The sequence below is a fragment of the Streptomyces sp. NPDC024555 genome, assembly GCF_055559335.1.
In genome coordinates this window covers 56,674-283,155 of sequence record NZ_JBVHKV010000001.1, presented here as the reverse complement: position 1 = coordinate 283,155, position 226,482 = coordinate 56,674, and the positions used below count along the sequence as shown (strand labels likewise).

The following is a 226,482-nucleotide window of genomic DNA, read 5'->3' as shown; positions in this document are numbered from 1 at the left end:
CGCGGCCAGCACGTGGCGAACCTGCTGGCCTTCCAGCCCGACGAGCAGATCGCGCAGATCCTGGCGATCCGCGACTACGAGGCGGCGCCGTACCTGATCCTGGCCACCAAGGGCGGCCTGGTGAAGAAGACCGCGCTGAAGGACTACGACTCGCCCCGCTCCGGCGGTGTCATCGCCATCAACCTGCGCGAGACCGGGGACGGCTCGGACGACGAGCTGATCGGCGCCGAGCTGGTCTCGGCCGAGGACGATCTGCTCCTCATCAGCAAGAAGGCCCAGTCGATCAGGTTCACCGCGACGGACGACGCGCTGCGCCCGATGGGCCGTGCCACCTCGGGCGTCAAGGGCATGAGTTTCCGCGAGGGAGACGAACTGCTCTCGATGAATGTCGTCAGGCCCGGTACTTTCGTGTTCACTGCCACTGACGGCGGGTACGCGAAGCGGACCCCCGTCGACGAGTACCGCGTCCAGGGCCGCGGCGGCCTGGGCATCAAGGCCGCCAAGATCGTGGAGGACCGGGGCTCGCTGGTCGGTGCGCTGGTGGTCGAGGAGACGGACGAGATTCTCGCCATCACGCTCGGCGGTGGTGTGATTCGTACGCGAGTCAATGAAGTCAGGGAGACGGGCCGTGACACCATGGGCGTCCAACTGATCAATCTGGGCAAGCGCGACGCCGTGGTCGGCATCGCGCGCAACGCCGAGGCGGGCAGCGAGGCCGACGAGGTCGACGGTCCCGACGACGCCGAAGGCGAGACGACCGGGGCCGAGGCGATCGCCGAGAGCACGGTCGACGGCAGCGTCGAGGACACCACGTCCTCGACCGGGGAGCACGAGGAGTAGAGCGTGAGTGGAGCCACGGGCGCCGGTTCGGCCGCTTCAGGATCTGGCGGGACCGGTGCCCGTGGCCCCGCCACGGACTCCCAAGGGGGCACTGTGACGGACACCCGGGGCCCTCAGCCCCAGTACGAGGGCTACGCGACCGGGCCGCTGCCCGGTGAGCGGGAGCCCGCACCGGCCCCGGCGGGCCCGTACCACCCGCCGCAGGCCTATCCCTCGCCGCCGCAGGGCGGGACGCACGGCGGCCGCCCCCGCGGCGGCCAGCCGGGCACCCCGCCGTCCGCGGCCCAGGGCGCCCGCAGGCCCCGTACGGGGGCGCGGACCACGCCGCGGACGCGCAAGGCGCGTCTGAGGGTCGCCAAGGCGGATCCGTGGTCCGTGATGAAGGTGAGCTTCCTGCTCTCCATCGCGCTGGGCATCTGCACGGTGGTCGCCTCGGCGGTGCTGTGGATGGTCATGGACGCCATGGGCGTCTTCTCGACCGTCGGCGGCACGATCAGCGAGGCCACCGGCTCCAACGAGGGCAACGGCTTCGACCTCCAGGCCTTCCTGTCGCTGCCCCGCGTGCTCATCTTCACCTCGGTCATCGCCGTGATCGACGTGGTCCTGGCCACCGCGCTGGCGACCCTGGGCGCGTTCATCTACAACCTGTCCGCCGGCTTCGTGGGCGGCGTCGAGCTCACGCTGGCCGAGGACGAGTAGCCCCGCGGGTATCGATTTTGGGACTGGCCCCGACGTGCGCTAATCTTCAGAAGTCAGCGCGACGCAAAAGCGCGGCGGGGCTATAGCTCAGTTGGTTAGAGCGCATCCCTGATAAGGATGAGGCCACAGGTTCAAATCCTGTTAGCCCCACTTGCACATGCTTGAGACGAGAAGGCCTTCCCCTGGTGGGAAGGCCTTCTCGTCGTTTGGTCCCTGTCGGCTGTCCTGGTCGGGAAGCCGAGGTGTCGAACCAGGACGGGCCGGGCATGCCATGGGCGAAGAGCGTGACCAGCGGGGGGATGCGTGATGACGAAGCTCGGCGCAGGCGCGCTGCTCCTGTTCTGCTACCTCGACGTTGTCGCAGCTCTCGCTATAGGGGACTGGCTCTCCGATCCAGGTCCTCTTCTGCTCTATGGCAGCCCGATCGCTTTCGGCGCAGGGTTCGCCGCTCAGGCAGCGCACAACCTCTATCGGCGACACGTGGAGCGCACGGCGCGTCCGTAGAGGCCCCAGGCCGGCGGCTCCCCAGCGGTCACGTTCCCGGCGCCTCCTCCATTGCGGCTCCCGGGCCCGCCTCGGAGACGGGGGCGGGGTGCCACTGGAGCCTGATCTCGTGTTCCTCGCAGTAAGGCCTCGCCTTCGTGGTCGAAGGAGAGGGGGTGGTCGTGGCCGAGGGGGCAGAGGGTCACCGGGCCGCCTTCCAGGCCCGGCCGAGGCGCGCGGCGGTGGGGCATGCGGTTCCGGTACGGCAGGCGGGGCACGTGGCGGTGTGGCCGATCAGCGCGCGGTAGGCCTTGTCGGAGCCGGTCTTCGGGGACTTCGTCGATTTCATGTCCGTTCCCTTCGGCAGGTGGAGCAGCAGCGGGGAAACCAGTGCACGGAGGAGCCGAAGACCGTGATCGGCCGTGGGCCGAGGTCGTGGGCCGCCGTGTTGGCCAGTGGGGTCGCGCACCAGACGCAGGAGGCACCGCGCTGCTGGGCGGCGGACAGCGTTGCGGGGTCCGGCAGGGGCACTGCGGTGGTCATGGCGTCTCCCCGCTGGCGGTCGGTGGATGTGATCGACCGTAGGAGTGTTCGCCGTCGCGCCGGACGGAGTTTCTACGCGTTTCTACGTGAGCACGGAGAGCGCCTGTGCAATCAGCCGTGCGGCCCCCGCCCCCTGCTCTGCGGCTGCCTCCAGTTCCTTGTGGGCTGCCAGGTACTGCGCCACCTCGGACGGGGCCGTGATGGTGATCGCGGCCGTGAGCAGTTCTACCGCCACCTGCTCGGTATCGAAGATCGTGAACGTTTCCAGCGGCCACATGGCAGCAGCCCGTGCGGGGACGATGCCCAGGGTCACGGAAGGCAGGGACGCTGCCTGGAGCAGATGGCTGAGCTGCTCGGCCATGACGTCCGGCCCGCCGATCCGGCGCCGCAGGACGCTCTCCTCGATGAGGATCGGGAAGCGTCGGCCGGGACGGCGGATGATCCGCGAACGTTCGAGACGGGCGTCGGCGGCTGCGGCGGAGTCGTCAGGGGTGCCGCTGAACCGGGCGATCTCCGAAAGGAGCGCGGTTGCGTAGGCCCGGGTCTGGAGCATGCCGGGGATGACGTTGCTGCAATACACCCGCATGGTTCTGGTGCGCTCGTACAGCGGACGCCGTGCCTGCTGGACCGCCCGTAGGCCGGTGCGCTGGACGCGGCGCCACTCGGTGTACATCTGCTGCGCCTGGCGACTCGCGGCGATGAGGTCCACCGCCTCGTCGTCCGCCCCGCAGGCGTGGCACCAGGCACGGATGTCGTCGTCGCTCGGGTGCGACCGTCCGCTCTGGAGGCGGCTCACCTTGGACCCGTGCCATCCCGTGCGTTCGGCGAGTTGCCGCCCTGTCAGGCCCGCGTCCTGGCGGAGGACGCGCAGGTGTACCGCGATGCGGTCGCGTACCTCTTGGACGCGGGCTGACGGAGAAGCGGAAGCCATCAGGTGATCGTGAACTCCTGGTGAGGTACGGCCCGTTCCCACACCGTGCGGAACGCCGCAGCCGTCTGCTCCGCGACCTCGGCTCGGTCGTCGAGCACATCGCGCAGGTGCGTGCCGTCACCGGCGAAGTGGTGCCACCGGATCAGGCGCCCGTCGAACAGCCAGAAGTCTTGTGCCGGAAGGAGCAGCCCCACCGCATGCTCCCGGGGGAGCCAGCGAATGTCCTCGCCGGCCGCGACGTTACGGCCGGTACACGCGTGCTCGAACCGGATGTACTCGGTCGCCGGGGTGCTGATGACCCGAGCCCGCCGGACGGAGACGCCACGATCCACAGCCGCCCCGACCGCGTCGTGGAAGTGGCCCCACCATGAGGTCGGGTCGTCGACGTCGGCCAACTCACCCGCGCGCCAGTCCTTGAGGTCCTGGTCCTCCTCGTCGACCGCGTAGACGTCCCGGGTTTCCAGGTGGACTGCTGAGGTGGTGCACTGAGCCAGGAGGTCAGCGAACGGAGGCAGGACGAGCTGCGACATCAAGCACCGCCTTCAGTGCCTCGGCCATGCGGGCAGGCAGCCGCACCAAACGCCTCGGTGTCCGGGATCGGGCCTGAATCCAGGCACTGCGCGGTCAGCTTCTCGTCCGCGGTCCACCCTTGGATGACGAACTCCTGATTCTCGTCGTCGAACCAGACCGTGGGGCAGTGATCGCCGTTGGTCTCGGGGTCCTTCGCGATGAAATGTAAGGCCATGGCTGTCTCCGCTGGTCAGGGTTTGCCTGAGTTTCTACGGCCGTGCTCCGCCCATGGTGCCGCGACTTCGCGTGCCGTGGGCCGGAACGCACGAGGCATCGCGGTGATGCCCGCTCCGTCCTGAGAGTGGAAGGATGGTGCACGGTCGGTCTCCTGGTGATGCCAGGGCTCTGACTGGCCCCGGCCATGCGGAGGTGCGAACTCCGGTCCGGGGCTTTTCTGTTGCTGGTGGTGGCGTCACTTGACGGTGAATTTATGGGGGTCCCATAATCGCTGTCAAGCGGCACGCCCTGTTCGGAGGAACGGGATGGCCGATACGGAGCGCGAAGCGCCGGTCGAGAGGGAGGAGGTGCGGCGTGTCTTCGATGCCCTCGACGCGGTCGAGTCGATGGAGGACTCGTTGGAGAAGGCGCAGGTCATCAGTCGCCTGCTCAGGGACCAGACCGAGCGCACGAAGCGGCTGAAGGAGCAGCGCCGGAGCGTTGTCCTGCGGTTGCGGGCCGACAAGGTGACGTACCGGGAGATCGCCGAGAGCCTGGGTGTCTCCATCGGAACCGTGCAGGACATCGAGCGGGGCTACTCCGGGTCGGGGAAGAACCGGCCCAGGAAGAGCACCGCGACACCGGGCGCGTAGGACAACGGCCGGCCGGCTGTCGCGTCGCCGTGTCGGAGACTGTCGTCGATCGTAGGGCCGGGGCCCGTGTGGTGAGTACGCCCACGTCCTGAGTCGTCCGGAAACGGGCCCCGCCCCCCAGGAACCACGGAATTGTGATGCGCCATGCCACCGGCGCGGCTTCGTGCTGCGCTTCTTCGTCGTGCCCGGATACGGATACGGATACGGATGCGGAACCGGAATGGGTTCCCGTGCCCCGTCGCAGCCAGGAGATCGACTCGACCGCTTCCCGGCGGGCCCGGCCCCGGGCGTGGTTGCGGGCGGTGGAGTGGCTGGTCGGGTCCGGGGTGCATCCCCGGGGCGGGGCGACGACGTTGGTGGTGGCGCGGGAGCTGGCCGGGCGGATGGACCACCGGGGCGGATCCGTGCTGTACGACCTGGAGGGCACCGCCGTCCGGTGCGGGATATCGGTGGCGACCGTGAAGCGGCATGTGCGGGTACTGCGCGAACTGGGCGCCCTCGTATGGCGGCGGCACGGATCGAAGCCGAATCTGCGGTTGCCGGGGCGGCGGTATGCGGGTACGGCGACCATCTACGCGGCCACGATCCCGCAGGCGTACGACGCCGCCCTGGGTCATCGTCTGGACGGCAGCGGGTACGGGGCGCGGGTGTGCGGGGTGACGGAGGCCGGGCGGGAACGGGCCGTGCGGGCGGCCCGCGCCCCGGAGCGGGACGGGGTGGATGCGCGCCGCCGGCGTGAGCCCCATTCTTCTGGCGCCCACCACGACCTGCGCCCCCTTGATACGAGAGGGAGGAAGAACAACACCCCGCGCGGGCGTCCGTCCTCGCGGTCGCCGTTCCAGGTCGCCCGGGACATCGCCGTGGCCCGGCAGGTGCACCCGCTCGTCGCCTGGACGCAGCGGGAAGGGCTGCGCCGCCTCGCGTACGCGCTGCGGCCGTTCATCGACCGGGGGCTCGACGCGCGTGACATCGCCGCCGAACTCCACGGGATGGCCCCCGGGTGGCGTCCGGCCCGTCCGGCCGCGTACATCACCGCCGTGCTGACGGCCGAGCGGGAGAGGGCGGAGGCCCATGGCGCCGCGCCCCGGCCCGAGGCGTTCCGGCGGGCGGTGGCGGAGGTGAGAGGGCCGGGCGTCGTGGTGGGGGCCGAGGGTGCGGCGTCCGGGATCGACGGGCTGGGGCGGGCGGACGTCGTCCGCCTGCGGTCGGCCGCGCGGACCGATCACGCGCTGGTGCTCGTGGCCCTGGAGAACCTGGGCGAGAGGGACGCGCGGCGGCTGTACACGAACCGGCTCGTGGACGACGTGCTGTTCCACACCTTCCGCGCCTTCCGCCGGACGCGGACCGGGGCATGAAGAAGGCCCCTGCCGGGGGTTCCGGTGCAGGGGCCTCGCGGTGTCAGGTGCCGCGCGCTCAGGGAGGTAGCGGGACTCCGTCCTGGGAGGAGGGATGGCCCGGACCGGCGTGGGTGCCGTGGGGAGCGTGCGTGGTGTTCAGGGTGTCGGGGGCGAGGAGGCGGGTGGCGGGGGAGGAGCCGTGGGCCTCGGCGCGGATGCGCTGCTTCATCGTGGGGGGAAGGGCCCGGTCGCGCGGAAGGGTCCATCGGACCGACGGGGTGGTCACGGTTGCGGGGACCGGGGCCGTGTGCTTCTGGGTCGTGGTCGCCGGCTCCGTGACCGTGGCTTCCGTGGCCGAGGCGGTGGAGCTCGCGAAGCCGAGAGCGGCGAGGAGGGCGAAGAAGGCGGTGACGAGGGCGGTCCAGATGTTCCTGGGCTTGAAGGTGCTCATGGCCCCTCACTTTCGGGTGGTCCGGTTTGCTTACCTTTCTGATGATGTGGATCCGGCCCGCGATTGTGTGGAGCGACGCCGCCGATATGCCGTTCTTCAGATGAACACCACTCGTATGGTTCAACCGGCCCGGAGGACGGGCCGGGGAGGCCCTGTGAAGAGGGGGCCGACGCCTGTGGCGGCGGACGCATACTTCGGCGGTGATCGCTCGTCGGCAGGCGCCAGTTGGGTTGCGGGGAGGTCACCGGTCGATATCGGCCGATGTGTATAGTCGGGCAGCAGAAGTCCCTTAAGCCAAGGAAAGACGAGGTCGCGCGGTGAAGAAGCTTCTCCTGGTCGCACTGGCCGCCATCGGCGGGCTCCTCGTGTACCGCCAGATCCAGGCGGATCGCGCCGAGCAGGATCTGTGGACGGAGGCGACCGACTCCGTGCCCGCAGGTTCGGGTGTGTGAGACGGAACAGTCCGTAACGGGCCCCGGTCGCTGACGCGGCCGGGGCTTCGTGCTGTTGCGGGACCGTGACGGCTGTGCTCTTGAGTTCGCTCCTGCACATCAATACGTTGCGGGAGCGAATGTGTGGACGGTTTCGGCCGGGGCGACGGACAAGTCGGTCGTATCGATCGCGTCCGCAGACAGCGGCGGTGCGGGCGGGGCAGGATGGACCGGCGTCACGGCTGCCGCCGGTGCGGCCGTCCCGGGCGGGGCGCGCATACGGCCCGCACCAACGGCCGGGGTGCCGGTCGTGGCCGTACGAGCGGCCGGGGTGCCCGCCGTGGCCGCACGGGTGGCCGGGCGTCCGCCGTGGCCGCACAGGGACGCAGCCGCCGCCGGGCAGCGGCACGGACGACGAGGGGAAGCGCGTGATGAGGCAGCGCAGCAGGGGCCGGGTGGCGCTGGCGGCGGCCGCGGCGATGTGCGCGGTGGCGGCGCTGCCGGGGCAGGCGTACGCGGCGGACGCCGGGTACGGGTTCGACCCGGGCGCGAAGACGGTGTCCGGTGCCGAGGTGAACACCGACGCGTCGGAGCTGACGGCCGGTTCGGTCTACCGGTCCACGATCAGGACCGGCCAGAAGCTCTACTACCGCCTCAACCTCGACGAGAAGACCAACGCGTACGTCTCGGCCGTCGTCGTGCCCAAGGCCGGCGGCAAGGTCGCCTACGGGGACGGCGTTTCGATCAGCATCAGGGACGGCTCCGACCTGCGGTGCAGCTCCGGGGACGCCCAGTTCCGCTCGACGGACTTCCCGCACCCGGTCACCGCGTACGCCTACCGGACCGTGGGCAAGGACTCCAGCGGCTGCCAGGCCGCCGGTACGTACAACGTCCTGGTCGAGCGGGAGAGCGCGGCCACCTCCTCGACCGAGGAATGGGAGCTGGAACTGCGCTACGACGCCGAACCGGCGCTCGCCGACGGCCAGTCGCTGCCCACCCAGGCGCCCACGGACTGGCCGTCCGCCTCCCCGGTCCCGCCCACCCCCGCCGGCGACAACCGGCGCCACGGCGGCGCGGGTTACTACGACGCGGTGAGCCTGGAGACGGGCGAGTGGAAGGACGAGATCGCCCCCGGGCAGACGCTGTTCTACCGGGTTCCGGTGGACTGGGGGCAGCAGCTCTTCACCACGGTGGGCCTCGGCAACAGCACCGCGTCCGGCAAGAACGCCTTCATCGGCAGCGCCCTCGGGCTCTCCCTCGCCAACCCGGCCCGCGGTCATGTCGACGCGGCCTCGCCGCTCTCGTACAGCGGCAAGCCCGGCTCCGTCTCGCTGGACCCGCTGCCGCCCGTCGCGTACGTGAACCGGCTGGCCTCGGCCGACGACGTGAGCGGGATGCGCTTCGCGGGCTGGTACTACCTGGCCGTGTCGCTGAGCCCGAAGGTCGCGACGGCGTACGGGGACCAGCCGTTCCCGCTGACCCTGTCCGTGAAGGTGACCGGTGAGGCGGGCGGATCGCCGTACGCGGGCGACGCGGGCATCTTCGCCGTCACCAAGAAGGACAAGGACCTCGCCCGCACCGGCCGCAGCGGCCCGCAGGCGGCGGCCGACGAGAGCGGCACGATGAAGCTGATCGGCGCCGCGGGCGTCGGGACGGGCACCGTGCTGGTCCTGGGCCTCGGCGTCTGGACCCTGCTCGCCAGGCGCCGCACGGCCGCCGCCCCCGCTTCCGCCCGGCCGCCGTACGGGCAGCCGCCGCAGGCCTGGTAGCGGGCCGGGCCCGAGCCGGGCCTCAGGCCTGGGTGAACGCCCAGATGCCCACCGCGAAGCAGACCAGCGCCAGCAGCAGCACCGAGGCCGCCACCTTCGGGGACGGTCCCGGCCGCGTCGCCGGGGCCGCGTGGGCGGCCGGGCCCTGCGGTGCGGCCGGGGTGTGCGGGGCCAGCGGGTGCTGCGCGGTGTAGGCGCGGGTCAGCGGCTGTTCCTGCGGTACGGCGGCGGTCGGAGCCTGCGAGAGGTCCTGCGGGGGCACGGCGTACGTCGAGGCCGTGGGCGTCGGGTACGGGCCGGGGGCGGACTGCTGGGGCGGCGGCGGGAGATGGAAGCTCCCGGTCTCCGACATCGAGGACGGCGGCCCGTACGGCTGCTGTCCCCCGGTCTGCGGCCCACCGGCCGGGTGTCCCCCGGCGTGCTGTGCACCGGTGTGCTGTGCCCCGGTCTGCTGTCCGTCGGGCTGCTGTCCCGTGAACGCGGCCCCCGTGAGCGCGGCCCCCGTGAACGGCGTGCCCGCGCCCGGCCGGACCGTGGCCTGTCCGTCCGCCGCGCCTCCGGCCGGCGCCGGGCCGTCCGGGCCGAACCCGGCGGGCAGCGGGCCGATCTGGTCGAAGACCTCCACCGGCTCGTCGTCCACCGACGGCTCGGGCAGCATCTCCGCCGCGGCCGCCAGCGCCTTGCGCGCCCCCGTCGCCGTACGGAACCGGGCCTGCGGGTCCGGCTGGAGCAGCCCCGCGAGGACCTGCCACAGCGGCTCGGGGATGCCCTGAGGGGCGCCGGGCGTACCGAAGTTGGCGAAGTGCTCGACGAGGGCCTGGGAATCGGGCTTCTGCCCCTGGAGCAGGTACAGGGCGACCAGGCCGACCGCGAACAGGTCCGCGGGGAAGTCCGGTTCCGCGCCCATCATCTGTTCGGGCGCGAAGTAACCCGGCGTCCCGACCACGTAGTTGGTCTCGGTCAGCCGGGGCTCGCCCTTGCGCATGGAGATGCCGAAGTCGGACAGCCGCAGATGCGGCCGGCCCGTACCCGTCGCCTCCATCAGGATGTTGGCCGGTTTGATGTCCCGGTGCACGACCCCCTCGGCATGCACCGTCGACAGACCGGACAGCAGCTGGTCGAGCAGCGTGCAGACGAACGCCGGGGGCAACGGGCCGTAGTCGCCGATGACATGGGCCAGCGAACCGCCCGTCACCAGGTCCATGGTGAACAGGACCTTGTCGTCGTCCGCCGCCCAGCTCGCCGGGGCGAGCACGTGCGGGTGCTCGATCCGCAGCGCCTGCTCGCGCACGAAGCGCAGCAGCGTGTGCGCGTCGCTCTGCTGGAGCACCTTGGCCGCCACATAGCGGCGGCGCCGGTGGTCCCAGGCGCGCCAGACGGCGCCGACCCCACCGCGTCCGATCGGATCGACCAGTTCGTACCGACCAGCGAAGACCTCACCCATCGCGCTGCGCCCGCTCTCCGTCCCTGTCCCGGTCCGTCCGTGTACGCCCGTGCACGCCGTGCGTCCGGCTAGCTCTGGTGGGCCTCGTAGTGCGCCACCGCTTCGGCGGTGCGGCCCGCTCCGTACACCCTGAGGAACTCTGCCAGCTCCGGCTGGGTCGCGGCGAGGGAGTCGGCGGCATCGATGATGTCGCCGGCCGCCGCCACGGAACGCAGCAGCGACTGGATCTCGCGGACCACCCGGCGCACGGTGGGGGCGCCGCCGGTCGTGGAGGTCTGGCCGGTGCCGGTGAGCACCGAGCCGCCCTGCGACTTCTTGATCTCCTCCATGCGGTCGGTGGCCTCCCCCGCGCTCACACTGCCGTCCGCGACCTGCCCGGCCAGCTCCTGGAGCGCCTGGACGCGCTGGACGACCGCCGGATTGCCGATCTTCGCCCGCTGGCCGCTCATCAGCTGGGAGAGCATGGGGGCGGAGAGCCCGAGCACCGCGGCGAGCCGGGCCTGGTTGAGTCCGAGGTCGTCGATCAGCCGGCGGAAGAGCGCGCCCAGCGGCTCCCCGTACCAACTGCGCTGAAGATCCCTCGCTCTGGCCGTTGCCTCTTGCTGCGCTGCATCCATGGCGTCTCCCCTTCGCTGCGGCTTCGCTGCTGCGAACCTCGTCGAGCATCTTACGGAGCGTGGTCGAAGACCGGGAGGCCTTATCTTTTTGGAAGTTTCCCGGGAGTACCCGGTACTCTGGTCTGCGGCGGTGGCCCATGACGCATGCGGTCGTGCGCTGCCCGTTTTCCGGGGCCTTAGCTCAGTTGGTAGAGCGCTGCCTTTGCAAGGCAGATGTCAGGAGTTCGAATCTCCTAGGCTCCACAAACACAAGCGCCCTCCGGCCCGCTCTTCGCGGACCGGAGGGCGCTTTCTTCGTACGGGGTCAGGAGAGCTTGAACGTGGTCATCTGGTGGATGGCGTTGTCCAGGGAGAGCACTCCGCCGCCGAGCTGTTCGGCCATGCGGTTGATGCCGAAGTCGTCGAAGTTCAGCGAGATCATCTCGTCGGTCCCGTCACCGTCGAGGTCGGCCGCGAGATAGTTGCGGCCGCCCATGACATTGGCGCTGCCGTTGGCCGACTGGAACTGCCAGCCCGTGGTCAGGATCGAGGGGTCGTACGCGGCCAGGCCGCCTTCCACCCCACCGGCGAGCAGCCTGCGTCCGCCGGGGCCGTTGATGAACTGGACCGAGCGCAGCGGCGCGATCACGGAGGCGGAGGTGTCCTCCAGACCCGCCCCCGGCATGCCCTGCATGACGCCGAAGCTCAGCTGGTAGAGCGGGTCGTTCTTTCCGTCGATGAAGTAGTTGCCGTGCGACCAGGGGCTGCCGCCGTAGCGCTGGTGCAGCACCTCACCCGTACGGCCGTCACGGATCTCGATGACGACCTTCGGGATCGGGATGTCCGTACCGCTGTCCGCGCCGGGCTCGGCCATCGTGATCCAGGTGTAGACGACAGCGTGGCCGTCCGCGTACGGGATGTTCGGCGAGGCGAAGATGCCGTGGCCCAGTTCCGTACCGAGCAGCTTCCCGTCCAGCGCGCTGCCCGGGGCCTGGGGGTCGGCGGTCCACTCGACGGCGCCCTTGCCGTCGAGGGCGACACCGTTCACGGTCGCGGAGTGGGTGTCGAGCCCGTTCAGGGTCGAGTAGGACGTGTAGATCCGGCCGTCGGAGACCACGGTGTCGGAGAAGGCGACCTCGCCCGTGCCGGCCGGTGCGCTGTACTGCCACAGCCGGCTGCCGCGCGCGTTGTAGACGCGCAGGGCGTCGGTCGGGACGAGGATCTCGTCCTTGCCGTCGGCGTCGACGTCGGCGACCGTGACGGAGCGGACGTACTTGCCGCCGCCGTCGATGGTGGTGAGGACGTTGCCGTTGGCGCCGTCGAGGACGACGGTCGCGGTGTCGGCGGCGACGACGATCTCGGGCTTGCCGTCACCGTTGACGTCACCCGTGGCGATGGTGTGCACGGAGCCGGGGACGGTGGCCTGCCACAGCTTCTTCGGCTTGCCGTTGACCAGCGACGTGCCGGAGTAGGCCCAGACGCCGCTGGAGTTGCCGCCCGCGACGACGTCCGGCTTCTTGTCGCCGTCGAGGTCGACGGCCTGGGCGTAGCTGAGCTCGCCCTGCAGCGGGGTGACGCTCTGCTGCTTGCCGTTGCCGAACTTGAAGGAGCGGATGTTCTGGTTCTGGTCGACCGTCCGCACGAACTGGTTGCCGCCGGACTTGTACACCTGGTGGTACATCGGAGAGGCCGCGAGGCCCTTCTCCTGCCAGTCGACCTTGCCCTTGGCGGTGAACACGGTCAGCGCGCCGTACTGCAGACCGCCGACGTTCGCGGCCCTGCCCATGTCCCGGTCGTCCTGCGCCGAGACGACGAGCTGCCCTCCGACGGTTTCCATACTCCAGACGTTGGCGCCGTTACCGGTGTTCTCCGCGTCGCGCTTGGTCGTGTAGGTCCAGTCGACGGTGGAGCCGTCCTTGCCGCTCAGCACGCGGATGGTGCTGGCGTTCACGTTGTACATGGAGTCGAAGGTCGACTCGCTGACCACGTACTCCTTGCCGCCGCCCGTGGCGGCGTCGCCGACGGTCATGGCGGTCGGCATGGCGTTGACGCGGGTGTCCAGGGTGGTGCGCTCGCCGGTCTTCAAGTCGTAGGAGGCGACCTCGTACCGGATGGAGTCGTTGACGTCCGACTGTTCCAGCGCCACCACACGGCCGCGGGCCGCGTCCAGGTGCAGCTGGCGGTTGTACAGGGGGTTGTCGTTCTTCCAGACCACGGACCCGTCGCTCGTGTCGAGGACGAGCGTGTTGCCGTGGGCCGCCGTGGTGCCCTCCTTGGCCTGGTTCCAGGAGACCGCGGCCTTGCCGTCGCCCAGGTCCTCCAGCGCGCCCCAGCCGACCGTGCGGGTTTCCCCGGTGTCGTACGTCCAGGTCGACGACGGGGTCAGGGCGCCGTCGGCGTACGAGAAGCGGATTCCGCTGAGGGTCGCCGTCTCGGTGGCCGGGGCGTTCTGGTTGTAGCGCGGCGAGTTCGCGACGAGCAGGGTGCCGTCGACGATCCTGACCGAGGAGGCGTACGAGTACAGCTTCGACCACACGGTCTTGCCGGTCTTGCCGTCCAGGACGGTCACGAAGGTGCCGTTGGGCAGCGAGGAGCCGGGCGAGGTGAACGGCCGGTACGGGGAGATGCCCACGGACGCCGAGAACACGATGTCCGGGGTGCCGTCACCGGTCAGGTCGCCGGTGCTGTAGCCCTGGTCGGAGTACGGCGAGAACGGGCTGACCGCGTTGTAGCCCATCTGGATGCGGGTCGCGTACGGCTCCTTCTCCCATACGCGCAGGGGCTTGACCTGCCAGTCCTCGTACAGCGAGGCGTTGGTGCGGTCCCAGACGGTGGAGCCGTCGGCCTTGTGCAGCTGGACGTTGCCGAGGCTGTGCACCGTGAAGTACTGGCTGCCCTTGGCCGGTGCGGTGTCGGCGACGCCGCGCACCCCCTCCAGGGTGGACTTGTTGGTGAAGGTGACCGGCGTCGAGGGGTCGGTGGACGCGGCTTCGTCCTGCGCGGTCGCGGCCTTGGCCCCGGCCTGCGGCGCCGATTCCCCGGTCTCGTCCTGCGACGGCGACTGGTCGCCGTACACGTCCACGTTCAGGTGGCCGGCGAGCTTCTCGGCCTGGGCGTCGGTCAGCTTCATGACCGAGCTGCCGCTGTCGGCGGCCAGCGCGTGCGGTGCCGAGGACAGGGTGAGGCCGGCCGCCACCAGGGCGGAGGCGAGCGTCAGTGCCCGCTTGGAGTGAGGGGATCTCATGGTCAGGCTCCCTGAGCGAAACGGATCGCCGAACCGTCGGTGAGGACGGCCTGGTTGAACGAGTACTGGAGGGCGTCGGTGCCCGCCTGGTTCTCGACGCCGACGGTGGCGGAGGAGCCGCTGCCGGGCACGGACTTGTACTGGAAGGTGATGCCGCCGGTGGCCTCGTCGAAGACGGCCTCGAAGGTCACACGCGTCGTGCCGTCGGAGACGAGCACGGCCTGGTTCCAGACGATGGCGAACTGGCGCTTGCCGTTCTTGCCCTTGAGCGCGGTCTGCACGCTCGACTTCCTGTCCAGCGTCAGGTCGTCCCAGAACGGGGCGACGATGCCGCGCGGCCCGTAGAGGGTGGGGATCTCGGTGTTGGCGTAGTCGCCCAGGCGCGGGGCCAGGAAGTTGACCAGGCCGTTCGTGGTGACCGAGGCGCTGGAGTAGTCGACGCCGTACAGGTTCACCCAGAAGGGCAGCGAGATCGTCTTGGCGTCCTCGTCACCCGACAGGGGAACGGTGGTGGCGCCCTTGATCCAGGAGTACGTGGCCGGGAGGCAGCTGGTGCCGGAGTTGTCGGTGCGGGCCGGGACCTGGATCGTCCGGGTCTCGACGCCGTCCACCGTCAGGCTCGCGGTGTAGACGCCGTTGCACAGCACCGGAGCGCTCGGCTTCACGGTCAGGACGTAGGTGCCCTCGGCGACGGCCGGGACGGTGAAGGAGCCGTCGGTGCCCGAGACGACCGAGTCGACCGGGGTGCCGGTGAGCTCGACGGTCGCCTTGGCGAGGGGCTTGCCGGTGACGTCCAGGACGGTGCCGGTGACGGGGTGCATGGGCACGGCGTCGAGCGTGACGTCCTGCGTGAGCGGCTGACCGGTGGTCATCTCGATGCCGGAGAGCGTCTTCACCGCGTGCCCGTAGGCGGTCAGCGTGAAGTCGTACGTGCCCGGGGCGAGCGAGAAGCGGTAGTGGCCGTCGGAGTCGGTGGAGACCTCACGGGCGCCGGAGTCGGCGTTGGCGGCCTTGACCGTGACGCCAGACAGGGCCTTGCCCGTGGTGGCGTCGGTGACCGTGCCGGAGACCGTCACGGCGGTGTGCGGGGCCTTGTCGATGGAGGAGAGGATGTCGAGCTTGCCCTCGCCCCAGACGTTGTTCATGCCGGCGGTGCCACCGCAGTGGGTGTCGTCGACGTCGCGGGCACCCTGGTTGAGCAGTGCGCGCGTCTCGTCGATCTTGCCGATCAGCGAGGGGGCCGCCGACCACAGGAGCGCGACCGCGCCCGCCACGTGCGGGGTGGCCATCGAGGTGCCCTGCTCGGTGTTGTACGAGGAGCCGGGCCAGGTCGACTGGATGTTGACGCCCGGCGCCGAGATGTTCGGCTTCATCGAACCGTCGACCAGCGAGGGGCCGAAGCCGGAGAAGCCGGCGATCTTGCCGTTCGCGTCGTACGCGCCCACGCCGTACGAGGACACCTGCGCCCCCGGCGGGTGCGTCGTGGAGCAGGTCACGCCGTCGCCGTCGTTGCCCGCGGCGAACGCCTCGAAGATGCCCGCGGCGTTCCAGGCCTCGACGATGTCCTTGTAGAAGGTGTTGTTGTCACCGCCCCAGGAGTTGTTGACGATGTTCGGGGCGAGGTCCGGGCGGGGGTTCTGCCCGTTGTGGTCGGTCGGCGCCAGGATCCACTGGCCGGCCTTCAGCAGGTCGCCGTCGATGCACTCGCCGCGCGAGCCGCCGCAGGCCTTGGCCGCCATCCACGTCGCGTTCGGCGCGACACCGATGCCGTTCTTGGCGACCATCGTGCCCATCGTGTGGGTGCCGTGGCCGTTGTCGTCGCACGGCGTGCTGCTGGTGGCGCAGTAGCCGGTCGCGTCGTAGAAGTTGTAGTCGTTGGTGAAGGTGCCGTCGCCGTTGTTGCCCCGGTACTGCTTCACCAGGTCGGGGTGGTCGTACTGGACGCCCGAGTCGACGCTGGCGATGACGATGCCCTCGCCGCGGTCGTCGTACTGCTTCCAGACGTCGTCCGCGTTGATGTCCGCGATGCCCCACTCGGGGGTCTCGTCGCCGCTGTTCGCGGTGTCCGTCGACGCGGAGGTGCGCGCCTTGGTGACCTTGGCGTCGGAGGTCTCGGTGTCGTCGAGCTTGTAGTGCTGCTCCTTGACGATCGAGGCGACGTCCGAGCGCTTGGCGATCGCGTCCACGAGCGACTGGTCGCCCGTGACCTTGACCGCGTTGGTGATCCAGTAGTCCTCGTGGCCGACCTTCTTCTTGTCGAGGAAGGTGTTCAGCGAGGTCTGGGCGGACTTGGCGTGTGCGCGCAGTTCCTTGTAGGCGGCCTGTGCCCGCTTCGCGTGCGTCTTCTGCTTCTTCGCCCCGGTGAGGTCGGCCTGGTCCTTCAGGACGACGTAGAACGTGGCGTCGCCGCCACCGCGCACCGCGCCGGTGAGCGCCGCGTCGACCTTGGCCGAGGCGGCCGGCGAGGGGGAGTCCGCGGCCAGGGCCGGCAGCGGAGTGGTCAGCAGGGTGGCCGCGGCGAGCGAGGCCACCGCCCACACGGCGCGTCTGCGCCTGGGCGGTCGGGGCAGGGGCATCGGGCACTCCTCCGGGGGAAGGTACGAGGTGCCCGCACCCTAGGAAGGTGCCGTTACTGGGTCATTACTGTGGGCGGAGGCCCGTCCGGTCCGTGGAACGCCGCCGTTCCACCAGTGGTCTAGACCTCAAAAGCCGTGCGGCGGACGGGTGTCCGGCGGTGCGGCGGCGTACGACGGACCGGGCGCCGGGGACCCTGTCGGTCCTCGGCGCCCGGTCGTGGTGCGGCGCGGTGACGGCTGCTCAGGGGCGGCCGTTCTCGTCCTCGTCCTCGGATCCGTCCGGGCCGTCCGCCTCCGCGTCGGCCTGCTTGGCCCGGACCTCCGGGTCCAGGATCGGCTCGCCGCTGTCGTCGACCGAGGTCAGCGGGGCGCGGTCGTCGACCTCGGTGGGGGCGGGGGGCTCGACCAGCCAGTCGGGGTTGGCCTGCTTGTCCCACCACCGCCAGGCGGCGTAGGCGACACCGGCGAGGACGCCGGCCACGGCGAGCCCCTTGAAGGCCCGGCCGCACCGGGCCCGCCGCTCGCGCTTGCGGCTCAGCTTCCTGATCTCCTCGGCCGAGACCTGCCCGCGCAGGGCGGCCAGCGCCGCGACGCTGCGGGCCTGGGCCTCCTCGGCGACCGGCCGGCTCGCCGCGACGGCGTGCTCGACGCGCGGGACGGTGTAGTCGGCGGCGCTCCGGGCGGCCCGGCGGGTGCGCAGCGCCGCCCGCTGCGCGGCCTCGTCGACCTTGGGCGGTACGTGGGCGAGGGCCAGCTCGATCCGGGGGGCGAGGTGTGCGTCGTACTGGACGCGGGCCTGCTGCGCTGCCTTGGACACCCTGGGTGCCAGCACCGCGCGGGCCTCGTTCGCATAGTGGGCGGCCTGCTCCTTGGCCGAGTCGGCGTAGGGCGCCACCACTACCGCGGCGTGCTGCACGCTGTCCCTCGCCGAGTCGGTTGCGGCGCGCACGCTGTCGATGCGGGTCACGGGATCCTCCTCCTTGGTGGCGGGTGGTATTCCGCCTTTCCACCCATTCCGAGATCATGCCTGCGGAGAGCCGGGGCGGCACGCAGAACGGGCATCCGGGTCATTCCAGCGGCCGTGCCGTCCGACCCGTCCGGCGGCGGGCCGGGCGGCGAAAGCCGAGGGCGGGCGGAGGTGAACAGGGGGCGCAGCGGAGCGCGGGGGCGCACCCGCACCGCGCGGCCCACCGTCCGAAGGGCCTGGCCGTGCGAGGATCGACGGACGTCAGAGCAGACTTACGGAAGGCAGACCGTGGCCGAGCAGCTTTACGCCACCTTGAAGACCAACCAGGGCGACATCGAGATCCGGCTCCTGCCGAACCACGCGCCCAAGACGGTCAAGAACTTCGTGGAACTCGCCCGGGGCGAGCGCGAATGGACCCACCCGGCGACCGGGCAGAAGAGCACGGACCGGCTCTACGACGGCACCGTCTTCCACCGCGTGATCAGCGGCTTCATGATCCAGGGCGGTGACCCGCTGGGCAACGGCACCGGCGGCCCGGGGTACGAATTCGCCGACGAGTTCCACCCGGACCTCGCCTTCACCAAGCCGTACCTGCTGGCCATGGCCAACGCCGGTCCGGGCACCAACGGCTCGCAGTTCTTCGTCACCGTCTCGCCGACCGCCTGGCTGACCGGCAAGCACACCATCTTCGGCGAGGTGACCAACGACGCGAGCAAGAAGGTCGTCGACGCGATCGCGGGCACCCAGACCAACCCGCGCACCGACCGTCCGGTGAACGACGTGGTCGTCGAGTCGGTCGTCGTGGAGACCCGCGAGGGCTGACCCGGCCGGCGGAGGGCGTCCGCGCCCGAAGCTCGCGTCCCGTCACCGTCCGGTCACGCTCCGGTCGCCCCGTACGGGAACCAACCGCCCCGCCCGTCCGTACTTGATGACAAGGGGACGCGCGGGGCGGTGCCGTGCGCGTCGCCGAGTCGAGGCCGAGGAGACCGGGACGTGAGGGAACCGATGGACCAGCAGCCGCCGGCCGGCCAGGAGCCGCAGCCCGTGGGCGGCCCGGTCGGCTGTTACCGCCACTCGGACCGCGAGGCGGGGGTGCGCTGCACCCGCTGCGACCGTCCGATCTGCCCCGACTGCATGGTCAGCGCCTCGGTCGGCTTCCAGTGCCCGGACTGCGTCCGCCAGGGCTCCGGTACGGGACACCACCCGGCCGCCACCACCCCGCGCACCCTCGCGGGCGGCACGGTCGCGGCCGATCCCCGGCTGGTCACCAAGATCCTGCTCGGGATCAACGTCGCCGTGTTCGTCCTGGTCCTGGCCAAGGGCACCGCCCTGGTCGACGACCTGGTGCTGCTGGGCCGGGCCAACTTCTACTACGGCGGTCCGCCCGAGGGCATCGCCGAGGGCCAGTGGTACCGGCTGGTGACGTCGATGTTCCTGCACCAGGAGGTGTGGCACATCGCCTTCAACATGCTGGGGCTCTGGTGGCTGGGCGGCCCGCTGGAGGCAGTGCTCGGCCGGGTCCGCTATCTCGCCCTCTATCTGCTCTCCGGGCTGGCGGGCGGGGCCCTGACCTACTGGCTCGCCGCGGAGAACCAGCCGTCGCTGGGCGCCTCGGGCGCGATCTTCGGGCTGCTGGGCGCCACGATCGTGCTGATGCGCCGCCTCAGGTACGACATGCGCCCGGTCTTCACGCTCCTCGCGATCAACCTGGTCATCACCTTCAACCCCTGGGGCGGCATCGCCTGGCAGGCGCATGTGGGCGGACTGGTCGCCGGGGTGCTCATCGGTTTCGGCATGGTGCACGCCCCCAGAGAGCGGCGGAACCTGGTGCAGTTCGCCACCTGCGCCGCGGTAATGGTGGCGGTCGTCGCCATCGTGATCGCCCGCTCGGCCGCCCTGACCTGACACCCGACCCGATCCCCGGCCGCCGCTGTGGATCGTTTCTGATCGAAGTTGTCCACAGCTTGCGCGGGATCTTGTGCATTCTGTGGGCACAACTGCGCCCCTTGCCTCTGAGCTGGGATTTTCCCGCAGGGGCAAGGGGCGTACCGTCCCCGTCGAGGGGCGGTTGCAGTCACACCGGCGTCAACGGCCGAGGAGTTATCCACAGATCGTCTGACCTTTTCCCCCGCCTGTGGATAACGCTGTGGGTAACTCAGGGCAAGGGTTGCGGGACGTGGGCCCGCCGTGGTCCTACGAGGCGGCCGGAGCTACTTCCACTGGGTGGAGACGCCGAAGCCGCCGGCGATGAAGCCGAAGCCGACGACGATGTTCCAGTTCCCCAGGGACGGGACCGGGAGGTCGCCGTCGGTCACGTAGAACACGACGATCCAGGCCAGACCGATGAGGAAGAGCCCCAGCATCACGGGCGCCACCCAGCTGCTGTTGGTCAGCTTTATGTTGGTCGCCTGCTTCGCCGGCGGGGGCGTGAAGTCGGCCTTCTTGCGGATACGTGACTTCGGCACGAGGAACTCTCCTGTCGATGCGCTGCGTGACCGCGCAGGGATCTGTGGCTGGCGCCGGTGCGGGGCGCGAGGGGGAATGCTGCCTCCCCCGGGCGTCCGTTAGCGTAGTGCTTCCGTGGCTCCGAAGGAGATAAGGGTACGTTGAGCAATTCTGCCGACTCTCCCCCAGGGCCGGTCCGGCGCTCCTTCCGGCATCCGGCCAAAGTGCTCACGGCTGCCGTTTTCGCCCTGGCCGGCCTCATCTTTGTGACCAGCGCCAATACCGCCAAGGGCACCAATATCCGTACGGACTCCTCGCTGCTGAAGCTCTCCGACCTGATTCAGCAGCGCAGCGACAAGAACGCCGGTCTGGACGAGTCCGTGACCGCCGTGCGCGACGACATCGACGCCCTCGTCCGGCGCGACGACGGCAGCACGGAGGCGGAGGACGCCCGGCTCAAGGCCCTGGAGCGGGCCGCCGGCACCACGAAGCTGTCCGGCCGGGCCGTCTCCGTCACCCTGAACGACGCCCCGCCGAACGCCACCGCCAGCCCCGGCTACCCCGATCCGCAGCCCAACGACCTGGTCATCCACCAGCAGGACCTCCAGGCCGTCGTCAACGCCCTGTGGAAGGGCGGCGCCCGCGGCATCGAGGTCATGGACCAGCGGCTGATCTCCACCAGCGCCGTGCGCTGCGTCGGCAACACCCTGATCCTCCAGGGCCGCGTCTACTCGCCGCCGTACAAGATCACCGCCGTCGGCGACCCCGGGAAGCTGGAGAGCGCCCTCGACGCCTCCCCGGCGATCCAGAACTACCTCCTCTACGTGAAGGCGTACGGCCTCGGCTGGAAAGTGGACCGGCGCGAGGCGGTGACTCTTCCCGGCTACTCGGGCACAGTGGATCTCCACTATGCGGAGCCGGTGAAGTAGCGAGCGCTGCGGGGAGGCCGCCCGGTGTCGGTGCGACTGGTCGTCAGGACGTTCAGCGAACTGTGCATCACGATCGGTGCCCTGATCATCCTCTTCGTGGTGTACGTCCTGTTCTGGACCGGAGTGAAGGCCGCGGGCGCGACCGAGCACCAGATCGACGACCTCCAGGACCAGTGGGCGCGGGGTGCGGTGAGCGCCCCCGCCCCTGAGCCGTCGCGGTCCGCCCCGCCGCCCCGTACCTACCGCGACGGAAAGCCGTTCGCGATGCTCTACATCCCCCGCCTCGGCAAGGACTGGGAATGGCCGGTCCTGGAGAACACCGAGGTGAAGACCCTGCAGAAGGGGCTCGGCCACTACCGGGGGACCGCCGGACCCGGCGAGACGGGCAACTTCGCGGTCGCGGGGCACCGGCGCACCTACGGCGACCCCTTCAAGGACTTCCCCCGGCTCCGCCCCGGCGACGCCGTGCTGGTGACCGACGGGACGACCTGGTTCACGTACCGGATCGACCGCAGGCCCTACCGCACCGTGCCGAGCGACATCGGCGTCATCGACCCGGTGCCCCGCAAGTCCGGCTTCGACGGCCCCGGCCGCTACCTCACCCTGACCACCTGCGACCCCGAGTGGGGCAGCAGCCACCGGCTGATCGCCTGGGCCCACCTGGACGCGACCCAGCCCGTGACCGACGGCAGACCGGCGGCTTTCCACAGCTGACCCCCGGCCGCGCCCCGGCCCCTTACTCTGGTTCCCGTACCGAATGAAGGGGTCAGCATGTACGGCTGGATCTGGCGGCATCTGCCGGGCAACGCGTGGGTGCGCGGGCTGATTTCGCTCGTGCTCGTCCTCGCGGCCGTCTATGTGCTGTTCCAGTACGTCTTCCCGTGGGCGGAGCCGCTGCTCCCGTTCGGCGATGTGACGGTGGACGGCACCGACGCGATGGGAGCCGTGCGATGAGCGCCCGCATCCTGGTCGTCGACAACTACGACAGCTTCGTCTTCAACCTCGTCCAGTACCTCTACCAACTGGGTGCGGAGTGCGAGGTCCTGCGCAACGACGAGGTCACCACGGCCCACGCCCAGGACGGTTTCGACGGCGTCCTGCTCTCGCCCGGCCCCGGCACCCCCGAGGAGGCCGGCGTCTGCGTCGACATGGTCCGCCACTGCGCGGCGACCGGCGTCCCGGTCTTCGGCGTCTGCCTGGGCATGCAGTCGATGGCGGTGGCGTACGGCGGGGTCGTGGACCGCGCCCCCGAGCTGCTGCACGGCAAGACCTCACCGGTGCTCCACGACGGCGGCGGTGTGTTCACCGGCCTGCCCTCGCCGTTCACCGCGACGCGCTACCACTCGCTGGCCGCCGAACCGGACACGGTCCCGGACGAGCTGGAGGTCACCGCGCGGACGGCCGACGGCATCATCATGGGGCTGCGCCACCGGGAGCTGGAGGTCGAAGGGGTGCAGTTCCATCCGGAGTCGGTGCTCACCGAGCACGGCCACCGGATGCTGGCCAACTGGCTCGTCCGGTGCGGTGACACCGGCGCCGTCGAGAGGTCGGCGGGGCTCGCGCCGGTGGTGGGCAAGGCCGTCGCGTGACCCCACCCCGCCACGGACGAGACCCCGGACCGGACGGCCCGCACGAGGCGGGTGCGTACGAGGCCGCCGGCGCGTTCGAGGCGGCGGTCGACCAGCTGGTGGACCCGCTGAACGATCCGCTGCCGGGCGAGCACGCCTCGCCGTGGTTCCGGACGGGCAACATCCCCGGCAGCCGCACGGCCCCGGAGGCCGGTGCCGACACCACGGCCGGGCCTCCTGCCGCGACATCCTCGCCCCAGCCCTCCCATGGGCCGCAGACGGCCCAGGAGACCCCGCGCGAGTGGTACGACCCCGAAGGGTTCGAACGGGACTGGTACGGCGCTCAGGAGCCCGCCCAGGGGCCTTACCGGGGCGCTCCCCCGGAGCCCGCGCCCGCCGCCTCCGTCCCGGCCGCCCCTGCCGCGCCGGCCACCCCCTTCCAGGCCCCCGTGCCGCACGAGCCCGCCCCTGCCCCGCACGGGCCCGGCCCTGCCGAGTACGAGCCCGGCCCTGCCCCGCACGAGCCCGGCCCGGTGCCGCACGAGCCGGCCCCGGTGTCGCGGACGCCTCGCCGGCACGACGAGACCGTGGCCCTGCGGAGGGCCGAGCCCCGGCGCGCGCCCGTCGTCGACCAGGGGGCCACGGAGGTCCTCCCGGTGGTGGTGCCCGGCCCGCGCTCCGAGCCCGGGGCGGCCGAGGGGGAGGACGCGGCGGAGGAGCCCGCCGATCCGCCGGAGGCGCCCACCGGCGGCCGGGCCGAGCGGCGCCGCGCGGCGAAGGCCCGGGGCCGGAGGAAGGACGACGGCCGCCCGGCGGCGGGCCCCGGCGGCGGCCCGGACACGCCCGACAGGCCGCTGACCCGCGTCGAGGCGCGCAGAGCGGCCAAGGCGGCCAAGGACAGCCCCGCGGTCGTGGTCAGCCGGGTGGTCGGGGAGCTGTTCATCACCCTGGGCGTCCTGATGCTGCTCTTCGTCACGTACCAGCTGTGGTGGACCAACGTCCGCGCCGACCAGATGGCCGGCAAGGAGACCCACAAGATCCAGGACGACTGGGCCAAGGGCAAGCGGAACCCCGGGGTGTTCGCGCCCGGCCAGGGCTTCGCCATCATCCACATCCCGAAGCTCGACGTCGTCACACCGATCGCCGAGGGCATCAGCAAGGAGAAGGTCCTCGACCGGGGCATGGTCGGCCACTACAGCGAGAAACCGCTGAACACCGCGATGCCGTCGGACAAGCAGGGCAACTTCGCCCTGGCCGGCCACCGCAACACGCACGGCGAGCCCTTCCGCTACATCAACCGGCTCCACGCCGGTGACCAGGTCGTCGTCGAGACGCAGGACGCCTACTACACGTACGAGATGACGAGCGCCCTTTCCCAGACCTCGCCGTCCAACGTCTCGGTCATCGAACCGGTGCCGCCGCAGTCGGGGTTCAAGAAGCCGGGCCGGTACATCACCCTGACGACCTGTACGCCCGAATTCACGAGTACGTACCGTTTGATCGTCTGGGGCAAGATGGTCGACGAACGGCCGCGCAGCAAGGGAAAGCCCGACGCGCTCGTGGACTGAGCGGGCCGAACGACATCACGACAGGGACGGTGCGGTGGCAGCGAGGACCGAGGACCAAGAGCGGACCGAGGAGTCCGCGCCGCCGGTGCGCCCCCGGGGCCGCCATCCCGTCGCGACCGCCGTCAGCGTCTTCGGTGAACTCCTGATCACCGCAGGTCTCGTGCTCGGTCTGTTCGTCGTCTACTCCCTGTGGTGGACGAACGTGCTCGCCGACCGCGAGGCCACCAAACAGGGCGACACCGTCCGCGACCGCTGGGCCGGCGGACCGGGCGCCCTGGACACCAAGGACGGCATCGGCTTCCTCCACGTCCCCTCGATGAAGAACGGCGAGGTGCTCGTCAAGAAGGGCACCGACACCGACAACCTCAACGACGGCATCGCCGGCTACTACACCGAACCGGTGAAATCGGCCCTCCCCTCCGACAAGGAGGGCAACTTCACCCTCGCCGCCCACCGCGACGGCCACGGAGCGAAGTTCCACAACATCGACAAGGTGCGCACCGGAGACGCGATCGTCTTCGAGACCAAGGACACCTGGTACATCTACAAGGTCTTCAACGAGCTGCCCGAGACGTCCAAGTACAACGTCGACGTCCTCCAGCCCGTCCCCAAGGGCTCCGGCGCCAAGAAGGCCGGCCGCTACATCACCCTGACGACCTGCACCCCCGTCTTCACCTCCAAGTACCGCTACATCGTCTGGGGCGAGCTGGTCCGCACGGAGAAGGTCGACCGCGACCGCACGAAGCCGGCGGAGCTGCGCTGAGCGGACGAGGACAAGGACGAACGAAGGGCCCCGGTCACCTCAGCTGAGGTGACCGGGGCCCTTCGCTGTGGCGGGTGGGCCTAGCCGTCCCCGCCGCCGAACGGGTTTCCGTTCCCGCCCATGGTCGTCAGCGTGATGACCGTGGTGGCCGGGTCGGCCTGGGTGCCGGGCTGCGGGTCGAGGTTGACGACGCGCGCGTTGTCGTCCTGCGGGCTGTTCGGAGCGAACTGGACCTGAAGGAAGCCGGCGTCCGCGAGCTTCTGCTTCGCCTCGGAGACCTTGCTGCCCCTGACCTCGGGAACCGGCTGCGTGGCGGGCTGAGCCGGGCCCTTGGACACCTTGAGGATGATCGCGGTGTCCTTGCCGACCTTCTCACCGGCCGCCGGGTTCTGCTCGACCACGGTGCCCGCGGCCTTCTCGGAGTCGACCTCGCTCTTGCCGATGTTGGTGAAGCCGTTCCCGTTGAGCTGGGCGACCGCCTCGTCCCACGAACGGTCCGTGACCGGAGGCATGCTGATCAGCTTCTCGGTGGCCACCGAGAGCTTCACCTCGGAGTTCTTCTCGGCCTTGGAGTTGCCCTTCGGGGACTGGTCCAGGACCGTGCCGGGCTCGGCGTCGGAGGACTCGACCGAGGTGAAGGTGACGGTGAAGCCCTTGTCCTCCAGGATCTGGCGGGCGTTGTCCTTGGACTTCTCCGTGACGTCGGGCACCTCGATCTTCGGCGCCCCGCTGGAGACGAACACCGTGATGGTGTCGCCCTCCGAGACCTTCTCCTCCTTGGTCGGAGTCTGGCGGCAGATCTTGCCCGCGGGCTGATCCTTGCACTCCTCCTTCGGCCCTTCCTTGAGGACCGTGTTGGTGTTGTCGGCGAGCTGCTTGGCTTCCTTGACGGTCGAACCGATCATGTTCGGCGCGTTGAAGGTGCCGTCCCCGCTGTCGCCGTCGCCGCCGAAGACCGCCTTGCCGATCAGGATCGCGCCGACCAGCACCAGGATGCCCGCGACGACCAGCAGGACCGTCGAGGTGTTGCCCTTCTTCTGGCGGCGGCGGTCGGGGCGGTCGTCGTAGCCGTAGCCGCCGTCGTCCGGGTTGACCGGCGGCAGCATCGACGTCTGGGCGCCGTTCTGGTCCGCGGCCCGCAGGGCGGTGGTGGGCTGGTCGTTGTCGTAGCCGCCGTACCCGCCGTAGCCGGCCGCGCCCATCGCCGCGGCCGCGGCGACCGGCTGGCCGTCGAGGCAGGCCTCGATGTCGGCGCGCATCTCGTCGGCCGACTGGTAGCGGTAGTCCGGGTCCTTGGTGAGCGCCTTCAGCACGATCGCGTCCATCTCGGGCGTGATCTCGGGGTCGAAGGTGCTCGGCGGCTGCGGTTCCTCCCGTACGTGCTGGTAGGCCACCGCGACCGGGGAGTCCCCGACGAACGGCGGCCGGACCGTCAGCAGCTCGTAGAGCAGGCAGCCGGTCGAGTACAGGTCGGACCGCGCGTCGACCTGCTCGCCCTTGGCCTGCTCCGGGGAGAGGTACTGGGCGGTGCCGATGACGGCCGCGGTCTGGGTCATCGTCATGCCGGAGTCGCCCATCGCACGGGCGATGCCGAAGTCCATGACCTTGACCTGGCCGGTGCGCGTCAGCATGACGTTGGCCGGCTTGATGTCGCGGTGGACGATGCCCGCGCGGTGCGAGTACTCCAGCGCCTGGAGGATGCCGACGGTCATCTCCAGCGTGCGCTCGGGCAGCAGCTTGCGGCCCGAGTGAAGCAGCTCACGGAGCGTCGAGCCGTCGACGTACTCCATGACGATGTACGGGATGGAGACCCCGTCGACGTAGTCCTCACCCGTGTCGTAGACCGCGACGATCGCCGGATGGTTGAGCGAGGCGGCGGACTGGGCCTCACGGCGGAACCGGGCCTGGAAGGACGGGTCGCGGGCGAGGTCCGCCCGCAGCGTCTTCACAGCCACGGTGCGGCCGAGCCGGGTGTCGTGGGCGAGGTAGACCTCGGCCATGCCACCACGGCCGAGCACCGAGCCCAGCTCGTACCGGCCGCCGAGGCGACGCGGCTCTTCCATAACTGTTCCAGCCCTCTCCGTCAGTCCTGACCGCACCGGTGTGCGGTCCGGCGGTGTGCTGTCCGCGCATACGCTACCGGCCGCGCACTACGTGATCAGCCCGCAGGCAATACCTGATATCCGACCGGTATCCAAGGTGCGGGAATGGAGCCCGGTGTGAGCGGCCTCACTTCTTCCCGTCGAGGACCGCCTGCATGACCGACTTCGCGATCGGGGCGGCGAGACCGCCACCGGAGACGTCGTCACGGGTCGCGTCGCTGTCCTCGACGACCACGGCGACCGCCACCGGGGAGCCGTTGTCCGTCTTCGCGTACGAGATGAACCAGGCGTACGGCTTCTCGCTGTTGTTCAGACCGTGCTGGGCCGTACCGGTCTTGCCGCCGACCGTGACGCCCCTGATCCGGGCGTTCTGGCCGGTGCCCTTCTCGACGACCGTCTCCATCATCTGCTGGAGCTTCTGGGCGTTCTCCCCCGAGAGCGGCTGGCTCAGCTGCTCCTTCTCGTGGGTGTAGATCGCGTCCAGGCCGGGCGTCTGCCGCTCGGCGACCATGTACGGCTGCATCAGCTTGCCGTCGTTGGCGACCGCCGCGGCGACCATGGCCATCTGGAGCGGGGTGGCGCGGTTGGACGCCTGGCCGATGCCGGCCATGGCGTTCTGCGGCCGGTTGTCCTTGGGGTAGATGCTCGCGGTGGCACGGACCGGCGTGAAGACGTCCTTGTTGAAGCCGAACTCGTTGGCCTCGTCGATCATCTTCTGGTTGCCGAGGTCGTCGCTGATCTTGCCGAAGACCGTGTTGCAGGACATCCGCAGCGCTTCCCGCAGGGAGGCGTTCTCGCAGGGGATGCTGCCCTCGTTCTCCAGGTTGCCGGTGGTCAGCGGCAGCCGCCACGGCAGCGGCGACTTGGTGTCCGCGTCGATGTCCGTGTACAGCCCGTTCTCCAGGGCCGCCGCGGCGGTGACGACCTTGAACGTCGAACCGGGCGGGTACGTCTCGCGCAGCGCCCGGTTGAGCATCGGCTTGTCCGGGTCCTTGCCGAGCTTCTGCCAGGCCTTGGTGTCGGCGTCGGTGTTGCCCGCGAAGGTCGAGGGGTCGTACGAGGGGGTGCTGGCCAGCGCCAGGATGGCGCCGGTCTGCGGGTCGAGCGCGGCGACGGCGCCCTTCTTGTTGCCGAGGCCCTCGAAGGCGGCCTTCTGCGCGGCGCTCACCAGCGTGGTGACGACGTTGCCGCCCTGCTTCTCCTTGCCGGTGAACATGCCCTTCGTACGGTCGAAGAAGAGCTGGTCGTCGTTGCCGGTGAGGATGCCGTCCTCAAGGTTCTCCAGCTGCGTGGCGCCGAAGGCCTGCGAGGAGTAGCCGGTGACGGGTGCCCACATGGGGCCGTTCTCCCAGACGCGCTTGTACCTGAAGTCGCCGCTCTTGGTCTCGACCGAGCCGGTGACCGCCTTCCCGCCGTCCACGATGATGTTGCCGCGCTCGTGGGCGTACCGCTCGATGCGGACGCGGCGGTTCTCGTCGCGGGTGTTGAGCTCGTCCGCCTTCACGTACTGGAGGTAGTTGGTGCGGATGAGCAGGGCCAGGACGAGGATGCCGCAGAAGATCGCGATCCGGCGCAGGGGCTTGTTCACGGGCGGACCACCTGGGTCATCTCGGCGTCGGACGTGGGTGCGGGCGCGGGCGCGGGGCGGCGGGCCGTGTCGCTGATGCGGATCAGGATGGCGATCAGCGCCCAGTTGGCGAGAACGGACGAACCACCGTACGCGAGGAACGGCATGGTCATACCGCTCAGCGGGATGAGGCCCATGACACCGCCCGCGACCACGAAGACCTGGATGGCGAACGCGCCGGAGAGGCCGACCGCCATCAGCTTGCCGAAGGGGTCGCGGGCCGCGAGGGCCGTACGGATGCCGCGCTCGACGATCAGGCCGTAGATCAGCAGCACGGCCATCATCCCGGCCAGTCCCAGTTCCTCGCCGACGGTGGACAGGATGAAGTCCGCGTTGGCGGCGAACATGATCAGGTCCGAATGCCCCTGGCCCAGCCCCGTACCGAGCGTGCCGCCGGAACCGAAGGACATCAGGGACTGGGCGATCTGGTCGCTCTGCGCCATGGTCGCCTTGGAGAACGGATCCAGCCAGGCGTTCACGCGCTCCTGGACATGGGGCTCGAAGGAGGCCACACCCACCGCGCCGGCGGCCGACATCAGCAGACCGAAGACGATCCAGCTGGTCCGCTCGGTGGCGACGTACAGCATGATCACGAAGAGGCCGAAGAACAGCAGCGACGTACCGAGGTCGGTCTCGAAGACGAGGATCAGGATCGACAGGGCCCAGATGGTGATGATCGGCCCGAGGTCACGTCCACGCGGCAGGTACAGCCCCATGAAGCGGCGGCTGGCCAGGGCCAGCGCGTCGCGCTTGACCATGAGGTAGCCGGAGAAGAACACCGCGATGAGGATCTTGGCGAACTCTCCCGGCTGGATGGAGAAGGGGCCGAGGCTGATCCAGATCTTCGCGCCGTTCACCGCGGGGAAGAACATCGGAATGACCAGCAGGACCAAGGCCGCCGCCATGGAGATGTACGTGTACCGCTGAAGGATGCGGTGGTCCTTGAGGATCATCAGCACGGCCACGAAGAAGGCCACACCGATCGCGGAGTACAGCAGTTGCTTGGGGGCGTCGGGGCTGTAGGACCCGTAGAGGTACTCCGCCCGGTCGATCAGCCGCTGCGACTGGTCCAGCCGCCAGATCAGCACCAGCCCCAGCCCGTTGAGCAGCGTGGCCAGCGGCAGGAACAGCGGGTCCGCGTACGGGGCGAACTTGCGCACCACGAGGTGGGCCACGCCGCCGAGCAGGATCAGGCCCAGGCCGTATCCGAACATGCCGGAGGGCAGCGAGCCGTCGATGGCGAGTCCCACGTTGGCGTAGGCGAACACCGAGATGGCGATGGCGAAGACCATCATCATCAGTTCGGTGTTGCGCCGGCTCGGTGCGTCGATCGCGCCGATGGTGGTCGTGTTGGTGACAACGCTCATGGTGCTGAAGGCCCCCTACGGCTTTACTGCTTACCGCACTGCGGGACCAGCTTCTTCTCTTCCTCCGAGAGGCTGGGACCGGGAGTGGGAGTCGTGGACGTCTGCTTGCTCTTGGTGCCGCCCGACGAGGACTTCTTGTCGCCGTCGGCCTTGGTCGCGTCCGTCTTGGTGGCGTCCGTGTCGGTACCGGCGGCCTGGCCCTCGTCGCTGGGGGCGTTCTTCTCGGCCGCGCGACGCTCCGCGTCCTTCTTGCACGCGCCGGCCTGGGCCGCGAGTTCGGTGATCTTCTCGCGGGCCTCGCCGAGGCTGCCCTCGGCGATGGTGGCCTCGACCTGCTTGCGCTGGTACGGCGGTAGGTACTTGAGTTCGATCTCGGGGTGGTCCGTCTCGACCTTCGAGAGGGAGACCCAGGCCAGGTCCTGGCTGATGCCCCGGTACAGCGCGACGTTGTCGTTCTTCGTGCCGACGTAGAACTGGGTCTGGGTCCAGCGGTAGCCGCCGTAGACACCGCCGCCGATGACCGCCAGGGCGAGCGCGATGTACAGCGAGCGCTTGAGCCACTTGCGGCCGCCGGGCTTCACGAAGTCGTCGTCGGTGTAGGCGTCGAAGGAACCGTTCGGCATGGCGCCGTAGCCCGCGTCGTCACCGCTGCCGGGAGGGCCGAAGCTGCCCGCGGGCGGCGGGACGGGACGGCCGAGGCCGGCCGCGCGCCCGGCGGGCGTCTGCATCGCGCCGCCGTCGTTCAGCTGCGAGCTCTGGTTCTCCGCGACGGCCCCGACGACGACCGGGGTGTCGTTGAGCTGCCCGGCCATGGTGTCGTTGCTGTCGACGTCCAGGACGTCGGCGACGATGCAGGTGATGTTGTCCGGGCCGCCGCCGCGCAGGGCGAGCTGGATCAGCTCCTGGATGGTCTCCTGCGGGCCCTGGTAGCTGGCGAGCGTCTCCTCCAGGGTCTGGTGGGAGACGACGCCGGAGAGCCCGTCGGAGCAGATCAGATAGCGGTCGCCGGCCCGGACCTCGCGGATGGAGAGATCGGGTTCGACGTGGTCGCTCGTGCCCACCGCGCGCATCAGCAGCGAGCGCTGCGGGTGGGTGGTGGCCTCCTCCTCGGTGATCCGGCCCTCGTCGACCAGCCGCTGGACCCAGGTGTGGTCCTGCGTGATCTGGGTCAGGACGCCGTCGCGCAGCAGATAGGCGCGCGAGTCGCCGACGTGGACGAGTCCGAGGCGCTGGCCGGTCCACAGGAGCGCGGTCAGCGTGGTGCCCATGCCCTCCAGCTGCGGGTCCTCCTGGACCATCAGGCGCAGTTGGTGGTTGGCCTGCTGGGCGGCGGTGCCGAGCGAGGTCAGGATGTCGGAGCCGGGCACGTCGTCGTCGAGCTGGACGAGGGTGGAGATCACCTCGGAGCTGGCGACCTCGCCGGCCGCCTGGCCGCCCATGCCGTCGGCGATGGCCAGGAGACGCGGACCGGCGTAGCCGGAGTCCTCGTTGCCCTCCCGGATCATGCCCTTGTGCGATCCGGCGGCGAAGCGCAGGGACAGACTCATGCGCACCTCACCCGTCGGTTCGGGGTACAGCCGGTCTCGAGCCACACTGCCCACCCTCCGGTCGGGAGCCTGGCCGGGTCCGATGCCCGGACCGCCGCGGCTCGCTCGCTCCGCTCGCTCATTGTCGTACTACTTCCGCAGCTCGATGACGGTCTTGCCGATCCGGATCGGCGCGCCCAGCGGAACAGGCGTGGGGGTGGTGAGGCGGGTCCGGTCCAGATACGTGCCGTTGGTGGACCCGAGATCCTCGACGATCCACTGGCCGTCACGGTCGGGGTAGATCCTGGCATGCCTGCTGGACGCGTAGTCGTCGTCCAGCACGATCGTTGAGTCATGGGCGCGGCCGAGCGTGATGGTCTGGCCCTGGAGCGCCACCGTGGTGCCGGTGAGCGTCCCCTCGGACACGACCAGCTTTGTCGGCGCCCCCCGGCGCTGGCGGCCCGGCTGCTGGCGCTGCTGGGGCGGCGCCGAGGCGTTCTGGCGCGCCTGTGGAGCCCGTCCGTCGGGCGCGGTGCGGCGCGAGCCGCGCTGTGTGACGCGCGTTCCGAACAGATCGCTGCGAATGACCTGCACGGCCACGATCACGAATAGCCACAGAACAGCCAGGAAACCTAGCCGCATGACCGTCAGGGTCAGCTCTGACATTGCCCCCGCTTCACCCTTCGGCTTGCCGGTAAACGATGGTGGTGCTGCCCACGACGATCCGCGAGCCGTCGCGGAGCGTAGCGCGGGTGGTGTGCTGCCCGTCTACCACGATGCCGTTGGTAGACCCGAGATCCTGGATCGTCGAGGGCGTTCCGGTCCGGATCTCACAGTGCCGGCGGGAGACGCCGGGGTCGTCGATCCGCACGTCGGCGTCGGTGCTGCGACCCAGCACCAGCGTCGGGCGGGAGATCTGATGGCGGGTGCCGTTGATCTCGATCCAGCGCCTCATCTGCGCGTGGGGCTGAGGGCTGGGGGCCGGCGGGCGCCGGTCGTGGCCCGGTCCGCCGTGCCCGCCGCCGGGAGGCGGTCCCGGGGGCATGGGCGGTGCGGCGGTGGGCGGGTAGCCGTAGCCGCCGGGCGCCTGGTGGCGGCCCGGGGCCGGACGGCCGGGCGGCGAGGCCGGTCCCGGCGGGTTCTGGAACGACGGCTGGCCGGGGGCGCCCTGCTGTGACGAACTCGACGCGAGGGTGCGGCTGCGCACCCGGTACAGACCGGTGTCCAGGTCCTCGGCCTTCTCCAGGTGGACCTTGATCGGTCCCATGAAGGTGTACCGCTGCTGCTTGGCGTAGTCCCGGACCAGGCCCGAGAGTTCGTCGCCCAGCTGGCCGGAGTACGGGCTCAGCCGCTCGTAGTCCGGGGCGCTCAGCTCGACGATGAAGTCGTTGGGGACGACGGTCCGCTCGCGGTTCCAGATGGTGGCGTTGTTGTCGCACTCCCGCTGGAGGGCGCCCGCGATCTCGACCGGCTGGACCTCGGACTTGAAGACCTTGGCGAAGGTGCCGTTGACCAGACCTTCGAGACGCTGCTCGAAACGCTTCATGACTCCCACGGGGCACCTCCTCCGGTGTCGTCGTCCCTGTACTGCTTACTGATCGTATCCACGCGTCGGGAAATCGGCTGGTTCCCCTTGTCTGCACTGCGGATGAGTGTCCCCCCTCACACGGATCGTAGAGGCGGCCTCCTGACAGTGTCCCGCACCTCGGGTGCACTCAGGAGGAGTGGGGGGCGGCCGCTCCGGGTTCCCGGTTCCCTCCCGAGGTTCCTCGAAACAAACGGATGTGAATCCACCCTGCCCAGCGTGCTAATCTTCCGTTTGTCGCCAGGCGGTCGCAGAACAAGCGAAGGTCTGGAAACACCACTCTTGCGCGAGTGGCGGAACGGCAGACGCGCTGGCTTCAGGTGCCAGTGTCCTTAGGGACGTGGGGGTTCAAATCCCCCCTCGCGCACAAGAGAGAAGCCCCGCAGGCCCACGGCCCGCGGGGCTTCTTCTGTTGCTGCTCCGGTACGGGCGGCCGGGGCGGGTCGCCCGGCCCGGGGGGTGGTTCGTTTCACGTGAAACGTCCGATTGCGGGTGTGCCGAAGGGGCCGGGGTTCCGTGAACCCCGGCCCCTTCGTGCCGCTCGGACGGCCGTGGCCGCGTCCGGATCAGGCGGCGAGCTTGGCGGCGAGCGCCTTGGCCTTGTCCTCGGCGTCGGTCAGCGCCTTCGCCTTGGAGGTCTCGGCCAGCGGGATCAGCTCGGCCATCTGCGGGTTGACGTGGGCCAGCGTGAGCTCCGGCACGATGAAGTCCACCTCGGCGGCGAACATCGAGGTGAGCAGCTTCTCCAGGTAGTTCTGGACGAATTCGGAGTCCGCGCGCGGGGTGCCCTCGGCGTACGAGCCGCCGCGGCTGGCGACGACGGTGATCGGGGTGCCGGCGACCGGGCTGTCAGGGCCCACGTTGAGGCCCACGACGATCACGTGGTCGAGCCAGGCCTTCAGGGTCGACGGGATCGAGAAGTTGTACATCGGCGCACCGATCAGGACCGCGTCGGCGGCGGCCAGCTCGGCGGCGAGTTCGGCGCGCAGCGGGTGCTCGGCGCCGGCCGCGGCGGCCGCGGCGTCCAGGTGCGGCAGCGGGTCGGCGGCCAGGTCGCGGTAGACGACCTCCCCGTCCGGGTGCTGATCGCGCCAGGTCTGAACGAAGGCGGCAGTGACCTCGCGCGACGCGGAACCCTGGGGGAACACGGCGGAGTCGAGGTGCAGAAGCGTGGCCATGAGGGTCTCCATGGGGATATGTAAGCAGCCGAAGTTTCGTATGCACCTAGTAATAACATAGGGGCTTACGAATAGTAAGTCCCGCACGGCGACGCAGTACCCTGGGGCCATGGCGGATCACGGCGAGCAGGCGTGCAGGCGGGTGGATGTCGGCATCAGCCGCGTCTTCGAGCTGTTCGGCAAGCGCTGGACGGGGCCGATCGTCTCCGTGCTGATGCAGCAGCCGGTGCACTTCGCCGATCTGCGGCGGGCGATCCCCGGCATCAGCGAGCGGATGCTCTCGGACCGGCTGTCCGAGCTGGGCGCGGCGGGACTGGTGGTCCGCGAGGTCGACGAGGGCCCGCCGCTGCGGGTCTCGTACCGGCTGACCGAGGCCGGCGCCGCCATGGAGCCCGCGCTCAAGGAGCTGGGCCGCTGGGCCGAGACGCATCTGAAGAGCGGCATCGGCGGCTGCTAGGAACCGCCGCGGGGGTGCGGGGCGAGGTTCAGGCGGCGGGGTCGTTCGGGCCGCCCGAGGCGTTGTACCGGAGCAGATAGTCCGCGAAGCGCGCGAGGTCGTCCTCCGTCCACTCCGCGAGCCGTTCCTGATAGGCGGCGCGGCGGCTGGCCTGGGTCGAGGCGAGCGCCCGGGTGCCGGCCTCGGTGGGGTGCAGCACCTGGATGCGGTGGTCGTCCGGGTCCGGATGGCGTTCGACCAGGCCCAGCTTCTCCAGGGTGCCGATCTGCCGGCTGACCGTGGACTTGTCCAGCATGTAGTGCGCGGCCAGGTCCGTGGCCCGGCAGCCGTGCCGGTCGTCGATGTGTGCCAGCAGCGTGTACGACACCAGGGGCAGCTCCGGATGGAGCCGGGCCGCCGCGGCGCGCGCCCGGCGCGCGAACGCGGTCAGCTCGCGCTGGATGACGTCCAGCGACTCTTCGCGGTCCTCCGGGGTGCCTGGCACGCGTTCACCTTCCTCGACTTTTCAGTTGTATAGTACAACGGAATAGGAGTTGTAAAAGCCAACCATCTGCCGATCCTCCGGAGCGTTCCCGATGTCCTCGTCCTCAGGCCCGAGCGCCGCGCCCGGCTCCACCGCCGCCGCGCTGCGCCATGTGCTCAGCCATCTCGTCACGCCGCTGCTCATGTGCGTCGGCATGGGGCTGGCCTACCTCGGGGCCTTCCACGCCCCCGAGCCGCACGATCTGCGGGTGGACGTGGTCGGTTCCGGGCCGAGCGCCCAGGTGCTTGCGCAGACCCTCCAGGACAAGGGCGACGGGGCCCTGACCGTCCGTACGGTCGCCGACCGCGCCGCGGCGGTCGACCACCTCAGGACCCAGGACAGCTACGGCGCCTATGTGCCCGGCACCCGCCCCGAACTGCTGGTGGCCTCGGCGTCCTCCGACACCAGCGCGACCGTGGTGGAGAAGGTCTTCACCGAGGTCGCGGCGGGCCAGGGAGCGCCGCTGAAGGTGACGGACACGGCCCCCACCGCCGACGGCGACCCGACCGGGCAGGGGATCTTCTTCCTGCTGGTGGCGGTGAGCATCGGTTCGTACGCCTCCGTCGCCGTGATCGGAGGCGCCGGCGCGGCGCTGCCGCTGAGGATCCGGGCGGCCCTGGCGGCGGGCGCGTCGCTCGTGGTCAGCGCGATCGGTGTGGTCTTCGCCGGACCCCTCTTCGGCCTGGTGGACCAGGGACTCGGCGGGCTGTGGGCGATGGCCTGGCTCTACGCCGCCGGCATCCTGCTGATCGGCGTCGGACTGCACACCTTCCTGAAGCGCTGGACCACCCTCGGCGTCATGGTGCTGTTCGTCATGCTGAACTTCACCAGCTCCGGCGGGATCTTCCGGCCCGAACTGCAGCCCGGCTTCTTCGGCGCCCTGCACGCGTTCTGGAACGGGGCGGGCTTCGTCGAGGGCGTCCGCAGCCATGTCTACTTCGGCGGCCACGGGCTCGGCCGCGACGTGCTGGTGCTGGCCCTCTGGCTCGTGGCGGGCCTGGTGCTGATGGCACTCGCCGGCCTGACCGAGCACAGGCGGAAGACCGCCGCGGCCGCCGGGCCGTCGGCCCCGGCGGCAGCGGTCCCGGAGGCGGGGGAGCGGCGCGTGGGCCCGGCGGGGGCGGAGCCGGGGCCGGCGCCGCGGAGCGAGGCCAGGGAGGAGATGGAGGAGGAGATGGAAGAGGCCGTGGGTGTGTGACCAGGTCCGGGGGCGGTGTCCGGGGCGGTGCCCGGCGTCCGGGCGTGAGGTTGTCCACAGGCCGCTTCAGGGGTTGTCCACAGGGGCAGACGGCCGCGGGTGGACAGCGGTACGGTCAGCGGTAGTTGATGTTGGACCGGGGACGCCGGACGCCGACCGGGCGCCGGCAGGGGTCGGGGGAGGCTGCGCGCCATGAGTGACATCGAAGCGACGACCGTGCCCGTGCAGCGGGCCGGGTACGAGGGGCCGCGCATTCCGGTCGTGCCCGGGTTCGCCCGCCGCCCGGCCACCGCCCCGGACGGTTCGGCGCTCTCCTCGCCGAGGGAGGCGGGCAAGGTCCTGCGGCAGAGCGTGCCGCGCTCCTCGCACGCCTCCCTGACCCTGCCGGAGGACCGGCCGGACGCGGTGCGGGCGGTCGAGGAGTCGAACCGGGGCAGGGTGCCCGCGCTCACTCCGATACGGGTGGGGCGGATGGCCGCCACCCCGTTCGCCTTCCTGCGCGGATCGGCCGGGCTGATGGCCCACGACCTGGTGGGGACGCCCGTCACCGGGGTCGCCGCCCAGCTCTGCGGCGACGCGCACGCGGCCAACTTCGGCCTCTACGGCGATGCCCGGGGCAGCCTTGTCATCGACCTCAACGACTTCGACGAGACCGTGGTGGGGCCCTGGGAGTGGGACCTCAAGAGGCTCGCCACCTCGCTGGTCCTCGCGGGCCGCGAGGCCGGGGCCGACGAGGAGACCTGCCGCAGGGGCGCGTACGACACGGTCGGCGCGTACCGGCGGACGATGCGGCTGCTGGCGAAGCTCCCCGCGCTCGACGCGTGGAACGCGATCGCCGACGAGGAGCTGGTCTCGCACACGGATGCCCGCGATCTCCTCGGCACGCTGGAGCGGGTCTCGGAGAAGGCCCGGAACAACACCAGTGCCCGTTTCGCCGCGAAGTCCACGGAGACCGCCGAGGACGGCGGCCGCCGGTTCGTCGACGCGCCCCCGGTGCTGCGCCGGGTGCCGGACGCGGAGGCCGCGGCCGTGGCGGCGGGACTCGGCCCCTATCTGGACACCGTGTCCGAGGACCGGGTGCCGCTGCTCGCGCGGTACGCCATCCAGGACGTGGCCTTCCGCGTCGTCGGCACGGGCAGTGTGGGGACCCGGTCGTACGTGGTGCTGCTGCTGGACCACCGGGGCGAGCCGCTGGTGCTCCAGGTGAAGGAGGCCAGGCCCTCGGTGCTGGCCCCCCATCTGGCCGCCGTGGGGTTCGAGGTCCCCGAGGCGGGGCACGAGGGCCGCCGCGTGGTGCTCGGGCAGAAGCGGATGCAGGTGGTCAGCGACATCCTGCTGGGCTGGGCGACCGTGGAGGGACGCCCGTTCCAGGTGCGGCAGTTCAGGAACCGCAAGGGCAGCGTCGACCCGGCGGCCCTGGCGGCCGACCAGGTCGACGACTACGGCCGGATGACCGGCGCGCTCCTGGCCCGCGCCCATGCGCACAGCGCCGACCCCCGTCTGATCGCGGGGTACTGCGGCAAGAACGACGAACTGGACGAGGCCGTGGCCGCGTTCGCCGTGACGTACGCGGACCGCACCGAGGCGGATCACGCGGAACTGGTCCGGGCGGTCGCCGCGGGCCGGATAGCCGCCGAGCAGGGCGTGTGACGGCCGTTCCGGCGACCGCGCGTCCTCGGCACGGTGGCCGTGGCCATACGCTGGACGGGTGACCGACGAAGCCGCCGGGGTACCGACCTCCCGGAACGACGATGCCCGGCAGGACGACCTCCTGCCGCACGAGCAGCCAGGCTCCCCGGCCGAGGCGCCCGCAGAGACCGCCGACGAGGGCGCGGAGGGCGCCGGGGCCCCCGCCGGGAGCGGGCATGCCGCTGAGGCCGCCTCCGCCGCCGGTACGGGCGCGGCTGCCGGTACGGCGGACGCCGCGGGTACGGCGGACGCAGCCGGTCCGGACACCGCTGGTCCGGACGCCCCTGCCGGCCCGGACACCTCCGCCGGTCCGAATGTCGGTGACGGGTCCGGGGCTGGTGACGCTGGTGGTTCCGCCGGGGACTCCGGTGCGGGCGATGCGGCTGGTGCGGGTGAGGCACGGGGCGAGGGTTCCGAGGACGGGGACACGCGGCCCGAGGCGCGACTGGCACGGGCCGTGCGCGTGGCCGAGCAGGCGTTGATCGAGTTCGAGATCGCGGTGGAGACCTTCCGCGTCGAGGTCGAGAACTTCTCCCGGCTGCACCACCAGCGGCTCGGGCCCATGTACGCCCGGCTCGACGAGCTGGACGCGCAGATCGCCGAGGCGCGGGCGGCCCGCACGGGGGATCCGGAGGACCTCCGCAAGGCGCAGGACGCGCGGTCCATGGTGCTGCCTATGCCCGGCGTCGACGAACTGTTCCACGACTGGATCGACTCCGACGGCCTGTCCCCCGAGGCCGCCGCCATGCTGACCGAGCAGCCCGTCCGGCCGCCCAAGCGGGTCCGCCCGACCGACGAGGCCCGCAAGCTCTACCGCGAACTGGCGCGCAAGGCCCACCCGGACCTGGCCCAGGACGAGACGGAGCGGGCTCGCCGGGAGGAGTTCATCACCCGGGTGAACGGGGCCTACGGGCGCGGCGACGAGGCGCTGCTCAGGGAACTGGCGGACGAGTGGGCCGCGGGTCCGGTCCAGCCCGAGCCGGAGATCGGCGAGGCCGAGGAGCTCTACGCCCGGCTGAACTGGCTCACCCAGCGCAAGGAACTGCTGACCGTGCTGGCCCAGGAACTGGAGGAGAGCGCCATCGGCGCCATGCTGCGGATGGCCCCGGACGACCCCGACCAACTGCTGGAGGAGATCGCCGAACAGCTGCTCGGCGAGGTCGCCCAGCGGGAGAACGAGCTGGCCGCGCTGGTGCAGTAGCGTTTCGTGTGAGTCCGGTGCATGTGATCCGGCGCACCGGTCCGGCGCATCGACGAGAGAAGGCATGACCCATGAATTTCGCCCCGCTCCCCGCGGTCGACGTCACCGCGGTCCCGGCGGACGGCTTCGTGCTGGACGTCCGGGAGGCCGACGAATGGGCGGCCGGGCACGTCGAAGGCGCGCTGCACATTCCGATGAGCGAGTTCGTGGCCCGGTTCGGTGAGCTGACCGAGGCGGCGGAGGACGGCCGGCGCGTGCATGTGATGTGCCGGGTCGGCGGCCGTTCCGCCCAGGTCACCCAGTACCTGGTGCAGCAGGGCGTCGACGCGGTGAACATCGACGGCGGCATGCTCGCCTGGGAGAGCGCCGGACGCCCCATGGTCACCGACCACGGCGGTCAGGCGTTCGTCGCCTGACGTTGCGCCCCTGACGCCCCGCCCCTGACGTTGCGCGCCTGACACCCCGCGCCCGACAGCAGCCCTGGGCCGGTGCGCGCGCTGCCTGCTCCGTCCGCCTCGCCCGCGCCGGTCAGTCGACGGGGTGGGCGGCCAGCAGGTCGCCCAGGGCCTCCTCGTGGGCCGCTGCCGGGCCGAGGGAGAGTTCGATCTGCTTCGCCCAGGCGTGGAAGCGGTGCAGGGGGTAGTCGGTGTCCGCGCCGAAGCCGCCGTGCAGGTGCTGCGCCGTCTGCACGACCCGCCGGACCCCGTCGGACGCCCAGATCTTGGCCACCGCGACATCGGCGGCCGTCGGCAGTTCGCCCGCCCCGCCGACGGAGATCCGCCAGGCGGCCTGCCAGAGGGTGACCTCCATGGCCCGCAGATCGATGTAGCGGTCCGCCGCCTGCACGGCGACCGCCTGGAACGTCGCCACCGGGAAGCCGAACTGTTCGCGCTTGCCCGTGTACGCACTCGTCATGGCGAGCACCGCCTCGCCCAGGCCCAGCGCGAGGGCGCAGGTGCCCGTGGTGAGCAGCGCGCGCAGCCACTCCCAGGCATCGGGTGCGTCGATCAGCTCGCGTCCGGTGACGCGCACCGCGTCCAGCCTTACCTCGCCGAGGAGTTCGCCGTTCGTCGAGACCTGCTCCGCGACGGTGACGCCCTCCCGGTCGCGGTGGACCAGGGCCACGACGGCGCGGCCGTCGTCGGTGTGCGCCGGTACCGCGATCAGGTCCGAGACCCCGGCCCACGGCACACCCGACTGCACCCCGTCCAGGACCCACCCCGCCTCGCCGTCCTCCGCGCCCGCTCCGGAGCCGCCGGTCCCGCCGTCCCCCCGCGCCCCGTCCGGTCGCGCGGTGACGGCCAGTTCCGCCGGGTCGTGGCCCGTGCGGCCGTTGGCGCCGACGGTCAGCACCAGCTCCCCCCGGCCCACGCGGGGCAGCAGTTCGGCGGCCAGGCCCCGGTCCCCGTACCGGTCCACCGCCGTCGCCACCGCGCACGTCTCCAGCAGCGGCACCCGGGCGAGCACCTTCGCGGACTCCCGCAGCACCAGGCAGAGCGCGATCGGGTCCAGTCCGGCACCGCCGTGCTCCGGGGCCAGGGTCAGGCTCAGCAGGTCACCGCCCGCCAGCCGGGCCCACAACGGCCGGTCGATGTCGTCGGCCACGGCCCCCGGCACGAGGGCGGGGCTCGGCACGGCGTCCGGGGCGACGCCCGCGAAGACCGCCCGCGCCGCCTCGGCCGCTGCCTGCTGTTCCTCGGTGAAGGTGAAGTCCACTGTCCCGGCCTCCCGCGAACCGCTGTGTCCGTACCCTGACCTGACGGAGCGTCAAGATAGAACAGGTTCTACAAGAAGGGAACAGTCCGGCCGCGCGGTCAGCGGTCGAAGTCCAGCTCCACCTCCCCGGTCACCGGATGCGACTGGCAGGCCAGCACATACCCGGCGTCCGTCTCCTCCGGCTCCAGCGCGTAGTTGCGGTCCATCCTCACCTCGCCCGCGACCAGGAACGCGCGGCAGGTGCCGCACACCCCGCCCTTGCAGGCGTACGGCGCGTCCGAACGGCTGCGCAGCACCGTCTCCAGCAGCGATTCGCCGTCCTCCACCGGCCAGGTGCCCGAACGGCCGTCCAGATGCGCGGTGAGCGTGCTCCGCGCGGAGGTCCCGGCCCTCGGCCGGGCGGCGGCGTCCGGGACGTCCTCGACGTGGAAGATCTCCTGGTGCACACGGCTCCGGTCGACCCCCAGGCCGTGCAGCGCCTCTTCGGCGGCCCGCACCAGGCCGAGCGGCCCGCACAGGTACCAGCCGTCGATCCCGGCGACCGGCAGCAGGGCCGGGAGCAGTGCGGTGAGCCGCTCCCGGTCGAGCCGGCCCGAGGGGAGCCCCGCCTGCTGCTCCTCCCGGGAGAGCACGGTGACCAGCTGGAAGCGGTCCGGGTAGCGGTCCTTCAGATCGGCCACCTCGTCCAGGAACATGGTGGAGGCGGCCGTGCGGTCGCTCCGGACCAGGCAGAACGAGGCCTCGGGCTCACGGGCCAGCAGCGTCGCGGCGATGGAGAGCACCGGGGTGATCCCGCTGCCGCCGACGACCGCCGCGAACCGGCCGGGGCGCGGCGCGATGACGAAGCGGCCCATCGGGGGCATCGCCTCGACCACGTCGCCGACGGCCAGCTCCTTGAACGCGTACGTGGAGAAGGCGCCGCCGTCGACGAGCCGGATGCCCACGCGCAGCACCGGCTCGGCGGGCCGCTCGGTGGCCGGGGCGCAGATCGAGTACGACCGCCTGATCTCCTCGCCGTCCACGGCGTAACGGATGTTGAGGTGCTGGCCGGGCTTGTGGCGGAAGGTTTCGCGAAGCTCGGGCGGCACGACGAAGGTGACGGCCACCGCGTCGTCCGTGAGCCGTTCGATCGCGCTGACCCGGAGCGGATGGAACATCTACAACTCCTTGAAGTGGTCGAACGGTTCGCGGCACGACACACAGCGGCGCAGTGCCTTGCAGGCGGTCGACGAGAAACGGCTGAGCAACTCCGTGTCGGTGGAGCCGCAGTGGGGGCAGCGCACCGACAGGGCCAGCGGCACGGGCCCGGAGGAGGGCGCGGAGGTGTCGTGCGGCCGCGGCGGTGCGATGCCGAACTCGGCGAGCTTGCGACGCCCCTCCGCGCTGATGTCGTCCGTCGACCACGCGGGGGAGAGCACCGTCTCGACGGAGACCTCCGCCATGCCGTGCTCGTGCAGCACGCGCTCGATGTCGGCGGACATCGTCTCCACGGCCGGACAGCCGGTGTATGTCGGGGTGAGTCGCACCGTGACCCGGCCCGGGGCGAGGACGTCCACCCCGCGCAGCACCCCCAGCTCCTCCAGGTTCAGCACGGGCAGCTCGGGATCGGGAACCGAGCCCGCGAGGGCGAACAGCTCCTCCTCCAGCGGGGTCCGGGTCACCATGACGCCCCCGGATGGCTGCGGTGCAGATGCTGCATCTCGGCGAGCATCCGGCCGAACGGCTCGGTGTGCAGGCCCTGCCGTCCCGCTCCGGCGGCCCATGCCCCCGACTGCGGACCGGCCGGCACGCTCAGCGTCGCCCGCTCCAACAGCGCGGTCACCGACTCCAGCCAGCCGTCCCGCAGCGCCTGCCAGTCCACGTCCACACCCTCGACGGGCTGGAACAGCTCGCCGGTGAAGCGCCACAGCTCGTCCAGTCCGCGCTGCATGCGCGCATGGCTCTCGTCCGTGCCGTCGCCCAGCCGGAGGGTCCACTGCTCGGCGTGGTCCCGGTGGTAGGCCACCTCCTTGACGGCCTTGGCCGCCAGGCCGGCGAACGGGCCTTCTCCGGAGGCCAGTTGTCCGTACAGCCCGTGCTGGTAGACGGAGAAGTAGAGCTGGCGGGCGATGGTGTGCGCGAAGTCGCCGTTCGGCTGCTCGACCAGCTGTACGTTCCGGAAGGCGCGCTCCTCGCGGAGATAGGCCAGCTCGTCCTCGTCGCCCTCCAGGGAGAGCAGGACCCGGGCCTGTCCGAGCAGGTCCAGCGCGATGTTGGCGAGGGCGACCTCCTCCTCCAGCACCGGGGCGTGGCCCGCCCACTCCCCCAGCCGGTGCGACAGCACCAGCGCGTCGTCGCCGAGGGCGAGGGCCGCGGTCACAGGTGCTTCACCCCGTCCGGGATCGCGTAGAACGTCGGGTGGCGGTAGGGCTTGTCGCCGGCCGGTTCGAAGAAGGCGTCCTTCTCGTCGGGCGAGGACGCCGTGATCGCGGTGGAGGGCACGACCCAGAGCGAGACGCCCTCCGAGCGGCGGGTGTACAGATCGCGGGCGTTGCGCAGGGCCATCTCCGCGTCCGGCGCGTGCAGGCTGCCCGCGTGCGTGTGCGAGAGGCCGCGCCGGGAGCGCACGAACACCTCCCACAGCGGCCAGTCGGTCGAGCTGCTCATGCTGTCGCCTCCCTCTTCGTCCCGTCCGGCGTGGCCGTGCGGGCCACCGGTGCGCCGGTGCGCGATGTCGTCGTGTGCTTCGCCGCGTGGGCCGCGGCGGCCTCGCGGACCCAGGCGCCCTCCTCGTGGGCGCGCCGGCGCTGGCCCAGGCGCTGCTCGTTGCACGGCCCGTTGCCCTTCAGGACCTCCTGGAACTCCGTCCAGTCGATCGCTCCGAAGTCGTGCTGACCGCGCTCCTCGTTCCACCGGAGGTCCGGGTCGGGGAGGGTCAGTCCGAGCGCCTCGGCCTGCGGGACGCAGATGTCCACGAAGCGCTGCCGCAGTTCGTCGTTGGAATGCCGCTTGATCTTCCAGGCCATCGACTGGGCCGAATGCGCCGAGGCGTCGTCCGGGGGGCCGAACATCATCAGGGACGGCCACCACCAGCGGTCCACCGCGTCCTGGGCCATCGCGTGCTGGGCGGGCGTCCCGTTGCTGAGGGCCAGCAGGAGTTCGTAGCCCTGGCGCTGGTGGAAGGACTCCTCCTTGCAGACGCGGACCATGGCCCGTGCGTACGGACCGTAGGAGCAGCGGCAGAGCGGGACCTGGTTGGTGATCGCGGCGCCGTCCACCAACCAGCCGATGGCGCCCACGTCCGCCCAGGTGAGCGTGGGGTAGTTGAAGATCGACGAATACCGCTGGCGGCCCGCGTGCAGCTTGTCGAGCAGTTCGTCGCGGCCGACGCCGAGCGTCTCGGCCGCGCTGTAGAGATACAGCCCGTGCCCGGCCTCGTCCTGGACCTTGGCCATCAGGATGGCCTTGCGGCGCAGGGACGGCGCGCGCGTGATCCAGTTGGCCTCCGGCTGCATGCCGATGATCTCGGAGTGGGCGTGCTGGGCTATCTGCCTGACCAGCGAGGCGCGATAGGCCTCGGGCATCCAGTCCCGGGGCTCGATGCGCTCGTCGGCCGCCACCGCGGCGTCGAAGGCCGCCGCCAGGGCCTCGTCCGCCCCTTCGGTGCCCCCCGCTGCCGTCTGCGCTGTCTGGCCCGCAGTCACTGCCGCCATCCCGGACTCCCTACCGACCGATCGTTCGGTTCTCTGTCTTCAATGGTGTGTCCGGGGCCCGTAGGGTGTCAACCCTGTGGATAACTGACCGGGATCGACGGGGATCGGGGCGGGATGGATTCGTACGACGACAAGGGCGTCGGCGGCGGGGGCACCGGCGGAGGTGTCGACGGGCGGGACCACACGGTGCCCGGACCCCAGCCGCTGGAGGACGGCTCGGAGCCTCTCCCACCGGACTCCGGCCCCCCGCGGACCGCTGTCGAGCAGCGGTTTCCCGCGCAGGCGGGTCCCCCCGCCGCCGCGCAGCCCCCCGGACCCGGCCGTCCGGTCGGTGGCATCGCCGGGCTGTCGTTCCCGTACCAGATCGTCGCCGCCGTCGCGCTGGGGGTCATCGGGCTGATCGGCTGTGTCCAGCTGGCCATGGTGTTCCTGCACGTCGCCCCGTCCAACACACTGACGAAGGCGCACGGCGAAGCGGTGGACCAGTGGGTCTACCCCGAGTTCGAGCAGAACTGGAAGCTCTTCGCCCCCAACCCGCTCCAGCAGAACATCGCCGTGCACGTGCGTGCGGAGATAGCCGGGGCCGACGGACGGCGCACCACCCCCTGGATGAGCCTGTCCGGCGCGGACGGCAAGGCGATTCGCGGCAATCCGCTGCCCAGCCACGTCCAGCAGAACGAACTCCGCCGCGGCTGGGACTTCTACGTCGGCTCCCACGACAGCCAGAACCGGGCCAACGGCCTGCGCGGCCGGCTCTCCGAGCAGTACATCCGGCGCATCGTGATGCTCCGTCTCGGTGAGCACGACTACGGCGGCACGGTCCTGCGCATCCAGGTCAGGTCCGAGACCCGGTCCGTGCCGGCTCCCCCCTGGAGCCAGGAGAAGATCAGCACCGAGCCGTCCTACCGGGTCCTGCCCTGGTGGACCGTCACCGCGGCCGACCTCCCCGAGGGCGCCGCATCCCAGGAGGCCGGCCAGTGAGCACCCCCGGATCCGGCCACGCGCTCGCCCGCGGCATCCAGCGCATCACCGCCTCGGCCCTCGGCCCGTACCAGAGCGCCGTCATCCGCATCGGCTTCTCCGCCACGTACCTCCTCTTCCTGCTGCGCGAATTCCCGCACCGGCACGAGATGTACGGCCCCGACGCCCCCTGGCGCTGGGACATGGCCCAGCAGCTCATCTCGGGCAACCAGGCGTTCACCACGCTGATGTGGACGGACAGCACCGTCTGGTTCGAGATCGTCTACGCGCTCGCGCTGATCGCCGCCGCCCTGCTGATGGCCGGCTGGCACACCCGGGCCATGTCCGTGCTGTTCATGGCCGGAGTGGTCTCGCTCCAGAACCGCAGCATCTTCATGGGCGACGGCGGCGACAACGTCATCCACCTGATGGCGATCTACCTGATGCTGACCCGGTGCGGACAGGTCTGGTCGCTCGACGCCCGCAGGGCCCGGCGTACGGCCGAAGGGGCGCGCGGACCGGGCGACGCGGTCGGACCGCTGCTCTGGATCGCCTTCGGCGCCGTCCTCGTCTGGGGAATGGCCACCCGGAGCCTCGGCGGCACCGTGTGGCTGCCGACGCTCTTCTGGATCCTGTGGGTCGCCCAGGGCGCCTGGTGGGCCGTGAACCGGTACGCCCCGCGCAGCGAGCACCGCACCCTTCTCGACGTCATCGCCAATCTCGCCCACAACGCCACGCTCGTCGTGATCATGGCCGAGGTCTGCCTGATCTACGCGACGGCCGGCTGGTACAAGATCCAGGGCTCGCGCTGGCAGGACGGCACCGCGCTCTACTACCCGCTCAAGCTCGACTACTTCTCGCCCTGGCCCGCGCTCTCGGACATCCTCGCGTCGAGCGGGCTGATGGTGATGGTGGTGACCTATGCGACCGTGGCCGTGCAGGTCGCCTTCCCGTTCACCCTGTTCAACCGGCGCGTCAAGAACGTGCTGCTGGTCGTGATGATCTGCGAGCACGCCGGAATCGCCGTGCTGCTCGGGCTCCCCTTCTTCTCGATGGCGATGATCGCCGCGGACGCCGTCTTCCTGCCGACCGTCTTCCTGGTCTGGCTGGGCGGCCGGGTGACCCTCGGGCGCGACCGGCTGCTCGGCCGGCGGGCGCGCGTGCCCGCGCCGCGCGACGGGGACGCTCCCGCGCCCGGAACGGGAACGCCGGGAGCGGGAACGGGCGCGCTCGCACCGGGCGCCCGGGAGGCGGCGGAGCACGGCACCGACGGGGGCCATACGCTCGTCGGGTGAGCAGCGAGACGAGCCCCACGAACAGCACGAGCGGTACGGGCACCCCGGGCGCGGGTGCGGACGAGCCGGCCCAGTACGACGACGGGTTCGGTAACGAGATCGGGGTCGGTCCGCATCCGCTGCCCTGGCCCGAGGGCGAGCGGTACGACCCGGAACTGCTCGCCCACGGCGACCGCCGCAACGTGGGGGACGCCTATCGCTACTGGAGCCGTGAGGCCATCGTCGCGGACCTCGATCTGCGGCGGCACGACTTCCATGTCGCGGTGGAGAACTGGGGCCACGACTTCAACATCGGCTCGGTCGTCCGCACCGCGAACGCCTTCCTGGCCAAGGAGGTGCACATCGTGGGGCGGCGGCGCTGGAACCGGCGCGGTGCGATGGTCACCGACCGCTACCAGCACGTCCGCCACCACCCGGACACCGCCGATCTGACCGCCTGGGCCCGCGCGGAGGACCTGCCGATCATCGGCATCGACAATCTGCCCGGCGCGGTGCCGCTGGAGCGGACCGTGCTGCCCCGCCGCTGTGTGCTGCTCTTCGGGCAGGAGGGGCCCGGACTGACCGAGGAGGCCCGCGCGCACGCCTCGATGGTCTGCTCCATCGCGCAGTTCGGCTCGACGCGCTCCATCAACGCGGGGGCCGCCGCCGCGATCGCGATGCACGCCTGGGTGCAGCGCTACGCGGACATCCCCGATCCCTCCCTCCCGGACGCCGGCGGGGCCTGACGGGGGCCGTGCGGCCCCACCGGTCCGGTGGTGGGTGACCGGCTCAGCGCTGGCGGCGGACCTCCACCGTCCGGAAGCGGTTGGCGACGAAGGCGCCGTCGCACAGGGCCGCGTTGGCCGCGGGGTTGCCACCCGAACCGTGGAAGTCGGAGAAGGCGGCCGTCTGGTTGACGTACACCCCGCCGGTCAGGTTCAGCGAGAGCTGGGCCGACTCGTCCAGGCAGACGTCCTCCACCGCCCGCTCCACCTCCGGCGAGGTCGTGTACGCGCCGACCGTCATCGCGCCCTTCTCGCGGACCGTGCGGCGCAGCAGCTCCACCGCGTCGTCCGTCGAGTCCACGGCCACCGCGAAGGAGACCGGGCCGAAGCACTCCGTGAAGTACGGGGAGGCGTCGTCCGTCTTGGCCCCGTCGAGCTTCACGATCAGCGGCGTGCGCACGACCGCGTCGGGGAAGTCGGGATGGGTGACGGCCCGGGAGGGCAGGGCGACCTCGCCGAGCTGCGCGGCCGCCTCGAGACGGGCCTTCACATCGGGGTTGACCAGGGCGCCGAGCAGTCCGTTCGCCCGCGCGTCGTCGCCCAGGAGGCCGGTGACGGCGGAGGCGATGTCCGCGACCACGTCCTCGTACGACTTCTCGCCCGCGTCCGTCGTGATGCCGTCCCGGGGGATGAGGAGGTTCTGCGGGGTGGTGCACATCTGGCCGCTGTAGAGCGACAGCGAGAACGCCAGATTGGCCAGCATGCCCCGGTAGTCGTCGGTGGAATCGACCACGACCGTGTTGACCCCGGCCTTCTCCGTGTACACCTGGGCCTGGCGGGCGTTGCTCTCCAGCCAGTCGCCGAAGGCCGTCGAGCCCGTGTAGTCGATGATCCGGATCTCCGGACGGAGCGCCAGGGTCTTGGCGATGCCCTCGCCGGGCCGTTCGGTGGCCAGCGCCACCAGATCGGGGGCGAAGCCCGCCTCGGCGAGCACCTCGCGGGCCACCTGGACGGTCAGGGCCAGCGGGAGGACGGCCCGGGGGTGCGGCTTGACCAGGACCGCGTTCCCCGTGGCGAGGGAGGCGAAGAGGCCCGGGTAGCCGTTCCACGTGGGGAAGGTGTTGCAGCCGATCACCAGCGCGACTCCGCGTCCCGCCGCGGTGAACGTCTTGTGCAGGTCGAGGGGGTCGCGCTTGCCCTGCGGCTTGGACCAGTCGGCCGAGCGGGGAACGCGCTGCTGCTCCTCGTACGCGTACGCCACGGCCTCCAGGCCGCGGTCCTGGGCGTGCGGGCCACCGGCCTGGAAGGCCATCATGAAGGCCTGGCCGCTGGTGTGCATCACCGCGTGGCCGAACTCATGGGTGCGGGCGCTGATCCGCGCCAGGATCTCCAGGCAGACCAGGGCCCTGGTCTCCGGACCGGCCGCGCGCCAGGCGGGCATCGCCGCGCGCATCGCCGGAAGCAGCACGTCCGGGTCGGCGTGCGGATACTCGACGCCCAGCTCCGGTCCGTACGGCGAGATCTCGCCGCCCGTCCATCCGTCGGTCCCCGGCTGGCCCAGGTCGATCCGGGTGTGCAGCAGGGCGTCGAAGGCGGCCTTGCCCTCGGCGGGGCCCAGGCTGCCCGGGGCACCGCCCTCGCCGTACGCCTTCGGGTGCTCGGGGTGGGGCGACCAGTAGTCCCGGGTGCGGATCGCGTCGAGGGCGCGGTCGAGCGTCGGGCGGTGCCTCTCGGACAGCAGGTTCGGGGAGAGCTCGGCGGCCATGACGGACCAACTCCTCGTCGAGCTGGGCAGGGACGGGTGGACAGAGTTAGAGTAACCGAACGATCGGTCGGGACAAGGGGGCCCACGGAACCTGTGGACAACTCGTAGGGGAGGATCGCGGGCATGACCACGGCCAAGCGGGACACGTACACCCCGGAGACCCTGCTCGCCGTCGCCGTCCGGGTCTTCAACGAGCGCGGGTACGACGGCACGTCGATGGAGCACCTGTCGAAGGCGGCGGGGATCTCCAAGTCGTCCATCTACCACCACGTCACCGGCAAGGAGGAACTGCTGCGGCGGGCGGTCAGCCGGGCGCTGGACGGACTCTTCGGCATTCTCGACGAGTCCGGGGCGACGCGGGGCCGTGCCATCGAGCGGGTCGAGTACGTCACACGTCGTACCGTCGAGGTGCTGATGGCCGAACTTCCCTACGTCACGCTGCTGCTGAGGGTGCGGGGCAACACGAAGACCGAGCGCTGGGCGCTGGAGCGGCGGCGCGAGTTCGACCAGCGCGTCGCCGATCTGCTCAAGGCGGCCGTCGTGGACGGCGATCTCCGCTCCGACGTGGACATACGGCTCGCGACACGGCTGCTTTTCGGCATGGTGAACTCCCTGGTGGAGTGGTACCGGCCGCTGCCGGACGGAGGGGCGGAGGCGGAGCGGCTGGCCGATACGGTCGTACAACTGGCCTTCGACGGCATGAAGTCCCGCGCGACCGGCCATTGACGCGAACATAGGTCTATACCAGCATCCCGGCATGACCGCCGCGCTCCGGATGTCCGGACTTCTCTGTGCCGCTGCCACGCTGCTCGTCACGGCCTCGCTGGCCGGCTGCTCGGGAGGCGGCAGCGACGGCAAGGACGACGGCAGTGGGACCGCGGCGGAGCAGCCGGACGACTTCACCTGCCTGACGGAGGCGGAGGCGAAGAGCTCGTCGATCACCTTCACGGTCGACGACGGCTCGGAGATCGGCGGGTACGCGCCGAAGGGCGGATCGGGCGCCGGGATCGTGCTCGCCCACCAGGCCGACGGCACGGTCTGCCAGTGGAAGGACAAGGCCGACGAGCTGAGCAAGGCCGGATACCGGGTCCTCGCGGTGAACTCGAACGGGCAGGAGGTCGACGAGGTCATCGGCGCGGCCGGATATCTGCGCGACAAGGGCGCCAAGAAGATTCTGCTGATGGGCGCGTCCAAGGGCGGCACGGCGGTGCTCGCCGCGGCGCCCCGGCTGAAGCCGCAGCCGGACGCGGTCGTCGCGCTCTCCGCCCCCACGCAGTACCAGGCGATGAACGCGCTGAAGGCCGTCCCCGAGCTGACCGCGCCCGTGCTGTACATGGCCGCCGACGGGGACGGGGACTTCACCGTCGGCGAGAAGGAGCTGAACCGGCAGAGCGTGAAGTCGTCCGAGCACCGGTTCGTCCTCGTCCGCGGCGAGAGCCTGCACGGGGTGGCGCTGCTCGACGACGCGAAGCGCTGGGACACCGTGCGGGCGTTTCTGGCGAAGTACGGGTCCTGAGGGACCCGGTCGCCCGTTCGGCTCAGCTCGGCTCAGCTCAGCTCAGATCGGCTCAGCTCAGCTCCGTCGGGCGGTCCGGTCCCGGGCTCAGGTCCGTCTCCTCGAACACCAGCAGGGTGCGGGTGGAGAGCACTTCCGGTATGGCCTGGATGCGGGTGAGGACGAGCTCGCGCAGTGACCGGTTGTCCGGGGTGTGGACCAGCAGCAGCACATCGAAATCCCCGCTGACCAGGGCGATGTGCGTGGCCCCGGGCAGCGCCTGGAGCTGTTCGCGCACCGTGCGCCAGGAATTCTGGACGATCTTGAGCGTGATGTAGGCCGAAGCGCCCTGACCGGCCCGCTCGTGGTTCACCCGGGCACCGAAACCGCGGATCACGCCGTCGTCGATGAGCCGGTTGATCCGCGCGTAGGCGTTGGCCCGCGAGACGTGGACGCGGTCGGCGACCGAGCGTATCGACGCCCTGCCGTCCGTCTGGAGCAGTCGCAGGATGGCGCGGTCGATGGCGTCCAGCGGCCGGGCCGGAGGAATCGGGGCCGGTTCCTCGCTCCCCTCGGCCATTTGTTCAGCTGCCATGCTCCCGTGCCTCCCCGTCCTGGACGACCTGTGCCCATCCCAAGCTGTGGAGAACCGTTTGTCCACAGGCTGACGGCGCCTGTAGCCAAAATGCGCTCGCGACCGAACAATCGGTAGGTGAGGCGCGCCACACTCGTGCCTCGCGGATATATGAACAATTCGATGTATTTCGCAAGCGTCGACGCCCCCTCGACACCCCTGGAGACGCTTCGACACCCCGCGGCACCGGGACACCCCCGGTGCCGCGGACGCCGCTCGATACCCCTCGACGCCAGGAGGTGCTTGTCATGACGGTCCAAGAGCTGCCCGGCGCGGCCGCCTACCGGCCCACGCCGCCCCCGGCCTGGAAGCCGCTCACCGATCCCGCGCCGCTGCTCCCGGACCCCGAGCCGTTCCGCGTGCTCGGTACGGAGGCCGCGGCCGGAGCGGACCCGGAGCTGCTGCTGCGGCTGTACGCCGAGCTCGTGCGCGGCCGGCGGTACAACGCACAGGCGACCGCCCTGACCAAGCAGGGCCGGCTCGCCGTCTACCCGTCGAGCACCGGTCAGGAGGCCTGCGAGATCGCCGCGGCCCTGGTGCTGGAGGAGCGCGACTGGCTGTTCCCCAGCTACCGGGACACCCTGGCGGCCGTGGCGCGGGGCATGGACCCGGTCGAGGCGCTGACCCTGCTGCGCGGCGACCGGCACACCGGCTACGACCCCCGCGCGTACCGCACGGCACCGCTGTGCACCCCGCTCGCCACCCAGCTGCCGCACGCGGTGGGCCTGGCCCACGCGGCCCGCCTCAAGGGCGACGACGTGGTCGCGCTCGCCATGGTCGGCGACGGCGGCACCAGCGAGGGCGACTTCCACGAGGCGCTGAACTTCGCGGCCGTGTGGCGGGCCCCCGTCGTCTTCCTGGTGCAGAACAACGGCTTCGCCATCTCCGTGCCCCTCGCCAAGCAGACCGCGGCCCCGTCCCTGGCCCACAAGGCCGTCGGATACGGGATGCCGGGCCGGCTCGTCGACGGGAACGACGCGGCGGCCGTGCACCAGGTGCTCTCCGAGGCGGTGGAGCGGGCCAGGAGCGGCCAGGGTCCCACGCTCGTGGAGGCCGTCACCTACCGCATGGACGCGCACACGAACGCGGACGACGCGACGCGCTACCGCGAGAACAGCGAGGTCGAGGCCTGGCGGGAGCACGATCCGGTGCGGCTCATGGAGCGGGAGCTGACCGGGCGAGGCCTGCTCGACGACGAGGGCATCGAGGAGGCGCGGACGGCCGCGGAGCGGATGGCGGCCCAGTTGCGGGACCGCATGAACGCCGATCCGGTGCTGGACCCGATGGAACTGTTCTCCCACGTGTACGCGGAGCAGACCTCGCAACTGCGCGAGCAGGCCGCCCGGCTCCGGGTCGAGCTGGACGCGGAGCACGACGAGCACGGCACGGACGACAGGGGTGCGGGGCGATGACGACAGCGGCGGCCACGGCCGGGAAGCGTGCCGCGAAGGCCGGTCCCGCCACGATGGCCCAGGCTCTGGGGCGCGCGCTGCGCGACTCGATGGCCGAGGACCCCTCGGTGCACGTCCTCGGTGAGGACGTCGGCACGCTGGGCGGGGTCTTCCGGATCACCGACGGCCTGGCGAAGGAGTTCGGCGACGAGCGGTGCACGGACACCCCGCTGGCCGAGGCGGGCATCCTCGGCGCGGCCGTCGGCATGGCGATGTACGGGCTGAGGCCCGTGGTGGAGATGCAGTTCGACGCCTTCGCCTATCCGGCGTTCGAGCAGCTGGCCAGCCATGTCGCCAAGATGCGCAACCGGACCGGCGGCAGGATGCCGATGCCGATCACCATCCGGGTGCCCTACGGCGGCGGCATCGGCGGAGTCGAGCACCACAGCGACTCCTCGGAGGCGTACTACATGGCGACCCCCGGTCTCCACGTGGTCACGCCCGCCACGGTCGAGGACGCCTACGGGCTGCTGAGGGCGTCGATCGCCTCCGACGACCCGGTGGTCTTCATGGAGCCCAAGCGGCTCTACTGGTCGAAGGCCGACTGGTCGCCGCAGGCCCCGGCCGCCGTCGAGCCGATCGGCCGCGCTGTCGTGCGGCGGCCCGGCCGCAGCGCGACGCTGATCACCTATGGGCCCTCGCTCCCGGTCTGTCTGGAGGCGGCCGAGGCGGCCGTCGAGGAGGGCTGGGACCTGGAGGTCGTCGACCTGAGGTCGCTGGTCCCCTTCGACGACGAGACGGTCGCCGCCTCGGTGCGGCGCACCGGCCGCGCGGTCGTCGTCCACGAGTCGAACGGTTTCGGCGGACCGGGCGGTGAGATCGCCGCGCGGATCACCGAGCGCTGCTTCCACCACCTGGAGGCGCCGGTGCTGCGGGTGGCCGGTTTCGACATCCCGTATCCGCCGCCGATGCAGGAGCGTCACCACCTGCCCGGTGTGGACCGGGTGCTCGACGCCGTCGCGCGGCTCCAGTGGGAGGCGGAGAGCTGATGGCTCAGGTACTGGAATTCAGGCTGCCGGACCTCGGTGAGGGACTGACCGAGGCGGAGATCGTGCGCTGGCTGGTGGAGGTCGGCGAGGTCGTCGCCATCGACCAGCCGGTCGTCGAGGTCGAGACGGCCAAGGCGATGGTGGAGGTGCCGTGCCCCTACGGGGGCGTGGTGACCGCCCGGTTCGGCGAGGAGGGCAGCGAACTCCCCGTCGGGGCACCCCTGCTGACCGTCGCCGTCGGATCCGTGGAGTCGTCGGATCCGGCGGCGGAGCCCGGGTCGGGACGCTCCGAGGAGACCGCGTCCGGGTCGGGGAACGTGCTGGTCGGTTACGGGACCGGAGCGCCGCCCACGCGGCGCCGCCGGATCCGGCCCGAGGGCTTCGGGTCACCGGCTCCGGCCTCCGGGTCACCGGCTCGGGCCTCCGGGAGGGCCGCGGCACCTGCCGCCGCGACCGCTCCCGTCGCCGCGCCCGCGCCGGTGCGGGCGCCGGCCCGGGTCTCCGTCGCCGCTCCGGTCACGGCACCCGCCCCCGGTGGCGCGGACGGGCCGGTGGCCGTCGTCTCGCCGCTGGTGCGCAAGCTGGCCCGGCAGCACGATCTGGATCTGCGCCGGCTGGCCGGATCGGGCCCGGACGGGCTGATCCTCCGGGCCGACGTGGAAGCGGCGATCCGGTCGGCGGCGGAGGCGGCCACCGCGGCCGCCGTCGCGCCTGTCGCATCCGGTGTCGCGCCCGCCGCAGCGCCTCGGGTGGCGTCCGCTGGTGAGCGGATTCCGCTGCGCGGGGTACGGGGCGCGGTCGCCGACAAGCTGACGCGCAGCCGGACCGAGATCCCCGACGCCACCTGCTGGGTGGACGCCGACGCCACCGAACTGATGGCGGCCCGGGAGGCGATGAACCGGGCGGGCGGCCCCAAGGTGTCCGTGCTCGCGCTCCTCGCGCGCATCTGCACGGCCGCGCTGGCACGCCATCCCGAGCTCAACTCGACCGTGGACACGGAGGCGCGCGAGATCGTGCGGCTTCCGGAGGTCCATCTCGGGTTCGCCGCCCAGACGGAGCGCGGGCTGGTCGTGCCCGTGGTCAAGGACGCGCAGGACCGCAACGCGGAGTCGATCGGAGCGGAGATCGCCCGGCTGACCGAGGCGGCCCGGACGGGGACGCTGAAGCCGGCCGAGCTGACCGGCGGCACGTTCACCCTCAATAACTACGGGGTGTTCGGGGTGGACGGGTCGACGCCCATCATCAACCACCCGGAGGCGGCCATGCTCGGTGTCGGCCGCATCGTGCCCAAGCCCTGGGTGCACGAGGGCGCGTTGGCGGTGCGGCGGGTCGTCCAGCTCTCGCTGACCTTCGACCACCGCGTCTGCGACGGCGGCACGGCGGGCGGGTTCCTGCGGTACGTGGCCGACTGCGTGGAACAGCCGGCGGTGCTGTTGCGGACCCTGTAGAGCCGCTGGGTCCTGGGCCGCGCCCGGCGGCGGATCCCGGTCCGCGCGGGGACCGTGCGGGGCCGTCCGGCGCGGAGGCGTGCGGGGCCACCCGGTGCCGGGGGAACGTCCGGTGCCGGAGCCCCGGTCCGGCCGGTGGACGCGGATGTCCGCCGGGTGGGCCGGGCCCGCATACTCGTGGCATGACCGCGTTCGACGCCATCGTTCTTGCCGGAGGGGCCGCGAAACGCCTCGGCGGCGCCGACAAGCCCGGGGTCCGGGTCGGCGGGCGCCCGCTGCTGGACCGGGTCCTCGGGGCCTGCGCCGGAGCGGGGACCACCGTGGTGGTGGGCACCCGGCGGCCCACGGGGCGCGCGGTGACCTGGACGCGCGAAGAGCCCCGGGGCGGCGGCCCGTTGGCCGCGCTCGGCGCGGGTGTACGGCACACGGCGGCGGAGCGGGTGCTCGTGCTCTCCGCCGATCTGCCGTTCCTGGGCCCCGACACCGTGCGAGCGCTCGTGGAGGCGGCCGGCCGGGGGGACGCCGAAGGCGCGGTCTGCACCGACGCGGACGGCAGGGACCAGCCGCTGGTGGCGGTCTACCGGGCGGAACCGCTCCGCCGTGAACTGGCGCTCGTCGCCACCGAGCACGGCGGTCTGGCGGGGCTGCCGCTGCGGCTGCTCACCCGGGAACTGCGGCTCGTCCGGGTGGCGGCCGACCCCCTCGCCTCGTTCGACTGCGACACCTGGGAGGACATCGCGTCCGCGCGGGCCCGGATCAGAGAGCATGGGTCCGTGCTGGATGAATGGATCACCGCAGTCAAGAACGAACTGGGCATCGAACTCGACGTCGACACCGACGTCCTCCTCGACCTCGCCCGTGATGCCGCCCACGGCGTCGCCCGCCCCGCCGCCCCCCTGACCACCTTTCTGGTCGGGTACGCGGCGGCGAAGGCGAGCGGCGAGGGCGGCGGCCCCGAGGCGGTCGCCGAGGCGGCCCGGAAGGCGGCCGCGCTCGCCCTCGGCTGGGCGGACGAGACCGGGACGCCATGAACGGCCCGCACGGGAGCGCCGGGCACCCGCCGGCACCGGACCGCTGCTCCTGCGGAGGGGGCCCCGCCACCGGTTCCGCGCTTCCGGCCGGCCGGGACGGGGACCGCGCGTTCGGAACCGCCCTCGCCGGTGATGCCGCCGCTCCCGGCCGGGCCCAGGGCCCCGACCCCGCTGCCCTCGCCGCGGCGGAGGAGGAGCGGGCCGTGGCGCAGGCCCTCGCCCTGGTGGGCCGGCAGACGGCCCCGCAGGGAGGAGGTGCGGAGGCGGTCCCCGGATCTCCTGCGGCTCACGGGTCTTCTGCGGCTCACGGACCCTCTGTGGCTCAAGGGTCCCCTGCGGTCCCCGGATTCTCTGCGGCTCACGGGGCAGCTCACATGGCCCACGTACCGTCCACGACTCACGCGGCTTCTGAAGCCCACTCGGCTCCCCTCGCCCAGGGCCCCCTCGCAGCTCATGCAGCCCACCTGCCGCCTGCGACTCACGCGGCCCCCGAAGCCCACTCGGCCCCCACGGCCCAGACATCCCCGGCATCCCCCGACCCGGCATCCCCTGAACCGGCATCCCCCGACCCGGAAGCCGCAGGTTCACCCCGGGCCGCGCGCACACCCCCGACACCTCGCTCGACGGACCCGCGCGCCTCGACCGCCTCGCCCGGTCCCGAGCCGCATGCCGGCCCGCGCCCTGAGCCGTCCCCGCCCCCCGGCCCCCAGCCGCATGCCGGTCCGCGTTCGGCCCCCGGCCCTGGGCCGCGTCCCCAGCCGCGCCCCGAGCAGCCCCCGGCCCCCACCCCCGGGCGCCCCGCCGGCACCGCGCCCGCCCACCACCGCACCCGGGCTTCCGCGGTGCCGTGGGCGGTGGCGCGGGGGATTGCCGCTCGGGCCGGACAGACGGTTCCGCCGCGGGCCGAGCGGTTGTCGCTGGGGCGGGCGCTCGGGCATGTGCTCGCCGAACCGCTGGCCGCGCTCACCGATCTGCCGCCCTTCGACACCTCGGCCATGGACGGCTGGGCGGTCGCCGGGCCGGGGCCCTGGCGTATCCGGCCGGACGGGGGCGTGCTCGCCGGGGACGGGGCGCCCGAGCCGCTTCCCGATGGTGAGGCCGTGCCCATCGCCACCGGTGCCCGGATCCCGGCGGACGCCACGGCGGTCATCCGGAGCGAGCACGCCGAGGCGGACGCGGCCAAGGGACTGCTGTACGCGGGACGACAGGTGAGTCCCGGTCAGGACATCCGGCCGCGCGGCCAGGAATGCCGTTCGGGCGACGAACTCCTCCCCGCCGGAACGGTGGTGACGCCCGCCGTCCTCGGACTGGCCGCGGCGGCCGGATACGACGGGCTGCCGGCCCGGCCCCGTCCGCGCGTCGAGGTCCTCGTCCTCGGCGACGAACTGCTGACGGCGGGGCTGCCGCGCGACGGGCTGATCCGGGACGCGCTGGGCCCCATGATCGGCCCCTGGCTGCACGCCCGGGGCGCCGAGGTGACCGCACCCCGGTGGCTCGGGGACGACGCCGAGGCCCTGCTGCACGCGCTCACCGCGTCCGACGCCGACCTGATCGTCACCACGGGCGGCACCGCCGCGGGCCCGGTCGACCATGTGCACCCCGTTCTGGCCCGGATCGGCGCCGAGTTGCTGGTGGACGGGGTGGCCGTGCGGCCCGGCCACCCGATGCTGCTCGCCCGGCTGCCGGGCGGAGGCCCGTATCTGGTCGGGCTGCCCGGCAATCCCCTGGCAGCCGTCTCGGGTCTGGTGACCCTCGCCGAGCCACTGCTCAACGGGCTCGCGGGACGCTGGGCGGAGGACCCCTACCGGGTGGCCGTCCGCGACGAAGTGCAGGGGCATCCGCACGACACCCGGCTCGTTCCCGTGGTGCACCGCACCGGCCCGGCCCCGGCGTACGGCGGGCGGACCCCCGGCGGAACCGGCGACGGTCCGGGAACCGGGAGGGGCGGAGATCACGTCGTACCCCTGCGGTACAACGGTCCCGCCATGCTTCGGGGCATCGCCGCGGCGGACGGGCTGGCCGTGGTGGAGCCGGGCGGGGTACGGTCCGGCACCGAGGTGGAGATCCTCGATCTACCGTGGGCCCCGGCGACGCCGTGGACTGAAGGGTGTTTCACGTGAAACTTCCCGGCCATGACGCAATGGCCAGACGTGTCGACGAACAGATCGTCCCCACGCGGGTCATGCTCCCGCGCCGGGTCGTCGACCGGCCGGCCCGTCAGGTCGCCAAGCGGCTCTCCATGGCCCTGCTGGTGCTCGCCGTCACCGTCGTCATCGTCTGGGTCGACCGGGTGGGCTACCACGACGCGGCCGACGGCAAGGTCGACCTGCTGGACGCGGTGTACTACGCGACGGTCACCCTCTCCACCACCGGCTACGGCGACATCACCCCGTACAGCGACGGCGCCCGGCTCATCAACGTGGTGCTCGTGACACCGCTGCGTGTGCTCTTCCTGATCATCCTGGTCGGCACCACCCTCGAAGTCCTCACGGAACGGACCCGCGAGGACTTCCGACTGAAGCGTTGGAGAACCCACTTGCGTGACCACACCGTCGTCGTCGGCTTCGGTACGAAGGGCCGCTCGGCGATCCAGACGCTCTGTGCCACCGGGCTGTCGAAGGAGCAGATCGTCGTCGTCGACCCGGCGACCAAGGTGATCGAGATCGCCAACGCCGAGGGCTACACCGGTGTGGTCGGGGACGCGACGCGCAGCGATGTGCTGCTGCGGGCCGAGGTGCAGAAGGCCCGTCAGATCATCATCGCCACCCAGCGCGACGACACCGCCGTGCTCGTCGCGCTGACCGCGCGCCAGCTCAACCGGGGCGCGAAGATCGTGGCCGCGGTGCGCGAGGAGGAGAACGCCCCGCTGCTGCGGCAGTCCGGCGCCGACGCGGTGATCACCAGCGCCTCCGCCGCGGGCCGGCTGCTCGGGCTCTCCGTGCTCAGCCCCAGCGCGGGCACGGTGATGGAGGACCTGATCCAGCAGGGCAGCGGACTCGATCTCGTCGAACGGCCGGTGATAAAGGCCGAGGTCGGCAAGAGCGTCCGGGAGACCGAGGATCTGGTCGTCAACGTTCTGCGCGGTCACCGGCTCCTCGGCTACGACGACCCGGCGGCCAGCCCCTTGCAGCTGACGGACCGGCTGATCACCATCGTGCGCGTCTCCAACGACCCGCCGCTGAACCATCCCCGGCCGCCCGCCCCCCGGGGCTGAGCAGGCGGTCCGGCTCACCCCTTCGCCCCCCGCGCCCCCGCCCGGCTCCGAGGCGGGGCGGGGGCCACGGAGTAGCCTCGCGGCCATGCATGCGATCACGATCCCCGAACCCGGTGGCCCCGAGGCACTCGTCTGGACCGAGGTGCCCGATCCCGTACCCGGCGAGGGCGAGGTCCTCGTCGACGTGGTGTCCAGCGCGGTGAACCGGGCCGACGTCCTCCAGCGGATGGGCTTCTACAACCCGCCGCCCGGCGCCTCCCCGTACCCCGGCCTGGAGTGCGCGGGACGGATCTCGGCCGTCGGCCCCGGTGTCGTCGGCTGGGCCGTCGGCGACGAGGTCTGCGCGCTCCTCGCGGGCGGCGGTTACGCGGAGAAGGTCGCCGTCCCGGCCGGGCAGCTGCTCCCCGTGCCGGAGGGGCTGGACCTCACGCTCGCCGCCGCGCTCCCCGAGGTCACGGCCACCGTCTGGTCCAACGTGTTCATGGTGGCCCACCTCCGCCCGGCCGAGACCCTGCTGGTGCACGGCGGGTCCAGCGGCATCGGCACGATGGCGATCCAGCTGGCCAAGGCGGTCGGCGCCCGCGTCGCCGTGACCGCGGGCGGCCCCGAGAAACTGGCCCGCTGCGCCGAACTCGGCGCCGACATCCTCATCGACTACCGCAACCAGGACTTCGTCGAGGAAGTCGGCCGGGCGACCGACGGGGCGGGCGCGGACGTCATCCTCGACATCATGGGCGCCAAGTACCTGGACCGGAACGTGCAGACCCTCGCCGTCAACGGCCGGCTCGCCATCATCGGCCTCCAGGGCGGGGCCGTGGGCGAACTGAACCTCGGCGCCCTGCTGAACAAGCGGGCCGCCGTCACCGCGACCTCGCTGCGCGGCCGCCCGCTCGCCGAGAAGACCGCGATCGTCGCCGCCGTGCGCGAGCACGTCTGGCCGCTGCTGGCCGACGGTGTCGTCAAGCCGATCGTGGACCGCACCCTGCCGATGGCGGAGGCCGCCGAGGCGCACCGGGTGATGGAGTCCAGCGCCCACGTCGGCAAGGTCCTCCTCCGGGCGCCCTCGGCCGCCTGATCCCGGACCCGTCCGGAGATCCGCGCACGGGAAGGGCCCGGCACCTCGGTGCCGGGCCCTGGTGAATCCGTTGCGGGTCGAATGCGGGGACGCGGGCTACAGATACGGGCCGGAGCGGACCGGGCCGTGCGGATCGGCGCCGCCGTCCTCCTCCTCGTGGATGCTGCCGGGCGGCAGCGCGCGCCGCATCTGCTCCAGCTGCGCCCTGGCCGCCATCTGCTGGGCGAACAGCGCCGTCTGGATGCCGTGGAACAGGCCCTCCAGCCAGCCGACCAACTGGGCCTGCGCGATCCGCAGTTCCGCCTCGGAGGGGACGGACTCCTCGGTGAACGGCAGCGAGAGGCGCTCCAGCTCCTCCACCAGCTCCGGGGCGAGACCGTCCTCCAGCTCCTTCACCGAGCTGGCGTGGATCTCCTTGAGCCGGACCCGGCTCGCCTCGTCGAGAGGGGCCGCCCTGACCTCCTCCAGGAGCTGCTTGATCATGCTGCCGATGCGCATGACCTTCGCGGGCTGCTCGACCATCTCCGTCACCGGGACCTCACGCGACTCGTCGTCAGTGCCACCGCCGCCGATCGCCATGCCGTCCTGCCCCACCACGAGGACTTGGGGGTGCTCCTGCGACCGTTCATTCCTCGGCATCTCCATGCGGCCCATTGTCTCGCACATGCGGTGTTCCTCACTGTGGTGCCCCCGGATACGGATGATCCACCGTCTCCGGGGGCACCGAACTCCCGCGTGAGGCACCGGTCACCCGGCGCGACGGGACAGCGTCAGCCGGGACCGGGTGAACACCGCCGCCAGCAGCCCGGCCAGCAGCGGTACGGCCACGGCCAGCACCCCGATCGCCGTCCAGGGCAGCACGATCGGTGTGTACGCGGACTCCATCGGATTGGCCCGCATCGCCTCCATGGCCTTGCCCAGATCGGTCAGGCGCACCGCCACCGCCGGCACCAGACCGGCCACGGTGCCCAGCAGCACCCCCGTGAGCGCCACGATCATGCACTGGAACCCGGAGAGCGCCCGCCGGACCCGCGGGGGCGCGCCCACCGCGCTGAGCGTGGTCAGGTCGGCCTCGGCGTCGGCCTTGGCGAGGCCGGTGGTGATCGCCGCGGCGCCCAGGGTCACCACCCCGGCGAACAGCGTCAGGACGAGCAGCATGATGTCGTCCCGGTCCGCAGAGCCGGGGGAGGTCTGGAGCCAGATGCCGCCGCCCGCCTCCTCGATGGCGGCCGAGACACGTTGTTCCTCGGCGTCCGAGGGCCGGTGCGGCACGGCGTAGACACTGCCGGCCTCCGCGGTGCGCAGACCGATCCGCTCGGCGGTCTTCCGGGGCATGATCATGCGGATGCCGGGGGTGGTGGCGTACCGCGCGTCGGCGACGTACACCTTGAGCCGGTTCGTGGTCTTCCGGGCCGGACCGGGGTGCAGCTTGCGATTCCCGGTGTCCTTGGCGTTGTACGCGTGCACGGCCTTGAGGGTGACCTCGCCGTTCCGCGCGTACGCCCGGTTCAGCAGCACGGGGGTGCCGGCCTCCAGGGCGGCAGCCGCGGCCGGGTCGTCGAGCTTCACATACAGGCGGAGCAGGTCCGGACCGCCGACCACGATGTTGTTCTCGTCCGTGGGGAAGCTGCCGGTGGAGATGTACTCGTCGACGCAGGCGGGGGAGCGCATCAGCGTGCGGTGCTCCTCCGAGGAGAGCCGCGCGGCCAGTTCCTTGGCGCCCTTGGCCTTGAGGGGGCAGGTGTGTCCCTCTCCGGTGGGCTTGACCAGGGTCAGGCTGCCGCAGCCGGGCTCGCCACCGGGCTCGTCCTCGTAATAGACCATGCAGTCGCTGCCGGCCCAGGTCCGGGCGAAGCCGGCGGGTCTGCCGGTCACCGTCATGTTCCGTTCCACGGCGGCGCGGGCCAGGGGCAGCTGTGCGGCCAGTCGTTCGTCCGACGCCGACAGCACCATCGTTCCCTCGGTGAGCGAAGGGGTGTAGCGGTAGTCCGATTCCGCCATGGTGCTCGCCATGTACGTGGCCACGGCCACGGTGCCCGCGACGGCCGCCATCACCGCGGCGACCGCCGGGGCGGTGCGGCCCCGGTTGCGGGCGGCGTCGCGCAGCGCCATGCGCGGGGAGAGCGGCAGCCCGCGGCCGAGGCGGCCCAGCAGCCCGACGATCACCGGGATGCAGCCGAGCAGCCCCAGCTCGGCGACGACGGAACCGCCGGCCACCAGCCGGGTGTCGCCGCTGGTACCGCCGTAGACGGCGACGGCCGCCCCCAGTGCCAGCAGGCTCGCGCCCACGGCGGGCAGCACCCGGGAGCTGCGGCGCACCCCGCGCCGTCCGGTCAGGGACTCCAGTACGGACTGCCGGGAGGCGACGATCGCCGGTGCGAGGGCGGCGAGCACCCCGGTGACCAGGCCGAGCAGGGCGATGACCAGCAGCTCGCCGGGGTTCAGGACCAGGGAGCCGAAGCGCTGCCCGGCCCACCCCTCGATCATCGGCCGGAACACCACGGTGAGCAGCAGCCCGGCCGCGACCCCGGTCACCGTGCCGACGGCGCCCAGGACGAGGCCGCCGGCGAGGACCACGGCGCGGATGTGGCGCCGGTCGCCGCCGCAGGTGCCGATGAGCCCGAGCTGCCGGCGCGAGCGGCGGGCCCCGACGGCGAAGGCCGGTCCGGCGAGCAGGACGATCTCCAGCACGGCCATGGCGACCACGGTGACGACGGCCGCGCCCGCTTCGGCGGAGGTGCCTTCGGTGTAGGGGGTGTACGAGCGTGCCGGCGGGATCGCGGAGTCCGGCGGCGGGTCCAGGACGACCTGACGGGAGACGACCAGGGCGCCCTTGCGGTTGGCCGCGCGGACGTCGTCCCAGTCGACACCGGAGCCGCCCGCGCCCGTGACCAGCCACTGGGCGGTGCCGGTGTTCGGCGGCAGCACGTCCGGGTCGCGCTCGGCGGCCTTCCGCCACGGGGCGATGACCGCGCCCGGGTCGGCGTACAGCTGCTTCGCCTTCAGGTCGGAGGGGTCCTCGACGATCCCGGTGATCGTGTAGGTGCGGCCGATGCTGTGCACCGTGGTCCGGGAGCCGATGTGCAGACCGGACGACGTCAGGAACGGTTCGGTGGCCGCCATCTCGTCGGTGCCGTGCGGGAACGCCCCCCGGACCAGCTCGACCCGGCCCCGCGCCATCGGGTCCGAGACGCGGAACTCGGTGATGTCGGTGCCTGCCAGCCCGTACTTCGTGGTGACGCTCGCGGGCACCGACTGGAGGGTGAGGGTGCGCGCGCCCTCGGGGAGGGCGGCGCGCATGTCGATCGGTGGTATCTCGCCCTCGGGCACGGTGCCGCCGACGGCGTCGTACATGTTGCCGTCGGGCATCTGCTCCAGCGGGCCGAGCCCCGGATCGGTGAAGAGGGCGTCGGCCGCGCCCATCCGGGCGGTCAGCCGTTCGGACTCGCTGGTGGCGACCGAGCGGGTCGTGATGTCCGCCGCTGTCACGCCGAGCACGGGGAGCGCGATCATCGCGACCACCAGGGCGCTGCGGCCCTTGGCCCGCAGGGCGTCGCGGCGGGCCATCCGGAGGGCGGCGCGCCACCCCGTGAAGAGCCTCACTCGGGGCTCCCGGCGGCGAGCAGCGAATCGGCCCCGGAGGTCAGCGTCTGGTCGACGATCGAGCCGTCGCGCAGGAAGACGACCCGGTCCGCCCAGGCCGCGTAGCGCGGTTCGTGGGTGACCATGACGCCGGCGGCGCCCCGGTCGCAGCGGCTGCGCAGCAGGGCGAGGACGGTCTCCCCGGTCTCCGAGTCGAGCGCGCCGGTCGGCTCGTCGGCGAGCACCAGGCGGCGGTCCCCGACCAGCGCGCGGGCGATGGCGACGCGCTGCTGCTGGCCGCCGGACATCTCGTCGGGGAAGCGGTCGGCGACGTCCAGCAGGCGCATCTCCTCCAGCGCCTCCCTGGCCTCCTTGCGGGCCTTGCGGACGGAGACGCCGTCGAGTTCGCGGGGCAGGGCGATGTTCTCGGCGGCGGTCAGGGCCGGGATCAGGTTGTAGTCCTGGAAGACGTAGCCGACGCTGCGGCGGCGCAGGGCGGCCATGCCCTTGCGGCCGAGCGCGGAGATGTCCTGGCCCTCGATGACGACCTGGCCGCCGGTCGCGGTGTCGAGTCCGCCGGCGAGCGTCAGCAGGGTGGACTTGCCGGATCCGGAGGGCCCCATCACGGCGACCAGTTCGCCGGGGCGCACGGTCAGATCGATTCCGCGCAGGGCGTGCACGGCGGCCATGCCGGTGCCGTGGGTGCGGGTGAGGGCGCGGAGTTCGAGTACCGGGGCGTCCACCGGCTGCGGTGGACCGGCCGGGGACGGGACGTGCTGGGACATGGCGGTGGGTTCCCCCTCGGAACGGTGGTGTGGTCGAGACCGGCGTCACCGCCCGCCCCGGCACGGGCCGGGCGGTCGGGCGCGGACCGGACACCGGGGCCGGTGCCGTGCCGGTCGTGCGGCGTACGCCGGTGGCTCAGCGGCGGGCGCGGGGCCGGTCGGTGCCCCGGGCCGTGCTCCGGCGTGCGGGCTCCGCCTCGGGCTCCGTGGCGGCGGCCTCGGCGAGCCGGACCAGCCGGGACTCGCAGTGGTCCAGCCAGCGGGCCTCCGCCTCGGCCTGGAAGATCAGCTGCTCCACGACGAGGAGCCACGCCACCTCGTCGCGGTTGGCGGGCACGTCGGCGAGGGCCTGCGCCTTGAGCCGGGTGTAGTCCTGCATGGCCTTCACCGTGTGGTGGCGCTGGGACTGGATGACGGCCCGGATGTCGACGCCGGGGGCGCCCACGGCCATGGCGAGCTTGATGGCCAGCTCGTCACGGGGCGGGCTGCTGCGGTCGACCGGGGTCTCGAACCAGGAGCGCAGCTCGTCCCGGCCCGCGTCGCTGATGGCGTACAGGGCGTGCCCCTGGTCGTCCTCCCCGTCCTGGACGACCAGGCCGTCGCGCTCCAGCCGGTTCAGCGTCGTGTAGACCTGCCCGACGTTCAGCGGCCAGGTGGAGCCGGTACGGGACTCGAACTCGGTGCGGAGCTGGGAGCCGTACCGGGGCCCCCGCTCCAGCAGGGCCAGCAGGCCGTGACGGATCGACATACTGAGTATGTATATCGAGTATGCCCACGTGTGCAAGGCGTTCCGGTACGCGGCGGCCCGGGGCGCGTCCGCGTCGGAGGGCCGGTCACCGGCCCCGTAAGCCCCTCAGCCGGAGCGGCGCATCCGCAGGGCGAGGAAGCCCAGACCCAGTCCCACCAGGGCGATTCCCACCCCGAGCGACATCTGCTGGACGCGTTCCACGGCCGGTCCGCTCAGGGCCCGGCGCGAGGGCCGTCCGATCCCGGCGGTCGCGGTCGTCCCGGGGCTGGCGGCGGACGGCGTCGGCTCCGGCTCGTTCTCGGAGTCGTCGAGACGGTCGGCCCCGTCCAGCTCCTCGGGGCTCAGCGTCCGGCCCGGCCGGGGCCGCCCCTCCCCGGCGGGCAGCCCGGCCATCGGGGACTGGACGTCCTCGGGCCGGGGCGATCCGGGGCCGGGCGAGGAGGGATCGGTCGCGGACGGCTCAGGCGCGGGGTGTGCGGGCGCCCCCCACGACGCGGCCGGTGCCGGAGCACCCGGCACGGCGGGCACCGGCACCGTCGCGGACGGCACCGGCACCGGCACGGGCGCGGAAGCGGAGGGCGGGGCGGAAGCAGAGGGCGGCGCGGAGGAGGACGGCGGCCCGGAAGCGGACGGCCGGGAAGCGGGGAGCGGGGGCGTGGGGACGTGTGCGACGGGCGGTGGCGCGTACGGCGTACCGGACGGCGGTTCGGCCGACGTCTCCCCCCGGCCGGACACCCGCGCGTCCGCGTGCGCCTCCCCGGCCATGACACCCCCCAGCGTCGCGGCTGCCGTCAGTGTCAGGCAGGCCACGCACCGTGCGGGCCGTGCGGCCAGGTGTGCTGAAGCCATGGGGCCACCGTCACATGTGACGGACCGTCCGGCATGTCAGGTGCGACGGACGGGTGGCGGCCCCGGCGCGGGAGGGACCGCGCACACCGGCGGGCGCGTGCCGGACCGGGCGCCCCGTTACGCCGGGTCGCCCGTGGCGATGCGCAGTTCGAAGTGCGCGCCGACCTTGGGGACGGCGGTGCCGGAGGTCGGGAACTGGTCGATGACCTGGTCCTCCGCGTACGCGTTGCCGGGGACCTTGATCTGCTTGATGGTCCAGCCGGCGGCGTCGGCGCAGGCGCGCGCCGAGAGGATGTCCTTGTAGAGGAAGCTGGGGGCGTCGACCTTGTTCGGGTCGTCGTTGTCCTCCATGGCGTCCGTGCACTTCTCGGTGTCGATCGTCCGGTTCCGCTCCGGATCCTTGTGGTCACCGGACGGGGACTCGCTCGACGTGGCTTCGGTGCCGCCCTTGTTCGAGTCGTCGTTGTTCAGCGCGAGCGCGGTGATCAGACCGCCGATCGCGATCAGGGCGACGACGATCGACCCCACGATGACCGGCATGTTCCGCTTGGAGCCGGAGCCGCCGCCCGAGGAACCCGAGGACGCGGCGTGCGTCTGCGGCGAGACCGTGTACGGCGGCGGGGTCTGCTGCTGCATCGGCGACATCGCGGCCGGGGTCTGGTACGCCGGTGCCGACTGCGGATAGCCGTAGGACGGGGCCGGGGTGGGCGCCGGGGTCGGCGCCCCGTACGGGCCGGGCTGCTGCTGCGACGCGTACGGACCGGGCTGGTAGGGCGTCTGGACGTGCTGCGGTGCCGGGGTCGACTGGTCGACCGGCGGGAAGACGGCCGAACCGACCCCCGAGCCGCTGTTCGCCGGAGCGCCCCCGCCGTTGACGATCACCGGGGCGCCCGTGTGACCGCTCGCGCTCAGCACGCGCGCGATCTCGTCCTGCATCGCGGCGGCGCTCGGGAAGCGCTCGTTGGGGTTCTTCTTCAGCGCGCGGGCGACCAGCGCGTCCATCGCCGGGGTCAGCGAGCGGTTGATCGTGGACGGGGCGACCGGCTCCTCCTGCACATGCGCGTAGGCGATGGCGAGCGGGGAGTCCGCGTCGAACGGGATGCGTCCGGTGAGCAGCTGGAACAGCATGATCCCGACCGAGTACAGGTCGGAGCGGGCGTCCACGCCGCGGCCCAGGGCCTGTTCGGGGGAGAGGTACTGCGGGGTGCCGACGACCATGCCGGTCTGGGTCATCGACGTGACGCCCGACTGCATGGCGCGGGCGATGCCGAAGTCCATGACCTTCACGACGCCGCGCTTGGTCACCATGACGTTGCCCGGCTTGATGTCGCGGTGGACCAGGCCCATCTCGTGGCTGGTGTCCAGCGCGGCCAGCACGTCGGCCGTCACCTTGAGCGCCTTGTCGGCGGGCATCGCGCCGTAGGCCGCGATGTCGGACTGGAGGACGGAGCCGAGCGGCTGGCCCTCGACGTACTCCATGACGATGTACGGCATCAGCGCGCCGCCGAGTTCGTCCTCGCCGGTGTCGAAGACGGAGACGATGTTGGTGTGCTGGAGCTTGGCGACGGCCTGGGCCTCGCGGCGGAACCGTTCGCGGAAGGACTGCTCGCGTCCCAGCTCCGTGTGCAGCGTCTTGATCGCCACCTGGCGGTCGAGAGCGGTGTCGTAGGCGAGGTACACGGAAGCCATTCCGCCCTCGCCCAGCAGGTCACGCAGCTGGTAACGGCCGCCGGCGACCGAACCGCCCGCGTAGCGACCCTGGGCACCCTGTGCGCCGTCCTGGCTCATGACTTGCTTCCCCCTAGGGCGCGCTCGCTCGCGCGAAGATCCGTATTACTGGCCAAGTCTGCCCGAGGGGTACGACACGTCAAGCCAGGTGCCCGTTCCGTGACCGTACGCACAAGAAGCGTCTCGGAAGCGTTACAGGATCCCCGTCGAATTTGCGTCCGTGACCCGCCGGCCGGTTGGATGGCCCGTCCCTCTCGAAAACGGTGCGTCGGACAGAGGCTGTAGCGTGACGTGGCAACGCGGCCGACAACGCGGTCGGCGACGCAGCAGGGCACCGTGAGAACCCGCGGACGCGCGCGGACAGACGCGGACAGATACGACGGCGAGGACTGATGGCACCCGAACCCGAAGCAAACGGCGGCGGAGTTCCGGATGGCACCGATTCCTGGGGCATCGGCGGTGTGGTCGGCGACGGACGCTACCGGCTGACGCACCGGCTCGGCCGGGGCGGCATGGCCGAGGTCTTCGCGGCCGAGGACGTCCGGCTCGGACGCACCGTCGCGGTGAAGCTGCTCCGCTCCGATCTCGCCGAGGACCCGGTCTCCAAGGCCCGGTTCACGCGCGAGGCGCAGTCGGTCGCCGGCCTCAACCACCACGCGGTCGTCGCGGTCTACGACTCCGGCGAGGACACGGTGGCCGGCCAGACCGTGCCGTACATCGTCATGGAGCTGGTCGAGGGCCGCACCATCCGCGATCTGCTGATCAACGCGGACGCCCCGCCGCCCGAGCAGGCCCTGATCATCGTCTCCGGGGTGCTGGAGGCGCTGGCCTACTCGCACCAGCACGGCATCGTGCACCGGGACATCAAGCCGGCCAACGTGATCATCACCAACTCCGGTGCGGTGAAGGTGATGGACTTCGGCATCGCCCGCGCGCTGCACGGCGCGCAGTCGACGATGACCCAGACCGGCATGGTCATGGGCACGCCGCAGTACCTCTCCCCGGAGCAGGCGCTCGGCAAGGCCGTCGACCACCGCTCCGACCTGTACGCGACCGGCTGTCTGCTCTACGAACTGCTCGCGCTGCGGCCTCCGTTCACGGGCGAGACGCCGCTGTCCGTGGTGTACCAGCACGTCCAGGACACCCCGGTCCCGCCGTCGCAGATCTCCGACGCGGTCCCGCCGGAGCTGGACGGGCTCGTGATGCGCTCGCTCGCCAAGGACCCGGACGACCGCTTCCAGAGCGCCGAGGAGATGCGCGGACTCGTCCAGTACGCCCTGCAGATGCTCCAGGCGCAGGGCGGTCACACGGGTGCGTGGAACACCGGCCCGGTCGTCCTGGGCGACGGTCCGGGCACGCCGCCGCAGGGCATGACGGGCGCCACCCATCAGATGGGGTACGCGCAGTACGGCGACACCTCGCAGGGTCCGATCCTGCCGCCGATGAACCCGGACGACGGCGGTTACGACGGCGGCGGCCGGCCCGGCGGGGGCCGCGGCAAGCTGTGGCTGTTCGTCGTGCTCGCGCTGATCGCGATCGCGGCGGGCGTCGCGATCGCGGTGAACGCGGCGCGGGGCGGCGACGGGAAGCCCAAGTCCCCGGCCACCTCGACGTCCAGCAGCCCCTCCCCCACGGAGACCTCGGCCACGCCGAGCGAGGAACAGACCACGCAGGACACCGACCAGCCCGGGAACAGCGGCGGGGACCAGCAGGAGCGGCCGCACAAGCCCTCCTACACCCCGTCGTTCACCCCGAGCCGTACGGCGGACCCGTCGCCGCCGCCCACCCCGTCCCAGACGGACACCCAGGGCACCGGCGACGGCGGCACGGACGCCGGCACCGACGCGGGTACGGACGCGGGTACGGACGCCGGGACCAACGCGGGTACGGACGCGGGTACGGACGCCGGGACCAACGCGGGTACGGACGCGGGCACGGACGCCGGCACCAGCACGGGCACGGACGCCGGGACGGCCTCCGGGGCCAGCGCGGGCGCGGCGGCGGGCGCGGGCGGCGGCGCGGGGCAGCAGTAGTCCCTCTCCCCGGCGGTGCGGCCCCGAGGCCGCACCGCACCGGGCTCATCCCGTGAAGGCCTCGCGCACCGCGTCGTACGCACGGGTCCACCACACCACCAGGGCCGACACCGCGGGGAACTGCGGGTCGGCCCTGCGGTCGTTCAGGCAGTAGCGCCAGTGCAGTATCCAGAAGTCGTTGAGCCGTTCCCACCACACCCGGTGCACGGCGGCGGCCAGTTCATCGGCCCCGGCGCCCGCGGCCCTGCGGTAGGCGCGGGCGTACGCCCGCACCTTCGCGAGGTCCAGCTCACCGGCCGGACGGACGAAGAAGATCGCCGCCGCCCGCACCGCCTCCTCCGCGCGGGGCTGCACACCGAGGCGGTCCCAGTCGAGGATCGCCACCGGATCGGCGCCCCGGTAGAGCACGTTGAGCGGATGGAAGTCGCCGTGCACCCAGCCGGTGGCCGGTCCGTCGGGGGCGGGCGGTCTGCGGTCGGCGTGCTGTTCCAGCAGTGCGCGCCGCTCCTGGAGCCGGTGTTCGGCCAGTTCGTCGAAGGAGTCCCGGGGGCGGCGGGAACGGGCCGCCGACAGCAGCGTCTCGATCAGCGCGAAGGTGTCGGCCGGATCGGCGCTCGCGTGCCCGGACCGCCCGCCGGCCGCGGCTCCGGGGTCCATCACCTGTTCCAGACCGGTGTGTACGGCTCCGAGGAGCGCCCCGAGCCGCAGCGACTGGGCGAGGGTGAGCTGGGCGCCCGCGCGGTGGAGCCCGTCCACCCAGGGGTGCAGGGCGTAGCAGCGGCCGCCGATCTCGGTGACCGTTCCGCCCTCGGTGTCCTCCAGGGGCGGGGCGACGGGCACTCCGAGTGACTGGAGGCGCTGGGTGGCCCGGTGCTGGCGGACGATCGTGGCGCGGTCGCCCGTGGTGTCGTCCAGATGGTGCTTCAGAAAGTAGGAGCCGCGCGTGGTGGACACCCGGTAACCATGGTTGAGCAGGCCCTTGTCCAGGGGTTCGCAGCTGAGCGGGGTCCCCGTCCCGGGGTACCGGAGCAGCACGTCGCGGACGGGCGGAACAGGGGGATCGATGACAGATGAGCGCGGCACGCGACAGATGTTAGATCACGCTGTGTTGCGGGATTCGCGGAGTTGCGTGGAAGTCCAGAGTGTGCACAGTGACGAAATGCGGGTCGAGCCGGAGGTAGGCCGGGTCGAAGGGTTCGCCGTTGACCTCGACCGGTGCGGGGCCGAACAGATCGCGCTGTTCGCAGGTCGGCTCGACGAGCCGCGCGGGGCCGGTGAACTGCACGGACCACAGATCGCGGGCCCCGGCCGAGGTGGCGGCGTTGTAGTTGTCCGCTCCGTAGGCGACGACGGTGCCGTCGCAGGCGTCGTGGTAGCCCAGACCGCTGTGCAGCCGCAGCACGACATGGCCGTCGGCCACGATGTGACGGGCCACGGTCAGGATCGGGAGGGCTCGCATGCTGGTCGCCAGCCGGCCGTAGGGCACCCGGTGGAGCAGCTCGATCGCGTGGAGTTCCTCAAGGGACATGTCCTCCACTGTCCCCGGCCGCGCGGGCCGGCAGAAGAGGCAGGGGCCCCGGCCCGGCAGGGACCAAAGTCCCCCGCCGGGCGGCCCTCAGCGCTTCTCGGCCTGGATCCGGGCCACGTAGGCGGCGGCCTGCGAGCGGCGCTCCATGCCGAGCTTGGCGAGCAGGCTGGAGACGTAGTTCTTGATCGTCTTCTCGGCGAGGTGCAGGCGCTCGCCGATGACCCGGTTGGTCAGCCCCTCCCCGATCAGGTCCAGGATGCGGCGCTCCTGCTCGGTGAGGCTCGCGATCCGGTCGTCCTCGCGGCCCTTCTTGCCGTCCCGGAGCCGCTCCAGCACCCGCGCGGTCGCCACCGGGTCCAGCAGTGACTTCCCGGCCGCCACGTCCCGTACCGCGCTCAGCAGCTCGTTGCCGCGGATCGCCTTGAGGACGTAACCGGAGGCACCGGCCATGATCGCGTCGAACAGTGCCTCGTCGTCGGCGTACGAGGTCAGCATCAGACAGTGGATGGACTCGTCCTGGGAGCGGATCTCGCGGCAGACCTCGACCCCGCTGCCGTCGGGCAGCCGGACGTCGAGAACGGCCACGTCGGGACGGGTGGCGGGGATCCGGACCAGCGCGTCCGCCGCGGTCCCGGCCTCGCCGACCACCTCGATGTCGTCCTCGACCGACAACAGCTCATGAACGCCGCGTCGGACGACTTCGTGGTCATCCAGGAGAAAAACGGTGATTTTTCCATCTTCGCGCACAAACGCAGTCTCACACACTCCCCCCTTCCCTGCCGCTGTCGGGCGGGATAACGTGCCGTTGTTCCGGCAGCCTGCGAGGCTGTGACCAGTGCTGTGACCAGCGAGCCTTCCCGATTTCCGCGATTTACTTGGATATCCAAGCAAAAACGCAGGTCAGGAAGGGTTTCGCAGTTATGCGAAGCACTGGGTAACGTGCCTTGGACAGGGCGCTCGCCGGGGCACCTGTCACGCCTGTTCCCGGCCGAGCGGCACCCACCCCGTGCACGGGTACGGACACAGGCGAGCCGCACTGGTCTCCCGGCAGACCCCGGGGACCGGACCGACGGAGGAGCACGCACGTGACCGTGGAGAGCACTGCCGCGCGCAAACCGCGACGCAGCAGCAAGCGGACCAGCGCCGCGAAGACGCCACAGAGTTCCGGACCCGAGCTCGTACAGCTGCTGACGCCCGAGGGCGAGCGCGTCGAGCACCCGGAGTACTCGATCGACCTGACCGCCGAGGAGCTGCGCGGTCTCTACCGGGACATGGTCCTCACCCGCCGCTTCGACGCCGAGGCCACCGCCCTCCAGCGCCAGGGCGAGCTGGGCCTGTGGGCCTCCCTGCTGGGCCAGGAGGCGGCCCAGATCGGCTCCGGCCGGGCCCTGCGCGACGACGACTACGTCTTCCCGACCTACCGCGAACACGGTGTGGCCTGGTGCCGGGGCGTCGACCCGACCAATCTGCTCGGGATGTTCCGCGGGGTGAACCACGGCGGCTGGGACCCCAGCACCAACAACTTCCACCTGTACACGATCGTCATCGGCTCGCAGACCCTGCACGCCACCGGCTACGCCATGGGCGTCGCCAAGGACGGCGCGGACTCGGCCGTGATCGCGTACTTCGGCGACGGCGCCTCCAGCCAGGGCGACGTCGCGGAGTCCTTCACCTTCTCCGCCGTGTACAACGCCCCCGTGGTGTTCTTCTGCCAGAACAACCAGTGGGCGATCTCGGAGCCGACCGAGAAGCAGACAAGGGTTCCGCTCTACCAGCGCGCCCAGGGCTACGGCTTCCCCGGCATCCGGGTCGACGGCAACGACGTCCTGGCCTGCCTGGCCGTGACCCGCTCCGCCCTGGAGCGCGCCCGCCGGGGCGAGGGCCCCACCCTCGTCGAGGCGTTCACCTACCGCATGGGCGCGCACACCACCTCCGACGACCCGACCAAGTACCGGGCCGACGAGGAGCGCGCCTCCTGGGAGGCCAAGGACCCGATCCTGCGGCTCCGCGCCTACCTGGAGAAGCAGGGCGCCGCCGACGAGGCGTTCTTCACCGCCCTCGACGAGGAGAGCGAGACCCTCGGCAAGCGGGTCCGCGAAGCGGTACGGGCCATGCCCGACCCGGACCGGATGGCGATCTTCGACCACGTCTACGCCGACGGGAACCCCCTCGTCGACGAGGAGCGCGCCCAGTTCGCCGCGTACCAGGCTTCGTTCGCCGAGGAGGGCAAGTAGCCATGGCCACGGAAAAGATGTCGATCGCGAAGGCGCTCAACGAGTCGCTGCGCAAGGCCCTCGACACCGACCCCAAGGTCCTGATCATGGGCGAGGACGTCGGCAAGCTGGGCGGGGTCTTCCGGATCACCGACGGTCTCCAGAAGGACTTCGGCGAGGACCGGGTGATCGACACCCCGCTCGCCGAGTCCGGCATCGTCGGCACGGCCATCGGCCTGGCGCTGCGCGGCTACCGGCCGGTCGTGGAGATCCAGTTCGACGGCTTCGTCTTCCCCGCGTACGACCAGATCGTCACGCAGCTCGCGAAGATGCACGCCCGCGCGCTCGGCAAGATCAAGCTGCCGGTCGTCGTGCGCATCCCGTACGGCGGCGGCATCGGTGCCGTCGAGCACCACAGCGAGTCGCCCGAGGCGCTGTTCGCGCACGTCGCGGGCCTGAAGGTGGTCTCGCCGTCCAACGCGTCGGACGCCTACTGGATGATGCAGCAGGCCGTCCAGAGCGACGACCCGGTCATCTTCTTCGAGCCGAAGCGCCGCTACTGGGACAAGGGCGAGGTCGACACCGAGGCCATTCCGGGCCCGCTGCACCGCGCGACGGTCGCCCGCACCGGCACGGACCTCACGCTCGTCGCGTACGGCCCGATGGTGAAGGTCTGCCTGGAGGCCGCCGCGGCCGCCCAGGAGGAGGGCAAGTCGATCGAGGTCCTGGACCTGCGCTCGATGTCCCCGATCGACTTCGACGCCATCCAGACCTCGGCCGAGAAGACCGGCCGGGTGGTCGTGGTGCACGAGGCGCCGGTGTTCTACGGCTCCGGCGCGGAGATCGCCGCGCGGATCACCGAACGGTGCTTCTACCACCTGGAGGCACCCGTGCTGCGGGTCGGCGGCTACCACGCGCCGTACCCGCCGGCGCGGCTGGAGGACGAGTACCTGCCGGGCCTCGACCGGGTGCTCGACGCCGTCGACCGCTCGCTGGCGTACTGAGGGACTGGGGCGTGACAACGATGACCGACACTTCCAACGCCGCTCGCTTCCGTGAGTTCAAGATGCCCGACGTGGGCGAGGGACTGACCGAGGCCGAGATCCTCAAGTGGTACGTCCAGCCCGGTGACACCGTCTCCGACGGCCAGGTCGTCTGCGAGGTCGAGACGGCGAAGGCGGCCGTGGAGCTGCCGATCCCGTTCGACGGGGTCGTCCACGAGCTGCGTTTCCCCGAGGGCACGACCGTCGACGTCGGCCAGGTGATCATCGCGGTGGACGTGGCGCCGGGCTCCGGCGACGCGGCCCCGGACGCCGCCGGGCCGGCCGCCGCGCCGGAGCCGGAGGCGGCCCCGGACGCGGAGGAGCCCAAGGGCCGCCAGCCCGTGCTGGTGGGCTACGGCGTCGCCGAGTCCTCCACCAAGCGGCGCGCCCGCAAGGGCGCCGCACCGGCCACCGGTACGCCGGCGGCCGCCGCGACCGCGATCCAGGGCGAGCTGAACGGGCACGCCGGACGCGTCCCCGACGCCCGTCCGCTGGCCAAGCCGCCGGTCCGCAAGCTGGCCAAGGACCTGGGCATCGACCTGGCGACGGTCACCCCGACCGGCGAGGGCGGCATCATCACCCGCGAGGACGTGCACGCGGCGGCGACGCCCGAGCCCGCCCCGGCGGCGGCCCCGGCCGAGTCCGTCCCGGCGGCGCTCGCGGACGAGGCGGCTCCGGTCGCCGTGCCCGTCGAGGCGGGTGCGCGCGAGACGCGCATCCCCGTCAAGGGCGTCCGCAAGGCGATCGCGCAGGCGATGGTGGGCAGCGCGTTCACCGCGCCGCACGTCACCGAGTTCGTGACCGTCGACGTGACGCGCACGATGAAGCTCGTGGCGGAGCTGAAGGAGGACAAGGACATGGCGGGGGTGCGGGTCAACCCGCTCCTGATCATCGCCAAGGCCCTCCTCGTCGCGATCAGGCGGAACCCGGACGTCAACGCCGCCTGGGACGAGGCGAACCAGGAGATCGTGCGCAAGCACTACGTCAACCTGGGCATCGCCGCCGCGACCCCGCGCGGCCTGATCGTGCCGAACATCAAGGACGCGCACGAGCAGACGCTGCCGCAGCTGGCCGCGTCGCTGGCCGAGCTGGTCTCCACCGCCCGTGAGGGCCGGACGTCCCCCGCCGCGATGGCGGGCGGCACGGTGACCATCACCAACGTCGGTGTCTTCGGCGTCGACACCGGCACCCCGATCCTGAACCCGGGCGAGTCCGCGATCCTCGCGGTGGGCGCGATCAAGCTCCAGCCCTGGGTCCACAAGGGCAAGGTGAAGCCGCGTCAGGTGACCACGCTGGCGCTGTCGTTCGACCACCGCCTGGTCGACGGCGAGCTGGGCTCCAAGGTCCTGGCGGACGTCGCCGCGATCCTGGAGCAGCCGAAGCGGCTGATCACCTGGGCGTAGTGACGCCCCTGGCAGGCGTTTAGCAGGAAAGGGACGGGTCCGTGCGGTTTTCGCGCGGGCCCGTCCTTCTGCGTGCGCGGGCCCCTACTCTGCGAAGCGGTCGGGCAGTTCACCCCCGCGACCTGAGGAGAGAGGCCCTGTGACATCGAGTTGCGATCCCGCGTTCGCGTCCGTCGGCGATGTGAGCGCGGCCCTCCTGCTGATCGACTCCCGCCTCAAGGGCGTCTACGACGGAGGGTCGAGCTCCCCCGAACAGCGGGAGCTGGCCGAGCAGTACCTGACGTCGCTGGGCCCCGACGGCGCCGCCGAGGTCCTGGACGGTACGTGCACGCTCATCTACATGTTCATGACCTGGCTGCGGCGGACGCACGAGGCGCACGACAAGGACGTCATCGAGTACGTGATCCCCGGTCTGGTGGTCTCGCTGGGCCGGATGCCCCGGAGCGTGAGCCCCGAGGCCATCCCCACGATGGCGGGCCTGGTCGTCGCGGCCGGCACCGGCCTGAGCCCGAACCTCTGGCGCAAGCAGTACGGGGAGTGGACGAGCGCCGAGATGAATCCGCTGGAGGCCACGGCGTTCCTGCTCGCGGAGCAGATCAACCGGATCACCGACGACCGCGCGTTCGCGACGCGGATGATCGCGGAGGCGCTGGAGCGGGCGGACGGCCTCTGAGCGGCGGGGCCCCGGGGCTACTTGTGCAGGCTGGCGCCCTGGGCGTGGATCAGTGCCCGCCAGGTGTCCTCGTCGGCGGTGCCCGTGGCGGGCAGGGCGTGGGCGGACTGGAACTCCTTCAGTGACCGCATGGTCGAGGGGGTGTACGTCCCGGTGTTGTCGGTCTCCACACCGGCGCGGTGGAGCAGGTACTGCACGGCGGTGACGGCGTCGGCCCGGGTGGTGCGGGAGTCGACGGGGGTGATCAGCAGGCGCCAGGTGTCCGGGCCCACCTTGCCGTCCGGGTTCAGCCCGTGCGCGGACTGGAAGCGGGTGACGGCGGCGGCCGTGGCGGGGCCGTAGTCGGCGTCGACCTTCACCTCGTACCCCGTGGCCCGCAGCAGCAGTTGCACGGTGCGGGCGCCCCAGAGGACATGGCCCTTGCTGATGACCGGCCAGTCCGCCGCGTTCGTCGTCGCGGTGGTGCCGGTGGTGGCGGTGGTGGCCTTCGCGTCGTCGCCGGGTGCCGGGATCGCCCGCCACACGAGCCCCCCGACCACCAGCAGGAACAGGGCGGTGACGGCCAGACCGGGGAGCAGGGCGGGGAGCCGGGTCAGGGGGCGGCGGGGGCGCGGGGGCACCTCGGCGGTGGGGGTCGGCGCGGCCGTGGTGGTGGCGTCGGGGCCGGGGTCTTCCGCTTCCGTGTTCAAGACTTCCGGGTTCGAGACTTCCGGGTCCGGGGCTCCCGGGTTCGAGGAGGGGGCGCCGGTCGTACGCCGGCGGCCGGGCGCGGCCTCGGCCGCCGCGTCGGCCAGGGCGCACGCCCGCGCGAGGTCGTCCTCGGGGGCGTGCAGCACCTCGTGCAGGCGCTCGACGATCCGGCGCGGGGCGTTGGACGTGTGGCGGGGGTTCAGATAGCGCGACAGCGTGGTCTGGTCGATCCCGAGCCGTTTGGCGAGCGACTGCTGCGTGGGCTTGTCGCGGCCGTCCCGGGCCGATGCCTCCCACCAGGACCTCAGGAGTGCGGCGAGGGCCTGCCCCGGCTGTGTCCCGTGGCCGGTCCCCGTGGTCTCCGTCATGCGTGTCTCCGAAGCGTCCGTGTGCATAGTCGCAGGTCAACGCCGTGCATCAGGAGCATGCCTAGGCGCATCGACGTGCGGGACGCAGATCGTAGTGAACGCCGCGTTCCGTGCGGCACAGTTGAGAAGCGGCCGGCCCGAGAGCCCCGCGACCCCCACCCCGTTCCCGCCCCTTCGCAGGGGTGCTCCGGCCTGCGCGTTTCGTGACCGGCGGGGAGCCGGGGGCCCGTTCACCTCAGAAGCAAGGAGTTCCGCACATGCAACTGACATCACCCGTACGAGTGCGTGCCGCGCACCGCACCGCCGCCCGCCTCCTGGCCGGCCTGGTCGCCGCGACCGCCCTGACCGCCTCCGTCGCGGTGGCGGCCGACCGCCCCGCCCTCAGGGCGGACACCCGGGCGTCCCTCGCCCGGCAGATCCTGGCCCAGAAGCAGATCGTCCTCGCCACGGTCCACCCGGGCGGAACGCACTCCGGCTCGACGGTCCGCCAGAACATCATCGACACGGCCAACGGCAAGGGCGCGCTCACCAGCCCCTGGGGCGACAAGCCCAACCGCCGCGTCGCGCTCGACCCGCGCATGCTGAACGGTCTGCTCAAGCTCCGTACCCAGTACGGCTACCGGCTCTCCGTCTCCGAGATCGTCGGCGGCGACCACAGCACCCGCTCCCGCCACTACGCGGGCATCGCCTTCGACCTCAACTACATCAACGGCCGCCACGTCGGCAGCGGCGCCCCGCACAAGCAGCTCATGGCCGCCTGCAGGAAGCTCGGCGCGACGGAAGTCCTCGGCCCCGGCAACACCGGCCACAGCCGCCACGTCCACTGCGCCTGGCCCCGCTGACCACCGGGGCCCCCGCGCGGGCTCCCTCTTCGCCCGGTGCCGTCGGACCGTCCTGGCACCGGGCGGACGGCCCGCATACGTTGATCATCCGCAGTCGTACGGGGGCGCGGAAAACTGGTCGGAGAAAGGTGTCGTGCGGATGTCGAGGGACGGCATCCGGCTCCGACCGAAGGGTGACAGCACGCCGCAGGGGCGTGCGGGAGCGGGAGGACACCCGGGATGAAGTACATCGCGATGATCTACGGCAACCAGGAGAAGTGGGACTCGTTCCCGGCCGAGGCGTGGCCGGAGGCGATCGCCGCGCAGGAGGCGTTCAACGTGAAGTACCGCGAGAGCGGGGAGCTGTTGGGGGCCTATGGGCTGGCGGACGCGGTGAACGCCAGGCTGGTGCGGCGGAAGGACGGGGTGCCGGCGGTGACGGACGGGCCGTATCTGGAGACGAAGGAGTACATCGCCAGCTTCTACCTGCTGGACTGCGAGAACCAGGAGCGGGCGGAGGAGATCGCGGCGGACATGCCGTTCGCGGCGGAGGATCCGGTCGAGCTGTGGCCGGTCATGCACGAGTCCCCGGCGGACGTGTGAGCGAGCAGGACGGCCGCGCCGGGGAACGGTGTGCCCAGGACCTTCGCACCGAGGACCTGCTGCGGGAACTCGCGCCGCAGGTCCTCGGTGCGCTGGTGCGCCGGTACGGCGTCTTCGACGCGTGCGAGGACGCCGTGCAGGAGGCGCTGCTCGCGGCGGCGGTGCGGTGGCCGGAGGAGGGGACGCCGGACAACCCCCGGGGCTGGCTGGTCACCGTCGCCTCGCGCCGGTTCGTGGACGAGGTCCGCAGCGAGCGGGCGCGGCGGCGGCGCGAGGACCGGATCGCGCTGGCGACCCCGCAGGCGGAGCTGCTGAGCCGGGCCGCCGACGCGGAGGCGGCCACGGACCGGGACGACTCGCTGGCGCTCCTCTTCCTCTGCTGCCACCCCGCGCTGTCCGCGCCGAGCCGCATCGCGCTGACGCTGCGGGCGGTCGGGGGCCTGAGCACCGCGCAGATCGCGGCGGCGTTCCTCGTACCGGAGACGACCATGGCGCAGCGCATCAGCCGGGCCAAGCAGACGATCAAGGCATCCGGGGAACCGCTGCGGATGCCCGGTGCCCAGGACCGTGCGGAGCGGCAGCGGGCCGTGCTCCATGTGCTGTACCTGATCTTCAACGAGGGGTACGTGACGACGGACGGCGACGCCCTGACGGCACCGGCCCTGTCCGCCGAGGCGATCCGGCTGACCCGCTGGCTGCACCGGCTGCTGCCCGGGGACGCCGAGACCGCCGGGCTGCTGGCGCTGATGCTCCTCACCGACGCCCGCCGCCCCGCCCGCACCGGCCCCGGTGGCGATCCGGTCCCGCTGGCCGAGCAGGACCGGGGCCGCTGGGACCGGGACCTGATCGCCGAGGGCGTCGCCCTGCTCACCGCGACGCTGCCGCGCGGCGAGGTCGGCCCGTACCAGGTGCAGGCCGCCGTCGCCGCCGTCCACGACGAGGCCGCGCACGTGGACGCCACGGACTGGCCGCAGATCCTGCTCCTGTACGGGCTGTTGGAGGAACTGGCACCGAACCCGATGGTCACCCTCAACAAGGCCGTGGCCGTCGCCATGGTGCACGGGCCGGCCGCCGGGCTCGACCTGATCGCCGGGCTGGAGGACGACAAGCGGATGGCCGGCCACCACCGCCTCTTCGCCACCCGCGCCCATCTCCTGGACCTGCTCGGCGACACCGCCTCCGCCACCGCGCAGTACCGGGACGCCGCCCGCCGGGCCACCAGCGCCCCCGAACGACGCCACCTCACCGCCCGCGCCGCGCGGCTGGCCGCCCAGGCCGCCGAAGCCCGGTGAGGGGGTCGGCCCCCGGCCCCGTCAGGGCGTCGTCGCCCCGCCGTCGCCGGACACCTCGCCCGCCGCACCCGGCACCAGTCGTTTCTCGAACCAGTGGTGGGCGTACGGCTCGTCGTTGAACGCGGGGATCTCCGCGTACCCGGTCGTCCGGTAGAGCCGGACCGCCGCCGTCAGGGCCTTGTTGGTGTCGAGCCGCACCGCGTCCCTGCCGTGCGCGGCGGCGCGCGCTTCGAGGTCGCGGAGGAGCCGCCGGGCCAGGCCGAGACCCCGGGTGGCCGGGCCGACCCAGAGGCGTTTGATCTCCGCCGGGGCGCCGGGCGGCAGCTTGAGGCCCGCGCAGCCGACCGGTTCGCCGTGCAGGGTGGCGACGAGGAAGAGGCCGCGCGGGGGCCGCAGTTCGCCGGGATCGGGCAGCCGGCTCAGCCCGGGATCGAAGCCGCCCTCGAACAGCTCGTGCAGTTCCTCGGCGTACGCGCGCAGGCAGTGGACGGCGTGCGGATGCTCGGGATCGAGGACGTCCACGGTGACCGCCGAGGCGGTCAGCAGCCGCTCGACCTCCGCCATGGCCGCGAGCAGCCTGTCCCGCTGCCGTTCGTTCAGCGGGTCGAGGAGCGAGCGGGCGTGGGCGTCGCTGCGGGCGTCGAGCAGGGCGCGCTCGGCCCGGCCCGCCTCGGTCAGCCGGACCGTGCGCACCCGCCGGTCGTCGGGGTGGGGCTCGACGGCGACCAGGGCCTCGCTCTCCAGGGCGCGGAGCAGCCGGCTCATATAGCCGGAGTCGAGGCCGAGGCGGCCGCGCACCTCCCGGACGTCCTGTGTGGCGCCGTCACCGAGCTGCCAGAGGAGCCGGGCCTGCCCGTACGGGCGCGGGCCGTTCAGATAGCGGTCGTGCAGGACGCCCAGCCGCTCGGCGACCGTGCGGTTGAACCGCCGTACCTGGGGGACCTGTTCCGCCGTCATTCTCTGACCGTAGTCAGAGAACGACGGGAGCGGAACGACGCGCGGCGTTTCCTCCTCACGCGCCGCCGGAGAGTTCCAGGAGATGCCGGGCGGTGCCCTCGGGGTCGACGGTCTGGTGCAGGTGCTCGCCGGGCAGGAGCGCGGTCCGCCAGCCCCGTTCGCGCGCGTCCTCGGCCGCGTCCTCGTACGGCGGCCCGAACAGCAGATAGGCGCAGGGGTGGTCGTCCCAGCCCTCGGGGACCGGGACGTGCTGCTCGTAGTAGGAGAGCGGCAGCCGGGGCTGCTCCTCGGTGATCCGCCGGCGCAGGGCCGGGTCCGGGCCCGGGAACATCGGGGCCACGTCCGCCTCGTCCCACCAGTCCGTCCAGCGCGGCAGCGTGCCGTCCACGGCCAGGGGGCGGAGGAAGTCCAGGAGTTCGGGCGGCGCCACGGGGGTCGGTCCGGTACGGGCCGGCAGCGCGGCGTCGACGAAGACCGAGGCGGTCACCGGATGGTCCAGCCCCGCCCGGACGGCCGGGACGAACAGCCCCGCGTTGCTGTGCGCGACCAGGACGACGGGGTGGTCCGCCGGGATGCCGTCCAGCCCGTCCCGGACGGCGGCGGCCGCGCGGGGCCAGAACGGTGGTCCGCCCGCCCCCACCGCCAGCAGGTCCGGTACGCGCACGGGGTGGCCCGCGGCGGTCAGGCGTTCGGCCACGGGGTGCCAGGTGGAGGGCCCCACGGAGGGGCTGTGGACGAGGACGAGGACGGGGCGCATGCGGGCATCGTGCCGCCGTGCCGTACCGTGCGCGACCGGATCGGCCGACGGCGAAATCCCCTCGGGCCGCCTCGCGAACCCCTCGCCCGGCGGCCGTTCAGCCGGTCGCCGTCTCCGTTCAGCCGGCCGCCGTCTCCGTCCACGGTCCCGGAAGCGCGGCCAGGGTCTCGTCCAGGGCCGTCCGCGTCAGGGCGCGGACGTACAGGCGTCCCGCCTCCACCGCGTCGTCCGTGCGGTCGTGGTGCACCAGGACGTCGGGGCCCGCGTACCAGCGGCCCGCCCTCTCCGTGCCGCCCACGGTCAGCAGGGGCGGTACGGCGGCGAGGGACCGCTCCAGACGCGCGGGGTCGCCGGGCAGCCCCTCACGGGTCCACCCGCCCCCGTCGCCGCACAGCGTGTTCTCCGACAGCACCGCCTCGACGCACGCGGCGGAGAAGCGGTCCGCGAACGGTTCCCAGTGCTCGTACGCCGGTGAGGACCCGTCGATCACCACGGGCGGATCGGTCTCCCCGAACCGGTCGAGCGGCACGGCGAGCTGGTACAGCCAGAAGCTCTCCACCTGCCAGGTCAGGGCCTCGTCGTCCGCCTCCAGCTCCTCCGGGGGCAGGAGCGTCCGCGCCCCGTGCAGGAGGTCGTGGCGGCGTCCGAACCTGGCGTACCACTCCCGCATCGCCTCCGGCAGCCGCAGCGCGAGCCGCCTTTCGGCGGCGGCGAGTTCGGATTCCGGGACGCCGTCGTCCGGTCCGGCCGGTGCCCCGAGACGGGCGGCGAGGCGTTCGATGAACCGCCAGGCCGCCGGGGGTCCGGCGAGGGCGGCGGGAAGCTCGGCGCGGAGGTCGAAGGTCTCGGGCATCCGCACACCCTAAGGTCTGCCGCTGCGGGGCCGGAGGGGGCTTCCCCCCGTACGACGGGAGGGGCCCCGCCACCCGGCGGGACCCCTCCTGCGCTGTGCGCCGTGCCGTGCCCGAGCGGGCTACTTCTTGAAGCCGTAGTCCATGAGCTTCTTCGCGTCCGAGGTGCGGGCCGCCTCCGAGGTGGAGGCCAGGACGGTGCCGATGACCGTCTTGCCGTTGCGGGTGGCCGCGAAGACCAGGCAGTACTTGGCCGTCGGACCGGAACCGGTCTTCAGCCCGATCGTGCCGCTGTAGGTGCCCAGCAGCTTGTTGGTGTTGGTCCACGCCATGTAGCGGTAGCCGCCGCTCTTCGTGGTGACCTTCTGCTTCGTCGACTTCGTCTTCACGATCGTGCGGAACGTGGAGTACTTCATCGCGCTGCTGGCAAGCTTCGTCAGATCGCGCGGGGTCGAGTAGTTGGACCCGTTCCCTATGCCGTCGAACGAGTCGAAGTGCGTGTTCTTCATGCCGAGCGACTTGGCCGTGCTGTTCATCTTGCCGAGGAACGACTTCACCCGGGCCGCGCGCGTGGTGCCGGAGCCGAACTTGTCGGCCAGCGCGTACGCGGCGTCGCAGCCGGACGGCAGCATCAGGCCGTACAGCAGCTGGCGGACGGTGACCTTGTCGCCGACGATGAGGCGGGCCGAGGAGGCGCCCTTGGCGACGATGTAGTCGCTGTACGCCTTCTGGATCGTGACCTTGGAGTCCAGGTTCAGGCCCTTCTGGGCCAGGACCACCCGGGCGGTCATGATCTTCGTGGTGGAGCCGGTGGAGCGGCGGGTGTCCGCGGCCTTGGTGAAGAGGGTCTTCCCCGTGCCGTTGTTCATCACGAAGCCGCCCTTGGCGACGATCGAGGGAGTCGGCGGCGTGGCGGCCTGTGCCGTGGAGGCGAAGGCGCCGCTCGCGACGACGGCCCCCGCGGTGAGCGCCACCGTGGCGGTGGCGGAAACGCGCCTTATGCCCTTAATGCCGATTTTCAAGTTGAACGCTCCAAACGCCCCTGGAATGCGGCCACATGAGGGTGCCGCGCGCTGATGAGACTTATGGGGGGCATGAATGGTTGCGGTGCATGAGGGGTGATTTCTCATGACATCCGGGGTGGCGTGTCCGGGCGTCGTCGCCGACGTCCGGGGGGTGGTGTTTCCGGGCGTCGGTGTCCGCCGGCGTCCGCGAGGCGTCCGCATCCTGGAACGGTTCCGTCTTGCGTGCATGTTGTATCTATGCTGTGTGCATGCCTGCCCCAGCCCCGTCCCCCGCCCTGCCGCCGGTGAAGCGGCCCCCCGCCGCCGAGCGCGTCTACACCCACATCAAGGACGCCGTCCTGGACCGCCGCTACGAGGGCGGGACGCTGCTGACCGAAGGCCATCTCGCCGAGGCCGTGGGGGTGTCCCGGACGCCCGTGCGCGAGGCGCTGCTGCGGCTGGAGGTCGAGGGGCTGATCAAGCTCTACCCGAAGAAGGGCGCCCTGGTGCTCGCCGTCTCCGCCCAGGAGATCGCGGACGTCGTGGAGACCCGGCTGCTGGTCGAGGAGTTCGCCGTACGCCGGGCGGTGCCCGCCCCCGCCACGTTGATCGCCCGGCTGGAACAGCTGCTGGAGGAGCAGCGGCAGCTGTCGGAGGCCGGTGACCTGGCCGCCGTGTCCGTGAAGGACCGCTGCTTCCACGCCGAGATCGTCCGGCACGCGGGCAACGAGATCCTCTCCCGCCTCTACGACCAGCTGCGCGACCGCCAGCTGCGGATGGGCGTCGCCGTCATGGAGGCCCACCCCGGCAGGATCGCCGCCAACATCGCCGAGCACGGCGAGCTGCTGGAGGCGATCAGGTCCGGCGACGCGGAGGGCGCCGCCCAGGTCGTCCGCCGCCACGTCGGCCGGGTCAAGGTGCTGGTCCGGGGTGAGGACCGGTGAGTTCCGCCGCCGCCCCCACCCTGTCCCTGCCCGGTGATCCGCCCGGCGGCCGGCGTGCCGCCTGGGTCTGGGGCATCGGCGTCGCCGTCTACTTCGTCGCGATCATCTTCCGCACCAGCCTCGGTGTCGCCGGACTCGACGCGGCCGACCGCTTCCACGTCAACGCCTCGGCGCTGTCCACCTTCTCCATCCTCCAACTGCTCGTCTACGCGGGCATGCAGATACCCGTCGGCCTGATGGTCGACCGGCTGGGCACCAAGAAGGTGCTGCTCCTCGGGGCCGTGCTGTTCACCCTCGGCCAGCTCGGCTTCGCGCTCTCCCCGTCGTACGGCACCGCGCTCGCCTCCCGCGCCCTGTTGGGCTGCGGCGACGCGATGACGTTCATCAGCGTGCTGCGGCTGGGGGCGCGCTGGTTCCCGGCCCGGCGCGGACCGCTGATCGGGCAGGTCGCGGCCCTGTTCGGCATGGCGGGCAACCTCGTCTCGACGCTGGTGATCGCCCGCGCCCTGCACGGCTTCGGCTGGACGCAGACCTTCGTCGGCAGCGCCCTGGCCGGCGTCGTGGTGCTGGTGCTCGTCCTGCTCTTCCTGAAGGACCACCCCGAGGGCTTCGAGCCGCCGCCCGTCGAGCACGCCGGTGTCGCGTACGTCCGCCGGCAGATCGCCGCCTCCTGGCGGGAGCCCGGCACGCGGCTCGGGATGTGGGTGCACTTCACCACGCAGTTCCCGGCCATGGTGTTCCTGCTGCTGTGGGGGCTGCCGTTCCTGGTGGAGGACCAGGGACACAGCAGGGGGACCGCGGGGGAGCTGCTGACGCTGGTGGTGCTCTCCAACATGGCGATCGGCCTGGTCTACGGCCAGATCATCGCCCGGCACCACGCGGCGCGGCTGCCGCTGGCCCTGGGGACGGTCGGCACGACCGCGCTCCTGTGGGCGGCGACGATCCTGCACCCCGGGGACCACGCCCCGATGTGGCTGCTGATCACCCTGTGCGTCGTGCTGGGTGCCTGCGGACCCGCCTCGATGATCGGCTTCGACTTCGCCCGCCCGGCCAATCCGCCGGAGCGGCAGGGCACGGCCTCGGGCATCGTCAACATGGGCGGCTTCATCGCCTCGATGACCACGCTCTTCGCCGTCGGCGTGCTGCTCGACGCGACCGGCGACGACTACCGCGTCGCGTTCTCCTCGGTCTTCGTCCTGGAGGCGCTCGGCGTCGCGCAGATCCTGCGGCTGCGGCTCAAGGCCGCCCACCGGGAGCGCGAGCACCATGTGATCAGCCGCGTGGAAGCCGTGCACGTACCGGCCTGACCGCCGCGGCGGTGCCCGCCCGTCCCCCGGCGGGGACGGGCGGCGCCGGACGCGGTCCTACGGGGTGACGGCGAAGTTCCGCAGGATGGCGTCGGCCAGCTCCTGGTCGCCCTCGGCCTTGACCCGGTCCGCGACCGCGCCCGGCCGCACCCGCCCGCAGGCCAGCCGTACGTACGTCTCCCAGTCCATCGCCAGCGTCACCGCGGGGCCCAGCGACGGTGCGCCGTCCACCGAACCGCGGCCCTCGGCGTCCACCCTGACGGTGCGCAGGAACTCCACCGGACCGTGCACATCCAGCACGACCGCCGAATTGGCCGGGGCGCCCGCGTCCTTGGCCACCACCTTCGGCAGCCCCAGCAGCAGGATGTCCCGGGCGACCGCCGCACCGGGGGAGTCCAGATTGCCGGGCCGGCCCAGCGCGGTCCGCAGATCCTGCTCGTGCACCCAGACGTCGAAGGCCCGCATCCGCAGCGCCACTTCGAGCGTCTGCTCGGCCCCGAGCGGCGCCCGCGTCATGGTCTCCGGGGCACGCGTCTCGTTGCGCAGCTGACGGGAGCGCCGGATGATCGTGTACTCCAGCTCGGAGGTCATCTCCGGGCCGGTGTGGTGACGGCGGACGTCGACCTGCATCTCCATGTAGCGGGCGAAGTCGCTCTGCACGTGGTAGAGATCGCGCGGCAGGGTGTGGATCGGACGCGGATCACCGAGCTGTTCGCACTCCATGCCGATGATGTGCGACACGATGTCGCGCACCGACCAGTTGGGGCAGGGCGTGCGGCCGTTCCACTCCCCCTCGGTGAGCGGGCTCACCAGCTCGGCTATCGACTCGATGGAGTGGGTCCAGGCGTCGGCGTAGGTCTGGAGGCTGGGATGGACGGTCACGGGACCCCTCGTGGCGGTTCTGCGGTGCATGGGCTGGCGTGCTGGGTGCGGGCTGCGAGCTGCGATGAGGTTCGGTCGCTAAGTTACGCTGCGATCAGGCACCCCGGCAGTGCTTTCGTGTGACGATCGTAGGCCGGTGTTGACGGCTCGAATGTCAGGACGGTGGTAGTGTGCGCGCCTCCCTCATCCAGATCGCAGTAGACCCGGACGAATCCGTCAGTTCCCGCAGGGACCGCGCGGCCTCGCTCGTCGTCGCGCAGCGGGGCGCGGATCTGGTGGTCCTGCCCGAGCTGTGGCCGGTCGGTGCCTTCGCCTACACCGCCTTCGAGGCCGAGGCCGAGCCGCTGGTGGGCCCCACCCACACCCTGATGGCCGAGGCGGCCGCCGAGGCGGGCGTCTGGCTGCACGCCGGCTCCTTCGTCGAACGCGACTCGGACGGCACGCTCTACAACACCACGCTCGTCTTCACCCCCGAGGGTGAGCGGGCCGCCTCCTACCGCAAGATCCACCGCTTCGGCTTCGACAAGGGCGAGGCCGTCATGATGGGCGCCGGCGAGACGCTGGTGACCGTCCCCCTCCCGGACACCACGCTGGGCCTCGCCACCTGCTACGACCTCCGCTTCCCCGAACTCTTCCGCGGCCTCGTCGACGCCGGCGCCGAAACCCTCGTCGTCGCCGCCGGCTGGCCCGAACGCCGCCGCGCCCACTGGACCCTGCTCGCCCGGGCCCGCGCCGTCGAGAACCAGGCGTACGTCCTCGCCGTCGGCTCCGCGGGCACCCACGCCGGAATCGAGCAGGCCGGCCACAGCATCGTGGTCGACCCCTGGGGCGAGATCCTGGCCGAGGCGGGTTCCGGCGAGGAGATCCTGACCGTGGACATCGACCCGGCGAAGGTCGGTTCCACGCGCGAACAGTTCCCGGCGCTCAAGGACCGGCGGCTGTAGCCGGCCGCACCGTCCCGCTCCGCCCGGTCTGCCGAAGGGCCCCTGTTTCACGTGAAACAGGGGCCCTTCGGACGGTACGGACCCGCTCAGTCCTCGTGCTCCTTCTCCGCGAGGACGATCACGCAGACCGCCACCGCGATGAGGAGGGAGGCGTCGGCGTCGTCGCGGACGATGTCGATGCCGTAGGTGTCGCGGACGGTGAGCCAGCGGCGGGAGATCTGGGCGAGGAGTTCGCCGTCGTAGTCGACGGCGAACTCGCGGTCGAGGATCTTGCCGCTGACGTCGAGCTCGGTGCCGTCGACGAGGGTCACGCGGTAGTGGTTGCGGAGCAGGGAGAGGCGCTTGCGCTTGACCTTGGCCAGTTGTTCGCCGTCGCGCTCGATCAGCATGGTGTCGCGGAGGCTGAGCAGCTTCTGCCGGATCTCCGCGACGATGCGGCCCTGGGAGTCCTTCAGCTCGAAGGTGTCGCGCACCCGCATGGCCTTGCCGTCGACGAGGAAGACCTTGCGGCCGTTCTCGTCCTCGATCCAGTAGTCGTCACCGATGCCGAACAGTCGCTCACGCACGAGAAGTCTCATGGCTCACAGGTTCCCCGAGCCCCTGGGGGAATGCGGGAACGCCACGGTGCTGTTGACTGTTCCCATGGCAACACGTGCACGCGTCCGGGCCCCCGAACTCATCGGCAAGGGCGGCTGGCTCAATACAGGCGATCAGCAGTACACCCTCTCCGACCTGCGAGGACGCATTGTCATCCTCGACTTCTGGACCTTCTGCTGTGTGAACTGTCTGCATGTGCTCGACGAACTGCGGGCGCTGGAGGAGAAGCACCGCGACACCGTCGTGATCGTGGGCGTGCACTCCCCGAAGTTCGTCCACGAGGCGGAGCACCAGGCGGTCGTCGACGCCGTCGAGCGGTACGAGGTGCACCACCCGGTGCTGGACGATCCCGAGCTGACCACCTGGAAGCAGTACGCGGTACGCGCCTGGCCCACCCTCGTCGTGATCGACCCCGAGGGCTATGTCGTCGCCCAGCACGCCGGTGAGGGCCACGCCCACGCCATCGAGAAGCTGGTCGAGGAGCTGGAGACCGAGCACGCCGCCAAGGGCACCCTGCGGCGCGGTGACGGGCCCTATGTGGCGCCCGAGCCGGTCGCCACGCATCTGCGCTTCCCCGGCAAGGCGCTGCTCCTGCCCGACGGCGGCTTCCTGGTCTCCGACACCACGCGCCACCGGCTGGTCGAGCTGGACGCGGACGGCGAGACGGTCCGCCGGCACTTCGGCTCGGGCGAGCGCGGCCTCGCGGACGGCGGGCCCGAGAAGGTCCGGTTCAGCGAGCCCCAGGGGCTGGCCGTCCTGCCCGACGGGCGGATCGCCGTCGCCGACACCGTGAACCACGCGATCCGCGCCCTCGACCTCGCGACCGGGGAGACGACGACCCTCGCCGGCACCGGCCGCCAGTGGTGGCAGGGCGCGCCCACCAGCGGCCCCGGCCCGGAGACGGACCTCTCCTCGCCGTGGGACGTCGCCTGGTTCGACGGCAGGCTCTGGATCGCCATGGCCGGTGTCCACCAGCTGTGGACGTACGACCCCGAGGACGGCACCGTACGGGTCGCGGCCGGCACCACCAACGAAGGGCTGGTCGACGGGCCGGGCGCCGAGGCCTGGTTCGCCCAGCCCTCCGGGCTCGCCGCGACCCCGGACCGGCTCTGGGTCGCCGACTCGGAGACCTCCGCCGTGCGCTGGGTCGACCGCGACGGAGCCGTGCACACCGCCGTCGGCACCGGGCTCTTCGACTTCGGCCACCGCGACGGGGCCGCGGGCCAGGCGCTGCTCCAGCACCCGCTGGGCGTCACCGCGCTGCCCGACGGATCCGTCGCGATCTGCGACACGTACAACCACGCCCTGCGCCGCTACGACCCCGCGAGCGGCGAGGTCACCACGCTCGCCACGGACCTGCGCGAACCGAGCGACGCCGTGCTCGTCGACGGCGATCTCGTCGTCGTCGAGTCCGCCCGCCACCGGCTGACCCGGCTGCGGCTGCCCGAGGAGGCGGTACGGGTCGCGGACCGGGCCCACCGCACCCAGCGCGCCGCCACCGAGATCGCCCCCGGCACCCTCCGGCTCGACGTCGTTTTCCAGGCGCCCGCCGGACAGAAGCTCGACACCCGCTACGGGCCCTCGACCCGGCTGCTGGTCTCCTCCACCCCGCCGGAGCTGCTGGCCTCGGGCGAGGGCGCGGGCACCGATCTCTTCCGCGAACTGGTCCTCGCCGACGGCGTCACCGAGGGCGTCCTGCACGTCTCGGCGATGGCCGCCTCCTGCGACGACGACCCCGACAACGAGTACCCCGCCTGCCATGTCCACCAGCAGGACTGGGGCGTCCCCGTCACGGTGACCGCCTCGGGCACCGCACGGCTGCCGCTGGTCCTGGCCGGAATGGACGAGGAGGGCTGAGACCGCAGGGCCCGCGACGGGCCGGGGCCACGGGCCGGGGCCACGGGCCGGGCAGACGGGCCCGCGCACCCGTACCCCGGCCGCCCGGACCGCCGCGCGGCCGGGTCCCCGCCACGCGCACGCGGCCGGCCCGGGAGGCCGGCCCTGCCCCCGCCGCGCGGCCGGCCCCGGCTCATCCGTCGGCGGAGAGCCGCCTGACCGCCTGCTCGTAACGCCGTACGTGCTCCGGCGCCGCGGTCACCCGCAACAGCGCCTCCAGCGCCCGCACCGCGCCCTCGTCGTACCCGGACCGCTCGGCCTCCGAGGCCGCCAGGTCCAGCAGCCGCGCCCCCTCGGTCTCCTCGCCCAGGGCGAGCCGCGCCTCACCGCTGACCGTCGTCAGCAGCACCCGGCGGGCCGTCTCCTCGGGCTCGGGACCCAGATCGAAGGCGGCACGGGCCGAGTCCAGGGCGTCCTGCGGCTGTCCCGCCGCGAGCTGCATCCGGGCGAGGTGCTGGAGGGCCAGCATCTCGGTGTGGGCGTCGGACTCCTTCCGGGCCAGCTCCAGCGCCCGTCCGCACCCCTCCAGCGCCAGATCGAGCCCGCCCTGCTCGGCCTGGACGAGCGCCAGGTTGATCAGCGCCGTCGCCTCGCCGAGCCGGTCACCGACCTGCCGGGCCAGCCCCGGCGACGGCTCCAGCAGCGCCACCGCCTCCGCCGTCCGGCCCTCCTCCGTCAGAACCCAGCCCAGCAGATTGCGCACCCGGGACTCCGCGTACGGATCCCCGATCGCCTCCGCCGCCGACAGGGCCAGCTCCAGCATCGGCGCCCAGCCGTCCCGCACCCGCCACACGACGTGCGGCCACTGGAGCAGGATGATCCGCCAGGCCCGGTCGTCGAGCCCGGCGCCCCGGGCGGCCGCCGCCGCCAGCGACAGGTCCTCGCGCTCGGCCGCCAGCCAGTCCATCGCCGCGGTCCGGTCGGTGAAGTCCCGTACGGCGGCGGGCCGCCGGAAGTCCCCGGGCAGCACGAAGCACGGCTCGCCGCCCGGTTCGGCGGTGTCCGCCGCGGCGAGCGCGGTGGCGATGTAGTGGTCGAGCACACCCAGCAGCGCCCCGGGCCCGGCCGCCGGATCCAGCTCACGCGCGTACAGCCGCACCAGATCGTGCAGTATCCAGCGCCCCGGCCCCGCCTCGCTGACCAGATGGGCGGTGGCGAGCCGCTCCAGCGCGGCGGCGGCGGCCACCGGATCGGTGCCGGCCAGCGCGGCGGCCGTGTACGGGTCGAAGTGGCTGCCCGGGTGGTGGCCCAGCCGGGCCAGCTGGTGCACGGCGTCCGGCGGCAGATGCTGCACGGTCAGCCGCAGCGCGGCGGAGACCCCGGTGTCCTCCACGTCGAGATAGCTCAGCCGGCTCCGCTCGTCGGCCAGCTCGTCCGCCATCCCGGCCAGCGTCCACTGCGGGCGCCCGGCCAGCCGGGCCGCCGTGACCCGCAGGGCGAGCGGCAGCCCGCCGCACAGCTCGGCGAGCCGCCGGGCCGCCACCGGCTCCGCGCGCACCCGCTCCTCGCCCAGCACCCCGGCCAGGAGCGCGGTGCCGTCCAGGGGTTCGAGCACGTCCAGCGGGACGGGGACGGCGGCCTCGGAGGCGATCAGCCCCTCCAGCCGGTGCCGGCTGGTGATCAGCGTGACGCAGTCGGCACCTCCCGGCAGCAACTGCCTGACCTGGGCGGAGTCCCGGACGTTGTCCAGCACGACGAGCAGGCTGAGCCGGTCGGTCAGGGAGCGGAAGAGCGCCGCCGCACCGGCCACGGACTCCGGGACCCGGCGCGGCGCGACCCCGAGCGCCAGCAGGAACTCCCGCAGCACCTCCAGCGGCGTCGGCTCGCCCGTGTCGCCGAACCCGCGCAGATCCGCGAAGAGCCGCCCGTCGGGGAAGGCGGCGGGGGAGCGGCGCGCCCAGTGCAGCGCCAGCGCGGTCTTGCCCACCCCGGCCGGCCCGGTGACCAGACAGACGGGCGCCTCGCCCGCGGCGGCCCGGGACAGCGCGGTCAGTTCGGCGGCGCGCCCGTGGAAGCCCCGGGGGGCCCGGGGCAGCAGATCGGCGGGGTGCGCCGGGACCGGTGCGGGGAGGACGGGCCCGGTGTCGGGGCGGGGCGGGACCGGGCCGCGCCGGTCCCGCGCCCCGGGCACCGCGGCGGGTGCCGGGAGCCGCTCCGCCGGAGCTGACGCCTCCGCCGGATCCGCGGCGGCCGGCGGCTCCGGTTCACCGCGCAGGATCTGCGCGTACGCGTCGGCCAGCTCGCGCCCCGGATCGATGCCCAGCTCGTCCGCGAGCAGCCGGCGGGTGCGGTGGAACCAGTCCAGGGCCTCCGACTGGCGGCCCGAGCGGTACAGCGCCGTCATCAGGGCCGCGGCGAGCGATTCCCGCATCGGATGGGCGACGGACTCCGCCCGCAGCACGGCCGCCGCCCGGTGGTGCTCGCCCTGCTCGCCGTAGGCGCGGGCCAGCTGCTCCACGGTCGCCAGCCGGGACTCCTCCAGCGCCTGCACCGCGGCCTGGAGCGGGGCGCTCGGATACGTACCGGTGAGCGCGGGCCCCTGCCACAGGGACAGGGCCTCCTTCAGCATGAGGACCGTGTCGGCCGGGGTGCGCTGCTCCCGGGCCAGCATCAGCAGTTCCTCGAAGCGGTGCGAGTCCAGGAGCGTCTCCGGCACCCGCAGCACGTAGGCGTCGCCCAGCGTGGCCAGCTCCACCCCGTACGCCTCGGCGTCCGCGCCGACCAGCAGGGCGCGCAGCCGCGAGACATGGCCCTGGATGACGGTGCGGGCGTGCAGCGGGGGCGCGTCGTCCCACAGGCAGTCCGTCAGCCGGGCCATGGAGACCGGGGTGTTGGCGCCGAGCAGCAGCGCGGCCAGCAGGCTCCGGCGTTTGGCGGGGCCGAGCGGCAGCGGCCCGGTCAGCGTGTCGACGCAGACCGGGCCGAGCAACCGGAACTCCACGGGCGGCTCCCTGACAGGCCTTGCGCGCCCGGTTCCGGGTCACGGACAAGTGCCCAGAATATCGGGGATCACCGGACATCGGAGCACACGGGTCGGCCGCTCCGGGGCCGGATCACAGCCGGCGGTCGTCCTCGGACACCACGGTGGTGGAGGGCGGTACGACCATGCGCCTGCGCCGCATCACCGACGCGTAGACGAACACCCCGACGACCCCGACGATCATCAGGATCCAGCCGACCAGTCCGACGTCGACGCTGTCCAGTTCCCAGTCCGTCGCGAAGGCCAGGATCGCCCCCACGCCGATGAGAATGATGCATCCTCCGAGTCCCATTGATTCCGCCTCCTCGACGGCCCGGAGGCTCCGGACCGTGTATGCGGCGGGTACCCGGCCCGGCCGATGCCATGCGGCGGGCGGCCGGGCCGTGGGACGGGCGGTCAGCCCTCCAGGAAGGCGGTCAGCGCGTTCGCCAGGTGGACCGGGTCCTCGGCGCCGCACAGCTCACGGGCGCTGTGCATGGACAGGATGGCCACACCGATGTCGATCGTCTGGATGCCGTGGCGGGCGGCGGTGATCGGGCCGATCGTCGTGCCGCACGGCATCGAGTTGTTGGAGACGAACGTCTGCCACGGCACGTCCGCCCGCTCGCACGCCTCGGCGAACACGGCCCGGCCGCTGCCGTCGGTGGCGTACCGCATGTTGACGTTGACCTTCAGGATCGGTCCGCCGTTGACGACCGGGTGGTGCGTCGGGTCGTGGCGCTCCCCGTAGTTGGGGTGGATGGCGTGGCCGGTGTCCGAGGAGAGGCAGACGGTTCCGGCGAAGGCGCGCGCCCGGTCCTCGTAGCTGCCGCCCCGGGCGAACACGGAGCGCTCCAGGACCGTGCCGAGCAGCGGGCCGTCGGCGCCGGTGTCGGACTGCGAGCCGTTCTCCTCGTGGTCGAAGGCGGCCAGCACCGGGATGTACGGCAGCTCGGCGTCGGGCAGACCGGCGACGGCGGCGAGCGCGGCGGTGGCGGCGTGCACCGACAGGAGGTTGTCCATCCGGGGACCTGCGACCAGCTCGCGGTCGCGGCCCAGGTAGGAGGGGGCCTCGACGGGGTGCGGCATCAGGTCCCAGCCGGTGATGTCCTCGGCGTCGACGCCCGCCTCGTCGGCGACGAAGCGGATGAGGTCGCCCTCGGCCACGTCACCGAGGCCCCAGATGGGCTGCATGTGCTTCTGGCGGTCGAGCTTGAGCCCGTCGGGGTTGACCGAGCGGTCCAGGTGCACGGCGAGCTGCGGGACGCGCAGCAGCGGCCGGGCGATGTTCACCAGCCGGTGCGTGCCGTCGCGCAGCGAGATGCGCCCGGCGAGCCCGAGGTCGCGGTCCAGCCAGGTGTTGAGCAGCGTGCCCCCGTAGATCTCCACGGCGACCTGCCGCCAGCCGTACGCGCCGGTGTCGGGCAGCGGCTTCACGCGCAGGTTCGGCGAGTCCGTGTGCGCGCCGACGATCCGGAACGGGGTGTGGGCCCCGGCGCCCTCCGGCACGTACCAGGCCACGATCGCGCCACCGCGCAGGACGTACTTCCCACCCGTCGTGCCGTCCCAGGCGGCCGTCTCCTCGACCTGGCGGAATCCGGCCTTCTCCAGCCGCGCGGCGGCGGTCGCCACGGCGTGGTACGGGGACGGCGAGGCCATCAGGAAGGCCATCAGGTCATCGGTGTGCGTGCGGTCGAAGCGGGGGGAAGTGCTCATGTTCTTCACTGTAACGAGGCTCCGGTGTCCGGTATCCGGCGACCGGGTGCCCGTGGCCCCTGACGTGGGCCGGTCCCCGCCGGACCGCCCGTGGCACCACGCACGGCACCGTCACCCGGACGCATCTCCGGGTGACGGTGCGTGGTGACGGCGGCGGTGCCTAGAACGCGGCCTCGTCCAGCTCCATCAGGGAGTTGTCGACGGACTCCGCGAGGGCGCGCTCGGTGCTCACGCCCGGCAGGACGTTGGCGGCGAAGAACTTCGCGGCGGCGATCTTGCCCTGGTAGAAGGGGACGTCCTTCGCGGCGGCGGACGGCAGCTTCTCGGCGGCCACGGCCGCGCCCTTGAGCAGCAGGTAGCCGACGACGACATCGCCGGAGGCCAGCAGCAGACGGGTCGAGTTGAGGCCGACCTTGTAGATGTTCTTGACGTCCTCGCCGGTGGCGGTGAGGTCGGTGATCATCGTGCCGACGATCGCCTCCAGGTCCACGGCCGCCTTCGCGAGCTGGTCCAGCGCACCGCCCAGCTCGGCGTGGCCCTGGTGGCCCGAGAGGAACTTCTTGATCTCCTCGGAGAGCGTGTTGAGCGAGGCGCCCTGGTCGCGGACGATCTTCCGGAAGAAGAAGTCCTGGCCCTGGATGGCCGTGGTGCCCTCGTACAGCGTGTCGATCTTGGCGTCACGGATGTACTGCTCGATCGGGTACTCCTGGAGGTACCCGGAGCCGCCGAAGGTCTGGAGCGACTGGGCCAGCTGCTCGTACGACTTCTCCGAGCCGTAGCCCTTCACGATGGGGAGCAGCAGGTCGTTGAGGCCGTGCAGCGCCTTGGCGTCCTCGCCCGCGGCCTCCTTCTCCTGGATCGCGTCCTGGACGGAGGCGGTGTAGAGGACGAGGGAGCGCATGCCCTCGGCGTACGCCTTCTGCGTCATGAGCGAGCGGCGCACGTCGGGGTGGTGGGTGATGGTGACCTTGGGGGCCGTCTTGTCCATGAACTGCGACAGGTCGCTGCCCTGGACGCGCTCCTTGGCGTACTCCAGCGCGTTGAGGTAGCCGGTGGAGAGGGTGGCGATGGCCTTCGTGCCGACCATCATCCGGGCGAACTCGATGATGCGGAACATCTGGCGGATGCCGTCGTGCTTGTCACCGATCAGCCAGCCCTTGGCGGGGTGCTGGTCGCCGAACGTCATCTCGCAGGTGTTGGACGCCTTGAGGCCCATCTTGTGCTCGACGTTGGTCGCGTAGACGCCGTTGCGCTCGCCCAGCTCGCCGGTGGTCCAGTCGAAGTGGAACTTCGGGACCATGAAGAGGGAGAGGCCCTTGGTGCCCGGTCCGGCGCCCTCGGGGCGGGCCAGCACGTAGTGGATGATGTTCTCGGACATGTCGTGCTCGCCCGAGGTGATGAAGCGCTTCACGCCCTCGATGTGCCAGGAGCCGTCCTCCTGCTCGACGGCCTTGGTGCGGCCGGCGCCGACGTCGGAGCCGGCGTCCGGCTCGGTCAGCACCATCGTCGAGCCCCACTGCTTCTCGACGGCGATCTCGGCGATCTTCTTCTGCGCCTCGTTGCCCTCCTCGAAGAGGATGCCGGCGAAGGCCGGGCCCGACGAGTACATCCACACGGCCGGGTTGGCGCCGAGCAGCAGCTCCGCGTAGCCCCAGATCAGGGAGCGCGGGGAGGTCGTGCCGCCGATCTCCTCGGGCAGGCCCAGGCGCCAGTACTCCGAGTCCATGAAGGCCTGGTACGACTTCTTGAAGGTGTCCGGGACCGGCGCGGTGTGGGTCTCCGGGTCGAAGACCGGGGGGTTGCGGTCGGCGTCGGCGTAGGACTCCGCCAGCTCGTTCTCCGCGAGGCGGGTGACCTCTTCGAGGATGCTCTTCGCCGTCTCGACGTCCATCTCCGCGAACGGTCCGGTGCCGTACAGCTTGTCGCGCCCGAGGACCTCGAAGAGGTTGAACTCGATGTCGCGGAGATTCGACTTGTAGTGCCCCATGGGAAGGCTCCGTAATCAATAGCAGTGGCGCGCAGCGCCCCGTACAGGGGTGGCCCGGACGTATCAGCTGACCTCTACGATGATGCTACCCGCCAGTAATAAGACGCAACCCCTCTTGGGCCAGATGTGTCCGATTACTCTTTGTCCCATGTACGGCTACGACCAGAACCAGGGCGCACAGCAGCCGATGGGCGGCTACGGCGAGCAGCCGCTGTACCCCGAGCCCTCGCCGCCTTCGCTGGGGGACGCGGTCCGGGCCTTCACCACCGGTTCGCTGGCCGCCGAGGACTTCCAGCAGATCTTCGCGACCTCGAAGGTCTACTGCCCGCGGGGCGACAATCCGGGGTTCCTGGCGCTGCACAACACGCAGCAGCCGGTGATCCCGATGTTCACCACGCTCAAGGAGCTGCGGCTGTACGCGGGCAAGGAGTCCAAGTACTTCGTGATCACCGGGGCCGAGGTGATCGACCTGCTGCCCACCGGCTACGGCTTCGTCCTGGACATGGAGGGCGAGCACCGCATGGTCTTCGACGCCAAGGCCGTGGAGCAGATGGTCGACTTCGCGATGCGCCGGATGTACGGCTGACCGCCGCGCTCCCGTGCCTCCGGAAGGGGTCCGTGCCGCCCGGCACGGACCCCTTCCGCGTGTCCGGGGGCGGTCCGGGAATGAACCCCGCCTTGCAGGATGTTCACCATTCAACTAAATTGGATCCCGAACGATCCCCGGAGGTGGCTCCCATGCCCGCAGTGACTGTCGAGAACCCGCTGACCCTGCCCAAGGTCGCCGCGTCGGCCGACGCGACCGCACGCCCCGTGCTCGCCGTCACCACGGCGCCGAGCGGCTTCGAGGGCGAGGGCTTCCCGGTCCGCCGCGCCTTCGCGGGGATCAACTACAAGTACCTCGACCCGTTCATCATGATGGACCAGATGGGCGAGGTGGAGTACGCGGCCGGCGAGCCGAAGGGGACCCCCTGGCACCCGCACCGCGGCTTCGAGACCGTGACGTACCTGATCGACGGAACCTTCGTCCACCAGGACTCCAACGGTGGCGGCGGCACCATCCAGAACGGCGACACCCAGTGGATGACGGCCGGTTCCGGCCTGCTCCACATCGAGGCGCCGCCGGAGTCCCTCGTCCAGTCCGGCGGCCTCTTCCACGGCCTCCAGCTCTGGGTGAACCTGCCCAAGGCCGACAAGATGATGGACCCCCGCTACCAGGACATCCGCGGCGGCCAGGTCCAGCTCCTCGCCTCCCCCGACGGCGGAGCGCTGCTCCGGGTGATCGCGGGCGAGATCGACGGCCACGAGGGTCCCGGGATCACCCACACGCCCATCACGATGATCCACGCCACCGTGCGCCCCGGCGCCGAGGTGACGCTGCCGTGGCGCGAGGAGTTCAACGGCCTCGCGTACGTGCTCGCCGGACGCGGCACCGTCGGCGAGGAGCGCCGGCCGGTCCACATGGGCCAGACCGCCGTCTTCGGCGCCGGCTCCTCGCTGACCGTCCGCGCGGACGAGAAGCAGGACGGCCACACCCCGGACCTGGAGGTCGTGCTGCTCGGCGGCCGTCCGATCCGTGAGCCGATGGCGCACTACGGGCCGTTCGTGATGAACAGCCAGGCCGAACTGAAGCAGGCCTTCGAGGACTTCCAGGCCGGCCGCCTCGGCACCGTGCCCGCCGTCCACGGCATGTGAGTCCCGGCCGTACGGGTGACGGGCCGCCGTATGACGGCCCGTCACCCGTACGGCGGCGCGGGCGGGACACCACCCGCACGGCGTGATCGGGTGGGAGGGTGCAGACCCAGAAGCCCCTCCTGCCCGAGGCCGCCCGGCGGACGGCCGCCTGGTGCGGTGTCGTCCTCCTGGTCGCCGGTGTGGCCGGTGTCGCCGTCTTCCTGTGCATCGTCCTGAAGACCGCGGTCACCCCGGTCCTCCTCGCCCTCCTCGGCACCGCGCTTCTGGGCCCCGTCAACCGCCGGCTCACCGCGCGGGGGGTGAACCGCTCCGTGGCCGCCGGCATCACCTGCGTGCTGCTGCTCGCGGTGGGCGGCGGCGCGGTCTACATCGTCGTCGCGGCGCTCATCGAGACCGGCGACCAGATCGTCGCCTCGCTCAAGGACGCCGGACAGTGGGTCATCGACCACTTCGGGCTGGAGGACGGCGCGAACGTGGACGCGCTCGCCGACAACGCCAAGAAGCTCGTCGAGAAGTTCGGCGCGAGCGCGGCGGGCGGGCTGCTCTCCGGAATCAGCCTGGTCGGCTCGTTCCTCGCCACCGCCGTCCTCTCCCTCCTGCTGACCTTCTTCTTCCTCCGCGACTCCGACCGGGCCGCGAACCTCGCCCACACCGTCGCCCCGCGGGGCACCGGAGACCTGGTCGAGGCGATGGGGCGGCGCGCCTTCGAGGCGGTCGAGGGCTTCATGCGCGGGACGACGTTCATCGCGCTCATCGACGCCGTCTGCATCACGATCGGGCTGCTGATCCTGCGGGTGCCCGGGGCGGTGGGGCTCGGCGCGCTCGTCTTCGTCGGCGCCTACATCCCGTATCTGGGCGCCTTCCTCTCCGGTGCCGTCGCCGTCCTGGTGGCACTGGCCGACCGCGGCTTCGCGATCGCCCTCTGGGCGCTCGGGGTGGTGCTGGCCGTGCAGGTGCTGGAGGGCCACGTCCTGCAGCCGATGATCCAGAGCCGCACCGTGCAGATGCACCCGGCGATGATCATGATCGCGCTGACCGCCGGCGCGAGCGTCGCCGGACTGCTGGGGATGCTCCTGGCCGTCCCCGCCTGCGCCGCCGCCTTCGGCATCATCGGCGAACTGCGGGCGGGCCCGCCCCCGGCCGCCGAGGAGCCCGCCGCCCCGCCCGGCGAACCGGGGCCCCGCACCCCGTAGCCGCGCGCGCGTCACGCGGGCGGCAGCTCGTCCGACTCGTACAGCTCGAACCAGATCGACTTACCCGCGCCCCGGGGGTCCACCCCCCAGGCGTCGGCCAGCATCTCCATCAGGACCAGGCCCCGGCCGCTGGAGGCCATCTCGCCCGGCCGCCGCTTGTGCGGCAGCTCGTCGCTGCCGTCCGAGACCTCGACCCGCAGCCGCCGCTCCCCGGGCTCGCCGACCGCCTGCGCCACCATCAGGGCGTCGCCGTCCGTGTGGACCAGCACGTTCGTCACCATCTCGGACACCATGAGCACCGCCGAGTCGATCTGCTCGGCGTCCGCCCAGTCGTGCAGCATCTCGCGCAGCAGCTGCCGGGCCGCCGCGATGCGCTCCGGTTCGGCCTGGGCGATGCTCAGCGCGGTGCGCCGGGGGGCGGCCGGAAGCGCGGTGGTGGGCTCGCGCCGCAGGAGCAGGACCGCCACGTCGTCCTCCCGCCGGTCGGCGAGCGGACCCGTCGTGTAGTGCGAATCGGGACCGTGGACCGCCTGCACCAGGGCGTCGGCGAGCTTCTCCAGGTCCTCGGTCCGGCGCTCCAGGATCGGCCGCAGCCGCACCCAGCCGGTGGCCAGATCGTGCCCGCCGGTCTCGATCAGCCCGTCCGTGCACAACATGATCGTTTCGCCGGGCTCCAGGGTGACCCGGGTCGTCGGATAGTCCTCGTCCGCCTCGACGCCCAGCGGCAGCCCGCCCTCGGTCTGCCGGATGACGGCCGTGCCGTCGGCGGTCACGACCACCGGATCGGGGTGCCCGGCCCGTGCGATGTCCAGGACACCCGTCTCCGGGTCCGCCTCCGCGTACAGACAGGTCGCGAAACGGGCGCCCCGCACGGAGTCCTCCGACGCGTCCGTGAGGCCGGACAGGAAGCGCGAGGCGCGGGCGAGCACCGCGTCGGGACGGTGGCCCTCGGAGGCGTACGCGCGCAGGGCGATCCGCAGCTGGCCCATCAGCCCCGCCGCGCGGACGTCGTGCCCCTGGACATCGCCGATGACCAGGGCGATCCGGCCGTTCGGCAGGGGGATCAGGTCGTACCAGTCGCCGCCGACCTGGAGCCCGCCGCCGGTCGGGACGTAGCGCGCCGCCACCGTGATCCCGGGGATGTCCGGCCCGAGCGACGGCATCATCGAGCGCTGGAGCCCCAGCGACAGCTCCCGCTCGGTCTCCGCGGCCTCCGCCCTGGCCAGTGCCTGGGCGAGCATCCGGGCCACGGTCGTCAGCACCGAGCGCTCGTCCGGCGAGAACGCCACCGGATGGCGGAACCCGGCCATCCAGGTGCCCATGGTGCGCCCGGCCACGATCAGCGGCAGAAAGGCCCAGGACCGCCGCCCGAACCGCTGTGCCAGCGGCCAGGTCGCCGGATAGCGGCCGCGGTAGTCCTCCGGCGAGGCCAGATAGATCGCCCGCCCGGTCCGCACGACCTCGGCGGCCGGGTAGTCGGTCTCCAGCGGCATGTTCGTGAAGGGGCCCTCGTCGCCCATGTTGTGCCCGTGGTGGCCGATGATCGTCAGCCGTTCGCCCTCGATCCCGAAGACCGCCAGCCCGTCCGGTGAGAAACCGGGCATGGAGAGCGCCGAGGCGACCCGCAGCACCTCCGCCGTGGACCGGGCCTCGGCCAGCGCGCGCCCCGCGTCCAGCAGGAACGCCTCGCGCGAACGCCGCCAGTCGCCGGTGATCGGGGTGCGCACCCCGGCCGCGCCCGGCTCGGGGTCCGCCACCTCCTGGAGGGTGCCGACCAGGACGAATCCCTCCTCGTCGGCCGCGTCCGGCAGCAGCGGCTTGGAGCGGCTGCGCACGGTGCGCAGCACCCGGCCGTGCCCGTCCACGATCCGCAGCCGGGCCTCGGCGAGGGTGCCCTCGGCGACCGCGAGGTTCACCACCCCGTTGATCTCGTTCCAGTCGACGGGGTGGAAGCGCGAGCGCACCTCGGAATCGCGGAAGGTGCTGTATTCGGCGGGCAGCTCCAGCAGCCGGGCGGCCTCCGCGTCGAGCGTGACGATGCCCGCCCGGTTGTCCCAGCGCCAGAGACCGGTCGCGGTCGCGGCCAGGACGTCCTCGGTGCGCATTGCCCCACTTTATGAAGATGTGCACCCCGGACGCCACCGAAGGGCCGGAGGGCGGGGGCCCGGACGATCTTGGCGCGGACAATGACAATGAAACGGTCCGGTCGCGGGCGGTAGCCTGGGGAGGCTGAATCCACCCCAACCGCGAAGACTGGATGAACGACGATGCATCGGTACAGGTCCCACACCTGCGGCGAGCTCCGCGCCTCTGACGTCGGCACCGACGTCCGGCTGAGCGGCTGGCTGCACAATCGCCGAGACCTGGGCGGCATCCTCTTCATCGATCTGCGCGACCACTACGGTCTGGTGCAGCTCGTCGCCCGTCCCGGCACGCCCGCCAACGAGGCGCTGTCGAAGCTGACCAAGGAGACCGTCGTCCGCGTCGACGGCACGGTCTCCGCCCGCGGCGCCGACAACGTGAACCCGGAGCTGCCCACCGGCGAGATCGAGATCGAGGTCACGGAGGTCGAGGTGCTGGGCGAGGCCGCCCCGCTGCCCTTCACGATCAACACCGAGGACGGGGTCAACGAGGAGCGCCGCCTGGAGTACCGCTTCCTCGACCTGCGCCGCGAGCGCATGCACCGCAACATCATGCTGCGCTCGGCCGTCATCGCCTCCATCCGCTCCAAGATGGTCGCCCTCGGCTTCAACGAGATGGCGACGCCGATCCTCACCGCGACCTCCCCCGAGGGCGCCCGTGACTTCGTCGTCCCGTCCCGGCTGAACCCGGGCAAGTTCTACGCGCTGCCGCAGGCGCCGCAGCAGTTCAAGCAGCTGCTGATGATCTCCGGCTTCGACCGGTACTTCCAGATCGCGCCCTGCTTCCGCGACGAGGACGCCCGCGCCGACCGTTCGCCGGGCGAGTTCTACCAGCTCGACGTCGAGATGTCCTTCGTCGAGCAGGAGGACGTCTTCCGGCCGATCGAGAAGCTCATGACCGAGCTGTTCGAGGAGTTCGGCAACGGCCGCCACGTCACCTCGCCGTTCCCGCGCATCCCGTTCCGCGAGTCGATGCTGAAGTACGGCAACGACAAGCCGGACCTGCGCGCCAAGCTGGAGCTGGTCGACATCTCCGACGTCTTCGCGGACTCGGAGTTCAAGGCCTTCGCCGGCAAGCACGTCCGCGCCCTGCCGGTGCCGGACACCGCCGGTCAGTCGCGGAAGTTCTTCGACGGTCTCGGTGAGTACGCGGTCGAGCACGGCGCCAAGGGCCTGGCCTGGGTGCGCGTGGGCGAGGACGGCACGCTGGCCGGTCCGATCGCCAAGTTCCTCACCGAGGCGGACATCAAGACGCTCACCGAGCGGCTCTCCCTCGTCCCCGGCCACGCGGTGTTCTTCGGGGCCGGTGAGTTCGACGAGGTCTCCAAGATCATGTCGGCCGTCCGTGTCGAGGCCGCCAAGCGCGCCGGCCACTTCGAGGAGGGCGTCTTCCGCTTCTGCTGGATCGTCGACTTCCCGATGTACGAGAAGGACGAGGAGACCGGGAAGATCGACTTCTCGCACAACCCCTTCTCGATGCCCCAGGGCGGTCTGAAGGACCTGGAGGAGAAGGACCCCCTGGACATCCTCGCCTGGCAGTACGACATCGTCTGCAACGGCATCGAGCTGTCCTCCGGCGCCATCCGGAACCACGAGCCCGAGCTGATGATCAAGGCCTTCGAGATCGCCGGCTACGACCGTGACACCGTCGAGCGCGAGTTCGCGGGCATGCTCAAGGCCTTCCGCCTCGGCGCCCCGCCGCACGGTGGCATCGCCCCGGGCGTCGACCGCATCGTGATGCTGCTGGCCGACGAGCCCAACATCCGCGAGACGATCGCCTTCCCGCTGAACGGCAACGCGCAGGACCTGATGATGGGCGCGCCCACGGTGCTGGAGGAGGCCCGTCTGCGCGAGCTGAACATCCAGCTCCGCAAGCCGGCCACCGGTACGAAGGACGCCGCCGAGAAGTAGAGGGCGATGCGCCCTTCGGGTGCATCTGCCGTGTTTCACGTGAAACGGCCCCCGCGACGGAGCGCACGCTCCCGGCGGGGGCCGTTCCGCGTCCCGTCCGGAAGCGGGCCGGTCGCCGCTGTCCCTCCCACAGGAACGCACAGCCCACGCCCATGTCCCTGCCAGCTCGGCTGCCTAGCCTCCCCCGCATGACGGACACACAAGAACCCGCGCACAAGCAGGACTTGACCCGCCGACGGATGATCCTGGCCGGTGGAGCGGCCGTCGCGGCGGCCGGGATCGGCGCCGGGGCGGTCGCGAACGCCTCGGCCGGGGAGAGCGGCGGCCGGGGGAAGAACCCGGCCGGCCAGGGCGAGGCCTGCTACCGGCTCACCTCGGAGACCACCGAGGGTCCGTACTACATCGACGCCGACAAGATCCGGAAGGACATCACGGAGGGCAAGGAGGGCATCCCGATGACCCTCCGGCTCAAGGTGATCGACTCCGACACCTGCAAGCCGGTCGCGAAGGCCGCCGTGGACATCTGGCACTGCGACGCGCTGGGGCTGTACTCGGGGTACGAGAGCATGAGCCAGGGCGGCGGCCCCGGCGGTCCCGGCGGCGGCACTCCGCCGAGCGGTGCCCCCACGGACGCCCCGACCGGAGTGCCCACGGACGCGCCCACCGGCACCCCTCCGTCCGGCGGCCCCGGCGGTCCCGGAGGCGGCGGGCACAGCGAGCCGACCGACGACAAGCGCTACCTGCGCGGCACCCAGCTCACCGACAAGCACGGCCATGTGGAGTTCCGGACGATCTTCCCGGGCTGGTACCAGGGCCGGGCCGTGCACATCCACACCAAGGTCCACGTCGGCGGGACGATGACCGACGCGGGCTACGAGGGCGGGCACACCTGCCACACCGGCCAGTTCTTCTTCGCGGAGCCGGCGGTGCTCGACTCGGCGAAGGTCGCGCCGTACTCGACCAGCACCACCACCCGCACCACCCTGACCGAGGACACCATCTACGACCAGAGCGGGGTCACCGGCGGGCTGATGAAGCTCTCGTACCGCAGGAAGCACATGGACCGGGGCGTCGTCGGCTCGATCACCATGGGCGTCGACCCGGACGAGACCCACGACGGTACGGGGATGTGAGCCGCCGCAACTGACCCGCACCCCTCCTCAGGCCTCCGTCCCCCCGCGGAGACGAAGGGCCCGGCGACCGGACCGTCCACCCCCGGCGCCGGGCCCTTTGCGCACCGTCCGCCGTCCGTGCGCGGGCATACACGTACGACGAATCACCCGAACAACGAGACCCGGATGGCCCCGGCCACGGATTGGCGGTCTCCGGCGGCGGCAAAGACTGCCTGGGACGACCCCGGCCCGGACCCGCGGCCCGTGCCCGCAACGGCCCGGTGGCCGCCCGCCCCACCGCTGAGGAGCTCTCCGTGCCCGTGCCCCGTCCACGCGTTCCGCTGCGTCTCCCGTACGTCGTCTGCGCCACCGTCCTCCTGCTGCTGGCCGGGTACGGATCGGGCGCCTTCAGCGGGCCGGACGGCGGGGCCGCCACCCGGGCCGACGGGACCGCGGGCGTACCGGGTCCGCCCGGCGCCGCCGCCCCCGTCCGTCCGCCGCGCCCGGCCCCGCCGCGCGAGATCCCCGGGCTCGGGCCCCTGACCAGGGCGCGGATCCCGGACGGGGCGCGCCAGGCCTTCGTCGTCACCGGCGAGTCCCCGGACTCCAACCGCTCCACTGCCGTCCTCTACACCCGGGACGACCCGGCCCTCGGCTGGCAGCCCGCCCTCGCCCCCTGGCCCGCCCACAACGCCCTGAACGGCTGGACCCCCGAGCACTACGAGGGCGATCTGCGCTCCCCCGTCGGCGTCTTCTCCCTCACCGCCGCCGGCGGCCGCCTCGAACCCCCGGCGACCACCTTCCCGTACGACCTCAGCCCCGACTTCACGGCCTCCGGCGAAGGCTTCCACGGCGAACCGCTGGAGGGCTCCTTCGACTACGTCATCGCCATCGACTACAACCGCCTCCCCGGCACCTCCCCCCTCGACCACACCCGCCCCCTCGGCGACGAACGCGGCGGCGGCATCTGGATCCACGTCGACCACGGCGGCCCCACCCAGGGCTGCGTCTCGGTCACCGAGGACCGCATGAAACAACTCCTCACTGTCCTCGACCCGGCGAAGGAGCCGGTCATCGTGATGGGGGACGGGGCGTCGTTGAGCATGTGAACGCTGCCGCTCACCGGGTCCTTCGGTCCGTAACCTGGCAACCGCCCGACCACTTTCAGGAGGCGGACGTGAGTATGCGGCAAGAGCGTGCGGCTTCCCGAACCGGTGGGTATCGAACTGGACACCGAACCGCTCAAGGACTGGACGCGCTGACCGGGATACGCGAAAGGGGCGGGACCGTCGCGGTCCGCCCCTTTCGTACGTACACCCCGTTACGCGGGCTTCTCCTCCAGGCGCGGGAACAGCACCGCGCCCTTCGTCACCGTGGCGCCGGCGGGGAGCAGGCCCCAGGTGCCGGCGTCCTGGACGTGCTGGTCGGACAGGGCGCCCAGGGACTCCTCGGCGCCGAGGGACTCCCAGAGCTTCTGGGAGGTCTCCGGCATGACGGCGTTGAGCAGGACCGCGACACCGCGCAGGGACTCGGCGGCCGTGTACAGGATCGTCGCCAGGCGGGCGCGGCCCTCCGGCGAGTCGTCCTTGGCGACCTTCCACGGCTCCTGCTCCGTGATGTAGCCGTTGACCTGCTTCACGAAGTCGAAGACCGCCAGGATGCCGCCCTGGAAGTCCAGCTCCTCGCCGATCTTGCGGTCGGCCGTGGCGACGGCCTTCGCCAGTCCGTCGCGGACCGCCTGCTCGGCGTCGCCCGCGGCCGTGGCCGCGGGGAGCGCGCCGCCGAAGTACTTGCCGACCATGGCCGCGACGCGCGAGGCCAGGTTGCCGTAGTCGTTGGCCAGCTCGGAGGTGTAGCGGGCGCTGAAGTCCTCCCAGGAGAACGAGCCGTCGCTGCCGTACGCGATGGCCCGCAGGAAGTACCAGCGGTAGGCGTCCACGCCGAAGTGCGAGGTCAGGTCCTGCGGCTTGATGCCGGTCAGGTTGGACTTCGACATCTTCTCGCCGCCGACCATCAGCCAGCCGTTGGCGACGACCTTGCCGGGCAGCGGCAGGCCCTGCGCCATCAGCATGGCCGGCCAGATGACCGAGTGGAAGCGCAGGATGTCCTTGCCGATCAGGTGCACGTTCGCCGGGAACGTACCGTCGAACTTCTCCTGGTTGGCGCCGTAGCCGACGGCCGTCGCGTAGTTCAGCAGCGCGTCGACCCACACGTAGATGACGTGCTTGTCGTCCCACGGGACCGGGACGCCCCAGTCGAAGGTCGAGCGGGAGATCGACAGGTCCTGGAGGCCCTGCTTGACGAAGTTCACGATCTCGTTGCGCGCGGACTCCGGCTGGATGAAGTCCGGGTTGGCCGCGTAGAACTCCATGAGCTTCGGGCCGTACTCACTGAGCTTGAAGAAGTAGTTCTCCTCCTTGAGGATCTCCACCGGCTTCTTGTGGATCGGGCACAGCTTGACGCCGTCCTCGTCCTCGATCAGATCGCCGGGGAGCTTGTACTCCTCGCAGCCCACGCAGTACGGGCCCTCGTAGCCGCCCTTGTAGATCTCGCCCTTGTCGTACAGGTCCTGCACGAACTCCTGCACACGGTCCGTGTGCCGCTTCTCCGTCGTCCGGATGAAGTCGTCGTTCGCGATGTTCAGGTGCTCCCAGAGGGGCTTCCAGGACTCCTCGACGAGCTTGTCGCACCACTCCTGCGGCGTGACGCCGTTCGTCTCGGCCGTGCGCATGATCTTCTGACCGTGCTCGTCCGTGCCGGTGAGGTACCACACCTTCTCGCCGCGCTGGCGGTGCCAGCGGGTGAGCACGTCGCCTGCGACGGTCGTATAGGCGTGGCCCAGGTGAGGAGCGTCGTTTACGTAGTAGATGGGGGTCGAGACGTAAAACGCCGTCGCCGCCTGCTTCTCGGATCCAGTGGCCGCCATGGTCGAAATCCTAACGGTCCGGGGGAGGACCGCTCGCACGGATAAACCCCGCCCCGGGGACGGAGACCTTTGCGAAACATCCCTTCCCGTAGCAAAGACGCATCCTGGGAGGGAGTGGACACGCATGCACGAGGCAGGGGACATCACGATGCGGGTACTGGTCGCCGAGGACGAGGAGATTCTGGCGGAGCTGGTCGCCACCGGGCTGCGACGGGCCGGATTCGCCGTCGACACCGTGTACAGCGGCGACGCCGCCCAGGCCTACCTGGGCCTGCACGACTACGACGTCGTCGTCCTGGACCGCGATCTGCCCCGGGTGCACGGCGACGACGTCGCCCGCCAGCTGGTCGCCTCCGGCTCCCGCACCAGGATCCTGATGCTCACCGCCGCCGGCAGCATGGAGGACCGGGTCTCCGGCCTCGACCTGGGCGCCGACGACTACCTGGGCAAGCCTTTCGAGTTCCCCGAGCTGGTCTCCCGGGTCCGCGCCCTGCGGCGGCGCAGCGCCCGCCCCGTACCGCCGCAGCTGGCCCGGCACGGCATCCGGCTCGACACCGTGCGCCGCACCGCGAGCCGGGACGGCCGCGAGCTGGACCTCTCGCCGAAGGAGTTCACCGTGCTCCAGCTGCTGCTGGAGGCCGACGGCGGGACCGTCAGCGCCGAGGAGCTGCTGGAACGGGCCTGGGACGCCAACGCCGACCCCTTCACCGGGGCCGTCCGCGTCTGCATGAGCAAGCTCCGCGCCAAGCTCGGCGAACCGAACGTCATCCGCACCGTGCAGGGCGTGGGGTACGCCCTGTGAAGCGCCCGCCCCTGCCGCGCCTCACCATCCGGACCAGGATCGCGCTCGTGTACGGCGGGGTCTTCCTGGTGCTCGGTACGGCGCTGCTCGCGACCGTCAACCTGGCCTCCCGCTCCGGGACGGACTCCCAGGCCCGCGCCATCGCCCGCAGCGCCGCCGTCGTCCAGCCCGGCTACGCGGTCAACGGCCCCCTCGTCACCCGCCGCAGCCTCGGCCCGCCGACCGTCTACGACCTCACCGACCACGTCAGCGACGCGGCCGGGGACCAGCTCCTGTACTGGTCGATCGCCGCGCTGCTGGTGATGACGGCCTGCGCGGTCGCGGTCGGCTGGTGGACCGCCGGGCGGGTCCTGCGGCCCGTGCACGCGATGACGGCCAAGGCCCGCCGGCTCTCCGCGCACACCCTCCACGAGCGGATCGCCTCCCAGGGCCCCGACGACGAGCTGAAGGAGCTGGGCGAGACCCTCGACGCCCTGCTCGCCCGGCTGGAGAAGGCCTTCGACGGGCAGCGGCGGTTCATCGCCAACGCCTCGCACGAACTGCGCACCCCGCTGGCCACCCAGCGGGCCGCGATCCAGATCGGTCTGGACGACCCGACCCCGGAGGACCTGGTCCGCACCCGGCAGACGCTGCTGGACAACAACCGGCGCAGCGAACGGCTCATCGAGGGGCTGCTGCTCCTCGCGCGCAGCGAGCGGGGGCTCGGCGAGAGCGAGCGGGAGGCCGTGGACCTGGTCCGGGTGGTGGCGGAGGAGGCGGCCTGCCGTCCGGGCGTGACGGTCGACGCGTCCCCCTGCGAGGTGCGCGGGAACCGGGTGCTGCTGGCCCGGCTGGTGGCCAATCTGGTGGCCAACGCGACGACGTACAACGTGCCCGGCGGGCGGGTGGAGGTGTCCCTGACGCAGGTCGGCGCGGGGGTGCTGCTGGAGGTGCGCAACACCGGGCCGGTGGTGGACGCGACGGACGTCCCCGGGCTCTTCGAGCCGTTCCGGCGCGGTGAGGGGCGGGACCGGATGGGGCCGGGCTCGGGGCTCGGCCTGTCGATCGTGCGCTCCATCGCGGTCGCGCACGGCGGTACGGTCACGGCGGTGCCGGGCCCGGAGGGCGGGCTCGCCGTGACCGTACGCCTGCCGGTCGGTCAGGCGCCTGCGTCGGGCTCGCGGGCGGCGAACCAGGCGGCCGGGGCGGCCAGGACCTCGCGGTAGAACGCGGCGTCCGCGATCTCGCGGGGCGCGGGGCCGGCGTGGAAGAAGCCGGCGTTCGGGGCGTCCAGCTTCCGCAGGAAGTCGAAGCCCTTGGCGTCCTGCTCGCCGAAGGCGACGAACTGGAAGAACAGCGGCAGCCGGGCCGCGTCCGTCAGTGCCTGGCGGGCGGCCTGCTTGACGTCCGGCGGGCCGTCGGTCTGGAAGACGACCAGCGCCGGGCCGGTCCGTCCGGACGACTCGTAGTGCGAGACGACCTCCTCGACGGCGCGGTGGTAGTTCGTCCGGCCGAGGCGGCCGAGGCCGGCGTTCAGCTCGTCGATCCGGCCCGCGTGGCTGTCCAGCTCCACCGTGCCGGTGCCGTCGATGTCGGTCGAGAAGAACACGACCTGGACGGTGGCGGCCTCGTCGAGGTGCGCGGCCAGGGCCATCGTGCGGTCGCCCAGGTGCTGGGCGCTGCCGTCCTTGTAGAACGGGCGCATCGAGCCAGAGCGGTCGAGCACCAGGTAGACGGCGGCCCGCGTACCGGTCAGGCCGTGGGCCTTCAGCCCGGCCTGGGCGGCCTTGTACATCCCGGCCAGCTCGGGCGCGCGCGCCTTGACCTTGGCCGGCGTGAGCGCGGACTTGCCGGCGGGGGCGGCGGGGGCGGCGGGGGCCGGCTCCTCGGTGGTGGCGGCCGGGGCGGGGGCCTCGGCGGGGGCCGGTTCCGGCTCCGGCTCCGGGGCGGTGGCCTCGGCGACGGGCTCGGCGGCAGCCGGCTCGGCCTCGACCGGCTCCGGCTTCGCTTCGGCCTCGGGCTCGGACTCGGGCTTGTCGTCGGCCTCGGGCTTCTTCGAGGCCTCCGGCTCCACCGTGGTCTCGGCGACCTCGGCGACCTCGGCGACCTCGGCGACCTCGGCGGTCTCAGCCGCCTCGACTGCATCGCTGGTCTCAGCAACCTCGGTTGCATCGCCGGTCTCAGCAACCTCAGCGACCTCGGCCACCTCCGCTGCCTCAGCAGTCTCCGGCTCAGCAGCCTTCGGGGCCTCCGGCTCCGCGATCTCAGCAGCCTTCGCGGCCTCCGGCTCCGCGGCCTCAGCCGTAGCCTCCGGCACCGACGTGCGCTCGGTCTGGGCCGGGACCGTGGGGGCGGGCTTCGGGGCGGGGGCGGCCGGGTTGTCGAAGGCGGCGGCCACCAGGTCGGCCGCCGCGTCCCGGGACGACGTGGAGCGCTCCGGCGACGCGGGCGCGGGCACCGTGGCCCGGGTCGCGGCCGGGGCGGGTTCGGAAGCGGCCTCGTCCGCCGGTTCCGACGCGCCCGCGGGCTCCGGCTCCGGCTCCGTGGCCAGGGTGCGCTCGCTCTGGGACGGGACCGTGGCCGTCGTCGGCTCGTCCTGCTCCGTGCGGTCACGGCCGAACACCTTGCGCAGCAAGCTCCGAATGCCCATGGGCGAGGCCTTTCGCATGAGTTGGGTGCGATGAATGTCCGTACTGCGGGAATTGATCCCTGGCCAGGGCGGATACGTAAGGTTAGCGGCCGGATCCGGCCCTCCGGTGGTGCGGCCCGCCCTGCGGGGGAACCGAGCCGCAACCGATCCCGGACCGATCCCTGACCGACTCCGGACCGATTCCGGACCGAGTCCTGTGCGGGCGGTGTGCGGACCTTGTGGGTGTCGTCGATATGTGTCCGTTGTCAGCCGCAAGGTGCTCGTTCCTGTTGTTAGCGTGATCAAACGGTGTGTCTGACGATCAGTCAGGCACACCGATTTCTTTGGTCCTCCCATGTGCGACAAGAAGGGCTCTCCCATGCGGAACCCATCCCGCCGAATACGGCTCGCGGCCTGTGCCGCGGCGGCCGGGGCGATGCTTTCCGGCCTGGTGCCGGCCGCCCACGCCTCGGCTCCCGCCGCCGGTCCCGCCGCAGCGGTCCCGGCCGCCGACGACCCCGTACCGGATCACGAGAGCATGCCCGACGACGGGTTCGACGACGAACCCGAGGGCGAGCAGGACGATTCGGCCGGAACCGGCACCGCGGCGGCGAGCCGGGGAGCGCCGGCGGCGGCCGCTCCGGCGCCCGGCCGGCCCGCCGACTTCGCCCTGGCCAAGGGCGCGGACCTGTCCGGGCTGGTCGCGAAGCTGACGGCGAGCCTTCCGAGCCAGGGCCTCACCGAGTTGATGACCCAGGCCAACCGCGATTCGCCCGGCTGCGGCGCGGCCACCGTCTACGGCCCCGACCTCACCGCCGACCAGCGCTTCTGCTGGAAGTCCGACGACGCCACCTCCACCGAGTGGGTGCCGCAGGCCATTTCGGGCGTTTCGGATGCCCAGGAGGACGAGGACTGGGGCACGTCGGACGCCGAGCCCGTCGCCGTGGCCGGGTACGACGCGAAGAACCCGGGCCGCAGCGACTACGCCTCCGGCCGCGACAACTGCCTCCAGGCCTCCGCATCCGACGCCTGCAACGAGAAGGGCGTCCGGGTCACCTTCTTCAACCAGAAGACCCGGATGTACCGCCATGTCCTGCTGGCCTGGCCGTACATGAACTCCAAGGACCACATCTCCTTCGACGCCGTGCACGCCTCCGAGGGCAGCTGCACCTCCTCCGTCACCCCGAGCTGCGCCGCGCAGAACGGCATCCACGCGGGCGGCATGGTCTGGTACGGCAACTACCTGTACGTCGCCGACACCGCCAACGGCATGCGGGTCTTCGACTTCCGCCGGATCCTGGACCTCAACCCGGACAACGACGCGGCCGTCAACGACCCGACCCCGGACGGGCTCGTCAGCGACGTCCAGGACAAGAAGCGGATCGGCCGGCAGAGCAACGTCTGGTACGCGTACGGCTACCGCTATGTGATGCCGCAGGTCGCCACGGTGAACTTCACCGCCGCCAAGAACGGCGGCCCGACCTCCGGAAACCAGTGCTACAACACCGGCCGCCCGAAGGCCTCGTACCTCTCGCTGGACCGTACCGGCACCGACCACATGATCATCGGGGAGTACTGCAACACCAACAACGGCGGTGACCCCGGCCGGGTCGCCACCTACCCGATGGCCTCGCTCGCCGCCGCGGTCGAGGGCGCGACCGGCACGGCCGTGAGCGCCGACGAGGCGTACGGGCTCCCGGTCGGCGCCACGTTCAACGGCGAGGCGCTGTGGCACAAGTTCCAGGGCGCGATGCGCTACGAGGGCTCCTGGTACTTCCACCGCAGCAACGCCTCCTCCCACGGTCTGCTGCTCCAGGCCACCGTGGGCACCGTCGACGGAGCCGCCCGGCTCGTCGGGAACACGAAGACGCTGAAGTCGACCATCGGCCCCGAGGACCTGTACCTCGCCCACGGGCGCGGCGACAACCTCCCGCCGAGGCTCTGGTCGCTGAGCGAGCACGCCACCACCGCCGACTGCTCGGCCTGTGCCCGTGAGGTGTACAGCTACCCGATGGCGGACGTGGTCTCCTCCTTCGGCTGACCGCCGCCCGCCGCTCACCGGAGGCCGGCGGCCCGCACTACAGTCGGGGCCATGGTTTCCGGTGAGGCGCCGCAGGCGGCGGGCAGTGTGCGGGTCGATGTCTGGATCTGGTCGGTCCGGCTCACGAAGACCCGCGCACAGGCGGCCGCCGCCTGCCGCGCCGGACATGTGAAGGTCGCCGGTGAACGGGCCAAGCCCGCCCAGGCCGTGCGCGTCGGCGACGAGGTGCGGCTGCGGCACGCGGGCCGGGACCGGATCGTCGTGGTGTCGAAGATCGTCAAGAAGCGGGTGGGGCCGCCGGCCGCCGCCGAGTGCTTCATCGACAACAGCCCGCCCCCGCCGCCCCGCGAGGCCGCGATCCAGATTCCGGTACGGGACCGGGGCACGGGCCGGCCGACCAAGCGGGACCGCCGCGAGATGGACCGGCTGCGGGGTTCCGGCCCCGCCGAGTGACGGCTCCACGGCCCGGGTGACGGGTCTACGAGTCTACGGCCCGGGTGACGGCTCCACTGTCCTGTTGACGGGTCTAGGGCGCGGGCGAGGCGATCGCCCGTGCCGCCGCCACCTCCTGGCGCAGCGGCGCCAGCACCCCCTGCTCGTCCCCGGGGAGTTCGGCGCGCACCTCCACCAGGACCTCGCTGGCCCGCAGCCCCTCGGCCAGTTCGCGCAGCTGGGTGGCGACCGCGGACACCTCCGCCGGTTCCGGTTCCGGGGCCCCGTGGTCGACGCGGACCCGTGCGGCGGTCGTGGCGTCCACGATGCGTTCCACGGCCACCACCAGCGGCCACCAGGCGGCGGCGCGCGGTCCGGTGGGCGGCGGTTCGGTCAGGGCGCGCTGGAACTCGGAGCGCACGGACGACAGATCGCGGTAGAGGCGGCGCCGGGCCCGGACCCGTTCCGCCCTGTCGCCGCCCGGCTCGAAGGCGTACGCGACATAGCCGGCGGTGTCCGCCACCGCGTCGGCCAGCCGGTGCCCGATCCGGGTGTGCCAGCTCTCCGGCCAGAGCAGATATCCGGCCACCAGCACGATCGCGCAGCCGATCAGGCTGTCCAGCAGCCGCGGCCAGACGAGCTGGACGCCCTGGTGGTTGAGCAGGTCCGACAGAAGCAGGATGACCGGGGTGACGGCCGCCGTCTGGAAGGCGTAGCCCTTCGCGGTGAGCGCCGGGATCAGCGCGGCGAGCACCATCATCACCGGCACGTCCCACCACCCCGCCGGCACCTCCGCCAGCACCGGGGCCGCGACGACGAGCCCCGCCGCCGTGCCCACGGCGCGCAGCACCGCGCGGGAGAACACCGAACCGAAGTCCGGCTTGAGGACGAAGGTGACGGTGAGCGCCACCCAGTACGAGCGGGGCACGGCGATCAGCGAGGTCAGCGCCTGGGCCAGCCCGATGCAGAGCGCGAGGCGCAGCCCGTACCGCCAGGACGTCCCCGAGAGCAGCACCGTGCGGGTGGCGCGCCGGATCCGGACACCGAGCGCGGCCGGCCGGCCCAGCCGGTCGTCGACGTTGAACGGGTCGGGGTCGGTCTTGTGGACGACCACGGCGGCGTGCCGCAGGGCGCCGTCCACGGCCCGGGTGGCGGGCGAGTCCGGGGCGGGCAGCTCCGGCGCGCCGCCCCCGGTGCGGCCGGCGGCCATGTCCGCGGCCAGGGCGCGCACGGCCGCCGGGATCGCGTCCGGCAGCCGGATCCCGCGCACATGCACGGCGGGCGCGGCCTCGACCAGCGGGATCACCACGTTGAGCTGGGAGAGCAGCCGGACGCCCGTGCCGCTGCGGCCGTGGTAGCGGCTGCGGTGGGCGAGGATCAGGTCGTACGAGGTGTTCAGGGACTCGGTGACCGTGTGCCGTTTCTCCTCGTACGCCGGGCCGCCCGCGGCGGCCAGCAGATCGGCGACCGCCAGATAGGTGGACACGACGGCGGCCCGCTCGGGACGTTTGCTCCGCAGCGGCCAGGCCAGCAGCGTGAGGGCCAGGACGAACAGCCCGCCCACGGTCAGCAGCAGCGGGGCCACCCACCACGGGTCAGGCATCGGCAGACCCGCGCCGACCGCGGCGTTGAGCAGGAGCAGCAGACCGGACACGGAGGCGACCGCGCCGATCGTCGACATCATCCCGGAGACCAGGCCGATGAGCGTGAGCACCAGGACGGCCGTCCAACCCGTCCCGTACACCAGGGTGCCGGTCATGATGCCGAGGGCGCCGAACACCTGCGGCACGGCGATGTTGAGGACCCGCATCCGGTACGCGTCGGCCGTGTCGCCGATGACCCCGGAGAGCGCGCCCATGGAGACCAGCGCCCCGTAGACCGGCCGGTCCGCGGCGAAGCCGACGGCGAGCGGGGCGGCCAGGGCGACGGCGGCGCGGCCGACGGCGGCCCAGGGCACGGGGGTGGGGCGGGGGCGCAGACCGTAGCGCAGCCAGACCGGCGGCGTGCCCCGGCGCTGCGCCGGGGTGGTGGACGGCGTTCCCTCGGCCCCGGTGGTCACCGCGTCCCCCTCGTCCGTGCTCCGTGTGCGACAGGACCCCTGCGGCGGATCCCGTGTGCGGCGGGTGCCGTGCTCAGCGGATCCCGTGTTCAGCAGGTCCCACGCGCGACAGGTCCCGTGTTCAGCAGGTCCCATGTTCCCGCAGGACGAAGACGGTCTTGCCACGTGCCCCGCCGCTCCGCCCCCGGTCCAGTGCGCGCGGGGCCTCCGCCAGCGGCAGTTCGGCCTCGATGGGGACGCGCAGCACGCCCTCGGCGGCGCCCGCGGCCAGGACGCCGAGCAGGACCGGGTTCGGTTCGAGGCGGAAGTCGACGGGCCGGACCCCTTCGGCGGAGGCCGCGACGCCCCGGGTGGAGAGCGCGATGCCGCCGGGCCGGACCGTCGCGGCGTACGCGGCGAACGCGTCGGGCGTCGCGGAGGCCAGGTCGACCAGCGCGTCCACCCCGTCCGGGCAGGCCTCCCGGATCGCCCCGGCGACCCCGCCCCGGGTGGTGTCGACGGTGACGGCGGCGCCCAGCGAACCCATCCTGGCCCGCTCGTCCCCGCGCACCACGGCGATCACCCGGACATCGCGGGCGCGGGCGAGCTGGGTGAGACAGCTGCCGACGCCGCCCGCCGCGCCCACCACCAGCAGGCTCTCGTGGCCGCGCGGCGCCACCGCCTCCAGGATCTGCGCGGCGGCCATCCCGGCGGACGGCAGCGCGGCCGCGATCCGGGCGTCGAGCCCGCGCGGGACGAGGGCGATCGCGGAGTCCTGGGAGACGCACACGTAGTCGCTGTAGGTGCCCGCGCCCGCCGCCGGTCCGCCGGTCCGGCCGAAGACGTGGTCCCCGACCCGGAAGCGGTTGTCCCCCGGGCCGATCATGTCCACCCGGCCCGCGTAGTCGACCCCGACGACCAGGGGAGGGGCGGGCGGCGGGCGGTGGCCGGGGGGCTCGCGGTCGGGCGGGTTGAGCGCGGCGTACTCGACGCGCACCCGGACCTCGCCCCGGGCCGGATCGGGTTTGGGGAGTTCGACGAGGGCGGGATCGGCGCTGGGCGTGCTCACGGCGATGGCGCGCATGCGGAAGACCTTCCAGTCGCCCCCGGCAGTCACCTCCTCCACTGTTGCCCGGCCGGGTCCGGTGCGCACCTCGGCGGTGTCAGGCCCCGGCCGGCGCTGCCGAGGAGGCGGGGGTCGCGGGGGCGGGCGGCTTCGGCCCGTACCGGATCCGGGTCGCCAGTGCGCACACCGCGCAGGCCAGTCCGACGCCGAGGACGATCCACACCGTGGTGCGCAGCGAGGCGGTCAGCGCGTCGTAGACGGCCGCCGCCGCGTCCCGTTCGGTGCCGTTCACCTCCGCGAGGATCCGGTCGCGGGCCAGGGCGAGGGCCCCGCGCAGCACCAGCGCGCCCAGCGCGTAGCCGGCCCCGGCGACGGCGGTGGCGGCGAGCAGGGCGCGGACCCGGCCGCGCCGGGCCGGTCCGCCGCGCAGCCATGCCGTCACGAGCCCGAGCAGGGTGAAGACCAGGGTGCCGACGGCCGGCCACACACTGGCGGCGCGCAGCCACCGGAAGCTCTGGCGCAGCTGGTCGGCGCGGTCGGCGGAGATGAGCCGGATGTCGGTGTGCTCGACGGGGATCTGGTCGGCGAAGGGGACCCCGTTGTCGACGAGGTTCTGCCGCACCTTCTCGGTGACGGGCGCCAGATCGATGGTGACGCTTTCGCCGGTCTGTCCGTCGAGCGCGGCCGTGACGGCCTCGTGGGCGGTGCGGTTGGCGGCGTTCCACGCGGCCTGGAAGGCCTCGGTGGTGGTGAAGGACTCGACGGCCTGGTGGAGGAAGTCGCGGACGGGGTCCTGGAGCGGGCCCACGTCGATCTGCTTCATCGCCTCGTCGGTGATCAGGTCCGCGACCGTGTTCCGCACGTCGGGGTCGGAGGCCAGCGGCGCCACCGCCGCCACGTACCGGTCGGTGTCGTCGATCTCCAGATCGACCCAGGCGGAGAGCGCGCTCAGCGGCACCAGGACGGCGAGCAGCACCAGGAAGGCCGCCGAGAGCACCGTCGAGAAGTAGGTCCGCACCCCACCAGGGAATCCCGGATGCCCGGGGCGTGCCGGGGGCCGTAGTCCATCCGAGTTGCCGGGGGACCCGGCCGGGTGTGCCCTGGAGGGAAAGCGGGGGCGACGGAAGGAGCTCTCAGCCATGGCCACACATGCTTCGGCGCCGGCGCGCGGAGCGCACGCGCGTCCCCGGCACCGTTCGACGCTCAGCTGGGCGGTGCCCGTCACCCTCGGGGTGATCCTCGGCTGGTACGCCACCTCCATCGTCCGCGGCGGCGGTGTGCTCACCGGCACGCAGCTCGCTCTCGGACTGGTCTCGGGCGCCGTGCTCGCGGTGCTCTGCTTCGGGCTCGGCCGGGTGCAGAGGCGGCTGCCGCGCGAACTGAGCGCGGGTGCCTACGGCGCGCTGTTCGGCGGCTCGATCGGCTTCCTGTACAGCCTGTCCGGCAAGAGCGTGCTGGCGGCCTCGGTGCTGGGGCTGCTGACGGGAGCGGCGATGCTGCTGGCTTCGTACTACATGTTCTACACGCGGGAGGACTGAGCCCTCCCGCGACCGCGTCCGCGCGTCCGGCCCGCGCCCCCGCAGGGACGCGGGCCGCACGCGTGCCGGGGACCGGAGGCGGATGTCAGTCGCGGACGACGGTCACCGGGCAGGGCGCGTGCTGGGTGACGTGCAGACTGACCGAGCCCAGCAGGGTGGCCTTGAAGCCGCTGTAGCCGCGCGCCCCCACGACCAGCAGGTTGGCGCCCTTGGCCCGGTCGAGGAGGGCCTGCGCCGGGTTGCCGATCACGATGACCTTGGTGACGGCGGCGGCGCCCTCCGCGCCGAGGGCCTCCTCCAGGGCCTCGTTGAGCGAGACCGTGGCGACGGCCTGCGGGTCGAAGTCCTCCGGCATGCCCGGCATCATCGACGCCCAGCTCGTCGTCGGGTACTCCCAGCTGTTGACGGCTTCGACCGTGTCCCCGGTCAGCTCCGCCTGGCGCACGGCCCAGTGCAGCGCCTTGATCGACGACTCGGAGCCGTCCACGCCCACCACGATCCTGCCCATCTCTGCCTCCAGCTCGCTTGTGGCTCGCACGTGCGGGCGTGGTGCGGACGCCCGCACCACGCACCTTCCCGGCTTACTGTAGTCAAAACGGACAAAACTACAGCCTTGGGGGTGGTCAGGCGGGCCGGAGAGCGGCCAGTTGCTGGGCGAAGGGGATCACCTCGTCGTCCAGGCCCAGCGCCTTGGAGGCGCCGGAGACCGCTCCGCCGCCGGAGACCGCCCGCGCCAGCTCGCCGCCCGCGCGCCGGATCCGGGCCGGCAGGCCCTCGGTGTAGTCGTCGCCCGAGGCGCCCCAGTCCTCCGACGCGGCGTACACGGACGTCGGCAGCGTGACCGCCCGCAGATAGGCGAAGAGCGGGCGCATCGCGTGCTCCAGCACCAGCGAGTGCCGGGCCGTGCCGCCGGTCGCGGCGACGACCACCGGCTTGCCGGTCAGCGCGGTGTTCTCGACGAGGTCGAAGAACGACTTGAACAGTCCGCTGTACGAGGCGGTGAAGACCGGCGAGACCGCGATCAGCCCGTCGGCCCCGGTCACGGCCGCGATCGCCTCGGCCAGGTTCTCCGGGGGGAAACCGCTGACCAGGTGGGACGCGATGTCGTGGGCCAGGTCGCGCAGTTCGATCACGCGGACCTCGACGGCCCGGTCCTGGTCGGCCTCCAGCCGCTCCCGGGTGGCGGCGGCCAGCCGGTCGGCGAGCAGCCGGGTCGAGGAGGGGTTGCTCAGCCCGGCCGAGACGGCGACGATCCTCAGCGGTTCGGTGGCGAACACGGTTCAGCTCTCCTTCGGGGTGGCGGCGGTGACGGCCGGGTGGAGCGGCGCGGACTCGGGGACTCCGGCCGGCCGCAGCGCGGCGAACTCCTTGCGCAGCACCGGGACGACCTCCTCGCCGAGCAGGTCGAGCTGCTCCAGGACCGTCTTGAGCGGCAGCCCGGCGTGGTCCATCAGGAACAGCTGGCGCTGGTAGTCGCCCACGGCGTCCCGGAAGGACAGGGTCCGCTCGATGACCTCCTGCGGGGAGCCGACGGTCAGCGGGGTCTGCCGGGTGAAGTCCTCCATCGAGGGGCCGTGCCCGTAGACCGGCGCGTTGTCGAAGTACGGACGGAACTCCCGTACCGCGTCCTGCGAGTTCTTGCGCATGAACACCTGGCCGCCGAGGCCGACGATCGCCTGCTCGGCCGTGCCGTGGCCGTAGTGCGCGTACCGCTGGCGGTAGAGGTGGACCATCTTCTTGGTGTGCTCCATCGGCCAGAAGATGTTGTTGTGGAAGAAGCCGTCGCCGTAGTACGCGGCCTGCTCGGCGATCTCCGGGGAGCGGATCGAGCCGTGCCAGACGAACGGCGGGACGCCGTCCAGCGGGCGCGGGGTCGCGGTGAAGGACTGGAGCGGGGTGCGGAACTTGCCCTCCCAGTCGACGACGTCCTCGCGCCACAGCCGGTGCAGCAGGGCGTAGTTCTCGATGGCGAGCGGGATGCCCTGGCGGATGTCCTTGCCGAACCAGGGGTAGACCGGTCCGGTGTTGCCGCGGCCCATCATCAGGTCGACGCGGCCGTCCGCGAGGTGCTGGAGCGTGGCGTAGTCCTCGGCGATCTTCACCGGGTCGTTGGTGGTGATCAGGGTCGTCGAGGTGGAGAGGATCAGCCGCTCGGTGCGGGCGGCGAGGTAGCCGAGGGTGGTGGTCGGCGAGGAGGGGACGAACGGCGGGTTGTGGTGCTCGCCGGTCGCGAAGACGTCGAGTCCGACCTCCTCGGCCTTCTGCGCGATGGCCAGGGTCGCCTTGATCCGCTCGTTCTCGGTGGGGGTCCGCCCGGTCGTCGGGTCGGTGGTGACGTCTCCGACGGTGAAGATCCCGAACTGCATGGCGCCCGCCTCCTTGGTGCTCGCCGTTGTGGCCGTGGCCGGGGACGGCCCGGGTGGCCGATCCCTTGTTGTTGAACGTTGAACTATCTGGACACACCCTACAACGGAGTGCCCCGCCGTCCTATTCCGGCGCGTCCACACCCGTCGCGCGCCGCTCCGCCACCCAGCGCTCGGCCCGCTCGACCGCCTCCTCCTGCGCCCCGAAGACCTCCTGCCGCGCGGGCACCACCCGGTCGTCGCCCAGCTCCGCGGTGAGCCCGGTGCGCCGCAGCACCGCCAGCAGCCGGGGCTGGACGCCCGCCAGATAGAGCCGCCCGCCGTGCGCGTCCAGCTCCTCCGCGTACCGGCTCAGCAGCTTCACCACCGCCGAGGAGGGCACCTCCGGGGCGGTGCGCAGCGTCAGGACGACCGCCGAGCCGCGCGCCCGCGACACATCGGGCCACTGGGCGTCGATCCGGGGCGCCTCGGCGAACAGACTCGCCCCGCCGTAGAAGAGGACCCGCACCTCACCCGGTCCGACCCGGGCGGGCGGATCGGTGAACCGCCAGCTGCCGGGGCCGGAGCCGCGCTCAAGACCGCGCAGCCCGCTCTGCCGGGCCGCCTGCACGCAGTACAGCAGCAGCGAGAGCAGCGCCCCGATCACGATCGCCTGCTGGAGCGGGAGCTGGGTGGTGGCGATGAAAGTGACCACCATCGCGGCGGCCGGCAGCGGGGACGTACGGACCACCAGCAGGATGTCCTTGCGGCGGCCCCCGATCAGCTCGCAGCCGATCACGATGATCAGCCCGCCGATGACGGGCATCGGGATCCGCTCGGCCAGCGAGCCCAGCGTGAGCACCAGCAGCGCCAGCCACACCCCGGCGAAGATCCCCGTCCACCGGGTGCGGGCCCCCGCGCCGACGGCGACCCCGGTCCGCGACATCGAGCCCCCTGCGGGCAGCGCGCCGAAGAGGCCGCCGCCGATGTTGCCGAGGCCCTGGGCGACGAAGTCGCCGTCCACGGACGACTTCGAGCCGTCGGGGTTGCGGACCGTCGGGCCGATCGACGCCGCCTGGGCGAGCGCGACCAGCGCCACGGCGAAGGCCCCGGGCAGCAGCGCGCCGGCCGTGGACAGGTCGGGGGCGGTGAAGTGCGGCAGCGAGGCCGGGATATGGGCGATGTCCCGGGCCAGCTTCACCTCGACGGAGAACAGCCCGACGCCGAGGCTGACGGCGACCAGCGCGATCAGGACCGCCACCGGTTCCAGCCGCCGCACCAGCCGGACCAGCGCCCAGACGGCGACCGTGACCAGGGCGGTCAGGGTGGTGGTCGGCTTCCAGTCGCCGATGTGCACGAGCCAGTCGCCCAACTGGGTGAGGCGGTTGTGGCCACGGGGCTTGTAGCCGGTGGCGTCGTCGAGCGAGCCGGTGATGATCTGGACGGCGATCCCCGTCGAGAACCCGGTCATCACCGCGTTCGAGACGAAGCTCATCACCGCCCCGAGCCGCAGCAGCCCCAGGACCACCATGACCAGCCCGGCGAGCACGGAGACGGTCGCGACGTTCCCCGCGTCCCGGGGATCCAGATGCGCCCCCGACAGCACGCTCTGCGAGGTCAGCGCGATGGCCGAGGTCAGGGTGGTGACCATCAGGACCGTACGGGCGAAGAACGAACCGAGGATCGTGGGCACGACGCCCGCGTAGATCCCGCTGACCGGACTGAAACCGCCGATCGCCGCGTAGGCCATGCCTTCGGGAATGGAGAAGAGCCCCGTGACCAGACCGGCTGACACATCGGAGGGTGTGGGCCGTCCCAGCCCCGGCTTCCTGCCCGCCTCGCTCATGGCACCCCAGTAGAACCCGGTCGGGTGAGTCCCGCACCTCGTCGCTCCGCCCGCCCGAGCCGCCCCGCGGTGCGTACCCTGGAGGACGGTGGCCGCACGGGCCCCACCGGACGGAGGCGGACCATGAGCGGCACCGGAACGACGGGCGCAGACACCCCCCGTGCCGCCGACGACACCCGCGCCGCCGGTGGCACCGAACGCTGGAAGGAGCGCGGCGTCGCCCTGCGCGTCGGCGTCTACGTCTTCGCCACGCACCTGTTCGCCGGGTTCATCTGGATCCTCTTCTACGTGGGCGAGCACGCGAAGAAGTAGACGGCGCCGCCCCCGCGCCCGCGGGCACCCACCGTCGAAATCGGCCGCGCCGCCCCCGCACCCGCCCCTATGCTGGGGCCATGACCTTCCTCCCCTGCCGTCGCTGGTGGCGCTCCTCCTAGGAGCGGCCACCTCTTCAGCACGGGACCAGGGCCGTTCGAAAGGACGGCCCTTCTCCATGTCCTCTTCCGGTACGGCTCCGAGCCGGAAGGGCCGTCCTCGCCGCATCCGCCACCGCGAGGAGAGACCCGCCATGACCACGACCCACGCCCCGGACACCGTCCCGCTCGACGAGCGCGTCCGGCGCGACCCCGCACGCTTCCGGGTGATGACCGGAGACCGGCCCACCGGGGCCCTGCACCTCGGCCACTACTTCGGCACCCTCCACAACCGGGTGCGGCTCCAGGAACTCGGGGTGGAGGTGTTCGTCCTGGTCGCCGACTACCAGGTGCTCACCGACCGGGACGTGGCCGAGCGGCTCACCGAGACCACGGAGGGCCTGCTGCTCGACTATCTGGCCGCCGGGATCGACCCGGAGCGCTCGGTGGTCTTCCACCACAGCGCCGTCCCCGCGCTCAACCAGCTGATGCTGCCCTTCCTCAGCCTGGTCTCGGTCGCCGAACTCGGCCGCAACCCCACGGTCAAGGACGAGATCGCCCACTCCCGGCAGTCCTCCGTCAGCGGGCTGATGTACACCTACCCGGTCCACCAGGCGGCCGACATCCTCTTCTGCAAGGGCAATCTGGTGCCGGTCGGCCAGGACCAGCTGCCCCATCTGGAGCTCACCCGCACGATCGCCCGGCGCTTCAACGAACGGTACGGACGGGTCTTCCCGGAACCCGAGGCGCTGCTCTCCGAGGCCCCGCTGCTGCTGGGCACCGACGGCACGAAGATGAGCAAGAGCCGGGGCAACTCGATTCCGCTCGGCGCCGGCGCGGACGAGACCGCCCGGCTGATCAGAAGGGCGACCACGGACGCGGAGCGGCACATCACCTACGACCCCGCCCGCCGCCCCGGGGTGTCCGGACTGCTCCTGCTCGCCGCCCTCTGCCTGGACCGCACCCCGCACGCGGTGGCCGAGGAGATCGGGAACGGCGGCGCGGCGGCGCTCAAACGGACCGTCACCGAGGCCGTCAACACCCGGCTGGCCCCGATGCGGGCCCGTCGCGCCGAACTGGCCCGGGACATGGGGTACGTGCGGTCCGTGCTCCGGGCCGGAAACGCCCGCGCCAACGCCCTGGCGGAGGCCACGCTGAAGGAGGTCCGGGAGGCGATGGGCGGGCTGGTCTAGGGCGCTGTCTTCCGGACACGTCCTAGGAACCGGTCGGGGAGGTCTCCGGCGGGGGCCAGGCGTCCCGGGCCGCCAGGTCCAGGATCAGGGCGGCGATGTTCCACGCGTCGTCCGCGCCGCTGTGGTGGCGGCCCTCCAGGGGCAGCCCCGCGACGCGCAGCGCCTCGGCCATACCGGGGCGCTTGCGCAGGCCGTGGGCGGCGGTGAAGGGGATCTTGGCGTTGGTGTGGCGGCGGCCGAACGGATACGGGGCGCCGGTCGCGCGGCACTGGCGCTCGAACTGCTTGCGGTCGTAGTCGCCCCAGCTCGCCCAGGGCCGGACCCCGGCCCCGTGCTCGGCCGCCAGCAGCCGGCAGGCCTCGGCGAAGGGGACGCCGGTGGCCACCTCCGCCGGGGTGAGGCCGGTCAGCCCGGTGCAGAAGGCGCTGACGGTGGAGCGGGCGGGGCGGACCAGGACGCGGTGGCGGGCCAGCCGCTCGCCGGCCCGCAGATCCACGACGGTCAGCCCGATCTCGATGATCTCGCTCACCGCGCCGGGCGGCGGCTGCCCCTCCCAGCAGGTGGCCTCGACGTCCACGACGTTGAGGAGGTCCCCCGGGCCACTGTCCATGTCCATGGGGGCAGCGTAGGAGGCGGGACGCGGGCCGGGCATCCCGATTTCGGGGCCCGGCCCCTCCATCAGCGCGGGGCCGGCGCCGGGTCAGCGCGGGGTCAGCGAGGCGCGTCTGCGCAGCAGTTCCGCCAGGCCGCGCCGGGTCGCCGCGATGACGACGCGGTCGGTGGGCTGGAGGACATAGCCCGGGTGCAGGTTCCAGACGAGGCCGCCCGGGGATTCCTGGGCCGTGCCGGGCGGCTGCGGCGACAGATCGGGGCGGCGGTCGGCGGGCGGGGCCACGTCCAGGGCCAGCACCCGCCACGCCCCGGCCCGGAACGCCTGCTCGACCGTCCGGCCCTCCAGCTGCGGATGCCCGGCGACCTCGACCGCGGCGAACAGCATCACCTTGCGCTCCACGGGCACCGCGCCCAGGATCTGCCGGCCCATCATCGCCACGGCGAAGGAGGGCGCCGCCAGATGGGACACCGAGCGGGAGCGGGTCAGCGCCTGCGGATGGGCGGTGCGCAGGGTGCGGTAGACGGCGGTGGCGAACTCGTCGTCGAACAGCCGCAGCGTCACCCGCAGATCCGGCTTGACCGAGCGCGCGTACAGCGCGGCCTCCAGATTGGTGGTGTCGACGCTGGTCAGGGCGAGCAGAGCGCGCGAGCGCTGGATCTTCGCCGCCTCCAGGACGCCCTCCTGGGTGACGTCCCCGATGACCACCGGTACGTGCAGCCGGCGCGCCACCGGAATGCCGCGCGCGTCCGGATCGTCCTCCACGCACACCACGGGGATGCCCAGTTCGCGCAGTTGCACCAGGACCCGGGTGCCGATCTTGCCCAGTCCCAGCAGCACCACGTGCCCGGAGAGTCCGCGCGGCGGGCGGCGCAGCGAGGAGGCCGTCCGCAGCGAGCCGAAGGCCTCCAGCACCCCGGCCACCAGCAGCGGGAGCAGCATGAGGCCCGCCACCCCGGAGAGGAGCTGGATGATCTGCCGGGCGGTCGGGTCGCCGATCGCCGGATCTCCCATCGCGAACAGGTCGAGCAGGGTGAGGTAGGCGGCGTGCAGCGGATCGTCCCCGGTGGTGAACGTGGACGCCACCGCCAGGCCCAGCACGGCCGTGCCCACCCCCAGCGCCGACCAGCGCAGCCGGCGCGAGAACACCTGGCTCAGCGGCGCTCCCCGGCCCCGCATCCGGCGCCGCCGTCCGGCCGGCCCGGCCTGGCTGACGGCCTCCAGGACCACGGTCCCGCGCCCGGTCGCGGCGGCCACCTGCGTCTGGTCGGGCAGCAGTTGGGGGCCCTCGTCGCCGCTGCTGTCGGAGCCCTCGGTGCCGGCCGGATCGTGGGTCGTGGAGGAGAGCAGGGCCAGGGTGCACAGGCCCGGGTCGGCGACCTGGCCGCCGGGCGGCGGGGTGCGCTCGGCGGCCCTCAGCAGCAGCCCCTCCGCCTGGATGACCTTGCTGGAACCGGCGAGCGCGGTCGCCGCCAGCGCGGGCGCGGCGGTGTCCGCGTCGGACAGGACCGTGGTGGAGGCGTCCAGCGCGGTCTGGTCGATGCCGGGCGAGGCGACGGCGGCGGCCTGGTCGAGCAGGTTCTCCAGATGCTGGCCCAGCTTGCGGTTGTAGAGCCGGATCACCAGCCGGACACGGGGGTTGAGCCGTCGGGCGGTGAGCGCGGCCCGGATGTTGCGCTCGTCGTCGTCGTAGACGAGGGCCAGCGCGGCGGCCGAATCGACCCCCGCCTCCTCGAAGGCCTCGTCGGACGGCTCCGCGGCCTGGAGGATCCGGACCGCCTCCACCCCGGCGTTGGTGTCGTTGTCCCCGTTCCCGCCGCCGTTGCCGAAGCTCCCGGAGCGGTTCATCGCGGACGACATCCGGCCGAACAGCGCGGCGGCCCGGCCGCGTCCGGTCAGCGGCAGCTCCGGCCGGGCCGTCCGGCCGGGCTCCGGCGGCACGACCAGGGTGACCCGCTCCCCGTAGACGTACCGCAGCTCGACCGCGAGCCGCTGGGCGAGCGCGTCGTCGCCGCAGACGACCATGTGGCCGGAGAACGGGGAGCGTTGGGGCTGCTGCGGAAGTGGAGGCACGTGTCCCAGCATGCCCTGGTCCTTTCGCGTGGGCGGAACGGTCGGCGGTCCCCGGGTGTGCCGGGCACCCGGCACGGGGTCAACGTTCAGCGGTCCTCGTACGTCCCCGGATCCGGGCGGGCGAGCAGCCGGCGCGGATCGGCGGCGCGGCCGATGGCGCTCTCCACGGCCGCGATCCGGTCCGCGAGGAGGCCGAGCGCGGCCACCGCCCGGGTCATCGGATCGCCCTCGGGCCCGCCGAGCGCCTGGGCGCGGACGTACGAGGCGGTGACGGCGGCCCAGCGCGCGGCCTGCGCGGCGTCCAGCGTGCCGCGCAGCGCGCCGAGCTTCAGCAGCGCCGCCTCGGCGCCCGAGGTGAGCGTCTGGGCCTCGCCCGCGTAGTGGTCCTCGACGACGGCGTTCAGCTCCGCGTCGTTCATCACGGGCATGATCCGCTCGGCGATCCGGTTCATGTTGCGGTACGAACCCTGGAGCCGGAAGGGCGGTTCGGTGCGGCTGGCGTCGGTGCGCGCGGCCGAGGCGATGTACGCGGCGTTGACCGCGAGCACCGTCTCCCGGGCCGTCAGCAGATGGCGCAGCACGGCGGTGATCCGCTCCACCTCGGGCGGGGTGCAGGGGTGTTCGAGCCGGTCGGCGCGGGCGGCCGGGTCGCCCGCGGCCAGGCGCAGCAGCAGGGCGAGATCGGCGCGCGGGCGTCCGGCGAGCGGGGCCAGGACCGGGTTGGCGGTCAGGGCGTTCTCGACGAAGCTCAGCGCGAAGACGTCCTCGCGTCCGCTCAGCACCTCGCCGAGGTTCCAGACGTCGGCCCGGTTGGCGAGCATGTCGGGGATCCGGAAGCGCTCGCCCGACTCGGTGTAGGGATTGCCCGCCATGCAGACCGCGAAGCGCTTGCCCCGCAGGTCGTAGCTGCGCGGTTCGCCGTCCCTGACGCCCTCGACGCGGCGGGTGGCGTCGCAGAGCGGGATGAACTTCTGGAGCAGTTCCGGCGAGGTGTGCTGGATGTCGTCCAGGTACAGCAGCGTGTTGTTGCCCGCCTCCAGCGCGAAGTTGATCTTCTCGATCTCCTGGCGCGCGGTCGCGCTGCCGGCCTGCGCGGGGTCGAGCGAGGTCACGTCGTGGCCCAGGTTGGGGCCGCTGATCTTGACCAGGACGAGGCCCAGCCGGTCGGCGACGTACTCCATGAGCGTCGTCTTGCCGTAGCCGGGCGGCGAGACGAGCAGCAGCAGCCCCTGCGAGTCGGTGCGCCGGCCGGCGTCGGCGGTGCCGAGCTGCTTGGCGAGGCTGTCGCCGATCAGCGGCAGGTACACCTCGTCGAGCAGCTGGTTGCGGACGAACGCCGACATTACGCGCGGCCGGTGGTCCTCCAGCCGCAGCCGGGCGCGCTCGGCGTCGACCAGGGCGGTGCGGCGGCGCTGGTAGGCGCGGAAGCCGGGGACCGTCTCGGCGCGGAACCGCTCGGTGCGGGCCAGCAGTTCGTCGATGCGGACGGTGAGCGCGCCGCGCTCGATGCGCGGATGGACCCCGAGCAGACCGTCCACGCGCGCGGTCAGCGGCGCGTCGCTGTCGTAGCGGGCCAGCACCGGTTCGGGGCACAGCTCGACGGCGACGGCCTCCGCGAGAAGGCCCGCGTCCGGCTCGCCGCCGCTCGACGCGGCGTACGCGCCGAGCCATCCCTCCACCAGTTGGCGGCGGGCCGGCAGGTCGTCCGCGAGCGCGGCCAGGTCCTCGTCGTACGCCGGAGTCCCGGTCGTCCGGCGGAACTTGTCCAGGAAGGTGCGGACCCCGGCCGCCGTGACGAAGCCCTCCGGTCCCCCGGTCAGCTCCTCGAAGAGGTACGCGGCCACCGCCGCCGCCCCGTCCCCGGCGATCTCCGCCGCCCACTCCTCCTGGAGCGCGTCCACCGCGGCCGACAGCCCGAAGGTCTCCCGGGCGCGGGCCAGCGAACGGGCCCGGCGGGTCCACGAGACACGGCGCGCCTCGTCCGTCCCGTGCGCCCAGAAGAGCTGGGCGGCGGCGCGGACGGCGGGCGGGCAGCGCAGCAGCCCCGCGCCGGGGTACAGCTCCAGCAGGGCGGTCAGGATCGCGGTCGCGTCCTCGTCGTGGACCCCGCGCTGATACCCCTCGTCGTACGCGGCGGCGGCCGACTCCCGCACCAGCGCGGCCAGCCCGCCCTCCTCCAGCGCGGCCAGCCGGTCCGCGCCGTGCTCGGCGAGCAGCCGGGCGGCCAGGTGCTCGCCCCGGTAGACGTGCCGGGACTCCGAGGGCAGCGTCTGCTCCCAGTACGGCCGGGTGGCGGCGAACTCCGGGTCGGTGACCGGCATCCGGTAGTCGGTCCCGGTGACGGCGAAGGCGAGCCCGTCGTCCTGCGGCACCAGGGTCAGTTCGAAGGGCTGGGTGTTGACGGCGAAGCGGTGCCGGCCCAGCCGGATCGTCGCCCCGCCGTCCGCGTACAGCTCGCCCCGGTCCCGCAGCGCGCGCGTCGCTTCCTGACGGGCGGCCAGCAGCTGCCCGTCCAGTTCCTCGGCCCGTACGGTGTCGCCGAGTCCGCGCAGCTCCTCGGCGGTGCGGCGGACCTTGGCGACCATCGGGTCGGAGGCGAAGTAGGTGTGCACGGCGTCCGCGTCGGCCAGCGCGGCGCTGCGGCGCGCGACGGTCTCCAGCACCCGGTGCGCCGAACCGGCGAGCCGCTCGGTGCGGCGGGCCAGCTCGTCCGCGAGGGTCTGGCGGCGGGCCGAGAACGCCTCGTACACCTCCGTGCGGCGCTCGGCCAGTTCGGCCAGGAAGTCGTCGAACTCCGCGAACCGCGCCTCCAGGTTCTCCAGCTGGAGCAGCAGCCGGGCGAGCTGGTCGGAGCAGGCGTCCGGGGTGTCCGAGGCGGCCAGCGCGGCCGTGACGGCCTGCCCCAGCAGCGCGGACTCGGCGGCGAACTCGGCCCGCCCCTCCCGGTCCGCCAGCTCCCGGCGGCGGTGCCCGAGCGTGGCGCGGGCCCGGTTCACCCCGCCCAGCACCTCCGCGATCCGCTCCAGGATCGAGGTGCGCACGACGCCGTCGCCGATGTCGAGACCGGCGACCACCTCGGTCACCGTGCTCAGGCCGTCCGTCATCGACGCCAGCCGCTCGCCGAGCGCGGAGGCGTCGGTGACGGTGGTGAGGGCGGCGGCCTCCTCGGTGAGCCGGGCGACGTCCTCGTGGTAGCCGGTGAAGGCGTCGGGCCCGGACAGGAACGCGACCGCGCGCCGCCCCGCGGCTTCGATGTCCTCCGCCGTGCTCGCGGTGAGCCGGGCGATCCGCTCGGTGTCCGCGTACCGCATCTCGGCGAGCGTCGCCAGATGGCCGTGGGCACCGCGCAGTCCGGTCAGCCGGCCGACCCACTCGGCGGCCGTGCGCGGGGCCTCGCCGCGCACCGTGCGCACCAGCGCGGTGATCCGCTCCGCCGTCTCCTCGACGGCCTCGGCGGCCCGCCGGGTCTCCTCCTGTACGGAGGCGAACTCGGCCAGCACCTGGCGCGCGGTCCCGCTCAGCTCGGCCAGCGGCTCGCCCAGCGCGCCGAGCGCCTCGTCGTCGAGCCAGTGGTAGCGGTCGGTGGCGCGGGAGCAGTCCGCGACGAGCTGTTCGTAGACCGCGGCGGTCGGCGTGGTCGCGGCGGCCCCGTGGGCGAGCGCCAGGCAGTCCGAGATCCCGCGCACCAGGTCCGCGTTGCCGACCCGGGCCAGCGGACCGTCCCCGGCCGGGCGGGAGGCGGCATGGGTGTCGGAGACGTACGGCGTCTGCCAGCGCTGCACCGGATGCACCCGGGCCGCGCCCCCGTCCGGCCCCTCCACCGGTTCCCGGAGCAGCAGCAGGGTGCCGTCGTCGAGCAGCCCGTGCCCCCGGCCCTGGAGCGGGGTCGCGACCTCCTGGCGGATCAGGTTGTACGGGAGCAGCAGACCGCGCCCGTCCTCGCGCGAGCGGAAGGCGTACAGGACGTCCTCGCCGTTGGGGGAGCGCACGGCCCCCTCGAAGACGGGGTCGGTGAGCGGCTGCGCGATGTCGAAGGTCTTCGCGGTGCCGGAGGTCAGGTAGTAGCCGCCGGGGAAGATCAGGCCCTGGTCCTCGGGGAGCCGGTGGCAGGCGGGGCCGATCCCGTCGAGCCGGACGACCGTGCCCAGCAGGGAGTTGAAGACGAGGTGGCGCCGCGCCTCCTCCTTGTAGGGGCGGATCCGCAGCAGGACCAGCGGTCCCAGCTCCGCGTACTCGACCTCGGCGTCGGCCAGCGACTGGAGCGGTTCGGCGACCGGCTCCCGGTAGATCCCGTCGGGGGTGTCCGTGTCGTTGACGGTCTTGACCGTGAGACGGCCGTTCAGGGTGTCGACGAACAGCCGGGGCTCCTCGCCGATGGCGATGTGCGGATGCCGGCCCGCGACATGGGCCTCCCGGCCCGCCGTGACCCAGGTGACGTCGTGCTGCGGCGGGAACACGTGGTCGCGCTCGCCCCGGGCGTCGAGGAAGGCGCCCGGCGAGCCGTCGGCGTTCAGCGCCCAGCGCAGCACCCGGATGTCCTCGGCGCTCTCGCCGGTGCGGAAGACGGCCAGCAGCCGGCCCTCGGTCCGGCGCAGCCGCAGCAGCCGCGCGTCGCGGAAGTAGCGGTGCAGTCCGTGGAACTCCCGGACGAACGCCTCGTCCGTGAGCAGCCCCCCGGTGCCGGGCGTGAGGTCCGCCCCGTACAGGGCGAGCACCTCGTCGACGCCCGGTTCCCCGCGCAGCCCCGGACCCCGCTCGAAGCCGAGGAGGAGCTGTCCGCCGACGGCGACCAGGTCCCGGGGGACCGAGGGCCGTTCGGTGCGGACCTGCTCGCTGCCGAGCAGCCGCAGCCCGGTGGAGCCGAACTCCTTGGTCCGGCGGGCGTTGAGCGCCTCGGCCCGGCGCACCAGCTCCGCGGCCTGGGCGCCGAGCCGGCGCCGCAGCACGTCGTAGGCCCCGGCCTCGGGCCCGGCGGGGGGCGCGGTCACGGTGTCCATGCGGGTCTCCTTACGGGGGGCGTCGAGCGAGCGGGCGCGCCCGGTGACGGGCCCGGCCGGATGGGGCCGGGCCCGGGGACCGTGACCGTTTCACGTGAAACAGCCGCGGTCGTGGGTGTTCGTACCGGTCCGGACGCCGGGGTCAGGCGACCGGCGTGCCGTTGCGGGACGGCGGCACCAGCTCGGTCACGGGGACGTCCGCGAGCCCCAGCGAGCGTGCGTGGTCCAGCAGTTGACGTACCTGGTCCGCGCCGACGCCCGCACCCGGCGCCTGCGCCATCCGCATCAGCAGCGACGACACCGTGAGGTTGCGTACATCGCCGGTGGTCACCGAGGAGAGCACCCGGGTCAGGTCGTCCGTGAAGGACGAGGTGCCGTCCAGCCACGGTCCGGCCAGCGACTTCGCCGTCTCGGAGTTCTCCACGAAACCGTCCAGGCTCTTGCCCATCGAGATGGACGAGACCAGCCGGTCGAAGAAGACCGACTCGCCGCCGACGATGTCGATGTCGGCGTTCTCCAGACCGGTGGCCAGGACGGTCGCCTGGGCCTCGGCCACCTGCCGCTGGACCTCCAGACCGGCGAGCCGGATCTCCTTCTCGGCGGCCAGCCGCAGGCGGTACTCCTCGTGCACCCGCGAGGCGTCGTCCAGCGCCGCCATCGCGGCCGCCTTCTCCGTCAGACCCGCCGCCTCGGCCTTCAGCTTCTCGCCGATCATCGCCGCGTCGGCGGTCGCCTGCGCCTGGGTGCCCTCGGCCGTGGCGAGCGCCTTGAGCCTGGCCCCCTCCGCCTCGGCCCGCAGCCGCGCGGACGCGGCCTCGGCCTCGGCCAGACCGGTCTTCTCGATGACCTCCGCCGCCGCGTCGCGCACCTGCACGTCCGCGAGTCCGGGCGCCGCCGACTCGGCCTGGATGCCCTCGGCCAGCCGCAGCTTCGCCTGTGCGTCCAGGTCCGCGGTCTTCAGCCGGGCCTCGGCGAGCGTCAGCTGCTCGGCGGCCCGGTGGGTCGCCGCCGCCTCGGCGGCCTCGGCCGCCTTGATGTCCTTGACCAGCTGCTCCTGGGCCTCCGCCTCGGCGGCGATGATGACCGACTTACGGGTGCGCTCCGACTCCTCGACGGACCGCAGCGTCTTGATGGACTCCTCCTGCTCGGCGACCGTACGGTCCACCGCGATGCGCTCACGGATCACATCGGCGACCTCGCGGCGCTCCGCCTCGACCTCCTTCGTCGCGGCGATCCGGTTCAGCTCGGTCTCCCGCTCGCGGCTGATGACCTCGATCAGCCGGTCCTTCTCGATGCGCTCGTTCTCCACCGCGATGACCCGCTCGCGGTTCTTCTGCGCGACGGCGATCTCCCGGGCCTGGTTCTCCCGCTGGATGCCGAGCTGCTCCTCGGTCCTGATGAACGCGGCCTGGGCGCCCAGACGCTCCTCCTCCTGGACCCGGGCGGTCACGGACTCCTCACGGGCCCGCAGCGTCTCGACCTCGCGGCGCTGCTTGATCTCCGCCTCGGCCTGCCGGCGCTCCAGCTCCAGGATCGTCTCCCGGGCGTCCACGTCCTGGCGGGTGATCTCCTTCTGCTCGGTGCGCTGGAACTCGTTGGTGCGCACATGCTCGATCGCCGTCAGCTCGGTGATCTTCCGGATGCCCTGGGCGTCGAGGATGTTGGCGCCGTCGAGCTGCGCCATCGGCGTCTGCTCCAGGAAGTCGATCGCGGCGTCGTCGAGGTGATAGCCGTTCAGATCGGTCCCGATGACCCGGATGATCCGGTCCCGGAACTCCTCGCGCTTGGTGTAGAGGTCGACGAAGTCCAGCTGCTTGCCGACCGTCTTCAGCGCCTCGGAGAACTTCGCGGCGAAGAACTCCTGGATGGCGACCTTGTCGCTGGCCCGCTCGGTGCCGATCGCCTGGGCGACCTTGATGACGTCCTCGACGGTCTTGTTGACCCGGACGAAGAAGGTGATGTGGATGTCCGCGCGGATGTTGTCCTGGCAGATCAGACCCTCGCGCCCGGTGCGGCGGATCTCGATCGTCTTGACCGAGATGTCCATCGACTCGGCCTTGTGCAGCACCGGCAGGACGACGGCGCCGGTGAAGGTCACGTCGACCTTCTTCGTCTTGGAGATGATCAGGGCCTTGCCCTGCTCCACCTTCCGGAAGAGCCGGGTGATGATCAGGAGCAGGGCGATCGCGATGAGCAGGACCACGGCGACGAGCAGGCCGAGGCCCAAGGAGATGGCTTCCATGTCAGTCCTTGGCGGCTGGTGGTGCGGAACGGAAGAAGTCGAAGGGGCCGGCGCGGCGCCCGGGACGGGCGGTCGCGCGGCGGCGGGCCGGACCGGCGAGGGCGGGTCCGGGCGGTGGGCGGCGCGGTGCGCGGGCGCTCCGGGAGGACGGAGCGGCGTACGGCTCCGGAGTTACGGAGCCGCTGTCGGCGGGCCCGGATCGAGCGCACGGTCGTACGGAGAGACCCAGAAGAACTCGCCGTCCTCGTCGTACGCGTAGAGCAGCCCGGGGCTGCCCGCCGTGAACTCCGCGTCGTCCGGCCGCAGCTGGCGCACCTGGACGATCGCGGTCGAGCCGTCGGCCGCGGCGACCTCGGCCTGGCCGAAGTCCGTGCCCACGGAGCCCGTCCGGATCGTGCAGACCCGGCCCAGGAAGTCCTGGCGCGATGGAGGAGGCTGATCCGGGAAGAAGCGCCGGAAGTGGCGGACGAGCAGCCGCACCACGGCCCAGGAGACCATTAGGGCCCCGGCGAGGACCGCGCAGGCCAGGACGGCGCGCAGGGTTCCGGCGGCGTCGCTGTGGTGCAGCAGCACGGCACCGGTCAGCGAGATGAACCAGCCGACCGCGACCATGACGGAGACCGACAGCGTGACCGGCACCCCGCCGATCCCGGCGGCATGGGCGTCCAGATCGGCGTCGAAGGAGTGGTGGTCGGCGGCGCCGACCAGGACGAGCAGCCAGAAGGCGATGACGACGACCAGCGCCGCGGAGAAGAGGACGGTCGGGAAGGACAGTGCCGCGTCCAGGAACTCCCGCATCGTCTCCACCCCCTGCCGTTCCGCCGGCGGCTCGGGCCGGCTCCTGTCCGGAGGTGTGCGGCGGTGACCCCGGTGCCGCGACGCCGCTGTGCGCGGCCCCGCGGCGACCGGGTCTTCCCCCGTTCCCCCGTGCACCCCCGTGTTTCCCCCGTGGTCCCCCGGTCGGTGCTGAAGAGATCGTGTCATCCGGGGTCCCCGAACCGCATTGCCGGATTCCGGCAGTGTTGCTCCCCGTCGGCATGCCGGGCACCGGCACTCACCCGTATGGGTTGTGCAAATATCTACGCGACACAGGAGTGGAGGCGGGTACGTGGCGGAACCGGTGATTCCCGACCATTTCCTTGAGGGCTATGCCCGGATTCTGGCCGACGTGGCCGAGTCCGGCCGCCGGCTCACGCGCGAGGAGCTGGAGACCCGGCGTTCGCTGGGCCGGCAGGCCGCCGAGGCCGGGCACCAACTGCGCGCCCTGGTCCGGATGCACCTCGCCGAGACCCGCACCGGCTGGCCGGGCGCCGCCCCCGGCGCCACCCCGGCCGCCACCGCCGCGGCCACCGAGAGCGTGCTGGCCGCCGTGGAACAGGCCGTCGACGCCTTCGCCGAGGGCTTCGAGCGGGCCCAGCGGCTGACCGTGCGCCGCGAGGAGGCGGCCCGCCGGGAGTTCATCGACGACCTGCTGTACGGACGCAGCGATCTGGGCCGGCTCGCCGAGCGCGCCACCCGCTTCGGGCTGCGGCTCTCCCGCGCGCACGCCGTCGCGGTGGCGACGGGCCCGGAGGCGTACACCGAGACGGACGCCGTGCCCCGGCAGGTGGAGTCCGCGCTGCTGACCCGCTTCAGCGGCCGCAAGATCCTGCTGACGACCAAGGACGGGCGGCTCATCTGCATCGCGCCCGGCAGCCAGCCCGATGTGCTGCGCTACTTCGCCAAGCAGGCGCACGCCGCGACGGACGGCGGCCGGGTGGCCGTCGGCCGGGCGCACCGCGGCCCCGGCGGGGTGGTCCAGTCGTACGACGAGGCCCTGGAGGCGCTGGAACTGGCCGAGCGGATGGGGCTGGACGACCCCGTGCTCTTCTCCGCCGATCTGCTCGTCTACCCCGTGCTGACCCGCGACCGCCAGGCGATGGCCGATCTGGTGCGCAGCGAACTCGGCCCGCTCCAGGAGGCGCGGGGCGGCGCCGAACCGCTGCTGAAGACGCTCACGGTCTACTTCGACTCGGGCTGTGTCGCGGCCGAGACGGCCCGCCGGCTGGCGCTGAGCGTCCGCGCCCTCACCTACCGGCTGGAGCGGATACACCAGCTGACCGGTTCGGACCCCTCCGACCCGATGCACCGCTACACCCTCCAGACCGCGGTGATCGGCGCCCGGCTGCTGGACTGGCCCGCCAACGAGATCTGAGCGCCCGCCACGGGGGACGGCGGGCCCGCTGCCGGGTTCCGGCAGCGGACGCCCTCAGCGGGCCCGGCCGCCCGGGGCGCGGGCGCTCTCCTCCAGCCGGACGAACGGGATCGCACGGCCCACCCGGCGGTAGTCCTCCGTACCGCCGTCGACGGCGAACCCCATGAAGGCGCAGAGCCTGCGCGCGGCGCGGGGATGGCGCGGGGCGTAGCGGGCCATCAGCTCCCCGCCCTCCTCGGGCTCCAGGAACCGGGCCGTCACCGCGTGGAACGCGCGCCCCACCTGCACGGTGGCCTGCGGCGTCGCGCGCAGATTGCGGTACCAGTCGGCGCCGGGGCCGAATCCCGACGCCACCGTCCAGCTGCGCCGGCCGTCGTCGGCGGCGGACTCCACGACCTCGATCACCGTGCGGCGGTTCAGCCCCGAACTGCGACCGGTGTGCACCAGGAGCAGCAGCCTCCCCCGGAACAGGGGGCCGAGCCCCGCCCGGAACATGTGGACGGGCAGCCGGGCGAGGGTCCGCCGCCGGCCGGTGGGCAGGGGCGGCCGGTGCGGTTCGGGCGAGGAGGCGGCTTCAGACATCACCCTGCAAACGTTGCACAGTCCAAAGGTTCTGTCATGGTCACGAGTGGCGGATTCGGTACCGGTTCGACACCGTTTCGGACTCGGTCCGTCCGCACCGTACGGACGGCTACCCTCGCGGGCATGTCCGAATCCGCCGCTCTCACCGCCACCCGCGAGGCCTACGACGCCGCCGCGCCCACCTACGCCCGGCTGTTCCGCGACCAGTTGCGCGACCGCCCGCTGGACCGGGCCATGCTCGGCGTCCTCGCCGAGGCCGTCCGGGAGACCGCCGACGCGGGGGGACCCGGACGGATCGCGGATCTGGGCTGCGGGCCGGGCGACGTCACCGCGTACCTCGCCGGGCTCGGCGTCACCGTGTGCGGGGTCGACGCCTCGGCCGAGATGATCGCGACCGCCCGGCGGACCCATCCGGAGCTGCGGTTCACCACCGGGTCGATGGCCGGGCTGGACCTCGCCGACGGCTCGCTGGCCGGGGTGCTGTCCCGGTGGTCCGTCATCCACACCCCGCCCGAGGAGCTGCCGGCGATCCTGGCGGAGTTCCACCGGGTGCTGGCGCCCGGCGGGCATCTGCTGATCGGCTTCTGGGCCACCGACGACGCCGCGACCCCGACGGAGGTCTTCGACCACGCGGTGGCCCCGGCGTACCGCTGGTGGCCCGGCCGTCTGGCGGAGCTGCTGCGCGCGGCCGGTCTGTCCGAGGTGGCCCGCGCGGTGCGCGAACCGCAGCCGGCCGACCGCCGGCAGTTCCGGGAGACCCATCTGCTCGCCCGCCGGGACTGAGCCCGCGGGGGCCGAGCCCGGACCGAGTTCGCCGGGACCGTGTTCGCCGGGGCCGGGCCCACCGGACCTGAGCCCGGCCCGAGTCAGCCGGGACCGGGCCCGGACCGGCTCCGCCGGGACCGGGGGTCCGCCCGGCCACCGGCACGGTTCCCGTTCCGGGAACGATTCGAGTACGCCGCCCCCGCACGGTACAAAGAGGCATGGCCGCGCACGAACAGTCCGCCGAGGAACGCCCGTCCGATCCGGACGCCCCCGACGCCCCGGGGCGGGACGACGTGGACGCGGTGACGGGCGCGGTGCTCACCGCCTCGCGGCTGCTGGTCGCGGTCTCCGCCCGCTCGCTGGCCGCCGTCGAGGACCGGGTGACGCTGCCCCAGTTCCGGCTGCTCGTCGTGCTCGCCACGCACGGCGAGGCCAAGCTCGTCGCGCTGGCCGAACGGCTCGGCGTGAACCCGTCCACCGCGATGCGCATGGTGGACCGGCTGATCGCCGCCGGTCTGGTGGAACGCCGGATCAATCCGGCCAGCCGCCGCGAGACCGCCCTCCGGGTGAGCCCGGAGGGCGGCCGGCTGGTGGCGGACGTGACCTCCGCCCGCCGCCGGGAGATCGCGGCCGTCGTCGCCCGCCTCGCCCCGGAACAGCGCACCGCGCTGATCGACGCCCTCACCGCCTTCACCGCGGCGGGCGGCGAACCGGCGGCGTCCGGGGGCGGCGCGGACGCCTACCCGCTGGGCTGGGCCCCGGACCTCCCGGCCTGACCGGGTCCGCCCGCGCCGGGAGCGACGCGGCCACGGGGAGCGGGCGTCAGGACCCGTCCTTCGACCCGGCCATTTCCTGTTCCTGGTCCGCCGTCGCGGCGGGCGCCGGAACCGCGGCCTCCGTACCCGGCTTCGCCGCCTCTGCGGTCTCTGCGGTCTCGGCGGTCCCTGCGACCGGGACGGCCGGGACGGCCGCGGCGGGCGCCGGTGCCGCGGTGCCGCGGCGCTTCTGGATCATCTCCACGACCGGCTGCGTCCAGCGCGCGGTGAGCGGGCCGACGATGACCAGGATCAGGACGTACGCGGTGGCGATGGGCCCGATGCGGGGCTCGGTCGCCACGGCCAGACCGGCGATGACGATGGAGAACTCGCCGCGGGCGACGAGCGTGCCGCCGGCCCGCCAGCGCCCGCGCGATCCGATCCCGGCCCGCCGCGCCGCGTACCAGCCGGTGCCGATCTTGGTGAAGACGGTGACGACGGCCAGCAGCGCGGCCGGCAGCAGCACCGGCGGGATCTCGGCCGGATTGGTGGAGAGCCCGAAGAACACGAAGAAGACGGCGGCGAACAGGTCCCGCAGCGGCGTCAGCAGCTTGCGCGCGCCCTCGGCGACCTCACCGGAGAGCGCGATGCCGACGAGGAACGCGCCGACGGCGGCCGAGACCTGGAGCTGCTGGGCGACCCCGGCGACCAGGACGGTCAGCCCGAGGACCACGAGGAGGAGCATCTCCGGATTGTCGGAGGAGACCGCGCGGCTGATCAGCCGGCCGTGCCGCAGCGCCAGATAGAGGACGAGGCCGACCGTGCCGAGCGCCACGAGGAGCGCGAGGCTGCCGCCCGCCAGGCCGACGCCCGCGAGCATCGCGGTGAGGAGCGGCAGATAGACGGCCATCGACAGGTCCTCGATGACCAGCACCCCGAGGATGACGGGCGTCTCCCGGTTGCCGAGCCGGCCCAGGTCCGCGAGGACCTTGGCGATGACGCCGGAGGAGGAGATCCAGGTGACCCCGGCCAGCGCCACCGCGCCCACCGGGCCCCAGCCCAGCAGCAGGGCGGCGACGGCGCCCGGTGTCGCGTTGAGCACGAAGTCGACGGCGCCGGACGGGTACTGGGTCTTGAGACTGGTGACCAGTTCGGAGGCGCTGTATTCGAGGCCGAGGAGCAGGAGCAGCAGGATGACGCCGATCTCGGCGCCCACGGCGGTGAACTCCTCGCTCGCCCCGAGGGGCAGCAGGCCGCCCTCGCCGAAGGCGAGGCCGGCCAGCAGGTAGAGCGGAATGGGGGAGAGCCCTATGCGGCCGGCGAACCGTCCGATGATGCCCAGCCCGAGGATGACGGAGCCGAGCTCCACCAGCAGTGCGGTCGTGTCGTGCACGGTCAGCCCTCCGCAATGATCTCGGCGAGGGTGTCCACACCCTCGCGCGTACCGACGGCGACGAGCGTGTCCCCGATGGCGAGCCGGAAGTCCGGCCCGGGAGACGGATGCGCGCTGTGGGTGCGCAGCACCGCCACGATGGACGCCCCGGTGCGGGTGCGGGCCCGGGTCTCCCCGAGCAGCCGGCCGCCGTACGGGGAGCGCGTCCCGAGCGGGATGTGCTCGGTGACCAGGTCGATGCCCTCGGTCCGTACGGCGTCGATCGGCGCCGCGTCGATGAGATGGGCGAGCCCGGTCGCCTCCTGTGGGGTCAGGGGTACGGAGAGGCGGCACGAATCAGGGTCGTCCTGGTCGTAGAAGCCGATGAACCGCCGCCCGTCGTGGTGGACGACCACGGAGATGTGCTGTCCCGACTCGGTGGTGTAGTCGTACTGGACGCCGACTCCGGGCAGCGTGGTGCGGTGGGTTCCCATGGCTTCCTCCCGAGGGGCGCGATTCGCCGTGATGCTTTTGGTCGTCTCTTTAGATCCGCATTACCTTATCCGGAGGCTTCCGCCGGTCCACGGGTCGGTCGCGCACATGCCGGTGCCCGGCCGGTACGGGACCGGCCGGGCACAGGATCCGTGGGGGACCGGGCGTCAGTCGCTGATCTCGATGGCGCCGTTCTGCTCGGAGGCCTCCGGCTGGGCCGGGACCGGCGGCTTCGCGGACGCGCCCTTGAGGTTGCCCAGCAGGGCGCCCAGGTCGACGCCCGTGGTGGAGCTGAGCAGCTCCATGCCCTGGGCGACGTTCTCGGTGACTGTGCGCGACAGCTGGCTGGCGCCGTCCGTCGAGATGACGGTCATCTTGTCGATGGCGCTCATCGGCTCGGCGGCCTTGGCGACGACCTGCGGCAGCACCTCGACGAGCATCTGGAGGACGGCCGCGTCCCCGTACTGCTTGAAGGCGTCGGCCTTCTTCTGCATGGCCTCGGCCTCGGCGGCACCCCGCGCGGCGATCGCGGCGGCCTCGGACTCGCCCTCGATGCGCACCGCCTCGGCGAGCGCGGAGCGGTGCAGCTTCTCGCCCTGACCGGTCAGCCGGGCGCGCTCGGCGTCCGCCTCGGCCTCCTTGACCTGCGCGATCCGGCGGGCCTCGGCCTCCTGCTCGGCCTGGTAGCGGGCGGCGTCGGCGGGCTTGCGGACCTTGGTGTCGAGTTCGCGGTCGGTCAGCGCGGCCTGCCGCTCGGCGACCTTCTCCTGCTCGGCCAGGACCTCCTGCTGGCGGGCGGCCTCGGCGAGCGGGCCCGCGGCGTTGGCCTTGGCGGCGGCCGCCTCGGTCTCGGCCTTGATCTCGGCCTGCTTGAGGTAGAAGGTCCGCTCGGCCACGGCGATCTCCTCGGCGGCCTTCAGCCGGGCCTGCTCCGAGGCCCGCCGGGCGATCGCCTCGGCGATGTCGGCCTCCTGCTTGGCGCGGGCGGCCTCCGGACGGCCGAGGTCCTCCAGGTAGGAGCCCTCGGTGGTGATGTCCTGGATCTGGAAGGCGTCCAGGATCAGGCCCTGGCCGGACAGGCTGGCCTCGGCCTCCTCGGCGACCTGGGCCGCGAAGGCGGCGCGGTCGCGGATGATGTCCTCGACCGACATCCGGCCGACGATGGCGCGCAGCGCGCCCGAGAGCACTTCCTGGGTGAAGCCGACGATGCCCTGCTGCTGCTGGAGGAAGCGCTGGGCGGCGGCGCGGATGGCGTCCTCGCTGCCGCCGACCTTGACGATGGCGACGCCTTCGAGGTTGGACTTGACCCCGCGCAGGGTGACGGCGCCGCGCACGGCGACCGGGATGTGCCGGCTGGAGAGGTCGAGGGTGAACTTCTGCTGGACGAACGGGACGACGAAGACGCCGCCGCCGACCACGACCTTCTGGCCGCTGTTGTCGATGCTGGCCCGGCCGGTCACCGGATCGATGGACTTCTTGCCGCGGCGGCCGGTGATGATGAACGCCTGGCTGGGACCCGCGACCTTGTAGCGGGTGATGACGGCGAGCGCGATCAGGACGAGGAGTACGACGACTCCGGCGACGGCGATCAGAACTGGACTCATGAGGCGGTCCCCCTCTGCCTCCCGACGGGGACGGCAGTCGTGTGGCGTCCGGCGGACCTTCTGGCGTCCGGCGGAACTACTAGCGTTCGACGGGGCGGACGGCGACCGAGGTCGTCGAGAGCGTCGCCTCGACCCAGACCTCGGCACCGCGCGCGACCGGCACCGGGCTCTTCGCGGCGAGCTTCAGGGGCTGTCCGCCGAGCCGCAGCAGCACCTCCCCGTACCCGTCGGCCGGAATGGCCGTGACCACGGAGCCCGAGGTGCCGACGAGATCCGACTCGCGCGGCGTGGCGTCGGTCTGGTCCCTCATCAGGGCCCTGCTGAACTTCCAGGTCAGCCAGGCCGCGACCAGACCGGCGAGGGCGCCGGCGGCGGTCGCGACGACGGTGCCGGCACCGGTCGTGCCGAGCACGATGGCACCGCCGAAACCGAGCATCGAGAGGAATCCGGCGACGACCGGCAGCGAGACGAGCCCGCTGAACAGCCCTTCCAGCAGCCCCCCGAAGAGCCCTTCGAGGATCCCGTCGAAGACCAGGGACAGGGCCAGCAGCACGATCCCCGCGATACCGAGACCGAGGAACACGGTCATCCGATCACCCCTCCCCGGCCCCGCGGCCCCCGCCGTACCTCCGTCGAACTGGCTGGATCGTCCCATAGCGGCGCGGCGGGGGACACTGCCGTGTCCCGGCAGTGTTCTAGCTGTTACGGATGCCGGACACTTGCTTCGCCAGGGTGTCGAGCGACTGGAACGTGGCCCCCAGCAGCGCCACGTGCTTCCACCGCAGCACGCCTTCGGGGTCGATCAGGAACACCGAGCGCCGCACCCCGATCCCGGGCGCCGCGACCCCGAAGGCCCGCGCGGTCTCCCGCTCCGGGTCGGCCAGCAGCGGCATCCGCAGCCCGTGCGCGCGGGCGAACTCCTCATGGCTGTCCACACCCTGGGGACTGATCCCCCAGACCTCCGCGTCCAGCCCCTCGAAGGTCTCCAGACCCGAGGAGTACGCGCAGAGCTGCTTGGTGCACACGGTGGTGTTGTCCCCCGGGTAGAAGGCCAGCACGAGGGCCCGGCCGCGGGCCCGGGAGAGCGTGTAGTCGCGGCGTTCGAAGGAGTCCCCGGTGAGGACGCCTCCCGCCAGGGTGAAGTCGGGGGGCGTGGTGCCGAGTTGCGGTGACGATGCCATGGTGTGCCCTTCGGTGTGCGGCGCTGGTGGACGGAGCGGCCCGTGCTCCGTACAGCATGCGCGCCCCGGGTGCGGCGCCCGCGGGCGGAGGGGTCAGCCGGCCGGGGCGGCGTAGTAGCCCAGGAACATGTCCACGCCGTGGGCGATCAGCCGGTCGGTGGCGTCGTCGTCGAGCGTGGTGCCGTACGAGCCGAAGACCAGGTGCGGGAAGACCAGCAGCGCGTACAGCTGGATGATCGCCGTGTCCAGGTCGGGGACGACGAGCCGGCCCCGGTCGGCGAGCGCGCGCAGGGCCTCGGCGACGGCTGGGTGGTGGCCCTCCGGACCGCTGCCCCGCCAGCCGTTCGCCAGCTCCGGGAAGCGGTGCAGTTCGGCGGCGACGAGCGTCCGCAGGGCGATCACGTCGGCGTTGCCCCGGACGGCCGCGACCCAGCCGCGGGCCGCCTCGGTGAGGGCGGCGCGCAGGTCGGGGGCGTCGGGGAGGGCGGCGAGCGCCGCGGCCGACGCGCCGCCGAGCGGTTCGTCGAGCGCGTCCGCGATGACCGCGGTGAACAGCGCCTCCTTGCTGCCGAAGTGGTTGTAGACCGTCACCTTCGAGACGCCCGCGTCGGCCGCGATGGCGTCCATGCCGACCCCGAACCCGTCCCGGAGGAACGCCGCGCGCGCCGCCTTCACGATGGCGGCCCGTTTGGCCTCGGCGCGGGGTCCGGTGGGGCGGGGCCTGTTCTCCATGGGGCGATGCTAACAGCGATCTGAACTGTACGGTTGAGTTCATGTGAACTGGACCGTACAGTTCATGCCATGACGCCTGACGAGATCCCGGCGCGCTCCGGCGCGCCCGCCGCCACCCCTCCGCACGGCCGTGCCCACCCCGGCCACCACGGCTCCCACCCGCCGCCGCCCGTCCTCCGCCGGCCCGGGGTGCTGCTGGCGCTGCTGTGCGCCGCCCAGTTCATGCTGGTGCTCGACGTCACCGTGGTGAACGTGGCGCTGCCCGACATGGCCGCCGATCTGCGCCTGGACCGCACCGCGATGACCTGGGTGGTCACCGCGTACACGCTCTGCTTCGGCGGACTGATGCTGCTCGGCGGCCGGCTCGCCGACGCCCTGGGAGCCCGGCGCGTCCTCCTCACCGGTCTGGCCGTCTTCACCGCCGCCTCGCTGGCCTGCGGCCTCGCCGAGAGCGCCGCCGTCCTGATCGGCGGACGCGTCGCCCAGGGCCTGGGGGCCGCGCTGCTCTCCCCCGCCGCCCTCGCGCTCGTCACCACCTCCTTCCACGGCGCGGCGCGCACCCGCGCGCTCGGCGTCTGGGCCGCGATCGGCGGCACCGGCTCCGCGGTGGGCGTGCTGCTGGGCGGCGCGCTGGCCGGGGGACCGGGCTGGAGCTGGGTCTTCCGCGTCAACGTGCCCGTCGGCCTCGCCCTGCTGGCCGTCCTCCCCGCCCTCCTGCCGCCGCCCGCCCCCGTCCGGCGCCCCGTCCGGCTCGACCTCCCCGGCGCGCTCCTCGTCACGGCGGGCACCGCCGCCCTGATCTACGGACTGGTCGAGGCCGGGGACAGCGGCTGGGGCGCCCCCGCCGCCCTGCTGCCACTGGCCGCCGCCCCCCTCCTCCACACGGCCTTCGCCGCGGTCGAGCGGGCGTCCCGCCGGCCGCTGATGGACCTGCGGATGTTCACCCGCCGCCCGGTGCTCGCCGGGGCGTTCCTCATGCTGATCGCCACCGGGCTGCTCCTCGCGTTCTTCTTCCTCGGCTCGGTCTACCTCCAGCACGGCCGGGGCTACGGGGCCCTGCGCACCGGACTCCTCTTCCTGCCCGTGGCGGTGGCCGTCGGAGCGGGCGCCCACCTCGGCGCACGGCTGGTCACCTCGGTGGGCAGCCGGGCCACCGCCGTCGGCGGCATGGTGATCGCCACCGCCGGCTGCGTGCCGCTGACCGGCCTCGACGCGCACAGCGGGGTGTACGGGACGCTGCTGCCCGCGCTCTCCGTGTCCGCGCTCGGCCTCGGCGCGGTCTTCGTCACCGCGACCACCACGGCGCTCGGCATGGTCGCCCACGAGGAGGCCGGGCTCGCCTCCGGCGTGGTGAACACCTTCCACGAGGTCGGCGGCTCCGTCGGTGTCGCCGTGGTCTCCACGGTGGCCGCGGCCGGTATCGGCGGCGCGGCCGGCACCGTGACCGGCTTCGCCGACGCCTTCCTGGTCTGCGCGGTGGCCGCGGGCGGCTGCGCCGCCGTCGCCGCCGTGCTGGTGCCCCGGGGGAAGCCGGAGACCGGCGGGGCGATGCCGCTGCACTGACACCGGGCGGGACCCTCTGCGGATGCGGGCGCGGTGCGGGCGGCCCACGATAAGGACCGGGCGGACAGGGTGTCCCGCGCCCCGCCCGGGAGGTGGACTTGCAGGCCGAAGCGCACGCCGACATGCCGTCGCCGCTGGACGCCGGGGCGCTCGCGGCGCTGCTCGACGGCACCACGGCGGGGGTGGGCGTCCTGGACACCGGGCTGCGGTACCTCTACGTCAACCCGGCCCTCGAACGGCTCAACGGCCTCCCGGCCGCCGCCCACCTCGGCCGCACCGTCGCCGATGTGCTGCCCGGGGTCGACGCCCGGGAGGACATGATGCGCGCGGTGCTGGCCGACGGACGCGCCCGCGAGATCACCTCCAGCGGCTGGACCCCCGCCGCCTCCGGCACCGCCCGGCGCTACTGGCACGGCGCCTACCACCGGCTGGAGGTGGCCGGCCGGGTCGTCGGCCTCGCCGGAATCGTCCTGGAGGTCATGGCCTCCGACGAGGAGCAGCGCCGGCTGGCCCAGGCCCGCCGCCATCTGACGCTGCTGGACCTCGCCGGCACCCGGATCGGCACCACCCTCGACATGGACACCACCTGCGCCGAACTGGTCGACCTGGTCGTCCCGGAGCTGGCCGACCTCGCGACCGTCGAGGTCTTCCCCCGCGACGTCGCCCCGCCGGTGCGCCCCGCGCCCCCGGGCCTGGTCCGGCTGCGGCGGGCCGCCGCCACGGCGGTCCCGGCGCTGAGCGGGGCGCTGGCGCGGTTCGGCGCGACCGGCGACTACATCGACTACCAGGAGGACGCGGCCGTACCGCGCTGTCTGGCGGACAACCGGCCCGTCGTCGAGAACCTCACGACCGACGTCCAGCTGGGCCGCTCGGCACCCTCCCCGGACCGGGTCGCCGCCTACCGCTCCCTCGGCATGCACTCGGCGGTGATCGTGCCGGTCTCCGTGCGCGGCGAGCCGATCGGCGTGCTGGGCCTGGTCAGGGCCGGGGACTCGCCCGTCTTCACGGAGGACGACGTGCTGATCGCCCGCGAGCTGGCCGGGCGGGCCGCCGTCGGGCTCGACCACGCGCGCCGCTTCACCCACGAGCACACCATCGCCCTGGAGCTCCAGCGCTCCCTGCTCTCCGAACCGCGCCCGCCGCACCCGCACATCGAGATCGCCACCCGCTATCTCCCGGCCGACCGCAGCGTCCTGGTCGGCGGCGACTGGTTCGACGTCATCCCGCTGCCCGACGGACGCCATCTGAAGGCCATGGGCGATGTGATGGGCCACGGCGTCGAGGCGGCCGTCGCCATGAGCCACTACCGCTCGCTGCTGCGGCTGCTGGCCGACGAGCAGCTGCCGCCGCACCGCATCCTGGAGCAGCTGGACCGGATGGTGGAGCGCTCCGGGCTCGACCGGGCGGCGACCTGTCTGCTCGCCCTCGTCGACCGGGCCGGGCAGATCTGCCAGGTGTCGAGCGCCGGCCATCTGCCCCCGGTGTTCATCGACCCCGGCCCCGGCGGTACGCGGATCGGGGACGTACCGGCCGGGCCGCCGCTGGGCACCGGCTTCGGCGGCTACCGGACGACCTCGATCGCCTGCGGCCCCGGAACGGTGCTGTTCATGTACACCGACGGTCTGGTCGAGCGGCGCGGCGAGGACATCGACGTCTCCGTCCGCAGACTCGCCGACCTGGAGCTGCCGCCCAGCGGCGCGCTGGAGGAGTTGCTGGACACGGTCCTCGACCGCTTCGGCCCCGGCGCCGAGGACGACATCGCGGTCCTGGCCTCGCGCGCGCGGAACGCCCCGCCCGGCTGAGGCGGCCGCACGGGTCCGGCGCTCCCGCCCTCACCCCACCAGGAACGCGCCCGCCGTCGCCGCGCCCAGCGCCGCACCGGCCGTCACCTGCGCGGTCGTGTGGTAGCCGAGCGCCACCCGCGACCAGCACACGGCCGCCGTCATCACGTATCCGGCCAGCCACCACGGCGAGTGCACCGCGCTCAGCAGCGCCACCGAGGCCGAGGCGACGGAGGCGTCCACGGAGATCTTCCAGACCGTGTTCACCGCCAGCAGCACCACGGTCATCGCCCACAGCGCGAGCATCGCGGTCAGGATGCCCGAGGGCGCGCCGCCCGCCACCATGACGGCCGAGCCGGCGCCGATGGAGCCGAGGATGACGAAGAAGATCGGGGCCCGCTTCGTCCGGTCGACGACATGGCGGTCGCCCCAGGTGCCGCGCCCGCGCTCCCATTCGATGTATCCGGCCGGGACGATCCCGGCGCACAGCGCGCCGAGCAGCCCCCAGAGGATCCCGGTCCAGTCGCCCGCGGCGGCCAGTCCGATGGCGAGCATCCCGCCCAGCAGGACGTTGCGGGGCTGGAAGACATCGGTCACGGTGCGGGCGACGGGGTGCTCGGCCGCGGGGCCGGCGGTGCTGTCGGTGGTCGTGGTCATGCCGGGTGCTCCTCGACGGCCGCGGGGGACTGAAGGATCCGCCGGGCGTCCTGCCCGGTGACGGTGCGGAAGGCGGCGGCGACCCGGACGAGCCGGGCGATCTCGCCGTCCTGGTCGGTGGCGTGCTGGGCGGCGACGGCGGCGGCCGGGCCCGCGGTCGCGCCCGCGCCCCGGGCCGCCAGCGCGGCCCGGATCCAGAGCGCGTCGGCCACCGGACCGGGCCCGCCGGCGGCGGTCTCGGCGGCCGGCAGGAGCGCGTCCGGCACGTAGTGGCGCAGCTTCTCCACCGCGTCGGCGATGTCCGCCGCCCAGCGGTCGACCCGCAGATCGGCCGGGGTCCCGAACCGGGTCAGCTCGCGCAGCAGCGGCCGCGGGGGCTCGAAGGGCTGCTCGGGGAAGGCCGTCATCAGCTCGTACCAGAGGGGGTGCAGCCGGGCCTGGGCGCGCCAGAGCTTCGCGCGGCGCGCGACGTTGTGGCAGGCGGGCACGGAGGCGCCGACCGCGAAGAAGGCGAACAGCACGAGCTGGGCGGCCTCGGTGATCTCGTCGAAGCGCAGCGCGAACGCCTCGCCCGGCCGGTCCACGACGCTGATCCACAGGAACAGCGTCCGGCTGACGGTGTAGCCGACGCCGATGAACATCGCGAACGTCATCATCCCGAGCCCCACCCGCAGATGGAGCCGTCGGGCGCTCCCGGTGGCCAGCGCCCACTGGTAGGCGCAGACGGCGGACGCGGCCCCGAGGTAGAGGTAGAAGACCGTCATGTAGAGCGTCGCGCCCCACTGTCCGGCGTGGTCGGCGACGAAGCGGTCCGAGGGGGTGGAGCGGTCGACGACGGTGAAGAAGAGGACGGTCAGCGCGGCGAGCGTGGCGACGGAGGCCTTCGTCGCGACCTGCTGGATCAGCCGGGCGAACCGCACATGGCGGGGGACGTCCCCGGCGTCCGCGTAACTTCCGTAGATCGCCACGATGTAGCTGAGGATGGCGAGGATCGCGACGGTCGCGGTGTAGTGCTTGATGAGGACGGAGAGATCGGTGACCGGGCTGTCGTTGAGCCCGATGCGCACGATGCGGGTCTTGGTCCAGAGCGCGGCCGCGAATCCCGCGTAGCAGCCCCAGAGCGCCCGGCGCCGCCGGTCCTCCTCGTCGCCCCACAGGGCGGCCGGCATGCGCCACAGGGCGACGGCGGTCATCAGGCCGGCTATGAGGTAGCCGGCGGCGTCGAGCGGGGTCACGGCAGGGGTCCTTGGGGTGGGGGGACGGGGAGGGGCCGGCGGGTCAGGACCGGCGGAAGAACCCCCGGCGGCGGTGGGCGACCGGCCGTGCGAGCGAGTTGGCGAGCCGTCCCACCATGTCGTCGCTCGTCACGTCCCGGGCCATCCGGGGGATGAGCGAGGCCCCGAGTTCGGCCATGCGCTCGTCGTGGGTGTCGTACTGCGCGCGGGCCTGCACCGCGTCCGGGGCGAGCACCGCCTCCGGCCCGACGACCCGGGCGATCAGCGAGGTGTCGAAGACGGGCAGCAGCCGCCGCAGTTGCTCGGCGTCCAGCGAGGCGCCGTGGTCGAACCACTCGTGGCACAGCTCGTGCAGGATGACGTGCTGGGTCTGGTACGCGGTGGGGCGCCGGCGGAAGAGGACGAAGCTGGTCCCGCCGGCCTTCAGCCGCAGCCCGCACGCGGTGTTGACGCGGGCGAGCCGGTCGGGCATCTCCTGGAGCACGATGGTGCGGCCGGTGGCCTCCGCCATGTTCGCCACCAGCCCCTCGACGGTGAAGGGGAAGGGAAGCGGCAGACCGGCCAGCCCCGCCTCGCACTCCTTCCTCAGTTCACGCATGCACGAACCCTAGTCCTCGGGGCCGTCCGGGGTCTCCCGGTCCTTCGCGTCCTGGAGGAGGTCCAGGGCGAACTGGAGCAGTTCGGGCGGAAGTCCGTCCTCGTCGAGGCCCCGGCCGGCGATCCCGCTGATCTCCCCGGTCCGCCGTTTGGCGAGGAACTGGAGCCCGGCGACGACGTCGTCGACGACCTCGGACTCCTCCTTGAAGAACCGCCAGTCCACCCCGAAGCCGAGCCCGAGCGCCTTGAGGATGTCCTCGGACGGCTGGGTCACCTTGCCGGCCAGGATGTTGGAGAAGTAGCTGTGGGAGAGGGAGCCGCCGCGCTCCCTGACCAGGTCGGCGAAGACCCGGCCCGAGATCTTCCGGCCGGGAAAGGTCTTCTCGACCATGTACTCGACCTTCTGCCGCAACGTCCGCAGCTCCGGCGCGCGTTCCCCGCCGCTGTCCATCCGGCCCCCCACGTTCCCGTCCACCGCGCGGGCGCCCGTCCGGCCGTCCGCGCTGCTCGTTTCGGTCAACGGGCTCGTACTGTAACCAACCCGCGGGCTCGGTCGGCCGCCCGGGAACCCTGGCGGGACACCGTAGTGGGATGAAGTGGAGCATGTCGCTCCGGTGCTCGGAGCGGGCTTGCGCAAACACTCTACGTCACTGTTAACTCGAAAAAACATGGGCAGGGGACCACGAGGGGAGTCCCTTGCCCATGAAGACGTATGCGCGGGTGCCCCGGAAGACGTACGCGCGCGTGCCCGGGAGGTGTGCGCGCGGGCCCGTCCGGGGGAAGAGGGCCCGCGCGCACAGGGGTGTAGCCCTTCACGACGGGGGATGCGTGAAGGGCTACCTCTGCATTATGGCCCCTGGTCAGGCAGTCATCAACTGACCCGCCGGTCAGTGCCCTTGGTACGTGTCCCGGCCCGGCGCCGCCGGCCGCGCCCGCCGGACCGCCGCACCGCCGGGAAATGCGCCTTCGGCGCCCCCGTCGAATTCTCCGCGGGGTGCGGACGGAAATGATGGTCCGACCGGTCCGTCGCAATTACATGCCGCGCTTGTTCGGATTCATCGTGCTACCGTGGATCTCAGTTGCAGTTGTGGTTCCCGATGACGTCGGTGCTTCTCCCGGAGAAATGGCCCGGTGAGTGCGCTTCTGTATTTCCGGTTCATTGTCCGGACGGGGTAATCATCGCGACGACGTGGGACCTGCACGGTGCGGGTTCCCGGGCTCTGCCCCAGAAGGAGTAGAAACATGGCCAGCGGTACGGTCAAGTGGTTCAACGCGGAAAAGGGCTTCGGCTTCATCGAGCAGGACGGCGGCGGCGCCGACGTCTTCGCCCACTACTCGAACATCAACGCCACCGGCTACCGGGAACTGCAGGAGGGCCAGAAGGTCTCCTTCGACGTCACGCAGGGCCAGAAGGGCCCGCAGGCGGAGAACATCGTCCCCGCGTGAATCCTATGGCACCGGCGCTCCGGCGCCGCGTGGACATTCACGGCCGGGTCCCGCACCACAGGTGCGGGACCCGGCCCGTTCGCGTATTCCGAAGGGCCGTTCCAGTGATTTCCGTTCCACCCTGCGCGTCGAATTCCCCGATATGCGTCCGATCGAGGAAGGACACTCCATGAACCGCGACCGTCAGGGCCGCCAGGACCGTTCCGGCCGTTCCGACGACGGGGATTTCCGTACGCGGGGCGGCGGCCCCCGGCGCTCCCGTTCCGGCGGATTCCGCGCACAGGGCCAGGACAAGCCCGGCGCCCGGCGGCGATTCGGTGCCCCGGTGCAGCGCACCACCGGAACCGCCCGCCGCACCGCCACCCGCAAGGGCGAGTTCACCCTGCCGGAGACCGTCACCCCGGCGCGGCCCGCCGTGGACTCCTTCGCCGACCTGCCGCTGCTGCCCGCCCCGCTGCTGGCCGCGCTCGACGCCGAGGGCGTCACCGTTCCCTTCCCCGTCCAGGGCGCCACCCTGCCCGACGCGCTCGCCGGCCGCGACGTCCTCGGCCGCGCCCGCACCGGCTCGGGCAAGACCCTGGCCTTCGGTCTGGCGCTGCTCGCCCGCACCGAGGGACGCCGTGCCGCCGCCCGCCGCCCGCTCGCCCTGGTCCTCGTCCCCACCCGCGAACTGGCCCAGCAGGTCACCGCCGCCCTCGCCCCGTACGCCCGCGCGCTGAAGCTGCGCACGGCCACCGTCGTCGGCGGGATGTCCCTCGGCAAGCAGAGCGCGGCGCTGCGCGGCGGCACCGAGATCGTCGTGGCCACGCCCGGCCGCCTCAAGGATCTGATCGAACGCGGCGACTGCGCCCTGGAGCGGGTCATGGTCACCGTCCTGGACGAGGCCGACCAGATGGCCGACCTCGGCTTCATGCCGCAGGTCACCGCGTTGCTCGACCAGGTCCACCCGGAGGGCCAGCGGATGCTGTTCTCCGCCACGCTGGACCACAACGTCGGCTCCCTGGTCAGCCGTTACCTCCACGACCCCGTGGTGCACTCCGTCGACCCGGCCGCCGGCGCGGTGGCGACGATGGAGCACCACGTCCTCCACGTCCGGCCCGGCGACAAGGACGCCACCACGACGGAGATCGCCACGCGCGAGGGCCGGGTGATCATGTTCCTGGACACCAAACAGGCCGTGGACGAGCTGGCGAAGCACCTGCTCTCGCAGGGCATCGAGGCCGGGGCGCTGCACGGCGGGAAGTCCCAGCCGCAGCGCAACCGCACCCTGGAGCGGTTCCGCACCGGCCTGGTCCCGGTGCTCGTCGCCACCGACGTCGCCGCCCGGGGCATCCACATCGACGACCTCGACCTCGTCGTCAACGTCGATCCGCCCACCGACGCCAAGGAGTACCTGCACCGCGGCGGCCGCACCGCGCGGGCCGGCGCGTCCGGCCGTGTCGTCACCCTGGTGATGCCCTCCCAGCGCCGCGAGGTGGCCCGGCTGATGGCCGAGGCCGGCATCACCCCGCACATCGCGGAGGTGCGCCCCGGCGGGGCCGAGCTGAGCAGGATCACCGGGTCGCGCCCGGCCGGCGGGAAGGTCAGGCCCACACCGCGTCGGCCAGGGTGACCCCGGCGAAGGCCGCGCCGAGGCCCGCGACCACGCTCGCCGCCGCGTTGACGGCGGCGTAGAACCGGGCCCCGTCCTCGGCCAGCCGCAGCGTCTCGTAGCTGAACGTCGAATACGTGGTCAGGGCTCCGCACAGCCCCGTGCCCACCAGCAGCTGGACGTGCGCGGAGGCGGCCCCCGCCGCCACCGCGCCGGTCAGCAGCCCGAGCACCAGGCTGCCGCACACATTGACCGTGAACGTCCCCCACGGGAAGACCGTGTCGTGCCGGGCCTGCACGGCACGGTCCGTCAGATAGCGCAGGGGGGCGCCGACGGCCGCGCCGGCTATGACGAGCAGCCAGTTCACCGCTGCTCCCCCGTGCCCCGCTCCGGGTCCGGCTGCGGCCGGACGATCTCGCAGGCGTCCAGGGTGACCGGCCCGCCGTTCGTCAGCTCGGCGATGCGCGGCAGGAAGGCCCGGATCCGTTCCTCCGTGTCCACGACGACCACCGCCACCGGCAGGTCCTCGCTCAGCGAGAGCAGCCGCTGCGTGTGGATCATCGAGGAGGCGCCGAACCCCTCGATGCCCCGGAAGACGCTCGCGCCCGCCAGCCCCGCCGCGTGCGCCCGGTGCACGATCTCCGTGAAGACCGGGCGGTGGTGCCAGGTGTCCGTCTCGGCGACCAGGACGGTCAGCCGCAGACCCGGATGTGACGCCGATGCCGTCATGCCTGCCTCCAAGCCAGTGCGCGGCGGGTCAGCCACACCGCGCTCCACACCGCCGCGAGGGCCGCGCACAGGGTCAGGGCCAGATAGGCCAGCCCGGTCCTGGCCCGGCCGCCCTCGACCAGCCGCTCGATGTCCACGACGTACGTCGAGAACGTGGTGAACCCGCCCAGCACCCCCGTACCGAAGAACGGCCGCACCAGCCGGTGGGCCGGCCACGCCTCGCTGATGACGACCATGAACACCCCGATGACCGCGCAGCCGGTCACATTGACCACGAGGGTCGTCCACGGGAAGCCGCCGGCCGGGGTGGGCCAGAGCAGCGAGGCGCCGTACCGGGCACAGGCCCCCACGACACCGCCCAGCGCGACGACCGCGACGACCGCGGTCTGCGGGTTGCGGATCTTCTCGGACACACGTCTCCTACCTGCCGGGGCGACCGCCGGACGCGGGCGCGCACACGTACGCAAGTAGGGACCGTTGGCGGTACGACGACCGCGGTTCGGGTACGGCGGGCCCCACCGCCGCGCGGCGACCTCACCGGTCCCCGCTGCCTCCAGATTATCGCCCGTGTCCGGCCGGGGCGTACCGGGCCGGGGACGGGCCGCCCCGCGGCCGGGGACGGGCCGGTGACGACAGGGCCTAGGGTGACCCGCGTGTATGCCGGTGGGGATGTGCGGACGACAGTAGAAGACAGGGTGCGGGTGCCATTGCCCCGCCACGAGGACGGGGGGGAGGCGGCGGCCGGGACGGTCGCGCCGCCGTGGTGGCGGCGGCAGCGGGTCCCGCTGACCGCCGTGGCCGTGGTGGTCCCGCTGTACGCCGTATGGGGGCTGTTCCTGGCCACCGGCGGCGGCGACCTCGCCGCGCAGCTGGCCTGGACGGGGTTCACCGCACGGCATCCGGGTGCCGCCTACAACCTCTCCTGGTACGGCGGGACCCACACCGCCAACTACAGCGTCTTCTCCTCCTATGTGATGGCGTTCGTCGGCGTGCGCACCGTCTCCGTGGCCTCCGGGCTCGCGGGGACCTGGCTGCTGGCCGTCCTCTTCGAGCGCCGGGGCATGGCGCACCCGCTGCTCCCCGCGCTGTTCGGCGCGTTCGCGCTGTGGTGCAACGTCGCCTCCGGGCGTACGACGTTCGCCCTGGGCGTCGCCATCGGGCTCGTCGCCTGTCTGTACGCGGAACGGGCGGTCGTCTCCGTGGCCGCCGGGGCGCTGTCGACGATGGCCAGCCCGGTGTCGGGCCTGTTCCTCGTGGTGACGGGGGCCGCCTATCTGCTGGACCGGCAGTGGCGCAAGGGCGTGTTCCTCATGGTGCCGTTCTTCGTGGTGGTCGGGTCCACGTCGCTGCTCTTCCCGTTCCACGGCGAGCAGCCGATGCCCGGGAACCGGGTCTGGATGCCGCTCGCGGTGTGCGCGGTGCTGGTGGCCGCGGCCCCGGCGGGGCGCGCCTGGCTGCTGCTGCGGTACGGCGCCGTCGTGTACGCCGTGGGGGTGGTGCTCACCTACGTCGTCGCCTCACCCATCGGGACGAATGTGGAGCGGCTGCTCGGCCTGGTCGCGCCGCCCCTGCTGCTGGCGGCGGCGAGCGCGCTGCGCCGGGAGGGGGCCCGGCGGCGGGCGGCGGTGACGGCGCTGGCCCTGGTGGTGTCCTGCGGCTGGCTCCTCAACAAGACCGTGAGCGATCTCAGGGTGTCCAGCAAGGAGCCGGTCTGGGCGGCGCACACCGAGGGCGTGGTCGCCGAACTGCGCCGCCTGGGCGCCGACCGCGGCCGCGTCGAGGTCGTCCCGGCCCGCAACCACCGCGAGGCGACGGTGCTCTCCCCGTACGTGAACATGGCGCGCGGCTGGAACCGGCAGCTCGACGTCGAACGGGGCCGGCTCTTCTACGACGGGACCTTCTCGCCGAAGGAGTACCGGGCCTGGCTGGACCGCTGGGCGGTGGGCTTCGTGGTGCTCCACCACGGCAAGCCGGACGGCCCCGCGCGGGCCGAGGCCGAGCTGGTCGCGGCCGGACAGCCCTGGCTGACCCCGGTGTGGCGGGATGCCGGCTGGACCGTCTACCGGGTGCATGACGCGACGCCGCTGGTCCAGGCGCCCGCCCAAGTGGTGCGCGGCGACGACGCGGAGCTGGTGGTGCGGATGCCGGAGGCCGGTTCGGTGACGATCAGGGTGGCCCATTCGCCGTGGCTCCGGGCGCGCGGCGCGGACGGCGGGCGGGCCTGTCTGCGGCCCGACGGCGAGTGGACCCGGCTGACGGTGCCGAAGGGCGGTACGTACCGGCTGGACTCGGCGTACCGGCTGCCGCGCGGCGGGGGCTGCTGAGGTGGCCCTGGGCCGGGCGGCCGCGGGGCGGGCGGGGCGTCCGCGGTCCTCCCGGCCGTGTCTCCCGGGGGCGCGTGGGGGCGTCCGCCTCGGGACGTGGCTCCCGGGGCGCGTCCCCGACCAGCGGTTTCACCCGATCGGCCACGGTTTCTGCGCACCGGGCGGTGAGGCCGCAGGGTGGAGGTCATGTGGCCCCATCAACGCATATGGCTGGGCGCCGCGGTCCTCCCGCTCGCCTTTCTGATGCTGCGGGACGCCCCGGTGCGCTTCATCTCGTCCGCGCCCGCCGTCCCGGTGCACGAACGGGCCCGGGGGGTTCCGCAGCCGGCGATCGTCACCCGCGCGGACTGGCACGCGGACGAGGGCATGGTGCGTGAGCACGCGGTGTACACGGGTGCGGTGCGCGCGGTCTTCATCCATCACACGGGGGAGTCCAACGCCTACGACTGCGCGGACGTGCCGCAGATGCTGCGGGCGGTCGAGGAGGCCCACATCAAGGGCAACGGCTGGGACGACATCGGCTACAACTTCCTCGTCGACCGGTGCGGAACGATCTACGAGGGCCGGGCGGGCGGCATCACGCGCCCCGTCCGGGGGGCGCACACCACCGGCTTCAACGCGGACAGCGTGGGCATAGCGGTCCTGGGCAACTACGGGCGCGGGACGAAGGTGCCGCGGGCCCTCGTGCGGGCGCTGGCGGAGGTCGCGGCCTGGAAGCTGCGGCCCGGCTCCGATCCGCGCGGCACGGTCCGGCTCGTCTCGACGAACGACGCGAGCCGCTACCGCAAGGGCGAGCCGGCCGTCCTCCACGTCATTTCCGGCCACCGCGACGCCTATCAGACCAACTGCCCCGGCGAGGCGCTGTACGCGGCGCTGCCCGAGATCCGGGACGAGGCGGCGGCACTCCGGCAGGCCCGCACCGGCACGGCGGACGCGGAGTCCCCGAGCGGGCCGGAGCGGGGCGGGGGGTCTCCGAACGGGCCCGAGACGGGCGGGGGGTCCGGCCGGAGCGGGCCGCCGTCACTCCTTCGGGTTTCGCACTAGTACGTATCCTTGTTTTGTCTAGTGTGAATGACCTAGCATGGCGGTATGCCCGCGACGCAGCCTCTTCCCGTGACCCTGACCGGCCGCCATGTCCGCATCGAGCCGCTGTCCCTCCGCCATCTCGACGACCTCTTCGCCGCCGGAGGCGACGACGACGAGGTCTGGCGCTGGCTGGGCCGCCCGACGCCCCGCACCCCCGAGGAGCTGGCCGAAGTGATGGCGGACCTGCTGGAGGACGCCCGGCGCGGTGCGTACGTCCCGCTCGCCGTCATCCACCGGGAGAGCGGCCGGGCGATCGGCTGGACCACCTTCATGGACATCCATCTGCCCGACGAGCGCCTGGAGATCGGATTCACCTGGTACGGCCGCGCCCACTGGCGCTCCGCGGTCAACACCGAGACGAAGATCCTGCTGCTCACCCACGCCTTCGAGGAGCTGGGCATGGGCCGCGTCCAGTTGAAGACCGACCATCTCAACGTCCGCTCCCAGGAGGCGATAGCCCGCCTCGGCGCCCGCCGCGAGGGAGTCCTGCGCCGGCACCGCCGCCGCCCGGACGGCACCTGGCGCGACACGGTCTACTTCTCACTGCTCGCCGAGGAGTGGCCGGAGGCCAGGGGGCGGCTGTCGGCCCGCATATGAGGGGCGCGGAGGGATTCCGCCGTCCCTGAGGGGCGTGGAGGGCGTGTGTGGTTCCCGAGAGGCACGGGGGCGTCCGCCGTGCCTGGGGGGACGGAGGGCGTCCGCCGCTCCTGAGGCGGTGGTGGCGGGGCCGTACGGGGGGACGCCCCCGGGCCCGTGTCCACCGGTCGGTGGACACCGGGTTCCACCGGCCGGGGCTGCCGGTCGCACCACGCCCCGGACCAGCATGAACGCATGACAATTCGCCCCGTACGCATGGCACGTTGGAGCGCCAGGCACCCCTGGCGCGCGATCACCGGCTGGTTTCTCTTCGTCCTGCTCTGCCTCGGCGCGGGCATCGCCGCCGGGAGCAACTCCGCCACCACGGAGGACTTCTGGGTCGGCGAGGCCGGGCACGCCGAGTCGATGGCCACCGAGGCCGGTCTCCAGCGCCGCCCCACCGAGCACGTCCTGATCCGGTCCCGGTCCGGACCGCTGGACCCCGCGCGGGCCGGTGAGGCGGCCCGCGACCTCACCGCCCGCATGACCGCGCTGCCCGAGGTCGCCGAGGTGGCGCCGCCGGTCCGCGCCAAGGACGGCAGCGCCCTGCGGGTCACGGTCGTCCTGAACGGCCCCGAGCTGGAAGGGAAGGAGAACGTCGTACCGCTCCTGGAGCGGACCGCGCGGGTGGCGGAGGCCCACCCGGACCTGATCGTCGAAGAGACCGGATCGCCCGCCATCAGCAAGGGCGTCAACGACCAGCGCGACGACGACCTCGCGCTGTCGGAGCGGCTGTCGCTGCCGGTGACCCTCGTCATCCTGCTGGCCGTCTTCGGATCCGTCGTCATGGCCGGGGTGCCGCTGCTGCTGGCGCTCTCGTCCATCGCCGCCGCCATGGGCCTGTCCATGCTGGCCTCGCACCTGCTGCCCGACCCCGGCGTCGGCACCAACATGATCCTGCTCATGGGCCTCGCCGTCGGCGTCGACTACACCCTCTTCTACCTGAAGCGGGAGCGCGAGGAGCGGGCGCGGGCGGGCGGCCGGCTCGGGCCCGAGGCCCTGGTGGAGCTGGCCTCGGCCACGGCGGGCCGGGCGGTGCTGGTCTCCGGTCTCGCGGTGATCGTCTGCACCTCCACCCTCTACCTGGCCACCGACGTCATCTTCTCCTCCCTGGCCACCGGCACCGTCCTCGTCGTCGCGGCCGCCGTGCTCAGCTCGCTGACCGTGCTGCCCGCGCTGCTGGTGAAGCTCGGACAGCGCGCCGAACGGCGGGCCGCGCGGAAGGCCGCCCGCCGGGCGCGGCGCGGGACACCGGCCCGGGTCCGCGGGGAGCGGTCCGGGAACGGCCGCCTCTTCGAGGCGCTGCTGCGCCCGGCCCGGCGGCGGCCCGCGCTCACCCTCTGCGTCTCCGTCCTGGTCATGCTCGCCGTCGCCGCCCCCGCGCTGGGGATGAAGCTGATCGACCCGGGCAAGGACACCTTCTCCCGCTCCATCCCGGCGATGCGGGTGTACGACCGGCTGACCGCCGCCTTCCCCGAACTCCTCGTCACGCACGAGGTCGTCACCCGCAACGCTCCCGGCCGGGCCCCCGAGGTCAGGAAGGCCCTGGACGAACTCGGCCGGCGGGCCCAGGCCGATCCGCTCTTCGCCCGGGGCACCGCGCCCGTGGTGCGGACCTCGGCCGACGGCCGGACCAGCGTGCTCGCCCTGTCCGTACCGCATCCGGCGCCCTCCGACGAGGCCATCGACTCGCTCAGCCGGCTCCGGGACCGCTACATCCCGGCGACGGTGGGCGCGCTGACGGGAACGGACACGGCGGTCAGCGGGGACGTGGCCCGGGGACAGGACTACGTGCACCACGAGCGCGGCCAACTCCCCTGGGTGCTCGGACTCCTGCTGCTCCTGACCTTCGCGACGACGGCGGTGGCCTTCCGCTCCACGGTCGTCGGACTGCTCGGCGTCGGACTGAACCTGCTCTCCGCCGCCGCCGCGCTCGGCGCGCTCGTCCTGGTCTTCCAGGGCAGCTGGGCCGAGGACCTGCTCGGCTTCGACTCGCTCGGCGCCATCGCCTCCCGGGTGCCGCTCTTCCTCTTCGTGCTCCTCTTCGGGCTCTCGATGGACTACCAGGTCTTCGTCGTCAGCCGGATCAAGGAGGCCCTGGACCACGGGGCGACGGCGCGCGAGGCGGTGCTCGACGGCATCGCCCGCTCGGCCAAGGTGGTGACGAGCGCGGCGCTGGTCATGGTCACGATCTTCGCGGCCTTCGTCTTCCTGCACCTCACCGAGATGAAGCAGATGGGCTTCTGCCTGGCCGTCGCGGTCCTCCTGGACGCCGTCGTCATCCGGCTGATGATCCTGCCGTCCGCCCTGCTCCTGCTCGGCGAACGGGCCTGGCGCCCCCTGCGCCCCGGACGGCGGGCCCCGGCCCCGGACCCGGCGACCGCCGCCGTCCCGGCCGCACCGCCCGTAGTCTGACGGCCATGCTGCAGCGGCCCCGGAAGGGCGATCCGGTCTGGATATGGGTGCTCCACGGATGGGAGGCCCTGTCCTGGGCCCTCACCGCCCTCGTCGTCCTGATCACCTCGCTGGGCGGCACCCCGGCGGACCGCAAGCTCGGCATCCTCGCGCTGACGGCCGCGCTCGCCCTCTGCTACGCGGCGGTGCGGCTGCGCCCCGGCAACGGGGTGCTGAGGCCGTACGGGTATCTGGGCGTCCTCGTCGCGGTGCTGGGCGGACTGGCGTATCTGGGCGACGGGTTCGGCGTCTTCTACACGGTGATGCTCGCCCAGTTCCTCGTCTTCTCGGACAGCCCCCGGGGCGTCGTCGTCCTCACCGGCCTCGGGGCCGTCGCCATCACGGTCGGGGGGAGCCTGCGGGAGGGCGGCGGGGCGGACGTGTTCCTCACGAACACCGTCTCCTCCGCCGCCGTCTGGGCCGTCGCGGTCGTCATGGCGCTGCTGACACCCAGGGCCCTGGCCCAGCGCGACGAACGGGCTCTGCTCCGCGCCCAGTTGACCAGCACCCGGCTCGAACTGGCCGAGATGTACCAGCGCCAGGGCGCGGCGGAGGAACGCGAACGCATGGCCCGGGAGATCCACGACACCCTCGCCCAGGGCTTCGCCTCCATCATCGTGCTCGCCGAGGCGGCCGCCGCCCAGCTCGACGTGGACACCGCGCGCAGCGCCCAGCAGCTCCGCTCCATCGAGCGCACGGCCCGGGAGAACCTGGCCGAGGCCCGGATCCTGGTCGGCTCCGCCCCCGCGGGCGGGGCGGTCCCCGGCTCCCTCGCGACGACGCTCCGCCGCACCCTGGACCGTTTCGCCGAGGACACCGGGCTCGCCGTCACCGCCGAACTCGACGACGTCGACTGCGACCGCCCGGCCCGGATCGCCCTGCTGCGCTGCACCCAGGAGTCCCTGGCCAACGTCCGCAAGCACGCGGGCGCCACCACGGTCGGGCTGGTCCTGGCGCAGGGGCCCGGCACCGTCGAGCTGGAGATCACCGACGACGGCCGCGGGTTCGTCGTCGAGGAGTCCCGGGGCTTCGGCCTCGACGGGATGCGCCGCAGGCTCGCCGAGTTCGGCGGCGGCCTCACGGTGACCAGTTCGCTCGGCGACGGCACCCGCGTCCTCGCCACCCTCCCGCTCCCTCTCGACGGACAGGTATGACCATGACCGAAGGACCCACGGAACCGCCCCCGCTGCGGATCGTCCTGGCCGACGACCACACCGTCATGCGGTCCGGCCTGGTGGCCCTGCTCTCCTCGGAACCCACCGTCGAGATCGTCGGTGAGGCCGGCGACGGCGCCGAGGCGGTGCGCCTCGTCGACCGCCTGCGCCCCGACGTGATCCTCCTGGACCTGCGGATGCCCGTCCTCGACGGGGTGGGCGCCACCGAACGCATCGTCGCGGGCGACGCCCCCACGCGCGTCCTCATCCTCACCACGTACGACACCGACGCGGACATCGAGCGCGGCGTCGAGGCGGGCGCCACCGGTTACCTCCTGAAGGACGCCACCCGCGAACAGCTGGTGGACGCCATCCACTCCGCCTCCCGCGGCGAGACCGTCCTCGCCCCCCGCGTCGCCCAGCGCCTGGTCGCCCGTATGCGCCGCCCCGCCGCCGTCACCCTCACCACCCGCGAGGCCGAGGTCCTCCGGGCGGTCGCGGACGGTCTCTCCAACGGCGAGATCGGCCGCCGCCTCTTCATCGGCGAGGCCACCGTGAAGACCCACCTCCTCCGGATCTTCGCCAAACTCGACGTCAGCGACCGCACCCGCGCGGTGGTGGTCGCGATGGAGGCGGGGCTGCTGAGCCGGGAGTGACGGGGGTGGAGCGCCCGGCCCGCCACGCGAAGACGCCCGGCCGGAGACCCGGCCGGGCGTCGATGCCTGATCCCCGTACGCCTCTTGACACGTTGTGTCCCGGGGCCCGGGGGATCTACGGCATCCGGGGGGTGAACGAGGGGGCGCCTGCCGCGGCGGGGAGACCGGGCAGGCGCTCCGGACGAGGGGATCAGGCCGTGGTGCAGGTGGTCGTGCCCAGGTGGAAGGCCGTGGGGGCGGTGCTGTTGCCGGTGTGGGTGGCCTGGTAGCCGAGCTGGACGGAGGCGCCGGGGGCGAGGGAGGCGTTGTACGGGAGGTTGGCGGCGGTCACGGTGCCGGTGGTGGGGGTGTAGGTGGCGTTCCAGCCGGAGGTGAGGGTCTGGCCGGGCGGGAGGGTGAAGCCGAGGGACCAGCCGTTGAGGGGGGTGGTGCCGGTGTTGGTGAGGGTGAGGGAGGCGGTCAGGCCGGTGTTCCAGACGCTGGTGGTGACGGCGACCCGGCAGGCCGAGGGCTCCGGGTCGGTGCCGGGGTCGGGGTCCGGGTCGGTCGGGGTGGAGCCGTCCAGGCCGAAGAAGGTGATGGCGCGCGCCTCCATGCCGGACATCGGCAGGCTGTGGCCGACGCCCTGGACGCTGACCGCCTCGACGGGGGCGTGGTCACCGGTGGCCCCGTAACGGGTGCGGGTCCAGCCGGCCTGCGGGGTGTCGGTGGAGACCGGGGTCCGGGAGACACCGAGGACATCGGTCCACTGGTCGATCTCCTCACCGAAGTTCGGGTAGCGCAGCGTGGTGTCCTCGGTGCCGTGCCAGAGCTGCATCCGGGGACGGGCACCGCTGTACCCCGGGTACGCGGCGCGTGCCAGGTCGCCCCACTGCTGCGGGGTGCGGTCCACCGTGCCGTTGGCGCAGGCGCTGTTCCAGCCCGAGCCGTCCGTGGTGGCGAAGCAGGAGTGCGGGACGCCCATGAAGGCCGCGCCCGCCTTGAACACGTCCGGGTAGTCGCCCAGCAGGACGTTGGTCATCATCGCGCCGGAGGAGGCGCCGGTGACGTACGTACGGTCCGGGTCGGCGCCGTAGCGCTGCTGGACATAGCCCACCATCGACCGGATTCCCACCGGGTCGCTGCCGCCGTCCCGCCGCAGCGCCTGCGAGGACGAGACGTCGAAGCAGTTGCCGCTGCGGGTGGCGGAGGGGTAGATCACGAGGAAGCCGTACCGGTCGGCGAGCGAGGCGAACGCCGTACCGGAGTAGAAGGCCGGGCCGGAGCCCGTGCAGTAGTGCACCGCCACCAGGACGGGCGGCCGCGCCCCGGCGGAGGCCGGCACGTACAGGTGCATGCGCAGGCCGCTGGGGTTGGCGCCGAAGTCCGTCACCTCGGTCAGCGAGGCGGCGGAGGCCGGGGGCGACACGGCGAGCAGCAGCGCGGAGAGCAGCGGCAGCACCCCGCCGAACAGCGCGGTCAGCCAGCGCCCGAGCGGACGCCGTCCCGGCAACCGGCCACGGGCGGCGGCCGGTTCGTACGGGGTGCGCGGAGGTGTCCTCCGGAGGTTCGCGAGGGAGCCGGCCGGGGTCGCGGTTCGGCCGGTCATGGATCTGTTGGTCATGTCCCTGTCCTTCCTAGACTGCCCGCTGTGAAGGGATTGCTGCTGCGGCTCTCGGCGCTGGACGCCGATGCCGCCACCGCCGTGCGCGTGATCGCCCACTTCGAGGCGCTGCTCGGCGGCGGTCCCGACCCGGTGTCCCTGGCGCGGTCCACGGCGGGTCTGGCGGGGTGCGCGGCGGGGCTGGAACTCCCCGACGGGCGCGCGGCACGCTTCGGTCCCGGCGGCGCGGCCCTGCGCGGGGCGCCCGTCCGGGTCTCGGGCCGGGTGGCGCTGGAGCCGTCCGGCGCGGTCTGGCTGGAGCGGCCGGGCGCCCCCGAGCCCTTCGACGAACTCGTCCTGGAGTGGATGGCCATCACCGCCCGGGTCCTTGCCGGGCGTCCCTGGCAGCCGCCGGGCCTGCGCCCCGCCGATCCGGCCCTGGTCGAACTCGTCCTCTCCGGCCGCGAGGACGTCCCCGACCGCGTCCGCGCCCTGCGGCTCCTGGGGTTCTCCCCCGACACCGGGCTGCGCGTCGTCGCCGTCGCCGGCCGCCCCGGCACCGACCCCGGGGTCGAGGCCGTGGCCCTGCTGGGGCGCGGGGCCCCCATGGGCACGGTCCGGGTGGCCCGGGTCGGCACGCTGGGCGCGGTGCTCGTCCAGCCCGGCACCGACGCGGCTGGCGACGACACGGCGGCCCGGCTCCGGGAGGCGCTGCGGACGCGCGCGGGCGAACGGGGGACGGTCGGACGGCCGACGCGCACGGGCCGGCCCCCGGGCCCCGGCACGACTCGCTCCTCCCTGGGTGGCCGGGCCTCCGGCTCCGACGGGACGCGTCCGCCCGTGTCCGGGATCCGGGCCTCCGGTTCCGAGGGGACCACTCCGCCCGTGTCCGGGGTCCGGGCCTCCGATTCCGGCGGGACGCGCCCGCCCGTGTCCGGGATCCGGGCCTCCGATTCCGGCGGGACGCGCCCGCCCGCCCCCGGGATCCGGGCCGGGGTCGGTGGTGCGGCCGATCCGCTGGACGCGCGGACCTCGTGGTGCCAGGCGCGGGCGGCGCTGAGGTTCGCGGTGGCGGGGGATCCGCTGGACGCGGTGGCCGACCACACCGAACTGGGCCCGGTCGCCCTGCTCGCCGACCTTCCGGTCGACCGGCTCCGCGCCCAGCCGGACGTGCGCGGGCTCGGACGGCTGGCCCGGGACGACCGGGCCGGCCAGGGAGCCGCCCTGCTGGCCGCCCTCTCCGCGTTCTGCCGGACCGGCACCCTGCGCCAGGCCGCGGCCGAACTCCACCTGCACCACAGCTCGGTGGCCGCCCGGCTGACCCGGGTGGAGAAGGAGTGCGGCTGGAACCTCCGCGACCCGCGCGACCGCTTCCACGCCCAACTCGCGCTGTACGCGTGGCGGCTGGCCGAGGCGGGGGAGACCTCGGACGGAGCGTGAGGGGCGGTGCGTCCGTTCGGCTCCCGCGCGGGACGGCTCGGCCGTCCGTACGCCTGGCCCGCACCGGCCCCCGGGTGAGGGGTGGTCCGTCCTCCCGGACCGACGCGGGCGGCGACTCGGTGCCCGTACGCCCTCACCGGCCCCGGCCCGTCCGGTCCGTGACCGCGGGTCCTCACCGTCGCCCCAGTGCCGTGCCGAGGACGGAGACGGCCTCGCGGGTGGCGTCCTGGATGACGGCCGCGTGGCCGACCGCCCAGGCGCCGTGGAAGGTGCCGGGGAGCAGGCGGATCGTGGCGGGGACGCCGGCGGCCGCCAGCGCGTGGGCGTAGTCGATGCCCTCGTCCCGCAGCGGGTCGAACTCCATGACCGAGATGTACGCGGGCGGCAGCCCGGCCAGCGCGGTGGCGGGGGCGCGGCCCGGGGCGGCATGGACGGGGACGGCCGCCCCGGGCCGCGTACGGCCGCCCAGGTACGCGTCCCAGCTGAGGCGGGCGTTGTGCCGGTTCCACACCGGCGTATCGGTGAACAGCCGGGCGCTGGGCGTCTCCAGGCGGTCGTCGAGCGCGGGGCTGCACAGATGCTGGAAGCGGATCGCGGGGCCGCCCCGGTCCCGGCCGAGGAGCGTCAGCCCGGCGGCCAGACCGGCTCCGGCGCTGTCGCCCCACACGGCGATCCGGTCGGCGCGCGCCCCGAGACCACCGGCGCGCTCCGCCAGCGCGCACAGTCCGGCGTAACAGTCCTCCAGGGCGGCGGGGTAGGGGTGTTCGGGCGCGAGCCGGTAGTCGACGGAGACGACGAGCACCTCCAGTTCCCGGCAGAGCAGCAGGTTCCAGTCGTGGTCCACGTCCGGTGAGCCGAGGACGAAGCCGCCGCCGTGGATGCCGTACACGACGGGCAGCGGCCCCGGCCCGCGCGTCCGGTGCCGGGGCCGGTGGAGGCGCAGCGTCACGTCCGGGGCGCCCGGCGGCCCCGGGACGCGCAGCTCCTCGATGTCCACGCCCTCGGTGTCCGAGGCGGCCACGGCGACCGCGAGCTGGTGGGCCTGAGCCGCCCGCGCGGCGGCGAGATCGGAGAGGTCGACCTCGGGCATCAGCGCGAGCGCGGCGGCGAGTTCAGGATCGAAAGCGTGCGGTGTGCGCATGTCTCTCCTCCGGTCCCGGCCGTGCCCGTCGGTGCGGTGGTCAGACGTTCTCACGCCGTGTTCGCGCAGGTCATCCGACGTATGTCGGGAGGAGCGGCGGCCGGACCCGACGCGGTGGAGGGATGTGCCGGGTTTCCGGCCGGGCGGGCCCGGAGAAACCGCCTCTGAGCTGCGAATTCAGTGCTGCTGTACGGGAGTTGGGCCCTCTTGACGCGGGCGTGCGGTGTCCCTAGGTTCGCCTCGCTCGATCGATATCACATTCGAAACTTTCGGCGTGGGGGCGGTAGTGGACTGGAACAGAGGGGGAAGCAGGGGCGAAGGCCGCCGCTTGGCCGGGGGCGGGGCCGCCGCCCGCACGGTCGCCCTGACCTTCGACGACGGGCCGAACCCCACCGACACGCCACGGCTGTTGGAGGTGCTGCGCGCGCACCACGTCAAGGCGGTGTTCTGCCTGTGGGGCGAGCATGTCCGGGCCCGTCCGGAGCTGGTGCGGGCGATCGTGGCGGGTGGGCACACCCTGTGCAACCACACCATGAACCACGACGATCTGGCGTCCTGGTCCCCCGAGCGGATCCGGGCCGATCTGGAGCGGACGAACGCCGAGATCCGCCGGGCGGTCCCGGGCGCGCGCATCCCGTACTTCCGTGCCCCGTACGGGAGCTGGGGGCAGAGCCCGCAGGTGGCGAGCGCCCTGGGGATGCGGCCGCTGGGCTGGCGGCTGGCGGTCGGCGACTGGGAGCCGCCGGGCACCGACGAACTGGTCCGCCGGCTGGAGGAGGGCATCACCCCCGGCTCGGTGGTGCTGCTGCACGACGGCGGGGGCGACCGCAGCCAGACGGTGGCCGCCGTCGACCGCATCGTGCCGAGGCTCAGATCCCAGGGCTGGCGCTTCGAACGCCCCGCCCGCCACGTATAGGACGAACCCTTCCAGGAGACCTGTATGGATACGCATTCCGCGCGGCACCACCGACGTTCGGCGCCCGGGGCGGGGCCGCGCGCCCGCCGCGCCGGCGCCCGGCTCGTGGCCCTGGTGGCCGGGGCCCTGCTGCTGGCCACCGCGCAGCCGACGAGTGCCGCGCCCCGGCCGCACCCCGCGCAGACCGCCGCGTCGGCCCCGAGCGCGGCGGCCGGTTCATGGACGGGAAGCTGGGCGACCACGCCCACCGGGCGGCCCGCCTCCGACACCACCGTGTTCGAGGACCAGACCCTCCGGCAGGTCGTGCACCTGAGCCTCGGCGGGGACCGGGTGCGGCTGCGGCTGTCGAACGAGTTCGGGGACCGGCCCCTGGTGATCGGGCGGGTCCGGGTGGCCCGTCCGGCCGACGGGGGCCCGGACTCGCGGACCGATCCGCGCACGGACCGGCCGGTGACGTTCGGCGGCCGGACATCGGTGACGATCCCGGCGGGCTCCCCGCTGGTCAGCGACCCGGTCGACCTGAGGGTGGGCGCCGGCGGCGACCTCGTCGTCAGCATCCACCTCCCCGAACGCACCCCCGGCACCACGCTCCACGCCTTCGCCCAGCGGCAGAACTACCTCGCCTCCGGCGATGTGGCCGCCCGCGCGGACATCGACACCACCGCCACCACCGACCGCTGGTACTTCCTGACCGGCGTCAGCGTCAGCGGCGGGACCCGGGGCGCGGCACGTCCCTCGGCCGTGGTCGCCCTCGGCGACTCCATCACGGACGGCGCGAACACCGAACCGGGCGCCGACCACCGCTGGCCCGATCTGCTGGCCGAGCGCCTGCGGACCGCCTCCGGGCCGTACGCGCGGGGCGTCCTCAACGAGGGCGTCAGCGGCAACCGGCTGCTGCACGACCCGAATCCGCCCGCCGGGTCCGACGCCGAGAACTTCGCCGCCTACTTCGGACAGGGAGCCCTGCGCCGCTTCGACCGCGACGTCGCCTCCCAGCCCGGCGCGTCCCGTCTCGTCGTGCTCCTGGGCGTGAACGACCTCGGCCACCCCGGTACCGTCGCCCCCCTGTCCGAGCGGGTGACCGCGCAGGACCTGATCGACGCCCACCGCCAACTCGTGGCACGGGCGCACGATCTCGGGCTGAAGGCGTACGGCGGCACGATCCTGCCGTTCAAGGGGGACACCCTCGGCTTCTACAGCGCCGAGAACGAGGCCGCGCGCCGGACGTTCAACCACTGGCTCCGGACGAGCGGCGTCTACGACGGGGTCGTCGACTTCGACCGGGCCCTGCGCGACCCGGCCGACCCGCAGCGGCTCCTCGCCGCCTACGACAGCGGCGACCACCTCCACCCCAACGACGCGGGCGCACGGGCAATGGCGGACGCGGTGCCGCTGAAGCTGCTGCGCTGACGGGGGCGGGCCCCGGCGGGGACCGGACGACCGCCGGGCCGGATACGGCCTACAGCGCGTCCGGTCCCCGTTCGCCCGTGCGGACCCGCACCACCGTCTCGACCGGCTGCACCCACACCTTGCCGTCGCCGATGCGGCCGGTGCGGGCCGCATCGGTGAGCGCGTCGATGACGTCGTCCGCCTCCGCGTCGGCGACGACGACCTCGACGCGGACCTTGGGGACCAGGTCGACGCGGTACTCGGCGCCCCGGTACACCTCGGTGTGGCCGTGCTGCCGGCCGTAGCCGCCGGCCTCGGTGACGGTGAGCCCGTGCACCCCGCGTTCCTGGAGGGCGGCCTTCACCTCGTCGAGGCGGTGCGGTCTGATGACGGCGGTGATCAGCTTCATGGGGCGGGGTTCCTGTCCTGGGGGAGCGTGGCCGGCCGGGTGGTCACGGCCGGCGCGGCACCGTGACCCAGGGCGCCGTGATCGTAGGCGCTCTCCGCGTGTTGTGTCTGGTCCAGGCCCGTCAACTCCTCCTCCGCCGAGGCCCGCAGCCCCATGACGCGGTCGACGGCCCGGCCGATCGCGTACGTCATGCCGAAGGTGTACGCCGCCACGGCGACGACCGCGACGGCTTGCCGGGCGAGCTGGCCGAAGCCGCCCCCGTAGAACAGCCCCTCGGCGCCGCCGGTCATCGCGGCGGTGGCGAACAGGCCGATGAGCAGGGTGCCGACGACCCCGCCGACGAAGTGCACGCCGACGACGTCCAGGGAGTCGTCGTAGCCGAGGCGGAACTTCCAGGCGACCGCGTACGAGCAGACGACACCGGCCGCCAGTCCGACGGCGGCCCCGCCGAGGACGCCCACGGTGCCGCACGCCGGAGTGATCGCGACCAGTCCGGCGACCGCGCCCGAGGCCGCGCCGAAGGTGGTGGGGTGCCCGTCGCGCCGCTGCTCGACGAAGAGCCAGCCGAGCAGTCCGGTGCAGCCGGCCACCAGGGTGTTGAGGACGGAGGCCGCCGCCAGACCGTCGGCGGCGAGCGCGGAGCCGCCGTTGAACCCCAGCCAGCCGAACCAGAGCAGCCCCGCGCCGAGCATCACCATGGGCAGGCTGTGCGGGCGCATCGCCTCCTTCCGGAAACCGATGCGCGGCCCCACGACCAGGACGAGCGCCAGCCCGGACGCCCCGGACGCGATCTCCACGACGAGCCCGCCCGCGAAGTCCAGAGCGCCGAGCGACTCCTTGATCCAGCCGCCCGGCCCCCACACCCAGTGCGCGACCGGGGCGTATACGAGGAGCGTCCACACCGGGACCAGGACCAGCCAGGCCGCGAACCGGGTGCGGTCCGCGACCGCCCCGCTGATCAGCGCGGCGGTCAGGATCGCGAACGTCAGCTGGAACGTGGTGAACAGCAGCGTGGGCACCCCGCCCGTGAGGCTGCCGGGCCCGATGCCCGCCAGGCCCGCGTGGCGCAGGTTTCCGACGAGCCCGCCGAAGGCGTCGTCCCCGAACGCCAGCGAGTAGCCCGCGAGCAGCCAGACGACGGTGACGAGCGCGATGGCGACGAAGCTCATCATCAGCATGTTGAGTACGTTCTTCGTCCGGACCATCCCGGCGTAGAACAGGGCCAGTCCGGGCGTCATCAGCAGGACGAGCGCGGTGGCGGCGAGCAGCCAGGCGGTGTCACCTGTGTCGAGGCCTGCCGCGGCCACGGTCACGCGGGCCATGGGCGTTCCTTCCTCGGGGGTGCGGGCGACTGCGAGCGTGACCCGTGCGCGTTTCGTCCCGAGGTCCCGAAGGTTTCCGCCGCATTTCATTGCGTGCCGGTTGCCGTGGGCTCACGGCGGGGCGCGGTGACCGCCGGACGGCACAGCGCCCCCGGGCCCTACTCCTCGATCCGGGCCCCGGCCCCGCTCACCCGCACCCGGGGGTCGCCCGCGCGCAGTTCCACGCGCAGTTCGCCGGGGCGGCCCAGGTCCGTGCCCTGGTGCAGCAGGAGGACGGACTCCTCCGGGACCAGACCCCGCTCCCGCGCGTACGCGCCGAACGCGGCCGCCGCGGCCCCGGTCGCCGGATCCTCGACCACCCCGCCGACGGGGAAGGGGTCGCGGACGTGGAACACCGTCCCGGACTCCCGCCACACCAGTTGCAGGGTGGTGAGGTCCAAGCGGGTCATGAACGCCTTCAGCCGTTCGAAGTCGTACGCGAGCGCCGCCAGCCGCTCCCGGGTCGCGGCGGCGAGCACCAGATGCCGGGCGCCCGCGTAGCCGATCCGGGGCGGCAGTGCCGGGTCCAGCTCGGCGGCGTCCCAGCCCAGGGCCGCCAGCGCCTCGGCGACGTCCTCGTCCGCCACCGGGTGGACCGAGGGCTCCACGCTGGTGAGCGTCGCCCGCAGCGTCCCGTCCGGACCGCGCACCACCTCGACCGGGACGGTCCCGGCCCGGGTGGCGAGGACCAGCTCGCCGGGCCCGTGGCGTTCGGCGTGCGCCACGGCGGTGGCGATCGTGGCGTGCCCGCAGAAGGGCACCTCGGCCACCGGGGAGAAGTAGCGCACGGTGAAGGCGCGTTCGCGGCCGCGCAGCTCCGCCGGGGGCGCGGTCAGGAACGCGGTCTCGCTGTAGCCCAGCCGCGCGGCGACGGCCAGTTGCTCCGCGTCGGACAGTCCGGTGGCGTCCAGTACGACGCCGGCCGGGTTGCCGCCCGCCGGATCGGTGGAGAAGGCGGTGTAGCGGAGGATCTCGGGGGCGGGACCTGCGTGGGGTGTCGGTGTTGGTGTCGTCACCAGGCAAGCATGCGCGCGGCGGGCCCCGTGCGGGAGGAACGGCCCGGCCCGCGCACCGCCGCGCCTGCCCATGATCATGTGGGCTTCCTCACAGGGAAACCACAGGCCGGTGAGGCAACTGCCCCCTTTGGCCAGGAGTGTCGGACCGGGTGCCGCCGGACCGGGCGAGGGTGTGAAGAAAGGGTGACGACGGATCGGGGTGCCGGTCATACGATCACCCCATGTCGTGGGCGTGGGGCCCGTCCGCCACGACCCCGAGCCCGCACACGCCTTCACCGAAGCCCCTCTTTCCTTCCCGTCCTCCTCCGAACCCGAAGGGCCCTTGTGACGATTCGCCGCATCCTCGCCACCGCCGTCGCCGCCGCCGTGACGACCCCCGTTCTCCTCCTCTCGGCCGGACCGGCCCTGGCCGACGCCCGGCCCGCGGCCCCGGTCCAGGGGAAGCAGACCCAGGGGAAGCCCTCCATCGAGGAGCTGGAACTGGCCGCGGCCGCCGCGCAGAAGGCATACGACGCGGCCGTGGCGGCCGAGGACGCCGCGCTCGACGCGCTGCGGGCGTTCGACTCCGACACCCATCCGCTGGTCGTCGCCGTCACGGTCGCCAAGACCGCCGCGGCCGAGGCCACCACCGCGAAGACCGCCGCCGACCAGGCCGTCGTGGACGCGCGGGCGGTGCTGGACGCGCTCCCGGAGACGGCCACCGAGGAGGAGCGGACCGCCGCGGCGGCGAAGCTCACCGAGGCGGAGGGCAAGGCCGCGGAGGCCGCCACCGCCAAGACCGCGGCCGACACCGCGGTCACCACCGCCCAGACCGCGCTCGACGACGCACGGGTCGGCGCGGCCCGCGCGATCGGGGAGGCACAGAAGGTCACCAAGCAGGCGCTGGCCGACAAGAACGCCGCCGACGCGGCGCTCGCCAAGGCCAAGGAGGAGGCGGAGGAGGACGACGAGGACGACGAGGACTGTGTCGCCGAACCCCGTCTGACCACCGTCGTCACCGGACTGCCCTCGACCGTCGTGGCCGGCACGAAGGTCGACTTCAAGCTCCGGGTGACCAACGGAACGGAGAAGACGATGGACGAGGTGCTTCCGTTCGCCTACGTCCACGCCACCGACACCAGCGGGCGCGGCAGCCTGGAGGACCTGGTGCGCCTCCAGTGGTCGTCCGGGGCCTCCCACACGTGGAAGACCGTCGACAACAAAAACTACATGGACGCCGTCAGCCCGTTGAAGGCCGGTGCGCACGCCGACATCAAGCTACGGATGACGATCGACGCCAAGACCCCCGCGGGCAACGGCGTCACCTTCGTCGCCGGTGACTACTTCAACGAGGACGGCAGCTGCGGCGGCAGCCCGGACCTGGCGGAGTACGGGTTCACGATCGCCGCCGCGGGCAGCAAGCCCGGCAAGGTCGACGACGCCGAGCCCGAGCCCACCGCCTCCGGTTCCTCGGACGTCACCCCGCAGACCGGCGGCTCCGCGCGCCCCGCCGGCGGCACCCTCGCCGCCACGGGCGCGTCCTCCACGACCCCGCAGCTCGCTCTCGCGGGCGGTGCGGCCGTGGTGCTCGGCGCGGGCGCGGTGTACGCGGTCCGCCGCCGCAGGGCCGGTTCGCACATCTGATCCGTCGGCGGGACGCGGGGCGGTGCGCCCCCGTCCCGTGACGCACGGGTCCGGCACCCTCGTGGTGCCGGGCCCTTCCGCATGTCCGGGGGAGGGCAGGCGGGGCACGACGTCCCAGGTCGCGGCGGGCGCGGGCCCGTTGGCGCCCGGTGCGGGAAACCGTCCGACACTGTCCCGGAACCGCCGTCTCTGTCGCAGCGGCCCTGCAGAATTGTCCGTGATCGGTAACCGTGCTATCCCGAAGGCCTGTTCGCATGTCTTGATGGGTGCACGGCATCGGCGAGGGCGACACAGGGGCGGGGCGGACATGGCGAAGCACAAGGGCAGAGCAGGGCACTTCCGGCTGATGGCCGCGGCGCTCGGGGTGACGGCACTGGCCGCGGCGACCTCGCTGTGGACCGCGCAGGCCAACCCGGCCGACGGCAAGCCGCAGGCGAGTGTCTCCTCCCCGGCCGCCGAGCACCACGAGGAGGCGGAGGGCGACAAGGTCGTCAAGGTCGCGGAGGACATCGCGCACGCCTCGGACCGCGGCGAGCACGGCGTCAACATCACCATCGACGACGGCCCCGACCCGCGCTGGACCCCGCAGGTGCTGGAACTCCTCAAGGAGAACAAGGTCAAGGCCACGTTCTGCATGGTCGGCACGCAGGCCCAGGCCTATCCGAACCTGGTGAAGGCGGTCGTGGCCGGCGGGCACAAGCTCTGCAACCACACCGTCTCCCACGACACCGCGATGGACAAGAAGTCCGAGGCGTACCAGTCGAAGGAGATCCTGGACGCCGAGCGCATGATCACCAAGGCCTCCGGCGGTGTCCGCCCGCAGTACTACCGGGCCCCCGGCGGCGCGTTCACCCCGTACAGCCGGCACCTCGCCGCCTCCCACGGGATGCGCCCGCTCGGCTGGAACGTCGACACGAAGGACTTCGAGCGCCCCGGCGTCGACGCGATGGTCGCCACGGTCAAGAGCGAGATCTCCAACGGTCCGACGGTCCTCTTCCACGACGCGGGCGGCGACCGCTCCCAGACCCTGGAGGCGCTGCGCCAGGTCCTGCCGTGGCTGCGGGAGCAGGGCTACGAGTTCGGCTACCCGGTCCGCTGACCCGGACGCCCGCCGCCGTACCGCGCCACCACCGCCCCGACCGCCTGACGGACGCCCCCGTCAGGCGGTCGCGCGTCCGAGCGCGCCCGTCAGTTCGGTGAGCCGCTCGATCCGCAGGTCCGAGCCGTCGGCCCGCGGTGACGGGCCGCCCGTGTAGAAGTCCACGCCCCGGTCCAGCCAGACCCCGGTCAGCCCGGCCCGCACGGCCGCCCGCGCGTCGCCCTCCAGCACATCGCCCACATTGACCGCCCGCGCCGGATCCACCCCCATCCGCGCACACGCCGCCCCGTACGCGTGCGGCTTCGCCACCCCGAGTTCGGCGGGCGTCAGCACCGCCTCCACGTGCTCCAGCAGCCCGAACCGCTCCAGCTTCGCCCGCTGCTGCCCCGCGTTCCCGTTGGTGAGCACGGCCAGCCGGGGCCGCCCCTCCAGCCCCCTCAACTCCTCCAGGCACGGCAGCACATCGGGATAGCACCGCCAGTTCTCCGCGAACGGCGCCAGATACCGCTCCGCGATCCACGTATCCAGCCCGTCCCCGTCCGGCACCTCCTCCCCCAGCACCGGCAGAAACGCCCGCAGCCGCCGCCGGTGATGCTCCCCGAACGAACACTCCCCGGCCAGGTACTCCCCCATGTACCGGGCCTCCAGCGCCCACCACAGGTTCTCCAACTCCTCCGGTGGAGCCGTGGCGTTCGGAGCCTCGCGCGCGATCCGGCCGATGGTCTCGAAGACCGCGCCGCGGTGATCGACGAGGGTGCCGTCGAGGTCGAGGAAGATGACGTCTGCCATGGGGCGATCATCCCCCGGCCGGGCGTCGTGCCGATGCCTTTCGGAACCACCCGCCCCCGCCCCACGTCATGAGGATCATGGAACTGGCCGGAAGCACCATGGGCGACGACCCGTCCTGGGGCGAACTGCTGCTGGGGTTCGCCATCGTGGGGCTGTTCCCGTTGGTGATCGGCGGGGCGCTGCTGTTGGCCGTGATCGGGCTGGTCATGTGGGTGACGGCTCCGTTGCGGCGGCGGATGCGGGAGCGGGCGGAGGTGGTGGAGCCCGGCACGGAAGGGTCCGTGCCGGGCTCCGGTTCGTGAGGTGAGGCGGGGGCCTCAAGGGCGGGTCAGCGGACGTTGACCGCCTGGATGATCTGCTGGGTGACGGTGCCGCCCTTGTCGTCCTCGGCGCCGGCCTTGAGGGAGATCGAGGCCGCGTCGCGCGGGACGGTGAGGGTGCCGGTCCAGGAGGCGCCGGAGCCCTTCAGGGCGACGGACTTCCAGGTGGTGCCGTTGTCGTAGGAGACCTGGAGGGTGCCGCCGCTCAGCGTGCCGGTGCCGGCCGCGCCCTTGACGTACGCGGCGGACAGGCCGACCGGGAGGCGGGTGCCCGCCCTGACCGTGCCGGCGAGGTCCGTGTCGAGGGAGTAGTCGAGGTTGATCAGCGGGAGGAAGGTGTACCGGTCGTCCGGGGTCTCGGCCGAGCGGAAGGTCCACTCGCTGTGCGCGGTGGTGCCGATGCCCCAGACCTTCGGGTCGAGTGCGGTGTCGGTGGCCACCTTGAAGGGCAGTTCGGAGCCGTCGGTGACGCCGAACTGGGCGGTGCTGCCCAGCCTCCTGCCCGCGCTCTCGCCGTCGACCCAGGCCTCGGTGTACTGAGTCGTCCCGGCCGCCGCGCTGTACGGGTCACCGAATCCGGTGTGGTCGGGGCCGGAGTCGCCCCAGCCGGGGATGTTGAAGCGGAGGGAGTTGCCCACGCGCTGCTGGCCCCAGCCGAGACCGCTGCCGCCGTACGGGTGCCAGACCGGCTTGAACCAGTTCAGCTCGGTCCGCTTGCCCGCCGGGTAGGTGACCAGGCCGCTGCGCTGTTCCAGGCTCTCGCCGATGTTCACCGACTCGTGCCACTGCTGGCCCTCCTCGACCGACACGTAGTCCGTGCGGTGGCCGGGGAACGTCCGGGCCTCCTGGAAGCCGCCCGCGACCCGGAAGGACGGGTCGACCGAGTAGCGGAACTCGGAGCCGGCGGCCTTCTTGTTGCCGTAGTAGGTGGTGTCGACGGTGGCGAGCTGGTTCGCGCGCGGGGCGAAGACCAGGCTGCGGTCCGGGATCGCGCCCCGGTAGCCCTTCGACAGGTCGTAGACGTAGTCGAGCGTGTCACGCGGTGTGCCCGTCGTCTCCGCCCTGCGGCCGTGGCGCTCCATGGTCAGCAGCCGGGCGAAGTCCGCCGCGTCCACGCTGGTGATCTGGAGCGGCCGGTCCTGGCCCGCCTCGTCGTAGAAGACGGTGTTGAGGCGTCCGGGGGCGTCGTCCGTGAGGAACAGCGCCTTGGCGCCCGCGTCCTGCGCGGCCTGGGCGATCTGCGCGGGGGAGAGGGTGCCGTCGACGTGCACGAGGGCGGCCTTGCCCTTGACGTCGCGGCCCGCGTAGTCGGCGGGCGCCCCGGCCCCGGCGTTCACCAGGCGCAGCCGGTTGCGGCCCGGGAGCACGGTGGAACCGGGCTGGTTCCAGGACTCCTCGACGCCCTTGGTGACGACCTGCGGCTGCCCCTCGCGCCAGGTGGTGCGGAAGGCGTACGTGCCCTCGGTGACCTTGTCGGTCGGCGCGGCGAGCAGGGTGTCGTACTTGATGGGCATGAGGACCATGCCGAAGACGTCGGTGCCGCCCGCGTTGCGGTCGTACTGGATCAGCGTCTGGTGCGGCTCGGTGTCCTTGGCGACCCTGGTCCCGACCTCGCGGAGCGTCCGGCCGTCGAGGGTGACCTCGCGGTCGCCGGTGAGCGTGATGCCGGGGGAGGCGAGGTAGCCGAGGCCCAGGGAGTCCTTGCCGTGGGTGCCGGGCACGTCGAGCAGCGTGTCCAGGTAGTACGAACCCGGCTTGAGGCGCAGCTGGACGGTGCCGGAGTCGCCGACCTCGGCGCTGCCCGGGAGGGCGTCCTTCGCGAGCTGCATGAAGCTCAGCCCGGCGGCCGTCGGTCGTCCGTCGCGGTCCTTGACGTGGACGGTGAGGGTGTAGCGCTCCTCCTCCTTGACCAGGCCGAACGCGGTGTGCGCGACGACCGTGCCGCCCGAGGTGGCGGTGATCTGCCCGGAGTTGGTGCCGACGGCTCCCTTCGCCCCGTCGCCGGTGACGGTGGTGGAGGCGGTGCCGTGCGCGGGCACGGTCAGCTTGGTGTCGGCGAGCGTGGCGAGGCCGGCGGCGCCGCCCTCCACGGCCAGGTCCAGTGCGACGGCGGTGTCGGAGGCGTTGGAGTAGGTGATGGTCCGGGTGACCGGCTCGTTGTCCTCGTACGGCCAGGCGTACATGCCGAGGTCCACGCTGCCGGTCGCGGTGACCTGTGCGGCGATCGCGTCCGGGACGGAGACCCGGCCCGCGCCGATCGCGTACGCCGAGGCGTCCAGCCGCTTCGAGGAGGACATCAGCGCGTCCTTCAGCTGCTGTCCGGTCCAGTCGGGGTGCTCCTGCGCCACCAGCGCGGCCATGCCCGCGACGTGCGGCGTCGCCATCGACGTCCCGCTCATCGTGGTGTACGAGCCGGAGCCCTCGGCCAGCGAGGAGCGGGCGGCGAGGATGTCCACGCCCGGGGCGGAGACGTCCGGCTTGAGGCCGTTGTCGCCCAGGCGCGGGCCCTGGCTGGAGAAGCCGGCCCGGCGGTCGTCCGCGTCCACGGCGCCGACCGTGAGCGCGGAGTCGGCGGCGCCGGGCGAACCGATCGTCCCCGGGCCGTACGCGTTGCCCGCCGCGATGACGAACAGCGCGCCGGTCTCCGCGGAGAGGGTGTTGACGGCCTGGGCCATCGGGTCGGTGCCGTCGCTGCCGGTGTCCGAACCGAGCGACATGGAGATGACCTTGGCCTTGACGTCCTTGGCCGCCCACTCCATGCCCGCGATGATCTGGGACTCGTCGCCGTAGCCCTCGTCGGAGAGGACCTTGCCGACGGCGAGGGTGGCGTCGGGGGCGACGCCCTTCTCCTTGCCGTCCGACGCGGCGCCGGAGCCGCCGACCGTGGACGAGACGTGCGTGCCGTGGCCGTGGCGGTCGGCGACCTCCTGGCCGGCGATGAACGACTTCGACTCGGTGACGCGCGAGGCGAGATCGGGGTGCGAGGCGTCGTAGCCGGTGTCGAGGACCGCGACCTTCACGCCCTTGCCGGTCAGCCCGGCCTCCCACGCCTCGGGCGTGCCGATCTGGGCGTTGGACTCGGCCATGTCGGCCTTCACCCGGCCGTCCAGCCAGACCTTGCCGATGCCGGAGGAGTAACCGGTCTTCGCGGTCAGGCCGTTCCAGAACGCGCGGCCCTTGTCCGCGTCGAGGGCGGCACCGCCGATGGCGCCCAGTGTGCGGGTGCGCTCCGCGCCGCGGGGTGCGGCGGCGGCGCTGCGGGCGGCCTTGCCGCGGTAGGTGACGATCAGCGGGGTGGCGTCGGCCTTCGTGTCGGCGAGCCCCTGCTCCAGCAGGCCCGTCACGTCGAAGAGCCGCCGGTCGAGCGTGCCGGACGCCAGGTACGGCCGGGCCTCGTCGGGTATGACGCTGATCCGTCCGTCGACGACCTGGGTGCGGACGAGTCCGTCCACACCCTGGGGACGGGTGACGTCGACGGTCTGCCGGCCGCCGCCGATGTCCGTCACGGTCACCTTGTCGCCGGTCACCAGCGTCACCGTGTGGGCGGCGCGGGCGGCCTTGGTTGCCGGGGCGGGCGCGGTGCCCTGCACGGCCGGTGCGGCGGAGGCGCCGGCCATGGGCAGGAGCGCGAACGCGAGCCCGGCCGACAGCAGGGCCGCGCCGTGTCGCGCGGTACCTCTTGTCATCGTTGCCCTCTCCTCGTAGCGGCGCCGGGCGAGGGGTGTCACCCGGCGTTGCGACGAGTGTCCGGGCGGTGATCGGCCCGCACGAGGTCCCTGACCTGGCGGGAAACTGCCTCGGCATGTTCCCGCCAAGACCGGTCACGGCAGTGGACGAGGGAGGGAGGGGATGAGGGCGTGCGACCGCCGAGGGGCTCGACCGCCGCGGGGCTCAGTCGCTCCAGACGACCGGGCTCCGCCGGTACGCGTCGTCCTCGTCGAACGAGGCGCCCGTCACGGGCGAGGTCTTCGTGGCACTGAGCGAGCAGGTCTCGAAGGAGGTGCCCTTCTCGGTGAACTCCGCGGGGGCGACCTCGTTGTCGCACTTCCCGGGGACGTCGCCGATCAGGATGACCCCGGTGCCGTTGCCGTCCGCCAGGACGCCGTCCAGCTTGAGCGAGGCGTACGAGAGGTCGGTGCCGCCGACGTTCTCGATGCGCATCCTCAGGTAGTACGGCGTCATGCCCTTGGCCTTCGCGCCGAACGCGGACATGTCGGAGGGGGCGCCCTTCTCGATCGCCGTCACCGTCACGGCGATGGTGCCCTTCTTCGTGTTCGTGTACCGGTACGGCAGCACGGCCCGCTCGCCGACCTTGAGCTTCGTCCCCGGCGCGGTCACCTCGCCGGCGGGCGCCGCACCCTCGTCGCCGCCCGTGGACGGGCTCGCGGCGGGCTCGGACGAGGCCGGTGCGGGGGCAGGGTCCGACGCCGGGGGCGAGACCTGCGCGGCGGGGCCGGTGTCGTCGCCGTTGCAGGCGGAGAGCCCGAGCACCATGGTGACGGTGGTGGCCGCGAGAGCGATGCGTCCCTTGTGCACTGCCTGTACCTCTGACTCACTGGAGGGGCGAGCCGCGCGGTGCGGCGGCTCGGAGTGGCGCTCACGGTGACACACCCCGGAATACGCCCGGCACACGTCCGGAATACGGGCCCGGGGGCCGGGCCTCAGCGGATCGCGGACCGGACGGCCGCCGCCTCCCCGGCCGGCGACGAGGCGCCCGCACCGTCCCCCGCGGCGGCCCGCAGCCGCGCGAGCCCGTCGAGCACTCCCGCGAGCAGATACGGGTAGTGGATGCCCCGGGCGACCTCCACCGCGTGCTCCCCGCGCGCGATCGCCTCCACCAGCCCCGGACGGCCGGAACCGTCCGCCTCCGCCGCGTACAGACGCGGATCGAGCAGATCGACGTGGACGCGCGTCTCGAACATCGGGTCGTGGAGGGCGCACGCGATGCCGGCGGCCTCGTCGAGCCGCCGGTAGGCCGCCTCGTACGCGCCCCGCGCCGCGTGCAGCCGGCCCCAGGCGTGCGCCCGGTAGAACGCGCCCGAGGGCCCCATGTCCCCGGCCCGGCCGTTCAGTTCGGCGAACGACGCCTCGGCGTCGGCGACGCGGCCGAGCCCGAGCCGCGCCTGCCCCAGCCAGTAGGTGCCCCGCGCGACCAGCGTACGGATCCCCTGCGCCCGCGCCTCGGCGACGATCTCCGCGAACACCTCGGCCGCCGCCCCGGGCCGGTCCGCCTGGAGGTGCGCCAGACCGACCTGGGAGTACGCGTGCAGCGCGGCGGCCGGCTGCCCGCCCGCGACGAGTCGCGCGTACGCCTCGCCCCCGGCCGCGATCGCCTCCGTCAGCCGCCCGTTGGGCACCAGGAAGAACGGCGCGTTGCTCAGCGCCTCCAGATAGCCCCGCCGGTCCTCGATCCGCGCGAACAGCTCCATCGCCTCGGTGTTGCACTCCTCGGCGGGCCCGTAACGCCGCCGGGTGTAGTGCAGACCGGCCATCGAGATCAGCAGCCTGGCCCGGCCGCGCACATGGCCCGCCCGTTCGGCCGCGCCCGTCGCCGTCGCGTAGCACTCGGCCCAGTCGTCGAAGTACCGCTCCGTCTCGAACAGCACGTGCCCGCCCACGGCCAGTTCCCAGCACAACTCGTCGCGGCCCAGCTCCGCGGCCTGCCGCACCCCGGCGACCAGCGCCAGACGCTCCGGATCCAGGAGCGTCATCGGCGGTGCGCCCTGCGGCAGACAGGCGCGCACCACCTCGGGGCGCCATCGCGCGGCGTCGCGCTGGTACATGTTCTGCCCCATGTGGTCCCGGTCCGCGATGTCCGTGAGCGCCAGCAGCGCGCCGAGCACCCGGACCACCGCACCGGACCGGTCCTCCGCCAGCTCCTCCGCCTCCGCGCGCTCCCGCGCGTACGCGCGGACCAGATCGTGGAAGCCGTACCGGGCCCGCCCGTCCGGGGTGACGGTCACATCGAGCAGATGGACGTCGACCAGCTCGTCGAGGAGGTCCCGGGCCTCGCCCGGACCGGTGTCGAGCGCGGCGGCCGCCGCCCAGAGCGGGACGTCGGGCGCCTCCAGCAGCCCCAGCAGCCGGAACAGCCGCCGGGCGGCGGGCCGCAGCCCCTCGTAACTGAGCCCGAAACTGGCCCGCACCTCCAGATTCCGGTACCGCAGCGCGTCCAGCCGCTGCCGGGCGTCCGCGAGCCTCGGCACCAGGTCCGCCGGGCGCCAGTGCGGCCGTGACACCAGCAGCGAGCCGACGATGCGCAGGGCGAGCGGCAGCCGGGCGCAGAGCCGGACCAGCTCGGCGAGTTCGGCCGGATCGGCGCGGTCGAGCCGGCCGCCGGTGCTGTTGCGCAGCAGGGCCAGACCGTCGGCCTCGGACATCTCGCGCAGAGCGACCCGGTGCGCCCCGCCGAGCCCGCCCAGCCGGACCCGCCCGGTGACCAGCACCCCGCAGGTTCCGCTGGCCGGCATCAGCGGGGCGACCTGCTCCTCGTCGTACGCGTCGTCCAGCACGACGAGGATCCGCCGCTCCGCGAGCAGCCCCCGGTACAGCTCCGCGCGTTCCTGCGGATCGTCCGGTACGGCGGTGGCGGGAACGCCCAGCGCCCGCAGGAAGCGGCCGAGCACGGCGACCGGGTCGACCGGCCGGTTCCGCGCCCCGGCCAGCGCCGCGAAGAGCTGCCCGTCGGGGTAGACCGAGCCCAGCCGGTGCGCGGCCTGGACCGCGAGCGCGGTCTTTCCGCTGCCGCCGGGGCCCGAGACGGTGACCACGCCGGCCGGTTCGTGCACGGACCGTACGTGCCGCAACACCGCCTCGATCCCCGCCAGTTCGGCCCGCTGGCCGCTGAAGTCGTCGAGGGCGGGCGGCAGCATCCGGGCGCCGCGCGGCACGGGGGCCGGGCGCGCGGCCGGGCCCCGGGGCTCCACCGGCGCAGCGGCTCCCGGGGGCTTCGCTCGGTGCTTTGCGCGTGACTTCTCCGGCTTCTGGGCCTGTTCCTGTTCCTGTTCCTGCTTCTTTTGCTGCTCCTGTTCCTGTTCCTGGTCCCGGTCCGGGTTCGGTTGCCGTTGAGGTTCCCGTTCCCGTTCCCGTTCGTGTTCCGCCCGTGGTGCGCGGGCCGGGGGCCGTGGTGGGTCCGGTTCCGGGGCGGGGCCGCTGCCGCTGCCGAGGATCGCGCGGTGCAGGTCCTGGAGGGCCCGGCCCGGTTCCAGGCCGGTCTCCTCGGCGAGGACGTCACGGATCCGCAGATACGCGAGCAGGGCGTCCGCGCGCCGCCCGCAGTGGTGGAGGGCGCGCATCAGCTGCGCCCACATGCGCTCACGGAACGGGTGGTCCATCGTCAACGCGGTGAGTTCGCCCAGCAGTTCCGCGTGGAGGCCGAGCCGGAAACCGGCGTCGATGCGGTCCTCCCGTACCCCGAGCCGGAGTTCGTCGAGGCGTGCCGCCTCCGGGACGAGCACCGGAACGTCCGCGAACCCGGCGAACGCGGGCCCGCGCCACAGCGCCAGGGCCTCCCCGAACAGCCGGAACGCCCGGTCGTGCTCCCCCGAGGCGGATGCGGCCCTGGCCTCGGCCGCCAGGTCCTCGAAGCGCGTCGCGTCCAGTTCGTGCCGCCCGGCGCCGAGCAGATAGCCCTGCCCCTGCCGGGTGATGCGGTCCGGATCGCCCAGGCGCCGGCGGAGCCGGTGGACGTAGGTCTGGACGTTCTTGGCGGCGCTCTTGGGCGGATCGTCGCCCCAGACGGCCTCCACCAGCGCGTCGGCGTCGACCACCCGGCCGCGCCGGCACAGGAGTACGGCCAGGAGCACGCGGCCCTTCGGCGTACCGAGCTCCACCGGCAGCCCGTCCCGCCGCGCGGTGAGGGGACCGAGCACTCCGAATTCCACCGCCCACCGCCTTTCCGACGGCCACTGTAGGTGGCGGCGGGAACGGCGACGGGGCGGTGGCGGAAGCGGGACGGAACGGTGACGGCGCGGAGGTGGGGCGGTGGTGGGAGGGACGGAACGGTGACGGTCCGGGCGGGCCCGGGGGCGTTGTACGGGGGTGTCGTTCGGCCCGTACCGGGCGGGCCCGGGGACGTTGTCCGGCCCGTCCCGGGCGGGCCGGGGGGTGTCGTCCGGACAGTCCCGGGCGGGCCCGGGGGTGTTGTTCAGACGGTGGGCGCGTCCGCCGGCACCGGGGCCGTGGCCGTCCGCGCTCCCGCGGTGACGACGGGGCGGCGCCGGGCGGGCAGCCCCATGGTGGGGTTGGCGACGCCCCAGGCGGCGCCCTTGCAGACGACCTCCTTGTAGAAGGCGGCCAGTCGGCCCGTGAGGGCACGCTCGACGGAGCGGTCGTCGGCGGTGACGAACTGGATCAGCCCTTCGCCGCGGCCCAGCGAGACGCACTGGTTGAAGTAGCGGAGCGGGACCTCGGGGACCTTGACCCCGGTGAGCCGGGCGGCGATGGCGTCGGCGGCCTGCCAGGCCATGGGGACGCCCGAGGCGCAGGACATGCGCAGCGGCTTGTCCTCGGCACCGAGGGCCAGCGCGGCATCGCCCACGGCGTACACGTCCGGGTGCGAGACCGAGCGCATGGTGGCGTCGACGGCGATCCGGCCGTCGTCGGCGAGCTCCAGGGCGGTGCTCCGGGCGAGGCCGTGGGTGGCGAAGCCGGTGGTCCAGACGGTGACGTCGGCGGGCAGGCTCCGGCCGTCGGCGGTGGTGACGTGGTTGTACCCGACGGAGTCGACGGCGGCGTGCTCGTGGACGGTGATCCCGAGCCGGCCGGCCACCTTCCGCAGGTGGGCGCGGCCCTTCTCCGAGAGCCAGTCGCCGAGGGTGCCCCGCACGGCCAGCGAGACATCGAGCCGGGGGTGGGCCTCGGCGATCTCGGTGACCGCCTCCACCCCGGTCAGCCCGCCGCCGACGACGACCACGGACCGGCCGTCCTCCAGGGCGGCCAGCCGGTCGCGGAGCCGCAGCGCCCCGGCGCGCGAGGAGAGTTCGTGGGCGTGCTCGGCGGCGCCGGGGACGCCCCCGTCGTTCCAGCCGCTGCCGAGGGCGTAGACGAGGGTGTCGTACTCCAGGACCTCCTCGGCCCCCGGCTCCGGGCCGTCCGCGGCGGCGACCGTCACGGCCCTGCGCTCCACGTCCACGGCGGTGACGCCGGCGAGCTTCAGCCGGACGCCGGTGCCGGCGAACATCGCCCGGAAGGGGCGCGCCTTGAGGTCCTGGCCGGCCGCGAGCTGGTGCAGCCGGACGCGCTCGACGAAGTCGGGCTCGGGGTTCACGAGGGTGATGGTCACGTCCTCGGGGCGCAGCCGCCGGGCGAGACGGCCGGCGGCGATGGCCCCGGTGTAGCCGGCTCCGAGGACGACGATGCGGTGCTGCATGTCCGTGCTCCTGTCTGGGCGGTCCGCCGTGGTTCGGCGTCGTGTCACCCCCTGAACCGGACAGCGCCCCGATCCCTGACAGCCACATGGTGTGACCCGCGCCACACCCTCGGATCCGTACGGCGGACGATGCCGTCGTCCCAGGTCAGAGCCTGTACAGAGGCTCGTCCCCGCCCCGTGTGGCGGCCCATTGCTCCGTCGCCCGGACGAGCTTGTCGGGATTGACCTGGCTGAGGATCGACACGATGCCGTCCGGCCCGATCTCCAGGCAGCTGATGCCGATGACCCGCCCCTCGACGGTCACGACGAAGGCGGGCATCCCGTTGGCGGTCGTCGCGTGGAGCTCCGGCACGCCGCCGACCAGGGCCCTCTTGGACTTCCCGGGCTTGAAGATCCCGCGCAGGAACGTGGCGACCGCGACCGCCCCCACGAACCCCTTCGCACGGGCCGGCACCTTGCCGCCGCCGTCGCCGACCGTGAAGGCGTCATCGGTGAGCAGCTGGATGAGGGGTTCCGTACGCCCGCTGGTGGCGGCCGCCAGGAACTCCTCGACGATCCGCAGCGCGGCGGCCTCGTCGATCTCGGTCCGGGCGCGGCCCTCGGCGACGTGCTTCTTCGCCCGGTGGAAGATCTGCTGGCAGGCGGATTCGGAGAGGTCGAGGATGCCCGCGATCTCCTTGTGCGGATAGCCGAACGCCTCCCGCAGCACGTACACCGCCCGCTCGTTGGGCGTCAGCCGCTCCAGGAGGACCAGCACGGCGTACGACACCGAGTCGCGCTGTTCGGCCGTGTCGGCGGGCCCGAGCATCGGGTCCCCGGCCAGCAGTGGTTCGGGCAGCCACTGGCCCACGTACGTCTCGCGCCGGGCCCGCGCCGAAGTCAGGGCGTTCAGGCACCAGTTGGTCAGTACCTTCGTCAGCCAGGCCTCGGGCACCTCGATCCGCCCCACATCGGCGGCCTGCCACCGCAGGAACGTCTCCTGCACCGCGTCCTCCGCCTCGGCCGCCGAACCGAGCAGCCGGTAGGCAATGGCTTCCAGGCGGGGCCTGGCCGCCTCGAACCGGTCCACATCATTCACGGTCAGCGCCATACCGGGATGGTAGGGCCTGCGCCCGGACGGCGCGTGGCCGAGCACCTGTCGGCGTGGTCACACGGGGCCGGACGCCGTACGCGTCGTCGTGGGGGTGTGTCGCGGAGGGGACGGGTGCCGTGCGCGTCGTCGTGGGGGAGCGGTGGCGGGGGCGGGTGCCGTACGCGTCGTCGTGGGGGCGGGGTCGCGGGGCGGGTGCCGTACGCGGAAATCCGGTGGGCGGCGGGCCGGGCGGCCTGCTGGGATGACGCCATGACGCATCCACCGCACCCCTCCGCCCCGGGCCCCGTGTCCGTGACCCTCCCCGTCGTGGTCCGCGATCTGACGCCCGCCGATCTCCCGCACTGCGGATGGTCGGGCTCGGCCCGCCATCTGGTGCACGTGGAACACGAGTTGGTCCGCGCGGCGGCCGGCGAGGTCGACTACCTCGCCGTGTGTACGCCGGCGGACCTCCCCGTGGCGATCGGCGGCGTCGACTACCGGGTCAGGCCCGGCGCCGGCACCCTGTGGCAGCTCGGTGTGATGCCCGCCCTCCAGTCCTGCGGTCTGGGCACCGTGCTCGTCCGTGCCGCCGAGGCCCGCATCACCGCGCGCGGTCTGCGCCGCGCGGAACTCGGCGTCGAGGAGGACAATCCGCGCGCCCGCGCCCTGTACGAACGCCTGGGGTACGCGGCCTTCGGCAGCGAACCGGACGCCTGGGACGTGGAGGAACCGGACGGCACCCTGCGCCGGTACGAGACGATGTGCACGCTGATGGGCAAGGACCTGCCGTAGCGGGCCGCTAGGGCGTGTCCGGAAAGTCCCGCCTGCTCGGCGACGCCTGGCACGCACGCTCGCGGCGTTGTCGGGATCACCCCGATACATCCAGTATCGGGGCGACCCTCCGCCTTGCGATCGCACGCACCAGACGCCGCCGAGCCCGCCCTACGGGCGGACGGCGCTACTTTCCGGACACGCCCTAGGCCGCCGGAACCAGGGGGACGCATGACCGCACAGATATGGACCTCCCTCCTCGCCCTCGCGGGCGTGGCCCTCGGCGGCGGCCTCACCGCCTTCTCCCAGCGCGCCGTCCAGCGCTCCGCCGAACGGGCCGAGGAACGCCGCCTCGCCACGGCCACCGGTGAGGCCCGCCGCGCCGAACAGCTCCAGGCCGTCAAGGACTTCCTCGTCTGCGTCCAGGAAGCCGAACGCCGCGCCTACAGCCGCCCGGAGAACTGGGGCGACGACGAGACCTGGTACAAGGCGACCTCGGACGCCATGACCGCCCTCTGGATCGCCGAACGCCACCTCGCCCTCCTCTGCGACCCCCTCCTCCACGCCCCGACCCAGTCCTACGCCCGCGCCCTCAACCAGGCCGTCTGGCGCGAGATCGGCGACACCGAGGTCAACGAGCACGTCGACCCCCACAAAACCGCCTTCATGACAGCGGCCCGCGCGAGCCTCTCTGTGGCGGGGGCGGGTGGGGACACGGGTGCGGGACGGCGGCCGGCCCGCACCTGACGAGGGGCAGTGGAAAGCCCTCGACGTGGCCGGTGCTTCCGGTCGGCGCCGAGGGCTCGGGGCCGGGCTAGATCATGATGCAGCCGTTCTGCCGCGCGACCGTCGGTGCCGCGCTGGCGCTTCCTGCCGCCGCCCCCGTTGCCAATGCGGTCAGGCAAATAAGGGCGGTGATCGTCAGGATTCTGTGCACGCTCAGTTCCTCTCGCGTCCGTTGTTGATCTTGAGCGCAGAGTATCAGTCCTCTACCATAAACGTATCATCCGTGCAAATATGGCAGGGGCATATGCCCCTTCGAATACGTTACCTATTCCTCGCGCCCTGTCTGGGGTCTGTCGTCACTGGTAACGTGCGCACGTTCGATTGCGCTCAGTCGTCGGCTGATTCCGCGCGCGGCCGCCGGATCGCGGCGGCGCATCAGTTCGAATGCGTGCCGCAGTGCCGTGCAGGCCTCGGTGACGTCCCCCGCGGCGAGCCGCGCCTCCGCGAGGAGGGTGCGCGCGGCGGTCTCCTCGGTGGTGTCGCTCGTGCGGATGGCGGTCGTTATCGCTGCTCGCAGCCGCTTTGTCGCGAGCGAGTAGCGGCCGTCCGCCAGGTCCGCCCGCGCCAGTCTCCGCAGTGCCTGGATCTCGTGATGGGCGGCGCCTATGGCCTGGGCGACGCCCAGTGCTTCGTGCAGGTGCCGGTCGGACTCCTCGACGTTTCCCAGCCGCCAGTGCGCCTCGCCGAGTCCGCCCAGCGTTTCGGCGATGCTTTTGCGGTCCCCCAGGGCCAGGAACTCGGCGAGGGCGGTTTGGAACAAAGAGAGGGCAGTCGAAATATCTCCCGATTCCATGAGGGTCTCGGCGAGGTTTCTCCGTACGGTGGCGCGGTCGTAACGGCTTCCGTCGACGTCCAGGAAGGATTGGGATTCCTCGAAGGACCGACGGGCGGAATTCAGCTCCCTCATTCGCAGCTGCAACTCTCCGATATTGTTGAGTGCCTGAGCCGAGGCGATTTTGTCGTGGGCCGCCTGGAAGCCGCTCAGGGCGGCGTGGAAGTGCGACAGGGCCCGGTCGTGCTCGCCCAGAAAAAGGAGTGTTACGGCAACGTTGTTCCGGCTGCGCGCCTTGTCCCAGATGTCGCCCGAGAGGGACTTGATGGCCAGGGAATTCTGCAGCAGCACAAGCGCTTGCCGATTGTTCCCCAGGTGCCAATTCAGCGTCCCCAGAACCCGCAAGGCCTCCGCCTCCGCAGCCGCGTCCCTCGACGCGCGGGCGAGGTCGAGGGCGCGTTCGCCGGCCGTCGCGGCGTCCGCGTATTCGCCGATGCTCGCGTTGGCCGCGCAGAGGTCGATGAGGGCGTGGCGGAGTTCGGAGGGGTGGCGGCCGTCCGCCCGGTCCCAGTGGGCGACGGCATGGTCCAGCAGGCGGGCCGCGTCCTGCCAGTGGCATTCGGTCTGGAGGAACCCCGCGACGCTGCCCGCGAGCCGGGCGGCCGGTCCGGGGGCGCCGTTCCTGCGGGCGTGGTCCTCGACGGCGAGGAGGTTGGCGTGCTCGGCGGTCAGCCAGGCCCGCGCCGCGGCGGAGTCGGGCCAGAGCGGCGGGGGCAGCGGCGGGGGCGGCGTGGGCGGGGCGGGCCGTACGCGCCGGGGGTAGGCCATCCGGTCCGCGCGGTCGGCGGCCACGACGTAGAAGGCCGTGAGCCGGTCGACGGCCTGCCGGCGGTCCTCCTCGCCGTCCTCCGAGGCCGCCAGCCCGGCGGCGTACTCGCGCAGGAGGTCGTGGAAGCGGTAGCGGTCCGGCACCGGCTCTCGCAGCAGGTGGCAGGCGAGCAGCGCCTCCAGCACCCGTTCCGCTTCGTCCTGCTCCGTCCCCAGCAGGGCCGCCGCGGCGGCTGCGGTGAAGTCGGGTCCGGGGTGGAGCCCGAGACGGCGGAAGACGGTCCGCTGCTGTGGCGTCAGCGTGCGGTAGGAGAGGGCGAACGCCCGCGCCATCTCCTGTTCCTGGTCCGCGCTGTGGATCTCGGCCAGCCGCCCGGGACTGCGGGTCAGACGCTCCGCGAGGACCGTCAGCGTCCATGACGTACGGGCCCGGAAACGGTGCGCGACCAATTCGATGGCAAGCGGCAGACACCCGCAAAGCCGGACGATACGACGCGTCTCCATGGTGTCGCGCGTGCGTTCCTCCCCGGCGAAGCCGCGGAAGAGCGCGATGGCGTCCTCCTCCGGCAGCGCGTCGAGCGGCACCGACAGCGCGTGGGGGATACCGGTCAGATGGCGGCGGCTGGCGATGATCGTCAAGGACGGCGAACCGCTCGGCAGCAGGGGTTCGACCTGCTCGGGGCCGGTCGCGTCGTCCAGGACGATGACCATGCGGCGCTCGGCCATCATGGTCCGCCACAGCGCCGTACGCCCCTCCAGCTCGGGCGGAATGGAGGAGGCCGACGCCCCCAGCAGCCGCAGCAGCGTGGCCAGCGCGGCGCGGGCGGTGAGTGGTTCCTCGGTCGGCGAGTGGCCCCGCAGATCGATGTACAGCTGCCCGGCCGGATACCGCTCGGCGAGCAACTCGGCCGTGGCCACGGCCAGCGCGGTCTTGCCCACCCCGGCCATTCCGGAGACCGCCTCCACGGTGACGACCGATCCGTCCCGCGCCCCGTTCCCCCCGAGCGCCGAGAACAGGGCCTGCAACTCCGCTCGGCGCCCGACGAGTGTCGGCTGCACGGGGAGGTTGCGACGCGGCGGGACGACGGGCGCCGGCGGGACGACGGGCTGAGCGGGGGCGGTCCGGGGCGGGTACGTCTCCGCAGGGGGCGTCTCCACAGGGGAGCCGGCCTCGTCCCCGGCGCCGGCAGGACCGGCATCCGAAGCAGGACCGGCATCCAAAGCGGGACCGGCATCCGAAGCCGGATCGGGAACCGGATCCCGAACCGGACCAGGATCCGCAACCGGAACCCGAACCGGAGCGTTAACCGGAACCACGCCCCCGCCCCCGCCCGGAACGGAGCCGACGGCCGGAGCGAAACCGGAACCCCCGCCCCCGCCCCTGCCGCCCCCACCCCCCTCCACCAGCTCCCGCGCCGGAACGCGGGCCAGCACCCCCTGATGGATCAGGTTCAACTCCGCGCCGGGCAGCGCCCCGTACTCCGCCATGAGGGTCTTGCGGGCCCGCTGGTGCACACGGAGGGCGTCGCCGTAGCGGCCGCTGCCGTAGTAGGCGACCATCAGCAGGCCGAGGAGCGTCTCGTCGCCGGGGTGGGCGTCGGCCAGCGCGGCGAGTTCGGGGATCTGCTCGGCGTAGCGGCCCAGCCGCAGCCCGGCCGCGAGACGCGACGTCGTGGCGGCGAGCCGTGATTCGGCGAGCGTCCGCCGTACCGTCGCGGCCCAGAACCCGGGGAGACCGGCCAGTGCCTCGCCCTGCCACAGGGCGTCCGCGCGGACCAGGGACGCGACGGCACGGGCGTCGTCCGCCTCGGTGCGGGCCGAGTCCACGAGGTGCTGGAAGCGGCGGCGGTCGACGGTACCGGGCGGGGCGATCAAGGTGTAGGTGTGGGACCGCCCGTCGAGGACCGGGGCGTCCGGACCCGTACCGGCCAGGCGCAGCCTCCGGCGCAACCGGGAGACATAGGTGTGGGTGTTCTCGCGGGCCCGTACGGGAGGATCGCCGTCCCAGAGCCGTTCGATCAGCTCACCGATGGCGACGGGGCGCCCCGCGTCGAGAGCGAGCGCGGCCAGCAGCATCCGTTCCTTGTCCGAACCGAGCGCCAGCCACTGCCCGTTCAGACGCAGTCCCACCGGTCCGAGAATCTGGATGTCCACCAGCGCCCCCGCTGGTCCGTCGGATGAAGCATGAGCATGGCACCGCGAACTGAGTTCCGCTATACGGTGCCGGGGCGCTCGAATGATCCGGCTCAATTCTGACGGTCATTCCATGGCGACTCGGGGTAGAACGCGAAAGAGTTCGGGCCAGTCGCCAATCGATCTACGGGGGCGAAGAGTTGACCGACGCGACGGCGGCCTCACCGGGTCCGCACCGGAATGAGATCGGTGGGGAGGCAACGCTCAATGGCCCCACCATTCAGGCCCGGGAGGTGCACGGAGGAATTCACCTCCATCCCGCGCCGGCGGCGCCCCCTCGGCCGGCGTCGCATCCACCACCTCGTCAACTCCTCCCGGTTCCACCGCACTTCACCGATCGCTCCGCCGATCTTGCCGCGCTGGACGATCTCCGGGGCAGTGGAATGCCGTTGATCGTCGTCAGCGGTCAGGCGGGAATCGGGAAGACGACCCTCGTGTCCAAATGGATGCGTTCCCTGAGCGCAGAATTTCCCGATGGGCAGGTCTATGCCGATCTTCGGGGCCATTCGGGAGGGGTGCCGGTGGGCCCGGGGGAGATCCTCGGCCAGTTCCTCCGGGCGCTCGGCGCGGGACCGCCCCCGGCGGACCCGGTGGAAAGGGGGGCGCTGTGGCGGTCGCTCACGGCGGAGCGGCGGATCGCGGTCATGCTGGACAACGCGTTCACGGCCGCTCAGGTCAGGCCTTTGCTCCTCGGCGGGGCGGACGGTCTGGTCGTCGTGACCAGCCGGCGACGGCTGACCGGGCTGCGGATGCAGGGAGCGGGCTTCCACCAGCTCGACGCGCTGGGCGCGGACGCCGGAATCGAGCTGATCACCCGGGGCATCGGCGAGGACCGCGTCGCCGGTGAAATCGCCTCGGTACGGCGGCTGGTGGCGCTCTGCGCCGGTCTGCCGCTCGCGGTCTGCCTGGCCTCGGCCCGGCTCGCGACCCGGCCGCGACAGTCGGTCGGCGCCCTGGCCGACGCCCTCGCGCGGAACGCCGGGGGAGACCGGCTGGCCGCCCTCGAAGTGGAAGGAGAGACCTCGGTGCGCACGGCCCTGGATGCCTCGTACGCGGTACTGGGCGAGGAGACCGCGCGACTGTACCGGACGCTCGGCCTGCTCCCGGTGCGGACCTTCGACGCGCTGACCGCCGCCGCGGCCTGCGGGGAGTCGCTGGACTGGGCGGAACGCCGCCTGGACGAACTCGTCGAGGCCAACCTCGTGGAGGACGTCGGACCGGACAGCTGCCGTCTCCACGACCTGCTGCGCATCCACGCGCACGACCGTGCGGTGGAGGACGATACGGAGACGGCCCGCGAGGAGGCGCTGAGACGTTTCTGCGACTGGAGTCTCTTCATCGCCACCGCCGCCCAGCAACGCCTGACCCCCGCACAGTTCACCCTCCCCCGGGTCTACGCCCACCCGCCCGGCCCCGGACTGCCGCTGCCCTTCGACGACGACGTCGCGGCGCTCGGCTGGCTCGACGCCCACCGGACCCAGCTCCTGGACGCGGTGCGGCTCGCCTCGCGGAGCGGCTGGTACGACACGAGCTGGATGCTCACGGACGCCCTTTGGCCGCTCTTCCTCCGATTACGCCACTACGACGCGTGGATCGATGCCCACGAGATCGGCCTGGACGCCGCCCGCCGGGCCGGAAACCGGGAAGCCGAGCGCCAGATGCTCAACTCCGGGGCCATCGGGCTCGGAGCCGCGGGACGCACCGAGGAGGCCACCGCCTGGTACCGGGACTCGCTGGCCGCCGCCCGCGCGGCGGGCGACGTCCGCGACGAGGGCCAGGCACTGATGGGCCTCGGCGCGTGCCACCGCGAGGCGGGCCGGCCGGACGAGGCGGTGTCCCACCTGAACCGCGCCATCGCCGTATGGGAGGAGTGCGGCTATCCGAGGGGCGCCGCCCTCGCCCGTACGACCCTCGGCGAGATCGCCCTCGCGGCGGGTGACCCGGAGGAGGCATCCGCTTGCTTCGCCCATGCGCACGCCGCACTGGTCGCCGTCAACGACCCGCACGACGCCGCGCGTTCCCTGGTCTTCCTGGGACGCGCTCGGGTTCGCGCGGGGGCGTACGCGGAGGGCGTGACGAAGATGAACGACGCGCTGGCGGTCTTCACCGCCTCCGGAGCGGCCTTCTGGCAGGCGCGCACCCTGGAGATGCTGGGCGACAGCGCGGCCGAGCAGGGGGACGCACCGGCCGCCGCGACCTTCCTCGCCCGTGCCCGCGCACTGTTCGCCACCACCAGCCCGGCGGACGCGCGCCGCCTCGCGGAAAGCGAAAGCGAAGGCGAAGGCGAAGGCGAAGGCGAAAGCAGAAGCGGAGACGGAGACGGAGGGGGAAGCGCGAACGGCGACGGCAGCGGGTGAAGTGGTCAGGGGACAGGGGCAGGAACAGGAACAGGAACAGAGCGCAGGGAGAACAGAGCCCGGCGCAGAGGGAACCTCGTCCGGGTCCGAACCGCAGCGGTCATCGGCTCGGACCCGGAACCACTCCCCTCCCCCCTCCCCCCCCGTACCCGGGCTCAGCCGGGCGCTCCGTCAGCGCGGCAACGGGGCCTCGCGGGCGTACGGCCACTCGCGGAGTGCCCGCCCCGCGACCAGCCACGCGTGCAGGCAGGACGGAAGCAGCGACTGCTCGGCGTGTACGGCCCCGGCCGAGGGCATCGCGGAACGGCAGGCCACGACGACGAGGCCCCCGTCCGCGGTGTACGCACCGCACGCCAGAGCCCATCCCCCCGCGCGGTCGACGCCGTCACCGCCCTCTTCCGGGCGGCCGTCGGGACGGATCAGCGGTACGGCGGCGAGACCGCAGGCCGGGTGGGCGGAGAGGAGTTCCGCCAGCCGGCGGCGTGCCCCGGCGACGGAACGTGCCCGGCCGGCCTGGAGGACATCCGCGCAGTCCAGCAGGGATGCGTCCCGGCAGGTATCGGGGTCGACGACGAGATGTTCGTCGATGACGGACGCGGGACGCCTCCGGCCACCGGACCCCGGGCGTACGCGGAGCGACATGGCGGAGGCCGGGCGGGCCGACGCGGCGGGCCCGTGCCCCAGGCGCACGCGGAGCGACCCGTCGGCGCAGTGGGCGTACAGCACCTCGGGGAACGGCCGCGCCTCGACCCGCACGAAGCGCTTCACGCCGAGACCTCCCCGTATCCCGGCGCCCAGGTCGTCAGCGGCGGCGGCTCCGGCAGCGGGACGGTCACGGGCTCGTGGGCGGGCTGCCCGATCCGCAGGATCCGGTACATCAGCCGCCGCATGTTCCGGTTGAACCGGCCGGGCTCCGACGTGATGCGCGACCTGATCGGGGCGTAGTCCTCGTGCCGGTACTCGCGTTCCGCGTAGTCGAGCTGGTCCGGCAGCGGATGGGTCGGCGAGAGCGTCGGCGCCTGGGCGGCGAGGGCGGCGGCCGGCGACGCGGGGTTGATCTCGTGCTCGGGGGAGGCGGCCAGCAGCATCGGCGCCCCCGTCAGCGTCGCGTACATGCTCACGGAGCCGTGGTCGCCGATCACCGCGTCGGCCGCGATGAGAATGCTGCGCCAGTCCGCCTCGGGCGGTACGACCCCGAGCCCCAGCCGCGCGCACCGCGCCAGCCAGGACCGCACCTGGTAGGCGCCGTGCCCGGCCCACACATTGGGGTGGAGGAGCAGGGCCGTACGGTAGCGGCCCGCCGGCAGCTCCCCGATGAGCCGGGGCAGCAGCGCGTCGAACCGCCCGAACGCGGAACTCGCCCCCCAGGTCGACACGGCCACGACGAGCTTCTGGCCGTCACCGATGCCGAGCGCGCGGCGGTACGCGGCCCGCCGCGGCAGGCTCGCCGTGATCCGGTCGTGCGCGGGGTCACCGATGACGTGCGCCAGCGGCAGCACCTCCGGGCAGCTGCGCGCCAGTTCGCGCAGTTCGTCCCGGTGCGGCACCCCCACGGCGGCCGGCGGCCGTCCGCCGGGCAGCAGATCCTGTCTGCGCAGTCCCGCCACCCCCGCGTTCGCGCCACCGGTCACCCGTTTCAGATAGCCGGCCCCGTGCGACAGCGTGATCAGCGGCGCGTCGATGTGCTCCACACCGCGCGGTCCCGCGGCGAGGGCCAGATCGAACGACATCCGGGTCGCCTGCTCCCACGGCAGCACCACGCTCCCCAGCCGCGCGAGAAAGGCGGGCACATCGTCCCCGAACGCGTGCGGTGGAGCGGTGAACAGCACCTGGAGCCGGAAGTCCGCCTCCAGGAGCGACAGGACGTCGAGGAGCCTCTTCCCGTACGTCACCGTGTGAATGACCGCCAGGACCTTCTTCCGCCCGACCAGCGTCAGCCACTGCCGCGCCTCGGGCCCCGGCCCTGTCCCGTCGCCCTCCGTGGTGCCGGCCGTCACGCCTTCCCCGTCCACGCCCGGGGCGAACCTGCCCGCCACGGTTGTACTCGATCCCGAACCAGTGGTGCCCAACGCCGTCATGGCGTCCCCCTGTTGAGTCGTTACGAGTGCCTGGAATCGCTTCCGTGAAGGGGATGCCCGGCCGGGGGGACGGAAGGCTCGACCGGACCTTGCGAGAACCTTGCAGAGCGCTGCCGGTCGCGGACGGACGACGGTTCAGGGCAGCGCGAAACACCGAACCGGCAGCAGCAACACCGGCCCTGACGGAGCGTCAATCCCGCTCGCCGTCGGGAGCGAGCCGGAACGTGGGGCTGGTGAAGTCCCGCCCCTGGAGCACGGGGCCGTTCTGCGTCCCGCCGCTGATCGAGTTGTGGATCTCGTCGCCCGCCCCGCGCCGGGCCTCCTGCCACCACTCCTCCAGCAGCGCGCGGAACTCGCCGTCCAGCGCCGCCCGCACCCCGAGCGCGGTCGCCAGCGCCTGGGCGCGGAGCGGGTCGCCCGGCTGAGCGGCGAGCGCGGTGAGTTCCGGCTCCCCCGAACTGACCCCGGGCGCCCCGTCGGGCAGGCCGTCGTCCGGCGCGCCGCGCCGGAACGGCCGCCGCACCAGCGCCGTAAGGCCTTGCCAGGCCGACCGGCCCGCATCGCCGCCGACACTTCCGGCCAGGGCCGTGAGGGCGGCCGCGGTGATCGGGTCCATGCAGGGCTCCCCTGGGCAGGCGGTGTCCTCCACCCTCAGGGTAGGCGCGGTGCGGGACCGCCGCCCCGGCCTTGCGACGGGTGGCCGGATCGCGCCGTGCGAGCACCCGCAGACGCCCCTCTCGTCCGTGACCCAGATCACTTTGCGGCCGTCGATGAATCCGCTCATGTTCCTCGGTCATATGAGCGACACCAACGAGGCAAGAAGGGCTCCACCGTGACCGACACGCTCACCTCCCCCGGCACCTCCTCCCGCACTACCCCCCGCACCACCTCCCGTTCCGCGCTCTCCGCCCCGTCCGCCGCAGCACCCGCCGCCATGACCGCGGGCATGGCGGCGGGCCCGCTCTTCCTCGCCGCCGGTCTGATCCAGGGCGCCGCACGGGACGGCTTCGACATCACCCGGAACGCGCTCAGCCAACTCGCCCTCGGCGAGGACGGCTGGATCCAGACAGTGAACTTCGCCGTCGCGGGCGCGCTGCTGCTGGCCGGTGCGGCCGGCTTGCGCAGAACACTGCGCGGAAGACCCGGCGGAACCTGGGGGCCCGCCCTCGTCGCCGTGTTCGCCGTCTCCTTCTGGCTCGCGGCGGCGTTCCCCGCCGACGCGGGGGCCGGCTTTCCGGCCGGGGCCGCCGAGGAGACCGTGATGACGGGCCACGGCACCGTCCACATGGCCGCCGGAACGGTCGGCTATCTCGCCCTGTGCGCCGCGTTCCTCGTCCTCGCCCGCCCCCTCGCCGCCGCCGGCCACCGCGGCTGGGCGCGCGCCTCCCGCGTCGTCCCGTTCGTGGTCCTCGCCGGATTCATGGCCTCCGCCACCGCCGTCCTCGCCTTCACCTGCGGCGCCGGACTGGGCATGCTCTGGCTGAGCGCGATCACACCCCGCCTGACCACCACCAGCAGCACTACCACCACCCACTGACAACCGCGCCCCTGCCTCCCCTCTCCCGTCTCCCCCTCCCCTCTCCCGAAGGAACCGCCCCACTATGACGAACACCCCCGCCACCAAGGGCCCCGCCAGCTACTTCCCCTCCATCGAGAAGAAGTACGGCCGCCCGATCTCCGACTGGAAGGACCTCATCCGCTCCTCTCCCCTCACCAAGCACATGGAACTCGTCACCTGGCTCAAGACCGAACACGCCCTCGGCCACGGCCACGCCAACGCCCTCGTGGCGCACACCCTCGCGGAGGACAAGGGGAATTGACCTCGGGCGCCTGGGCCCCAGTCGGACGTCCGGGCTGCACCCCTCCGCCCCGGGCAGGCCCGCTCCATGGGAGTCTGTGCCGGTGTCGTCCGGCAGCCGGGGCCGCCCGTGGGCGGGGGCGAAGAGGACGGCGCGCATCCATCGGGAGGGGACACCCACATGCGCAAGCGTTTCGTACGGGGAGCCGCGCTGCTCTCCGGCCTCGTGCTCGCCTGTACCGGTCTGAACATCACGAGCGCGGGACCGGCCGCCGCCAAGGACGTGAACGGGTGCACGGTGGGGTACTGGTGCGGCTGGTCGCGCGCGGACGGCACCGGCACGCGGTACATGACGAACAAGAACGTCGCCGACCTCGGCAGCTGGGACAACAAGGTCCGGTCGCACGTCAACCGGACCAAGCTGATCGCATGCACCTACGACGCCAAGAACTACAACGCGTCCGGCGGCTACTTCGCCGAGGAGCCCGCAGGCAGCACCCTTGGCTGGAGTGCGCAGTACCCTCCGTCGATCAGCTCCATCAAGTTCGTCCGTACGGAACGCGAGTGCGCCTACACCGCTTTCCCGTACTGGTACGCGGAGACCGCCCCCAAGGACCTGGGCTTCGGCGACATGAACGGCGACCGCAGGGCCGACGTCATGGTCCGCGACCTGGCGGGACGGCTCTGGCTCAGCTCCGGCAACGGAACCGGCCGGCTCGTCGGCACCGGCGGCTGGAACGCCATGAACGCCCTCACCCGGCACGGCGACTTCAGCCGCGACGGCCGCGAGGACCTCATCGCCCGTGAGGCGTCCACCGGAAAGCTGTGGCTCTACCCCGGCACCGGCACCGGCTCCCTCGGCGCGCGCAGGCTCATCGGCACGGGCGGCTGGAACGCCATGAGCAACATCACCGCCTACGGAGACCTGACGGGCGACGGCCGTTCCGACCTGATCGCCCGAGAGAAGTCCACGGGCAGGCTCTGGCTCTACCCCGGCACCTCCACCGGCAAGCTCGGCGCCCGCAAGCTCATCGGAACCGGGGGCTGGAATGCCATGAGCGCCCTCGCCGGCGTCGGCGACGCCACCGGCGACGGCCGCCCCGACCTCTACGCCCGCGAGGCCTCCACAGGCAGGCTCTGGCTCTACCCCGGCACCTCCACCGGCAAGCTCGGCCCCCGCAAGCTCATCGGAACCGGAGGCTGGAACACCATGGCCGCCCTCGTCGCCGTAGGCGACTTCACCGGCGACGGCCGCCCCGACCTCGCCGCCGTGAGCAACACCACCTTCGCCATCGACGGCTACCGCGGCAACCCCGGCTGGCTCGTCACCTACCCCGGCCTCGGCAACGGCTCCCTGGCACGCTCCGAACTCACCAACGGCGACTGGTGGGGCCTGCACGGATTCGCCTAGAACGGAGCCACGCCGACCCCGACCCGCCGGGCGGGCCGACCACGTACTGAGCGCGCCACGTGCGCGGTTGGCGTGCCCGGTGGGTCAACGAGGGGATCGTCCAGGACGAGTACGGCGACTTCGTGCGCGCCTGCCGACCGGCGGATGCTTCCCCGGACGGCTGGCAGTGGCCTCATGTGCCGGACGATGAACAGCTTCGCGCGTGATCGGGCGGAACATCTCGCGGCGACCTCACCCTTCGTACCGCCGCCGCCCTCCTCGCCGCCGTGCACCGCGCCCTGTTCCAGCGCATCCAGGACCTCACCCTCGCCGGCCACGACAGAACCCGGATCTCCGCCACCCTCACCACCGATCCATGGAGTCGGTCTCCTGCTCGCGGCCGAAGCGGAGAAGGGCAACAAGAAGGCCCCGGTCCACGACCAGGGCGGGCCGACTGAGCAGAGTGGGATGATGCGGAAATAACTTCCGCAGGGTGTGACCGTACCGTCGCTGCCGTCGCTGCCGTCGCTGCCGTCGCCGCCGGAGGTCAGGAGGGCGACGGGTTTCGGCCGGGTCATGCGGATACCGGTCAGAAGGGCGGTTCGCCCGTGCCGCCGTTTCCCGGCCGGCACCCCACGCGTGTGCGCCGCGGTCGTGTGCGGCGGGTGGCGTCGGGCCGACGACGCCTCAGTCCGTGGTCGGCGGCTCTTCGGAAGCGGCGGCGCGGCGGTACTCGGCGTTGATGCGCTGGGCCTCTTCGAGCTGGTCCTCCAGGACGACGATGCGACAGGCGGCCTCGATGGGCGTGCCCTGGTCAACCAGTTCGCGGGCGCGGGCGGCGATGCGCAGTTGGTAGCGGGAGTAGCGGCGGTGGCCGCCTTCCGAACGCAACGGGGTGATCAGACGGGCTTCGCCGATCGCGCGGAGGAAACCCTGGCTCGTGCCGAGCATCTCGGCGGCTCGGCCCATCGTGAAGGCGGGGTAGTCGTCGTCGTCAAGACGGCCGTACGAGTCGTCTGCTGTCACTGGCACCTCTCTTGTGGAACGCGTCGAGGGGCCTTGGTGCCACCTGGCACCAAGGCCCCGAAGGAACTACTACACCACCTGCCGGTCCGGATGCGGCACCGGCCTTCTGTATCCGCAGCTCCGACCTGACCGCTGCCGGGAGTGCGGGGATCGCGGTTGCTTGACCGGAGACCACCTCACTATCGATGTCCTGCGGTACCCGGGCGGGCCGAAAGCTCCGTCCCGGGCGATCCCGATGGCGTCGGCTCCTCCGTTCTTCTCGCGGTGATCAATTGCCTATCTGCGGGTACTGCGTACTGCGTTCACGGATGCCGCAGCCGTCGTGACAGCGGTTCCGCCGTGGCGGCCCCTTGCCTTGGGCCACCCGGTCCGGTGGTCAGCCCCGTCGCCGTCCTGCAACAGCCCTGGCTTCGAGACTCCACCGCCGAACCGTCCTGCGTGTACGTGCGTCACCGGCAGTTCGTCTCTGCCGGGCCTTGATGCCTCTCTGGGTTACGTGAGAAACCCTAACTAGATCAGTAGGTGATGTCTACTCTGGCCGCAGTAGATTTTCGAGTTCCCCCTAAGGAGGTAATCGGCTTCGCCGGAGGAGTCGGCTCGCCTGCGGGCTACCGGGCCGTCGCTGCCGCCGCCGTTGCCCAAGGGGCTTCGGAGGGAGGTGGGCAGGTCTCCGAGGGCGGCGGGCGGTCCCGGAGGACGACGGGACAAGGGACGGAGGGCCGATCCGTGCATAGGATCGGCTCTCATGTCGAAGCCTGACGAGCTGCTCGTTGACATCGCCACGCTGGTGGAGTCCGGGCACAGCAACCAGATGTCCCTGACCGTGGTCGTCGGTGGTGCTGTCATCACCGGCCGGCTGGCCCCCGAAGCCGTATGGCGGCAGAGGGTGTCGGAAGTCCTGACCGACTCGGCACAGCTGGGTGAGTTCTCCGCCGTGTTCACCGCGACGCCCCGGAACGACGGGCCGCCCGCCCATCTGCACTTCCACAGGGCGCGCATCCTCCAGGGGACGGTGGGGATCCCGGAGACAGGCGGTATGTACCGCGTCTCGATCACGGATGTCAGCGCCTGGACCATGGGCGACTTCACCTACTCCGGGCACTGACGTCGCGCGGAGGAAACCCACAGGTACGAGGAAGGGCCCGGCCGGCAGATACCGGTCGGGCCCTCCCTCTGGGGTCTCGGCGCGCTCCCCGTCGTCCGGACGGCGTGCAGCCGGACGCCCGGCCGGGGCCGGACGTCGTGAAGCGGTCAGGCGGTCGTGTGGCCGCCGAGCGTCTCGGAGGCGCGCTGCAGCGGGCTGCGGGCCGGGGCGGACGGAGCGGTCCGGGCGGCGCTGTGGCAGGTGAAGCCGAGCTTGGTCATCGCCCGGACGACTTCGTCGGCGGTGAAGTCACGACGGTCCTGGCCGGTGATGACCTGGCCGACCTGCTTGACGGGGTAGACGCGGCGGCCGATGGTCACGGAATCGCCGCTGACCTCCTCGGGCTTGATGTCCTTCATGGAGTCCTGGACACCGTTCTTCGTGAGCTCGAACGGGAAGCGGGCAATGACACAGCGCATGATGCCTCACAGGGAGAGGAAGGGGACGGGTGCACGGGGCGGCGCTTCACAGTGCCGGGGCGAGAACGCCTGGGGTGTCGGCGTTCCGGTCCACGACGAAGGGGTTGGCGGTCCGACGGTACGCGGTGTCCTCGGCCGCCGTCGTGGCGACCGGTGCGGTGCGCGGCCGGCGGTGGGCCAGGATGTCGCGCAGCTGGATCCGGTCCGAGTAGCCGGGGCCGTCGCGGACGACGGTGAGCTGGGCTCGGCTGACCAGTCCGGTGCACCGGCTGTCGTTGTCGCAGATCCTCAGATGCCCGGTTCCGGCACTGGTCATGACCGACAGGGCCACCTCTACGGTCATGTCGTCGCAGACCCGTGGTCCGGCCGCGTCCACGGCACTGGGCGCCGCGGGAGAGAGGGAGCCCGCGTTCGTCGGGTCGGGCTGGTTCCGGAGCGATGTCATCACGTGCCTCCTGCGGGGACGGGCCGGTTTCCGGATCACGCGGTGGTCAGGCCGCCGTGTTCGGGGCGGACGACCGTCCCCGGCCGCGCCGGGAAGCCGTGGAGGGGCCGCGCCGGCCGGCCGGGGACGCGCTCCGCCGGCGCTGCTCGGGTGCGGGCGCGGTGATCGTCACGGGGACGCCGGAGGGGGTCCGGGCGCCGGTGATCCGGCTGAGCGCCGCCTCTCCGGAGCGGACCTGGGTGGTCCGGGGCACGATGCCGGCGGCAGCCATGAGCCGGGTCATGTCGCGGCGCTGGTGGCTGGTGACCAGGGTGACGACGCTGCCGGACTCCCCGGCCCGCGCGGTGCGGCCCCCGCGGTGGAGGTAGTCCTTGTGGTCGGACGGCGGATCGACGTTGACGACGAGGTCGAGGTGGTCGACGTGGATGCCGCGTGCCGCGACGTTCGTCGCCACCAGCACGGTCACGTGCCCGGTCTTGAACTGGGCGAGGGTACGGGTCCGCTGCGGCTGCGACTTGCCGCCGTGCAGAGCGGCGGCCCGGACCCCGCTGGCGAGCAGGTGTTCGGTGAGGCGGTCCACGGCGTGCTTGGTGTCCAGGAACATGATCACCCGGCCCTCGCGTGCCGCGATCTCCGTGGTGAGCCGGTGTTTGTCCGCGCTGTGCACATGAAGGACGTGATGTTCCATCGTGGTGACCGCGCCCTGGGAGGGATCCACGGAGTGGACGACGGGATCGGTCAGATAGCGCCGGACCAGCAGGTCGACGTTACGGTCCAGAGTCGCGGAGAAGAGCATGCGCTGGCCCCCGGGGCGGACCTGGTCGAGGAGTGCGGTCACCTGAGGCATGAACCCCATGTCCGTCATCTGGTCGGCCTCGTCCAGGACCGTGGTCGCGACCCGGTCCAGCCGGCAGTCACCCCGTTCGATCAGGTCCTTGAGGCGGCCGGGGGTGGCCACGACGACCTCGGCGCCACCGCGCAGCGCGTTCGCCTGCCGGCCGATCGACATCCCGCCGACGACGGTGGCCAGACGCAGCCGTGTCGCGCGGCTGTACGGGGTGAGGGCGTCGGTGACCTGCTGCGCGAGCTCCCGGGTGGGAACGAGGACCAGCGCCAGCGGCTGACGGGGCTCGGCGCGCTGCCCGGCGGTGCGGGCCAGCAGCGCCAGGCCGAAGGCGAGCGTCTTGCCGGAGCCGGTCCGGCCGCGGCCCAGGACGTCGCGGCCCGCCAGGGAGTTCGGCAGCGTCGCGCCCTGGATCGGGAACGGTGTCGTCACGCCCTGCGCGGTGAGCGCGGCCAGCAGGCTCCTCGGCAGGTCGAGCCCGCTGAACGCCTCGACCGCGGGCAGCGCCGGGGTGACCGTCTCGGGCAGGGCGAACTCTCCCCGCACCGTGGCGGGCCGCCGCCCGTCCGAACCGCCCGGCCGGGTGGAACGGCCCGGGGCTGACGAGGAGCGGCGACCGCCCCGGACGGAACCGGCGGCGGAGTCGTAGCCGTGGCCGTCGCCGCGGCGGGCGCGGGAGGACCGGCTGTTCGTGCGTGCGGGGTTCATGCGGAACCTTCCTTGATACGGCACGTATCAAGGAATTCCCCAGAAAAAGAACGGTGCGGGGAATCACAGGCACGGACCGAATGAAATGCGAACGCGGGCCACGGAGAATTCGTGTCGGCGCACACATGAATAATGAGGGGCGGGGTGCGAGGTCGAATCCGGCGCATCGCCGGCTGCGGCTTCGAGGATGCTGCACCCCTCGGCCGTGTTTTCCTGTGGACATGACCACCAGAAAATGCACGTAGCTGGGGCCCGCACCCCGAAGGATGCGGGCCCCAGCTACGAAATACGCGTCAGCGTCAGACGGAAACGATGTTCTCGGCCGTCGGGCCCTTCTGGCCCTGAGCGATGTCGAAGGACACCTTCTGGCCCTCCTGGAGCTCGCGGAAGCCCTGGGCGGCGATGTTCGAGTAGTGGGCGAACACGTCGGGGCCGCCACCGTCCTGCTCGATGAACCCGAAGCCCTTTTCCGCGTTGAACCACTTCACGGTGCCGGTAGCCATGTCAATCTCCTCTGGGCAGTACACCGGAATCCGCACTCTACGGATCCCGTGTCGCCGCGATGATGCCCTGCCCGGAAACGACCGGAAATACGAAGCGCCCCTCTCCGGTGTGAGCCGGTCCGAGGCGCCTGAAATCTTTGGGTACCACAACTGCAACTGACTTCGACAGTAGCACGCCGGCCAGGATTATGTACGCGAACGATTTTCCCGCCCACCCCGAGACAGAAACCCTCCCCGTGCGGACCATTAAATTCTGAGACCGCCGGCACAGGTATTCAGCATACGACCGCACCGGTCCGGGACGGTCGCCGCGATCCGTGCCCCCAAGCCCCCAGCCCCCAAGCCCCCAGCCCCCAAGCCTCCGAGGCCCGGCATGCGGGGCCCACAGGACCGGGTAACGTCCTCGGCATGTTCTCCAGGTGCCGATCCCCGGGGGAGAGCGTGACGGACCCCGCCGACGTCCTTCGGCGCCACGACCGTCCCACCGTGCATCCGCAGATCGCTCCACCTCATGACCGGGAGAACCCATGACCGACAGCAAGAACATCAACAACCCCGTGGGCCAGGGCGGCGGCCAGCGCAAGCGCCTCTCCCGCGCCGAACGCCAGAACAACGGCCCCCACCGCAACCTGGACCGCCAGAGCGCCGCCGACCGGAAGGCGGAGCTCGTACGCAAGATGCGCGAGAAGACGCACGGGGCCGAGACCACGGGGCAGACGAACGACGACCCCGCGCAGACGGACAACGACGCGGCGCAGAGCTGACGCACCGCCGTAGCGCGACGGCTGTCGGGTCCGGCGGGCACACCCCGGACCCGACAGCCGTCGTGGTGGCGCGCAGGTGGTGCGGGACTCGGGGCGGAGACTGGCCCGAGGGCCCTTCAGCACGGCGTTGGATGTCCCCCTGGGCGCGGTGCTGGACGAGGTGGGGCGGTCCCGCTCGACCGAAGGACGGGCCGCCGCTGAACCGCGGCCAACCGCGGCGATGGGTGCTGCTACGATCCGCGAGAATTCGAACGTGGGGGGCCGCCGGAGAATTTCCCTGTCGGCGCTGGTGTTCCCTGCACGGCCCTCCTCGGTCGTTGCGTCTGCTCGCGCGTTGCGCGGCAGCCCGCCCAGGAGGACACGTGCCGCACAGCAACTCATTCCGCAAGGTCCTGGCCGGGACGGTGGCCCTCGCCATCGCCACGATGGGTGGACCCCTCGCGCTGCCCGCGTTCGCGGACTCCGGGGCCGGGACGCCCCGCCCGGCCACCGAGGCCCAGGCCACCGGCATCGCCGCGCTGCCTCCGGGGTCCGAGGTGGTCATGTCCGGCGAGACGGGCTTCCTCGCGTCGACACGCGCATACGACCTGCTGTGGACCCGTTATGCCGATGGCTCGGTCACCAACCTGGGCCGTGGCACTTCGCAGGTGCGCTCGACCGAGATCCACGGCTCGGTGTCCGATGTGGTGGCACTGGAGCGGGGATACCTCGGCGAGGCCGACCACCGGGTCGAAATGCACGACATGTCCACCGGAGTGGTATCCGTCCTGGAACTGGGAAAGTACCGCAACTTCGTGGGTGCCGTCGGCTCGACGGCGATGGCCTGTCCCTACATGCCCAACCAAGGCGTCGACTGCAGGGAACTGCATCTGCTCACCGTCGTGGACGGTGTGCAGACCGACCGGACGGTCACCGGACTTCCCGATGACATACGAACGGTGGGCATAGCGTCTTCCGCGCCCGGCTCCCGGTTGCTGTACTACAACCGGCTCACGGACGCGGAAACCGACTTCTCCTACGCGGTGGTCGACCTTGCCTCGGGCATCGCGACACCCTCGCACCTCACCCGCTCGACCTGGAGCGACGCGGCTCTGTCCCCGAAGTACCTCGCCACCCTGTACGGCTCGGACAGGCCGGCCACCTCGCAGTTGCGCGTGGAGAACCGGGACACCGGCGAGGTGTCGCAGATCGACACGCGCCAGCACGTGTCCCACCCCTTGGTGGGGCTGGTCGGGGACTGGGCCCTGTTCGGCTCCGAGACCTCATTGTCCGCAGGGTCCACCGACGAGGACTTCTCTTTCCGGGCGGTACCGGTCGGCGGGGGAACCAGCCGCAAGATCCTGGACCACGCCACATCGCTCGCTGCCACCCCCGACGGGGCGCTGCTGGTGATGGGCGGCACCCTCGCCCAGGGCGAGGGCGTCTACCGGGTGTCCCCCGGTGCCGACGGTACGCCGGTGGTGGAACTGGTCGCCGGTACCGGTGAGCCGGAGGGGATCACCCTGGTGAGTTCCGACGTCCCCGCAGTGGCCACGCTCGACACGGCGCCCTGGAAGGCGAGGTGGCAGCTGTCGCGCTACAACGCGGAAGTGATCCTCACCCTCCGCAACACCGCCACAGGCGTCTCCAGCACGTCGTACCTGTATCCGTCCGACGACACCACCAGGCCGGTGGGGATGGACTATTACGGGCGGATACATATGAACTGGACAGGGTGGACCGACAGCGGCTCGGCCCCCAACGGCACCTACAGCTGGCAGATCATCGCCAAGCCGTTCAATGCCCTCGGGCCGGACCTCAAGGCGAGCGGCACCTTCAAGGTCACGCGCCAGCCCGCACCCCACGACTACACCGACAACGGGTCTCCGGACCTGCTGGCGCGCGACGGTGCCGGCGTGCTGTGGGGCGTGGACACCGACCACGATCCGTGGACCTCGAAGCTGTACGGAAACGCCCGTTCAAGGATCGGTGGCGGCTGGAACGCCTACAACCAGATCACCGCGGTCGGCAATGTCGCCGGTGGCTCCGGAGGCGACCTGGTGGCCCGTGACAGCGCGGGTGTGCTCTGGCTCTACCTGGGCACCGGCAAGGGCACCTTCGCCCCCCGCACTCGCATCGGCGGCGGCTGGAACACCTACACCCAACTGACCGGAACGGCGGACTTCTCCGGCGACGGCAGACCCGACCTCGTAGCGCGCGACCGCGACGGCGTCCTGTGGCTCTACAAGGGCACCGGGAACTGGAAGGCACCGTACGCCACCCGTTCCAGGATCGGCGGCGGCTGGAACACCTACACCCAGGTCACCGCGGTCGGCAATGTCGCCGGCGGTTCCGGAGGCGATCTGGTGGCCCGTGACAGCGCGGGTGTGCTCTGGCTCTACCTGGGCACCGGCAAGGGCACCTTCGCCCCCCGCACCCGGATCGGCGGCGGCTGGAACACCTACACCCAACTGATCGGCATAGGCGACAGCAACGTCGACGGAAAGCCGGACCTGATCGCCGTCGACCGCAACGGCGACCCCTGGCGCTATCGCGGTACCGGTAACGCGAAGGCTCCCTTCGCGGCACGCGAGATGGGCAATCTCTTCTACGTGAATCAGCACTACAACACCGTCGTCTGACGCCAACCCCGCAAGCCCATGGCAGGCAGCTCTCGAAGAGCCTTCGAGAGCTGCCGCTACCGCAAGGTGAACGACCACAGCCCCTGGAACCGGCCCGCGAGCCGGCCCGCGAACCGGGCCGGCGGGTCAGAGAGGGATGACGCGAACCTGGCTGCCGCAGAGCTTGCTCATGCAGTCGCTGTCGGAGGTCAGCAAGGCGACGGGTTTCGGCTGGCGGAGTGCGACCTCGGCGACGGTGGCGTCGATGGCGTACTTGTGTCCGTGCGGCCCGGCCCCTTTGAGGAGTTCAGCCGCCGCTTTCGCCGCCTGCTCGGTGACCGGCTCCACCTTGGTGCGGGACAAGGCTCAGTTGGGGCGAGGCATGTCGGTGCCGGAGTGGCTGACTTCCACGATGGTGTTGGCCCCGACCACCGGGTCGGGGCCCATGTCGTGAAAGACCTGAAGCATCGCGAGGAGCCTGCGGTCATCATCGCCATCCCCGACGGCCGCCGCACCCGCTACGAGCTCGCCGACGAACGCCTCGGCCACGCCCTGGACGACCTGCGCACCGCCGTCGTAGCCGTCGAGACCGACCGCACCTGCCCGGATGCCGACGAGAAGGGTTGCTTCTGATCATGGCCGCCGAGATGTCGATATTCCTCGGTCCCTCCCCGGCCCGCCGCGACGCGCTCACCCGCCGGATACGGCTGCTGGTCGCGTTGACGATCACCTACAACGCCATCGAGGCGGTCGTCGCCCTCACAGCCGGCGGCCTCGCCTCCTCCACCGCCCTGATCGGCTTCGGTCTCGACTCGATCATCGAGGTCTCCTCCGCCGCCGCGGTCGCCTGGCAGTTCTCCGCCCGCGACCATGCCGTCCGCGAAGCGCGGGAGCAGCGCACCCTGCGCATCATCGCCGTCTCCTTCTTCGCGCTCGCCGCGTACGTCGCCGTCGACGCCGTCCGCGCCCTGACCGGCACCGGCGAAGCCGAACGCTCCATCCTCGGCATCGTGATCGCGGCCCTCTCCCTCGCGATCATGCCGTTCCTCTCCGCCGCCCAGCGCCGCGCCGGCCGCGAACTCGGCTCCGCCTCCGCCGTCGCCGATTCCAAGCAGACCCTCCTGTGCACCTACCTCTCAGCCGTCCTTCTGGTCGGCCTGATCCTCAACGCCACCCTCGGCTGGTCCTGGGTCGACCCCGTCGCCGCGCTCGTCATCGCCGCCATCGCCGTCAAGGAAGGCCGCGACGCCTGGCAGGGCAAGGGCTGCTGCGCGCCCACCGCACACGGGCACGTCCCGGCCCCTGCGGTGGCGGCCGAGGCGGACGCATGCGGCTGCAAGCCGGCATGCACCTGCTGTTCGTGAACATCCCGTTGCCCGCCCTCGCCCACGTGGCCCGGTCCGTCGATACTGACCGGGCCATCGAGGGCGGACGGGGGCGGCGGTGGACCAGACGATCTGGGCCGGGCTCGCGGCCGGTCCGCTGATCTCGGTGGTGACCGCACCGGTCGGTGTGTCCGGCGCGGTCTTCCTCCTCCCGGTCCAGCTCAGCCTCCTCGGAGTACCCAGCCCCGCCGTCACACCGACGAACCTGCTCTTCAACGTGGTGGCCGGCCCCGGAGCACTCTGGCGCTACCGCCGCGACGCCGCCCTCCACGACGGCCTGGCCCGGCGCCTCGTCCTGTGGACGCTGCCCGGCGTCATCGCCGGTGCCGCTCGGCACGTGCCTGTGCCTGCGCCCACTGCGCCCGGTTCGCCAACGTCCCGAAGCGGCCGAACCGCCGGCGCTCGCCCTCGCGCTCCTCGCCCTGATGGTCGGAACGGCGGGCGGAATCTACGGGATCGGCGGCGGTTCCCTGCTCGGCCCCGTGGCGCCCAACTGGTGGCTGGGCCCCGGCGGCCTGAGCGGCGGCTGTCTCGGCGCCCGGCTTCAACCCCGCCTGCCCGAAACCCTGCTCCGCGTCTCCTGCTCGGAACCCTCGCCGCCGCCCTAGGTGCGCTCTGTGCCGCCCAGGCCTTGGCCTGAGGGGGTGAGACAGTAGGGGCTGCGAAAGCCTGTTCTGACGTATTCTCAGATCCCGCATGGTGCGCGAGTGGCACGCGTGGTCTGACAGGTCTAGACAACAAAGAAGCCCCCGGCCGTTGGCCAAGGGCTTTCGTATGGAGCGGGTGACGAGAATCGAACTCGCGCTCTGAGCTTGGGAAGCTCATGTTCTACCATTAAACTACACCCGCGTAACGCAACTGGATGACCAGCGACGCATCGTCCCACACTGTACCCCATCGAAGGCCCCCCGAGGCGCCGGCCCGGATGTGTGGCGTGGGGGGTGGGGGTGGACGTGGGTGTGGGGGGCGGGAGTTGGGGGCGTAGCGTGGGGGTCGGAGTGCCGGGTGGGGTGGGGTCCTGTTCATCCCCTAATGTGGCTTTCTCGTCCACGGCTTGATGGGGAAGGGACTTGATGGACTCCATGGAGCGCACCGTCGTCCGCTGTGCCGAAGGGCACGTTTTCGCTACCTCCTCGTTCCCGATGCAGCAGCTCGGGTCCGGGCGGATCGGGCCGGGGAGGCTCATCCGTTGTCCTCGGTGCGCACGGCTGCGGCATGCCGTGCCCGTGGTGTTCGAGAAGCGGTAGCGAGCGGTAGCGGGGGAGCGGCAGAAGACAGCGGGGCAGGCGCGCGGGCGGCCCGATGAGGGCGGTTCCGCGCGTTCTGCGTATCCTCGGTGGGTGCTTCTCTCAGACAAGGACATCCGGGCCGAGATCGACGCCGGACGCGTACGTATTGATCCGTTCGATGCGTCGATGGTGCAGCCGTCGAGCATCGACGTGAGGCTCGACCGCTATTTCCGGGTGTTCGAGAATCACCGTTATCCGCATATCGATCCCGCCGTCGAGCAGGCCGATCTCACGCGTACGGTCGAGCCGGACGGGGACGAGGCGTTCATCCTGCACCCGGGCGAGTTCGTGCTGGCGTCGACGTACGAGGTCATCTCGCTGCCCGACGATCTGGCCTCGCGGCTGGAGGGCAAGAGTTCGCTGGGCCGGTTGGGGCTGGTGACGCATTCGACGGCCGGGTTCATCGATCCGGGGTTCTCGGGGCACGTGACGCTGGAGCTGTCGAATCTGGCGACGCTGCCGATAAAGCTGTGGCCGGGGATGAAGATCGGGCAGCTGTGCATGTTCCGGCTGAGTTCGCCGTCGGAGTTCCCGTACGGCTCCGAGCGGTACGGGTCGCGGTACCAGGGGCAGCGCGGTCCCACCGCGTCGCGGTCGTATCTGAACTTCCACCGGACGCAGGTGTGATGTCCGATGAGCGATGAGACGCGGGAGAACCTGACCTACGAGGGCTTCGGGCACGCGGTGCGGGAGCTGGCGCAGACGGTGGCCGACGACGGGTTCGAGCCGGACCTGGTGCTCAGCATCGCGCGGGGCGGGGTGTTCGTCGCGGGCGGGCTGGCGTACGCGCTGGACTGCAAGAACATTCATCTGGTGAACGTCGAGTTCTACACCGGGGTCGGCACCACGCTGGACATGCCGGTCATGCTGGCGCCTGTTCCGAACGCGATCGATTTCTCGGACAAGAAGGTCCTCATCACCGATGACGTGGCCGACACCGGAAAGACGCTGAAACTCGTCCGTGATTTCTGTGTCGACCATGTCGCCGAGGTGCGGTCCGCGGTCATCTACGAGAAGTCGCATTCACTCGTGAAATGCGAGTACGTGTGGAAGCGGACGGACCGCTGGATCAACTTCCCGTGGAGTGTCCAGAAGCCCGTCGTGCGGCGCGGGGGACAGGTGCTCGACGCCTGAGCGCGTACGAGGAATCCCCGGTCTCGGTGGGAACGAGGCCGGGGATTCCTGTGTGTCGGGGAGGGGAAGTGCGGGGGCGCGGCGGTCAGAGCGTGCCGAGCTTGAGGATCGAGACCAGCGCCAGGAGCTGGATCGCCGAGGCCGCCAGGGCCTTGGGCCAGGGCAGGTCGTGCGATTTGCTCACCATCGAGGTGAGCAGGGCCGCGGCGGCCAGCCAGGTGATCCAGCCGAGCAGCTGGACCAGGGAGTTCTCGCCGCCCAGGAACATCGCGAAGACCAGGCGCGGCACGTCCGTGATCGACATGATGAGCATGGACAGGCCCACCGTCGGCTGCCAGGCGCCGTCGCCGCCGAGCTGGCGGGCGAGCGTGTGCGTGACCGCGCCGAGGATCAGACCGCCGATCACGAAGGCGGCGCCGGTGATCAGGACGTACGGGACGGCGGTGTTGAGCGGGGCGTGGATCGTGTCGTCGCGGGCCTCGTCGAAGCCGAACAGCGCCAGCAGGCCGTAGAGGAACGTGACGATCAGCGCCGGGCCCCAGACCGCGTAGTCGCGCATCTGCCAGAACGTGGGGTTGGGGCGCGTCACGATGCCCGTCAGCAGCTGCTTCCAGTGCAGTCGCGGGCCGGCCGGCTGGGCCGGGGCCTGGCCGGCGCGGTAGGTCTGTCCGTCGCCGTAGGGGTCCTCGTTGACGCTGAAGGCCTGCGTGTGGCCCGGGTTGTTGGCGTACGGGTCGCCCTGCTGCGGGTAGGGGGCGTGGCCGTGCTGCTGGGGGTACGGGTCGCCGAAGTACTCCGGCTCGCCGGCACCGCCCTGGTAGCCGTTGTCGTACCCGCCCTGGTGGCCGCCGTGCGGCGGGGCCCCGTGGCCTCCCGCCTGCGGCCATGGCTGCTGACCGTACGGCGCCGGTCCCTGACCGCCGTACGGCTGCTGCCGCGGTTGCTGATGCCCTTGCTGCGGGGTGCGGTTGTCCCGGCCGCGTCCGATCCTGAATCCAGCCACGTCATCGAACGTACCTGGTCCGCACGGGCCGGGTGGATGGGGCGGGGGAACTGGCCCGCCTTTGACGCCCACCTGTGACATCCCCTAAGGGAACCCCGGGGGGTTGTCCCCCCCGGTACGGCGCGGGGCCGGCGCGGTGGTCAGCCCGCCGTGAACAGCGCGGTGGTGAACGTGATCAGGGGGCGGTTCGGTGTCGACGCCGGGTACAGCGCGATCAGGTCCGCCGTCTCGCCCCGGTGGGTGCGGACCACGAGGTCCGGCTTCCGGTCGCCGTCGAAGTCGCCGTACCGCTCCAGCAGAGTCGTTTCCGCGCGGGCCGGTGACGTGCCGGCCCCAGCTCGCAGCGGCGCCGTGGGGAGCGGCGCGGGCGGCGCCGGGAAGCGGTACGTACCGCCGGGGCGGGTCGGGCCGTCCGGGGTGCCGCGCAGCCGCGCCGCCCGGCCCGCGGTGTGGGGGGTGTGGGGGCGGGCGGCGTACACCAGGTCGTCGTACCCGTCCCCGTCGAGGTCCGCCCGGGGCTCCGGTGCGAACAGATAGGCGCCCGCCCCCGGAACGGTGCCGCCGGCCGCGTGCGGGCGGCCGTCGCGGGTGAACGGCCCGCGCAGGAAGCTGAACCGCCCCTCGCTCGCCGTCACGGCCAGGTCCGGCTTCCGGTCGCCGTCGAAGTCGCCGCAGACCGGGTGGTCCGGCCACTCGTTGCCGAAGCGCGCCCGGTCCGGGATGCGCAGCGTCACCGCCCGGCCCGTGAGGCCCCCGGGCGAGCCGAAGAGGACCTGGAGCGGGACCGGCGGCCTGCCGATGCCGTCGTACGGGGGGTCGGTGCCCACGACGAGGTCCGTGAAGCCGTCCCCGTCCAGGTCGCAGGCGGTCTCCGCGTCGAACGCCGAGGGGAGGGTGTCGCCGATCTTGGCCGCGTGGGTGCGGGCGGCGAGCAGCTGGCGCGTCGACGGGTCGAGGCCGCCGTCCTCGGAGCCGTAGACGACACCGATCCCGGCGTCGTCGCCGTGGCTGTCCGACGCGGGCTTCACCAGGTCGTTCAGGACGAGATCGCGATGGCCGTCGCCGTTGAAGTCGTACGGGACGCGGCTGCCGGTGCCGTGCGGTACGGGGTGGCGGGCCGCGCCCGCCAGGCCGGAGAGCGCGGTGGGCGGGGTGTCGCCGTTCTTGTCCGGGGCGTCGGACGAGCCCCCGCAGGCGGTGAGCAGAAGCAGGAGTCCGAGCCCGAGAACGCCGGCGGCCTTCCCCCGGACCGGGCCGGCCGCGCGTGCCCGGTCGGCTGTGTGCGCCCGTTTCGTGGGCCGGTCGGCCGGGGGTGCCTGGGCCGCCCTTTGCGCCCGGTCCGCCGGCGTCGCGGCTTCCGCCCGGCCGTCCCGTATCGGCTCCGCCGTGCGTCCCCGGTCCGTGGGCCGGTCGGCCGCGCGTGCCCGGTGGTTCTGCGCGAGCCCCGCCGGGCGTACGAGCCCCGCGGCTTCCGCCCGGCCGTTCGGTATCGGTTCCGCCGCGCGTGCCCGGTTCGCCCCGGTGCCGGGCGGGCCCGGGGCCGGGGCCGCTTCTGTGTTGCGTATCGGCACGGGGTTCCTCCGCTGCGTATCCCCGGAGGAATACCTCGTACGTCTCGTGGGCCGCGGGCGTCCCGGCCGCCCCACATGATGCGTCACGGCGGCGGGAAAGCAGAAGCGGCCGGTCCTGCCCCCGAGGCAGGTCCGGCCGCTTCCGCGCACCGCGGTGGCGCGCTGTCCGGCTACTTCGCCGGTTCCGGCTCCGGCGCGTCGGCCGTCTCCGGCTCGCCCGTCGGATCGGCCGGGGTCTTCACGGACTCCAGCAGCAGCTGGGAGACGTCGACGACCTGGATCGACTCCTTCGCCTTGCCGTCGTTCTTCTTGCCGTTGACCGAGTCGGTCAGCATGACCAGGCAGAACGGGCAGGCGGTGGAGACGATGTCCGGGTTGAGGGAGAGGGCCTCGTCGACACGCTCGTTGTTGATGCGCTTGCCGATCCGCTCCTCCATCCACATCCGGGCACCACCGGCGCCGCAGCAGAAGCCGCGCTCCTTGTGGCGGTGCATCTCCTCGTTCCGCAGGCCCGGGACCTTGGCGATGATCTCGCGCGGGGGCGTGTAGATCTTGTTGTGACGGCCCAGGTAGCAGGGGTCGTGGTACGTGATCAGGCCCTCGACCGGGGTCACCGGGATCAGCTTGCCCTCGTCGATGAGGTGCTGGAGCAGCTGCGTGTGGTGGATGACCTCGAACTCGCCGCCGAGCTGCGGGTACTCGTTGGCGATGGTGTTGAAGCAGTGCGGGCAGGTCGCGACGATCTTCTTCGCGGACTTGGCCTTCTTGGTCGAGTCGTCCTCGTCGTCCTCGCCGAACGCCATGTTCAGCATCGCGACGTTCTCCTGGCCGAGCTGCTGGAACAGCGGCTCGTTGCCGAGGCGGCGGGCGGAGTCACCGGTGCACTTCTCGTCGCCGCCCATGATCGCGAACTTGACGCCCGCGATGTGCAGCAGCTCCGCGAAGGCCTTGGTGGTCTTCTTGGCGCGGTCCTCCAGGGCGCCGGCGCAGCCGACCCAGTAGAGGTAGTCGACCTCGGTGAGGTCCTCGACGTCCTTGCCGACGATCGGGACCTCGAAGTCGACCTCCTTGGTCCACTCGACGCGCTGCTTCTTGGCGAGACCCCAGGGGTTGCCCTTCTTCTCCAGGTTCTTGAGCATCGTGCCCGCCTCGGACGGGAACGCGGACTCGATCATCACCTGGTAGCGGCGCATGTCGACGATGTGGTCGATGTGCTCGATGTCGACCGGGCACTGCTCCACGCACGCACCGCAGGTGGTGCAGGACCAGAGGACGTCCGGGTCGATGACGCCGTTCTCCTCGGCCGTGCCGATCAGCGGGCGCTCGGCCTCGGCGAGGGCGGCGGCGGGGACGTCCTTGAGCTGCTCCTCGGTCGCCTTCTCCTCGCCCTCCATGTCCTTGCCGCCGCCGGCCAGGAGGTACGGGGCCTTGGCGTGCGCGTGGTCGCGCAGCGACATGATCAGGAGCTTCGGGGAGAGCGGCTTGCCGGTGTTCCAGGCGGGGCACTGCGACTGGCAGCGGCCGCACTCGGTGCAGGTGGAGAAGTCGAGGATGCCCTTCCAGGAGAACTGCTCGACCTGGGAGACGCCGAAGACGGCGTCCTCGGCCGGGTCCTCCCAGTCGATCTCCTCGCCGCCGGTCGTCATCGGCTGCAGGGCGCCCAGCGCGACCGCGCCGTCGGCGTTCCGCTTGAACCAGATGTTCGGGAAGCCGAGGAAGCGGTGCCAGGCGACACCCATGTTGGTGTTGAGGGAGACCGTGATCATCCAGATCAGCGAGGTGCCGATCTTGATCATGGCGACGAAGTAGATGAGGTTCTGCAGGGTGCCGAGGGCCAGTCCCTTGAAGGCCAGGACCAGCGGATACGAGACGAAGTACGCGGCCTCGTAGCCGTCGACGTGGTGGATCGCGCCCTCAAGACCGCGCAGGGTGAGGATCGCCAGGCCGATGATGAGGATGACGTACTCGACGAAGTACGCCTGCCAGGCCTTCGAGCCCGCGAACCGGGACTTGCGGCCGGCCCGGGACGGGAGGTTCAGCAGCCGGATGGCGATCAGCACGAGGATGCCGACCGTCGTCATCAGGCCGATGAACTCGATGTACAGCTCGAACGGCAGCCACTCGCCGATGATGGGGAGCACCCAGTCGGCCTTGAAGAGCTGGCCGTAGGCCTGGAGCAGCGTCGGCGGCAGGGTCAGGAAGCCGATCGCGACGAACCAGTGCGCGAAGCCCACGATGCCCCACCGGTTCATCCGGGTGTGGCCGAGGAACTCCCTGACCAGGGTGATCGTGCGCTGCTTGGGATCGTCGGTGCGACTGCCCGCCGGTACCGGCTGTCCGAGGCGGACGAACCGGTAGATCTGCGCGACGGCTCGGGCGAGGAGCGCGACGCCGACGACGGTCAGCACCAGCGACACGATGATCGCGGCGAGTTGCATGGTGGGGGCTCCTCGGGCCTGCTCGGGTGGGATTCAGCGATGATCGCTGATTACTAAGCAGTAACTTAATCAGTCTGTGCTGACACTATCCACTTATTCCGCCGTCCTGTAGCCGGGCAGGCGGTGATCTGTGTCGCTCAGGCGTGCCTTGCCGTGCCGCAGCCGGGCGGCCGTCTCGCGCAGGGGTCCTCCCGCGGCCCGGACCAGGATCGCCAGATCCAGCCGGAGCCGGTGGTGTTCGGCGTAGTGCTGGTCGAGGAGGTCCGCCGCGTCCCACGGCATGGCCGAACGGTGGCGGACCTGGGCCAGACCGGTCAGGCCGGGCCGCAGTTCCAGCCGCCAGTCTCGCGCATCCGTCCGCCGCCCTCGTACCTCGGCCGGCGTGAGCGGTGCCGGGCCGACCAGGGACAGTTCGCCCCGTACGACATGGGGCAGCCGGGACAGGACGTGCAGCCGCAGCCGCCGGGTGCGCAGCGAGCGCAGTGTGAAGGGGCGGCCCCCGGCGCCGATCCGGGGCGCGTGCGTCCAGACGGAGCCGGGGCCGCCGCGTACGGCGAGGGCCAGGGCGGCCGCGGCGATCAGCGGGGCGGCCAGCAGCAGGAGGGCCGTGCCGAGGGTCAGGTCCAGGGCGCGTTTCGCGGAGGGGAGGCGCGGTGTGCGCCCCCGCGTGGACCTCGGTGTACGCGTCTGCATCGTTCGCACCTGCCTGGGTCGGACCGCCCGGTGTCGGCGGATCGGGTGCCGGTTTTGCACGGCTCTCGGCATTTTGTGACAGAACGATCCCACGAGGCGATGATGGGGAGGGGCGTGTGGCCCCCGGGGGTGCGGGGGTGTCGCGCACCGGAGGGGCGAGTCGGGCGCGTACGGCCCGTATGCGAAGGGTGTCCGTTCCGCTTCGGAGCGACGTTTCCCCTGGTCGCGTTGGGTGCGTGCATGTTAGTTGAGTCGACTCGACTCAGGTCTGTTGACTCTGGGGCGGGTGTCATGCATCCTTGAGCCAGATCCACTCAAGTAGTCAGTTGGAGGAATTGAAATGGCACGTGCGGTCGGCATCGACCTGGGCACGACTAACTCCGTCGTCAGCGTTCTCGAAGGCGGCGAGCCCACCGTCATCACCAACGCCGAAGGCGCCAGGACCACGCCGTCCGTCGTCGCCTTCGCGAAGAACGGCGAGGTGCTGGTCGGCGAGGTCGCCAAGCGCCAGGCTGTGACGAACGTCGACAGGACCATCCGCTCCGTCAAGCGCCACATGGGCACGGACTGGAAGATCGACCTCGACGGCAAGAGCTTCAACCCGCAGCAGATGAGCGCCTTCATCCTGCAGAAGCTGAAGCGCGACGCCGAGGCCTACCTGGGCGAGAAGGTCACCGACGCGGTCATCACCGTTCCGGCGTACTTCAACGACTCCGAGCGCCAGGCGACGAAGGAGGCCGGCGAGATCGCGGGCCTGAACGTCCTGCGCATCGTCAACGAGCCGACGGCCGCCGCGCTGGCGTACGGGCTCGACAAGGACGACCAGACGATCCTCGTCTTCGACCTCGGTGGCGGCACCTTCGACGTGTCCCTCCTGGAGATCGGCGACGGCGTCGTCGAGGTGAAGGCCACCAACGGCGACAACCAGCTCGGTGGTGACGACTGGGACCAGCGCGTCGTCGACTACCTGGTGAAGCAGTTCGCCAACGGGCACGGCGTGGACCTGTCCAAGGACAAGATGGCTCTCCAGCGTCTCCGCGAGGCCGCGGAGAAGGCGAAGATCGAGCTGTCCTCCTCGACGGAGACCACGATCAACCTGCCGTACATCACGGCGTCGGCCGAGGGCCCGCTGCACCTGGACGAGAAGCTCACGCGCTCGCAGTTCCAGCAGCTCACCGCCGACCTCCTGGACCGCTGCAAGACGCCGTTCCACAACGTCATCAAGGACGCGGGCATCCAGCTCTCCGAGATCGACCACGTCGTTCTCGTCGGTGGCTCCACCCGCATGCCGGCCGTCGCCGAGCTCGTCAAGGAGCTGACCGGCGGCCAGGAGGCCAACAAGAGCGTGAACCCGGACGAGGTCGTCGCCATCGGCGCCTCGCTCCAGGCCGGTGTCCTCAAGGGCGAGGTCAAGGACGTCCTGCTCCTCGACGTCACCCCGCTGTCCCTCGGCATCGAGACCAAGGGAGGGATCATGACCAAGCTCATCGAGCGCAACACCACGATCCCGACCAAGCGCTCCGAGATCTTCACGACGGCCGAGGACAACCAGCCGTCCGTGCAGATCCAGGTCTACCAGGGCGAGCGCGAGATCGCGGCGTACAACAAGAAGCTCGGGATGTTCGAGCTGACCGGCCTTCCGCCGGCCCCGCGCGGTGTCCCGCAGATCGAGGTCGCCTTCGACATCGACGCCAACGGCATCATGCACGTCGCCGCGAAGGACCTCGGCACCGGCAAGGAGCAGAAGATGACCGTCACCGGCGGCTCCTCGCTGCCGAAGGACGAGGTCAACCGGATGCGTGAGGAGGCCGAGAAGTATGCGGAGGAGGACCACGCCCGCCGCGAGGCCGCCGAGTCGCGCAACCAGGGCGAGCAGCTCGTCTACCAGACGGAGAAGTTCCTCAAGGACAACGAGGACAAGGTCCCCGGTGACGTGAAGACGGAGGTGGAGACCGCGCTCACCGAGCTGAAGGAGAAGCTCAAGGGCGAGGACACCGCCGAGATCCGCACGGCCACCGAGAAGGTCGCGGCCGTCTCCCAGAAGCTGGGCCAGGCCATGTACGCCAACGCCCAGGCCGAGGGCGGCCCGCAGGGCGACCCGCAGCCGGGTGCCCAGGCCGACGGCCAGGACGACGTCGTCGACGCCGAGATCGTCGACGACGAGAAGGACACCAAGGGCGGTGCGGCGTGACCGAGGAGACTCCGGGCTTCGAGGAGGAGCCCGACGTCCCCTCCGGCGCCACCCCCGACGACGCCGAGCCGAAGGCCGCCGACTCCTCCTCGGAGAAGGCGGCCCCGGCCGGGGACGCTGACCGCACCACCGGTCTGACGGCCCAGCTGGACCAGGCACGCAGTGCGCTCAGCGAGCGCACCGGCGACCTCCAGCGCCTCCAGGCCGAGTACCAGAACTACCGCCGCCGGGTCGAGCGGGACCGGGTCACGGTCAAGGAGATCGCCGTCGCGGCGCTCCTGTCCGAGCTCCTGCCCGTGCTCGACGACGTCGGCCGGGCCCGTGACCACGGCGAGCTGGTGGGCGGGTTCAAGTCGGTGGCCGAATCCCTGGAGACGGTCGTCGCCAAGCTGGGACTCCAGCAGTTCGGCAAGGAGGGCGAGCCCTTCGACCCGACGATCCACGAGGCCCTGATGCACAGCTACGCGCCGGACGTCACCGAGACGACCTGCGTGGCGATCCTGCAGCCGGGGTACCGGATCGGCGAACGGACCATCCGCCCCGCGCGGGTGGCCGTGGCCGAGCCGCAGCCGGGGGCGACCCCGGCCGCCAAGGAAGAGAAGACCGACGACGAGGAGAGCGGTGGCGGCGAGGAGGTCTGACATCCTGTCCGACCACCAGGCCGCACACCGCCCGGTCACGGGGCCTCTCGCCCGGACGCTGCCGCACCGCGGCGGGGTCCGTACGGGAGGCCCCCGGCCGATCGTCCGGAAGGAGGGACGTCGATGAGTACGAAGGACTTCGTCGAGAAGGACTACTACAAGGTTCTCGGCGTCCCGAAGGACGCCACCGACGCCGAGATCAAGAAGGCGTACCGGAAGCTCGCCCGCGAGTTCCACCCGGACGCCAACAAGGGCGACGACAAGGCGGAGGAGCGCTTCAAGGAGATCTCCGAGGCGAACGACGTCCTCGGCGACACCAAGAAGCGCAAGGAGTACGACGAGGCGCGCGCCCTCTTCGGCAACGGCGGTTTCCGCGCCGGACCCGGCGGCGCGCAGGGCAACTTCAACTTCGACCTGGGCGACCTCTTCGGGGGCGCGCAGGGCGGCCAGGGCGGCGCCGGCGGATTCGGCGGCGGCGGTCTGGGCGACGTCTTCGGCGGGCTGTTCAACCGGGGCGGCACAGGTGCCGGCCCCCGGGTGCAGCCGCGCCGCGGCCAGGACATCGAGTCCGAGGTGACGCTCAGCTTCACCGAGGCGGTCGACGGGGCCACGGTCCCGCTGCGGATGTCCAGCCAGGCGCCCTGCAAGGCCTGCTCCGGCACCGGCGACAAGAACGGCACCCCGAGGGTCTGCCCGACCTGTGTCGGCACCGGCCAGGTCTCGCGCGGCAGCGGCGGCGGCTTCTCGCTCACCGATCCCTGTGTGGACTGCAAGGGCCGGGGCCTCATCGCCCAGGACCCCTGCGAGGTCTGCAAGGGCAGCGGCCGGGCCAAGTCGTCCCGCACCATGCAGGTGCGCATCCCCGCGGGCGTCCTCGACGGCCAGCGGATCCGGCTGCGCGGCAAGGGCGCGCCCGGCGAGCGCGGCGGACCGGCCGGCGACCTCTACGTCGTCGTCCACGTCGACGCCCACCCGGTCTTCGGCCGCAAGGGCGACAACCTCACGGTCACCGTGCCGGTCTCCTTCACGGAGGCGGCGCTCGGCGGCGAGGTGAAGGTGCCGACGCTCGGCGGGCCGCCGGTCACCCTGAAGCTTCCGGCCGGTACGCCGGGCGGACGCACCATGCGCGCCCGGGGCAAGGGCGCCGTGCGCAAGGACGGCACCCGGGGCGACCTGCTGGTCACCGTCGAGGTGGCGGTCCCCAGGGACCTGGGCGACGAGGCCCGGGACGCCCTGGAGGCCTACCGGAAGGCGACCGCGGACGAGGACCCGCGGGCGGAGCTGTTCCAGGCAGCGAAGGGAGCTTGAGGTGGACGGCCGACGACGCAATCCGTACGAACTCACCGACGATTCCCCGGTGTACGTGATCTCGATCGCGGCCCAGCTCTCGGGCCTGCATCCGCAGACGCTGCGCCAGTACGACCGGCTCGGTCTGGTCTCGCCCGACCGCACGGCCGGGCGCGGCCGGCGCTATTCGGCCCGCGACATCGAGCTGCTGCGCACCGTGCAGCAGCTGTCGCAGGACGAGGGGATCAACCTCGCCGGGATCAAGCGCATCATCGAGCTGGAGAACCAGGTCGCCGCGCTCCAGCAGCGCGTCGCCGAGCTCTCGGCGGCGGTGGACGGCGCGGCGGCGGCGATGCAGCAGCGCGAGGCCCAGGTCCACGCCTCCTACCGGCGCGATCTCGTGCCGTACCAGGACGTGCAGCAGACCAGCGCGCTGGTCGTCTGGCGCCCCAAGCGGCCGAAGGACTGACCCGGAGGGGTTCCCGGCACCGTCCGGGGCCCGTACGGCCCGTACGGCCCGCACAGCCCGCAGGAGAGGCCCGTCATCCCGTTCGCCGGGGTGGCGGGTTTCTCGTGTGCCGGGGGAGGGGCGCGGTCAGGCCTCCTGGTCGAGGATGCCCGACCGGGCGATCAGATAGCCGAGCTGGGCGCGGCTGTTGCTGCCGAGGGCGGCGTTGAGCTTGGCCACGTGGGCGCGGCAGGTGCGGACGTTCATGCCGAGCCGGCGGGCGATGGAGTCGTCGACGTGGCCCTCGACGAGCAGTTGGGCTATGGACCGCTGGACGCCGCTGATCCCGCGGGGCACGGAGTCGTACTTGACCTCCTCGCGGAGGGGGGCGGCGCGGGCCCACAGCTGCTCGAACACCTTGACCAGGTACTCGACGAGGCCGGGGTGGCGCAGTTCCAGGGCGTTCTGGCGGTCGTCCGTCGCCGGGATGAACGCGACCGTGCGGTCGAAGATGATGAGCCGTTCGATGAGCTCCTCGAGGGTGCGGATCTCGACGCTCTCGTCGGCGATGCGCTCGGCGTACGCCAGTATTCCGGGGCTGTGGCGGACCGTGTGCTGGTACAGGGTGCGAATGCTGACACCGCGGTCCACGACGGACAGTCCGCGCTCCAGCGCCTCGCTGAGCCGGTCCTCGCTCCGGCCGCCGCCGGGCTGGACGGTGAGGACCTCGGTCCGGCACTCTGCAGTGGCCAGGTCGAGTGCCGCGTTGATCCGGTTGAAGCCCTCCAGCACGGTGATGGCGTGGGTGGTGGGGGCGTCCTGCGCGCTGATGTCCATGAAGGGTTCGAAGGATTCGGCCAACTGGATCGAGTGGCGGCGCCGTTCCTGGATCTCGCGCTCGATGGGGTTGAGATGCTTGGCCAGGGCGGCCGACGGAGGGACGGGTCTGAGCCAGGCGGCGTCGTCGGGGTCGGGGTGCAGCAGCGCGAAGTCCATGAGGCAGGGGGCGGGTTCGGCCTCGCTCCGTGCGATGCGGCCCGAACGCAGCGCACTTGCGTAGAGACGTCTTCCTTCGTCGCACAGCTCAGTGATGCCATGAGGATGTGTCGGCTTTATATCACTTCTGACCATTTCTCCACCCCCCAGGTTCCTGAACATGCAGGAACATGATGCATCGACTTGGTGGTGTTCGTGTGCCCAGGTGAGACATCGTCTTTGGTGCGGGGGAGAAGAATCCACAAGTGAGGACGAAGCCGACTATGTATAAGCGAATGCTTCGCTCGGCGCTTGCCGCCTCGTTCGTTGCGGCTCTGAGCCTCGGGGCCCTGAGCGCCGGCGACATTGCCTGGAGGAGCGGGTCCGGGGCGACGGCGGGCGACATCGCCTGGTCGACCCGGGCGGGTGCGGCCGGCGACATCGCCTGGTTCGGCGGAAACGCCGCACCGTCCGACATCGCGTGGCGTGTCCAGGCCGCGGCCCCCGGCGACATCGCCTGGGTTCAGCCGACCCGTGCGGGCGCCTGACATGACCACCCCGCCGGACGACCGGACCTTCCGGCGCGAGATGGCAACGGCCTACCGCTCAGGGTGGCACTTCATCGACCTCGTCACGGCCCTCCCCCACCGTGGTGATTCGTTGATGGTCACTCTGTTCGGCGACCCGGTCGTCGTCGCCCGCGAGGACGACGGAGAGGTGCGCGCCTACCGCTGCCTCCGCAAGCCGCGCGGCGCGCCGCAGCCGGTGCGCTGTGCCATCCGGTACGACATGATCTTTGTGAACCTCGACCGGCGTGACCACCAGCTGTTCGAACCCGAAACCATTTCCGCCACCCCCCGCAGTGCCTGAGCGATCCCCCGTCGTTCCACGTCGCTCAGTCACTCCCCCACACAACGGCGCCTCCGTGACCTGAACACGGTGGCGCCGTTGTGCTGTCCGGGTACGGGCGGGGCGCGGGTGCGGTCAGGCCCGTCCGAGCGCCCGGTCGAGGGTGATCTCGATGACGACGCGGTCGGGGTTGGGCGACGGGGTGCGGGTGTAGCGCTCGGTGTGCCGGCGCACGGCCTCGGCGACCCGGTCCTCCTCCGTACGGATCCGGGCGACGCCCTCCAGGGTCGCCCAGCGGCGCCCGCTCACCTGGCAGGCCGCGACCCGGGCGCCGTCCGGGCCGGCGGCCAGGATGTGGGCGGCCTTGCGGCTGTTCCTGTTGGTGATGACCCGGGCCAGGCCCGCCTCGGGGTCGTACGTCACGCAGACCGGCACCACGTGCGGGGTGCCGTCGGGGCGGTGCGTGGTGAGGGCCGAATAGTGGGGCTCGCGCCAGAAGGCCAGGTAGTCCGGGCCGGGATCGCGTACGTCGACTGCCATGGGGCCAGCGTATGCAGGGGCCGGGAGCGCTGCGGTGGCGGGCCGACCGGGGCGCCGGTTCACTCGGAGCGGACGGGTGCGCGCGGAGTCCGCGAAACTGCCTTGAGTGGAATAGACTCAACTTTGTGCACGTTGACTGTGTCAGTCATCAGTATTGAGCCGGAAACCGCCGCCGCAGGAAGGAGACAGCGCACGTGGACGCCGAGCTGACCAACAGGAGCCGGGACGCGATCAACGCGGCCACCAGCAGGGCCGTGAAGGACGGGCACCCCGATCTGACCCCCGGGCATCTGCTGCTGGCGCTGCTCTCGGGCGAGGACAACGAGAACCTGGTCGATCTGCTGGCCGCCGTGGACGCGGACCAGATCGCCGTGCGCACCGAGACCGAGCGGCTGCTGGGCGCCCAGCCCAGCGTGACCGGCTCGACCGTCGCACCCCCGCAGCCCAACCGCGAGCTGCTGGCCGTCATCTCCGACGCCGCCGAGCGGGCCAAGGAGCTGGGCGACGACTACATCTCCACCGAGCATCTGCTGATCGGCGTCGCCGCGAAGGGCGGCCGGGCCGGTGAGATCCTCGACGGGCAGGGCGCCAGTGCGAAGAAGCTGCTGGACGCGTTCGAGAAGAGCAGGGGAGGGCGCCGGGTGACCACACCGGACCCGGAGGGCCAGTACAAGGCCCTGGAGAAATTCGGTACGGACTTCACGGCCGCGGCGCGCGAGGGCAGGCTCGACCCGGTCATCGGGCGCGACCAGGAGATCCGCCGCGTCGTCCAGGTGCTCTCGCGCCGGACCAAGAACAACCCGGTGCTCATCGGTGAGCCCGGCGTCGGCAAGACCGCCGTCGTCGAGGGACTGGCCCAGCGCATCGTCAAGGGGGACGTCCCGGAGTCCCTGAAGAACAAGCGGCTCGTCTCGCTGGACCTCGGCGCGATGGTCGCGGGCGCGAAGTACCGCGGCGAGTTCGAGGAGCGCCTGAAGACCGTCCTCTCCGAGATCAAGGAGAGCGACGGCCAGATCATCACCTTCATCGACGAACTGCACACCGTCGTCGGCGCGGGCGCCGGCGGCGACTCGGCGATGGACGCGGGCAACATGCTCAAGCCGATGCTGGCCCGCGGCGAGCTGCGGATGGTCGGCGCCACCACGCTCGACGAGTACCGCGAGCGCATCGAGAAGGACCCGGCCCTGGAGCGCCGCTTCCAGCAGGTGCTGGTGGCCGAGCCGACCGTCGAGGACACCATCGCGATCCTGCGCGGGCTCAAGGGCCGCTACGAGGCCCACCACAAGGTGCAGATCGCGGACGCCTCGCTGGTCGCCGCCGCGACGCTCTCCGACCGCTACATCACCTCCCGCTTCCTCCCCGACAAGGCCATCGACCTCGTCGACGAGGCCGCCTCCCGGCTGCGCATGGAGATCGACTCCTCGCCCGTCGAGATCGACGAACTCCAGCGCTCGGTGGACCGGTTGCTCATGGAGGAGCTGGCCCTCAAGAACGAGACGGACCCCGCCTCCAAGCAGCGGCTGGAGAAGCTGCGCCGCGACCTCGCCGACAAGCAGGAGGAGCTGCGCGGCCTCAACGCCCGCTGGGAGAAGGAGAAGCAGGGCCTCAACCGGGTCGGTGAGCTGAAGGAACGCCTCGACGACCTGCGCGGCCAGGCCGAACGCGCCCAGCGCGACGGCGACTTCGACACCGCGTCCAAGCTGCTGTACGGGGAGATCCCCGGGCTGGAGCGCGAGTTGGCCGAGGCCGACGAGGCCGAGCAGGAGGCCGCCCGCGAGCCCAAGGAGACCCTGGTCAAGGAGGAGGTCGGCCCCGACGACATCGCCGATGTCGTGGGCGCCTGGACCGGCATCCCGGCCGGCCGGCTCCTGGAGGGCGAGACGCAGAAGCTGCTGCGCATGGAGGCGGAGCTGGGCAAGCGGCTCATCGGGCAGACCGAGGCCGTGCAGGCCGTCTCGGACGCGGTGCGCCGCACCCGGGCCGGGATCGCCGACCCCGACCGGCCCACCGGCTCGTTCCTCTTCCTCGGCCCGACCGGCGTCGGCAAGACCGAACTGGCCAAGGCTCTGGCCGACTTCCTCTTCGACGACGAGCGGGCCATGGTCCGCATCGACATGAGCGAGTACAGCGAGAAGCACAGCGTCGCCCGCCTGGTCGGCGCCCCGCCCGGATACGTCGGCTACGAGGAGGGCGGCCAGCTCACCGAGGCCGTCCGCCGCCGTCCGTACACCGTCGTGC

198 protein-coding genes, 4 tRNA genes and 2 pseudogenes (2 of these 204 cut by a window edge) are annotated in these 226,482 nt (G+C 72.3%); 98 read left to right on the top strand and 106 right to left on the bottom strand.

All coding sequences use genetic code 11. The annotated features are described in order from the left end of the window. The 3 genes from gyrA to ACZ4FH_RS01260 form a co-directional block, all read left to right on the top strand. Positions 1-840 carry the 3' portion of a DNA gyrase subunit A gene (gene gyrA, locus ACZ4FH_RS01270; protein ID WP_467301510.1) on the top strand. Its footprint begins 1,800 nt before the window's first position, so only the last 840 of its 2,640 coding nucleotides appear in the window; its start codon lies off the left edge, out of view; the stop codon is at positions 838-840. Positions 841-933: 93 nt separating this feature from the next. Further along, the gene (locus tag ACZ4FH_RS01265; RefSeq protein ID WP_467301509.1) at positions 934-1,539 is read left to right on the top strand and encodes a DUF3566 domain-containing protein; all 606 of its coding nucleotides are present in this window, start codon (positions 934-936) and stop codon (positions 1,537-1,539) included. 76 nt (positions 1,540-1,615) lie between these two features. Continuing rightward, positions 1,616-1,689: transfer RNA gene (locus ACZ4FH_RS01260), tRNA-Ile, on the top strand. A 535-nt stretch (positions 1,690-2,224) separates the two neighbouring features. Here ACZ4FH_RS01260 and ACZ4FH_RS01255 read toward each other — a convergent pair. The 5 genes from ACZ4FH_RS01255 to ACZ4FH_RS01235 all read right to left on the bottom strand — a co-directional run bounded on the left by ACZ4FH_RS01255 (position 2,225) and on the right by ACZ4FH_RS01235 (position 4,241). Beyond that, a complete protein-coding gene (locus ACZ4FH_RS01255) occupies positions 2,225-2,371 on the bottom strand; it encodes a hypothetical protein (RefSeq protein ID WP_467301508.1) in 147 nt (48 codons plus the stop codon). Then, complete coding sequence (locus tag ACZ4FH_RS01250; RefSeq protein ID WP_467301507.1) at positions 2,368-2,565, bottom strand: hypothetical protein; 198 nt, start codon at positions 2,563-2,565, stop codon at positions 2,368-2,370. Before ACZ4FH_RS01250 ends, ACZ4FH_RS01255 begins: the two co-directional genes overlap by 4 nt. 82 nt (positions 2,566-2,647) lie before the next feature. Continuing rightward, positions 2,648-3,496 carry a helix-turn-helix domain-containing protein gene (locus tag ACZ4FH_RS01245; protein WP_467301506.1) on the bottom strand — a complete coding sequence of 283 codons (849 nt, stop codon included), beginning with the start codon at positions 3,494-3,496 and terminating at the stop codon, positions 2,648-2,650. Further along, positions 3,496-4,026, bottom strand: a complete 531-nt coding sequence (locus ACZ4FH_RS01240) for a DUF6879 family protein (protein WP_467301505.1) — start codon at positions 4,024-4,026, stop codon at positions 3,496-3,498. The genes ACZ4FH_RS01245 and ACZ4FH_RS01240 overlap by 1 nt, the downstream gene beginning before the upstream one ends. After that, entirely contained in the window at positions 4,026-4,241 is a 216-nt protein-coding gene (locus ACZ4FH_RS01235) for a hypothetical protein (RefSeq protein WP_467301504.1), read from the bottom strand. The genes ACZ4FH_RS01240 and ACZ4FH_RS01235 overlap by 1 nt, the downstream gene beginning before the upstream one ends. Before the next feature lie 307 nt (positions 4,242-4,548). Here ACZ4FH_RS01235 and ACZ4FH_RS01230 point away from each other — a divergent pair, with 307 nt between their 5' ends. Both ACZ4FH_RS01230 and ACZ4FH_RS01225 read left to right on the top strand, forming a co-directional pair. Further along, positions 4,549-4,875 carry a helix-turn-helix domain-containing protein gene (locus ACZ4FH_RS01230; protein ID WP_467301503.1) on the top strand — a complete coding sequence of 109 codons (327 nt, stop codon included), beginning with the start codon at positions 4,549-4,551 and terminating at the stop codon, positions 4,873-4,875. A gap of 230 nt (positions 4,876-5,105) precedes the next feature. Next, a complete protein-coding gene (locus tag ACZ4FH_RS01225; protein ID WP_467301502.1) occupies positions 5,106-6,230 on the top strand; it encodes a cell wall protein in 1,125 nt (374 codons plus the stop codon). Between the two features lie 58 nt (positions 6,231-6,288). On the opposite strand, the gene ACZ4FH_RS01220 is transcribed toward ACZ4FH_RS01225, so the two are convergent. Then, entirely contained in the window at positions 6,289-6,663 is a 375-nt protein-coding gene (locus ACZ4FH_RS01220) for a DUF6344 domain-containing protein (RefSeq protein ID WP_383631330.1), read from the bottom strand. Positions 6,664-6,980: 317 nt separating this feature from the next. On the opposite strand from ACZ4FH_RS01220, the gene ACZ4FH_RS01215 reads away from it, so the two are divergent. Together ACZ4FH_RS01215 and ACZ4FH_RS01210 are read left to right on the top strand one after the other, a co-directional pair. After that, a complete protein-coding gene (locus ACZ4FH_RS01215) occupies positions 6,981-7,115 on the top strand; it encodes a DLW-39 family protein (protein ID WP_003958712.1) in 135 nt (44 codons plus the stop codon). A 410-nt stretch (positions 7,116-7,525) separates the two neighbouring features. Then, positions 7,526-8,863, top strand: a complete 1,338-nt coding sequence (locus ACZ4FH_RS01210; protein WP_467301501.1) for a hypothetical protein — start codon at positions 7,526-7,528, stop codon at positions 8,861-8,863. Between the two features lie 22 nt (positions 8,864-8,885). Here the strand turns inward: ACZ4FH_RS01210 and ACZ4FH_RS01205 are convergent, their stop codons facing one another. Next, on the bottom strand, positions 8,886-10,307 hold the full coding sequence (locus ACZ4FH_RS01205) for a serine/threonine-protein kinase (RefSeq protein WP_467301500.1): 1,422 nt from the start codon (positions 10,305-10,307) through the stop codon (positions 8,886-8,888). A 68-nt stretch (positions 10,308-10,375) separates the two neighbouring features. Beyond that, positions 10,376-10,924, bottom strand: a complete 549-nt coding sequence (locus ACZ4FH_RS01200; RefSeq protein WP_467301499.1) for a helix-turn-helix domain-containing protein — start codon at positions 10,922-10,924, stop codon at positions 10,376-10,378. 170 nt (positions 10,925-11,094) lie between these two features. Between ACZ4FH_RS01200 and ACZ4FH_RS01195 the strand changes: the two genes are divergently transcribed. After that, a tRNA-Ala gene (locus ACZ4FH_RS01195) sits at positions 11,095-11,167 on the top strand. A 61-nt stretch (positions 11,168-11,228) separates the two neighbouring features. Here ACZ4FH_RS01195 and ACZ4FH_RS01190 read toward each other — a convergent pair. The 3 genes from ACZ4FH_RS01190 to ACZ4FH_RS01180 form a co-directional block, all read right to left on the bottom strand. Next, complete coding sequence (locus ACZ4FH_RS01190; protein WP_467301498.1) at positions 11,229-14,147, bottom strand: FG-GAP-like repeat-containing protein; 2,919 nt, start codon at positions 14,145-14,147, stop codon at positions 11,229-11,231. 2 nt (positions 14,148-14,149) lie between these two features. Beyond that, positions 14,150-16,723 carry a S8 family serine peptidase gene (locus ACZ4FH_RS01185; RefSeq protein WP_467301497.1) on the bottom strand — a complete coding sequence of 858 codons (2,574 nt, stop codon included), beginning with the start codon at positions 16,721-16,723 and terminating at the stop codon, positions 14,150-14,152. A gap of 241 nt (positions 16,724-16,964) precedes the next feature. Next, entirely contained in the window at positions 16,965-17,690 is a 726-nt protein-coding gene (locus ACZ4FH_RS01180; protein WP_467301496.1) for a DUF5324 family protein, read from the bottom strand. 288 nt (positions 17,691-17,978) lie between these two features. On the opposite strand from ACZ4FH_RS01180, the gene ACZ4FH_RS01175 reads away from it, so the two are divergent. Next, positions 17,979-18,512, top strand: a complete 534-nt coding sequence (locus ACZ4FH_RS01175) for a peptidylprolyl isomerase (protein WP_467301495.1) — start codon at positions 17,979-17,981, stop codon at positions 18,510-18,512. Between the two features lie 183 nt (positions 18,513-18,695). After that, complete coding sequence (locus tag ACZ4FH_RS01170) at positions 18,696-19,595, top strand: rhomboid family intramembrane serine protease (RefSeq protein ID WP_467301728.1); 900 nt, start codon at positions 18,696-18,698, stop codon at positions 19,593-19,595. Positions 19,596-19,900: 305 nt separating this feature from the next. Here the strand turns inward: ACZ4FH_RS01170 and crgA are convergent, their stop codons facing one another. Then, positions 19,901-20,155 carry a cell division protein CrgA gene (gene crgA / locus ACZ4FH_RS01165; protein WP_383631307.1) on the bottom strand — a complete coding sequence of 85 codons (255 nt, stop codon included), beginning with the start codon at positions 20,153-20,155 and terminating at the stop codon, positions 19,901-19,903. Between the two features lie 141 nt (positions 20,156-20,296). On the opposite strand from crgA, the gene ACZ4FH_RS01160 reads away from it, so the two are divergent. The 6 genes from ACZ4FH_RS01160 to ACZ4FH_RS01135 are packed head-to-tail and all read left to right on the top strand — an operon-like array spanning position 20,297 to position 24,963. Further along, positions 20,297-21,064 (top strand): DUF881 domain-containing protein, encoded by a 768-nt coding sequence (locus ACZ4FH_RS01160; RefSeq protein WP_467301494.1) that lies wholly within the window; start codon positions 20,297-20,299, stop codon positions 21,062-21,064. Between the two features lie 24 nt (positions 21,065-21,088). Continuing rightward, positions 21,089-21,778 (top strand): class E sortase, encoded by a 690-nt coding sequence (locus tag ACZ4FH_RS01155; RefSeq protein ID WP_467301493.1) that lies wholly within the window; start codon positions 21,089-21,091, stop codon positions 21,776-21,778. Between the two features lie 57 nt (positions 21,779-21,835). Beyond that, entirely contained in the window at positions 21,836-22,018 is a 183-nt protein-coding gene (locus ACZ4FH_RS01150) for a hypothetical protein (RefSeq protein WP_383631297.1), read from the top strand. Beyond that, positions 22,015-22,653 (top strand): aminodeoxychorismate/anthranilate synthase component II, encoded by a 639-nt coding sequence (locus tag ACZ4FH_RS01145; protein WP_383631294.1) that lies wholly within the window; start codon positions 22,015-22,017, stop codon positions 22,651-22,653. Before ACZ4FH_RS01150 ends, ACZ4FH_RS01145 begins: the two co-directional genes overlap by 4 nt. Continuing rightward, complete coding sequence (locus tag ACZ4FH_RS01140; RefSeq protein WP_467301492.1) at positions 22,650-24,200, top strand: class E sortase; 1,551 nt, start codon at positions 22,650-22,652, stop codon at positions 24,198-24,200. The genes ACZ4FH_RS01145 and ACZ4FH_RS01140 overlap by 4 nt, the downstream gene beginning before the upstream one ends. A 34-nt stretch (positions 24,201-24,234) precedes the next feature. Then, entirely contained in the window at positions 24,235-24,963 is a 729-nt protein-coding gene (locus ACZ4FH_RS01135; RefSeq protein ID WP_383631288.1) for a class E sortase, read from the top strand. An 80-nt stretch (positions 24,964-25,043) separates the two neighbouring features. On the opposite strand, the gene pknB is transcribed toward ACZ4FH_RS01135, so the two are convergent. The 6 genes from pknB to ACZ4FH_RS01105 all read right to left on the bottom strand — a co-directional run bounded on the left by pknB (position 25,044) and on the right by ACZ4FH_RS01105 (position 33,140). Continuing rightward, positions 25,044-27,026: a Stk1 family PASTA domain-containing Ser/Thr kinase gene (gene pknB / locus ACZ4FH_RS01130; protein ID WP_467301491.1), complete on the bottom strand. Its 1,983-nt coding sequence runs from the start codon at positions 27,024-27,026 to the stop codon at positions 25,044-25,046. 166 nt (positions 27,027-27,192) lie between these two features. After that, positions 27,193-28,653 (bottom strand): penicillin-binding transpeptidase domain-containing protein, encoded by a 1,461-nt coding sequence (locus ACZ4FH_RS01125; RefSeq protein WP_467301490.1) that lies wholly within the window; start codon positions 28,651-28,653, stop codon positions 27,193-27,195. Next, a complete protein-coding gene (locus ACZ4FH_RS01120) occupies positions 28,650-30,059 on the bottom strand; it encodes an FtsW/RodA/SpoVE family cell cycle protein (protein WP_467301489.1) in 1,410 nt (469 codons plus the stop codon). The genes ACZ4FH_RS01125 and ACZ4FH_RS01120 overlap by 4 nt, the downstream gene beginning before the upstream one ends. 23 nt (positions 30,060-30,082) lie before the next feature. Further along, complete coding sequence (locus ACZ4FH_RS01115) at positions 30,083-31,606, bottom strand: Stp1/IreP family PP2C-type Ser/Thr phosphatase (RefSeq protein WP_385103927.1); 1,524 nt, start codon at positions 31,604-31,606, stop codon at positions 30,083-30,085. Positions 31,607-31,735: 129 nt separating this feature from the next. After that, positions 31,736-32,251 carry an FHA domain-containing protein FhaB/FipA gene (locus ACZ4FH_RS01110; RefSeq protein WP_383631274.1) on the bottom strand — a complete coding sequence of 172 codons (516 nt, stop codon included), beginning with the start codon at positions 32,249-32,251 and terminating at the stop codon, positions 31,736-31,738. A 10-nt stretch (positions 32,252-32,261) separates the two neighbouring features. Beyond that, the gene (locus ACZ4FH_RS01105; protein WP_467301488.1) at positions 32,262-33,140 is read right to left on the bottom strand and encodes an FhaA domain-containing protein; all 879 of its coding nucleotides are present in this window, start codon (positions 33,138-33,140) and stop codon (positions 32,262-32,264) included. Positions 33,141-33,454: 314 nt separating this feature from the next. Here ACZ4FH_RS01105 and ACZ4FH_RS01100 point away from each other — a divergent pair. Continuing rightward, a tRNA-Leu gene (locus ACZ4FH_RS01100) sits at positions 33,455-33,537 on the top strand. A 199-nt stretch (positions 33,538-33,736) separates the two neighbouring features. On the opposite strand, the gene ACZ4FH_RS01095 is transcribed toward ACZ4FH_RS01100, so the two are convergent. Next, on the bottom strand, positions 33,737-34,348 hold the full coding sequence (locus ACZ4FH_RS01095) for an FMN-dependent NADH-azoreductase (protein ID WP_467301487.1): 612 nt from the start codon (positions 34,346-34,348) through the stop codon (positions 33,737-33,739). 109 nt (positions 34,349-34,457) lie between these two features. Here ACZ4FH_RS01095 and ACZ4FH_RS01090 point away from each other — a divergent pair, with 109 nt between their 5' ends. Further along, entirely contained in the window at positions 34,458-34,805 is a 348-nt protein-coding gene (locus tag ACZ4FH_RS01090) for a winged helix-turn-helix transcriptional regulator (protein ID WP_383631265.1), read from the top strand. Between the two features lie 28 nt (positions 34,806-34,833). Here the strand turns inward: ACZ4FH_RS01090 and ACZ4FH_RS01085 are convergent, their stop codons facing one another. After that, a complete protein-coding gene (locus ACZ4FH_RS01085) occupies positions 34,834-35,289 on the bottom strand; it encodes a MarR family winged helix-turn-helix transcriptional regulator (RefSeq protein WP_467301486.1) in 456 nt (151 codons plus the stop codon). Positions 35,290-35,380: 91 nt separating this feature from the next. Between ACZ4FH_RS01085 and ACZ4FH_RS01080 the strand changes: the two genes are divergently transcribed. The 4 genes from ACZ4FH_RS01080 to ACZ4FH_RS01065 all read left to right on the top strand — a co-directional run bounded on the left by ACZ4FH_RS01080 (position 35,381) and on the right by ACZ4FH_RS01065 (position 39,832). Next, complete coding sequence (locus ACZ4FH_RS01080) at positions 35,381-36,526, top strand: ABC-2 transporter permease (RefSeq protein ID WP_467301485.1); 1,146 nt, start codon at positions 35,381-35,383, stop codon at positions 36,524-36,526. A gap of 192 nt (positions 36,527-36,718) precedes the next feature. Next, positions 36,719-38,176 carry a DUF2252 domain-containing protein gene (locus ACZ4FH_RS01075; RefSeq protein ID WP_467301484.1) on the top strand — a complete coding sequence of 486 codons (1,458 nt, stop codon included), beginning with the start codon at positions 36,719-36,721 and terminating at the stop codon, positions 38,174-38,176. A 58-nt stretch (positions 38,177-38,234) separates the two neighbouring features. After that, on the top strand, positions 38,235-39,416 hold the full coding sequence (locus ACZ4FH_RS01070) for a J domain-containing protein (protein ID WP_467301483.1): 1,182 nt from the start codon (positions 38,235-38,237) through the stop codon (positions 39,414-39,416). A 71-nt stretch (positions 39,417-39,487) separates the two neighbouring features. Beyond that, on the top strand, positions 39,488-39,832 hold the full coding sequence (locus ACZ4FH_RS01065) for a rhodanese-like domain-containing protein (RefSeq protein WP_383631254.1): 345 nt from the start codon (positions 39,488-39,490) through the stop codon (positions 39,830-39,832). Positions 39,833-39,944: 112 nt separating this feature from the next. On the opposite strand, the gene ACZ4FH_RS01060 is transcribed toward ACZ4FH_RS01065, so the two are convergent. The 6 genes from ACZ4FH_RS01060 to paaA form a co-directional block, all read right to left on the bottom strand. After that, positions 39,945-41,132, bottom strand: coding sequence for an acyl-CoA dehydrogenase family protein (locus ACZ4FH_RS01060; protein ID WP_467301482.1), 1,188 nt, complete (start codon positions 41,130-41,132; stop codon positions 39,945-39,947). Positions 41,133-41,230: 98 nt separating this feature from the next. Next, entirely contained in the window at positions 41,231-42,289 is a 1,059-nt protein-coding gene (locus ACZ4FH_RS01055) for a 2Fe-2S iron-sulfur cluster-binding protein (RefSeq protein ID WP_467301481.1), read from the bottom strand. Continuing rightward, positions 42,290-42,796, bottom strand: coding sequence for a 1,2-phenylacetyl-CoA epoxidase subunit PaaD (paaD, locus tag ACZ4FH_RS01050; RefSeq protein WP_467301480.1), 507 nt, complete (start codon positions 42,794-42,796; stop codon positions 42,290-42,292). Further along, positions 42,790-43,491, bottom strand: a complete 702-nt coding sequence (paaC, locus tag ACZ4FH_RS01045; RefSeq protein WP_467301479.1) for a 1,2-phenylacetyl-CoA epoxidase subunit PaaC — start codon at positions 43,489-43,491, stop codon at positions 42,790-42,792. Before paaC ends, paaD begins: the two co-directional genes overlap by 7 nt. Further along, the gene (gene paaB / locus ACZ4FH_RS01040; protein ID WP_383631239.1) at positions 43,488-43,778 is read right to left on the bottom strand and encodes a 1,2-phenylacetyl-CoA epoxidase subunit PaaB; all 291 of its coding nucleotides are present in this window, start codon (positions 43,776-43,778) and stop codon (positions 43,488-43,490) included. The genes paaC and paaB overlap by 4 nt, the downstream gene beginning before the upstream one ends. Continuing rightward, on the bottom strand, positions 43,775-44,824 hold the full coding sequence (paaA, locus tag ACZ4FH_RS01035; protein ID WP_467301478.1) for a 1,2-phenylacetyl-CoA epoxidase subunit PaaA: 1,050 nt from the start codon (positions 44,822-44,824) through the stop codon (positions 43,775-43,777). The genes paaB and paaA overlap by 4 nt, the downstream gene beginning before the upstream one ends. A gap of 114 nt (positions 44,825-44,938) precedes the next feature. On the opposite strand from paaA, the gene ACZ4FH_RS01030 reads away from it, so the two are divergent. Genes ACZ4FH_RS01030 through ACZ4FH_RS01020 form a run of 3 tightly spaced genes read left to right on the top strand, consistent with a single transcriptional unit; the run spans position 44,939 to position 47,804 of the window. Then, positions 44,939-45,805 carry a DUF5819 family protein gene (locus tag ACZ4FH_RS01030; protein ID WP_467301477.1) on the top strand — a complete coding sequence of 289 codons (867 nt, stop codon included), beginning with the start codon at positions 44,939-44,941 and terminating at the stop codon, positions 45,803-45,805. Then, positions 45,802-47,079 (top strand): HTTM domain-containing protein, encoded by a 1,278-nt coding sequence (locus ACZ4FH_RS01025; protein WP_467301476.1) that lies wholly within the window; start codon positions 45,802-45,804, stop codon positions 47,077-47,079. The genes ACZ4FH_RS01030 and ACZ4FH_RS01025 overlap by 4 nt, the downstream gene beginning before the upstream one ends. Next, complete coding sequence (locus ACZ4FH_RS01020) at positions 47,076-47,804, top strand: TrmH family RNA methyltransferase (protein WP_467301475.1); 729 nt, start codon at positions 47,076-47,078, stop codon at positions 47,802-47,804. Before ACZ4FH_RS01025 ends, ACZ4FH_RS01020 begins: the two co-directional genes overlap by 4 nt. Positions 47,805-47,847: 43 nt before the next feature. Here the strand turns inward: ACZ4FH_RS01020 and paaN are convergent, their stop codons facing one another. Further along, positions 47,848-49,548, bottom strand: a complete 1,701-nt coding sequence (gene paaN / locus ACZ4FH_RS01015; RefSeq protein WP_467301474.1) for a phenylacetic acid degradation protein PaaN — start codon at positions 49,546-49,548, stop codon at positions 47,848-47,850. A 123-nt stretch (positions 49,549-49,671) separates the two neighbouring features. Between paaN and ACZ4FH_RS01010 the strand changes: the two genes are divergently transcribed. Continuing rightward, positions 49,672-50,274 (top strand): TetR/AcrR family transcriptional regulator, encoded by a 603-nt coding sequence (locus ACZ4FH_RS01010; protein WP_467301473.1) that lies wholly within the window; start codon positions 49,672-49,674, stop codon positions 50,272-50,274. Positions 50,275-50,305: 31 nt separating this feature from the next. Further along, the gene (locus ACZ4FH_RS01005) at positions 50,306-51,064 is read left to right on the top strand and encodes an alpha/beta hydrolase family protein (protein ID WP_467301472.1); all 759 of its coding nucleotides are present in this window, start codon (positions 50,306-50,308) and stop codon (positions 51,062-51,064) included. Positions 51,065-51,116: 52 nt separating this feature from the next. Here the strand turns inward: ACZ4FH_RS01005 and ACZ4FH_RS01000 are convergent, their stop codons facing one another. Next, entirely contained in the window at positions 51,117-51,623 is a 507-nt protein-coding gene (locus tag ACZ4FH_RS01000) for an Lrp/AsnC family transcriptional regulator (protein ID WP_467301727.1), read from the bottom strand. 302 nt (positions 51,624-51,925) lie between these two features. On the opposite strand from ACZ4FH_RS01000, the gene pdhA (ACZ4FH_RS00995) reads away from it, so the two are divergent. From pdhA (ACZ4FH_RS00995) to ACZ4FH_RS00965, 7 genes are all read left to right on the top strand, one after another. After that, positions 51,926-53,089 carry a pyruvate dehydrogenase (acetyl-transferring) E1 component subunit alpha gene (pdhA, locus tag ACZ4FH_RS00995; protein ID WP_467301471.1) on the top strand — a complete coding sequence of 388 codons (1,164 nt, stop codon included), beginning with the start codon at positions 51,926-51,928 and terminating at the stop codon, positions 53,087-53,089. After that, a complete protein-coding gene (locus ACZ4FH_RS00990) occupies positions 53,086-54,117 on the top strand; it encodes an alpha-ketoacid dehydrogenase subunit beta (RefSeq protein ID WP_467301470.1) in 1,032 nt (343 codons plus the stop codon). Before pdhA (ACZ4FH_RS00995) ends, ACZ4FH_RS00990 begins: the two co-directional genes overlap by 4 nt. Continuing rightward, entirely contained in the window at positions 54,117-55,565 is a 1,449-nt protein-coding gene (locus ACZ4FH_RS00985; protein ID WP_467301469.1) for a dihydrolipoamide acetyltransferase family protein, read from the top strand. Before ACZ4FH_RS00990 ends, ACZ4FH_RS00985 begins: the two co-directional genes overlap by 1 nt. A gap of 182 nt (positions 55,566-55,747) precedes the next feature. Then, the gene (locus ACZ4FH_RS00980; protein WP_467301468.1) at positions 55,748-56,596 is read left to right on the top strand and encodes an NTP transferase domain-containing protein; all 849 of its coding nucleotides are present in this window, start codon (positions 55,748-55,750) and stop codon (positions 56,594-56,596) included. A 374-nt stretch (positions 56,597-56,970) separates the two neighbouring features. Continuing rightward, positions 56,971-58,716, top strand: a complete 1,746-nt coding sequence (locus ACZ4FH_RS00975) for a molybdopterin molybdotransferase MoeA (protein WP_467301467.1) — start codon at positions 56,971-56,973, stop codon at positions 58,714-58,716. Positions 58,717-58,736: 20 nt separating this feature from the next. Further along, positions 58,737-59,810, top strand: coding sequence for a potassium channel family protein (locus ACZ4FH_RS00970; protein ID WP_383631201.1), 1,074 nt, complete (start codon positions 58,737-58,739; stop codon positions 59,808-59,810). A gap of 85 nt (positions 59,811-59,895) precedes the next feature. Further along, complete coding sequence (locus ACZ4FH_RS00965) at positions 59,896-60,885, top strand: NAD(P)H-quinone oxidoreductase (protein ID WP_467301466.1); 990 nt, start codon at positions 59,896-59,898, stop codon at positions 60,883-60,885. Positions 60,886-60,981: 96 nt separating this feature from the next. Here ACZ4FH_RS00965 and ACZ4FH_RS00960 read toward each other — a convergent pair whose 3' ends face one another. From ACZ4FH_RS00960 to ACZ4FH_RS00935, 6 genes are all read right to left on the bottom strand, one after another. Continuing rightward, positions 60,982-61,530, bottom strand: coding sequence for a bacterial proteasome activator family protein (locus ACZ4FH_RS00960; RefSeq protein ID WP_383631195.1), 549 nt, complete (start codon positions 61,528-61,530; stop codon positions 60,982-60,984). Positions 61,531-61,632: 102 nt separating this feature from the next. After that, complete coding sequence (locus ACZ4FH_RS00955; RefSeq protein ID WP_467301465.1) at positions 61,633-64,488, bottom strand: ABC transporter permease; 2,856 nt, start codon at positions 64,486-64,488, stop codon at positions 61,633-61,635. Beyond that, positions 64,485-65,252: an ABC transporter ATP-binding protein gene (locus tag ACZ4FH_RS00950; protein ID WP_383631189.1), complete on the bottom strand. Its 768-nt coding sequence runs from the start codon at positions 65,250-65,252 to the stop codon at positions 64,485-64,487. The genes ACZ4FH_RS00955 and ACZ4FH_RS00950 overlap by 4 nt, the downstream gene beginning before the upstream one ends. Positions 65,253-65,388: 136 nt before the next feature. Next, entirely contained in the window at positions 65,389-66,000 is a 612-nt protein-coding gene (locus ACZ4FH_RS00945; protein ID WP_467301464.1) for a PadR family transcriptional regulator, read from the bottom strand. 105 nt (positions 66,001-66,105) lie between these two features. Beyond that, entirely contained in the window at positions 66,106-66,393 is a 288-nt protein-coding gene (locus ACZ4FH_RS00940; RefSeq protein WP_467301463.1) for a hypothetical protein, read from the bottom strand. Between the two features lie 573 nt (positions 66,394-66,966). Then, positions 66,967-68,637, bottom strand: coding sequence for a protein kinase domain-containing protein (locus ACZ4FH_RS00935; RefSeq protein WP_467301462.1), 1,671 nt, complete (start codon positions 68,635-68,637; stop codon positions 66,967-66,969). 332 nt (positions 68,638-68,969) lie between these two features. Here ACZ4FH_RS00935 and ACZ4FH_RS00930 point away from each other — a divergent pair, with 332 nt between their 5' ends. Continuing rightward, positions 68,970-70,610: a protein kinase domain-containing protein gene (locus ACZ4FH_RS00930; RefSeq protein ID WP_467301461.1), complete on the top strand. Its 1,641-nt coding sequence runs from the start codon at positions 68,970-68,972 to the stop codon at positions 70,608-70,610. Between the two features lie 45 nt (positions 70,611-70,655). On the opposite strand, the gene ACZ4FH_RS00925 is transcribed toward ACZ4FH_RS00930, so the two are convergent. The 3 genes from ACZ4FH_RS00925 to ACZ4FH_RS00915 form a co-directional block, all read right to left on the bottom strand. After that, the gene (locus ACZ4FH_RS00925; protein WP_467301726.1) at positions 70,656-71,645 is read right to left on the bottom strand and encodes a phosphotransferase; all 990 of its coding nucleotides are present in this window, start codon (positions 71,643-71,645) and stop codon (positions 70,656-70,658) included. 58 nt (positions 71,646-71,703) lie between these two features. Further along, on the bottom strand, positions 71,704-72,138 hold the full coding sequence (locus ACZ4FH_RS00920) for a pyridoxamine 5'-phosphate oxidase family protein (RefSeq protein WP_467301460.1): 435 nt from the start codon (positions 72,136-72,138) through the stop codon (positions 71,704-71,706). An 87-nt stretch (positions 72,139-72,225) separates the two neighbouring features. After that, positions 72,226-72,885, bottom strand: a complete 660-nt coding sequence (locus ACZ4FH_RS00915; RefSeq protein ID WP_383631171.1) for a response regulator — start codon at positions 72,883-72,885, stop codon at positions 72,226-72,228. Positions 72,886-73,223: 338 nt separating this feature from the next. On the opposite strand from ACZ4FH_RS00915, the gene pdhA (ACZ4FH_RS00910) reads away from it, so the two are divergent. The 4 genes from pdhA (ACZ4FH_RS00910) to ACZ4FH_RS00895 all read left to right on the top strand — a co-directional run bounded on the left by pdhA (ACZ4FH_RS00910) (position 73,224) and on the right by ACZ4FH_RS00895 (position 77,470). Further along, complete coding sequence (gene pdhA / locus ACZ4FH_RS00910) at positions 73,224-74,372, top strand: pyruvate dehydrogenase (acetyl-transferring) E1 component subunit alpha (RefSeq protein ID WP_383631168.1); 1,149 nt, start codon at positions 73,224-73,226, stop codon at positions 74,370-74,372. Positions 74,373-74,374: 2 nt separating this feature from the next. Then, positions 74,375-75,355 carry an alpha-ketoacid dehydrogenase subunit beta gene (locus ACZ4FH_RS00905; protein WP_467301459.1) on the top strand — a complete coding sequence of 327 codons (981 nt, stop codon included), beginning with the start codon at positions 74,375-74,377 and terminating at the stop codon, positions 75,353-75,355. An 11-nt stretch (positions 75,356-75,366) separates the two neighbouring features. Next, positions 75,367-76,797, top strand: coding sequence for a dihydrolipoamide acetyltransferase family protein (locus ACZ4FH_RS00900; RefSeq protein WP_467301458.1), 1,431 nt, complete (start codon positions 75,367-75,369; stop codon positions 76,795-76,797). Positions 76,798-76,936: 139 nt separating this feature from the next. Beyond that, a complete protein-coding gene (locus tag ACZ4FH_RS00895; protein ID WP_467301457.1) occupies positions 76,937-77,470 on the top strand; it encodes a hypothetical protein in 534 nt (177 codons plus the stop codon). A 17-nt stretch (positions 77,471-77,487) separates the two neighbouring features. Here ACZ4FH_RS00895 and ACZ4FH_RS00890 read toward each other — a convergent pair whose 3' ends face one another. After that, entirely contained in the window at positions 77,488-78,528 is a 1,041-nt protein-coding gene (locus ACZ4FH_RS00890; protein WP_467301456.1) for a peptidoglycan-binding protein, read from the bottom strand. Positions 78,529-78,785: 257 nt separating this feature from the next. Here ACZ4FH_RS00890 and ACZ4FH_RS00885 point away from each other — a divergent pair, with 257 nt between their 5' ends. The 3 genes from ACZ4FH_RS00885 to ACZ4FH_RS00875 all read left to right on the top strand — a co-directional run bounded on the left by ACZ4FH_RS00885 (position 78,786) and on the right by ACZ4FH_RS00875 (position 81,244). Beyond that, a complete protein-coding gene (locus tag ACZ4FH_RS00885) occupies positions 78,786-79,370 on the top strand; it encodes a hypothetical protein (protein ID WP_467301455.1) in 585 nt (194 codons plus the stop codon). A gap of 219 nt (positions 79,371-79,589) precedes the next feature. Next, positions 79,590-79,952: a YciI family protein gene (locus tag ACZ4FH_RS00880; protein WP_467301454.1), complete on the top strand. Its 363-nt coding sequence runs from the start codon at positions 79,590-79,592 to the stop codon at positions 79,950-79,952. Continuing rightward, positions 79,949-81,244, top strand: a complete 1,296-nt coding sequence (locus tag ACZ4FH_RS00875; protein WP_467301453.1) for an RNA polymerase sigma factor — start codon at positions 79,949-79,951, stop codon at positions 81,242-81,244. The genes ACZ4FH_RS00880 and ACZ4FH_RS00875 overlap by 4 nt, the downstream gene beginning before the upstream one ends. 21 nt (positions 81,245-81,265) lie before the next feature. Here ACZ4FH_RS00875 and ACZ4FH_RS00870 read toward each other — a convergent pair whose 3' ends face one another. The 4 genes from ACZ4FH_RS00870 to ACZ4FH_RS00855 all read right to left on the bottom strand — a co-directional run bounded on the left by ACZ4FH_RS00870 (position 81,266) and on the right by ACZ4FH_RS00855 (position 84,831). Next, a complete protein-coding gene (locus ACZ4FH_RS00870; RefSeq protein ID WP_467301452.1) occupies positions 81,266-82,201 on the bottom strand; it encodes a bifunctional helix-turn-helix transcriptional regulator/GNAT family N-acetyltransferase in 936 nt (311 codons plus the stop codon). 55 nt (positions 82,202-82,256) lie between these two features. Next, the gene (locus ACZ4FH_RS00865) at positions 82,257-82,958 is read right to left on the bottom strand and encodes an alpha/beta fold hydrolase (RefSeq protein ID WP_467301451.1); all 702 of its coding nucleotides are present in this window, start codon (positions 82,956-82,958) and stop codon (positions 82,257-82,259) included. Between the two features lie 118 nt (positions 82,959-83,076). Continuing rightward, positions 83,077-83,811 (bottom strand): SMI1/KNR4 family protein, encoded by a 735-nt coding sequence (locus tag ACZ4FH_RS00860; protein ID WP_467301450.1) that lies wholly within the window; start codon positions 83,809-83,811, stop codon positions 83,077-83,079. Between the two features lie 120 nt (positions 83,812-83,931). Next, complete coding sequence (locus tag ACZ4FH_RS00855) at positions 83,932-84,831, bottom strand: D-alanyl-D-alanine carboxypeptidase family protein (RefSeq protein WP_383631128.1); 900 nt, start codon at positions 84,829-84,831, stop codon at positions 83,932-83,934. 251 nt (positions 84,832-85,082) lie between these two features. Here ACZ4FH_RS00855 and ACZ4FH_RS00850 point away from each other — a divergent pair, with 251 nt between their 5' ends. Beyond that, on the top strand, positions 85,083-85,757 hold the full coding sequence (locus ACZ4FH_RS00850; protein ID WP_467301449.1) for a GntR family transcriptional regulator: 675 nt from the start codon (positions 85,083-85,085) through the stop codon (positions 85,755-85,757). Further along, on the top strand, positions 85,754-87,064 hold the full coding sequence (locus tag ACZ4FH_RS00845; protein ID WP_467301448.1) for an MFS transporter: 1,311 nt from the start codon (positions 85,754-85,756) through the stop codon (positions 87,062-87,064). Before ACZ4FH_RS00850 ends, ACZ4FH_RS00845 begins: the two co-directional genes overlap by 4 nt. Positions 87,065-87,121: 57 nt before the next feature. On the opposite strand, the gene ACZ4FH_RS00840 is transcribed toward ACZ4FH_RS00845, so the two are convergent. Then, a complete protein-coding gene (locus ACZ4FH_RS00840; RefSeq protein ID WP_385103873.1) occupies positions 87,122-87,946 on the bottom strand; it encodes a maleylpyruvate isomerase family mycothiol-dependent enzyme in 825 nt (274 codons plus the stop codon). Positions 87,947-88,116: 170 nt separating this feature from the next. Here ACZ4FH_RS00840 and ACZ4FH_RS00835 point away from each other — a divergent pair, with 170 nt between their 5' ends. Then, complete coding sequence (locus tag ACZ4FH_RS00835) at positions 88,117-88,890, top strand: carbon-nitrogen family hydrolase (protein WP_467301447.1); 774 nt, start codon at positions 88,117-88,119, stop codon at positions 88,888-88,890. Between the two features lie 86 nt (positions 88,891-88,976). Here the strand turns inward: ACZ4FH_RS00835 and ACZ4FH_RS00830 are convergent, their stop codons facing one another. Beyond that, a complete protein-coding gene (locus ACZ4FH_RS00830) occupies positions 88,977-89,468 on the bottom strand; it encodes an LURP-one-related/scramblase family protein (protein ID WP_383631113.1) in 492 nt (163 codons plus the stop codon). Between the two features lie 64 nt (positions 89,469-89,532). On the opposite strand from ACZ4FH_RS00830, the gene ACZ4FH_RS00825 reads away from it, so the two are divergent. Continuing rightward, on the top strand, positions 89,533-91,344 hold the full coding sequence (locus ACZ4FH_RS00825; protein ID WP_467301446.1) for an NHL domain-containing thioredoxin family protein: 1,812 nt from the start codon (positions 89,533-89,535) through the stop codon (positions 91,342-91,344). Between the two features lie 172 nt (positions 91,345-91,516). Here ACZ4FH_RS00825 and ACZ4FH_RS00820 read toward each other — a convergent pair whose 3' ends face one another. The 4 genes from ACZ4FH_RS00820 to ACZ4FH_RS00805 form a co-directional block, all read right to left on the bottom strand. Beyond that, entirely contained in the window at positions 91,517-94,324 is a 2,808-nt protein-coding gene (locus ACZ4FH_RS00820; protein ID WP_467301445.1) for an AfsR/SARP family transcriptional regulator, read from the bottom strand. Positions 94,325-94,436: 112 nt separating this feature from the next. Beyond that, positions 94,437-94,655 carry a DUF6458 family protein gene (locus ACZ4FH_RS00815; protein ID WP_467301444.1) on the bottom strand — a complete coding sequence of 73 codons (219 nt, stop codon included), beginning with the start codon at positions 94,653-94,655 and terminating at the stop codon, positions 94,437-94,439. Positions 94,656-94,759: 104 nt separating this feature from the next. Next, positions 94,760-96,058 carry a M18 family aminopeptidase gene (locus ACZ4FH_RS00810; protein WP_467301443.1) on the bottom strand — a complete coding sequence of 433 codons (1,299 nt, stop codon included), beginning with the start codon at positions 96,056-96,058 and terminating at the stop codon, positions 94,760-94,762. Positions 96,059-96,218: 160 nt separating this feature from the next. Beyond that, positions 96,219-98,045 (bottom strand): acyl-CoA dehydrogenase, encoded by a 1,827-nt coding sequence (locus tag ACZ4FH_RS00805; protein ID WP_467301442.1) that lies wholly within the window; start codon positions 98,043-98,045, stop codon positions 96,219-96,221. Positions 98,046-98,193: 148 nt separating this feature from the next. Between ACZ4FH_RS00805 and ACZ4FH_RS00800 the strand changes: the two genes are divergently transcribed. From ACZ4FH_RS00800 to ACZ4FH_RS00790, 3 genes are all read left to right on the top strand, one after another. Continuing rightward, positions 98,194-98,631 carry an SseB family protein gene (locus tag ACZ4FH_RS00800; protein ID WP_383631095.1) on the top strand — a complete coding sequence of 146 codons (438 nt, stop codon included), beginning with the start codon at positions 98,194-98,196 and terminating at the stop codon, positions 98,629-98,631. Between the two features lie 152 nt (positions 98,632-98,783). After that, positions 98,784-99,740, top strand: a complete 957-nt coding sequence (locus tag ACZ4FH_RS00795; protein ID WP_383631092.1) for a pirin family protein — start codon at positions 98,784-98,786, stop codon at positions 99,738-99,740. A 98-nt stretch (positions 99,741-99,838) separates the two neighbouring features. Then, a complete protein-coding gene (locus tag ACZ4FH_RS00790) occupies positions 99,839-100,933 on the top strand; it encodes an AI-2E family transporter (protein WP_467301441.1) in 1,095 nt (364 codons plus the stop codon). Positions 100,934-100,944: 11 nt separating this feature from the next. Here ACZ4FH_RS00790 and ACZ4FH_RS00785 read toward each other — a convergent pair whose 3' ends face one another. After that, complete coding sequence (locus ACZ4FH_RS00785) at positions 100,945-103,038, bottom strand: ATP-binding SpoIIE family protein phosphatase (protein WP_467301440.1); 2,094 nt, start codon at positions 103,036-103,038, stop codon at positions 100,945-100,947. A gap of 162 nt (positions 103,039-103,200) precedes the next feature. On the opposite strand from ACZ4FH_RS00785, the gene aspS reads away from it, so the two are divergent. The 3 genes from aspS (at position 103,201) to ACZ4FH_RS00770 (ending at position 107,206) form a co-directional block, all read left to right on the top strand. Continuing rightward, positions 103,201-104,985 carry an aspartate--tRNA ligase gene (aspS, locus tag ACZ4FH_RS00780; protein ID WP_467301439.1) on the top strand — a complete coding sequence of 595 codons (1,785 nt, stop codon included), beginning with the start codon at positions 103,201-103,203 and terminating at the stop codon, positions 104,983-104,985. A 188-nt stretch (positions 104,986-105,173) separates the two neighbouring features. Beyond that, entirely contained in the window at positions 105,174-106,118 is a 945-nt protein-coding gene (locus ACZ4FH_RS00775) for an intradiol ring-cleavage dioxygenase (protein WP_467301438.1), read from the top strand. A 293-nt stretch (positions 106,119-106,411) separates the two neighbouring features. Beyond that, complete coding sequence (locus ACZ4FH_RS00770; RefSeq protein ID WP_467301437.1) at positions 106,412-107,206, top strand: L,D-transpeptidase family protein; 795 nt, start codon at positions 106,412-106,414, stop codon at positions 107,204-107,206. Between the two features lie 212 nt (positions 107,207-107,418). On the opposite strand, the gene metG is transcribed toward ACZ4FH_RS00770, so the two are convergent. Continuing rightward, complete coding sequence (gene metG, locus ACZ4FH_RS00765) at positions 107,419-109,023, bottom strand: methionine--tRNA ligase (protein ID WP_467301436.1); 1,605 nt, start codon at positions 109,021-109,023, stop codon at positions 107,419-107,421. 148 nt (positions 109,024-109,171) lie between these two features. Between metG and ACZ4FH_RS00760 the strand changes: the two genes are divergently transcribed. Both ACZ4FH_RS00760 and ACZ4FH_RS00755 read left to right on the top strand, forming a co-directional pair. Then, positions 109,172-109,825: a response regulator transcription factor gene (locus tag ACZ4FH_RS00760; protein ID WP_383632112.1), complete on the top strand. Its 654-nt coding sequence runs from the start codon at positions 109,172-109,174 to the stop codon at positions 109,823-109,825. Then, a complete protein-coding gene (locus tag ACZ4FH_RS00755; protein ID WP_467301435.1) occupies positions 109,822-111,030 on the top strand; it encodes a sensor histidine kinase in 1,209 nt (402 codons plus the stop codon). Before ACZ4FH_RS00760 ends, ACZ4FH_RS00755 begins: the two co-directional genes overlap by 4 nt. Here ACZ4FH_RS00755 and ACZ4FH_RS00750 read toward each other — a convergent pair. Then, positions 110,964-112,454 (bottom strand): VWA domain-containing protein, encoded by a 1,491-nt coding sequence (locus ACZ4FH_RS00750; RefSeq protein WP_467301434.1) that lies wholly within the window; start codon positions 112,452-112,454, stop codon positions 110,964-110,966. The genes ACZ4FH_RS00755 and ACZ4FH_RS00750 overlap by 67 nt on opposite strands. A 358-nt stretch (positions 112,455-112,812) precedes the next feature. Between ACZ4FH_RS00750 and ACZ4FH_RS00745 the strand changes: the two genes are divergently transcribed. Both ACZ4FH_RS00745 and ACZ4FH_RS00740 read left to right on the top strand, forming a co-directional pair. Then, positions 112,813-114,474: a hypothetical protein gene (locus ACZ4FH_RS00745; RefSeq protein WP_467301433.1), complete on the top strand. Its 1,662-nt coding sequence runs from the start codon at positions 112,813-112,815 to the stop codon at positions 114,472-114,474. 51 nt (positions 114,475-114,525) lie between these two features. Continuing rightward, positions 114,526-114,927 (top strand): RNA-binding S4 domain-containing protein, encoded by a 402-nt coding sequence (locus ACZ4FH_RS00740; protein WP_467301432.1) that lies wholly within the window; start codon positions 114,526-114,528, stop codon positions 114,925-114,927. A gap of 73 nt (positions 114,928-115,000) precedes the next feature. Here the strand turns inward: ACZ4FH_RS00740 and ACZ4FH_RS00735 are convergent, their stop codons facing one another. From ACZ4FH_RS00735 to ACZ4FH_RS00725, 3 genes are all read right to left on the bottom strand, one after another. After that, a complete protein-coding gene (locus ACZ4FH_RS00735) occupies positions 115,001-116,965 on the bottom strand; it encodes an FUSC family protein (protein ID WP_467301431.1) in 1,965 nt (654 codons plus the stop codon). Between the two features lie 121 nt (positions 116,966-117,086). Continuing rightward, on the bottom strand, positions 117,087-118,028 hold the full coding sequence (locus ACZ4FH_RS00730; RefSeq protein WP_467301725.1) for an NADP-dependent oxidoreductase: 942 nt from the start codon (positions 118,026-118,028) through the stop codon (positions 117,087-117,089). A 79-nt stretch (positions 118,029-118,107) separates the two neighbouring features. Then, positions 118,108-119,028, bottom strand: a complete 921-nt coding sequence (locus ACZ4FH_RS00725) for a hypothetical protein (protein ID WP_467301430.1) — start codon at positions 119,026-119,028, stop codon at positions 118,108-118,110. Positions 119,029-119,149: 121 nt separating this feature from the next. Here ACZ4FH_RS00725 and ACZ4FH_RS00720 point away from each other — a divergent pair, with 121 nt between their 5' ends. Then, entirely contained in the window at positions 119,150-119,548 is a 399-nt protein-coding gene (locus ACZ4FH_RS00720) for a hypothetical protein (protein ID WP_467301429.1), read from the top strand. An 85-nt stretch (positions 119,549-119,633) separates the two neighbouring features. On the opposite strand, the gene ACZ4FH_RS00715 is transcribed toward ACZ4FH_RS00720, so the two are convergent. The 4 genes from ACZ4FH_RS00715 to ACZ4FH_RS00700 all read right to left on the bottom strand — a co-directional run bounded on the left by ACZ4FH_RS00715 (position 119,634) and on the right by ACZ4FH_RS00700 (position 123,736). Beyond that, positions 119,634-120,056, bottom strand: a complete 423-nt coding sequence (locus ACZ4FH_RS00715; protein ID WP_383632106.1) for a universal stress protein — start codon at positions 120,054-120,056, stop codon at positions 119,634-119,636. A gap of 115 nt (positions 120,057-120,171) precedes the next feature. Further along, on the bottom strand, positions 120,172-120,825 hold the full coding sequence (locus ACZ4FH_RS00710) for an FMN reductase (RefSeq protein WP_467301428.1): 654 nt from the start codon (positions 120,823-120,825) through the stop codon (positions 120,172-120,174). Between the two features lie 3 nt (positions 120,826-120,828). Then, complete coding sequence (locus ACZ4FH_RS00705; protein WP_467301427.1) at positions 120,829-121,914, bottom strand: LLM class flavin-dependent oxidoreductase; 1,086 nt, start codon at positions 121,912-121,914, stop codon at positions 120,829-120,831. A 121-nt stretch (positions 121,915-122,035) separates the two neighbouring features. Beyond that, positions 122,036-123,736 carry a SulP family inorganic anion transporter gene (locus tag ACZ4FH_RS00700; RefSeq protein WP_467301426.1) on the bottom strand — a complete coding sequence of 567 codons (1,701 nt, stop codon included), beginning with the start codon at positions 123,734-123,736 and terminating at the stop codon, positions 122,036-122,038. Positions 123,737-123,931: 195 nt separating this feature from the next. Here ACZ4FH_RS00700 and ACZ4FH_RS00695 point away from each other — a divergent pair. Beyond that, positions 123,932-124,048: pseudogene (locus ACZ4FH_RS00695) on the top strand (DUF6126 family protein); the annotation flags it as partial. Positions 124,049-124,301: 253 nt separating this feature from the next. After that, positions 124,302-125,339, top strand: coding sequence for a tryptophan--tRNA ligase (gene trpS, locus ACZ4FH_RS00690; RefSeq protein WP_467301425.1), 1,038 nt, complete (start codon positions 124,302-124,304; stop codon positions 125,337-125,339). Between the two features lie 22 nt (positions 125,340-125,361). Here the strand turns inward: trpS and ACZ4FH_RS00685 are convergent, their stop codons facing one another. From ACZ4FH_RS00685 to ACZ4FH_RS00665, 5 genes are all read right to left on the bottom strand, one after another. After that, positions 125,362-125,949 carry a 3'-5' exonuclease gene (locus ACZ4FH_RS00685; protein WP_467301724.1) on the bottom strand — a complete coding sequence of 196 codons (588 nt, stop codon included), beginning with the start codon at positions 125,947-125,949 and terminating at the stop codon, positions 125,362-125,364. 90 nt (positions 125,950-126,039) lie between these two features. Next, positions 126,040-128,034: a potassium channel family protein gene (locus ACZ4FH_RS00680; protein ID WP_467301424.1), complete on the bottom strand. Its 1,995-nt coding sequence runs from the start codon at positions 128,032-128,034 to the stop codon at positions 126,040-126,042. A gap of 74 nt (positions 128,035-128,108) precedes the next feature. Further along, positions 128,109-133,019 (bottom strand): DNA repair ATPase, encoded by a 4,911-nt coding sequence (locus tag ACZ4FH_RS00675; protein WP_467301423.1) that lies wholly within the window; start codon positions 133,017-133,019, stop codon positions 128,109-128,111. Positions 133,020-133,161: 142 nt separating this feature from the next. Then, the gene (locus ACZ4FH_RS00670) at positions 133,162-135,261 is read right to left on the bottom strand and encodes a flotillin family protein (protein ID WP_467301422.1); all 2,100 of its coding nucleotides are present in this window, start codon (positions 135,259-135,261) and stop codon (positions 133,162-133,164) included. Between the two features lie 171 nt (positions 135,262-135,432). After that, positions 135,433-136,059, bottom strand: coding sequence for a hypothetical protein (locus ACZ4FH_RS00665; RefSeq protein ID WP_467301723.1), 627 nt, complete (start codon positions 136,057-136,059; stop codon positions 135,433-135,435). Between the two features lie 310 nt (positions 136,060-136,369). Between ACZ4FH_RS00665 and ACZ4FH_RS00660 the strand changes: the two genes are divergently transcribed. Beyond that, positions 136,370-137,455 carry a PucR family transcriptional regulator gene (locus ACZ4FH_RS00660; protein WP_467301421.1) on the top strand — a complete coding sequence of 362 codons (1,086 nt, stop codon included), beginning with the start codon at positions 136,370-136,372 and terminating at the stop codon, positions 137,453-137,455. 54 nt (positions 137,456-137,509) lie between these two features. On the opposite strand, the gene ACZ4FH_RS00655 is transcribed toward ACZ4FH_RS00660, so the two are convergent. After that, on the bottom strand, positions 137,510-138,037 hold the full coding sequence (locus tag ACZ4FH_RS00655) for a nitroreductase family deazaflavin-dependent oxidoreductase (RefSeq protein ID WP_467301722.1): 528 nt from the start codon (positions 138,035-138,037) through the stop codon (positions 137,510-137,512). Between the two features lie 123 nt (positions 138,038-138,160). On the opposite strand from ACZ4FH_RS00655, the gene ACZ4FH_RS00650 reads away from it, so the two are divergent. Both ACZ4FH_RS00650 and ACZ4FH_RS00645 read left to right on the top strand, forming a co-directional pair. Beyond that, positions 138,161-138,820: a class I SAM-dependent methyltransferase gene (locus ACZ4FH_RS00650; protein WP_467301420.1), complete on the top strand. Its 660-nt coding sequence runs from the start codon at positions 138,161-138,163 to the stop codon at positions 138,818-138,820. A gap of 200 nt (positions 138,821-139,020) precedes the next feature. Further along, positions 139,021-139,578 (top strand): MarR family winged helix-turn-helix transcriptional regulator, encoded by a 558-nt coding sequence (locus ACZ4FH_RS00645; protein ID WP_467301419.1) that lies wholly within the window; start codon positions 139,021-139,023, stop codon positions 139,576-139,578. A gap of 46 nt (positions 139,579-139,624) precedes the next feature. On the opposite strand, the gene ACZ4FH_RS00640 is transcribed toward ACZ4FH_RS00645, so the two are convergent. The 6 genes from ACZ4FH_RS00640 to ACZ4FH_RS00615 all read right to left on the bottom strand — a co-directional run bounded on the left by ACZ4FH_RS00640 (position 139,625) and on the right by ACZ4FH_RS00615 (position 144,938). Continuing rightward, positions 139,625-140,950: a cation:proton antiporter gene (locus tag ACZ4FH_RS00640; RefSeq protein ID WP_467301418.1), complete on the bottom strand. Its 1,326-nt coding sequence runs from the start codon at positions 140,948-140,950 to the stop codon at positions 139,625-139,627. Positions 140,951-140,952: 2 nt separating this feature from the next. Then, a complete protein-coding gene (locus ACZ4FH_RS00635) occupies positions 140,953-141,423 on the bottom strand; it encodes a cation:proton antiporter regulatory subunit (RefSeq protein ID WP_450681420.1) in 471 nt (156 codons plus the stop codon). Positions 141,424-141,588: 165 nt separating this feature from the next. Continuing rightward, the gene (locus ACZ4FH_RS00630; protein ID WP_467301417.1) at positions 141,589-143,025 is read right to left on the bottom strand and encodes a flotillin family protein; all 1,437 of its coding nucleotides are present in this window, start codon (positions 143,023-143,025) and stop codon (positions 141,589-141,591) included. A gap of 79 nt (positions 143,026-143,104) precedes the next feature. Next, on the bottom strand, positions 143,105-143,614 hold the full coding sequence (locus ACZ4FH_RS00625) for a hypothetical protein (protein ID WP_467301416.1): 510 nt from the start codon (positions 143,612-143,614) through the stop codon (positions 143,105-143,107). 106 nt (positions 143,615-143,720) lie between these two features. Beyond that, positions 143,721-144,206, bottom strand: a complete 486-nt coding sequence (locus ACZ4FH_RS00620) for a peroxiredoxin (RefSeq protein WP_467301415.1) — start codon at positions 144,204-144,206, stop codon at positions 143,721-143,723. A gap of 93 nt (positions 144,207-144,299) precedes the next feature. Beyond that, the gene (locus ACZ4FH_RS00615) at positions 144,300-144,938 is read right to left on the bottom strand and encodes a TetR/AcrR family transcriptional regulator (protein ID WP_467301414.1); all 639 of its coding nucleotides are present in this window, start codon (positions 144,936-144,938) and stop codon (positions 144,300-144,302) included. A gap of 69 nt (positions 144,939-145,007) precedes the next feature. Here ACZ4FH_RS00615 and ACZ4FH_RS00610 point away from each other — a divergent pair, with 69 nt between their 5' ends. Beyond that, positions 145,008-146,501, top strand: a complete 1,494-nt coding sequence (locus ACZ4FH_RS00610; RefSeq protein WP_467301413.1) for an MFS transporter — start codon at positions 145,008-145,010, stop codon at positions 146,499-146,501. A 122-nt stretch (positions 146,502-146,623) separates the two neighbouring features. After that, positions 146,624-148,303: a SpoIIE family protein phosphatase gene (locus tag ACZ4FH_RS00605; protein WP_467301721.1), complete on the top strand. Its 1,680-nt coding sequence runs from the start codon at positions 146,624-146,626 to the stop codon at positions 148,301-148,303. Between the two features lie 30 nt (positions 148,304-148,333). On the opposite strand, the gene ACZ4FH_RS00600 is transcribed toward ACZ4FH_RS00605, so the two are convergent. The 4 genes from ACZ4FH_RS00600 to ACZ4FH_RS00585 are packed head-to-tail and all read right to left on the bottom strand — an operon-like array spanning position 148,334 to position 151,222. After that, entirely contained in the window at positions 148,334-148,939 is a 606-nt protein-coding gene (locus ACZ4FH_RS00600) for a hypothetical protein (RefSeq protein ID WP_467301412.1), read from the bottom strand. Beyond that, entirely contained in the window at positions 148,936-150,174 is a 1,239-nt protein-coding gene (locus ACZ4FH_RS00595; protein ID WP_467301411.1) for an MAB_1171c family putative transporter, read from the bottom strand. Before ACZ4FH_RS00595 ends, ACZ4FH_RS00600 begins: the two co-directional genes overlap by 4 nt. A 43-nt stretch (positions 150,175-150,217) precedes the next feature. Continuing rightward, on the bottom strand, positions 150,218-150,772 hold the full coding sequence (locus ACZ4FH_RS00590) for a toxin (RefSeq protein ID WP_383630977.1): 555 nt from the start codon (positions 150,770-150,772) through the stop codon (positions 150,218-150,220). 9 nt (positions 150,773-150,781) lie between these two features. Beyond that, positions 150,782-151,222: a hypothetical protein gene (locus ACZ4FH_RS00585; RefSeq protein WP_383632096.1), complete on the bottom strand. Its 441-nt coding sequence runs from the start codon at positions 151,220-151,222 to the stop codon at positions 150,782-150,784. Positions 151,223-152,013: 791 nt separating this feature from the next. Between ACZ4FH_RS00585 and ACZ4FH_RS00580 the strand changes: the two genes are divergently transcribed. Continuing rightward, the gene (locus ACZ4FH_RS00580) at positions 152,014-152,217 is read left to right on the top strand and encodes a cold-shock protein (RefSeq protein ID WP_383630974.1); all 204 of its coding nucleotides are present in this window, start codon (positions 152,014-152,016) and stop codon (positions 152,215-152,217) included. 169 nt (positions 152,218-152,386) lie between these two features. After that, entirely contained in the window at positions 152,387-153,829 is a 1,443-nt protein-coding gene (locus ACZ4FH_RS00575; protein WP_467301410.1) for a DEAD/DEAH box helicase, read from the top strand. Here the strand turns inward: ACZ4FH_RS00575 and crcB (ACZ4FH_RS00570) are convergent. From crcB (ACZ4FH_RS00570) to crcB (ACZ4FH_RS00560), 3 genes are read right to left on the bottom strand one after another with little or no spacing between them, the layout of a single operon-like run. Next, complete coding sequence (gene crcB / locus ACZ4FH_RS00570; protein WP_467301409.1) at positions 153,801-154,175, bottom strand: fluoride efflux transporter CrcB; 375 nt, start codon at positions 154,173-154,175, stop codon at positions 153,801-153,803. The genes ACZ4FH_RS00575 and crcB (ACZ4FH_RS00570) overlap by 29 nt on opposite strands. Then, a complete protein-coding gene (locus ACZ4FH_RS00565; RefSeq protein WP_467301408.1) occupies positions 154,172-154,537 on the bottom strand; it encodes a DUF190 domain-containing protein in 366 nt (121 codons plus the stop codon). The genes crcB (ACZ4FH_RS00570) and ACZ4FH_RS00565 overlap by 4 nt, the downstream gene beginning before the upstream one ends. After that, complete coding sequence (crcB, locus tag ACZ4FH_RS00560) at positions 154,534-154,950, bottom strand: fluoride efflux transporter CrcB (RefSeq protein ID WP_467301407.1); 417 nt, start codon at positions 154,948-154,950, stop codon at positions 154,534-154,536. Before crcB (ACZ4FH_RS00560) ends, ACZ4FH_RS00565 begins: the two co-directional genes overlap by 4 nt. 288 nt (positions 154,951-155,238) lie before the next feature. On the opposite strand from crcB (ACZ4FH_RS00560), the gene ACZ4FH_RS00555 reads away from it, so the two are divergent. The 6 genes from ACZ4FH_RS00555 to ACZ4FH_RS00530 all read left to right on the top strand — a co-directional run bounded on the left by ACZ4FH_RS00555 (position 155,239) and on the right by ACZ4FH_RS00530 (position 162,847). After that, complete coding sequence (locus ACZ4FH_RS00555; RefSeq protein ID WP_467301406.1) at positions 155,239-156,861, top strand: hypothetical protein; 1,623 nt, start codon at positions 155,239-155,241, stop codon at positions 156,859-156,861. 186 nt (positions 156,862-157,047) lie between these two features. Next, positions 157,048-157,905, top strand: coding sequence for a peptidoglycan recognition protein family protein (locus ACZ4FH_RS00550; RefSeq protein ID WP_467301405.1), 858 nt, complete (start codon positions 157,048-157,050; stop codon positions 157,903-157,905). Positions 157,906-157,950: 45 nt separating this feature from the next. Next, positions 157,951-158,544: a GNAT family N-acetyltransferase gene (locus ACZ4FH_RS00545; RefSeq protein WP_467301404.1), complete on the top strand. Its 594-nt coding sequence runs from the start codon at positions 157,951-157,953 to the stop codon at positions 158,542-158,544. A gap of 255 nt (positions 158,545-158,799) precedes the next feature. Beyond that, positions 158,800-160,998, top strand: a complete 2,199-nt coding sequence (locus tag ACZ4FH_RS00540) for an MMPL family transporter (RefSeq protein ID WP_467301403.1) — start codon at positions 158,800-158,802, stop codon at positions 160,996-160,998. Between the two features lie 5 nt (positions 160,999-161,003). Then, the gene (locus ACZ4FH_RS00535) at positions 161,004-162,191 is read left to right on the top strand and encodes a sensor histidine kinase (protein WP_467301402.1); all 1,188 of its coding nucleotides are present in this window, start codon (positions 161,004-161,006) and stop codon (positions 162,189-162,191) included. Between the two features lie 2 nt (positions 162,192-162,193). Then, entirely contained in the window at positions 162,194-162,847 is a 654-nt protein-coding gene (locus tag ACZ4FH_RS00530; protein ID WP_467301401.1) for a response regulator, read from the top strand. 190 nt (positions 162,848-163,037) lie between these two features. Here ACZ4FH_RS00530 and ACZ4FH_RS00525 read toward each other — a convergent pair whose 3' ends face one another. Further along, complete coding sequence (locus ACZ4FH_RS00525) at positions 163,038-164,450, bottom strand: extracellular catalytic domain type 1 short-chain-length polyhydroxyalkanoate depolymerase (RefSeq protein WP_467301400.1); 1,413 nt, start codon at positions 164,448-164,450, stop codon at positions 163,038-163,040. A 27-nt stretch (positions 164,451-164,477) separates the two neighbouring features. On the opposite strand from ACZ4FH_RS00525, the gene ACZ4FH_RS00520 reads away from it, so the two are divergent. Continuing rightward, positions 164,478-165,869 carry a PucR family transcriptional regulator gene (locus ACZ4FH_RS00520; protein WP_467301399.1) on the top strand — a complete coding sequence of 464 codons (1,392 nt, stop codon included), beginning with the start codon at positions 164,478-164,480 and terminating at the stop codon, positions 165,867-165,869. Positions 165,870-166,041: 172 nt separating this feature from the next. Here ACZ4FH_RS00520 and ACZ4FH_RS00515 read toward each other — a convergent pair whose 3' ends face one another. Beyond that, positions 166,042-167,010 (bottom strand): alpha/beta hydrolase, encoded by a 969-nt coding sequence (locus ACZ4FH_RS00515; RefSeq protein WP_467301398.1) that lies wholly within the window; start codon positions 167,008-167,010, stop codon positions 166,042-166,044. 328 nt (positions 167,011-167,338) lie between these two features. Here ACZ4FH_RS00515 and ACZ4FH_RS00510 point away from each other — a divergent pair, with 328 nt between their 5' ends. After that, complete coding sequence (locus tag ACZ4FH_RS00510) at positions 167,339-167,926, top strand: polysaccharide deacetylase family protein (protein WP_467301397.1); 588 nt, start codon at positions 167,339-167,341, stop codon at positions 167,924-167,926. 24 nt (positions 167,927-167,950) lie between these two features. Beyond that, entirely contained in the window at positions 167,951-169,336 is a 1,386-nt protein-coding gene (locus ACZ4FH_RS00505; RefSeq protein ID WP_467301396.1) for an SGNH/GDSL hydrolase family protein, read from the top strand. A 49-nt stretch (positions 169,337-169,385) separates the two neighbouring features. Here the strand turns inward: ACZ4FH_RS00505 and ACZ4FH_RS00500 are convergent, their stop codons facing one another. From ACZ4FH_RS00500 to ACZ4FH_RS00490, 3 genes are all read right to left on the bottom strand, one after another. Next, positions 169,386-169,724 carry a P-II family nitrogen regulator gene (locus tag ACZ4FH_RS00500; RefSeq protein ID WP_383630922.1) on the bottom strand — a complete coding sequence of 113 codons (339 nt, stop codon included), beginning with the start codon at positions 169,722-169,724 and terminating at the stop codon, positions 169,386-169,388. Further along, a complete protein-coding gene (locus ACZ4FH_RS00495) occupies positions 169,721-171,046 on the bottom strand; it encodes an ammonium transporter (RefSeq protein ID WP_467301395.1) in 1,326 nt (441 codons plus the stop codon). The genes ACZ4FH_RS00500 and ACZ4FH_RS00495 overlap by 4 nt, the downstream gene beginning before the upstream one ends. Before the next feature lie 158 nt (positions 171,047-171,204). Next, positions 171,205-172,101 carry a PhzF family phenazine biosynthesis protein gene (locus ACZ4FH_RS00490; RefSeq protein WP_467301394.1) on the bottom strand — a complete coding sequence of 299 codons (897 nt, stop codon included), beginning with the start codon at positions 172,099-172,101 and terminating at the stop codon, positions 171,205-171,207. A 324-nt stretch (positions 172,102-172,425) separates the two neighbouring features. Here ACZ4FH_RS00490 and ACZ4FH_RS00485 point away from each other — a divergent pair, with 324 nt between their 5' ends. Together ACZ4FH_RS00485 and ACZ4FH_RS00480 are read left to right on the top strand one after the other, a co-directional pair. Continuing rightward, positions 172,426-173,724 (top strand): LAETG motif-containing sortase-dependent surface protein, encoded by a 1,299-nt coding sequence (locus ACZ4FH_RS00485; protein ID WP_467301393.1) that lies wholly within the window; start codon positions 172,426-172,428, stop codon positions 173,722-173,724. 307 nt (positions 173,725-174,031) lie between these two features. Then, complete coding sequence (locus ACZ4FH_RS00480) at positions 174,032-174,823, top strand: polysaccharide deacetylase family protein (RefSeq protein WP_467301392.1); 792 nt, start codon at positions 174,032-174,034, stop codon at positions 174,821-174,823. Between the two features lie 60 nt (positions 174,824-174,883). Here the strand turns inward: ACZ4FH_RS00480 and ACZ4FH_RS00475 are convergent, their stop codons facing one another. Further along, complete coding sequence (locus tag ACZ4FH_RS00475; RefSeq protein WP_467301391.1) at positions 174,884-175,612, bottom strand: HAD family hydrolase; 729 nt, start codon at positions 175,610-175,612, stop codon at positions 174,884-174,886. A gap of 68 nt (positions 175,613-175,680) precedes the next feature. On the opposite strand from ACZ4FH_RS00475, the gene ACZ4FH_RS00470 reads away from it, so the two are divergent. Further along, complete coding sequence (locus ACZ4FH_RS00470; protein WP_467301390.1) at positions 175,681-175,914, top strand: hypothetical protein; 234 nt, start codon at positions 175,681-175,683, stop codon at positions 175,912-175,914. A 26-nt stretch (positions 175,915-175,940) separates the two neighbouring features. Here the strand turns inward: ACZ4FH_RS00470 and ACZ4FH_RS00465 are convergent, their stop codons facing one another. The 5 genes from ACZ4FH_RS00465 to sigJ form a co-directional block, all read right to left on the bottom strand. Beyond that, on the bottom strand, positions 175,941-179,618 hold the full coding sequence (locus ACZ4FH_RS00465; protein ID WP_467301389.1) for a S8 family serine peptidase: 3,678 nt from the start codon (positions 179,616-179,618) through the stop codon (positions 175,941-175,943). Positions 179,619-179,823: 205 nt separating this feature from the next. Next, entirely contained in the window at positions 179,824-180,468 is a 645-nt protein-coding gene (locus ACZ4FH_RS00460; RefSeq protein WP_467301388.1) for a hypothetical protein, read from the bottom strand. Between the two features lie 125 nt (positions 180,469-180,593). Continuing rightward, positions 180,594-183,815, bottom strand: coding sequence for an AfsR/SARP family transcriptional regulator (locus ACZ4FH_RS00455; protein WP_467301387.1), 3,222 nt, complete (start codon positions 183,813-183,815; stop codon positions 180,594-180,596). 263 nt (positions 183,816-184,078) lie between these two features. Beyond that, positions 184,079-185,302 carry an NAD(P)/FAD-dependent oxidoreductase gene (locus tag ACZ4FH_RS00450; protein WP_467301386.1) on the bottom strand — a complete coding sequence of 408 codons (1,224 nt, stop codon included), beginning with the start codon at positions 185,300-185,302 and terminating at the stop codon, positions 184,079-184,081. A gap of 145 nt (positions 185,303-185,447) precedes the next feature. After that, positions 185,448-186,392, bottom strand: coding sequence for an RNA polymerase sigma factor SigJ (sigJ, locus tag ACZ4FH_RS00445; RefSeq protein WP_467301385.1), 945 nt, complete (start codon positions 186,390-186,392; stop codon positions 185,448-185,450). A gap of 252 nt (positions 186,393-186,644) precedes the next feature. On the opposite strand from sigJ, the gene ACZ4FH_RS00440 reads away from it, so the two are divergent. Then, positions 186,645-187,166, top strand: a complete 522-nt coding sequence (locus ACZ4FH_RS00440; protein WP_467301384.1) for a GNAT family N-acetyltransferase — start codon at positions 186,645-186,647, stop codon at positions 187,164-187,166. A gap of 210 nt (positions 187,167-187,376) precedes the next feature. Next, positions 187,377-187,892 carry a hypothetical protein gene (locus tag ACZ4FH_RS00435; RefSeq protein ID WP_467301383.1) on the top strand — a complete coding sequence of 172 codons (516 nt, stop codon included), beginning with the start codon at positions 187,377-187,379 and terminating at the stop codon, positions 187,890-187,892. Positions 187,893-187,959: 67 nt separating this feature from the next. Here the strand turns inward: ACZ4FH_RS00435 and ACZ4FH_RS00430 are convergent, their stop codons facing one another. Both ACZ4FH_RS00430 and ACZ4FH_RS00425 read right to left on the bottom strand, forming a co-directional pair. Beyond that, a complete protein-coding gene (locus ACZ4FH_RS00430) occupies positions 187,960-188,082 on the bottom strand; it encodes a hypothetical protein (protein ID WP_467301382.1) in 123 nt (40 codons plus the stop codon). 114 nt (positions 188,083-188,196) lie between these two features. Further along, positions 188,197-191,685, bottom strand: coding sequence for an AfsR/SARP family transcriptional regulator (locus ACZ4FH_RS00425; protein WP_467301381.1), 3,489 nt, complete (start codon positions 191,683-191,685; stop codon positions 188,197-188,199). 422 nt (positions 191,686-192,107) lie between these two features. On the opposite strand from ACZ4FH_RS00425, the gene ACZ4FH_RS00420 reads away from it, so the two are divergent. After that, the gene (locus tag ACZ4FH_RS00420; RefSeq protein ID WP_467301380.1) at positions 192,108-194,081 is read left to right on the top strand and encodes a tetratricopeptide repeat protein; all 1,974 of its coding nucleotides are present in this window, start codon (positions 192,108-192,110) and stop codon (positions 194,079-194,081) included. 171 nt (positions 194,082-194,252) lie between these two features. Here ACZ4FH_RS00420 and ACZ4FH_RS00415 read toward each other — a convergent pair whose 3' ends face one another. The 3 genes from ACZ4FH_RS00415 to ACZ4FH_RS00405 all read right to left on the bottom strand — a co-directional run bounded on the left by ACZ4FH_RS00415 (position 194,253) and on the right by ACZ4FH_RS00405 (position 196,775). Continuing rightward, positions 194,253-194,849, bottom strand: coding sequence for a hypothetical protein (locus ACZ4FH_RS00415; protein ID WP_467301379.1), 597 nt, complete (start codon positions 194,847-194,849; stop codon positions 194,253-194,255). Further along, a complete protein-coding gene (locus tag ACZ4FH_RS00410; RefSeq protein ID WP_467301378.1) occupies positions 194,846-196,117 on the bottom strand; it encodes a hypothetical protein in 1,272 nt (423 codons plus the stop codon). Before ACZ4FH_RS00410 ends, ACZ4FH_RS00415 begins: the two co-directional genes overlap by 4 nt. A gap of 232 nt (positions 196,118-196,349) precedes the next feature. Beyond that, a complete protein-coding gene (locus ACZ4FH_RS00405) occupies positions 196,350-196,775 on the bottom strand; it encodes a hypothetical protein (RefSeq protein ID WP_467301377.1) in 426 nt (141 codons plus the stop codon). 216 nt (positions 196,776-196,991) lie between these two features. Here ACZ4FH_RS00405 and ACZ4FH_RS00400 point away from each other — a divergent pair, with 216 nt between their 5' ends. The 3 genes from ACZ4FH_RS00400 (at position 196,992) to ACZ4FH_RS00390 (ending at position 199,368) form a co-directional block, all read left to right on the top strand. After that, positions 196,992-197,696, top strand: coding sequence for a DUF998 domain-containing protein (locus tag ACZ4FH_RS00400; RefSeq protein WP_467301376.1), 705 nt, complete (start codon positions 196,992-196,994; stop codon positions 197,694-197,696). Between the two features lie 64 nt (positions 197,697-197,760). Beyond that, on the top strand, positions 197,761-197,979 hold the full coding sequence (locus ACZ4FH_RS00395) for a DUF4287 domain-containing protein (protein WP_467301375.1): 219 nt from the start codon (positions 197,761-197,763) through the stop codon (positions 197,977-197,979). A 159-nt stretch (positions 197,980-198,138) separates the two neighbouring features. After that, positions 198,139-199,368 carry an FG-GAP-like repeat-containing protein gene (locus tag ACZ4FH_RS00390; protein WP_467301374.1) on the top strand — a complete coding sequence of 410 codons (1,230 nt, stop codon included), beginning with the start codon at positions 198,139-198,141 and terminating at the stop codon, positions 199,366-199,368. Between the two features lie 666 nt (positions 199,369-200,034). On the opposite strand, the gene ACZ4FH_RS00385 is transcribed toward ACZ4FH_RS00390, so the two are convergent. After that, a complete protein-coding gene (locus ACZ4FH_RS00385) occupies positions 200,035-200,373 on the bottom strand; it encodes a helix-turn-helix domain-containing protein (protein ID WP_467301373.1) in 339 nt (112 codons plus the stop codon). Between the two features lie 745 nt (positions 200,374-201,118). Between ACZ4FH_RS00385 and ACZ4FH_RS00380 the strand changes: the two genes are divergently transcribed. Beyond that, positions 201,119-201,478 (top strand): hypothetical protein, encoded by a 360-nt coding sequence (locus ACZ4FH_RS00380; RefSeq protein WP_467301372.1) that lies wholly within the window; start codon positions 201,119-201,121, stop codon positions 201,476-201,478. Positions 201,479-201,624: 146 nt separating this feature from the next. On the opposite strand, the gene ACZ4FH_RS00375 is transcribed toward ACZ4FH_RS00380, so the two are convergent. The 4 genes from ACZ4FH_RS00375 to ACZ4FH_RS00360 form a co-directional block, all read right to left on the bottom strand. Then, positions 201,625-201,936: an SCO5918 family protein gene (locus tag ACZ4FH_RS00375; protein ID WP_467301371.1), complete on the bottom strand. Its 312-nt coding sequence runs from the start codon at positions 201,934-201,936 to the stop codon at positions 201,625-201,627. Positions 201,937-201,982: 46 nt separating this feature from the next. Beyond that, positions 201,983-202,381 (bottom strand): CBS domain-containing protein, encoded by a 399-nt coding sequence (locus ACZ4FH_RS00370; RefSeq protein ID WP_467301370.1) that lies wholly within the window; start codon positions 202,379-202,381, stop codon positions 201,983-201,985. Positions 202,382-202,427: 46 nt separating this feature from the next. After that, complete coding sequence (locus ACZ4FH_RS00365; protein ID WP_467301369.1) at positions 202,428-203,933, bottom strand: DEAD/DEAH box helicase; 1,506 nt, start codon at positions 203,931-203,933, stop codon at positions 202,428-202,430. A gap of 299 nt (positions 203,934-204,232) precedes the next feature. Further along, complete coding sequence (locus ACZ4FH_RS00360; RefSeq protein ID WP_037678274.1) at positions 204,233-204,436, bottom strand: cold-shock protein; 204 nt, start codon at positions 204,434-204,436, stop codon at positions 204,233-204,235. 527 nt (positions 204,437-204,963) lie between these two features. Here ACZ4FH_RS00360 and ACZ4FH_RS00355 point away from each other — a divergent pair. Next, on the top strand, positions 204,964-205,200 hold the full coding sequence (locus ACZ4FH_RS00355; RefSeq protein WP_467301368.1) for a DUF6243 family protein: 237 nt from the start codon (positions 204,964-204,966) through the stop codon (positions 205,198-205,200). A gap of 362 nt (positions 205,201-205,562) precedes the next feature. Next, positions 205,563-207,821 carry an FG-GAP-like repeat-containing protein gene (locus tag ACZ4FH_RS00350; RefSeq protein WP_467301367.1) on the top strand — a complete coding sequence of 753 codons (2,259 nt, stop codon included), beginning with the start codon at positions 205,563-205,565 and terminating at the stop codon, positions 207,819-207,821. A 126-nt stretch (positions 207,822-207,947) separates the two neighbouring features. Here the strand turns inward: ACZ4FH_RS00350 and ACZ4FH_RS00345 are convergent, their stop codons facing one another. Then, a complete protein-coding gene (locus ACZ4FH_RS00345) occupies positions 207,948-208,163 on the bottom strand; it encodes a hypothetical protein (protein WP_467301749.1) in 216 nt (71 codons plus the stop codon). On the opposite strand from ACZ4FH_RS00345, the gene ACZ4FH_RS00340 reads away from it, so the two are divergent. From ACZ4FH_RS00340 to ACZ4FH_RS00330, 3 genes and pseudogenes are all read left to right on the top strand, one after another. Next, positions 208,083-208,433, top strand: coding sequence for a transcriptional regulator (locus tag ACZ4FH_RS00340; RefSeq protein WP_467301720.1), 351 nt, complete (start codon positions 208,083-208,085; stop codon positions 208,431-208,433). The two genes, ACZ4FH_RS00345 and ACZ4FH_RS00340, sit on opposite strands and share 81 nt — an antisense overlap. A gap of 2 nt (positions 208,434-208,435) precedes the next feature. Beyond that, positions 208,436-209,164, top strand: a complete 729-nt coding sequence (locus tag ACZ4FH_RS00335) for a cation efflux transmembrane domain-containing protein (protein WP_467301366.1) — start codon at positions 208,436-208,438, stop codon at positions 209,162-209,164. Positions 209,165-209,243: 79 nt separating this feature from the next. Then, positions 209,244-209,825 (top strand): annotated as a pseudogene (locus ACZ4FH_RS00330) (TSUP family transporter). 135 nt (positions 209,826-209,960) lie between these two features. On the opposite strand, the gene ACZ4FH_RS00325 reads toward ACZ4FH_RS00330, so the two are convergent. After that, a tRNA-Gly gene (locus ACZ4FH_RS00325) sits at positions 209,961-210,034 on the bottom strand. Positions 210,035-210,525: 491 nt separating this feature from the next. On the opposite strand from ACZ4FH_RS00325, the gene dcd reads away from it, so the two are divergent. Beyond that, complete coding sequence (gene dcd, locus ACZ4FH_RS00320) at positions 210,526-211,101, top strand: dCTP deaminase (RefSeq protein WP_383630780.1); 576 nt, start codon at positions 210,526-210,528, stop codon at positions 211,099-211,101. 6 nt (positions 211,102-211,107) lie between these two features. Then, complete coding sequence (locus tag ACZ4FH_RS00315; RefSeq protein ID WP_383630777.1) at positions 211,108-211,608, top strand: phosphoribosyltransferase; 501 nt, start codon at positions 211,108-211,110, stop codon at positions 211,606-211,608. An 85-nt stretch (positions 211,609-211,693) separates the two neighbouring features. Here the strand turns inward: ACZ4FH_RS00315 and ACZ4FH_RS00310 are convergent, their stop codons facing one another. From ACZ4FH_RS00310 to ACZ4FH_RS00295, 4 genes are all read right to left on the bottom strand, one after another. Then, entirely contained in the window at positions 211,694-212,611 is a 918-nt protein-coding gene (locus ACZ4FH_RS00310) for a Yip1 family protein (protein ID WP_467301365.1), read from the bottom strand. Between the two features lie 140 nt (positions 212,612-212,751). Beyond that, positions 212,752-213,822: an FG-GAP repeat domain-containing protein gene (locus ACZ4FH_RS00305; RefSeq protein ID WP_467301719.1), complete on the bottom strand. Its 1,071-nt coding sequence runs from the start codon at positions 213,820-213,822 to the stop codon at positions 212,752-212,754. A gap of 530 nt (positions 213,823-214,352) precedes the next feature. Beyond that, on the bottom strand, positions 214,353-216,620 hold the full coding sequence (locus ACZ4FH_RS00300) for a (Fe-S)-binding protein (RefSeq protein ID WP_467301364.1): 2,268 nt from the start codon (positions 216,618-216,620) through the stop codon (positions 214,353-214,355). 93 nt (positions 216,621-216,713) lie between these two features. Then, complete coding sequence (locus tag ACZ4FH_RS00295; protein WP_467301363.1) at positions 216,714-217,313, bottom strand: sugar transferase; 600 nt, start codon at positions 217,311-217,313, stop codon at positions 216,714-216,716. A gap of 340 nt (positions 217,314-217,653) precedes the next feature. Here ACZ4FH_RS00295 and dnaK point away from each other — a divergent pair, with 340 nt between their 5' ends. The 4 genes from dnaK to ACZ4FH_RS00275 all read left to right on the top strand — a co-directional run bounded on the left by dnaK (position 217,654) and on the right by ACZ4FH_RS00275 (position 221,901). Next, positions 217,654-219,504, top strand: a complete 1,851-nt coding sequence (gene dnaK, locus ACZ4FH_RS00290; protein WP_383630766.1) for a molecular chaperone DnaK — start codon at positions 217,654-217,656, stop codon at positions 219,502-219,504. Continuing rightward, positions 219,501-220,145, top strand: coding sequence for a nucleotide exchange factor GrpE (gene grpE, locus ACZ4FH_RS00285; RefSeq protein ID WP_383630763.1), 645 nt, complete (start codon positions 219,501-219,503; stop codon positions 220,143-220,145). Before dnaK ends, grpE begins: the two co-directional genes overlap by 4 nt. Before the next feature lie 123 nt (positions 220,146-220,268). Next, complete coding sequence (dnaJ, locus tag ACZ4FH_RS00280; RefSeq protein WP_467301362.1) at positions 220,269-221,453, top strand: molecular chaperone DnaJ; 1,185 nt, start codon at positions 220,269-220,271, stop codon at positions 221,451-221,453. Between the two features lies 1 nt (position 221,454). Further along, positions 221,455-221,901 carry a heat shock protein transcriptional repressor HspR gene (locus tag ACZ4FH_RS00275; RefSeq protein ID WP_383630757.1) on the top strand — a complete coding sequence of 149 codons (447 nt, stop codon included), beginning with the start codon at positions 221,455-221,457 and terminating at the stop codon, positions 221,899-221,901. 126 nt (positions 221,902-222,027) lie between these two features. Here the strand turns inward: ACZ4FH_RS00275 and ACZ4FH_RS00270 are convergent, their stop codons facing one another. Then, positions 222,028-223,038, bottom strand: coding sequence for a helix-turn-helix transcriptional regulator (locus ACZ4FH_RS00270; protein ID WP_383630754.1), 1,011 nt, complete (start codon positions 223,036-223,038; stop codon positions 222,028-222,030). Between the two features lie 366 nt (positions 223,039-223,404). On the opposite strand from ACZ4FH_RS00270, the gene ACZ4FH_RS00265 reads away from it, so the two are divergent. After that, the gene (locus tag ACZ4FH_RS00265; RefSeq protein ID WP_383630748.1) at positions 223,405-223,725 is read left to right on the top strand and encodes a (2Fe-2S)-binding protein; all 321 of its coding nucleotides are present in this window, start codon (positions 223,405-223,407) and stop codon (positions 223,723-223,725) included. Between the two features lie 114 nt (positions 223,726-223,839). Here the strand turns inward: ACZ4FH_RS00265 and ACZ4FH_RS00260 are convergent, their stop codons facing one another. After that, entirely contained in the window at positions 223,840-224,244 is a 405-nt protein-coding gene (locus tag ACZ4FH_RS00260; protein WP_467301361.1) for a pyridoxamine 5'-phosphate oxidase family protein, read from the bottom strand. A 194-nt stretch (positions 224,245-224,438) separates the two neighbouring features. Here ACZ4FH_RS00260 and clpB point away from each other — a divergent pair, with 194 nt between their 5' ends. After that, a protein-coding gene (gene clpB / locus ACZ4FH_RS00255) for an ATP-dependent chaperone ClpB (RefSeq protein ID WP_467301360.1) crosses the window boundary here: on the top strand, positions 224,439-226,482 show its 5' portion. 551 nt of this gene lie beyond the right edge of the window; only the first 2,044 of its 2,595 coding nucleotides appear in the window; its start codon is at positions 224,439-224,441; its stop codon lies off the right edge, out of view.

What these genes read in the sequence shown, in the direction of transcription:
- ACZ4FH_RS01255 (WP_467301508.1), bottom strand. Translation starts at nt 2,371, where the DNA reads ATGAAATCGACGAAGTCCCCGAAGACCGGCTCCGACAAGGCCTACCGC.
- ACZ4FH_RS01250 (WP_467301507.1), bottom strand. Translation starts at nt 2,565, where the DNA reads ATGACCACCGCAGTGCCCCTGCCGGACCCCGCAACGCTGTCCGCCGCC.
- ACZ4FH_RS01245 (WP_467301506.1), bottom strand. Translation starts at nt 3,496, where the DNA reads ATGGCTTCCGCTTCTCCGTCAGCCCGCGTCCAAGAGGTACGCGACCGC.
- ACZ4FH_RS01240 (WP_467301505.1), bottom strand. Translation starts at nt 4,026, where the DNA reads ATGTCGCAGCTCGTCCTGCCTCCGTTCGCTGACCTCCTGGCTCAGTGC.
- ACZ4FH_RS01235 (WP_467301504.1), bottom strand. Translation starts at nt 4,241, where the DNA reads ATGGCCTTACATTTCATCGCGAAGGACCCCGAGACCAACGGCGATCAC.
- ACZ4FH_RS01230 (WP_467301503.1), top strand. Translation starts at nt 4,549, where the DNA reads ATGGCCGATACGGAGCGCGAAGCGCCGGTCGAGAGGGAGGAGGTGCGG.
- ACZ4FH_RS01220 (WP_383631330.1), bottom strand. Translation starts at nt 6,663, where the DNA reads ATGAGCACCTTCAAGCCCAGGAACATCTGGACCGCCCTCGTCACCGCC.
- ACZ4FH_RS01210 (WP_467301501.1), top strand. Translation starts at nt 7,526, where the DNA reads ATGAGGCAGCGCAGCAGGGGCCGGGTGGCGCTGGCGGCGGCCGCGGCG.
- ACZ4FH_RS01205 (WP_467301500.1), bottom strand. Translation starts at nt 10,307, where the DNA reads ATGGGTGAGGTCTTCGCTGGTCGGTACGAACTGGTCGATCCGATCGGA.
- ACZ4FH_RS01200 (WP_467301499.1), bottom strand. Translation starts at nt 10,924, where the DNA reads ATGGATGCAGCGCAGCAAGAGGCAACGGCCAGAGCGAGGGATCTTCAG.
- ACZ4FH_RS01190 (WP_467301498.1), bottom strand. Translation starts at nt 14,147, where the DNA reads ATGAGATCCCCTCACTCCAAGCGGGCACTGACGCTCGCCTCCGCCCTG.
- ACZ4FH_RS01185 (WP_467301497.1), bottom strand. Translation starts at nt 16,723, where the DNA reads ATGCCCCTGCCCCGACCGCCCAGGCGCAGACGCGCCGTGTGGGCGGTG.
- ACZ4FH_RS01170 (WP_467301728.1), top strand. Translation starts at nt 18,696, where the DNA reads ATGGACCAGCAGCCGCCGGCCGGCCAGGAGCCGCAGCCCGTGGGCGGC.
- ACZ4FH_RS01150 (WP_383631297.1), top strand. Translation starts at nt 21,836, where the DNA reads ATGTACGGCTGGATCTGGCGGCATCTGCCGGGCAACGCGTGGGTGCGC.
- ACZ4FH_RS01145 (WP_383631294.1), top strand. Translation starts at nt 22,015, where the DNA reads ATGAGCGCCCGCATCCTGGTCGTCGACAACTACGACAGCTTCGTCTTC.
- pknB (WP_467301491.1), bottom strand. Translation starts at nt 27,026, where the DNA reads ATGGAAGAGCCGCGTCGCCTCGGCGGCCGGTACGAGCTGGGCTCGGTG.
- ACZ4FH_RS01120 (WP_467301489.1), bottom strand. Translation starts at nt 30,059, where the DNA reads ATGAGCGTTGTCACCAACACGACCACCATCGGCGCGATCGACGCACCG.
- ACZ4FH_RS01115 (WP_385103927.1), bottom strand. Translation starts at nt 31,606, where the DNA reads ATGAGTCTGTCCCTGCGCTTCGCCGCCGGATCGCACAAGGGCATGATC.
- ACZ4FH_RS01110 (WP_383631274.1), bottom strand. Translation starts at nt 32,251, where the DNA reads ATGTCAGAGCTGACCCTGACGGTCATGCGGCTAGGTTTCCTGGCTGTT.
- ACZ4FH_RS01095 (WP_467301487.1), bottom strand. Translation starts at nt 34,348, where the DNA reads ATGGCCACGCTTCTGCACCTCGACTCCGCCGTGTTCCCCCAGGGTTCC.
- ACZ4FH_RS01090 (WP_383631265.1), top strand. Translation starts at nt 34,458, where the DNA reads ATGGCGGATCACGGCGAGCAGGCGTGCAGGCGGGTGGATGTCGGCATC.
- ACZ4FH_RS01080 (WP_467301485.1), top strand. Translation starts at nt 35,381, where the DNA reads ATGTCCTCGTCCTCAGGCCCGAGCGCCGCGCCCGGCTCCACCGCCGCC.
- ACZ4FH_RS01075 (WP_467301484.1), top strand. Translation starts at nt 36,719, where the DNA reads ATGAGTGACATCGAAGCGACGACCGTGCCCGTGCAGCGGGCCGGGTAC.
- ACZ4FH_RS01065 (WP_383631254.1), top strand. Translation starts at nt 39,488, where the DNA reads ATGAATTTCGCCCCGCTCCCCGCGGTCGACGTCACCGCGGTCCCGGCG.
- ACZ4FH_RS01055 (WP_467301481.1), bottom strand. Translation starts at nt 42,289, where the DNA reads ATGTTCCATCCGCTCCGGGTCAGCGCGATCGAACGGCTCACGGACGAC.
- paaD (WP_467301480.1), bottom strand. Translation starts at nt 42,796, where the DNA reads ATGGTGACCCGGACCCCGCTGGAGGAGGAGCTGTTCGCCCTCGCGGGC.
- paaB (WP_383631239.1), bottom strand. Translation starts at nt 43,778, where the DNA reads ATGAGCAGCTCGACCGACTGGCCGCTGTGGGAGGTGTTCGTGCGCTCC.
- paaA (WP_467301478.1), bottom strand. Translation starts at nt 44,824, where the DNA reads ATGGCGGCAGTGACTGCGGGCCAGACAGCGCAGACGGCAGCGGGGGGC.
- ACZ4FH_RS01030 (WP_467301477.1), top strand. Translation starts at nt 44,939, where the DNA reads ATGGATTCGTACGACGACAAGGGCGTCGGCGGCGGGGGCACCGGCGGA.
- paaN (WP_467301474.1), bottom strand. Translation starts at nt 49,548, where the DNA reads ATGGCCGCCGAGCTCTCCCCGAACCTGCTGTCCGAGAGGCACCGCCCG.
- ACZ4FH_RS01010 (WP_467301473.1), top strand. Translation starts at nt 49,672, where the DNA reads ATGACCACGGCCAAGCGGGACACGTACACCCCGGAGACCCTGCTCGCC.
- ACZ4FH_RS01005 (WP_467301472.1), top strand. Translation starts at nt 50,306, where the DNA reads ATGACCGCCGCGCTCCGGATGTCCGGACTTCTCTGTGCCGCTGCCACG.
- ACZ4FH_RS01000 (WP_467301727.1), bottom strand. Translation starts at nt 51,623, where the DNA reads ATGGCCGAGGGGAGCGAGGAACCGGCCCCGATTCCTCCGGCCCGGCCG.
- pdhA (WP_467301471.1), top strand. Translation starts at nt 51,926, where the DNA reads ATGACGGTCCAAGAGCTGCCCGGCGCGGCCGCCTACCGGCCCACGCCG.
- ACZ4FH_RS00990 (WP_467301470.1), top strand. Translation starts at nt 53,086, where the DNA reads ATGACGACAGCGGCGGCCACGGCCGGGAAGCGTGCCGCGAAGGCCGGT.
- ACZ4FH_RS00985 (WP_467301469.1), top strand. Translation starts at nt 54,117, where the DNA reads ATGGCTCAGGTACTGGAATTCAGGCTGCCGGACCTCGGTGAGGGACTG.
- ACZ4FH_RS00980 (WP_467301468.1), top strand. Translation starts at nt 55,748, where the DNA reads ATGACCGCGTTCGACGCCATCGTTCTTGCCGGAGGGGCCGCGAAACGC.
- ACZ4FH_RS00975 (WP_467301467.1), top strand. Translation starts at nt 56,971, where the DNA reads ATGGCCCACGTACCGTCCACGACTCACGCGGCTTCTGAAGCCCACTCG.
- ACZ4FH_RS00970 (WP_383631201.1), top strand. Translation starts at nt 58,737, where the DNA reads ATGGCCAGACGTGTCGACGAACAGATCGTCCCCACGCGGGTCATGCTC.
- ACZ4FH_RS00965 (WP_467301466.1), top strand. Translation starts at nt 59,896, where the DNA reads ATGCATGCGATCACGATCCCCGAACCCGGTGGCCCCGAGGCACTCGTC.
- ACZ4FH_RS00960 (WP_383631195.1), bottom strand. Translation starts at nt 61,530, where the DNA reads ATGGAGATGCCGAGGAATGAACGGTCGCAGGAGCACCCCCAAGTCCTC.
- ACZ4FH_RS00950 (WP_383631189.1), bottom strand. Translation starts at nt 65,252, where the DNA reads ATGTCCCAGCACGTCCCGTCCCCGGCCGGTCCACCGCAGCCGGTGGAC.
- ACZ4FH_RS00945 (WP_467301464.1), bottom strand. Translation starts at nt 66,000, where the DNA reads ATGTCGATCCGTCACGGCCTGCTGGCCCTGCTGGAGCGGGGGCCCCGG.
- ACZ4FH_RS00940 (WP_467301463.1), bottom strand. Translation starts at nt 66,393, where the DNA reads ATGGCCGGGCTGCCCGCCGGGGAGGGGCGGCCCCGGCCGGGCCGGACG.
- ACZ4FH_RS00935 (WP_467301462.1), bottom strand. Translation starts at nt 68,637, where the DNA reads ATGAGCCAGGACGGCGCACAGGGTGCCCAGGGTCGCTACGCGGGCGGT.
- ACZ4FH_RS00930 (WP_467301461.1), top strand. Translation starts at nt 68,970, where the DNA reads ATGGCACCCGAACCCGAAGCAAACGGCGGCGGAGTTCCGGATGGCACC.
- ACZ4FH_RS00920 (WP_467301460.1), bottom strand. Translation starts at nt 72,138, where the DNA reads ATGTCCCTTGAGGAACTCCACGCGATCGAGCTGCTCCACCGGGTGCCC.
- ACZ4FH_RS00905 (WP_467301459.1), top strand. Translation starts at nt 74,375, where the DNA reads ATGGCCACGGAAAAGATGTCGATCGCGAAGGCGCTCAACGAGTCGCTG.
- ACZ4FH_RS00890 (WP_467301456.1), bottom strand. Translation starts at nt 78,528, where the DNA reads ATGACGGAGACCACGGGGACCGGCCACGGGACACAGCCGGGGCAGGCC.
- ACZ4FH_RS00885 (WP_467301455.1), top strand. Translation starts at nt 78,786, where the DNA reads ATGCAACTGACATCACCCGTACGAGTGCGTGCCGCGCACCGCACCGCC.
- ACZ4FH_RS00880 (WP_467301454.1), top strand. Translation starts at nt 79,590, where the DNA reads ATGAAGTACATCGCGATGATCTACGGCAACCAGGAGAAGTGGGACTCG.
- ACZ4FH_RS00870 (WP_467301452.1), bottom strand. Translation starts at nt 82,201, where the DNA reads ATGACGGCGGAACAGGTCCCCCAGGTACGGCGGTTCAACCGCACGGTC.
- ACZ4FH_RS00865 (WP_467301451.1), bottom strand. Translation starts at nt 82,958, where the DNA reads ATGCGCCCCGTCCTCGTCCTCGTCCACAGCCCCTCCGTGGGGCCCTCC.
- ACZ4FH_RS00860 (WP_467301450.1), bottom strand. Translation starts at nt 83,811, where the DNA reads ATGCCCGAGACCTTCGACCTCCGCGCCGAGCTTCCCGCCGCCCTCGCC.
- ACZ4FH_RS00850 (WP_467301449.1), top strand. Translation starts at nt 85,083, where the DNA reads ATGCCTGCCCCAGCCCCGTCCCCCGCCCTGCCGCCGGTGAAGCGGCCC.
- ACZ4FH_RS00830 (WP_383631113.1), bottom strand. Translation starts at nt 89,468, where the DNA reads ATGAGACTTCTCGTGCGTGAGCGACTGTTCGGCATCGGTGACGACTAC.
- ACZ4FH_RS00825 (WP_467301446.1), top strand. Translation starts at nt 89,533, where the DNA reads ATGGCAACACGTGCACGCGTCCGGGCCCCCGAACTCATCGGCAAGGGC.
- ACZ4FH_RS00815 (WP_467301444.1), bottom strand. Translation starts at nt 94,655, where the DNA reads ATGGGACTCGGAGGATGCATCATTCTCATCGGCGTGGGGGCGATCCTG.
- ACZ4FH_RS00810 (WP_467301443.1), bottom strand. Translation starts at nt 96,058, where the DNA reads ATGAGCACTTCCCCCCGCTTCGACCGCACGCACACCGATGACCTGATG.
- ACZ4FH_RS00805 (WP_467301442.1), bottom strand. Translation starts at nt 98,045, where the DNA reads ATGGGGCACTACAAGTCGAATCTCCGCGACATCGAGTTCAACCTCTTC.
- ACZ4FH_RS00800 (WP_383631095.1), top strand. Translation starts at nt 98,194, where the DNA reads ATGTACGGCTACGACCAGAACCAGGGCGCACAGCAGCCGATGGGCGGC.
- ACZ4FH_RS00795 (WP_383631092.1), top strand. Translation starts at nt 98,784, where the DNA reads ATGCCCGCAGTGACTGTCGAGAACCCGCTGACCCTGCCCAAGGTCGCC.
- ACZ4FH_RS00785 (WP_467301440.1), bottom strand. Translation starts at nt 103,038, where the DNA reads ATGCGCACCGAGGACGTCCTGGCCGCGACCGCGACCGGTCTCTGGCGC.
- aspS (WP_467301439.1), top strand. Translation starts at nt 103,201, where the DNA reads ATGCATCGGTACAGGTCCCACACCTGCGGCGAGCTCCGCGCCTCTGAC.
- ACZ4FH_RS00775 (WP_467301438.1), top strand. Translation starts at nt 105,174, where the DNA reads ATGACGGACACACAAGAACCCGCGCACAAGCAGGACTTGACCCGCCGA.
- metG (WP_467301436.1), bottom strand. Translation starts at nt 109,023, where the DNA reads ATGGCGGCCACTGGATCCGAGAAGCAGGCGGCGACGGCGTTTTACGTC.
- ACZ4FH_RS00760 (WP_383632112.1), top strand. Translation starts at nt 109,172, where the DNA reads ATGCGGGTACTGGTCGCCGAGGACGAGGAGATTCTGGCGGAGCTGGTC.
- ACZ4FH_RS00750 (WP_467301434.1), bottom strand. Translation starts at nt 112,454, where the DNA reads ATGGGCATTCGGAGCTTGCTGCGCAAGGTGTTCGGCCGTGACCGCACG.
- ACZ4FH_RS00745 (WP_467301433.1), top strand. Translation starts at nt 112,813, where the DNA reads ATGCGGAACCCATCCCGCCGAATACGGCTCGCGGCCTGTGCCGCGGCG.
- ACZ4FH_RS00740 (WP_467301432.1), top strand. Translation starts at nt 114,526, where the DNA reads ATGGTTTCCGGTGAGGCGCCGCAGGCGGCGGGCAGTGTGCGGGTCGAT.
- ACZ4FH_RS00730 (WP_467301725.1), bottom strand. Translation starts at nt 118,028, where the DNA reads ATGCGCGCCATCGCCGTGAGCACGCCCAGCGCCGATCCCGCCCTCGTC.
- ACZ4FH_RS00720 (WP_467301429.1), top strand. Translation starts at nt 119,150, where the DNA reads ATGGCCACACATGCTTCGGCGCCGGCGCGCGGAGCGCACGCGCGTCCC.
- ACZ4FH_RS00715 (WP_383632106.1), bottom strand. Translation starts at nt 120,056, where the DNA reads ATGGGCAGGATCGTGGTGGGCGTGGACGGCTCCGAGTCGTCGATCAAG.
- ACZ4FH_RS00705 (WP_467301427.1), bottom strand. Translation starts at nt 121,914, where the DNA reads ATGCAGTTCGGGATCTTCACCGTCGGAGACGTCACCACCGACCCGACG.
- ACZ4FH_RS00700 (WP_467301426.1), bottom strand. Translation starts at nt 123,736, where the DNA reads ATGAGCGAGGCGGGCAGGAAGCCGGGGCTGGGACGGCCCACACCCTCC.
- trpS (WP_467301425.1), top strand. Translation starts at nt 124,302, where the DNA reads ATGACCACGACCCACGCCCCGGACACCGTCCCGCTCGACGAGCGCGTC.
- ACZ4FH_RS00685 (WP_467301724.1), bottom strand. Translation starts at nt 125,949, where the DNA reads ATGGACAGTGGCCCGGGGGACCTCCTCAACGTCGTGGACGTCGAGGCC.
- ACZ4FH_RS00680 (WP_467301424.1), bottom strand. Translation starts at nt 128,034, where the DNA reads ATGCTGGGACACGTGCCTCCACTTCCGCAGCAGCCCCAACGCTCCCCG.
- ACZ4FH_RS00675 (WP_467301423.1), bottom strand. Translation starts at nt 133,019, where the DNA reads ATGGACACCGTGACCGCGCCCCCCGCCGGGCCCGAGGCCGGGGCCTAC.
- ACZ4FH_RS00670 (WP_467301422.1), bottom strand. Translation starts at nt 135,261, where the DNA reads ATGGAAGCCATCTCCTTGGGCCTCGGCCTGCTCGTCGCCGTGGTCCTG.
- ACZ4FH_RS00665 (WP_467301723.1), bottom strand. Translation starts at nt 136,059, where the DNA reads ATGCGGGAGTTCCTGGACGCGGCACTGTCCTTCCCGACCGTCCTCTTC.
- ACZ4FH_RS00655 (WP_467301722.1), bottom strand. Translation starts at nt 138,037, where the DNA reads ATGTCTGAAGCCGCCTCCTCGCCCGAACCGCACCGGCCGCCCCTGCCC.
- ACZ4FH_RS00650 (WP_467301420.1), top strand. Translation starts at nt 138,161, where the DNA reads ATGTCCGAATCCGCCGCTCTCACCGCCACCCGCGAGGCCTACGACGCC.
- ACZ4FH_RS00645 (WP_467301419.1), top strand. Translation starts at nt 139,021, where the DNA reads ATGGCCGCGCACGAACAGTCCGCCGAGGAACGCCCGTCCGATCCGGAC.
- ACZ4FH_RS00635 (WP_450681420.1), bottom strand. Translation starts at nt 141,423, where the DNA reads ATGGGAACCCACCGCACCACGCTGCCCGGAGTCGGCGTCCAGTACGAC.
- ACZ4FH_RS00630 (WP_467301417.1), bottom strand. Translation starts at nt 143,025, where the DNA reads ATGAGTCCAGTTCTGATCGCCGTCGCCGGAGTCGTCGTACTCCTCGTC.
- ACZ4FH_RS00625 (WP_467301416.1), bottom strand. Translation starts at nt 143,614, where the DNA reads ATGACCGTGTTCCTCGGTCTCGGTATCGCGGGGATCGTGCTGCTGGCC.
- ACZ4FH_RS00620 (WP_467301415.1), bottom strand. Translation starts at nt 144,206, where the DNA reads ATGGCATCGTCACCGCAACTCGGCACCACGCCCCCCGACTTCACCCTG.
- ACZ4FH_RS00615 (WP_467301414.1), bottom strand. Translation starts at nt 144,938, where the DNA reads ATGGAGAACAGGCCCCGCCCCACCGGACCCCGCGCCGAGGCCAAACGG.
- ACZ4FH_RS00610 (WP_467301413.1), top strand. Translation starts at nt 145,008, where the DNA reads ATGACGCCTGACGAGATCCCGGCGCGCTCCGGCGCGCCCGCCGCCACC.
- ACZ4FH_RS00605 (WP_467301721.1), top strand. Translation starts at nt 146,624, where the DNA reads ATGCCGTCGCCGCTGGACGCCGGGGCGCTCGCGGCGCTGCTCGACGGC.
- ACZ4FH_RS00600 (WP_467301412.1), bottom strand. Translation starts at nt 148,939, where the DNA reads ATGACCACGACCACCGACAGCACCGCCGGCCCCGCGGCCGAGCACCCC.
- ACZ4FH_RS00590 (WP_383630977.1), bottom strand. Translation starts at nt 150,772, where the DNA reads ATGCGTGAACTGAGGAAGGAGTGCGAGGCGGGGCTGGCCGGTCTGCCG.
- ACZ4FH_RS00585 (WP_383632096.1), bottom strand. Translation starts at nt 151,222, where the DNA reads ATGGACAGCGGCGGGGAACGCGCGCCGGAGCTGCGGACGTTGCGGCAG.
- ACZ4FH_RS00580 (WP_383630974.1), top strand. Translation starts at nt 152,014, where the DNA reads ATGGCCAGCGGTACGGTCAAGTGGTTCAACGCGGAAAAGGGCTTCGGC.
- ACZ4FH_RS00575 (WP_467301410.1), top strand. Translation starts at nt 152,387, where the DNA reads ATGAACCGCGACCGTCAGGGCCGCCAGGACCGTTCCGGCCGTTCCGAC.
- ACZ4FH_RS00565 (WP_467301408.1), bottom strand. Translation starts at nt 154,537, where the DNA reads ATGACGGCATCGGCGTCACATCCGGGTCTGCGGCTGACCGTCCTGGTC.
- ACZ4FH_RS00550 (WP_467301405.1), top strand. Translation starts at nt 157,048, where the DNA reads ATGTGGCCCCATCAACGCATATGGCTGGGCGCCGCGGTCCTCCCGCTC.
- ACZ4FH_RS00545 (WP_467301404.1), top strand. Translation starts at nt 157,951, where the DNA reads ATGCCCGCGACGCAGCCTCTTCCCGTGACCCTGACCGGCCGCCATGTC.
- ACZ4FH_RS00540 (WP_467301403.1), top strand. Translation starts at nt 158,800, where the DNA reads ATGGCACGTTGGAGCGCCAGGCACCCCTGGCGCGCGATCACCGGCTGG.
- ACZ4FH_RS00535 (WP_467301402.1), top strand. Translation starts at nt 161,004, where the DNA reads ATGCTGCAGCGGCCCCGGAAGGGCGATCCGGTCTGGATATGGGTGCTC.
- ACZ4FH_RS00530 (WP_467301401.1), top strand. Translation starts at nt 162,194, where the DNA reads ATGACCGAAGGACCCACGGAACCGCCCCCGCTGCGGATCGTCCTGGCC.
- ACZ4FH_RS00525 (WP_467301400.1), bottom strand. Translation starts at nt 164,450, where the DNA reads ATGACCAACAGATCCATGACCGGCCGAACCGCGACCCCGGCCGGCTCC.
- ACZ4FH_RS00515 (WP_467301398.1), bottom strand. Translation starts at nt 167,010, where the DNA reads ATGCGCACACCGCACGCTTTCGATCCTGAACTCGCCGCCGCGCTCGCG.
- ACZ4FH_RS00505 (WP_467301396.1), top strand. Translation starts at nt 167,951, where the DNA reads ATGGATACGCATTCCGCGCGGCACCACCGACGTTCGGCGCCCGGGGCG.
- ACZ4FH_RS00500 (WP_383630922.1), bottom strand. Translation starts at nt 169,724, where the DNA reads ATGAAGCTGATCACCGCCGTCATCAGACCGCACCGCCTCGACGAGGTG.
- ACZ4FH_RS00495 (WP_467301395.1), bottom strand. Translation starts at nt 171,046, where the DNA reads ATGGCCCGCGTGACCGTGGCCGCGGCAGGCCTCGACACAGGTGACACC.
- ACZ4FH_RS00480 (WP_467301392.1), top strand. Translation starts at nt 174,032, where the DNA reads ATGGCGAAGCACAAGGGCAGAGCAGGGCACTTCCGGCTGATGGCCGCG.
- ACZ4FH_RS00475 (WP_467301391.1), bottom strand. Translation starts at nt 175,612, where the DNA reads ATGGCAGACGTCATCTTCCTCGACCTCGACGGCACCCTCGTCGATCAC.
- ACZ4FH_RS00470 (WP_467301390.1), top strand. Translation starts at nt 175,681, where the DNA reads ATGAGGATCATGGAACTGGCCGGAAGCACCATGGGCGACGACCCGTCC.
- ACZ4FH_RS00465 (WP_467301389.1), bottom strand. Translation starts at nt 179,618, where the DNA reads ATGACAAGAGGTACCGCGCGACACGGCGCGGCCCTGCTGTCGGCCGGG.
- ACZ4FH_RS00450 (WP_467301386.1), bottom strand. Translation starts at nt 185,302, where the DNA reads ATGCAGCACCGCATCGTCGTCCTCGGAGCCGGCTACACCGGGGCCATC.
- sigJ (WP_467301385.1), bottom strand. Translation starts at nt 186,392, where the DNA reads ATGGCGCTGACCGTGAATGATGTGGACCGGTTCGAGGCGGCCAGGCCC.
- ACZ4FH_RS00440 (WP_467301384.1), top strand. Translation starts at nt 186,645, where the DNA reads ATGACGCATCCACCGCACCCCTCCGCCCCGGGCCCCGTGTCCGTGACC.
- ACZ4FH_RS00435 (WP_467301383.1), top strand. Translation starts at nt 187,377, where the DNA reads ATGACCGCACAGATATGGACCTCCCTCCTCGCCCTCGCGGGCGTGGCC.
- ACZ4FH_RS00420 (WP_467301380.1), top strand. Translation starts at nt 192,108, where the DNA reads ATGCCGTTGATCGTCGTCAGCGGTCAGGCGGGAATCGGGAAGACGACC.
- ACZ4FH_RS00405 (WP_467301377.1), bottom strand. Translation starts at nt 196,775, where the DNA reads ATGGACCCGATCACCGCGGCCGCCCTCACGGCCCTGGCCGGAAGTGTC.
- ACZ4FH_RS00395 (WP_467301375.1), top strand. Translation starts at nt 197,761, where the DNA reads ATGACGAACACCCCCGCCACCAAGGGCCCCGCCAGCTACTTCCCCTCC.
- ACZ4FH_RS00390 (WP_467301374.1), top strand. Translation starts at nt 198,139, where the DNA reads ATGCGCAAGCGTTTCGTACGGGGAGCCGCGCTGCTCTCCGGCCTCGTG.
- ACZ4FH_RS00380 (WP_467301372.1), top strand. Translation starts at nt 201,119, where the DNA reads ATGTCGAAGCCTGACGAGCTGCTCGTTGACATCGCCACGCTGGTGGAG.
- ACZ4FH_RS00375 (WP_467301371.1), bottom strand. Translation starts at nt 201,936, where the DNA reads ATGCGCTGTGTCATTGCCCGCTTCCCGTTCGAGCTCACGAAGAACGGT.
- ACZ4FH_RS00370 (WP_467301370.1), bottom strand. Translation starts at nt 202,381, where the DNA reads ATGACATCGCTCCGGAACCAGCCCGACCCGACGAACGCGGGCTCCCTC.
- ACZ4FH_RS00365 (WP_467301369.1), bottom strand. Translation starts at nt 203,933, where the DNA reads ATGAACCCCGCACGCACGAACAGCCGGTCCTCCCGCGCCCGCCGCGGC.
- ACZ4FH_RS00360 (WP_037678274.1), bottom strand. Translation starts at nt 204,436, where the DNA reads ATGGCTACCGGCACCGTGAAGTGGTTCAACGCGGAAAAGGGCTTCGGG.
- ACZ4FH_RS00355 (WP_467301368.1), top strand. Translation starts at nt 204,964, where the DNA reads ATGACCGACAGCAAGAACATCAACAACCCCGTGGGCCAGGGCGGCGGC.
- ACZ4FH_RS00335 (WP_467301366.1), top strand. Translation starts at nt 208,436, where the DNA reads ATGGCCGCCGAGATGTCGATATTCCTCGGTCCCTCCCCGGCCCGCCGC.
- ACZ4FH_RS00315 (WP_383630777.1), top strand. Translation starts at nt 211,108, where the DNA reads ATGAGCGATGAGACGCGGGAGAACCTGACCTACGAGGGCTTCGGGCAC.
- ACZ4FH_RS00300 (WP_467301364.1), bottom strand. Translation starts at nt 216,620, where the DNA reads ATGCAACTCGCCGCGATCATCGTGTCGCTGGTGCTGACCGTCGTCGGC.
- ACZ4FH_RS00295 (WP_467301363.1), bottom strand. Translation starts at nt 217,313, where the DNA reads ATGCAGACGCGTACACCGAGGTCCACGCGGGGGCGCACACCGCGCCTC.
- dnaK (WP_383630766.1), top strand. Translation starts at nt 217,654, where the DNA reads ATGGCACGTGCGGTCGGCATCGACCTGGGCACGACTAACTCCGTCGTC.
- dnaJ (WP_467301362.1), top strand. Translation starts at nt 220,269, where the DNA reads ATGAGTACGAAGGACTTCGTCGAGAAGGACTACTACAAGGTTCTCGGC.
- ACZ4FH_RS00270 (WP_383630754.1), bottom strand. Translation starts at nt 223,038, where the DNA reads ATGTTCAGGAACCTGGGGGGTGGAGAAATGGTCAGAAGTGATATAAAG.
- ACZ4FH_RS00265 (WP_383630748.1), top strand. Translation starts at nt 223,405, where the DNA reads ATGACCACCCCGCCGGACGACCGGACCTTCCGGCGCGAGATGGCAACG.
- ACZ4FH_RS00260 (WP_467301361.1), bottom strand. Translation starts at nt 224,244, where the DNA reads ATGGCAGTCGACGTACGCGATCCCGGCCCGGACTACCTGGCCTTCTGG.